Raw genomic sequence first — 230,686 nt, forward strand, 5'->3', positions numbered from 1 at the left:
AGATCAAAGCCATCTAAGTCCGGAATGCGCGGTTCTGCAATGTCATGATCTTCTGTCGATACAACAGAGACGGTCACTGTGAAAGTGTCAGTAAGACCGATTTCATTGCGATCCACTGTGGCCTGCACTGTCGGCGCGGCGTGTGCGAAGAATCCAAAAATAAGGACACTTAGAAAGAACAGGAAATTACCAGTCTTTGTCACGAGGCTGCTCCTTCACTTCTTTGCGATTGTACTCAGCACGGATTTTTTCTTCCTGCTGTTTCAACTCGCCCAGAATCTTTTTAACATCAGCTTCTGAAAGTTCCTTTCCTTGGAAAGGACGAGGCTTGTATTTCGGCGACTGTTGCACTTGCTTCTTATCATCCTTGGGCTCTTGATCTTTGGGATCTTTATCCTTTTGATCTTTGCCGTCTTGATTTTGCTGCTGCTGCTGGTTTTGATCGCCTTGCTGATTTTGTTGATCTTGTTTATTTTCTCCACCCTGTCCTTGTTGGGACTGAGTCAGAAGTTCGATATTGGTTTTTACTTCGTTAGACGTCGGAATGATTTCTAAGGCTTTTTGATATACGGCCAAAGCTTCATCCACTTTCTTCGCTTTTCCTAAAAGTTGAGCACGGTTAAAGCGCGCCATAAAAACAAGCTCTAACTTTTCTTCTTTTAAAGCCAAGTTTTCGGCTTCCTGATAGGATTGCAGAGCTTTTTCAGCTTGTTGCAGACCCTCAAAGCTCAACCCTAAATTTAAATGCAGTTGGCCGACGAAAGGATCAAAGCGCAAAGCCTCAAGATATTTATCCATCGCCGGTCCGTATGCTTGCGCTTGAACCTGCTTATTTCCTTCGCGGTTTAATTCCAATGTTTTTAGATGTGGTCTTCCCGGTCCACATCCCACAAACAATAAAGGGGCAAGAACTAAAAGCTTCCTCATTGTGGTGGCACCTCATAGCGTCCTTTCCAGAAACGGAAAGAATGACGACGTTCGCCTAAGAAGATTTCTAAAAGAGCTAACAAAATACCTATGAATAAGATCATTTGAAAACGCTCTTCGTATTGCACGGCCATCGTCGTATCAAATTGCGTGCGTTCCAATTTTCCAATGTCTTCGACTAAGAGCTTCGTTTGATCGCCGCCGAAAGTGGCAAAATAGAAACTTCCTTTACCCGCTTCAGCTAAAGCTCTTAAAGCATCGCCCTTCACCGTGGTGATGATGGTCTGTCCTTGGCGATCTTTCTTATAACCTTTTAAAAAACCCATACCGTCACGAACAGGGATGGCTCCGCCTTTTTCAGTTCCATAAGCGAGAGAAAAAATACGAACCCCTTCATCAGCCATTTTCTTAGCTTCATCCAAAGCGCCCTGCTCATGGTCTTCACCGTCAGAGGCAATCAAAACAACGCGAGTCACTTTCACCGTGTTGTCCGTTGAAACGCCACCACGCTCAAAAGCCTCTTTAGAAATACGAAGAGCTTCAGTGAAGTTCGTACCTTGAGTAGATACGGATGAAGGTTCTAATGATTCTAAATACATTTTGATAGCGCCCGGATCATTCGTAAGCGGAGATAGCAACGCCGCGGAACCGGCAAACGCCACCACGCCCACTTTATTTCCCGGCATCAGATCGATCAAACGACTGAGTTCTGATTTCGCTTGAGCCAAGCGCGAAGGTTTTACATCTTCCGCCGTCATACTTTCAGAGACGTCTACGGCAAAGATGATTTCCACACCTTCACTTTTCACCTCTTGCTGACTCTCACCCATTTGTGGACGAGCCAAAGCCAGGACGAAGAAAAAGACGACTAAAAGCTGCAGAATGTTTTTAATAGCTCTTTTCTTTGACGATACGGAGCTTGAAAGGAATGGATAAAGTCTTTTACCAATCGCACTTTGCAAAACCTGGCGCGAGCGACGGTCAAAGAAGAAACCAATCACGACAATAACGGGAATCAACCAAAGATAGTTAAAGGCGGCGATGTTTTCAAAGCGAAACATTATGGCACCCTCCTTAACCAAGATCGTCCTAATAGAATTGCTACAAGATACGTAATCAAAGCCATCACCAGATAAGGCGGAAATTCTTCCGTGTAACTTGTGAACTTATTCACGTCGATTTTCGTTTTTTCTAGATTGTCGATATCGTTAAAGACCTTTTGCAACGCGCCTTCGTTCGTCGCACGATAGTACTTACCACCGGTCTCAGAAGCCATGCGACCTAAAAGATCATCGTTCACGGCACTTTCAAACGGCTGATAAGTTTTGATCTTTTGGCCGAAGATGTCTCGAGTGTAAACTGGGATTCTTGTCGGTCCGTCTTTTCCGATACCGATAGAGTAAACCTTAATGCCGTAACCTTTAGCGATCTCTAAGCCCGTTTCAGGATCAATGGTGCCTGAGTTGTTTTCACCGTCTGTCATAAAGATCATAACACGGCTTTTTGCTTGAGAATCTTTTAAGCGCCCCGCCGCGTTTGCCATTGAAACACCTAATGCGGTTCCGTCTTTGATTTTGGCGCTGGAGGCACTGGTGATTTCACCCACGCGCTGAAGGATTAATTGATAATCCAATGTCGGGGGAACTAAAGTGAACGACTCACCCGCAAAAACCACCAGACCGATACGGTCGGAAGTTCGAGCTTCGATAAACTTTTTAATCGTTTCTTTTGCCGCTTCAAGACGATTCAAAGGCTTCATATCTTCGATTAACATACTGTCAGAAACGTCCAGACAGATGACGATATCGATACCTTCGACATTCTTACGGATCTTTGTATTCGTTGTTTGCGGACGAGCCAATGCGATGATGGCAAAAATTAGCGCCACACCCTTAAGCAACATGGGAAGATGCATAAGTCGCGAACGCAAGCTGGGACTGACTGATTTCAAAAGTTCAACAGATCCAAATTGCAACGTCGGCGTCTTTGTTCTTTTTTTCCAAAGAACCCACGCCAAAATTAAAACCAAAGGAAGGATCAACCAGAAAGCCGCTAAGGAATGAAAAGTCATGGCAATCTCTCCATCTTCTCAACCAATAAGCGGCAGTGAGTTGTGATGTTTAAAACATCTTGTTCATTCAATTTTTCTTTATCTTGAATAGCGCGGTTGTACTCTTTAAAAAGATTCTTTAGATCAGGGCCGTATTCGACATAAACGGCACGATGATACTTCTTAAGATCTTTTAAAATAAGTCTGTCACTCCACTCCATCGCTGGCATTTGATAGCGACGAGTAAGGAAGAGTTTTAACATGTCATAGGTTAAAGTGATGGCCTCAGGAATATGGTTCGGATCAGCCTTGCCACCAAAGAAAACGGTGTTCGTTCTTTGAAGACGACGCAAGTTTTGATGAAATTGCGCGAGCGGCGACATCGCCGAGTCATGCTCTTTCAACTTCGCCAGCATATTACGACGTTGAACCACACGATAGACTTTTCCGGCAAGCATAAGGATGACTAATCCGATAACACCTGCCAAAAGAGCCCAGTACAACATCGGTACCGGTAAAGACGCAGGGCCAATAGGACCAAAGGGCTCTTGTTTCACCTGTGGCTGACCAGGTTCTGGTTTTTCTAAAACAGACTCTACCTGATATTGAATCGGACCCAAACTAAGAGTCGTCGTGCCATCGGAAAGTTGTAAATCTTGATACTGAAAATTCCCGGCCTTGTAAGCGGTGACTTTCACATCCGCTTGAGTGGTGGTTCTAAACTCAAATCCCAAAAGATGAATTTGATATTTCTCTTCAGGCTTTAAACTGAAATGCAATTTTTCTTGGGCAAGGTCTTTCGGGAAATCTCCGTCACAGACTAAAAGAAATTCGCGACCCACCGTTAATTGGTTGTCGTTCAATCCTTCGACCGAAGGTATTTCTGTCTTGCACTGAATAGCTGCCATTATTTTCTCTTCTTAAAAAACGCCACCAGCGGATTGACGTAGTCTTCGCTGGATCTTACATCGACACGTTCCACCTGCGACAAACGTAGCAGGCGATCACGCTGTTCCTTGTTTTTTTGAACAGCTTCTTCATACTGAGTGCGAAACGCTTCTGATGAAGTGTCGACGGTGATGACTTCACCCGTTTCAGCATCCTGAACCTCAATGACTCCCATTTTGGGAAGCGAGTATTCAGCTGCATCGTTCACCACACAGGCGACGACGTCATGCTTTCTGCCAAGAAGTCGTAAACTTTGATCAAATCCTTGATCCATAAAATCGCTGAACACAAAAATCGTTGCGCGTTTTTTCAAAACGCCTTGCAAGTAGCTAAAGCCTTGAGAAAGTTTCGTGCGATGACTTTTGGGTTGATAATAAAACAAATCACGAAGCAAACGATGAACGTGACCACGCCCTTTTTTCGGGGGCACAAAATGTTCGACCTGGTCACTGAATAGCAACAAGCCAATTTGGTCGTTATTCTTCACGGCCGAGAAAGCCAAAAGAGCTGCCATATGAGTCATCACTTCGCCCTTAAAATAAGGACCCGTTCCGAAATCACTGGAACCACTGACGTCGACCGCTAAGATCAGGGTCAACTCACGCTCTTCTTCAAAAGTTTTGATATAAGGTTTTCCCGTGCGCGCAGTTAAGGGCCACGAGATACTACGAACGTCATCTCCAGGCACATACTCGCGGAAGTCTGCAAAGGTCATCCCTTGGCCTTTGAAAGCCGTGTGATATTCGCCCGCAAAAAGATTGTTCACAAGCTTCCTTGTGTTGATCTCTAAGAGCTTAACCTTTTTTAAGACCTCTGGAGGTAAACTCACTATGGAACCTCAACCTGGCTGAGGATTTCTTTGATGATGTCGTCTGACTTGATGTTTTCGGCTTCGGCTTCGTAAGTCAGGATCAAACGGTGTCTCATCACGTGATAAGCAATCGCCTTCACGTCTTCTGCCGTCACGTAACCGCGACCACGAATAAACGCGTGAGCTTTTGCGGCACGATACAAACTGATCGTCGCGCGCGGTGAACCACCGACATTGATTAAGTTTGCGATACGGCTAAGACCGTACTCACCCGGCTTACGTGAAGCCATGATGATTTCTACAATGTAGTTTTTGATTTTTGCATCCACATAAATTTGATCCGCACGCGCCGAAGCACGCAGCAAATCTTCTTTCGAGATCACCGGATTCACGACAGGTTTTTCATTTGAACCCATGCGGTTTAAGATCTCAAGCTCTTCACCTTTACCTGGGTAAACGACGTTGATCTTGAACATGAAACGGTCCATTTGCGCTTCCGGTAACGGATACGTTCCTTCTTGTTCGAGCGGGTTTTGAGTCGCCAGAACTAAGAATGGATTCGAAAGTTTATAAGACTCTTCACCAATGGTGACTTGTTTTTCCGCCATGGCCTCTAGAAGTGCGGATTGAACTTTTGCAGGCGCACGATTGATCTCATCGGCCAAAACGATGTTCGTGAAGATCGGACCTTTTCTTGGTGCGAACTCCCCTGATTTTGGATTGAAGATCATCGTCCCAATCAAATCCGTAGGTAAAAGATCCGGAGTGAATTGGATTCTTTGGAAATCCAGAGAAATTGATTGCGACACTGTGGCGATGGTTAAAGTTTTCGCCAAACCAGGGACACCTTCTAGCAAGATGTGTCCACCCGTCAGCAAACCCATCATGATGCCTTCCACCATTTCTTTTTGACCGACGACGACTTTGTTAATTTCCGTCATCATTTTTTCAATAAATTGGCTTTCTTGTTTGATGGCAGCATTCAGAGCCATGATGTCAACTTCGCTCACCTATTCCTCCTCGGAAGATAACCTCTCTATTTCACAATTTTCCTATTAAGTTCGCAAGCTTGGACTTTCTAGGACAGTGCTTCCTCTACCCTTGCCAAGGACGGCAGAAAGTGGGACAAAATTATTATGATTAACAACAATACAAAAGTCTGGATCTTCATTCTTACAAGCTGCTTAGCACTTCTTGTCGTCGGTTATCAGTTGGGCGAACGCCTGGGGTTGTTAATCGGTTTCCTGCTGTCGCTGCTATTAAACTTCTTCGTTTTCTTTTACGGAGAAAGCCGCGTTCTTGCGAAGCTCAATGCAAAACGCCTTAAAGGCCAAGACTCTTGGGGTTTGATTTCTAAAGTAGAAAAAATCTCTGCTGAACTTGGAATGCCAGCTCCCGCGATCTACATCACACCGCACACGTCGGCGAATGCTTTCTGCGTGGGGCATTCTTGGAAGCGCGGATCATTGGGCTTCACTGCCGGACTTTTACAAAAGCTCGATGAAAAAGAATTAGAAGCCGTGGTCGCCCATCAAATTTGTCACATCCGTCGCCTCGATACTTTTGCATTTGGCGTCAGCAGTACACTCGCCAATTCCATCGTGGGCTTGGGGCAATTCTTAGACAATCTTCTTCCGTACAACTTGCAGTTCTTTATGCCTTTGTTGTCTCCGGTAGGATGGCTCATTATTAAGTTTGTTGTCGGCGAAAAATCTTTTTTTGAGAATGATTTGATGGCCTCAGAACTTCTGGAAAATCGCGGAAGACTGGGCGAAGTTTTGTGGCGCATGGAAGGGTTGGCTCAGACCAATCCGTTAGAGATTCCGCCATGCACAAGTCACCTTTTCATGGTGAATCCAGAAGGTTTTAAACAAAAGAATTTATTTTTGAAATCCCACCCTGCCATTGAAGTGCGTTTGCAAAAATTGATGGGTTACTACCCCATCTAACTTGACAGAGGGATTTCACAACTCAAGCTTTTATAAGGTGGTTTAATTATGGGTGAAAAATTAGAAGCCTCTTTTTCTGTACTTATCATGTCCATTGCCTCTTCCGCCGTTATGGCCATGGGTCTAGCTCCCAATCCGCAAACTGGCGAAACATCCAAAGACAAGAATATGGCTCGCTTTAATATCGACCTTCTTCTGGTGCTTCAAGAAAAGACCAAAGGAAATCTGACTGGCGATGAAACCAAATTTTTGGAAAACTTAATAAGTGATTTGCAAATGAAGTACGTGTCCATCTAAAGGAGACTTTGTATGAAGAAGTTCTTAGTGTTGCTTCTTGCGGTGTCCATGGTTGCACCGGTGACCGAAGCACAAACAGTTTTACCAAAAGACGCACCGAAATTAAAACTCAGCGATCCTCTTCCGGGAAATCTTTTTGTTGAGTTGGCAAAAGCCGTAAATCCTGCGGTTGTAAATATCTCTACCACCGCTCTTCCTAAAAATATGCCAGGTCGTCGTGATCCGATGTTAGATATGTTGGAACAGCTTTATGGCTTCCGCATGCAACAACCTCAACAGCAACAACGTCCGCAACAAATGGGCTTGGGCACAGGCTTTATTATCCGTGAAGATGGTTTGATCATCACAAACAATCACGTGATCGCGGGTGCTGACGTTATTAACGTTCAACTGAGCGAAAAATCAAAAGACGTGTACGAAGCGACTTTGATTGGAAGCGATGAAAGAACAGATATCGCGCTTATCAAAATCACTCCGAAGGCTGGTGAAAAACTTCCTTACGCTGTTCTTGGCTCTTCTAAGGATGTCGAAGTCGGAGAATGGGTGGCGGCTTTCGGGAACCCGTTTGGTCACGGTCACTCGATGACTAAAGGTATCGTTTCTTCAAAAGGTCGCGACATCACAGAAATCAATAAAATTCCTTTGATCCAAACAGACGCGAGCATCAATCCCGGGAACTCCGGCGGTCCGCTTGTAAATACAAAAGGACAAGTGATCGGCGTGAACTCTGCGATCGATGCGCGGGCGCAAGGTATCGGCTTTGCGATTCCCATTGATGAAGTGAAAGCCATCCTGCCAATTCTTGAATCCAAAGGGAGGATTGCAAGAGGTTACATCGGCGCGGCCTTGGGAGATTTGGATCCTGACGCTGCTGAGTACTTGGGGCTTGGCGATGTTCGCGGTGCAGTTATCACAAACATGGATCCGAAAGGACCTGCTTTCAAATCAGGAATGAAAACTTACGACATCGTCACAGAGTTTAACGGAAAAACCATCCGCAACTCTTTAGACTTGATGGATGCCGTGGCTGACTCCCCGATCGGAAAACCGGCGAAAGCCAAAGTCATCCGCAACAACAAAGAAGTTTCATTGTCAGTGAACGTGGCTGAGCGCGCAGAAGACAAACGCATCGTCAAAGCTCAGGCAAAGTCTTACGAGGGTCAAAAAGCTCCATTCAATTTAGGCTTCTCGGTGATGGATCCAACTCCAGAACTAAGAACCGAATGGGGTCTTCCTTCAGACATGAAACAACCGGTCGTGATTGAAACTGAACGCTCCAGCGCCGCATCCCGCGGAGGCCTGCGCGTCGGCGACGTAGTTCTAGATGTGAACAAAAAGCCTGTGGACAACACGAAAGACGTCCTCAAACACCTCAAAAAAGGCGACAACACTCTCAGAATCGCCCGCAACACCCGCATCCAAATCATCAACATCACCGCCAACTAAAAGGTGCCTGCTTCTTTTTTGGAATCCGGCGCGTTAAAAGCCCACTTTTTGAAGTGGGCTTTTTTTATTTTTAGCGCGTCAATACGCATACGTAATATGGGATTTCTTTGTTTACATGCTATACAAATGGGCACTTTGTCTCACTCCGGGACAAGGCGGCCGGGGCTTTGAATATGAATTAAAAAAATCCTCGACCTAGGTCTTTAGTTTTTTTCGGGTCTTCCGAGAAGAATAACGGACCATAGTATGGCTCCAAAGTTTGCAACAAGAACGACACCGCGAAAGGGACACTACATGAAAGTCACCGAGGTCAAAGTATTTCCAGTCAATGAGGACCGCCTTAAGGCCTACGTGTCCATCACTCTCGACAATTGTTTCGTCGTCCGCGACCTGAAAGTGATTCAGGGAACCAGCGGCCTTTTCGTGGCGATGCCCAGTAAAAAACGCAAAGACGGTCAGTTCCGCGATATCGCACATCCTTTAAATCAGGAAACGCGAACAATGATCGAAGACCTGATCTTTGAAGCTTATGAAAAAGAATTAAAATCCATGGGAGAAACCCTAGTAAATCTGAAACGCCAAAAGGCGCCTAACAGCGACTACGGCGACGATTACTAAGGTTGAAGTTCCCTGCTCATCGCCAACTTGTTTTCTGGTGTGGAGAAGACAAGGGAGGCGGCTTCAAATAAAACCCATGGAACCTTTAAAGCCCGTCGATCCCGACGGGCTTTTTTTATCCAAAAGGTGCCAGGGGACTTTTGGTTTGCGTCCCCTTCTTAACGATCTGTTGACGCATTGAATCTTTTCTTGCTTTTGCAGGGCAAAATCCGTAATTTAGCGATTCGTAAGTCTTCTAATTGGGGTATCGTCAAGTTGGTAAGACAACAGATTTTGATTCTGTCATTCGCAGGTTCGAGTCCTGCTACCCCATCCAATTTTTCATCTATCTTCAAAATACTCAGACAGTCCTCGGCTCTTGAATTTTAATTCTGGCTTCGCAGTCGTTTATCTTTCGCCTGTGGAACTCGCATTTTGAAGATAGATGAAAAATTGGACCCCGGGTTCAGGGTAGCAGGACGAGAAAAGAGAGAGCGACCCATGTCGGATGCGACCTTAGGAGCATTCGATATGGGGCAGACGGCCACGATGGCCGGCTGAGCGAACGGCCCCGGCTCTGGAAGGTTGGGCAGGAGCCCAACCTGGGAAGACCGAGTCCCCGGTTTTTTATTTTTCAAGCAATCAAAAGTGAATTCAATAACCCAGAAAGATCAAGCGTCGTCCGTAGGGGGCATCCACCTATTATATTTCTCTCATCAGAAATCACTGGGTCTCATAGCGTCTGCGGACCCACTCACTTATGGCATGCTTGACATTAAATAAATTAATTATACACTGTATATTTTAAAGGAGTCTCTATGATTACTGGACACGTCTTCATCGCTACGAGTCTTGACGGTTTCATCGCCCGGATGAACGGCGATATCGAATGGCTCCTCACTCGGGACGATCCGAACGAGGATCACGGTTACAACGACTTCATTAAGGACGTTGACGGAATTGTCATGGGCCGCGGAACCTACGAAAAAGCTCTCACATTCGAAAGTTGGTACTACAATCTTCCCGTGGTCGTTCTCTCGAAAACGCTTACCGAAGAGGACGTGCCCGAACATCTCAAAGATAAGGTTCAAATTTCAGCACTTTCTCCGCGAGAGGTACTGTTGCATTTAGAGAAAAAAGGATGGAGGAGGGCTTACGTGGATGGCGGTCAAACCATTCAGTCCTTCCTTCGAGAGAAATTGATTTCTGATCTCGTGATCACTTCTGTTCCGGTTCTCATAGGCGGAGGACGTCCGCTGTTCGGCTCGCTGATTGAAGACATCTCTCTCACGCACATCAAAACGCAGGTTTTTCCATCGGGCCTTATTCAATCCAAATACGAAGTGAACCGATGACTTCAAAGCGAGGACGCCCCCAATGCGACGCCGGAATAAGTGTGGATTTGATCCTCACAACGTCTCTAGAAATGCTTGAGCAAACCGGCCCCCATGGGTTTTCGATGCGGGCTCTTGCCTCAAGCCTTAAGATTACCCCGATGGCGATTTATCACTATTTCCCCAGTCGGGCTGCACTTATGAAGGCGTTATCTGACGCAGTTTATAGCCAAGTCGTAAAGAATTTTGAATCTGCTCAAGGCGGCGAACGAGTTAAAATCAAGCACCTCCTAACGAGCTACTACCAGATGGGACTTCGGTACCCCAATCTGACCCTTACCGTCTTTTCAACTCCAGAAGCATTTTCGACTGAGGCAAAACGCATCACAGATCTTTTGTCCGAACTTTTGGAAGCGACAGCTCTTTCCCCGAAGAGAAGACAGATGTGGTTAGATATTCTAATAGACTTCACCCACGGTAGCGCCATCGCGACGGCGATGGTGCGCCGATCTAACGTTACCTCGGCGAAGAAACAAAGCCTGCGCTACTTCCAACAGCTCGACGAACTCCTTGATCAAATGTTCTAATTCGGCAACCATCCTCGGCTCTTGAATTTTAGAAACATGGAGTTTCCGGCTAAAAGCCAGAGATCTAAGATCCATTTTTTCAGAACTAAAAAGAAGGCTTAAGAACCGCGAGTCCAATAGCCACCGACGAAAGAATCAAAATCACGCCATAATGAATCGCAACGAACTTGGGCTTCTTCTTAATAGTGAACGCCACTAACCCAAGAAGAATCCAACATGCTGTCTTTGCTTGTGCCCAGTTTGGAAAATTCTCGTGCATGCCCAGCACGCCCACCAACTTGAATGCTGTCACGAAAACTAAAATCCAGCTGATGCCGTGGGTGATGAAGCCCCATTTGCGAAGAGCGTTTTTGCCGCCGATCCAGCATCCTCCAATGATAAATCCAAGACTGACAACAAGGGCCGCGATACTGATGATATGAAGTGTTTTATACGTTAAATATTCCATAAAGACCTCGCTAGTTAATAAAGGTCCACTCTAAAACCTCAGGTTAACTTGAGGTCAAGATGCAAAAGGTTGCGGGGATGCTTTCTTTTAGAGAAGAGCGGCGCCGGGACCTTTTTTCGCTAATCTGTCTTTTGGATTTCTTAACGGGCACTCTTTCAGAGATAAACATCCGCAACCAATGCAGCTATTCAGTTGATCTTTCAGCTTCGTCATATGCGTGATTCGCTCTTCAAGATCTTTTTTCCACTTCGTCGATATCTTTTGCCAGTCAGCTTGTGAGGGCGACCGATCTTGAGGCAACAGTTTCAAGGTTTCTGCGATTTCCAGAAGAGAAAAGCCAACACTTTGCGCCGCTTTAATTATAGCAACTACACGCAACATGCCTCGAGGAAAGCGTCTTTGATTGCCTTCCGTGCGCCATGATTTAATCAGGCCTTTTTCTTCATAAAAATGAATAGCAGATACAGGAACGCCGGATCTTTTCGATAACTCTCCAACACTCAGTGTTTGTCCTAATTCATTTGCGCCAGACATGCCAACCTCAACTTTACTTGAGGTTTAGCATGCTACCCTGGTTCCTCCAACAAAAACTCTTAAACAGTTTCCGGCTTAAGATTTGTCGCTCTGACTTCCTCACCGTGACTCGATTTCAGCACGACCGGCTCAGGGTAAAGATCATGATAGGTTTTAATATGATTTTCATCAATACGCTTGTACAAGTCCGCGCGGCTGAGATCTTGATGTCTTGAGAATCCCATAGCGCCGATAATATGCGCCACTGTTCCCAGGGTTTCGCCGTGGAAATTCTTAACACGCTCGCGCTTCGTGGGAACGTGAAGACCTTTTACCAAATTTGGATCTTGGGTTGCTACACCAGTCGGGCACTTGTTGTTGTTGCAGCGAAGTGCTTGAATGCAACCCAAGGCCAACAACATCGAGCGGGCTGCATAAGTGGCATCAGCACCGATACAAAGAAGCTTCACGATATCAAATGCGGTGGTGATTTTTCCTGTCGCCAATACTTTTACTTTATCGCGCACGCCAAATTTTTTTAGAGTATCTACGACGATCACCAAAGCGTCGATGCCGGGCATCCCCATGTAGTTTGAGAACTCCAAAGGTGCGGCACCGGTTCCACCTTCCGCCCCATCAACTGCGATGAAGTCCGGGTAAGAATTCTTTTGCGCCATTAAAGACACCAGCTCTTCAAATTCTCTGCGATGGCCTAAGCACAGTTTAATACCAACCGGTTTTCCGCCGGAAAGCTCGCGCAAGGTTTCAATAAAGGTCAACATCTCTGCGGCATCGTGGAAAGCACTATGTCCCGGAGGAGAAATCACGTCTTTCCCCAAAGGAACGTTACGAATGTTGGCGATCTCTTGCGTGACTTTCTTACCCGACAAAATTCCGCCGTGACCTGGCTTAGCACCTTGAGACAGCTTGATCTCGATCATTTTCACATGAGGATGACGTGAATTCTTTTTGAAAAGTTCGGGATCAAAAACGCCGTCATGAGTGCGGCAACCGAAATAACCTGTTCCAATTTGCCAAATGAGATCTCCACCCATTTCTAGATGGTACGGAGAAATACCACCTTCCCCCGTGTTATGAGCGAAGTCGCCATCTTTAGCGCCGCCATTCAAGGATAGAATCGCATTCGTCGAAAGAGAACCAAAGCTCATCGCTGAAATATTTAGTAAGGACAAAGAGTAAGGCTGTTTACATTTTTCTCCGCCGACCATGATACGCAGATCTTTTTCACTAACATGTTTGGGATACATGGAATGAGTCACAAACTCATAGCCTTGTTTGTAAACGTCGTGCTGAGTTCCAAAAGGAACAGTGTCTAAAACTTTTTTGGCGCGCTGATAAACCACCGAACGTTGTTCACGACTGAACGGGCGACCATCTGTATTCGACTCAATAAAGTATTGATTGATCTCGGGGCGAATTGATTCCAAAAGATAACGGAAATGCCCAAAGACCGGAAAATTCGATTTGATCGCGTGACGAGTTTGACGAATATCACGAATGCCCAATGCGAAAAAAGGAACGAAAAAGAAGAGAGATAACAACCCGATCGTCCAATAGAAATAAAATAAAACGTTCAACACACACACGACCACAAGGGCGATGTAAAACTCTTTTCTCATTATTGAGCCTCGAAAATTAAGTATCTCTAAAACAATTGCGAAATCTTCAAGCCCAGTATACAAAACTTTACCGATAAAGACAGTCACTTGGACTAAGGCTGTGCGCAGCGCCTTGGATCCGAACTTCATTCAAGAATTCGCTGTTTACGTCGTGCTGCACCACCACGACACCATATCAGTTCATCAGTTTTCAGTGGTGTTCCAGATCCAGTCTATCGCGGAACGCAAAATTTCCTTTCTGCAGCACTATAAGATTTCAAACGATAACGTCTTATTTTGAGACGCCCAAATTACCAAATTAAAACCCCCTTTCCCCACCTATTGCCTAATAAGGCCTCCATAATTACCCGATAAGTAATCATATATTTATGAGGAACGTAGCCGGTACCGTCCTTTGGACAATCATGTTGGTTCTTTTGCCGCTGTTGAGTGGTTGTACTTTGGAAGTCCAAATCAACTCCGCTGATGAAGTCGTTTTTCCTAGTCTTGATACAACAATAAACACGTCTAAGCTTTCCAGAAATCAATATCCTTCGATTAAAAGAGCTCTAAATACCGCAACGACTTTATTGAATAAAAAGATTCTTGTGGCTGGCGGCGCTTACGACGCCTCTCCGATCTCGGCTACGACAGCACTTACAAGCGTAGAGATTTATGATCCCGAAACAGGAGTTTGGTCACAAGCCGAAAATCTTCCGCAGGCAAGACTGGGTCACACCGCCACTTTACTTCAAGACGGAAAAGTTCTTCTAATTGGTGGAACTACGGCTAACGACAGCTCCGCTTGTCTAAACACCACGGCCTTATATGACCCGACTTCAGGCACCTGGAGCACAGCCGCATCTTTAACGACAGGCCGTTGTTATCACACGGCGACTCTATTGAAAGACGGCCGTGTTATCGTTATGGGTGGACGAACGACCAACACCAATGTTCTTACAACTTCAAACTATAGCAACTCTGTCGAAATTTATAATCCAGCAACCAACGTCTGGACATCAGCCACTGCAATGTCGGCGGCGCGCGCTTATCACAGCGCCGTTTTACTGAAAAACGGAAAAATTCTTATCGTCGGAGGACGAAACACAGCTACTCTGCTCACAACAGCACTTTACAACCCCAGCAGCAACTCGTGGGCTGCGGGCCAGTCTTTAACTAAATCCAGAAAAGATCACACGGCCACCCTGCTTCCAGATGGAAAGGTCGTTATTATCGGCGGAGTCGATGGCGCGACCGAACTCACTGATACTACGATCTTTGATCCGACGATGGGGGTTAATGGAGCTTTTTCAGCGGGAGCCTCGCTCAGCGTTGCTCGCAAGTCTCACACGGCGACTCTTGTCGGGGATAAAATTTTTGTTGTCGGTGGAGGAACAGCTACCACGGCTTACAAAGACACGCTGATGTACAATCCATCGACGAATCAATGGAGCCCTTTAGATGATATGGAAATTGGACCGCGCATCTTCCACACGGCAAATATCGCTGGAAAATATTTAGTGGTTCTGGGCGGAATTCCTTCACCAAGTAATACCGCATCTGTTCACGCCACTCCTGAAAAACTGGATCTTTCTGCTTATGTGTGGAAATCAGAAGCCTCGATGTCAGTGGATCGCTTCATTCCCGCTGCCGCACTTTTGAAAAATGGTAAAGTACTCATCGCTGGGGGTTTATCTACGACTCCGACGTTTGTGTTTCAAGCATCTAGTGAAATCTTTGATCCTTCTACCAACACTTGGAGTGCCGCGGCTCCCCTTCCCGCTGCACGTGTGCGCAGCACGGCGACTGTTCTTGCTAGCGGCAAAGTCTTGGTCGTTGGCGGTCAAGACGCCACAGGTACTTTTAATTCTAGTGTCATTTATGATTCTGATTCTGATACTTGGAGTTCGGGACCTTCTATGTCTCACTATCGTTCTGCACATACCGCGACACTTTTACCGAACGGAAAAGTTCTGATCATCGGTGGTACAGGCGATATGGGTGGTACGTCCCTACCCGCACCCGCAGAAATTTACGATCCCACGACGAACTCATGGAGCTTAACTCCGAATATGCCGACTCCTTGTTACTTCCATACTGCGACGCTGGTACCTGATAGTACAGGTGGAAAAGTTTTTGTCATTGGCGGATCGTCGACCACCTTTCTGGCGTCAATGCAAGTTTACGATATCGCTTCGAACTCTTGGTCAGTGGCGCCACCTTTGACGGAAGCGCGATCGGGTCATACCGTGACTCATTTGAATGGAAAACTTATTGTGGCCGGGGGCTATAGTCCTTCGGGGGCATTAAGCACAGTTGAAATTTACGATATCGCAAGCAACACGTGGAGCGCAGGCGCTTCGCTTTTAGTGGCGCGAAATGCCGCGGGAGCTGTCGCACTAGCGAGTGGAAAAGTATTAGTGATTGGTGGTCAATCAACAGCTGGTGCCGGTCTTGTCAGTTCTGAAATTTATGATCCTGCCACGAACACTTGGACCATGGATCAAAGAGCCCTCAATGAAGGCCGAGCGATGTCTCCTATGTTCACCTTGAATGACGGCCGCCTTCTTCTGGTCGGGGGCGCAGATCCAGCAAATGCCATGGCTACAGTTGAATCTTACAGTCTTAGCCCGATTGCTTCTCCAGAATGGAAAGCTCCATCACTTTTACCAGGCAGATCTTATCACACTGCGACCTTGCTGAACGATGGCCGAGTGTTCGTCGCTGGCGGAGTTGAAGGCGCAAATCCTGCAACAAGCACGAGGATATATACGCCTTCTTCGAACACGTGGACGCCGGGACCGAATCTTTCCACGTTCCGCGGATATCACACGGCGACACTTTTAACTTCGGGAAAAGTATTTATCGCGGGCGGAATGAATGCGACCAACGATGCAATCCAGACTGCTGACGTGTATGATCCAGACACGAATTCGATCACAACGATAAACATGGTCCTACCTCGCATGCTCCATTCGGCAATCCCTCTGCCTGGAGGGAAAGTTCTTGTTTCGGGTGGGATCAACAATATCACATCTATAACCACCAAAAATGAAATTTGTGATCCCGCACTAGGCACCTGCACGGCTTCCTCAGATCGCCCCAATGGTTCTTACGATCTCGCCGTTGCCTTAAAGACAGGGGAGTATTTATTTGTAGGCCCTTTTGGAGTTAATCTTTATCAGCCTCTTACTGATACGTGGACTGCGGCGGCTTCAATGACCTCACTGCGCGTTTACCATACGGCGATCACATTGGCCTCTGGAAAAGTTCTGGCTCTGGGAGGAGTGGATGGGAGCACCGGCACCCCCACCACCACGACGGAGATTTATGATCCAACCACAAACTCCTGGAGTGCTGGCCCCACCTTGGATACGGCACTGCTCTTTCCGGTAGCAAATCTTCTGCCTTCCGGCGAGGTCGTGCTTACTGGTGGCTTGGTAGGTATTTCAACAACGTCTGATCAAAATGTTCGAGTGTATGATCCAGTAGAAAATCAGTGGACGTTCGCGCAGCCGTTGAAAGAAGCCCGCAGTCATCACACGGCGACGGTTTTAAAGAACGGACATCTGATGGTCTATGGTGGAGAGAATTCCACCTTCGGCTCTCTTCCCTTTTGGGAACAAGTTTTTGAACCTTAACAAAGCGTCACCCCGCATCTGCGATCACATTCAAATTACCAGTCATTCTCTGAAATCAAAACGGATTCTAAAAACTAAGACTTCGGCGGAAAAATTGCAGATAAAAACGCAATTATAATAGCGAGGACTTTATGAAGCAGATTTTAGCTTTGACAATCACTTTAATACTATTTGGCGGGCACTCCGAAGCCTCTGCTGCGGAACCAAAATGCGAAGAGCGCGCAAAAAGTGTCATACTGTCAAAAGGGCTTCATCGCGGCGAAAAGGCAGTTTTAGATCAAATTCATCTGTTCGCCAGCAATCAAAATTACGAAGGATACCACGTCTTTGTTACTGTAAATCTTAGAAGCGGAACCTCTTTCAAACAGGTCTGCGAAATCATCATGCAATCTTCAAACTGCTCCTATGATGATACCTTTGGGTGCGCAGCTAGCGTGGATGATTTATAGGTCTACAAAAAATCTACTTCCTAATCACGAATCCGTTGCGAAGGTTACTAAAACGACAAGCCTCTAGGGACAAGTGACCGCCGCCGCTGATTCTAAATACGCTGTATTCCAAGACTATGACGAACAATAGCGTCTGAGTGCGGCCCCCAGTTTTTTGGCGGCTTCGTCTTCTAAATCCGTTTTTCTTTTCACTAGGTACACATATTCTTTTCTGCGCGGAAAACGACGTGGCAGAGGTTTTTCTTCTAGCGCAAATTCAGGCTTCACGATCTCGTTATGCATCTTCGCAATAAATTTTGGAATGTAAGCGACCGCCAGACCGCGACGGCAGATTCCCAGAGCTGTCTCAAGCATTCCAACACGATAACGAATGTGGCGTGGAAACGCCTCTTCAGGCCAGCCGTCCAAACCACGCACCCTGTTCGGTGAACCTTCGATAGGACCAATGGGACTTACAAAGGGAACATCTTCAGCATGTTCGTTGAACTTATTCTTAAGACCGAAAATCCCCATTTCAATCGCCTGCACGCGCAGGTGATCCAGCTCGGGATGCGGAACCGGAATGTACGTGATAGCGAAGTCGGCTTCACGCCCAGCTACCGCCTGCTCCATCCGGCCGGGCGTCAGTTCATGAATCAGGAAAGATCGTCCACTAAACGTGTTACTTAAAATGCGCTCCATAAAGTGCGTCGAAAAAACTTCAAACGTCGCAATTCTTAAAGGCTTCAATTCACCCGCAAAAGAACCAAACAAATCAGCTTTATTAATGATGCCATCAAGTTTTTTGACAACTTCTTCCAAAGCAGGAGCCAAAGCGCGGGCGCGGTCAGTGAGCAATATACCGCGTCCATCGGGTAACAGAAGTTTTTCATCCAGCTCCCTTTCAAAAACTTTGATGGCCTTTGATAATGCGGGGGCGGAAATATGATGAAGTTCCGCCGCTTTAGTGATGCTGCCGGTTTTTACTACAGATAAAAAGTAACGAATGCGATTGATATCCATTGGTTAACATTCCTAATCCATAATGAAATTATATTCAACGGTTTTATGGGTTACTTCTTTGAGACCGCACTCCAAGGAGAAAGTATGCGCCTACTAAATCCAATTGTAAATCTGACCGAATTTATGTCTGAGCCTGTCCAATTTATGCGGGATATGGATCATCAAGGTGAGCCTCAATGCTTGCTCCTGGGCCCTAAACGCTTCGTCTTTGTTTTTGATCCGGAGCGAGCCCAAGAAATTCTTATTAAGCGAGCTGACATCTACGTTCAAAACCGCACCGTTTTCGATCGAATACAACCCGTAACTGGAAAAAAAGGCCTGGTGCAGCTTTCCGGAAAAGAGTCGCAGGCAGGACGCCTGAAATCACGTTCTATGTTTAACGGCGCCGGATTAGACACGGCACGAGTGATTATCGAAGACTATTGCGATGAATTTCTGAGAAAAGCGGCAACCCAAAATAAGATCGACGTTACGGCAGAAATGACTTCATTGATTTTACAAACAGCTTTAACGATTTTCTTGGGCGTGCGATCTCCTGAACTGGCGTCTAAAATCGGAGAAAAGTTTTTACGTCTTAATTATCTCTGTGGGTTGCGCATGCGCTCTTTAGCTCCCGCACATTTGTTCATCCCTACCCGTAAAAATCGAGAAATTATTTGCCTGCAAAAAGAGATTCGCGTGATGCTTGAAAAGCATTTGCAAAGGGAGTCCGGCGTTCCAAAGGCATTTGACGGTGATGAGAACCTGATCGATCACTGCATGACTTTTCTTTTTGCGGGACACGAGACCACGGCCGCTTCGTTAGCCTTCACGCTATTACTTCTGGCGCAAAATCCCAAATATCAAGACCAAATCGCTCAAGGTGACGAGGCAGCGACGATGGCCGTTTATAAAGAAAGTCTTCGTCTATTCCCGCCGGCGTACATGCTGGCACGACAAGCCACCCGAGATGATGATCTGTTAGGTTGTTCCGTACGAAAAGCCGATCAGGTTCTTATCGGCATCACTGAAATGCATCGCAGCCCGGATCTTTTTCCTGATCCCGGTCAGTTTAGGCCCGAACGGTTCGCAGAAAAACTCAAACATCCGTTATCCTTTATTCCTTTCGGAGCCGGAGGCAAGTCCTGCGTCGGTGAGCGCTTAGCGTATTTTGAAGCCGCCATTGTCTTAAAAAAAATCTGTCAGAAGTTCAAGATTTCAAGCCCTTCCGCGCCTCTTCAGGCAGAGCCGCTGATCACACTTCATCCTTTGCCAAATCAATATATATTCCTCCACTCTCGGGCTGGAGAAATCCATGACTAAATTTCCATTCACGAATCTCCGGGATGAGATCGAAACTTTAACAAAAACCTATCGAGAGTCTTCAACCTTGCGTCCAGAGGTTTTATTTCGAGATTTTCTACCGACGGGTTATCGTTTTACAACTCTGACTTCTGTAGATGGCCGCTTTGTAGATCTGGTGATTTTCGCCAAAATTCATTTGGGAATGATAGTCACTCTTTATGATGATCTTGCTGATCATCCTCGGTACTACAATCCAGAGCTGCTCAAATATTTATACAAATTAAATGTCGGAATAGACCACGTGCCGGCAAGAAGTCTGGCTCTGCAGGATCAAAAAGTCTTCAACTTGGCTCGATATCTCTTTCAGCGACTTGCTCTTTTGCTTCAGCACTTTCCCCACTATAAAGAGCTATTCCCCGTTCTTCGTTTTGACCTTGAGCAATTCTACATCAGTAATAAATACTCTGAGTTGATGACAAAACTTCCCGCTGTCAGAAATCTGACTGAGTCACGTCTTCTAGGACCCTACAATATGGGAATGGTAGCCGCAGGCACCATTGACCTGATGGCGAGTTCGGGATTTGACAGGCGCGAACTTGGAACTTGTCGCGAAATATTTATTTTAGGTCAACGCGCCGGGCGTATTAGCAATCTTCTTTTCACCTTGAGAAGAGAAATATCCGAAGGCGATCTAACGAACGAAATACTTATGACATCGTCGGAAAACTATCAAAATCCTTTGCACCAGGAGTTTGCCGACATCCTTACGAAGTTGCAAAATCAAGGAATACAAACTTTCTCGACAGTACAGTATGCGACTGGCTTACAAGCCCTGAATCAACTTCATCAAAATCTGGAAGGCCAAATATGAAACGCGATCACGCGCTGGTCATAGGAGCCGGAATCGCAGGCCTGGCTGCAGCCCAAGTTCTATCAGAACACTTTAAGAAGGTCACCGTCCTTGAAAAAGACCCGAGCATTGGGTCTAACAATGCACGCAGCGGTGTCCCTCAAGGGCGTCACCTTCATGTTTTGTTAAAGCGCGGACACAAAATTCTCCGTCAGCTATTTCCAAAAATAGAAAAAGACTTCGAGGATTGCCCTTACATTGACTGGTCCCACGATACCGCATGGGAAAATCGAGATGGCCTCTTTCCCCGCTATCCGTCACTGATTCGCACGGAAGCCATGAGCCGTCCTCGTCTAGAGAGCCACATGCACTTCCACGTCTCCCAGAAATCACGGATCGTGTTTCACAAAGCCGAGGTCGAAGAAATTTTCGTTGAACAAAACACCGTTGAAAGTGTGCGTTGTAAAAACAATCGCCTGTTCACGGCGGATCTTGTGGTCATCGCTGGTGGTGCTTTTTTTCCCTTAAAAAGACTGCTACCCACGTTGTCGATAGATGGCTCCACAAAAAAAACTTCCATCAACATCACCTATCGTTCCGTTCAGTTCACAAAGGCCTCTTTGAAATTTCAAGATTTCAAACAATATTATTATCAGCTCTCGCCCCCCACAGACACGAGAGGGGCCGTGATTGCACCGATAGAAAATGGTCGGTATATCGCCACTTTGATCGAATACTCGTCTTCGCTGAAAGGCAAAGCAGATTTCGAAGACTTTATGAAAAGAGCGTTGCTTGTTCCGGGAAAACATTGTTTTTCCCTTCTGAAAGATGGTCAAGCACTGGGGGAACCCGCCTATTTCCACAAGTCCCACATGCACCTTCGCCGCTTGCATAAAGTTGTCGGATTTCCGGTAAATCTTGTTGTGGTAGGCGATGCGTTTTGTTCGCTGAATCCCGTTTTTGGCCAGGGAATGACGGTGGCTTTGGAGCAAGCCCTGCTTCTAAAGAGAATGCTTTCTCAAAAATATTTTACAAGCCGAAAGTACCACAGCGACGCGGAGGCTTTACTTCGTGTTCCCTATCTACTTTCGAAGCTGGGTTCAGAAACCCACCCTAGCTTTACCAAACGATATCTCGAGAATTATTTGCATCGCTGCCAAGAATCTTCAAAGCTGCACCTTCGCTTTTTAAAAACCCTGCACTTTGAAGGAAGCGTTTTTGATCTATTGGATTTCACGTCCTTCATTAAAACTCTACTCGGGAGACACTCATGATCAAGCTTCATCAATATCCAGCCATTTGGGGATTACCCAGCTTGAGCCCTTTTTGCATCAAGGTGGAAATGTTTTTAAGAAAGAAAAACATTCCCTATCGCGTGATCGTTGAAAAGAATCCCGCACGCGGTCCCAAGGGAAAGATGCCTTTTATTCGCGATGGCGATAAAGTCGTTCCCGACTCTTCTTTTATCTTGCAGCATCTTTCAAACGCCTACACCACCTCCACTTTATCAGCTCTGAATCACGCTCAAGGAGTCGCCTTTCAAAAAATGATTGAAGAGCATCTGTACTTTATTTTGCTTTACAGCCGCTGGATAGATCCGAGGGGTTGGGAGGTCATAAAGAAAGATTTTTCTTCATTGTTTCCGCCCGTTGTTGGCACACCCTTTCTGCATTTCTTGCGACGTCGTCTGCGCAGCCAAGCCTATCTGCAAGGTCTAGGAAGACATTCCCAAGAAGAGGTTTATTTACTGGGAAAACAAGTAATGACAGCGCTGTCTGATTTTCTTGGCGATAAGGCCTATTTTTTAGGAGAGGAATTTACGACCTTGGACGCCACGGCCTATGCCTTTCTTATCACGATTCTAAAACAACCCATACCGAGCCCGTTACAAAAAGATCTTCTTAGCCACGCGAATCTTGTGGCCTATTGCCGGCGGGAAGAAGCGTTGTGCTTTCCGGAATTTGCAAAAGGGGTCACATCATGAAAACACTGCAGCAGATACAACAACAAGCGCTACTTCACATGGAGCACGGTCGTCTGGAATTAGGTCCCTCTGTTTCGGCAAACCCTGTCAGCAGTTATTTAGATCTGGCTTTGTATGAAAAAGAAATGGACGGCATCGTTAAAAAAAGACCTTTACCCTGGATTGATTCATCTAAAGTAAAAAATGTCGGTGAATCCTACAGCGCCGAATTTTTGGGAGTGCCTATAATCGCGGTTCGCGATGAGCAGCGTAAAATCCGCGTTTATCTCAACGCCTGTCGACACCGTGGAGCACAGCTTAAAGTAGTGAAAGAAGAACAGATAAAATTGGTGTGTCCATTTCATGGCTGGTCTTATTCGACCAACGGAAACCCCTCGGAAATTCCCGAAAGGCAAAATTGTTTTGCGAGCGTATCTTCGACGGCCTTTCGTTTAAAAGAACTTCCTGCGTATGAAGCAGCCGGTATGATCTGGATTATTCTTTCGCAAGACGAATTTTCTTTCCCATCCGCGTTTCAGCAATTACTCGAAGACCGTGAAGAGCTCGGTTTCCTCCCCAGGCACGCCCTAACGGAAAAATCATTTATTGCGAACTTCAATTGGAAGCTTGGCGTAGAGGCATTTCTTGAAGTTTATCACTTTACGCATGCCCATGCTCCTTATCTCGCACAGTTGCAATTTCCCAATCTCAGTATTTCAGACACGCAGGGGGAAAACTGCCGGATCGTCGTACCTTTAAGAAAGCCTTCGGACGACACATCCCTTTTGCAATGGTCGCAAGTTATGTACTTTATTTTTCCTTCAAGTTTTTTGCTCTTTTATGACGACCACGTGGCTTTGATTTCATTGCTACCGATTTCGATCAATCAGACGCTTTTTCGCGCGATTCCACTTGTGCCTAGTGAAGCTTCAAAAACAGATTCAAAGATCCAGCAAAAAATCGATTTTCTTGAAGTGATTATCGGACAAGATATTGAAATTTTAGAAGGCATTCAAAAAGGTCTTCAAAGCAAAGCCAATCGCTTCTTCACGTTCACGCGTCTGGAATACCTTCTTGCAAAATTTCATCAAGACTTGCACGTCGGTCTAAGCACGCAGGTCCCATGAAAAGAAAAGAGCCACTTCAGGAGGAAGTGGCTCTATAAAAATTAAAAAAATAAATGCTAATTACTTGTAACCAACTTTATTCATCAACTCTTTCGCCTTAGGAGCTTTTTCAGCGATTGTTCCAACATTTGTCGTGTCTTCAACAAATGCACCGAAGTTGATCAATGTTGGCGCAATTTCAGCTGTGCGGTTAGATGGGTATTGGCTGAAACCGTTAGCGACTACTTCTTGAACTTTTTTAGAAGCAAGGTACTCAAGAAGCATGTTCGCTTCTTTCAAGTTCTTGGAAGCTTTCGTGATACCGATACCAACGCCATTGATGTGTGCACCAACGTCTTTTTGGTTTGAGAAGAAAGGTTTCACTGGGAAGCTTGGGTTGTCACGAACAAGAGGAGCCAAGTAGTAAGTGTTCGCAATACCTACAGAGCACGTGCCGCTAGCAATAGCGTGGATAAGATCTGTGTCACCTTTGATTGGATCAAGAGCTAAGTTATTCACCCAACCAGCAAAGATCTTCTCCGTTCTTTCTTCACCCAAGTGGTGAACGAAAGAAGCGCCCAAAGCTTCGTTGTAAGAGTTGTTAGAAGTTCTTAGGCAAAGGTGGCCTTCCCATTTCGAGTCTGCCAAGTCTTCATAAGTCGACAAGTCCGCTGGGTTTACTTTGTTTGTGTTGTACATGATCACGCGCGCACGATAGAAAATCAAAAACCATCTGTTGTTCGCGTCAATCAAGTGAGCCGGAATGTTTTGAGTAACATACGGGGCATTGAAAGCTTGCAAAAGGCCTTTGCTATCAGCTTGTCCTAAGTAAACGATATCTTTATCAAGGTACAAGTCAGCGGGCGTGTTCGCGCCTTCCGCTGCCAGACGATTCACAAGATCAGCAGAACCTGCATTGACCACTTCTACTTGGATGCCAGTAGCTTGAGTGAAGGGAGCAAAAATAGGTCCCAAACGAGCACCGTCGTAAGAAGAGTAAACGACCAATTTATCAGTTTTAGCGAAGCTGATGCTTGCAACTAGAGACAAAAGAACGCCAACGATCAATTTTGACATGACAGATTTCCTTTCACTTTGTGTTGGCGGGTTGTCGGCCATATCAGAGCGAAAGTCAAAGAATCGGGATTTTGTAGTCAGTAGGTTTTCAACTACGGGGTGGTTAGGTCGCTAAGTAGATTTAGCTGAAAATTATACCCGCCTTAGAGGGGCCAACACCCTTTTACCAATCATCAATTAGGCCGATATTTAGCGGGAGGCCCGACCGCACAGTCGAGCCTCAATACCTATTTCGCTATTGAAAAACGAGACGCCAAACTTTGCGCCAAATCTTCTTTACGCAAAACCGTCAATAAATCGATGCAATCAAAGTCCTCGTCAAAAGCGGGTTCGCAAGCAACCTGGGCGCCCAACTTCAGATAAGATTTCAAAAGAGATGGAATTAGGTCTTGAGCTTCTGCTGATTGCTCTTCGGTCAAACCCTTATCGAAGTACTCGAACCAATTTTTAAAATCCGGCATCGTAAATTTCTTCGTAGGCTTGCAAGGATATTTTTGTGACACCAAGCCTTGGTCCACAAGGTACTTATGAGTCAACGCCGCTTCCCGAGGCGAGTTGATTTTTAAACTCGAGCAGCCAAAAAGAACTTTAGCGCCGCTTAAGTTCATGTACTCTGCTATTCCTCTCCACAGTAAAGAGATGATAGAGCCTTTGCGATAGTCTTTATGAATGCAGGCGCGCCCCAGCTCTAAGAAGGGACCATCATTCTCTCTAAAAAAATTTTGCAATTCAAATTCTAAAGCGGTGTAAGACTCTTTTGAAAAGGTTGAGCAGTTCACACGATAAGTGCCAATGATCTTTTTTAGTTCCTTATGAACGATGATCAAATGGTCAAAGTAGTAATCAAATTTATCAAAATCCAATCCCGCCCCTGTCATCCCGCGGAACTCTTGATTGAACACTTCATGACGAAGACGAAAGCTTTCAATCAACTCTTCAGGCGTCTCTGCGGTTTTAATCACATAAGAGCCCACTTCAATATTCATATTGATTTTGGCTTTGAACTTATGGACTCGATTCCAACGAAGCTGTGTAGTCTGCTTTAATTGATCGACCAATGCCATCATAGATTTCCCCCTGGTGAAACAAGGACGTTAAAAATTGAAGAGCTGCAAAATAGGTTTTAAAGACATCGTCAGCACTTCCCAAAAAGGGGTTCACCTCGACGACATCCACTGAACGTAAAGACGAATGCTGCGAAAGAGTCCGCCCTAGTGTCATTACCTCATCTAATGTGAGGCCCGAAGAGACAGGAACGCCCGTTGAAGGAGCGACTTCGGGGCTAAGGCTGTCGATATCAAAACTTACGTGCAAAGGCTTTCCTTGAACCTTAGAAAGAACTTTGCGAGAGACTGCACTCATTCCTTGAGTGCGAACATCTGAGGCGGTAAAAGCCGTGATCCCCAACTCGCGAACAATTTCTTTTTCAAAAGGGTCTAGATCCCTCACACCGACGTAAATAAGGCGGTCCGCACGAAGAGAATTCTGAATCCACGGAAAATGAGAGGACGCAACTCCCTGCACGTTTAACAAAATGGACAAAGGCATGCCGTGCAAGTTCCCGCTTAATGAATATTCAGGAAGATTCACATCCGTATGCGCATCAACCCAAACGACGTACCCCTCTGGATTCTGAAAAGCAAAGGCTCCCACTGTGGCCAACGCCACGCTGTGATCGCCGCCCCAATTTAAAAGAACTTCAGGCTGTTTCAGAAGATACTGAATTCTTGCATAGGCTTCTTTATAAGGAAGCCAGTTAAAAGCCGAAATTTCGTCTGCAGAACGCAGCTTTATTCCGAAAGGTTCGGGGCACAGGACTTCTCCACAATCCACCAAATTGAATCCCTGCTTTTTCAGGAAAGGAAAGTACTGACGAAAGTATTCGTGAGAGCTCTTGAGTCCATTTTGCTCTTGGCCGACTTCAAAGCCGAGGCCCAGAAAATTGATTTCCTTCATTAAGTAAAGGGTGAAAGGAAAAATACATTTTGTCGTGTCATGGTTTTGTCAGGCTGTCTTGACTTAATCAAAACATTGCTTCTTTCATTCAGGCCATTATGATCAGGTCATGAAAGCCATTACATCATTCACTGATTCTGTGGGACTCTTCGCAAAAACTTATCACTATTTGCAAAAATCAAAACATCCTGAAGCCAGCGTTGAAGACCTTAAACTTCAGTGGGCCAAAGACATGCTTTCTCGCCTGCGCATTGATCTTGAAATTTCCGGGAAAGTTTCAGAACAGAAATCCCTGCTGTTCCTGGGGAATCACGTGAGTTATTTAGATATTCCCCTTCTTATGAGCACAGTCAGGGGTCTTTCCTTTGTCGCGAAAGAAGAGGTCCGCTCGTGGCCCGTTATCGGATCGGCGGCGAAAAAAATTGAAACTGTCTTCGTGAAACGTGAAAGCGATTCCTCCCGGCAGCTCGCAAGGCAGTCTATTCAGAACGCATTGACCCGCGGCCAGCGTGTCGCCATCTTCCCTTCTGGGACCACTTGCATGCATGAAAAGAAATCGTGGCGTCGAGGGGCATTTGAAATCGCGCACGAAAAGAATCTTCTCTTTCAGCCTTTTCGTATCACCTACTTACCCTTAAGAGCTGCGGCGTATATTGATGATGACTTTTTGCCTACACACTTATTCAATCTTTTTGGTCTAGAGCGAATTCACGCCAAATTGGAATTCCACGACCCCGTGCGAATTAAAGATCCGGTTGTGGATTGTGAATATTGGCAAAACTGGACGAAGAGCTTCGTCACTGCCCGCCAAAACTAAGGCGGCACAGCCGCGTTTATTTTCGATTCTTCTTAGCAATGGATAAAAGAAACGCGTTTTCGCCCTTCTTACTGATCTTGGCTTTCGGAGTTACCGTCTTCTTGACGGGTCTCTCTGTCTTTTCGGCTTTGGTGAGTTCAGAAGATTTTACCGGAAGTCCTAGTAACATATTACCGCGCGAAATTTCGCGCATCATCTGCTTGACCTCGTCTTCGAAGTTTTCAGACTCTGCCGGAATATAAAGCCAGTCTTTATTTGCCGGATGATTTTCTAAAAAAAGATATTTCAGAAAAAAAGCGTTCTGAGCTTTTTTCTCAACTGGAAAGATGCATCCATTCCAAAGCTCAAACGGATAACTGACGCCTTTGTGTTCATAAAGCCCGCGACGCTCGACCAGAATAAGGACAAGCTTCATATCGACATAATAAGCCATCCCCCCGTTTTTAGGGGCGCAGTCATAACCAACAGGTAAAAGCTCTTCAATCCATAAAAGATTGCGGAGGGGTGAGTGTTCCATGCGACCCAGCATACACCAAAACGCCAGGTTTCACTAAATGTAGTTTTCTTGATTACACAATAATGAATATCCGGAAGGTCTCTTTATCCCTAAAATCAGGTCTGGAGGTGTCTTATCAAATTCACAAAGTTTATTGACCGAGAAGATGCCGCCCACCGCCTTTCCGCATTTTTAAAAGAAAAAGGGCATCCCCGCAGTCCCAACTCCGTGCTGTTAGCACTTCCTCGTGGCGGCGTTCCTATTGCTCATGAGCTGGCACAATCATTGGATATCCCCTATGATGTTTTAATCGTAAGAAAAATTGGTCATCCTGAAAATGCCGAATTCGGAATCGGCGCCCTGACAGAGGAAAACATTCTTTGGATCAACCCCGAGATTCCTCCTGACTTCAGACCATCGCAAAAATTAGTACAAAGAATTATTGATGATGAAAAGGCGGAACTTCAGCGACGTCTGCAATTATATCGGAATGGCAAAAGCCTCAAAGACTTAAAAGGAATGACCGTCTATCTGGTGGATGACGGTCTCGCAACAGGTGTAACTGCTCGGGTCGCCGCAAAATACATTCGGGATAAAGGCGCAAAAGAAATTTATCTGGTGGTTCCCGCGGGTTCAACAAGAGCGTCAAAACAAATGCGCCAAGAAATCACCGATGTACTTTGTCTAATTGAAACAGACGGCTTCGCTTTCGTAGGACAGTTCTACGAGACCTTCAACCAAGTGCCAGATGAAGAAGTCATGAAACTTCTTCGCGCACGGCCTAAGAGATTCTCTTAAAACTTCCCTTCATATTTGCGCTTTTCCACTGATCAAAAGATTGGCACTAAAAATAGCATTATCGGGATTGGCCATCTCTTTATAAACCGTCGTATCAGGCTGAAATCATTATATTTCATATGGCGTTTGTTCTGTTCAATTTTCACTGACTTTTTATAATGACTTCTATGGAACTATTACGACAGCTTGTTGTCTTCAATGTTTTCTTCCTGGTTTTTTCTTCTTATGCGCTAGCAGAGTGGAGTTCAAGAAACAGATTGGAAGTCGGGATGACGGACAACGCACTACGAACGGATTCGGAAAAAGAGGGCGATGTTTTCTTCTTGGCGGGAATGTCGAATAAATTTTATTCAGTCCCCGGCCATATACTCGGCCTACGCCTTCAATATCAAGACTATAACAAAGAGGACACCAATGATTTGCTTTCGTTTGGTGTATCAGATGAGCTTGATTGTTTTGGTAAAAGAACCTGCGAATTTGAATTGAAAGGTCAAGAATACGTTCACGGAGAACCGGGAACAACGGACTCTTCTTTCAATAACTATGCATTCGCTGCAACTGTGTCCCAAAGCAAAGATCTCCGTCAAAGTCTGACGTTGGATTTAAGTGCGGGATATGAAGCGCGCAGCTTTTCTTCACTAAGTCGTTTTGATAATTCGATCTTCGGCAGTGCGACTTTGGGTTACGACCTTACTTCGCAAGCCTATATCGAGGGTTATGGTGAAGCGGGCGTGGTTCTTTCTTCCGCGAGCGAATACAGCGCGTTTTATATCGATATGTCCATCTTGTCGGAGTATACGCTGAACAGGTTCTGGAGTTTCAGTGCGGAACTGGGACTAAAACAAACTAGCTTTTTAAGTCGTGACTTAACGACTGAAACCCAAGTCACCCGCAAAAACGGTAGAGTGGTCAGTCAGGTGGATACTTCAAAAGAAACTTACAGCGCACTGTATCTATCAGGTGAAGCCATGCGCCGTTTTTCAGTCAACTCATCTGGCAGTATTGTGGTGCGTTCTTATCAACAGCGTTCGCGCAGTGGTTATCAAGATTATAAAGAAAACGAAATATTGGCAAAGTGGCTCATCACTTTCTAACGAAGGAGTGTTAAATGAATAACAAATTAATTCTTTCCGTCTTAGTCCTGGCTTTGACGAATCCGATGCTGGCTAGAGCTGAAGACGAAATCGCTGCCGCTGAAACACAGATCACCGAAGAGGCCGCTCAGCCCGATTACGAAGCTCGTCTTAAAGAAAAATACAATCTGACAGACGAACAGATTCAAGCCATGAAGGATTCTAAAATATCTGAATCGCAGTTTGCCGTTGTCGGAGCTTTAAGCAAAGAATCCGGTAAAACAGTTGATGAAATTTTAAAAATGAGAACAGAAGATAAAATGGGTTGGGGTAAAATCGCAAAAGAGCTAGGCCTTCACCCCAGCACTATCGGTCAGGCGGTCTCTGGAATGAACCGTCAAGATGCCAAAGCTCACGAGAAGCATGAGTCTCGCGACGACAAAAAAGAAATGCGTGAAGCCAGAAAGGAAGAGCGTAAGCAAATGCGTGCCGAAAAAAAGGAGGAACGTAAACAAGCTAAAGCTCAAAGGAAAGACAAGAAAGTTCAGTAATAGAATTCATCTAAAGGGGCTCAAAGCCCCTTTAGCCTTTCTTACATCTGCGATGGTAATAAGGCCATGCGAGATTTTACTCGACCCGCCTCTAATTCCTCAAGCCAATGGTTGACGTCTTTCATCGGTGCTGTTTCCACTTGGGGTTTGATTTTTCCTTCGGCAATCAATTGGAAAATTTCATGCATCTCTTGATGTGTTCCCCAAAAAGCCCCTTGAACTCGCACTTGATAGCTGATCAACGGAGTGCTGATCACCGGGACATGCGAAGAGCCCAAGCCCACTAACACAATCGTGCCCCCGGGGCGCACAAAAGTTTGCGCTTGAGTGAAAGTGGAATCCCGACCAACAAAATCTATAACCACATCAAACGAGGCGGGTTTGATTTTTTTATCAATCTCTTTAGAGTTCACTGTTTCGTTGGCGCCGATTTTTTTTGCGAGCTCTAAACTGCTTTCGCGCAGATCGGTGGCGGTGACTTTGGCTCCTAAAGCCACTGCAACTTGCACACCATTGATGCCCAGGCCTCCTAAGCCGATCACTAAAACCTTCGAGTTGGTTTGCACTTCGCCCAGGGTTTTAATTGCATGATAAGGGGTTAAAACAGCATCTGTCGCCACTGCGGCGACCTCCGGTGAAACTCCCTTGGGCACTTCGACAACGTTTCGCGCCGGTACAACTAAATAGTCAGCATAAGCGCCATCTTGTCCCAGCCCCACAAAAGTTCTGCCAGGTCCGTTGCATAAGTTGTCATGCCCCGTTCGGCAGTACGTACAGTCGCCACAGGGATTGGGACCATGTACGGCGTAAAGCCCGCCTACCTTAATATCCGCGGAGACTTCATTTCCTTTTTCCACAACTTCGCCACAAGCTTCATGACCCATCGTGAATGTGTGCGGATAAGGAACTTCTCCGGCCAGAACATGAAGATCAGAATGACAAATTCCTGCGGCGCGGATTTTTAATAGAACATCTCGCGGGCCGGGCCTTGGCTTGGGAATATCAGTGAGTGAAAGTTTTTTTTCGCCGGGAACGTACCGAGCGGCAAACATAGAGTCCTCCTCTGTGAGAGTCCCCAATTTATCTTTCAAATTCAGAAACAAAAAGATGTGAAGAAAGAAGTGTCAAAATACTACGGCAGTATCTGTGGGCAAAAAAAAAAGCCCAACACAGGATGTTGGGCTTTCATAAAAATCATAGACTGGGATTGATTATCTGCTAGCAACTTCTTTAACAGAGAGCACTTTGCATTTACCCGCTTTGTCTTGGACTTGAACTTCGTAGTCCACTTCCCAAGTTTCGCCGTCTTCGTTGTTGTCCGCAATAGTTACTGTGTAAAGGTAAGGATTGTTCCAGCCTTCTTCTTTCACAGAAGAGTATTGAATTCCTTCAGAACCTTGAACCGTGCCTACAGCCGCTTTGTAAGTGCGGATAGCTGCCGCTTTAGCGTGATTTTCGCAAGGATTTGCAGCAAATGATTGAGCAGAAGAAAGAAGAACAAAAAGAGCTAAAATAGACTTCATGGCAGTCTCCTTAAAAAGTAAAATAGAATTGGAAGTCTTATAGCGCATTTTTCGAAAAAGAATTGTCAAGATTGAGTGGGCGTGAAGAAATTATCCTCTCTGGGCGATCATCATAAGACTGGCGTGAATGATCGTTAGCGCCAAGGCCGCCTGTAAGACCCCAAGCACAGAGCCAAGAATCAACATAACGACTTTGCCAACCCTCCCCATCAAAATTCGAATATACTTTAAAGCCAAGGCATCAAGAATTAGATTAGCCACGAAAAGGCTCAAAACCAAAACCGTGCGATCCCAGTCATGACTTAACGCTAATAAGACGATCAAAGCCCCCACGGAATGAGGATTGATCAGCATCTTTAAAGCCACAGTAAGAGGGGATACTTCCGCTTGATGTGTTCCGGCAGTTTCTATCTCAGCATCCGAAGATAATAAAATCTTAAAGGCTACCAAGGCAAAAATGATACCCGCTGTCAGACCTAATACGGGCGGCGGAATGTGCCATTTCAACATGAGCTCTTTACCAAGCAGTCCCAACACCACAATCACGGGTACTATGATGATTAAAGACTTGAACGCCAGAGTGTTGATTTGTTCTTGCGTCATCTCGCGTGTGACTTTCGCAAACTGTGCAAGATGACCTAAGGGACCCACCATAATAAAAAAGATAGTAAAAAGTTCTGAGGGACCCGCTATATATCGGAACTCCATTGAATTCTCCTAACTGAGGATGAGCCACACCGTTGATGCAACACCGACTAAAATTAAAGCCAGAGTAAATGCCAGAACCGATCTATGTGAGGGAGTGTAGTTATTGTTCGTGATCGCATCTGCTGTTTTTCGATAATTGAACAAGGACCATATCAACATCGCAGATCCTAAAAAAACCATGCCGATTCCCAAGTCTTTCGTGTCGTGCAAAAAGGAATGTCCGTAGCGAGACATCGTTTTGTTATCGATAAGAAACCAAGCAAAGCGATTGATGGTAATACCGAAACTAATCAAAGAAATTCCGGTTCGCATATAAGCCAAGTGAGTGCGCTCATTCGCCAGATGCGAGCGCATCGTCGCCAAGCTACTTCGGACCTCGCCCATCTCGGTTCGTTTTTCTGAAAGCGAAGTTCGATGTTCTGACAAGTCGGTACGATGCTCAGACAAATCCGTGCGATGATCCGAGAGCCCGGTTCGATGCTCTGCCATTTCCGTACGTTTTTTCGCCATTTCATTGGAGTTCAACTCGGGTTCGGTCATGTGCGCTCTCCGCGAATCACACACCGGAATCCCAAGTGTGACGTTGACGTATCCACAGGCTGCGCCATGCGCGCCGAAGGTCGATAGCGACGACAGTAGTTAGGCGCACACAGATGCGAGCCTCCTTTCATCACTTTTCTGGGTATCTGCAGTGTTTGTCGAGGATCATAGCTTTCCGCCTCTGCGGCTCCGCGAGGATTTTTTGGAATGCAACAAGCCTTGTGCTTTTCTTCTGCATGTTGAGGAGCATACCAATCCACAGTCCACTCCCACACATTGCCAATCATGTCGTAAAGGCCGTACTCATTAGCGGGAAAACTTCCGACAGGAGAAGTGCCTTCAAATCCATCGGCCGCTAAGTTCTGCCAAGGAAACTCTCCTTGCCAGATATTGGCTTGATGTCCGTGAGCAGGAAGCAACTCGTCTCCCCACGCAAACTCACGCCCTTCATGACCTCCACGCGCGGCAAATTCCCATTCCGCTTCTGTGGGTAACTTCTTTCCTGCCCACTTTGCATAGGCTTGCACATCTTTCCAGGTAACGTGAACGACGGGATGATCCATACGATCTTCAATGGAACTTCCAGGTCCTTGAGGATATCGCCAACTTGCTCCCGGCGTGTAATGCCACCACTGATAAGGATTTCGCAAATCAACTGGCCCCGAGGGCTTTACGAAAACTACGGAAGCCGCCGTCAACATTTCTTTTTTTGCACCAGGATAAAGTGAGGCATCGGGTGCGACTTCACAAAACGTCACGTAGCCAGTGTCTTCGACGAATTTTTTGAAGTCTTTGTTCGTGACTGGCGATCGATCCATCCAAAACCCATCGACTTTCACTCGATGGGCAGGCGCCTCTTCGGCATAGTGATCGTTTGAGCCCATCGTGAAAGTTCCGCCAGGAATCCAAACCATATTCGGAGAAGGAGGTGTTAACTCCTTCTCCGTTTTTTCTTTTTCAATTAATATTGTGCTGCTCACGTGCTATTTCCTTCTTAATGAGTGGGGCGCTGCCTTTCCCCTTCGGACTTCCCTTTTTGTGACATACTTCCCATCTGCGAAGAACCTTCCTGTGACGGAATATGACCTTCAGAATCTTGGTGAGCGTAGCCAGCGGCGTTTGTCATCTTCTCGAGGATCTGGTCGATCGTGAAGCTTGCCGCTTTCTGACGTGGTGGATATTCTTTGAAGGTTTCCATGAAACGCTTCACAATTTCTTGACCCGCCATCAACGAATAAGCCTTCTGAAGATACCAGTCCCAGTAGGTGTTTGAAGTGATGTCTGCCCTTTCATAAGGATCCGTTCGCAAATTGAAAAGTTTCGGCGCTCTTAGCGGAGTAAAAGGCTCTGCCCAAACACCCAATGTTCCCGGAGATCTTTGCTCCATAAACACAAACTTCCAATTTCCGAAGCGCAACGCGACCAAATCCCCGTCGTCGCTGAAATAGATGAATCCAGGACGCGGACTTTTTTCTTCCTTACCTGTTAATAGAGGCAACAAATTGTACCCATCGATGTGAACTTTAAATTTTTTGCCCGCAGCTTCATGTCCGCGAAGAAGTTTTTCTTTAATCTCAGGCTCCCCGGCTGCGGCAAGCAAAGTAGGCAACCAGTCGTGATGTTGAACAAGTTCATTTGAGATGGAGCCGGCCTTGATTTGTCCCGGCCAGCGAATAAGAAACGGAACACGGAAAGCTCCTTCCCAATTCGTATTCTTTTCACTGCGAAAAGGAGTCATGGCTCCATCCGGCCATGTGTTCATGTGGGGACCATTGTCCGTCGTATAAATAACGATCGTGTTGTCAGTGATGTTTAATTGATCCAACTGATCAAGCACTTGTCCCACATTCTTATCGTGATCAATCATTGTGTCGTGATAAGGCGACTGGCTTTCTCCCGCTTGACCGATGCTTTCCGGTTTTGTGTGCGTGCGAAAGTGCATGTGAGTGGTATTAAGCCAGACAAACCAAGGCTGCCCTTCTGAATTTTTACGTTGAATAAAATCATTCGCCGCAGAAACGAAGTCATCATCACAAGTCTCCATTCGTTTTCTTGTGAGAGGGCCAGTGTCTTCAATGCTTTGTTTTCCGACTCGCCCCCAACGTTCATGCGTTGTTGAATCGTCTTTATCCGTCGCTTTACAACGAAGAACGCCACGAGGACCAAATTTTTTCTTGAAGGCCCCTTGAGGATAATCAGGATCTTCAGGATCCTCTTCGGCGTTCAAGTGATAAAGATTTCCGTAGAATTCATCAAAGCCATGCACGGTGGGCAAAAATTCATTTCGATCACCGAAGTGATTCTTTCCGAACTGCCCCGTTGCATAGCCGAGCGGTTTTAACAGCTCGGCTATAGTGGGATCTTCATGACGAATTCCGATAGGTGCACCAGGAAAACCGACTTTGGAAAGCCCTGTTCTAAACACACTTTGGCCTGTGATAAACGAAGCCCGTCCTGCGGTACAACTTTGTTCACCATAAGAATCGGTGAACATCATGCCTTCTTTAGCAACTCTGTCGATATTGGGTGTTTTATAACCCATCATACCGTGGCTATAACAGCTTAGGTTGCTGATACCGATGTCATCGCCCATAATGACAAGAATATTGGGCTTTGCGCTTTTTCCGTCCCCTTTTTGAGACTTCGCTTCGTTGCTCTTAACCATACTTCCCCCTGCTTTTTATTAGAGTGAATTAATCCTTGGCTATTGGTTGATGATTTGGAAACACCTGCTTCCAATCATTCTTCATACTTAAAACTTTAAATCCAAATTTTTTAGAGGCTGCTAAAGACGCGCCGTCTTTTTCTTCGTAAGAGGCTTCGCGATCCGTATCATCATGATCAATCATGATTTGCAGATTGGGACCTGCCGATTCCCGCGAATAGCGAAGGTGGGCAATATCCCCACCGTTGCGCTCATTTCCTACAGAAAGAATCGGCCGCTTGCCAATATGACGAACAATCGAGACCGGCTTCCCTTCTTTGTCATTTACCATTCCCATCTTCGATGTGCGCATGATCTGAAGCTTGCCATCGCGCTCTTCCGTTTTATCAACCATAAAAGAACCGATCACATTCTGAGATGGAATGCCGTAAATATCCATCGCTACCGTACGCATGAAAGCGATGTCACCGCCGGAACAAATAAAAACCTTAAAGTCGTTGTCTCTCAGGTAAGTTAAAAGTTCCAGCATGGGTTGGTAAACAGTTTGCGTGTAAGGAACTTGATATTTCGGATGCAACGCCGTTTTGAAAAATTCGCGCACTTCGTTTGCAAACTCATCTTCACTCATACCGGAATGTGTAACAGCCATGATTTCCAGAATGTCTTTTTGGCTTAGCTGAGGGACCGCCGCTTTGCCTTTTGTGAGCAAGCTTTTATAAGGCTCTTTACTTTTTAAACGAGGATTTTTTTCTAAGACCAAGTGAAGCTTCATCTTGGTAAATTCGACTTCGACCGTGGGGACCTCGCTCCACAAAGTACCATCGTTATCAAAAGTTGCGATGCGGTCTTCGGGTTTTACAAATCGAGGTCCGTTAGCTTTAGTGACATCATTTACAAATGTGATGATGGATTTCTTTAGTTCACCCTCTTTCCAGGAAGGAAGAGGATCGGCCGCAAACGATTGTGACATGCACACGAGAACCACAATGCAAACGAAATACTTCATGAGAATTCCTGGGTTCGGGTTGAAGATGAGTACATCGTCAACCCAATGCCTTGCCAGGTAAATCACGGCGTCTTTAGGGTGTAAACAAACAGTGCCGAATTCTGCTGAGTCTCACAAATCAGACTTCTATTATTTTGGAGACTATATATACCGAGTCCAATATTGCGGTTGAAAGTCCGTCTTCAAATGGAATTGTAAAAAAAATTTAACTCCACCAAAAGATGGCTAGAAAACCTTTTGAACTTCGAGTGTCGCGGTAAGGACAAATCGACTTCCATGGCGGAAGTCGATTCTTAGAGTTAAGCCGGAAGGAAAGGATAATCCGTGTATCCTTCTTCACCGGCAGCGTAGATGGTTTGCGGATTCAGCTCATTCAGCGGAGCATTTAAAAGCAAACGTTTTGGCAGATCTGGATTTGAAATAAACCAACGACCGAATGAAACGGCATCGGCTTTTTTTGTCGCGATAACCTGCTCGCCACTTTCTTTCGTCATCTTTTCGTTAGCGATAAGCACACCGCTAAATTTTTGACGGATCATGGGAGTCAAGCTGTCCTCCCCTTCGTATTCGCGGGTGAAGATAAAAGCGATTTGACGCTTGTTCAGTTCTTCAGCCACGTAACCGAAGGTTTGCGCAGGCGTTGAATCACCCATGTCATGAGAGTCCCGACGAGGAGCTAAGTGAACTCCGACCTTATCGGCGCCCCAAACAGAAATCAAAGCGTCGGTCACTTCAAGAAGCAATCGCGCACGGTTTTCGATAGGCCCACCATATTCATCAGTGCGTTTGTTCGTGCTGTCTTGAAGGAACTGATCCATCAGATATCCGTTGGCAGCATGCAGTTCAACACCATCAAAGCCCGCCTCTTTCGCATTGGCCGCGCCGACTTTATAGGCTTCAATCACTTCTTTAATCTCATGAAGATCTAAAGCTCTGGGGGTGACATACTCTTTCAAGGGACGCACGAGGCTGACATGTCCCTTGGGTTTTATCGCGGAAGGCGCGACCGGCAGTTCACCATTTAAAAACATCGGATCAGAAATGCGGCCGACATGCCAAAGCTGCATAAAGATCACGCCCCCTTCCGCGTGAACGGCATCGGTGATTTTTCTCCATGCGTTGACTTGATCTTTCGACCAAATACCCGGCGTATGTGCATAGCCCACACCCATCGGCGTGACCGCGGTGGCTTCGGTCAAGATCATTCCGGCAGAAGATCTTTGTTTGTAGTATTTCGTCATCAGATCGTTGGGAATGCGGCCTTCGCCTACCGCGCGCGAACGCGTGAGCGGCGCCATGATGATGCGATTTTTGAGGGTATAGGGACCAAGTTTAAGGGGTTCAAATAAGACAGACATGAAAGCTCCTGACTAATAATCCATAACTACACCTTTCGAATCCATAATGCAACTTTCATTGTTACATTATGAGAAAGACTCAATGCTGCAGTTCAATAATGATCCAAGATAACACTTGAGAGCCCAAGTATTCCTGCCAAGATGTTTCTATGAACACGCGAGAGTTTGAATTTCAACCCACCCTGAGCGGAGATCTTCTAAAAATCCGACCTTTAAAGGCCACGGAGTTCGAACTCCTTTTTGAGGTTGCATCGGATCCATTGATCTGGGAGCTTCATCCTCAAAGGGAGCGCTATAAAAAAGAGGTCTTCGAAAAGTTCTTCACTCTCGCCGTCAAATCTGGCGGAGCTTTTGTCATTGAGGACCACGGTCAAGCGATTGGAAGCTCACGGTTTTATGATTTTCGACCCGAGATATCCCAAGTGTCGATCGGATATACGTTTCTAGCGCGCAAGTACTGGGGCGGAAAGTTCAATCGCGAAATGAAAAAGTTGATGTTAGAGCATGCTTTTAAATTCGTCGACAACGTGACTTTTGAAATCGGTGTGAACAATTTAAGGTCACGCAAAGCCATTGAAAAGCTGGGGGGCAAGCTTGTAAGCAATGTCGAACTAGACGGCGAACCCCACGTTGTCTATATGATCACCAAGAGTGGTTTTAATTTCTAATTAACGAGCAAAAACCTTTTGCAGCATTTGTTTTCCGTCCGTGAGTACGGGTTCTCCGTGAGCCAGAATGATGCGATCAAAATCAAAGCTCAGCACTTTATCGAGGGACCTATAAAAAGCGTTTTTGTCTTTGATGAACAAACGCTTTTCCGTCTTCGTCCAGCCAAAATGCCCATAGCTGCCTAAAATCTTTAAAAACATCTTCGTCAGCAATGAATCTGTTTGCTGAAAATTTGTAGCAAGATCCGAGACAATCAGAGTCTTCGTCTTGGGATGAAAAAATACAACTTCATTATAAAAAGGAGCTCCCTCGATAAAAACATGCTTCACTTCTGAACTCCAAGGAAAGCTTTGCTCGTTAGTGATAACTCCATCGAATTTAAAATCGGATCTCTTTTTATCCAGTTCCGGCGCGCAGAATATTTGAACTTCCGGAAAATGCTTCTTTAAATCAGCAACGTAAAGGTGATGCATTTTATTGGGAGCCACAGCCCAGCGGACCGTTCCCATCGCTTGAAGGTCCCGAACAATTTCTTCGGTCAGTTTAATCGGAGAATGAACAAAGACGTCTCCTGAATCAAAGCGAATTGCCGTCATGCGCGCGCCAATGCTCACACCATAGAACTTCAGATCCTGATCTCTGGTCCAAACCTCGTTCATAAGTCTCCTTAACTTGTTCTTAAGCATGACCTAGAAAAGGAGTGTGTTCAAAAGAAAAGGCGCTTTTTGTGAAGCGCCTTTTAAAATTATCAATGATCGCGCTACGATTAATCGAAAGAAGCCATCGTTTCATTTTTAATTTCAGTGATGTCCCCCGGTTTCCAAGCGCCTTCGAAGGCTTCTTTATCGGGACCATAAATTCGGAAGTAAGCAAACCAAGTTTTACCGGGAATGGTTTTTACCCACGTCTTTTCATTTCCCGCGGGTGCGCTAGGTCCAAAATATAGATCCACGGATTTTACGTCCTTCATATCTTTGAGTTCCACCAAAGAGCGAATCGCAGCATTGGGTCTGCCATTCTGGATCAAGCTTCTTGTTTCTGTGTCATAAACGGTGACAGACCAAAAAAGGCGAGCGGGAACGGGCATGGGCACTGTCAGTTTATAATGTCTGCCTCCGTCCATGGCTTTGTTATTGGCATCTTTAAATGCTCCCCAATAAAGAGAGCCCGCTGAAGCATCCCGCTTCAGCATTGCTGGCGACATCACAATGGCTTGAGCAAAGTAGCGATCACGAGCGACCGGATCCATATCATGATTTGTAGCCCAGGTTGGATCGGAGTTTAGCAGCAGCCACTCCCACTTGCGGTCTCCCCATTTAATACGATCAGGACGATCTGAACTAAAAGAGGTTGTGAGCATTTGCGTTTTACCTTCTTTCGCTGCGGCCTCTAACATTTTTTTTGTAGCGGCGTCTGGCTTGAATTCTTTCCCCTTTTCAATGCCGAAGGCTTTCAACTGATCAAACATGATTTGATATCTAGAGTCCATCGGCTCTTCATTAATAACTTTAGCCAACTGCTGCCAAAACTGAATATTGCTTTCCCATTTCAACAAAGAGGTATCTCCTTTTTTCCCCGTGGCATCAAAAACAGTCACTAACTTTGGAGACTTTATTGTGGAAAGAGGATAGATACGAAACTCTTTGATTCGTTCTTGCGTGGTCTTCATGCTTTGCCCCGCCTGAGGAATGACCCGCGCGACCAACATAACTTTGAAGGTATTTGATTGCGCAACATTAAATCCTTGAGGAACTTCAGACTTATATTGCGGAGGCAAGATGAGATACTTACCGCCTTTACCGCCATCTTGTCCGGGAATTCCCATGTCCACAATCCATCGCTGATGATGATCATCCACGAGTGCCATGAAAGGTCCTGCGGGAATTTCCACGACCATCGGTCCATCTTTCAAATCTAGAAGAGCGGCCGCATAAGGTGTATCTTGATTGGCGGTGAAGGCAAGTACACCTGCATCTCCTTGGGCACTGAACATGCGAGCGTTGTCTTTAACACCCAAGCTTCGCATCCCGCTCATCATTCCTTCCATAGAAACCGTCGGATACCAAAAGCGATAGGCCTCCACGGCAGAACTGATGTCTTTAGGAGCATCGGCCGCATGAGCGTTGAAAGAAGCAAATAGAACTAACATAGGCAAAATGAATTTCATAAATCATCTCCTGATTATCCTTAGGATCCGGAGATTCGTTTTGCCGAGCAACGGTGTTGAAGTCTTAATGGTGACAAGCAAAAGGCGAACGGAACTTATGCCAAGCGACTTTAAAAAAAGATATCTTAGGACTTTTTTCGGAGGGATTGAGGCACCATTCGTGTATTAGAATGGGCCTCAATAAAAATTTAGAAGCCTAAGGCCGAAGCTAAAAAGAATTGGCCCATGGTTTTATTGTCTTCCAGTCTTTGCAGCACTCGGACTCCTAAAGTCATCGGCAAGAAACGAAGAATCTGTGATTCGAAGTACATTTCCGCACCATAGCTGTTCAAGGTGGCGTTCACATCTTCATCCTTCACGAACGTAGAATCGAAGAAGGCCGTCGTATACATTCGACGCAAGTAATACCACCCACCCAAATTCCAATCAGGGTAAGCCACAGGCACCACATAGTTCCCAGAAACCTTTTGATAAAACGGTACGTTCTCGTAATCGTAGCCGCGCGAAAACACATATCCGACAACGGTTTCATCTGGAAGGAAGCGATATGATGTCAACGAAGCCTCTTGTTTTTGTTCATCGTAGGTCACCAGAAAGCCGTCGTTATCGGCAAAAGCAGGCGTGTTCAACATGGCTTTTTGCAAGACGCGATAAGAAGACGCCACCGAATAATCAGGTTGTTCAGCATCATCATAACGGATCGTATAGCTTAGAAGCCATGGAGCAATAATAGAACGGGGCTTCGGACTTTTATTCCAGGTTAGGCTTAATGAGGAAGATGTTTTATAAAAGAAAGAGGTCGCATCTTCGTTAACAACATCATTGAATTCGTAAGACGATGTATCCGTATAGGCCGCACTTCCACTTAGAACACCGGTGAAATTATTCAGTCCACTTTGTTTGATATAAGGAATCAGTACACCCAGCCCCGCTGTTTTTTCTGTCCACTCTAGCTGATCATCCGTATTAAAGTCTTCAACCAGACGATTGCGGTTTTCAAGTTGCAAACGGAAGATCGGGTAATACTTCTTAATATCGAAATTCAAATCCGCAAAAGCCTTTCCTTCCTCAGCACTCGATCCCAATGTTGCGGAAAAACTTAAAGTACGAAGGTAGTTATCGGTTTTGAGCCCTAAACCACCGCCCCGCCCCACATTCAGCCCCCACGTGTGAGGAATGAAAAGTTTTTTATCGAAATCCCCATAGGCCTGAGCTTGGTATTGATCCGCATTCTTTGTATAAAGATCGGCTTGGTCAGGAAATGCCTGCGGAGCAAACCCGTTGTAGTTGTCTGAAGGCGAGGACCCTAAATATTTAAAATCAACCAATTGAGCCGCGTCAAATTCACCACATGCTGAAAGCGGTGCCGAAGAAACTACAGATCCAAATGTGTCTTGATTGCTATAGTAAAAATTCTCTCCGTCGGACGTCGGCGTGTAAGCGCCTAACTTCGTCGAAGTACAGCGAGCAATGCTTTGACCATTAAACTTAAAGATTTCAGTGTGCCCTTGATACTGGCCTTCGAAAAGAACCTGTTTTTTGGGATCAACAAAAAGTGAATGAAGCATGTTGCGAGACGGCGGCAGGATTTCTTTAGTCACTTTTTGAGATTTAAGATCGACAGCAACTAAAGATTTTAAGCCTGTTTTACCTCCGACAATAACCACCGCGCTGTCGTCATCAAGATAACGAACTTCCGCCACTTTTAAATCAGGAAGAGAGAAAGAATTAAGAACCTTCCCATTCAAATCAAATTCCGTGATATGCCAAGATTGATCCGCCATAAAACGCGTTGTGATAATTTTGGATCCCGCTTTATTAAAACTCGGGTTGTAGATTCTTTCTCCATCAGTCACTTGCAGTTTTTTACCTGATTTTAGATTTAAGACCACCAGGTCCGAACTGCCTTTATGACCATAGCGCTCATCCGGAAGGAATTGCGTGTAAACGGCGTGGTCGTTCGATAAATCAAAACCCATGATCTCGCGATTATAAGGAAACTCTGCCACCACCTGCTCTTCATTTCCTTTTTGACGAATCAGCTGTGGATGAGTGTCCAGAGTTTGACGAATGAAGTACAAGGAATCGCCGATCTTGTAAGGAGCAGAGTGTTCGCGGAAATCCACGACCTTTTCGTCCCCTGGCATGTCGTCTTTCCACTTCGTGCGCAGATCATTCATGGCTTCATTATAAAAATCCTGAAAGCTTTGTCCCGTCACATTTTTGAAAGCCACATAAAGACGCAATGGAATCGGAAGTCTTGATACTTCACGAATCACCTTTTCCCAAATATCTTCTCCGTATTTCTGTGTTCCGTAAGAAATCAGCGCGTAACCATACACATATTGGTTCGGAAGATCCGTGCGATAGGATCTATTTAAAAATTGATCATAAGTCGGGATCTTATCACTTAACACCAAGGCCTTTAATCGCGCCATGAAACGTGGCGAGCGTCCGCGTCCGCCGTCGGTGTACTTTGTTTCCGTCCAGACCGCATCCCCTTCAAAATACCAAGAAGGTAAACTCATCGCCATGGCCAACTGCTCGCCGAACTCTCCCATCAGAAAGTAAAGAACGCGCGTACCGTGTTGATTGAAGAAATCAAACTGGTTTACGTGTCGGTATTCGTGGATAGAAAGTGTTTGGTACCATTCGGTAGAACCGACGTAAGGAAAAAACATGGAAGATGTGAACCATTCACTTCTTCGCGGCGCCAAAGCCACATAGCCATTGGGTTCAGCAACTTCAGAGCGAATCACCAGATCAAACTTCTTCGGCGTTTCAATACCGTAAGTGTTCCCAACCACGCGCGAATAATGCTCTACCAGGTTTGCGATATAGACAGATTCGGCTTGAAGGTAATCAGGATAAATCACTCGCACAGATTCATTTTCAATAAAGTGCCAATGCAATGACGGCGAACTTTGCGCGAGGTCAGGAATCACTTCCACCGCCCAAGCTGGAGCGGCCAAAGATACAAGGGATGCCAAAGACAGAATAAATCTCATGAAACGTCCTTCCGAATATCAAAAACGCTAGTGGTTTTTTTGTTTAAAAGCACGCAACTTTTATAAGGGAAGCGCGAGTGTCATCACAGTTTTCGTTGAACTCAGAGCATCACTACGTCAGTATAAAAGCACTGTGTTTACACCCCGGAGGCTCTCCATGAAACTTCCTCACGTCAAAGTCGTTCCCGCCGTCATTGCCTTTATCGTAACTTGCATTTTCTGGTTCGTGATTGCGCCCCCTGAAGGCGTCGATATCAATGCCTGGAGATTGTTAGGCATCTTTGTCGGCACGATTGTCGCTATCATCGGCAAAGCCCTGCCCATTGGTGGTGCGGCGATGATAGGCATCCTGCTTGTCGCCATCACGCAAGTAACCAACCCAGGCAATCCAGGAAAAGCCATGGCCGATGCTTTGAGTGGTTACTCAAATACCCTGATTTGGTTGATTGGGATTTCATTTTTTATTTCTCGCGGATTTATCAAAACGGGTTTGGGCGCACGCTTGGCTTATCACTTCGTCAGAGTCTTCGGAAAGAAAACCTTGGGGATCAGCTACGGTCTTTCTTTTGCCGAGCTAGTTTTATCACCCGTGATGCCAAGTAATACGGCTCGTGGCGGTGGCGTCATGTATCCCATCAATCGCTCCATCTCGGAATCGATGGGATCTTATCCCGACGAAGCTTCTCGCAGAAAGTTGGGCGCGTTTTTAACTTTGGTCGCTTACCAGGTCAATATCATCACGTCGGCCATGTTTATCACGGCGACAGCACCCAATCCGCTAGTGACTGCTGGGATCCGTGACGTGGCAAATATCGATGTCTCATGGAGTGATTGGGCGATAGCTGCGATCGTACCAGGTCTACTAGCCCTTTTGATTATCCCATTTGCTCTTTACAAACTTTATCCGCCCGAGATCAAAGAAACACCGAATGCGGCGGAATACGCAAAAAAGAAATTGCAAGAAATGGGACCAATCAAGTTGGAAGAATGGATCATGGTGGGCGTCTTCTTCTTACTTCTTTTCATTTGGGCCGGAGTGCCGAAATTGATTTCATCCAGTCCTCTTTTTGATATCGACCCTACGGCCGGAGCCTTCGTGGGTTTGAGTGTTTTACTTTTTTCTGGTGTTTTGACTTGGGATGATCTGCTGAAAGAAAAAGGCGCTTGGGATACAGTCACTTGGTTTGCTTCTTTGGTGATGATGGCGACTTTCTTAAACAAGCTTGGAATTATTGCGTGGTTTTCAAATACCGTGCAGACCGATATCGCTAAGATGGGATTGGGTTGGGTTGAAGCGTCGGCTATTTTGATCGTGCTGTACGTCTATATTCACTATCTATTTGCAAGTAATACCGCTCACATCTCGGCTCTTTTTGCGTCTTTCTTTGGAGTGGGTGTCGCCTTGGGAGCTCCTCCATTGATGTTTGGTTTATTTTTAGGATTTGCGTCTTCGCTTTGCGCCTCTATCACACATTACGGAACTGGATCTGCGCCAGTCCTTTTTGGACCAGGATACGTAAGCATGGGCGAATGGTGGAAATGGGGTCTTGTCGTCAGCGTGCTCAATCTGATCATTTGGGTTCTTGGTTGCGCGGGCTGGTGGAAAATTTTAGGTTATTGGTAAAACTCAAAAAGGCGCGGCGCACCCCGCGCCTTTTTTATTTTTGTTGAAATGCAATTTCACGTTTCCCTCTCATGATATCCCATCTGTCAAAATACTCGACCTCGCTGAGTCCAAACTCTTGTTAACATGAAGTTCTTATAGAGGAACGTGCATGAGAGGCGATCTAGTTAAATCGTCAGAGAGAACTATTTTTCGACCAGGACACAACTGCTGGCGCGTGGATCTTTTTCGTCATGCCAGTGTTTTGATTGATTGTGCGGATTTTTATCGAGCTTTGCACTACGCTTTCAGTAAAGCGCAAAAGTCTGTCTTTATAATTGGCTGGGAAGTAGACAGCAGCATCCGTTTGCTACGCAAAGAAGACGAAATGAAAGCGTCTCGCCCGTCTATTCTTGTCGATCTTTTGGCGCAGAAAGCGCAAGAAAATCCAAGTTTACAAATTTATATTCTTCCCTGGGATTCCTCCATCGTGTTCTTGGGCGAACGCGAATTCATGGGGGAATACACCTGGGTCAACAAAGGGTTAGAAAATATTCATTTCTGCTTGGATCAAACAATCCCTTTAGGCGGAAGTCATCATCAAAAGGTGATTCTCGTCGATGACGAAATTGTCTTTTCGGGTGGGATGGATATCGCACGTCAGCGCTGGGATGAGCGCTCTCATCACATTTATGAACCGGAACGCTCTGATGCCAATGGGCCTTACGGGCCCTATCATGATGTGCAGATCATGATGGATGGTCCCATCGTCAAACACTTTGCAGAATTGGCCAGACACCGCTGGCTTGAAGCTGCAGGCTATGAGGCTTTACCTTACGATGGTAAAACCAGCAGTTCTTCCGACTTGCCGCTCGTGTGGCCGATTCAATTCGATTATTTATTTACGGATATGGGAGCCGCCATTGCCCGCACCCTTCCAGCGACGGAAGAGGATCGAGGTTCGCGTGAGGTCTTTAACATGTATATCGACCTCATCAATCAAGCCAAAGACTTTATCTATATTGAAAATCAGTTTCTAACCTCGCAGGAAATCGCCGTGGCGTTAAATGATCGGCTGAGACGAGAAAAAAATCTGCGTGTACTTTTAGTAAGCTCTTATGATCCGCAAGGGGTGTTTGAGACCGAAGGCATGTGGGCCAGTCGCATCGATTTTAAAAGAAGCGTTGAAGATGGCATAGCCAAAGGACGCGTTCAATTTGCCTGCTCAGGTGTGATGAACGAAAAACGTAAAATTATTCATAAGCGCATTCATTCAAAAATCATCGTCATAGACGACCAGTTTATGGTTGTGGGTTCATCGAATCTCACAAACCGCTCTATGACCTTTGATACGGAGTGTGATTTAATCATTCAAGCTCACGACATAGAAGAGCGGCGTCGTATTATGCACTTTCGAAATGATCTGATTGCCGAACATGCGGGCCGTAAGATCGAAGACATCGAAACCATTTTAAAAGAGCCCTACTCTTTTAAAAAACTGATGCTTCCTTGCCAACCAGGTGCGTACTGCCTTTTTGAAATGGATGACGAACAATTCACCACTCAAAATTTTAAAAAGATCGCCAACAGCGTCGCCGATCCGCAAGTGAGTGAAGGAAAAGCTCTTTTTATCTTTCGCAATCCCAGTAAATACATCGTACCGTTGGCTTTATTTTTAATTGTCGCGGTCAGTGGATTGGTCTGGTTTATCAATGAACACCTGTCATGGTTCAGCCCTGAATCCGTTGAAAAATTCTTGAAAGCGGCCCGGAAATCTCCGTGGGCACTTTTTCTAGTTTGGGGAATTTACATTGTCGGTGGCTTTATATTATTTCCGGTAACGCTTATGTCTCTCATCACGGCGGCGGTTTTTGGATCCATCTTAGGCCCTCTTTATGGAATGTCAGGAGCTCTTATCAGTGCCACGGTCATGTTCTATCTGGGACGGTGGATGGGCCACAGAGGCGTAAAAGGATTTTTAGGGAATCGCCTGCGTAAGATCGATCATCAATTCCGTGAGGCCGGGGTTATTGGCGTTACGGTCTTAAGAATGATCCCCGTGGCGCCGTTTAGTATTGTTAATATTGCCGCAGGGATTTCTTCACTGCGATTTTCTGATTTTCTTTTGGGAAGTTTCTTTGGGTTTTTGCCAGCATTTATCGTGAAAGGCCTTGTTGGAGATTCGATCACGCAAATCTTTCTACATCCCACCCCGCGCACCGTTGGAATGCTGGCTTTAGGAATTCTGCTCTGGATGTTGCTCGTCGTGGCTTCGTACTTTCTGACGCGATGGTGGCGTAAAAGGAAGCAGTATGATCCTTAGAATCGTGACCTACAATATTCACGGTGCAAGAGGTATCGACGGAAAAAGAGATTACCTGCGCATTGGACTTTTTTTAAAGCATCAGAATATTGATATCGCGCTGATTCAAGAAATGGACACTCGCTTTCATGACCGCGACTCAATCACGGATGTCGAAGAGCTTAAAACGGATCACTTCAAAACCTTCATCGCCGCCCCGACCATGGAAAACTCTGCCGGCTGGTATGGCAATGCCATCTTGTCGAAATTTCCAATGAAAAACCACAACATCATCGACATCAGTTCACCCGGAAGGGAACCTCGAAATATTTTAGAAGTTTTTTTAGACACGCCCAAGGGCCCATTGCACGTCGTGAATACACACAAAGGTTTAAAGCCTTCCGAACGAAATCAACAGATGAAAAAGTTGAATGACTTGCTAGCAAGAAAAAGCGAAGTGCCCTTGATCGTGGGCGGAGATATTAATGAGTGGCAGACTTATTCCGGCGCTCTTAAAAAACTCAACACAGCTTTGCACCCGATCCCATCAGGACCTACTTTTCCCACTCGCGCCCCGTTTTTACGATTGGATCGAATGTGGTGTCGCCCCTCAAATCTTTTTCAAAGTTCTGAAGTTTTAAAAACGAAGGACTCAAAACTTTTTTCGGACCACTATCCGCTGATGGCAGAAATTCAAATTTACTAGCGCGCAAACGCGCTAGTAAGAACAAGTTTCAATCGTGCGGGGCCATTTCCGGCAGGAATCTCGAGTTTATTCATCAAGATTTTGAATCCTCGGGACATAACTTCTAAACGGATCTCTTCGGGAGGAGCGATTCTTTTTTGAGCCGTCCAGAATTTGCCTTCCATGGCCTTGACTCCCGGAATATCACACTCGGGAGTTTGTCTCCATAACACATAATTATTATCCAAGCGCACGGATTCAAAGCTGTCTTCCGGATCATAGTTTTCGGTCCAGACATCTGTAGTCAGAACAAACTTCCCACCCGGAGCCAACGAATTGCGCACAGAATTTAAAAACTGCATGCGCTCTTGACGATCGATGATGCTTGATAAGCAGTCGCGGTCATGGATAAGGTCAAACTTTTCACGAAGTTCTTCTAACTGAGTGACGCCATTAACACCGAATGCAATGTCCAGCTCTTGCGCCAACGCTAATTTTTGGACTACAGAGATTGAAGAGCGGTACACGTCATAAGCCGCCACACGAAATCCCATTTCCGCTAAAGCCATCGCGGCGACTCCGCGACCGGATGATAGATCCAAGGCTTTGCAGCCGAAAGCCTGCGGATAGAATTCATGCACCACTTTTTGTAAGTGAGCGACGGCGTCTCTTTCTGCCAAACCGCCTAACAACAGAATATTGTCTAAAGAAGTGCTTCCTGGAAGAACAGGAACTGCGTTTGTATTAATGTAACCTTGATATAGTGCTTTCATATTTGCCTCCAAGTCAGTTGATACCAGACTTAAAAGCACAGGCGGTGCCACCGGATTTCGCTCTATAAACGAATAGATTCGCTCTGAATCACCCTCTGCCGGGCGGCCGACAGCGCCTCATGCCGAGACATCGGTACCTGCCGAAGTTCCGACAGGCTAAAGCTCTTCAAGACATGAGACCAACTCCGCACACTTTAAAGCGCTCGACTTAAGGAAATCCTTGTATTGATGTGTCGATTGAGGTTTGAGAGTATCCGCCACCGTCTTGACGATGGCAAACGGAAGGCCCTGCTGTTGGCAGATATAAGCGATCGAGCACGCTTCCATATCGACCATCTTTGCAGAAGGGACCCGCGCTTTCAGCAGATTCTTGCGTTCTAGCGATCCCACGAACTCACTTCCTGACAACAAGTCCCCGCGAAAAACGCGGAAGGATTTCTGTTTCAGATGACTTTCGAATTTTCTATTTAGGTCCTCATTTGCAGGCATGAAAATACTTTTTCTATTTTCTGCAGAGACCGACAGGTGAAGCTCTCCGCACGCCATGATTTCAGTGCGGTCATCAAAAGTACAAAGGGCATCATGTTGAACGATTCTTTCAGCGATAACAATATCACTGACCGCGAGTTCAGCATCAATGCCTCCGCCAAGCCCTAACATCAAGACATCGTCATATGTCGAGTCTGCTAGAATTTGTGTCAGAGCAATAGCCGCACTTATAGGTCCGACACCGGTCTTCGCTAGAGTGATTGAATTTCGAGGAGTGGATTTTTCCCACAAAGTCACATCGGAGTGTTTGAGTTTGCGAGATATAAAACCTTGGAGGGCAGCGAGTTCTGAAAACTCACTCTCCATAGCTGCTAGTACGAGATGCTTTTTCATACGAAGTATTTTATCAAAGAATTGCGAACATCTATCGACGCAATGTCGCGCGTCATCACTGGGGTGTTAAGATCCAATCAAGCCGCCTTTAGCATGTATGTCAAAAGTCATTACATAAATGAAACAACTGAAAGGAACCCTTCCCTTCACAGGACTTCACTGGCAAACCTTTTCGACACGTAAGAAAATTGTCCTCAGGAGGACTGTAGCATGAGCGCGAAAAAAGTACTGATCATCGAGGACGCTAAAGACTTGCTTATGCTTTACAAACGTTATTTGCAAAGCCCTGATTGTGAAATTGCAACGGCAACTTCAGCTCACCAAGCTTTAGAATATCTGACCCAAAACAAACCGGATCTTATTGTGATGGACCTCACTTTTCCCGATATGTCGACAATGGATTTTTACGAAAAGATTGCTGCTATGCCAGAGATTGATTCGGTGAAAAAAATTCTTGTCAGCGGACGCGATGATTTGAATACGTGGATGGACGTGTTCAACGCGGAAGAGGGCCTGCGCAAGCCCGTTGAACGCGCGGCAATCACGAAAGCTGTTACTGATAGTTTACGCTAAAATCGCCTTCGGCGATCATGTCCGAAAATAGCCACATTTTTCCTAAAACATAGGATATAGTGGGCTTCATGAACAAGGACGATATCTTTTATCAAGCCATGCTAGCCCGAGACCCCCGCTTTGACGGGAAGTTTTTTATCGGCGTGAAAACCACGGGTATTTACTGCCGTCCGATTTGCCCGGCCAAACCCAAACGTGAAAATGTCGAATTTTTTTCTAATGGTTTGCAGGCTGAAAAAGCAGGCTATCGTCCTTGCTTGCGCTGCCGACCTGAAAGTGCACCGCACTCCCCAGCGTGGGTGGGAAAATCCGCGGTCGTGCAAAGAGCCGTCAAAGTATTAAATGCGAAAGAAAGCTTAAGTTTCAACGAAGATGACTTCGCCGCTCAGTTCGGAGTCACCGCGCGACACTTGCGGCGTCTGTTTATGGAAGAAATTGGTAAAACTCCAAAGCAGCTCTCTTTTGAAAATCGTTTGAACCTCGCACGCAAACTGATTGTAGAAACTTCTTTACCTATCACTGAAGTTGCATTTGCCTCGGGATTTGAATCCATCCGTCGCTTTAACGATGCTTTTAAAGACCGCTTTAAAAAAGCCCCGCGCGATATTCGCCGTAACAAAGTCACACCTGGATCAGGATTAAAAATAAGTCTGTCTTACCGTCCTCCTTTTGATTTCCAGGGACTTTTGCAATCGTATCAAAATCACCGGGTGGGAAATTTGGAATGGTTTGACGAAAATACCATGTATCGAGTGGTGGCATTGAACGGACATGTGGGTGTGATTGCCATTTCAGATAATCCTGAAAAGTCCTGCCTTCATGTCGAAATTGATTTTCCCGACACGACTCAAATCCCGGCGATCATTTCTCGCGTCCGTCACCTTTTTGACTTGGATTCAGATCCGGTGATGATCGCTAATATTTTAGAGACAGATACGGGGATTAAAAAGATTCTGAAAACATCACCGGGAATTCGTCTTCCTTCAGGCTGGGACGCCTTTGAAATTGCCGTCGCGACAATTCTTGGACAGCTTGTCAGTGTGAAAATGGGCCGAGAGCTTGTGCATGATCTTATTGAGATTGCGGGCCAGGAAAGCCTTTACGAAAAAGATGGTAAAAGAATCAAACTCTTTCCTTCGGCTTTAGACATCGTTAATGCGGATCTAAGTCGCTTGCGAACCACCAAAGCTCGCAAGCAAACTTTGATGGAATTTTGTAAAGCCGTTCTAGAAAAGAAGATTTCGTTATCGCCCACCCAGGACGTTGACGTCTTTATGAAGGATGTGCAAAAACTCCGCGGGATCGGGCCTTGGACCGCGCAATATATGGCATTAAAAGCGCTAAGACATACCGACACCTTTCCTGCCAGTGATTTGATTTTGGCGCGTACGCTGCAAATTCACGACAAAAAGATTATTGACCAGATGAGTCCCTGGCGCGGTTATGTCGCAGCATTATTTTGGAAGAACTATTCGCAAGACTTAACGAAATCGAAGATCGCGAAAAAAAGGAATCCCTGATGAATTCGCAAAAGCAGTATTTAATGAAATCTTCTTTAGGCCCTTTGCATATCGTGGCCTCTGAACAAGGGCTTCAAGGTATTTTCTGGAAAAAGCAGAATATGCCTTTTGATAATTTAACCGATACAAAACATCCGGCCGTGCAATTTATTTTAAAAACTCAAAAACAAATCGAAGAATATCTCCAGGGCGAGCGTCAGGAATTTGATATTCCCCTGGACCTCATTGGAACCGACTTTCAAAAAAGAGTGTGGTCTCATCTTCAAAAAATCCCTTATGGCGAAACTTGTTCTTATAAAGAAATCGCGGTGGCCCTAGGTGATCCCAAAGCCTGTCGCGCCGTGGGGACCGCGAATGGAAGAAATCCGGTTTCAATCATTGTTCCCTGCCATCGCGTGATTGCTTCTGATGGCACCTTGGGAGGTTATGCGGGTGGTCTTCCGACGAAATCCTTTCTTCTTAACCTAGAACGAAAAAAGTAAGCCTGGTCCCCGTTCGTTGCATACTGTGCAATTAAACATCTTTAAGATCAGGTGGTCCCCTTTCATAATGGGCTCATGCTACAGACTGAAAACCTCAACAAAATCTGGCTGACTCTTTCAAGCAACTCTTCTTTAAAAAAGAAGGTGCACGGTGAACTGGAACGTCTTTTCCAAGAACCCACTTACCAAGGCTGGTGGAAGACAGAACCACGCACCCCTTTTGAATTAAGCCTTCCGGATCTTTTTCCGACGCTAAAGCATGTGGGTTTTATTGACGGCGCAAGGCTTCTGGTGAAGGTCAATCAGATCGGTTCCCGATTGTTCATCACCGACGGAGCTTGGGTACAAAGTCCTATGCGTGTTTTCCCCGACCCTGATGAAGCACTGGTTCTTTTAAAGCACGTGGAAAAAAAGGGACTACACACTTGGGCTGATTGGGTGATTGATCCGGCCGCGGGCTGTGGTCACACACCTCTGGGTTTTCAAGGATCCGCCAAAAGAATCTTCTGTGATGCCAATGCCCGAGCGCTGACATTTGCTTCACTCAATGCCCTTATCAATGATCTTGCCTCTGAACATTGTTTTGGTCTTCTCAATGACATGAACCGCAAATTTCCCACACCACTTCGTTTGCAAGGTAAGACTTTGTTCTTAACCAATGTTCCCTTCGCACCGGCCCCGGACGACAGTTCTTTGGCGCTCAATTCCGGCGGTGGTGAGCATGGCGCCGATTTGCAGATAGCCTCGTTTGAGTTAGTTAAAAAATTTTCTGAACAAAATTCCGTCCCGGTGCGCGCCTGTTTTTTGACTTGGACCTTGGGCAATGCCACATCGAATGAGTGGGAAGTGCCTCGTCTCTGCCAAGACATTTTTCCAACCGCCAAAATTCAATGGACTCTTGAGCAGCATGATTACGATGCTCCTGACCTGCCAAATCCGGCACCGTTGCGATCAGTGTTGCGTCACTTAGCAAGGTCACAATATGTCGTGAAGCACGAAAATAAAAACGTGGAAGAAGCTTATGAAAACTTGGCCGACAAACTGCAAGCGCAAGGTTTTACTCATATCGCTTACGGCTTTCTAGACTGTGAATTATAGAGGGAAATTCACCACAGGACGTGATGAAGAAAACCCCATCTTGAAATTGACCGCAATCTCATTTGGTTTTCGGGAAGAAGTCTGTTGGCATCCCAATTGCTGTTTAAGAGTCTATACTTAAGGAGGATCCTATGAGTAAAAAGCAGACGAAAATTTCCTCTGGAAAAAGCAGCGAACTGGATATTATCAATATGATCTTGGAGGATCACAAGCCTCTGAAAGAGTTGATCGAAGTCATGAAAGATTCTGAAAAGGAACTTGAGGAACGACAAGAGGCTTTTGCCCAGTTTGCTCCGCTTTTAATTTCTCATGCAAAACCAGAAGAACAATCTCTTTATCGTTATATGAAAGGTGATGAAGAACTTCGTGAAGGCGGTTTTGAAGGGGATGTTGAACATCAACTGGCTGATCAAATGGTCGAAGAAATCATGCGCACCGATGATGACGATTTGTGGAGCGCCCGAGTCAAGGTTTTGGCAGAACTCGTAGAGCATCATATTGAAGAAGAAGAGGAAGAGCTTCTTCCTGATTTCAAAAAACATTCTGAAAGCAGTGATCGCGAAAAATTGGGGCAGCTGTTCTTAGAGCTTAAAACTAAAATTCTTGAGCGTGGTGGCATGGATGCGCCCCATGAAAGAGAATCCCATGCGCGTCACTGATCTATGAAACCCAACGACGTGAGCCGTCGTCATTCGACGGCTCTTCTTATCATCGACATGCTAAACACTTTTGATTTTCCCGAGGGGAAAGATCTTGCGCGCTACACATGGCCTGTTGCCCAAAAAGTCAAAGCTCTAAAACAGAAACTTAAAAAGAAAAAAGTTCCCGTCATCTATCTTAACGACAACTTCGGTCAATGGCGCTCGGATTCAAAAGAAGTCTATCTGAATTGTGCGCATGATGCGTCTCTGGGTTCAGAGATCGCTAAGATTTTAAAACCCGAAGACGATGACTATTTTATCTTAAAGCCTCGACATTCCGGATTTTACTGCACGAATTTAGATATTCTTTTAGAAGATTTCGGGGTGAAAAATCTGATACTGACAGGAGTCGCAGGAAATATCTGTGTTTTCTTTACGGCCAACGACGCTCATATGCGAGGCTTTAAGATCTGGGTGCCAAAGGATTGTATCGCCTCTAACACCAAGAAAGATAATGACTTCACCTTAGATCAAATGTCACAGGTCTTAGGTATCAAAACCAGTGTATCGACAAGACCCATTCCTTTTTAACGTATCCAATTTTCTAAGATGGCGCCCAATGAAGTGGTGGCCATGATAACCCAAAGTGCCACACCCATGACAAAAGGTTTGATGCCGACACTTTGGACTGTCGCGCGAGTCAGGTTCGCACCAATTAAAAACAAGGTTAGAACTAAAAGACGTTTTGCCACCCACTCAATTCCATGTCCTACGGGTTGCAGTGTTGGTATCCAAGTCATGATACCGGCCATGATCAAAAATCCCAGAATAAACCACGGACGCTTTGCTTTAGCCTCCCCCGCTTCTTGTCCTTGATTCTTATACAGAAGACCAATTCCTAAAGCGATGGGCACGATCCATAAAGCGCGCGCGAGCTTCACTGTCGTCCCCACTTCCAAAGCATGAGGCCCGTATTGAAGGCTGGCGCCCACAACGGAGCTGGTATCGTGAATGGCTAAGGCACTCCAAAGTCCAAACTGTGTTTCATTCAAATTAAAATAATGGCCGATATGAGGAAAAATAAATAGAGCCAGAGCATTTAACAAAAACACCGTTCCCAGCGCAACAGTCACTTCCGGGGGACGAGCGCGAATCACCGGAGCGACAGCCGCAATCGCACTGCCTCCGCAAATCGTTGTTCCGACAGTGATCAGAGTCGAGGTGTTTTTCTCGACCTTTAAGAAACGCCCCATCAGGGTTCCTAATAAAAGACCAAATGTAATTCCCACAACCGTGTATCCGATCCCGCGCACACCGACTTGGCTCACAGTGATCAAGTTCATGCCCGCTCCTAAGCCCACTACAGCAATACTTAAAAGTTGTGACGTCCAAGCTTTCGTTCGCTCTTGATAGGGATTTCCTAAGGTCAATGCCAAAGCCATTCCCGCGATCAAAGCAACGGCGGAAGACACTTGCGGAAGAAAACAAAGAACAGCGAATAAAGGAAATAAAATACGAGCAATATTATGAGAATTCATGAATGTGATCGTGCCTTCTTCTGAATGAACCTGCAACATCGCATTTCGTTTTCATTTAGAATTATTGCTGTTCCGCGACGGCAACCTGCTTTATGAAACCGCTATGAAATTTTGGCGCAAATATCACAGATGGATTTCTATTTTTATCACTCTTCCCTTTTTAATGACGATCGTGACGGGAATACTTTTACTTTTCCGAGGTAAGATAGAGTGGATCTCTCCCAAAATGCCGGCCCCGGTCGCCAAAGAAATCACCATCCCCTTTTCCGATATTTTAAAAGCCGCCCAGAGTGTTCCAGAGCTGCAAGTTCAGACGTGGAATGATGTAGGTCGCATTGATATTCGTCCTGCTTCAGGCGCTATCACGGTGCGCTCTAAACACAGTGACTACGAGATTGGCGTCGATGGCAGCACGGGAGCGGTGTTGGGTCTTGCTAAACGCAACTCAAGCCTTCTCGTGCGAATTCACGAGTCCACTTATCTGGGACTGGGGGATATCGGCCGATTTGGAATCGCATTACCCATGGCTTTGGGAGTTCTTTTCCTCACGGTTTCGGGAGTGGTGATTTTCTTTCAACCGGCCCTGGCTAAACGGAGCGCGAAAAAAAGGGCCTCTGTCTAAGGATCAGACAGAAGGCTTTGCCTGATCTCAAATATAGGTCTTTCCAAACGACCTCTTTCTCGGCACGTTCTTTGGATCTAAGCTTCCGAATTAAATTTTTCGGGAGCGGCACGTGAAACGACCCTTTATCTATTCCTTAGCTTTGGCCTTGGTTTTAATCGGCCCAGCCTCGTGGGCTTCGGCGCCCCGTTGTGATTCCATCTTCCTTCCGAGCGTCTGGTCGGAAAATGGCGGAAAACCTTTTCCTGATGATCTGATTTCACTGCAAAAGATTGCCCACGAACAACGTGAGGCTGTCAAAGTTTCTGATTTTTTAATGACTGAAATGCGCGCGCAATCACAAGCCTTGAAATCACAATACAAAAACAAGATTGTTGAACTGGATGTTCTTTGTTTAGGAGCCGGCCCTCAGTGTGCTGCGGCTTCTCTTGTTTTACGTAACACGAAACTAAGAACCTTGGTTGTTGAAAAGACAGATCTGGTGGCAAAAACTTTTGCTGAAAAAGATTTTTATATTAACAGCCTCGAGGCCAGCCGGGTTTCCATGCATGATTTCCCAGGAGGCCACGGAAGCCTTGCTCACTTCACGTCTCAGGGTTACGCGCACTCTTCTCAATTGGCGGCCCACATTCAAAGTCAGCAATATGCATCGAAAGTTCCTGTTCTTTTGAAAACAGAAATTGTCGCGGTTAAGAAAGTTCAAGACGGCGGCCGTACCGTTTTAGAAGTTCTTACTCAAGACGGCCTTACCTTCCGCACGAAAAATCTTCTGTTGGGAACGGGCTTAGGAGAAGTCGGCACGAAAGTGAAAGATGGTGGTTACCAAAAGGACTTTGCGCATTTCCTAACTTCTCATGAGGCGCAAAAAGATTCCCTGCAACCGATCATGAGTACGGATGCTTTTTTGGTTTCACTGAAAGAAAACCGCTTAAAAAATCAAAACGTGCGTGTTCCTCGCGAAATAATTTTGATTGGTAATGGCGATGGTTCTCGCATTGCCGTTGAAGCCTTGAATGATAAACATGTGACTTTACCTGAAGGATTTAAAATCCATTGGATCGGCAACAACTTTAAAACAGCCGAAGAATACGTTGCGAGCCAATCAGGCTGGGACCGCTACATAGATAAGATTGTTCCGCACTATCAAAAAGGACGTGTGACGGGTGTTCCCGGTCACGTTGAAAAGGTGGAAGTCCTGCCTTCGGGTCGCTATCTTGTCACGGTGAAAGATGCGAAGAACAATATCGTCAGCCAAGCCGAGGGCGATATGATTGTCGATTCGACTGGATACACGAACTTAAACGGGAAACTACTAACGGACGCCGTGACAACACCCGAACTCGTGGACGTTGTCGGACCATTGAAAGAGTTGGGTTTGACCGAAACAGTTTTGGCGCGCCAATTTCAAGAAGTGGGCGGCGAAAAACTTCCGATCTATGCCGTGGGACCCGCCGCAGGAAATTTAGCGAAAGAGACAGAGCTTGTGAATTCTCCGAATAAAAATCCGGTGGCCATCTTTAATACAGTGGCGCGCACATCCCAATTCGTATCACAGCTATTCGGAGTCAAAGCTTTAGAGAGTCGTCGTGGAGATCGCGACGAGCGCCCACCAACCAAGTCGGCAGCGCAAATTATTGAAAGTCTGAAAGGCATTTGACTTCAGATCGTTTTGTGAGAAGTTCAAAGGGTTGAAACTTTCATATTGGATTATATTATCAGTTGCCTTGCATTTATTGGCGGTCACAGCCTTGCACTGGGGTTCCACTCCCGTGTCTTCAGATATTATTGAGGTCGTCGATCTGACGGTGATGAATGCGCCGCTGAGTGGCGGCTCTTCTCAGAACAAACTAGCGGTCCCCGCCACTTCTCAACCCAAAGTTCATCCTTCCACAAGCACAGCATCAGAAAAAGCGATGAAAGCACAAGACGCCGCAGCAGATGTCGCGCAAGACGGACCTGGTGATGGGACCTCCACCTCAGGCAGTGAATTTGGCGGTGGAACGGCAAGCTATAGCGAGATCACCCGATTTCCCAAGGTGAAAAAAGAAATCAAAGCTCAATATCCCGAAGAAGCCAAAAAATCAGGCATTGATGGGCCGGTCGTCTTAGAAATTATCATCGACAAACTGGGTCAAGTGCGTGAAGTTCAACTTATCAGCGGCCCCGGCCATGGTCTGAATGAATCCGCCATCGAAGCCTTGAAAAAATTCGAATTTCAACCAGCTTTCAAAGGCGAAGAATCTGTTGCCGTCAAGATCCGCTACACCTATAGATTTAAATTAGAAGTTAACTAGTCCGCTCAAAGGAAAACATCTGTGAAATACTCGAGTCTCTTACTGACTGCACTTTTAGGCGCTGCCGCGCACGCGCAAGAAAACATCCCGTCTTTCGAAACTGTTGTCGAAGACGTCGTTTTTAATACCTCTAATAAAGTCGTTATCGATGAGGAGACTATTAAAGAATCTCGCGCTCCGAACATCACGACACTGCTTTCAAGCCAGGCCAATATCACCGTGACAAGCACACCTTTTCAACCCAATTCCATCTTCATTCGTGGTGGTGACTCTAGTCATGTGATGATCATTGTTGATGGCGTTCCTTTTTATGATGCCTCGACCATTCAACGCACTTTTAATTTAAACTCACTGGATATTAAATCCGTTCGCCGCATTGAAATCATCAAAGGGGGCCAGACGGTTCTTTACGGTGGCCAGGCCTTAAGTGGCGTGATCAAAATCGACACAATTCCTCAAGAGTTTAAAACAAAGACCGGACTTGAAGGCCAGATCGGCACACAAAATTTCCGCGACATCACCGCCGTTCACACTGAAGCTTTGGATGAAAACAATGCTTTCATCGTACGCGGACATGGCGCGTGGAGAGATGCAGAGTCTCCCGTTTTAGGATCTTCAGAAACCTACGCTCGTAATAACTGGAATGCCGAAGGGACCTATGCTTGGAAAGGAGCGGTGGAAGGAAATCTGAAGGCGCTTTTTCTGCAAGACCTGAACGAATCACCCGCTTCCAGTCGCGTGAACAATCGCATTTACGACACGGTGGACTTTGATCAGTTCACTCGCCAGATCGGTGTTTCGTCGAATTTACGCTTTACTCAAACAGCTTGGGAGCCACGTTTGGCTTTGAGCACACAAAACAGTCTGCGCGATTACGATTGGCCTACTGTGGTTCCCGTGGATAATCCCACAGGGACAGAGGAGGATTATGGCGCAAATCTTCGCACGGTGCGCTTGGATTTTACTCCCTATAAAGGCGACAACCTGACGGTGATCGGTGGCTTGAGCTATATTTATGAAGATTTCGTCTTTAGAAGTAAGGGTGTTGAACAGGTCAATACCTTCTCTGAACAACGTGGCCTTTTCTTAAAAGGCGACTACGCTTGGAACAAGGATTTTTCATTGGCTCTCGGAGGACGTGTTGAAAACTGGGGAGATCAAGACCCGGTGGGCACATTCCAAGTGGGCCTCACCCTCTTTGAACATACAAAACTAGAAGTCGCTTCGGGCTATAAGATCCCTTCGCTGTTCCAATTGTACTCCCGTTACGGCAATCCAGATTTGAAAGCTGAAAATGCCAACCAATACAGCTTGATGCAAGAATGGAACATTAATGAAAGCCAGAATCTTTCCGTGACTTTGTTCTATTCTGAATTTTCAAATCTTCTGCAAATCACGGGTTCCCCGGGCAACATGAAGTACAACAACGTGGCTAAAAGTGAAACTCGCGGTGTCGATGTGGCCTACACGATCCGTCCTTTTACGGACGCTAGCGTCGTGGCAACTTACGGATACCAGGAGCCTCGCGATTTAGAAAACGACCGCTGGTTGCTTCGTCGCCCTCTGGTCAATGGCAGTCTTCGCTATATTCAGGCTTGGGGAAAACATTCCGGTTCAGTGGAATTGATTGGCGCGGGCACACGTTCTGACTTCGGCGCTACGGGTATTGTGACTTTACCTGGATATGTGACAGCCAATGCGGCATATTCTTACGCACTCAATGAAAAGATGACGGTGTACACTCGTTTAAACAATCTAGCGGATCACCGCTATGAAGAGACTTACACGTATTACTCTGAAGGATTTAATGGTTCTTTAGGTGGGGAATACTGGTTCTAACTAAGAGGCCGCGGGAACACCCGCGGCATGCTCCTCAATTTTTTTAACAAATTCTGCCACTTCAAAAATCATCAAGGTGCGTTTGTTTCCTAAGGCGTCATTCATCTCTACTACTTCCTTAATGTCACCTTGAAGATCTTTATTGGCTTGCGGAGTGAGTACAGCGGGAATACGCAGTTTCATTCCTTCATCCAGCGTGTTGATCGCATCGACTTCATCTACAAGAAGTCCGTACTTCGCTCGCTCTCCTTTTACAATCAAAACGCGCGACTGACTGCGATCCGATAATGCTGTCATTCCGTAGAAAACGCGAAGGTCCACAACCATCACAACTTCCCCACGCATATTCATCATACCGGCTATATAGTCTGGATAGCCTGGAGGACAAACCATGTCGTCGGTGTATTTGGCAATCTCGTCGACCGCCCCTAAACGCGTCGAAAGCATGTGTTTTAGACGGAAAGATAAATAGGGTTTTCGGTCACTGGCTCTTTTCTGATGTTCCTTCGCACTTTCTTCTTTTTTGCCGTAAAGCGTTTGGTGACCTCGCGTGATCGCTAAGATCTCTTGATCTGAAAGGATTTGCGTTTCTTTAAGAAGCAAAATATGCAGATCCGGCTGCGGGCATACCAGCCCCTGCATCATCTCCACTTTTTCTTGCTTGAACATCGGCACTGGTAAAATGTCTTCTTCAAAGAACGTCACGATGCTGTCAACACAATCAACCAGGAATCCCACTTGAACTTTATCAAGCTTCAAAATCACAATACGGCGTTCTTCAAGCTCGGGGACGGCTTCCGGCTTTTGAAGCTTTAGAAACATCTGAAAGTCTAAAATGGGAATGATCGTACCGCGCAAATTAACCATGCCGATACAATGATCGACGGCAAGAACACTTCGTTTGATTTCGGGAACTTTGATAATTTCACTGATACCAGAGATTTTTAAGCCGAATTCCAGGCCGCCTGATTTAAAACTGATGCACTGAGATCGCTTTGACTTCTTCTTTACGACCTCGGTGCGCTCTGAAGTTTGAGCCTGCTCTAAAATCTGCGGAATGTTTTCAATTTTAATCAGCAGCGCAGGATCAATGACCTCAATAATACGGTCCCCGCCATTCAACTTTAAAACGCCTCTGACGACGGACTTGGGGCCCTCTATTTTTTCATCCATCCAAGATATATTGTCTTCACTGACATTGAGCATTTCAGAAGTCGCGTCAAAAAGAAGGCCGATGCGCACTTTATGGATATTTATGATAGCGACTTTTTTGTTATCCTGCCCGGCTGTCGTCGGAAGATCCAAAAGCTTCGCCATATCTACGATAGGCACAACAATGCCGCGAAGATTGAACAACCCCGTCAGATATTCTGGAGCCAAAGGTACGCGGGACACTTTGTCAGGAAAGTTCACCACTTCCTGAAGAGAAGAAATAGAGACAGCCAGTTCCGTGTCACTTAAGCGAAAGGACGCGAACATCTGAGTGCTCGCGGTCCGTAGCTTTTTTTGTCCAGATACTGCATCCATTCGTTTTCCTTTGGATTAAACTACGAATCTGGAAACGGTTTTATTCAGCTCTTCGGATTCATCCACCAAGGCTTGCGTTGAATGCGCAATCGACTCGGCAGCGGCCGTTGATTTTTCGGATTCAGTAGAGATATTCTGGATCGCGATGGCGATATATTTAGCTGCACTCGATTGCTCTTCAGCCGCAGCATTCACGTCTGAGATCGACATCGTCGTTTTTTCGATACCGGCCACGATTTTTCCAAATGCCTCTCCGGCCTGTTTCGAAATTGAGCTTCCTTGTTCCACACGTTTGACGGACTCATTAATCAGCTTAGAGATTTCTTTCGTCGCCTGAGAGGACCTTTCAGCAAGTTTACGGACTTCATCCGCGACAACGGAGAATCCTAAACCATGTTCTCCGGCACGAGCGGCCTCAATGGCTGCGTTGAAAGCGAGCAAGTTTGTTTGGCTGGCAATTTCACTGATCACTTTGATAATTTCGCTGATATCTTCTGAAGATTTATTGATCAACTCCATTGCTTCAATGGATTTACCAATTGCAAGGTTCCCCGCCTCAGCTTCTTTTTGAGTGACTTTTGCAAGTTCATTGGCTTGACGAGTGTTATCCGCGATGGATGAGATAGATGCTGTGAACTCCTCGATGGAAGCATTGATTTCTTCAACAGTAGAGCCTAAAGTGGCCGCTCCGATAGCGACAGAAGAACTTTGTGTCGCTATCACTTTCGAGGACGAACCGAAATTATTAGCTGAAGTGACTACTTGCGAAACAACCCCACGCAAGTCGGAAATCATTTTTTTAAGCCCTTGGGCCAACTGCCCGATCGCATCATCTGAATTAACAGTGATCTCTGATGTTAAGTTTCCACTTGCAGCCGCATTCACGACGGTCAATAACAAATCCACTTTTTCTTGATCTTCCTGAGCTTTGCGTTTCACGGCCTGCTCAAGTTCCACTTGCTCTGTGATATCTGATGCAAACTTGACGACTTTATAAGGTCGTCCGTTCATATCCATGATTGGATTGTAGGTCGCTTGAATCCAAATACGCTTTCCCCCAGCGCCAAAGCGCAAGTAGCGACCGGAATCAAACTCTCCACGATTCAGTTTCTTCCAGAAGTCTTCATACTCTGCACTGCGAGCATATTCAGGTTCGCAGAACATACGATGGTGTTTTGTCACGATCTCTGCAGAGCTGTAACCCACCGTCTTTAAGAAGTTTTCGTTAGCAGAAATGATTGTGCCATCCATATTGAATTCAATCACTGCTTGAGCTTTACCAATGGCAACAATCTTACCTTCGTATTCTGCCGTCTTCATTTTTGATTGAGTGACATCCGTAGCAAACTTAACAACCTTATAGGGTTTCCCATCAGCATCAAAGATGGGATTGTACGAAGCATTGATCCAAATCTCTTTGCCGCCTTTACCGAAGCGTTTGAATTCACCGGCCACAAATTCACCGCGAGCTAGCTGTTCCCAAAAAGACTTATATTCCGAAGAGTTCGCATAATTTTCTTCGCAGAACATGCGGTGATGTTTTGTTTGAATTTCACCTAATGAATACCCGACAGCGCCTAAGAAGTTTTCGTTGGCGTTGATGATAGTACCGTCCAAATTGAACTCGATCACGGCTTGAGCGCGACCGATCGCGGCCACCTTGCCTTCGTAATCTGCATTCATTCTTTTTGATTTTGTGATGTCCGTGGCAAACTTGATGACTTTAAAGGGGCGGCCTTCAGAGTCGAACACGGGATTGTAAGAAGCGTTGATCCAGATTTCTTTCCCGCCTTTACCGAAACGCTTGAATTCACCTGCAATGAACTGGCCCTTTGCCAAGTTCTGCCAGAAGGATTTATATTCCGCCGTCTGTGCGTACTCGGGATCGCAGAACATAGCATGATGCTGGTGCTGGATTTCAGGAAGTGAATAACCGACAGCTCCTAAGAAGTTCTCATTGGCTGTTAGAATGGTCCCATCAAGGTTAAACTCAATGACCGCCTGAACCCGGTGAAGGGCTTTGATTTGTTCTTTAAGAAGTGTCAGCTCGTCCACCGTAGAGCTATAAGAGTTTGTCTCTTCCGCAAATTTTCTGGCAACGCTCATGAGAATCTCCCGCATATTATGGGTCCGATATCTATTTCGGTAGCCTAGCAATTTGCTAAATTGTGAAGAAAACGTGAAGATCGGTTAAAAACGATCTGAAGCAAGTGTTATAAAATTGTAAGTTTGTTCTGTATTATTTCTGGAGACTCACCGCTGGCATGTGAGTTTTCTCACTTTGTGTGGTTAAGATTCTGTTTATTTTCGAACAAGAAACAAGGGTTCACAAATAAAAACGGAGACATTGTGTCTCCGTTTTTATTTGAAGAATAAGCTGATTTTCTTCGCTTACTTTACCGCATAAATTAGGCTGCCACCTTTAATGTATCCAATGACGTTTTTCAAGTTTTGCATCGAAACGGCAGGGCATCCCCAGCTTCTTCCTTGCTTCACGTTCGTGTCTTGAACATAGTTCGCTCCATGGATGACAACGGCGCGAGAGCGAGCTTTCGAGTTCGTTGATGACAATCCATCAAGGCGAAGTGAAAGTCCGTGACCACCTTGATAAGTTTCAGCCGTGCGGTAGTAACCTAAAGAGCTGGCATGCGCACCTGATGTATTGCTAAACTTTTCCGCATATCCATCGTGGTTTGCATCTGAACCTTTACCGTGTGCCACACGAATAGCCCACACGGCTCCCGTCTTCATGGAAATGATATAGAAACGAGGCTCTGAAGAGTGCTTGGCGAAATCAATCACGGATACGTAATCCTGATTTCTGAAATTGTTTTTGTTAGCGTCGAAGTAAACCAAAGCCTTTGCCAGTGCATCCGTACGAACCATACGTGTTGGATCTACGTAGTTGTATTTTTGAAGAATGCCTTCACGTTGAGAGTCAGAAAGGCTTTCTGAAGCATCGCGAGGGATTGTGGCATTTGCGCCTGGATTATCGACGATTTGTTCCTCTGTAGTGTCATCTGGCAGACTGGCTGTATCACTGCCGCCATTTCCCGCACAAGCCGCTAGGGATAATAAAGAACTTACCAATAGTGTTGCTGTGAAACGAGAAAAGAACGATTTGTTAACAGTCACTTGCATTCAACCTCCAAAGTTGTGTGTGATGTGCATGAACAAACCTTAGCGGATGAAAATTACTTCGCAGAAAAAATCGTTACTAAAACACAAAGAATAGGACCAAGTGCTGAGTGCATTTTGAGAGATCTTTTAGTTCGGGCGTTTATTTTGCGTGATGACACATCCTTCTTTGTGGGTTCACATATAATTCTTTGTGAAGTGACAGACATTGTATTGAAAACTTCGCGTAAGTTTCTCGGAAAAACAAAAAGACGGTCGCGAAATTACCCATTCAGTGTGGAAAGTAGAGTTCATTCTCATTCTGAAACAGCAAACTTCTTCAGCACCAGAATTAAGAGCCGACAAGAATTTATGGGGAAATTATGAAAACCGTCATGACATTTTTATCCGTTCTGTCTTTGTCATTACCTGCTGTGGCGGAGCCTTCAGCCGCGGGTGCTGCGACAGCGGCGGTTGAACCTTTGACACCCGATGAATTGATCGCTGTCGGCCTTGAAGAAGTACCGGTCAACCTAAAAGCCATCATTAAAAAAATTGACGTTCTTCCCGCCGCGGTCTCCGCTATGGATCCAGGCGCCCAACTGGTCATCCCGGAACTGCCTTCCTTTAAAAAAGGTTTTCAAGCTTATGAAGCCAATCGCAAAACCTGCATCAATGACCAAACCCGTGCAGCAAAACTATGTCGCGAAGAAACTTCTCCGAACTTGCAAACAACTTTGCAAGGTGTGAACTTGGTTCTAGCAGGAGTAAACAGTTTGGCCGTCAACGACGCCTGTAAGTCGTTTTCAAAAGCGATGACCTTGGCTCAGGCCGGAATCACGGCTTACACCGTCGCCTGCGGGGCCATGCAGAAGAAATGTGATTTATCGTGTTCAGCAGCTGCGAGTGGAATGAAAGAAATGATCCAAGCCCTGCACGTTTCAAAAGCCACCTGCACACCAGGGCAGACCGGCGCAGGGTGCACGGAAGGAATGAGCCAGTTAGAATCACTGTATAACAAAGCTTACACAGAGATGAAAAAAGAGATCAGTCTCCAAAGCAAAAAGACTCTGCACTCCAAAGAGCAGCTTTGCAAAAAGACTTACGGTCTTCTTTTGGCTTCTTCCGCGGCGTCTTTGGTATCCATTGTATCATCGTTAAAGCAGGGTAAATCCTGCGATGAAGAATCAAACGGAAGCGAAGGTGGTGGTGGCGGAACCGCGGCTGTCGCGCTCAGTGAAAAGCAGGAAACAACATCGTCCCAAACTGCGACGCCTTCACAATCTTCAGCAACACCGACCCGTGCAACGGAAGTAGCTCCAAGCCTCTCGTCCTCCCCAACTAGCTCCGCAGCGTCGGAATCAGCGAATAGAACGTCTGATGCGGTGGCCATCGAGGCGCCCAACTCTCGTCGCGAACTAGCTTCTTCTCCTCCTGAGACTGTCCCAAGTCAGGATTCAGAATTAAGAAAGTATTTACCGGGTGGAAGCAAAGCGGCCGCTTCCGTATCCGCAGACCCGCACCCTGACATCACCAGTGCAGGCGGGAAATCAAACTTTGAGAAAATGCGAAATCGGTTTTGGGAGTTGGGACTGCAGGGCGATTAAAACTATTTGCGAAGTTCCAAAGAAGATTCAGCAAGATTGTTTTCCTGCTGGTATCTGACGTTTTCCCAGATCTTTTTACTGACCGGACCTGGCAACAATCTTTCAATCTCGGATTTCTTCTGAGGTTGCAAGGCGGACCACTGATAAAGCACTTCCGCTTTCACTTCTCCTAAAGACTTACGAGCTTCCAGACTGTTTGATTTATCTTCGATATATCCATTGCTCACGACATCTTTTAAAACCCCTAAAGCTTCCCCATTCGGGGCGTCTTGCAGCGACTCTAAAAGAAGGTCTAAAGCCACGTTTTGCAAGATCACCTCATCGACGGTCAAAGCGGGGGCTTGCAAAAGCTCACTGAGTGATGAAATCACCCGGTGGTTCTTTAGCAATTCCTGTCGCTCTTTCTTTTCTGTTTCATCCAAGAAAACCTTCCGATGCATGCGATGAAATGCACTGAGCTCTTTTTTGTAGGCGTAGTCTTTCCACACGGGAGCACTTTCACCCTTGCGGGCCTCAGGAACCTCCGATGTGGGATTTTGCACTATCGCCGTCGGACCGTCTGACGCCGGAGACGCTGGCGCCTCGGGAGAATGTTGCTCGACGCTGGGCTTTTCGTTAGGGCTGTCTTTTTTAACAGAAAGAGAAGTCATGACTAGCATGACTCCTCCGACTGCAACCGCCCCCACCGCTATGGCTAGCTGTTTTTTATTCATCTTAGAATGCTCCGCGAGTGAGAGTTTTTCTGAACAAGGATCTATTCAACTCTTTCGCACCGTCATTTTGGAAGTAAGCCGAACCATTCAAGTATCCATTTAGCACAAGGATATTGTGATGGATCGCTGTTGACTGTACGAAGATGTTATAGACTTTACCTGTGTATTTCATTGGTGTGATCGACACGATCTCATCCAAGACACCACCTAATTGCACCAGGTCCTCGCCCACTTTGAAGTCTTTCGCTGACTGCATGAAGCCATTCGAAGCTACAAGTGGATGGTTTGGAGTCACTTTAATTGAGCGGCCTGACTTCATACGCATCAATAAGATGTCGTGTTCCGTATCAAGAAGCTCTGTCACCCACTGATCCACTTTCGTTTTTTGGATAGCTTTACTTCCCATGCTTTGAGCACTTTGCAATGAAGCTACGAAGGCATAATTCTTCGTCAAGGCTTCGATGAATGGAACGTACTTCATATCCGTGTTACCTGCTTCTTGGGCAAGAATCAGCTGTTCAGGTGTGGCACATGAAGACACACACACTGTCGCTACGTACACCGTAGATGGCATAGTACATGCCGCATTTTTCGAAGTTGGTGCAATCCATGGTTTTTCTGGGTTGTAAGCACGATCCATGAATGTTGGATACAAGTGCTGACCGCTAGAATTCAGAGCCACAGATGTCTTACCTGATTTCACTTTCACGTCATCGAACTGAGCCAGGAATTCTTTAATGATTGGCAATTGATCCTGACATTTCACCATCCACTCATAACGACCTTGCGCTTGAGAATTGCTTAAGCTGTCTTGCGAACAACGTCTTGCGACGTAGTCACGGCAGTAACTTTCAGCCACCCAAGGACCATATTGAGTCTCTGTACCTTCCAACTGAACTTTGTGGTCGATACAAGCGTAAGTGCTGACTTTCGTCACATCACGCTTATTCACGATCACACCGATCTGATTTGCTGGACATGTTTGCGAGCTGTTAGCTTCTTCAACCGAAGTCGAAGATTCTTGTCTGCGTACAGCTTCTGGGTTGCCGTCACAAACTCTTTCTTCCACTGGCATAGCTTGACCGGCACAACGTTCGTTACCGACTTGTGTTCCTTTGTCATCAACACACACGAAGATACGTGACTGTTTACCACCACAGTCCGCAGTACAAGCTGTGAAGTTTTCTGTCGGAACGTATTTATATGTAGGACATGCACCTGGAGTTTTAATAGAACCCTGGTGAGTATTTGAACTGACGATTTGACCGTCTTTACAAGTTTGATCTGACACTTCTGTGAAGATATCAAAGAAACCTGTTTCACCGAAAGCACAAGTCAGTGGAACTTTCACCTCACCGGTCACAACATCTGTTTTTACAGTGCCATGGGAACCGAAGTCACCACAACCATTGTGACAAGAGTTTTGGTTGAAAGTATCTGAGCCAGAAAGAACTCCGTTATTACAAACTCTTTCTTGAGACACGCTCGCGCAAGAACCTGCAGGAGTGCTAGTCGAGTACAATACTTTAGATCCACCATGAGGAAGAACACTTCCATCTGGCAATCTGCAAGATTGGCCTTCACAAGAACCTTCATTAGTGACTTCTTTTGAGCGAGAGATTTCTACCCAGCTCAATTTTTCACCACTCAACTGACACTGTTCTTTGATCACGTCACGGTAAGAAATTTCTTTCGTCCCGTTTAATCCGCAGGCCACCGTCTCTGAATAGATGTCACCTTGAGATTCGCGGATTTGATCTTTCACCTGACATGAACCAGGAACTTCTGGTTCTGGAGTGGGTTCTGGTTCAGGATCTACAGTTCCTTTAGTCACTGTGATGGAATGCTTCAAGTTGAAAAGAACTTGGTTTGTGTCGCCTTTTAATAAAACGGCGCTCACTTCAAAAGTACCTTCAGCCGCATAAGTATGCTGAACGTTTTGACCTGAAGCACTTCCGCCATCACCGAAGGCCCAACGGATTGCACCTACTTGATCCGCCAAACATTGCGGCATATATAAAGACAAGCTGACTGGGGAACCGACTTTGGCTTCAGAAGGACCTGAAATCGCCGCCGCTGCTGTACAAACCACTTGATCTTCTTCTTCAGAAATCACGATGGTTTGCGAAAGCATTTTTTCACCACCCGGATTGCCGACAACCAACACTTTCACCGTGTAAGTACCAGGTTGAGCGTAAGTATGTTGGATGGCGTCCATAGAACTCACAGAAGGAGTCCCGTCACCAAATGTCCAATAGGCATCTAGTAAAGTCATATTCTCAGGAATACCAACATCAAATGTCACCGGTTGACCGGCTACACCTACGGTAGGAGCGATCATCACAGGTTCACTGGCGACAACCACTGTTTTAAAAGAGACTTCTTGAGACGTCGTACCGCTCACGTCTTGAACTGACGCCGTCATCACGTAAGTACCGGCCTTTTTATAGACCGATGTTACGCTGGTCGCCGTTCTTGATGAACCCCCTGCAGCTTTCCACACAACTTCTTGTGCACTATCGCAGGACAACTGCTCGTTGAGCTTGTATTGGATCGCTTCGTTGGTCTGGCCTACCGACTCACCTTCGATTTTAAGGTTGGCCGTGCTGACCTTTTGCGAACCTGGTTTGCAGGTCAGCGTGGAACTGGATAGATCCATCACTTCGCTGCTCTCTTGAGCCTTCTGACACCCCACCGACAGTAACAACAATCCTGTTGCAACTAAACGCATCCCTCTGTTCATGGAAAACTCCTGGGTTGGTAATTCTTATGTTTAATTCTCAACCCAATCTTCGTACGGTCTCAACTTTTTTAAGGGTGTTGGATCATCATGACTTAGTGGACTCTCTAAAGATTTGACGCTTTAAAAAGGATTTTTAGAAGTTCATTTTTTTGTCGAAAGTTTGTTCAGACTTCCTATGTCGTCAAGAGACGTTTCGGGAAAAGCAGGGTGACCGTCGTCCCAGAATCCACGCCCACAGCGGAATGCACGGATTGCACTTCGATGACTCCATCAAAAAGTCGCATATAATCGCTGACCAGAGTCGTGCCTAGCCCTGTACCGGTTTCGTTAGCTGTACCTCGGCGAGAAAAGAGCTTTTTTCCTTTAAAGATATTCTCAAGCTCCTCTGGAGGAATGCCGGTCCCTTCGTCTTTCACTACAATGCCGATATGTTCATCGCGTTCGACGTAGGAAAGAGTGATTGACTTTCCGGATGCGGAAAATTTGATCGCATTAGATAAAAGATTTAGAAGAACCTGATTTACCAGCGCTGAATGATCTGCTTTGACGTATTTTCCTGAAGGAACATGCGAATGAACCCGGATGTTTTTGTTTTCTAATTGCCAGGCGCAGTGCTGAACAGCCTCTGCACAGGCCAGACTTAACTCGACCAGTTGTAACGGAGCCTTGGATTTCAAGGAGTAGACGACTTCTTCATTACGAACCGAATGCAGGATCTTATCCAGACGCTGAATAGTAAGATTGATCTTTTGCGCGTGTTCACGAACCTTAGGGTGCTCGGCCAGTTCTTCGAGCATTTCTGAATGGTACATCAAACCGGATACGGTGTTTGCTACGTCGTGAGAAAGGACACGAACCAAACGATGGTAACGGTCTTTGTCCCCCGCAGCCTGCTGTGCTTGGCGCTTTTCACGGTCCAATGTTTTGAGTTTGTACGCCAGTCCCAATGACAGGACCAACATTTCTCCAAGATTCGCAAAAAGCAACGAATATTGAGTGACGGAATTTGCTTTCACAAACCCATGCAACGAACCAATCCAGAAAAATGTTCCAATGAATACCACAAGCCAGCTAGCAAGAAAGTACAGCGCCAATTTGTTTTTAAACTTCACTAATGAATAGACGCCACAGAAAATAAAAAAGAGAATAGCTCCAGCGATGGAAAGATCAATCCAGTATCCAAAAATGAAGAGTTCACGATGGGTGGGAGCAAAAAAACTCGCAAGCATCGTCACTATCCCCAACCCGCAGAAGACGGCTGTTCCGTAGTAACCCACGGAAAAATTTTTAGTGATATTCAAAAACCGTCGAACGAAGACTGAAGCAGTAAAAAGGGTCACTGACGAAAAGAACATTAAATAGTTTGAGAAAACGAAGTCGGGAGTGGGTATTAAATACGTATCAAAAACACCATGAAGAACCATGGCGGTTACACCAAAGCTTAACGCGAAAAAAGCGTAACTAATATGATCTTTTTGCGAGGTCGCCAGACCCACAAAGAAGTTATAAACAACCAAAGACAGAATCCCACCTATATAAAAGAAGAAGACGGCTTTGGCGGTTTCTTCCTCTTTAAGAAATGTCGCTTCGTCGATCACCTGCACTTTTGTATTTAAGGCGTGATGGGAACTTCTTTTTAGATACAGGACTTCTTCACTATGAGGAGGAAGTTCGAGGGGAAACGCGCCGAGCCTTGAGGGATAAAGACGTCTATTAAGAGGAACACCGGGACCGGAAATTTGCGCAACACCATCTGCTCCATATAATGAAAGACGGCCTGCCAATGGCGAATCTAAAAACAAAATTTTCTTTTCGATTGTCGGTGACTCGTTTTGCAATTCGATTCGGATCCAAAGATCTTCTGCGCTATAGCCCATGGCAATTTCGGGCTCTTGAAAAGATGTAAATGAGACATCTGCGGGATTTTCTATCTGAGGAGAGCTTACTCCCGCCGATAAATTCATTGAAATGCTTGCAAATGCATTCGCAGAAACTAGGAATGAGAACGCAATGATGTAATACCGAAGTTGAACCAGCGACATGTGGAATTCATTATTGTTCGCGAAGGCAACGAGGTCAACACATCTCCATCCGCGAACGAAGCCGGTGCCATCAATGCCTTTAGATGAAATAGAATTGTCCGCAGTGACGAAAGCTATTTTTTGGAAAGTGCCGAAGGATTGACGGCTGTCATGCTTGGCTTTTTCCAAAGCCCTTCTTGCACTTCTTTTGTCGGAGCATACATTCTGAGTACGGCAACGAAGGGTCCGGAAGGTGCGGGCAACCAATTGGCTTCTTTTGATGTTCCGGGAGAATGCCGTTGAATATAAACCGTCAAGCCACCGTCACTATCGCGCTTAAGCTCGGAAAGCGCACTTGAGCTGATCGCATAGCGGTTCAGCGAATTCTTAGACAGATACAAATTTTCGTCATACATGGTTAAGGACCAAAAAGCCTTTACCGGCGGCAGGTTGTTTTTTGTAAATCGCAAAGTGTAGTTATACTTCGAAGCATCTAACTTTTCACCGTCGTTGATTTCATCCACGCGCCAAGCAACAGTCACCGCTTCTTCTCGAGAGCTTCCATAGAGTCCGATGTAAGCTCCCACTGCGCGGTTGAGGTAATTCTCTTTAAAAAATTTTCGCGAGCCGTAAAGATTTCGGGTGTCACCCGTATTGTGCGCGACCTCTTGGATCTCGGCCAAACCTTCGGCGAACCCTTTTCGAAGAGCCGCGCGCTGTTCAGGATTCAGTCTCGCTAGTTCAAAAGAGCTTCCCGGTATAAGCCCCAAACTTTCGAAATCCGCGCGAAGCGCTTTTTCATTTTTCAACACCGGCGCCAAGCTGAGAACAAAATTAAAGGCTGAAAAATAGGCATCTGGATCGTTTTTATCCAGAACAGGTGGAAAAGTCACAGCTGGCTTTACAGGAGGCGATGCCGTCTTCTGAAAAGCACTCAAAGGTAACGCCTGATATTGAGATTGCAGGGACTGAACCTTATCAAGATCTTCAGAATTTAAAATTTGCATGCGAAATAATGCCAGCGCAAATTCGGTCTCGACCTTAATGACACGCTGAAATCCCGCAGTGCTTCCGCTCCAATGCGGCCCGACGATTAAGAAAGGCCCGTCTTCCCTACCGTCTTTTCGAGTGCCGATGTAGTCTTCATTGTAGGTGTAAAGATCCACGATTTGAACAGAGTGATAACGATCCTTCGTGATCTTAGGAAGAGAAATCACGAAAGGCTCTGCACGTAAATCCATCAACAAGTAACCGTAGCCCACATCGAGGTTTTGCGAAGGAACGCGGATGTTTGCATTCGGCAAAGAGACTGTGGTGCGCAAAGTATTCACCGTGGCTTTAAAAGACTTTGAATCGCGGTTATAAAATTGATCGTAAATAACACGGACATTTTCGACCATGGGGTAGGCATAAATAGTCGCTTTTTTGGCAAGCATTTCTAAGTGACGTGTGCGGGCATCTTCGGATTGAGCATACACGGTGCTCGGAAACAAAAACGTCAACACCACCAGCCACATCATACACCCCCACACGATTACCATCCTAACGACAAAAAAAAAGAGGAGTCCAAAGACTCCTCTTTATATTGAAATTATACAGCTACGTGCAATCAAACACTATTTGCCGTTTACCGGTGTGATCACAAACGAGCCCGCTCTGGCATTTAAGAACTCAGGAACAGAGTTTCTAAAGTCCGCCAAACCGCTGGTACGGACCGCCCCATTTGTCGCTTGATAGCTTGGATGCGCGTAGTTCGCAAAACGACCTTCGTCAATTAGGAAGTAACCACGGAAGTTCGAACCGTTTTTAACTTTGTCATCGATCTCATAACGATCGCCCGATTTTCCAGATGCGGCTGACTTCGAGTAATCAAGCGGAGCTACAGTAGGATAACGATCTACTTCGTAGACACCTTGCTCGATCAGATTCACATTCAGAATAGCGCGAATGCCCTGGGCGCGGATCGTGGCGGCATCCGAAGTTAGACCGTTGGATTCACCAGCGCCATTCGTCAACAACATGTATTGCCATTTGTACGACGAAGTTTGATTCGCGTAGCGACGGTAAGGATAACCTTCACGAGTGGCTTCACGCGCATAGACACGGTAAACATCAGTTCCTACCGGTAAAAGATGGCGCATATAGGCCACCGCGCGATTTTCAACACGCGTGCAACCATGCGAGCCCGGATTGGCAAAGAAGTTAATCATTTTGCCGCGAGTGATTTCGATCGGCTTGGAACCGTCTTTACCCCAGCCCATCGTTCCGTGAATCCATTGATAGTTCACACCGCCGTTTTCACCTTCCGGAGTCAGCTTCGCTGCATACCAACCAAAAGCACCATAATTGGACTTCTTACCTTGGTCGTTTTTAACAATCCATCTTTGTGAACCCATGTACAGACTCATGCTGTCCGTAATTGGTTTTGGAATCGTGCTGATATCTTGACCTTTGGTGTACCAGCGCGGGTAAAAACCAAGACCGTCTTGATAGAACTTCACCCATTCAGAAATCTTTCCATGACCGACCCAGGTTTTGTAGGCATTTGGATCTTCTTCTGAACCTTCCTCAGGACGTCCCACAACCATGTCTGTTTCCATCACCAAAGTATGAGGACAATCCGGAGTCACCGTGCAACGCTCATACACACGAGTTTTTTCCGTCGCTACGTTTTGAATCACGAAATATTTCGACAAAGGCAGAACGAACTCTTTTTCAGATAAATAATCTTTAGAGACATAGAGCTCACCTTGATTAGAAATGCTGGAAGACTTCACGATCTTCACTTGCACCAATGGGGTCGCTGCATTCAACACATCATACACCTCAACGATATCGTTACGATAAAGTTTCCCGACGATATTGCCTGGAGCGGTCGAGTTGCTAGAACGAACGTTCAAGGAATCGGCTGAAATATAATAGCGCTTTCCCACCACCAGTTGGTCTTTGGATACTGCCTGCTGAGTCCCTGCTGATTGCGCGTAGGTTACCGCGCCTGAAGCTGTCACCACTAATGCCGCGAGTGCGGCATTGATCAATGAATTTTTCATGTCATCTCCGTTTAATTGCACATGGAGGCAAAGCAAGAAGCATGGCACGGCTAAAAGCAAATCAGTTGGAGTACAAGGCGTCCTTCCCGTTTTTTACATGAAGTAATTCCAGGGGCTGCCCTAAATTGTAATTAACCGTAATTTGTACTTTCCCCCTTCGGGGATTATTCAATGATTTCCGCTCTTAGACCGAAGGAAGCACTGATGTCGATCCTGGAACAACTTCTCGCTCCCATGACACTGTCAGATTTTTCGACAACTCATTTGTCGCGGGAACCCTATGCGGCGCCGGAAAAAGCGTCTTTTCTTCGCAATTGCCTTTCGTGGAACACACTGAATGAAATCCTCTATACCGGCCATAAAAATTGCTGGCTCCCTTTACAGGGAAAGCTTCCTATAGAAGAAGAGCTTTGCACGGGACAACTGACTTTCAGTCAGGCACGCAAAGGGTTTGAATCAGGCCGCACGGTTTTAGTTCGTCATGCCGAACAAGCCCATCCCCTGTTCGCTGCTGTCGCGCGAGATTTTTATCGATTATTCAACGAACCAGTCGATGTTCAACTTTACTGTACACCTTCAGGACAAGAAGGTTTTGACTGGCACTATGATTATGAAGACGTGTTCGTCATTCAAAGCGATGGAGAAAAAGAATTTCGTCTTCGCAAGAACACGGTGAATCCGGGAGCCTTGATTCAAAAGCCTTCGCAACTTGAGGACTTGCAAAAAGAAACAAATCGCGCGGAGTTGCGCTGTTATTTAAAACCCGGAGACTGGTTGTACATTCCGGCAGGCTATTGGCACAAAGCTTTAGCCCTCACGGATTCTTATCATATTTCTGTGGGCGTTCTACGTGGTAAAGAAAAAAGACCTAGCGTCGGAAGCCTCCACCTCTAAAACCGCCACCGCCGAACCCGCCCCCACCGCGAAGTAAAGGTTGATGATCCCCTGCGGGACGCTCGGGCAAATCGCGACGCTCATTAAAGTTTCCGCTGGCATGCATGTTCTCTAGTTCATTTTTAACGCTTTGATTATCTCGAGCCACATCCGACCACGTACCGGGACCTGAGTAGCGCTGCCAACTGTCTTTGCCCGTACGACGATAGACTTGTCCGTCTTTGCGAGTGTAGACGATATTGTCGTTATTACCCCGAGCGAACTTTGCACCCCCGATGGTGTTGACAGTCATACCTCGCCCCGTGGGCCCAGTGATCACTGAGTGCTTTCCCCATTTTGTATAGACATTCGTGACATCGACATTCACATAAACGCCGCCCCAGCAACATGTGCCCCATCCCCAAGGATACATCATCGTGCTCATCGCAAAGCCCATAAAAAATCCATCGGTGTAGCCCCAGCCGTAACCCGCGCCGAATCCGTAAGTCGCCGAGGCTGGATACCACACCGTCGAACTTTGATAAGACGGATAGTTATAGCCAGTGCCATAGACGATAGTTCCATCTGGCGAAACGTAAGTACCATTGTATCCAGGAGTGTAACCGACAGTGACGACATCCTTCGCAACACTATAAATATGCACGTAGGTCACGTAATAAAGTGGTGAGGAGGCCGGTATGTTATAAATTTCTTTTGGCACCGCCACTGCTACAACCCAAGGCCCTGTCGGTGAGTCTGAAGAAAACCAAACGGCATTCTGCACAACATAGTACATTTTATCTTCAACCTTGATGAGCGGCGAATTGCAATTTTTCGCATACTCTAACGAGGTGCCCGCGATTTTTTCCCACTGAATTCGACCTTGATCGCATTCGATTTTTTGTGGCTTCAGATCTCGTTTCACCGTCGCCGTTTGGGGAATTTGTGTCGCGATCAACGCCTCTGTCGACTGTGAAGTTCCTGGAACGGAGACCAAGATTTCAGCGACGGGACTGTTCGCAGGGATCTTTTTAAAATCTGCTGGAAGTTCTTTAGCGGAAACATAAGCCCAATCCCCAGAAAGATCTTTATTCTTAAACCACCTTCCGGACACCAAGACGTAATACTCGTTACTTTTTGAATCCAAGAAAATGGAATTCGAAGAATTGGACATATAAAGAAGACTTGTGCCAGAGATGGACTGATATTGAGGGTCCCCATCGGATTGCAAAAGTTCAGTGGGCTTTGTGGCGATGAAAATTTTAGGTGTTGCATTGCCATAAATGCTTTTGCCATCCGTGGTCTTTCCCGCAATGGGATCGACTTTTTTTTCCTTAATCAAATCATCTTTGGTCATTTCGTATTTGGAGGAAGGACCTTTGCTGATTCGGTATTCACCATGAAGTTCAGAAGCCTCAAACCATTTTCCCAAAGCCCAAAGATAATAAGGCTTTTTGTCTTCATGCATGATAAGAGCCGAGGAATTGAGTATCCTTTGCACTCCTTTGACTCCTTTGATGTCGGTCCATACGGGCTCTCCATCCACCATAATAAGCAGACTAGGAACCGTTGAAAAAATGAACTGTGGAGGCGTGTTCTTAAGATCCGCCACTTTTTTTACTTGCTCCCCGTTGACCTCCAAATTTTTTAAGAGCGAAGCATAGGAAATTTCCATGCTTTTTCCGGTGAACTGTTTTTCCATTTCTTCTTTCAAAGATTTTTCCTGTTCCGTAAGAGAAGGCAGCGTCACCTCTTGTATTTTTAAATCTTGAATATCCACACGGGCTTGATCTTTCGAAATCATGGCGGATCCGGTAACCACCATACTGCCATAACTTTCGTTTTTTCCGTCTTGGACTCTTAAGGCGGCTCGCGCTTTTAAAACATTATCTTTCAAAGATTCGGCTTGAGGTTGAAACACCGTGACCTTACGTTCATTCGCAATCTTATATTCTTGAGGCCAGCGGGGCTGTTCCGCCGGAGGTGTTGCGGGAAAAGCCTTTAACGAAAATAAAAGCATCGAAACCATGACAAATTTCTTCATATCTCCTCCGAAGATTAAAAAGCCTGACCGACACTAAAGTACCAGGAAATTTCGCCATCACCGCTGGCAACATCGACACGAAAATCGACGGGATTATTGCTGGCGATCTTAAAGCGCAACCCCGTTCCTCCACTGGTCAAGGTGTCATCGAAATTCACTTCATCCAGATCGTGCACCACCTGTCCCATCCCGGCGAAAAGAACAAGCCCCCAGCGGTCAGTGAAGCGATAGCGATATTCCGCCTGCGCCGCCCATAAAACGCGGTCCCGGTATTTACCGGCTTCAAACCCCCGCAAATCACTTTGAGATCCGAACATGGGTAAAGAGTAAAACGGCACATCACCGTAGACAGTTTCTGCAAGCCCCCTCATTGCGAGAACGTGCGCCGGAGCTAAACCAAAATAGCGATTGTAGGAAAGACTGTAGGTCTGATAGTCATGATTTTCTCCGAAGTCTTTGTCATGGAATAAAGCGTTTCCACTTAAGAGTCCGCCCTTGGTGGGATAAAAGGTGTCATTTCTGGAATCATACTCGATCTTAAGACCGGGCACCCACGTGGATGTTGTTAACTTTTCATCGATGAAAGCCGGCATATTGAAATCAGGAAAAGTATTCTCCAATTCAAAAGCCACTAATGTCAGACCGACATAAAGACGATCGAAAATTTTTGGTGTTACTTGCAAACCTGCAAACTTGACATCTTGCTGAAGTAGCACTGAATTTTCTTTGTTTTGCGGAAAGCGACCCACGCCGTAAAAGTTGGTCAACATACGAGCCGTTCCGAGCGCAACCCCCACTCGCCAACGATCTTCACGCAAACGACCTAAGTAACCAATGGCTCCTCCATAAGATTTCTTCTCGGTTCCAAAGGCGGCCGCACCTATGACACTTGGCGACTCCCCTTCTTTGTGGGAAAAAATATACTGCGCCACCAAGGCCAGTCCCCATTCTTGTGACGGATTGTAAAATGGAATAGGAGCAAGCACCCATTCAGAGTCTTTGTTTTTAATTTGGGGATTGACCGGCAATTGTTCAGTGGGTTTAGCCGCATTCAAGTTTCGACGATCCAACGAATCTAAAGCATCAATATCATCGAAATCTGAATACACCCTCGCTTGTGATTGATTGTAGCTAGAATTCGCGTCGTCCGCATAAGCATCTTCTTGCGCCCAGCAAAAAGCAGGCAGCAAAACTAGGGTCACCACAAAAAGGGCTGCAAATATTCCCCGCATATTATTAGTGGATGCTCGTTCCAGAACTCAGTCAAAGCGACTTTTGTTTTTAGCGATCTTTCTGCCAAAATTCAAAAGACGCAGAAAAAATCACTCCGAATTCACTGGACGTTAGAGCCCCTTCTTCATGGCCATTGAAAGTCTGAAAATAAAGACCCATGGTCGATTGATAATGAGCTTGTTTAAAATTCACGCCGATACTTCCAAGATCACGAAAATAGGATGCACCAGACATGTGCTGAAAACCAAAAAGCACATCCATTTCAGATCCGCGATACGTGTGTGCTCCCAAAGAAAGACTCCAGAATTTATCTTGGGGTGATTCAAAGGCATAACTCAGATCCGCTAAGATTTTCCAACGCTCCATGTTCCACCCCTGCCCCATCGTCACTCCTAAAAGAGGATCTCGGTCCGGGGAGTAGCGGCGCAGATCGTTGGTGACAGAACTTGTGATTGTGTTCCCTTCGGAATCGAGATTCAGGGCTCGCCAACTGATAGATAGACCTGTCGTGTATTTATCTGAAACTTGCCACATCAGTCCGGGCTGTACGTAAAAGAACATTTGCTGTTGAAAATCTTTTTCAGAGGCGACAGGCGTTTTTTGAAAAGTCATAACGTCTTTTTCTTGGAAATCGACTCCCACTGTAAACCCCCAAGCCGTTTTGCTTGAAATAGGGCCAGCGTAAGAAAGACCCACCAAAGATCTTTCATAAGTGATTTCTGAATCGGAGCTAGCAGTTTGTGTGTACTGGGTGTAATTCGAAAACTCGGAATAAAAAAGACTGAGACGAAGATTTTCGTCATAGGGAGACGAATAGCCTGTAAACAGCGGGCGAGAATTCAATTGCCCTTCGCTTTTTAATCCTTCCCGTTGACCTAATTCAGAGTAACCAATGGCGGTTCCGGCGACAGACAAAAAAGATTTTTTATCTGCAGCAAACGCTAAACCCGCTGGATTGAATAAAACATTCCCTGCGGAACCCTCAAGGGCCGCGCCCGCGTTTCCTAGAAAAGCCTCAAAGTGACCGGCGGGGCTCGAGATCAACGATCCTTGCGCCGGTTGAAAATAAATATTACTGAATATGGCGATTGTTATTGTTACGAAGCGCATCCGACATTTCTGGGGGCATCAGGTTCGTGATCATATCCAAGGTTGTTCCCATGAATCCTTTCTCACTGACTTCCATCTTCATATCCAAAAATTCGTCTGTCATCGCTTCGGCTTCTTCATCAGTAAAAAGACCTTGTGCGGTGGTGAACATGTGGCCTTCTTCTTCTTGAATGTGATGTTCTAAGGACTGGCGGAGTTTCCTTGCCGTGGCCTTCCACGGTAAGTTTGCTTTGTCTTGCACTTGCAGGACACGCAACAGACCTTCGGCTTCCATGTGTTCGCGATACGCGTGCATGGCTTCATCTTTAGACGCCTCTAGCATACGTAGAGAGTTGTAAAGCACCGCCTCTTCTGCGCGCGCATGTGGAATCAGAGCTTCGACGATCTGCTCAATTAAGTCGGACCGTTCTTTCGAGGCTTCTCGAGTCTCATCAAGCTCAAGCAAGCGGGCTAAGAGTTCTTTTACATCGTCATGATCTTTACGGAGAGCTTCATAAATAAGCATAGTATCCTCGCTTTAAAAATTTATGATTCAACCGCGCGGAGCCGGTGGCAAGTCCGGCGTCAGCCGGCTTGTTCTAAGACAGGGACAGCGCCGTGCGTTTTTTCAAATCAAAGACTTCAGGTTCAGAAAGAACATGTAGCTTCACATCATGAATCGACATCGTCTGGTCCGCAGAGGCCTCAGAAATATTTGTGTACGTTACGCCCCGGCCATCTAAGACGTAAACTGCATTTTCACCCATGATACGAAACTTTTCATTTTCAACGATGATCGCCGTCCCTTCATCAATCCCAATTCCCAAGACGCCGGGATTTAGGGCGACCGCCCCCAAAAGTCTGCCAATACGACCCCGCTGAGCAAAGTGCTGATCGATGATTAAACTTTCCACAAATCGCATTCCCGGAGCCATCATCCAATTTCCCACCTTGTGGGATTCGGCATTTTCTCCTCCAACAAGCATGATTTCACCCATCACACTTGCTCCGGCAGATGTTCCTGCAAGCGTTCCTCCTTTTTTAAAAACGTCGATGATGTAATCCATCACCAAGGTGCCACCAAGCTTACTGGTCAGCTTTAACTGATCCCCACCGGTGAAAAAAACCACCTTCGCTTTATCGAACATTTTTTGCAGGTCCATACTGCGCACTTCTTCGGGTTGATTGCAGTGAAAGTGTTCAATTTTTTTGACACCCATTTTTTTAAAGATTTCGCGGTACTCGGGATAAACTTCTTCGGGCACTTCACTAGCGGCGGTGATAACAATGAGCTTTCCGCCATTCACTCGTGCGGCGATTTCTTTTAAGATTCTTTTTTCTCCTGTTTTATCCTCACGTCCCCCAATGATAATGAGTGTTCCGTGGGGATGGAGTACTTTGACATGTCTGGCTTCAGATCGACGGATCTTTTTCTTTGCGGATTCCATAAACATCAAATTCCCTTCTTGATTCAGGAGGTCTGTTAATGAAATTTAATTTTCCATCTTTCATCAGGATCTGTCCTCGGGAAATTACATGTTTCATCTCAAAGGTCTGTTTATCAAACACAGCGATGTCGGCGTCACAGCCGACGGCAAGGCGCCCTTTCCGGCTGAGTTTCAAGGCTTGAGCCGTGTTGCTAGTAAAATGTTTTAACAAATCCTCGAGTTTAAAACCATGTTTAAGCACACAGGTTCTTAATTCATACCAAAGATCTGCAGGTGGGCCTTTGCTGGCGTCAGATGACACGGTCAATTGATCCAAGGGACCTTTCATTTCCAAATAGACTTGATACCAATAACTGAAATCACGATCCCACAAATCAAGATCCACGTAACATCCTCGTCGCGCCATCTCGACAGCCTCTTTGATAAGAGCTTCGCTGCGACCGATATGAGTGATGTGAAAGTTTCCGGGTAAGACGACATGTTTTTCCATCAAATCACGCAAGGTCTGCATTCGACGAATGCCATCGCCCACGTGGATGTGAGAGATGCCTGGCTTATTTGCCAACATCCCGCCAACATAGGAATCAATGCAGGCTTTCGCTAAGTCTTTAATATCGGGCTCTGGAGCACGGCGATCGGCGATGGCAAGTTCTCCGACACCAATCACTTCGGGAATAAAAATAAGATCGTTGCGAACAGAATCCGTCAAAGTTTTCGGAGGACAATCATACCCACCCGTATAACAATAAGCCGTCAGCCCTAACTCATTGAAGGCTTTACAGCGAGCGATAAGCTCGGGCATAGACTTTGTTGTCGTATCGACTCCAATAGTGCCGATCAGTGTCGTCACACCGCCAGCGACGGCTTCGGATAATAAAATACTCATGGACTGTGAATGAAAGCCTCCGATTTCGCCACTGCCCCCCGCTAAGTGCAGGTGAGGATCAATCAGTCCCGGGATCAGATAGCAGCCCGAGCAATCCAGACTTTCGATTTCAAGATCTTTAAGCGTTGCTGCTTCAAGTTTTCCGATTTTACTAATACTAGTCCCTGAGACAAAAATATCTTGTCCCAGAAACTGTGTACCATCGAAATACTGACCCTTCTGCAAGTATATAAACATCTTACTGCCACGCTACGTGTGAGTCTTCCTGATAAGGTCTTTCTTCAGGTTGTGGCAATGACAACACAGAAACTGGATCATATTCGCGCATCGCCTTCATCACGGCACTGACATCCTCGTACAGAATCACGAGAATTTCATCCTCCTGAATCTCTGAAAGACCTTGGCTGACCGCCTCTTCTTCTTTCAGACAGATCTCATGTTCCAAGCCTTGGAAGTCTTTGTTGTACAGGTCCGTGATAAGCCGGGGAAGCTCACCTGGAGCGCGTCCACGAAGGTCGGCATCGTCGCGCAAAATAACTTTGTCAAAGTACTCTGCTGCTTTTCTAGCTCCCGAAAGAACAATTTCGGTGGAGCGATCGCCCGGCAATCCTAACACCACAGTCTTTTTAAAGTTCGTCCATCGACGAAGCATTTCTCCAACATTCGTGATGGCATCGGCGTTATGACCATAATCTAAAATCGCATATCCCGGTCCGACACGATAGAGATTCAAGCGGCCTTTGTTTTCTGATGCGGGGTGGAAGTTTTGGATGGAATCTAAAATTCGTTCTGCCGGTACACCCATCGCAATTCCCGCCGCTAACGCCGCCAGAATATTTGAAATTTGGAATTCCGCCATGCCCCCTAAAGTGATCGGCATATCACTAGCGTACGCCAAGCTTTGCACACGACCTTTATAAGACATGACTAAGTGTCCGTCTTCAAGCCAGCAGGCATCTCGTCCCATCGCCAGTTGTTCATCGAATCCCGGACTATCCGGTTTCGTCGAAAAAACGATGATGTTGCAACCATGTTTTTTCACCCGGTTGTTGTTGATCAGGGACATGCAGTGCTCATCATCCGCATTCAGAACTAGGGTCCCTCCGCGACGAACGCGTTCTGCGACCAGGGATTTGATCCATAAGATATCATCGACAGTTTCAATACCGTCTTGTCCGATGTGATCTGAACGGATATTGGTGATGATTCCCACATCCGACCAATCATAGGCCAAACCACCGCGAAGCAAGCCTCCGCGGGCCAATTCTAAAACAGCACAATCCACGGCTTGATCACTCAAAACCATGTCGGCCGATAAAGGCCCTGAACAATCCCCTGAGCAAATTTTCTTTTCACCAATCCAGATTCCGTCAGTATTCGTCATGCCGACACATTTTTTTCCACTGTCAGACATGATCTTGTGAAGAAGCCGAGCCACGGTGGTTTTACCATTCGTCCCGGTGACACTGATAATAGGAATACGGGCTTCTTCTTCATTTTTGTACATCATATCCACAATCATGGAGCCGACATGAGGTTCATCTTCTGTTTTCCCCAGAAGATGCATACGCAAACCAGGACCCGCGTTCACTTCGATAATAACCAGACCACTTTCGGTGACAGACTTCGAGATGTCCTTTGAAATGATATCGATGCCACATATATCAAGACCGACAAGACGGGCGATGCGCTCACAAAGGATTCGAACCTCGGCCGATGCGACGTTGGTCACATCAATCGCCGTTCCCCCACTTGAAAGATTTGCGTTTCCACGAAGGGTTATTTTTTGTTCTGCGCCCGGAATACTTTCTAAAGTTAAGCCTTGCTTCGCCAAGTGTTGAATCAGAATCGGATCCACAACCACTTTAGATAAATAACTTTCGTGGCCTTCACCACGAAGTGGGTCTGCATTCAATTTTTCAATCAATAACGAGATAGAGCTTTGGCCGTCGCCGATAACAAAAGGAGGCACTCGCTCTGCCGCCGCAGCGAACTTGCCATCAATAACCAACACACGATAGTCCCGGCCTTGCTGCATTTCTTCAATAATGAAACGCGACGAGAGGGCCTTCGCATTATGGTAAGCCTGCTTTAACTCTTCCACGTTTTGGAGGTTTAAGTGAACTCCCTCGCCGTGATGACCATCAAAAGGTTTTAAAACATAAGGAGCGGAAAGCCCTTCGATGGCAGAAGCAATTTCTTCTTCATCATAAATAGTGACTCCATGGGGAACAGGGATCAGCGCCTGTCGCAAAAGAGATTTCGTCATCTCTTTGTCTTGCACCAGGTCCGCTGCAATCAGGCTTGTCCGATCGGTGATAGCCGATTGCACGCGTCTTTGCTTCACACCATAACCCAGCTGAATCAGACTTTCTGAACCAATGCGTTTTGTCGGGATTTTCTTTTTCTTTGCGGCCTTAACTAAGCAGTCGGCACTTGGCCCCAAGGCACTGCGCTTGCATGCTTTTTTAATATTGTTTAAGAAATAAGGTACGTCGACACTCGTGTTGTGCAACACATCTTCGACGAGATTGAAAGCCGAACGAAGGCACTCCACCATGCCTCCCTCATTATCAAAGCGAATGATCACATCATAAAGGCCCGGTTTCCCCGCATAGCGAGACTTACCATAAGTCATATCCATTCCGCTCATCGTAGAAAGCTCTAGGGCCACGTGCTCAATGATGTGAGCCATGTAGGTTCCTCTTTCTAAGCGTTGGAAAAATCCCCCAGGAACGCCTGGTGAACACGTATGATCGTAAAGACTGGGAAGAGCTGTTTTAAGCCCATCGACAAAACCAGGAATTTCATTGCTGGGCTTATCTGTCCACTCTTCAAGACTCACTCTCATGACCATAACAGGAAGATGGTGATAGACATTGGGACCATAGATCGGTTTAAAACTGACGATTTTCATGAAGCAGCTCCATTTGCAACCACTACAATTAACACGTCGTTTTGTAGGCAAGCCAACAGGCGATCTTAAAATTTCTGACTTTTAATTACGCCCTGAGTTTTTTTATTGTCGTTTGTCCACAGAGTTTATTTTCGCTTGATTCGGGACAAAAATTTCTTGGGAAAAAGCCGTATTGCTGTTTGGCAACACGGCTTTCATTTTTAGATCTGACGTTGATGAGAGCTCGAATGGCTGTGCTTTTGGCTGAGAGGATGCATCAGAATTTCTATGTCCTCTTCCAAAGCTTCCTCCACTTTGGTTTTGTATTTATTTTTCATTTCTTTCATATCTTCAGCAATTTGTTGTTCTTGTTCTTTCGTAAACCATTTTTTAGCTTGCGGAAAGATTTCGCCTTCTTCTTCTTCGACGTGGTGTTCGACGATCTCACAAAGAACTTTTATTTTTGCTTTCCATTCTTCTTCTTCCGCATCCATGCGAGAAAGCTCATTTAAAAGAAGCGCCATCACGTGATGTTCTTCTCCGCCTTCCCACGCCAGCTCTTCTCCTTCTTTTTCTTTAGCGGCCGTTTTTAAGGGCTCATAGAAAACTTGCTCTTCAGCTTTGGCATGGGCCGTGAGTTCTGTTTTTAAAGTATCGAAAAGATGTTCAGCTTCAGCGTATTCTTCGCCGTCCAGGCAGTCTTCGATTTTTTCGAAAAGTTGTTCGACTTCGCGGTGGTCTTTTTTCAGCATGTCATAAATGCTTGCCATAATTACCCCCCTTTTTATCCTTATAATCTCCACAATACCTTTTCAAAATATGAGTGAGCACATCCTGTGTCGAATGACGTGGTCGTTTCCGTGTCTTCGTCGAGGGGAAAAAATGACGAGTTTTGATAAGATGAAGAAGTGAAACAACCAGGAGGTCTTATGCATACCCATGGAAGATCCGTTAAAGGTCATATCAAAGACACCGAGCGCGATAAAAAGCGGGATAGCTATCAAACCACCGGCGGAAGACAGAATATGCGCCAAACCCCTGAAAAGAACACTCACAATTATACGCGAGATGATCTGGGATACAGTGACCGTGATACCCGGGGCTACGACAAACACCACAAAGGAAATTATTAAAAGAAAGCCCGCGTTTATCGCGGGCTTTTCAATTTAGTTTTTGATAACGACTTTGACGCAACTGTCTTGTTTATCTTTAAACATCTTATATGCGTCCGGTGCTTGGTCGATGGAAATGCGATGAGTGATAAGGAACGATGGATCCACTCTTCCTTGCAAAATCAGATCTAAAAGTTCTGGCATATACTTTTTGACATGAGTTTGTCCCATCTTCATCGTCAAAGCTTTCCCGAAAGCTGCTCCCATGGGAACTTTATCAAGCAAGCCTCCATAAACACCTGGAATCGAGACGGTTCCCCCCTTTCGGCAGGCCTGAATCGCTTGGCGAAGTGCTACAGGTCGATCCGTCGTCATCTTCGCCACCATTTTCACATGCTCGTACTTGCTGTAAAGATCCGTCCCGTGCGCCTCCATTCCCACCGCATCAATGCAAGAATCGGGACCGCGTCCTCCCGTCATAATATTTAAGGAATCCAACACGTCGACTTCCTCATAGTTTAAGGTCTCGGCATTGCAAACTTCACGGGCCATACGCAAACGCTCTGGAACATGGTCGATTGCGATCACGCGCTCGGCTCCCAGCAAATACGCACTTTGGATTGCAAAAAGTCCGACGGGACCACATCCCCAGACCGCGACTGTATCACCTCTTTGAATATTGCAGTTCACCGCCGCCATGTATCCTGTGGGAAAGATATCACTAAGAAAAAGTAATTTATCATCGTCCATATCTTTGGGAACAACCAGGGGTCCCACATCCCCGTAAGGGACGCGCGCATACTCGGCCTGGCCGCCGGCATAACCGCCATACATGTGCGAATAACCGAAAAGTCCAGCGCCGCCGTGACCATAAACTTTTTCGGCAACTTCGGGTTTAGGGTTGCTGTTATCACAAAGAGAGTAATCCTTGCGCTCACAGAAAAAACAATGACCGCATGAGATATTAAACGGCACAACGACTTTATCACCGATCTTTAAGTTTTTCACGCTGGGACCCAGCTCAACAACTTCACCCATAAACTCATGACCTAAGATATCCCCTTTTTGCATCGTCGGAATAACACCGTCGTACAAATGCAGATCAGAACCACAAATCGCCGTCGAGGTGATCTTCACCACGATATCGCGAGGATTGAGAATGCGTGGATCTGGAACCTTTTCAACTTCAACATGGTTACTTCCTTGCCAACAAACTGCTCTCATCGGTGCCTCCTTTAATGAAGTGCCGTTTTAGTTTCGTGTTCTCGATTATTTCCTGCGGGCTGCCCTTCGACGGTCGGTATTTCTCGGGCTTCAAAGAGGGCACGCAACTTAAACAAATTTAAACGCAGATTTCTGCCGGGGCTTTCTCCAAGAAGTTTTTCGAAAAGCTCAGTGATTTTCCCACCTGGAAGATCATATGCCAGCTTCACTTTCACCTGCGTACCACGTCCGTAAGGCAACTCTAAAAACTCCACCCGACCGGAATGCTGAAGATCTTCCGTCGCCCCGGTTGATTTCCAGGCAATCAAAGAAAAAGGCACCTCTTGAACAATTTCGCAGTCCCATTCAATGGTTTTTTTTCCCTTCAGGGCCTTCCACACCCAATGAGATCTTGTTTCTGACGTCACGACTACGGATTCTAACTGCTCCGTGAAAAGAGTGAAGTGAGTCACATCCCGCCAGAAATTATAAAGCTCTTGAGCGGAAGCTTTAATGGTGATGGCTTCTTCCGTATAGACATCATCGGGCAAGGTGTTCACGCGCTGGCTTTCCTTTGAACTGACTATTTCTTTTTCCATGAATTTTCCTTTCGCTTAGAAATTAAACATCCAAATCGGGTTCAGGAGGAGGCAATGGTGGCGGCTGCGGAGTCGATAACAACTCACCTCGAGTATAACCCGCCCCCCGTGTCGCCCGCGCCATCGCATTGATTGAAAACTTCGGAGTGCGATCGGCTTTAAAAAGACCATTGGCCTCTTGGAAAGTGTCTGTAAATTGCGTGTAACAGAAGCCGCAAAAAAGTTCGATGCGGTGAATAGAGTCCATTAACTTTTCATATTTTCTTCTGAACTCTCCTGAAGATTGCACTGAAGAATATCCCCAGGTGGATGTTCTTTCAGATGGGTCAACAAAGGCGATGCCGCCAAACTCAGTGATCATCACCGGTTGGCCTCCGTGCGGATAACCTTCAACGGTTAGCACACGCCCGCCGGGGCGATACTTCGTCAAGACATCACCAATATTTTGATGAGAGGTGTATTTTTTTAAAAGACGATCTGGCTGATCATCGTAGTCGTGAATTCCTAACAGATCTGTGGCGGTGCTTTCCCAACCATCATTGCCAATGCAGGGGCGTGTCGGATCTAAAGTTTTTGTGATGTGATACAGAGCCTGCACGCAGTGCTGATGACTCTCTTTTTCAGCCAAGTCCGGAACACCCCAGGATTCGTTAAAAGGCACCCATAGAATCACACTGGGATGGTTCATATCTCGATCAATGACTTCCACCCATTCTTTCAGGATTCTTTCCACCGATTCATGCGTGAAGCGATACGCACTAGGCATCTCACCCCAAACTACAAGTCCTAAAACATCGGCCCAATAGAAGAACTCGGGATCTTCAATCTTTTGATGCTTACGAACTCCATTAAATCCCGCAGCCTTAATCAGTTCGATGTCCGTTTTTAAAGACTCGGATGAAGGAGGTGTCATAAATGTATCAGGCCAGTACCCTTGATCCAGAACCATACGCAAATAATAAGGCCGACCATTTAACATAAATCGATCGCCATGAAAGGCGACGCTTCGAAGTGCGGTATAGCTTTTGATTTTATCTAAAAGAAAATTACGATCCCACAACTCAACATGAACTGTTATCAGTGTGGGCTTTTCTGGGCTCCACAAAAGTTCGTTGCGAAAGTCATCAATTCCTGGATCCGAAAAAGCAATACGACGATGCACTTCCTTATGAACGACGTCGTAAGAGTCTTGTGCTAACAGTTTGCCGTCGCATTCCATGCGCACCCGCACTTGCAGCCCGTCGGCGCAAGGACCGGCAACAAAAACTTCGCAACCGACTTCCCATCTTTCGATAAGAGGAGTCAAACGCAGTTTTTCTATATATGTCTCAAAGACTTCTTCAATCCAGACGGTCTGCCAAATCCCGCTCGTGCGGGGATACCAGATGCTATGCGGGTCCTTTTGCCAGTCCTGCTTTCCACGCGGCTTTGCCAAATCGAAAGGATCATCGTCCGCACAGACTGAAATCACTTGATCGCCACTATCGCTTAACGCTTCCGTGATATCCAAAGTGAAAGGTGTGTGACCACCTTCATGGCAGCCGATGTACGAATTATTCACCCACACTTTCGCTTGATAATCGACGGCGCCAAAATGCAATAAGATGCGCTTGCGTGCAATTCGTTGCACCTCAAAACGACGTTGGTACCAACAGCGAGGATGAAATCCCGTATCGCCGATTCCACTGGCTTTACACTCTGGCACAAAAGGCACCTGGATTTTAAGTGGCCATTCTTTAATTTGTGACGGGTGTGAAAATACCTGTGCATCATCAAACAAAAAAGACCAACTGCCGTTGAGTGACATCCAATTACTTCGTTGAAAGTTTTTTCGAGGATACGGATCTAAGGTGATTTCATTTCGCTGTGGCATGGAACCCTCCGCGTTAGCTAGAGCGCAACTGCTTCTAAATATGAAAGCCTGTTGTCGTTTTCGCACTATGTATTTAGGCACCGGCCTCGGAGACCTTTTGAAACCGCATTCAAATTGGATTCAAAATAAAACTCACCAAAAAACATTTTCCCTCAACAACTTTCGAAAGGTGCAACATGAGTCTTACTTGTGAAGCTTCAGACTTGCTTGTGTTCTCTCATCTCCGCTGGAACTTTGTATTCCAAAGACCTCAACATCTTATGTCGCGTTTCGCGACCTTTCGTCGAGTGTACTTCATCGAAGAGCCGATTTTTCATTCGGCTGATGAAGCGGAGTTGGAACTTCATCAGTCCAAAGAAGGTGTGACCGTGGTCGTCCCTCACCTCCCAGAAAAAATCGGAGCGAAGGATCATGATTTAGTTCTGCAAAAGCTGCTGGATAATTTAATGAATGAAGAAATGATTGAAGACTACGCGGCCTGGTACTACACGCCGATGGCGCTGAACTTCAGTCGTCATCTTTCGCCTTCCGTGACTATTTATGACTGCATGGATGAGCTTTCTAAATTTCACGGAGCCCCCCGCGAACTATTAGACCGCGAGCAAGAACTATTAACAAAGGCCGACTTGGTATTCACCGGTGGCTACTCGCTGTATGAAGCAAAAAAAGACCGACATGAACATGTTCATCCGTTTCCAAGTGGAATCGACATTCATCACTTCAATACGGCTCGAGGCAATAAGAATGATCCCGAAGATCAAAAACACATTCCTCATCCACGCATGGGCTTTATTGGCGTGATCGACGAAAGAATGGATATTGATCTTGTTCGCCAGACGGCAGAACTTCGTCCCGACTGGAACTTTATTATGATTGGCCCCGTCGTAAAGATCGATCCAGAAAGCTTACCGAAGCTTCCCAATATTTATTATCTAGGTAAGAAGGACTACGCCGATCTTCCAAAATACATGGCGGGTTGGGATTGCGCCTTGATGCCTTTCGCTCGCAACGAGGCCACTCGTTTTATCAGTCCCACTAAAACTCCGGAATATTTGGCCGCCGGCTGTCCCGTGGTTTCCACACCTATTCGCGATGTGGTTGAGCCCTACGGCAATCGCAAACTTGTCGCCATTGGCGAAACCGCTCAAGAATTTGTGGCTCATATCGAAGAGGCTCTGGATCGCAACAAGTACGATGCCGACTGGCTGGATGTTGTTGATGAATTTTTAAAAGACATCACTTGGGACGAGACCTGGAAAAAGATGGCGCATTTAGAAACACATCATACCCGTCTCAAAGCCATGCTACCGGGACTGAAGAACGCGGATTCCATGAACATCAACTTTTTACGAGGAATGTGATTTGTGACCAAACCAGAAATTTGGATAGGCATGGAATGCACGTTGAATCGGGTTGGTAACAGATACTTCAACCAGCTTGATTATAACGGCCACCTTCTTAGAGATAGCGACTTAGATATGTTTGCCCAATTAGGTGCTAAACGCATTCGCTATCCTTGTGTTTGGGAGCAGGTCTCAAGCAAAGAAGGCGTCTATAGCTGGCAGGGCATGGACCAGCGCTTGGACGCTCTTCGAAAACGGGGACTTGTGCCCATCGCAGGACTGCTTCATCATGGAAGTGGTCCCCTATTCACGAATCTTTTAGATCCCCAGTTCCCTGAAAAATTGGCGCGTTATGCGCGCGACTTCGCAAGCCGCTATCCTTGGATTAATGACTACACTCCCATCAACGAAATTCTAACCACTGCCCGCTTTAGCTGTCTTTATGGTCATTGGTTTCCTCATCGTCACGACGATCGTAGTTTCACGAAAGCGCTGTACTTACAGTGCAAAGCCACGTCCCTGGCCATGCAGGAGATTCGCAAAATCAACCCCGAGGCCCGACTGATTCAAACCGAAGACATGGGACGTGTTGAAAGCACGGAGCTGCTGACTTACCAACGCGATTTTGAAAACAATCGTCGCTGGTTAAGCTTTGATCTTTTAATGGGAAAAGTCGATTCTGTCCATCCTCTTTACACTTATGTAAAACACGGTGTGACCGACGCCGAATTAAAATGGCTGCAAGACAATCCATGCATCCCTGATATTCTAGGTATTAATCACTACCAGCTTAGCAATCGCTATTTAGATGAACGCTTAGAGTACTATCCTTCTTTCCTGCACGGAGGGAATCATCTGCACGCTTATGCGGATGTCGGTGCTATCGATACCGGGCAACTTGTCTCTGCGTCACCTTACACTATTTTCAAAGAAGTCTGTGATCGTTACCATCTGCCGCTCGCCGTCACCGAAGTTCATACGCGCGGGTACCGTGAAGATCAAATGCTGTGGATGTCAGAAATTTGGCAAGCCACCACGAAGCTTTTGACAGAGGGTGCTGATATTCGTGCGGTCACGGCCTGGAGTCTTCTCGGAACCTTCAACTGGAATACGCTGTGCACACGTGATGAAAGATTTTACGAACCCGGAGTGTATGATCTGCGCACGCCCGACGGTAAACCTCGCGCCACCGTTTTGACGAAGATGGTGAAGTCGCTTTCGGAAACAGGGACATTTGAGCATCCTCTTTTAAACGAAACTGTGCGTTGGCGAAATCCCTCCCGGGCGCTCTATGCTCCGGCTTCTCTGTATTCAGAACTTTCCGTACCGTCAAAAAATCGCAAAGCCGTTTTAATTACTGGAGGAAGAGGAACTTTGGGTCGCGCATTTGCTCGCGCGTGTGCCATTCGAAACATCCCCTACTTTCTTTTAGATCGCAGTCGCTTGGATATAACCAACCGCGAAAAGGTGCGCGAGATTCTGAACGATATCAAACCTTGGGCGGTGATCAATGCCGCAGGCTATGTCAAAGTCGATCGCGCGGAATTTGAGGCCTTGAAATGTTTTAAAGAAAATGTCGAAGGTCCTCGCATCTTAGCCGAAGAATGCGCAAAGGATCACATCGCATTTCTGACTTTTTCGTCCGACATGGTTTTTGATGGGCTTCAAGAGAATCCCTATTTAGAAAGCAGTCAGGTAGCTCCGCTAAATGTTTATGGACGATCTAAAGCTCAAGCTGAAGAAAAAGTTCTGACCGCCTACGATCAGGCCCTGGTGGTACGCACAAGTTCCTTCTTTGGCCCCTGGGACGAATACAACTTTGTCACTCGATGTTTAAAAACTGTTAATCGTAATTTGAATTTTTATGCACCGGAAGACACGAAGGTTTCGCCGACATATGTGCCGGATCTCGTGAATGCCAGTTTGGATCTTCTGGTCGATCAGGAAAAAGGATTGATTCATTTAACAAACGACGCCGATGTCAGTTGGTCCGACTTTGCCGCGATGGCGGCCAGTCATCTTCCGGAAAACAAATCCGACTACATCATCAAAAAGTCGTACCAAGAAATGGGAGCCGTGGCACGTCGGCCAGCCCACAGTTCATTAAGCAGTGAACGCTATCGACTGCTGCCGCGTTTAGAAGATGCTTTGGACAGATACTTTCAACAACTGGAAATAGCGATTCAATAAGGAGACAACATGAAAACGGAAATTGGAATTGCAGGTGCTGGATTCGCAGGAGCCGTTTTAGCCCGAGAACTTGCCGAGACGGGTCGCTTTAAAATCACGGTCTTTGATGAGCGCGAACACATTGCGGGAAACTGTCACACCGTTCGTGATCCCGAAACCGGCGTTATGGTGCATGAGTATGGTCCGCATATTTTTAATACCAGTCGCCAAGATGTCTGGGACTATGTCAACCGCTGGTCCCCCTTCATTCCTTTTACAAATCGTGTGAAGGCCGTCACGGAAAAAGGTGTTTTCTCTTTGCCAGTCAATCTTTTGACCATCAATCAGTTCTTTCAAAAAAAAATGACTCCTCTAGAAGCCGAAGAATTTATTAAAGAGCAAAGTAAGAAGGATATTTCAGAACCTCAAACTTTTGAAGAGCAGGCTTTGAAATTCTTAGGACCCGATCTTTATCGAAATTTCTTTTATGGTTACACGAAAAAACAATGGGGTGTTGAACCTACAGAACTGCCCGCCTCGATCTTAAAGCGTCTGCCCGTGCGGTTTAACTATGACGACAACTACTACAATCAGAAATACCAGGGCATCCCACAAGAAGGATACACGGCTATTGTCAAAAAAATCCTGGATCACCCTGCGATTGAGGTCCGTCTAAAAACGCGTCTGTCTCCGGAAGACAAATCCAAGTTCCATCATATCTTTTGGAGTGGTCCTATGGACGGGTATTTTAAATTTAAATTAGGACGTCTGCGCTACCGCACTTTGAAGTTTGAGCGCTTTACTGCCGAGGGCGATTTTCAAGGAAATCCGGTCATCAATTATTGCGAAGAACAAGTCCCGTACACACGCATCACCGAACACAAGCACTTCGCCCCCTGGGAAGAACACCAAAAGACGGTCTGCTTTAAAGAGTACAGCGCCCTGTGTACCGAAAAAGATACGCCTTACTATCCCTTGCGTCTTTCTGAAGACATGTCGTTGTTAAAACAATACATGGAGCTTGCAGAGTCAGAAAAAAATGTGACCTTCATCGGTCGCCTCGGAACCTATCGCTATCTCGACATGCATGTCGTGATCGGCGAATCCCTAGATCTTGCCAAAGTATGTTTAGACAAAAACACAGCAGAATGGCCCCGCTTTAGCCATTCTCCGATTTAAAGGAGGAAAGTTATGCGTGTATTAGTTACTGGCGGCGCCGGTTACATCGGAAGTCACGTGGTTCGCCAACTTATTGAGGAAGGTCACCAAGTGCTGGTCCTTGATGATCTGTCAGAGGGGCATTTAAAGGCGGTTCATCCGGAAGCTCTTTTTATTCCCGGAAGCACGGCCCACTCGGAACTATTGGTTAAAACTTTTCAAGAATACAGAATCGAGGCTGTTTTGCACTTTGCCGCAAATATCGAAGTGGCAGAAAGCGTCGAGAACCCATACAAATATTATCACAACAATGTTTCAAATACGGTGACACTTTTGCACGCTATGCATGAAGCGAAAGTAGAAAAGCTGGTCTTTTCATCCACTGCCGCAGTGTACGGTGAACCGCAAGAAATTCCGGTCGAAGAGCATCACTTGCGTCAACCGGTAAATCCCTATGGCAAAAGTAAAATGATGGTTGAAATGGTCATCGAGGATTTTGCCAAAGCCTATGGCTTGCAGTACGCAATCCTAAGATACTTCAACGTCTGCGGAGCAGCCCCCGATGCAACGATAGGTGAAGATCATCCGCACGAAACTCACTTGATTCCGCGCATTTTAAAATCGGCACTGCAAGCCCAGCCCGAGGTCAAAATATTCGGAACCGACTATCCCACGCCCGATGGAACCTGCGTACGCGATTATGTGCACGTCATGGATTTAGCGACCGCGCATACTTTAGCTTTAACTTCTTTAAGACCCGGTAATAACGAAGTCTATAATATCGGAAGTGAAAAAGGTTTTTCCGTGCGTGAAATTCTGCAAGCCTGCGAAAGAGCAACGCAGGTTGAATTTATCGTCAAAGAAGAAAAGCGTCGGCCCGGAGACCCCGCTGTGCTGGTCGCCAGCAGTCAAAAAATCCAACGTAAATTAGGATGGCAACGAATGTATCCGCACATTGACACCATCATCGCCCACGCCTGGAACTGGCATCGCACTCATCCCAACGGCTACAGCGAAAAGCACGCGGAATTCAAAACACAGTATCAACAACTTTAGGAGGAACTATGAGAGACAATCAAAAAATCCGTTATGCCGTTGTCGGTTTAGGACATATCGCGCAGACGGCCGTTCTGCCGGGTTTCAAAAATGCCAAAAACTCAGTACTGACCGCTTTGGTCTCTGGCGACGAAACCAAACTGAAAAAGTTAGGGAAAAAATATAAGGTCGAAAATCTTTATCACTATGATGATTATGAAGAATGTCTGAGCAGTGGTTTGATTGATGCCGTCTATATTGCCACGCCGAATGTGCATCACCGTGAATTTGCGGAAAAAGCGGCCTATCACGGCATTCACGTCCTTACTGAAAAACCCATCGCTACTACGGTCTCTGACGCGATCTCGATGATGAGAGCCGCCGACCGGAATGATGTGAAAATGATGGTGGCTTACCGTCTTCACTTTGATCCAGCCAACCTTAAGGCCATTGAGATTGCACAAAGTGGCAAGCTGGGCGAGTTGCGCATTTTCAACTCTCTATTTTCCTATCAACTGACAGATCCTACCAACATCCGCCTTCAGGCAGAGCAAGGTGGCGGACCACTTTTAGATATCGGTGTTTATTGTTTAAATGCCGCTCGTTACCTTTTCCGGGATGAGCCTGTGGAATGCTTTGCTTGGACCATGAATAGTTCTGATGAACGTTTTAGCGAAGTTGAAGAGATGATGTCGGTAACATTGCGTTTTCCTGAAACTCGTGTGGCTACTTTCACGATCAGTTTCGGTGCTTCCGACACCGCTTCATATGACGTTGTCGGTACCAAGGGCTGCCTGCGTTTAGAGAACGCTTATGAGTACGCCGAGGACATGGAGCTGACGACGACAATCAATGGAAAAGACAAAACCTACACTTTCAAAAAACACGATCAGTTTGGTCCAGAGCTGGAATACTTCTCTGAATGTATCTTGAAAGATCAACAACCAGAACCTTCCGCAGAAGAGGGTCTTCTTGATATTAAGATTATTGAGGCTCTATTTGAGTCAGCGCGATACGGTAGACCAGTCAAACTCGACTACTTCAAAAAAACGACTCGCCCATCGGAAGCGCAAAAAATTAAAAAGCCGGCTCGGTCGGAACCCGATGTCGTTCACGCCCGCAGCCCTCACAATTAATAACTTGGCTGACATTTCAGCCATAACAAGGAGGAAGACATGGCTACTAGATCAACCAGCTCAAGGAGCTCATCAGGCCGTAGCTCTACTGGCAGAACTCGTTCTTCGTCATCTGGTTCGGGCTCACGCTCGAGCACATCATCATCTCGCTCAGGCGGATCAAGCTCTCGCTCTGGCGGTGAATCCACTCGTCGTGCGTCAGGAAGCTCGTCGGGTCGCGGTTACGAAGATATCTACGAATCTCGTGGTGGCGGACGTGGCTCCTATGAAGACTATGGTGGCCAAGGTTCTCGCCGCTATCAAGATTACGGAGGCAGAGACGACATGTACGAATCTCGCGGTGGTGGTCGCGGATCAGACGACTACGGCAGAGAAGACTACGGTCGTTATGAAGGATCACGCAACTATAGCGGCGGTTATGGTTCGGAAAGAGAACCATCTCGTGGTTATGGCAGCAGCGAACGTTGGAGTGAAGAACGCGGCTCTTCAAGAGGCGGTTCAGGTCGTTACAGCGATCAAGAGCGTGGCATGAGTCAACGTCGCTACTCTGAAGACTTCGACGATGACCGCTCTTCACGTTATGGTCGTGGAGGTTCAAGCTCAAGTCGCGGTCAAGGCACGAACTACAGCAGTCGTGATTTTGACGACGACCGCATGAGCCGAAACTTCAGCGACGACGAAGAAGATACAAGATACGGACGCAGCGGTAGCAGCCGTTGGGAAGATGAGGATGATGACATGGATGACTATGATGAAGTCAACCGCAGTCACCGCTCATCAAATACTTACTAAATCTTTCGCGCGGGAAGACCTATAAAACGAAACAGGTCTTCCTGCCGCATCAACCCAAATTTGAAAACGACATCTATTCAACATTCTTTTTTTGCAGTTACATTTTGGAACTAGCCACAAGAACCGCTCCCCGCGCGGCTTTCAAGACATTCTCTCGTTTTACACATCCATCGTCTGGTTTATTACAGAATGACGTCCTGTTCTTCAAAACCCTTGTCCTGATTTTGAAGTATTCGTAATGTTTTTTACACAGTCCGGGTAAGTCCTCCGTTAGTGTTTGTTAACGCACAAATTCATGGAGGAATAATGCCGATTAGCAAAAAGAAAACATTATTCTCACGTTTCAGCACTGCGCTTTTAACTACATCTCTTCTCGCGATGGTTGCCTGTAGCAACGGTGGCGGAGGAGAAGTCGCTCTCCCGGATGACCCGACATCAGAAGGAGCAGCCGAAGCACCTTCGGGAACGGTGGAAAAACCCATCACCGAAACACCAGGAAGTGTGACCGACTCACAAAGAGAAGCCATTCTCAAAAACTATGACCACGTCGATCCCTCTCACATAGTCCCTTATAAATCTTTGGAAGACGCGCTTATTTACTTCCACCAAAACAAATCGCGATTCTCGAATCAAAATTATCTTTCCATTATCAACTTCGGGCAAAGCTCTAAAGAAAAACGTTTCTATATCATTGATATGAAAACCGGAAGCGTATGGGCGATGCACGTAGCCCATGGAAAGGGTTCGGATTCCAACCACGACGGCATGGCTGAGAAGTTCAGCAACGTCTCTGGTTCCAATGCCAGCTCTTTGGGTGTTTATAAAGCGGCAGAGTCTTATAACGGCAGCAATGGTCTTTCGTTGCGCCTTGACGGACTTTCTTCGACGAACTCCAATGCCCGTTCACGCGCTATCGTCATTCATGGTGCGAACTACGTCCAAGAATCCAATGTGATTCAAGGTCGTAGCTGGGGATGCCCGGCAGTCGCGATGGAAAATCGTGATGCCGTTATTAAGTATCTAAAAGGTGGCAGTATGGTTTACGCCGTGGTCGACACGGGCGGCACCGAAGCTCCTTCAGTTCCGTCGGTTCCTTCTGACGGCACTTATGCCATGCATGCCCTTTCTTGGGAGACTTCAAGCAATCCCGAAAGAAAGCAATGGTCACAATACCTCATGAAACTTCTTTTAAACGACTGGAGTTCATTGCTTAACGGCGCAAGTGACATGAAAGACTTCTGTCCACGTTACTCTTCTTTGAGCAATCATGATCGTGCCAACGTGTGGGCGCAGCTTTTTTCAGCAATGACAAAATTCGAAAGCAATTACAATCCTCTGTCTAGAATGCACGAAACGACGATGGGTACTGATCCTATCACGAAAAAACCCGTGTATTCCGAGGGTCTATTGCAGCTTTCTTATCAAGACATCACGGGTTGGAATTTCTGTAAGTTTGATTGGAACAAGGATAAATACTTAAGCGCGACAAGCCCTAAGAAGACGATTCTTGATCCGTATATCAATCTTCACTGTGGCGTCGGCATCATGGCAAAACAAGTGGCACGTAAAGGTGTCATTAAGTTAGGAACTGGTGCTTATTGGGCCGTGATTAAAACAAACAGTAGATATCAAAAGATCAGTCAGATCACTTCGATGGTCAGAGCTCTTCCGCTTTGTAAATAATCCGTCTTTGCGAAAATCTTAAAACCACCGCTGGGGCCCCATTCCGGGGCCTTGGCTTTTTTTAGTAGCTGCGCTTTGAACGAATCCATAGGCGAATCGGCGAAAGTTCTTTTTCCGTGATCCCGACGAAATGAGCGTGAATCTTGAATAAGGGCTCAGTACCAGTCAATTCCTCACAAGAATCAATACGCAGAGGAATTTTGGGAATACCAATTTCTTCAAATAAGGGTGAGTTCATACGTAGAATTTTGCCTACGGGCACCGCTGTTGAAGAAGAAATAGTCACTCCCAATTCAGACAAAGCGGTGATCTCTGTTTTCGTCTCCCATTCCGCCTTAAAGCGCACACTGGCAGAGGAAAATTGAACCGTGTCTTCAGGTTTCTTAACCAACAGATTGCGAATCTTCGCTAAAAGCAACTCGGGGTCGATCGGCTTCACAATGTAGTCATTCACACCGGATTCTATCCCCTTTTCAATATCCGATTTTTCTCGTTTGCCCGTCAAAAGTATCACGGGTATTTTCGCCAAAAGAGGTTGCTTACGGATCGTGCGAGTGAGCGCATAGCCGTCACCGCTTCCAGGCATCACGGCATCGGTAATCACGAGGTCAAAGGCGCTTTGCGCCAACGAATGCAAAGCTTCTACGGCATTTGTGCAAGCAGTAACAAGGTGTCCATCTTTACCGAGAAGCGCTTCCAGAGTTAACAAAACACTTCTTTGGTCATCTACAATTAATATTTTTGCCATCGCTTCTCCTTCCTGCCTTGATTAGGCGGCTTTCTTTTCTGCTAAATATGTTTTGAGTTCATTTAAAGACGTTGTGAACTGTTCTTCAATCTGTGTGATGAAGTCTGCGGCCGACGGCACTTCGGTCAATTGTTCCACCGTCGCGCAAAGCTCTGCCAATCTTTGTGCTCCTAAAGTGGCCGCCGCTGACTTTAAGGCATGAGCCGCTTCGCTTAAACCGGTCACGTCAAATTCTTGGAAAGATTTTTTCATAGATGAAATCAATCCGGGAGCTGAAAACTCCAGATCCTCAATCAAGACCGCCACGAGGTTTTGATCTTTTACAACGTAACTTTCTAATTGAGCGAGAGCTTTTAAATCCAAAGTGATTTCTTGAGCCGGAAGCCATCGTTGCAAAACCTCTAGCAGGTGCTGAAGTTCAATCGGTTTGGCTAAAAAGCCATTCATGCCGGATTCGGTATAAATACTTTTATCCGCACCACCTGCATCAGCTGTTAGTGCAATGACCGGCGTCTGAGCTTTTTCACCTTCCAGCTGACGAATGCGTTTCGTTGCCTCAAAACCGTTTAATACCGGCATCTGGCAATCCATAAAGATCAAATCATATTTCTGATGCTGGCATTTTTCAAAAGCCACCAGACCATTGCTTGCTAGATCCACATCCAGTCCCAGTTTGCGCAGATAGTTCTGTGCTACACGTTGGTTCACCACTTGATCTTCTACAACTAAGACAGTGCCTTTAAAGATTTTTGCAAACTTCGTATCACTGAACCTAGGAATGTCCTGTTCATTTGCTATCGGCAAAGTCACCGTGAACCAGAAATTCGATCCCAGACCCACGACACTCTCGACGCCTATTTCACCCTGCATGAGATCCACAAGCTGCTTACAGATGGAAAGACCTAAGCCGGTGCCGCCCGCTTTGGCGCCATTCTTAGTTTGAAAATATTTTTGAAACAAGGAGCGCCGTTCTTCTTCCTTTAAGCCAGGGCCGGTGTCTTTGACCTCAAACTTCAAAGCATAAGAATTTCCCTGCGGAACTGCGCTGATATCCAAACTGACAAAGCCTTTGTCAGTGAACTTCACTGCATTTCCAATAAGATTCATTAAAATCTGACGAAGTCGTCCTGCATCCCCGACGAAGTATTTGGGCATTTTGTCAGAGATATGCATCTTTAAGCCCACGTTCTTTTCAGCGACCGTGGCCTTAAACATCTCAGTAATATCTCGTGCCAAGAATTTTAAATCGAAAGCCTGAGGATCTAAACTGACTTTGCCCGCCTCAATTTTTGAATAATCCAAGATATCGTTGATCAACATCAGTAAAGATTCCGCCGATCTTTTAACCGTCCCGACGTATTCTTTTTGCTCTTCATTCAGAGGCGTATCCGCTAAGAGTGTCGTCATCCCAATGACACCATTCATGGGTGTACGGATCTCATGGCTCATGGCTGCTAAAAAGTCTGATTTCTTTAAAGACGCTTCTAAAGCGGCTTCTCGGGCTCGAGCCCATTCTTGTTCAATCATTTTCCGACGACTGACGTCACGGAAAACAACAAGCGCTCCGGCGATGCCTCCGTCGATATCATTCAAGGACCGACTGCTGAGCGATATGTAAGTGCCCTGTGGGTGAGTTTCATTCTGCACAAATATTTCTAAATCATCGACTTGTTCGCCACGTAATGCGCGATAAAATGGAAGATTCTTTTGAGTGTAGATTTCACCACTAACCACATTGAAAAAACCGATTTCTTCCACACTGACTTCTGTCGCTACGTCTTTAACATGCGTGCCGATGATTCTTTGTGCTGCCGCATTGTAATGAGTGAAGGAGCCTTTACTGTCGGTGACAACCAAAGCTTCGCTCATACTATTTAAAATCGTATCTAAAAGAATAGAGCGGGTTTGTAAGGAAGCCGCCAAAGTTTTTTGCTTACGCGCTTCCTGTTTTTGCCAGACACGACTGAAAACCAAGAGAGCCATTAAAAGACCAACGACCACTCCTAAGAATTCAATACGCTGCCAAAAAGGGGCCGAAGCCGAATTCAGAGGAAAGATCTTCGTCACTTCCGTTAAAACCGAAGCGCTGGCTGGCAAACGTATCGTCCGCCCTTGCTGTCGCTCTGTTAAAACTTTATTTACAGATTCAAAATGAGTGTGCAAAACTCGGTTCAGCTGCACGGCTTTCTTTTGAAGGGCGGCATCACCCGTTACAAGTTTTGTTAACAAACCCATCTGATAATTCAGCAATAAGACTTGCTGATTGTAATCAGCTAAGTCTTGAGCTTTGCGGTGATGGATAAAAAGTTTCTCGGACGCTTCAGCACGTTCAATAATTTCGCCGATCTTATGCAAAGTAACGATAACCTCTTGGGGAGTTTCTTTCGCTGCCACCTTCGTCAGGAAACCAGGATGTTGATAAAGGTAAACTCCGAGCGCACAGAAAAGAACTAAGGCTAGCTCTACTCCCCATTTCGCCACAAAAGTTTTAAAAAACGATGCTGAATTCATAAGCATCTTTTCGGCTATTTACGTCTTGAAATGAAATGTTCTGCGGCCATTCTAGACCAAAGACAGAAGACTCACTTATTGAAGGCTTTTATATTTCTTCTGCGCATCCGGCGAATAATACCGGTTATAAACCTTAATGAACTCTGCATCGAGTTTAAACTCCTTGCGCAAAGACTCAGTTTTAGCGACGACCTCTTTACCGAACTCAGATTTTTCGCAGCCCACACGTGGATCCAACACCTCCAGACCCTCTTTCACAAAATAGAAGGTGAATTTATCGTTGTCGGCTTCGAAGGGATAACCTAGATAAACGTCAATACGGCCCAATCCTAATAAAGCTTTGAGCTCATGATCGACATTCAAACTTTTCTTCTCCACCAATTTGACTTCATTTTTTTTTGCTAGGCTGGAGTTGATTTTCTTGCCATAAAATCTTTCAGCAACCAAACCGAGAGTCAGACTTTCATCCTTGAGAATCCGATCGAAATCGATCAAGCCCGGCTTCACCACATACTTTGAAATCTTAGGGTCATCTTTTCGCGTAATCACGCCCGCTGGATATCCTTGCAGAAGCGGGGTTCCGAACTCAATGAATTTCGCGCGCTCCGGATTTTTTAAAACCATCAACGAGCACACTTTCATCTTTTTTTTCAACTGCTGCAAAATGCGTAAGAAAGGCACTTCGACGACTTGATGTTTGTATTCAGGCATTCGAGCCGTGAGCAGTTGATGGATCTCGACCATGTATCCTGGAGGACTGGCGCGAAAATCAACAGCCGGCGGCAGATCAAAAAAGAGCCAATATATCGTCTGCGGAGCTTTTGTTGGCGCCTGGGCCCAGGCTGAATAGAAACTTAAGATAATCAACAAGAAGGTGCAGACTCTCATTCGCGAACTCCCACCGTGACCAGTTGAGGATTTAAAAGGCGAAGAACTTCCTTCGGCGACATGGAAACTAAAAAACCTCGTTTGCCGCCATTGATATAGATCACGTCTAAATCAGCGATGCTTTTTTCCATATACACGGGCATTTTTCGTTTAGTACCAAAGGGGGATGTCCCTCCGACCTGATACCCCGAATGTCGATCGGCCACTTCCGGTTTGCACGGAGAAATCGTTTTCACACCCAATTCACGCGCCAACTGTTTGGTCGAAACTTGCAAATCACCGTGCATAAGTACAACGAGCGGAGACTTGTCGTCAGCTTCCATGATCAGAGTTTTAATGACGATGTGTTCGTCAACTCCCAATTGCTGCGAGGAATGCTTCGTCCCGCCTTTTTCCTGATACGGAAAAAGATGACCCATGTAGCTCACGTTATGAGCCAGGAGTTCACGTATCGCCAGAGTCATAGGGAACTTTTCTTTATCAGTCATCACCTATGACACTAGCACCTGCCTTGCAACAGAAGCAATGAAAGCTTTTTACTTACTATTCGCACAAAGCGCGGGGACTAAAGCATTCGTCGGTTCGACACGAGCACGTGTTCCAAACATTTGAGCCGCGTGATGAAGGGCATTCTTGAAGGAACCGCTGCCTACCGGATAAACTTCATAGCCATCACGGTATGTCGGTGTATAACCTACACCGAAGATCTTCGCTTTTTGGTTTCCCTCTTTAGAAAGACCGACATAGGCCACAGTGCCGGTTTTTCTTTGCACATCTTTTTGGAAAGCCACGAAATTCCCTAAGGAGTATACAATCAAAGCCTCACGCCCGTCGGTCGTTACGTATTTTTCCCAAGGCTGTAAAACATGGGGATGAGAGCCTATGACGGCGGTAGCCCCCGCCTCTAAGAATTTGCGAGCGAAATTTTTCTGCTTGCTATCGGGAGTATGACTGTATTCCACGCCCCAGTGCGGAAGCACGATCACCGCATCAACATCGGAACGCGACGAAAGATTCTTGATAATGCTAAGAATTCTTTCGGTGTTATAGCAGGAAAGAACTTGGTCTTTGTGATCCGTGCGCCCATTCGTCATTTCCGTGCAACCTAAAAAAGCCACGCGCATGTTGCGAATGGTAGCGATACGATGAAAGTCGGCATTGCGTTCTTCGGCGATGCGAGTTCCCACAACTGGAAGTCCAATATTTCGAGCCGCTTGAATGGTACGATCCACACCGATCGCGTGGCGATCCAAGGAGTGGTTATTGGCGACCGTCAAAAGATCATATCCTGACTTTTGCAAGTCCGACAAAATGCGCGGATGGAAGTTAAAGACCATGTTCGTGCCAGAGTAAATATTCAAGTCGTAAGTAAACCCCACGTCGCCGTGGTCTCTTCCCATTTTATCGATACCCAAAGCTGCGGGGCCTTCTAAGTTCCCCACAGAAAAATCAGCCTTTTGCATCAGTCCGTTCGTGCGGTTCCAGATCTGAGAGAAGTCTTTACTTCCCGCCATCACTGATTTGTAAAGCATGTCGTGAATAAGAATATCACCGACAAAAGAAAGAGTGGCGATCTGATGGCGACCATCGCAAGAGGTTGAATAAGTCAAATCCGGTCCCGCATGGGCTGTAAACGCGAATAATAAGGAAGTGATAATATATTTTTTCATAGTTCTATTCTTATTCCGCTTTCATGGCCGAGGAATCATCACCGTGCGCCGACGTGAAAATACATGAGGGAGGCTTTTCATGCCCTTTTCACCTCCTTTTTGACAAGGAATTTTACTGACAATCCCTGCGGCCAAATCTAAATTGCAGAGATGTTTATAAATATTTCTCCCTTGAGACAGTACCGCGATTTCCGACTTCTTTTCTTCGGCCAAATGATTTCATTTTTAGGAAGCATGGTGAGCTATGTCGCCATCCCCTATCAGGTTTACGAATTGACCAAAGACAACTGGCTGGTCGGCCTTTTGGGCCTGGTGCAGTTGGGCCCCGTTTTAATCTTTGGGATCCTGGGCGGCACCTACGCTGATCGTTTGGATCGCAGGAAGCTGCTTCTAGTTTCTGAATTTTTCATGAGCTTGATGATTTTAGGTTTGACGTTAAACGCTTGGAGCGACAAACCCTCGGTGCCATTGATCTTTATCCTGGTCGCGCTTTTCCAAAGCATCCTGGGCTTTCACCGTCCCGCCATGGATGCTCTGACTCAGAAAATCGTTGATAAAAAAGACTATGCCGCCGTCGGGGCGTTAGGCAGTTTCCGCTATTCTGCAGGCGCCATCGTGGGCCCTGCTTTAGGTGGAATTTTGATTGCGAGCTTTGGAATCAAGGGAGCCTACCTATTTGATTTTATCAGCTTTGTGGCGGCCTTTATTGCCCTTTACCTGATGTCCAAGATTCCGAATCCAGAGAAAAGGGATAATTCTCCATGGACTGACGCCAAAGAGGGTCTTAAGTATGCGGTTTCCAAGCCGGAGCTCATCGGGACTTATCTGATTGATATCGTCGCCATGGCCTTTGCCTTTCCAGTGGCGCTATTCCCTTCTATGTCGGAACAATGGGGAGGCGCTTCCGCTGCGGGGTTCTTGTTCTCTGCCATGGCGGTTGGTTCTTTGGTCATGACCGTTTTTAGCGGCTGGACATCCAAGGTCTCTCGACACGGTCGAGCCGTCGTGATCGCCGCCACACTGTGGGCCGTATTTATTATCGGAGTGGGCTATGCCCAACATCTTTGGGTGGCGCTTTTATTCCTTGGCTTAGCCGGCGCCGCCGACATGATGAGCGGACTTTTCCGCGGTATTATCTGGAATGAAACCGTTCCGAATGAGTTGCGGGGACGTCTTTCCGGGATAGAAATGATCTCGTATATGTCAGGCCCCCTGATTGGCAATGCGCGTGCGGGCTGGATGGCTGCGAAAGTCTCTGTGCCTTTTAGTATCAGCGTGGGCGGAGCGATCTGCGCTGTGGCGGTTATCGTGACGGCGTTTTGTCTTCCAAAGTTTTGGCGCTACCACGGACACGCCTCGCATACTTCATAAATAAATTTTCTTCGCCGAGGGTTTTTAATAAGAAGGCCTCGGCCTTTTCTTCACTGATCTCTTGAGACTGCAACCACAGGTCTTCAAACAAAGTCTGTGTCGCTGCCATGTTGAGCGAAGGAAAACTCGAGTCGTCGACTTCGCCAAATCCGACAATGAAAAGATAATTCCACAACGGCTTCATCGCGCGATTGTAATGGCTTTCCATCATCTTCCCCGGCCAGCCCAAATTTTCCTTGATGATTTTTGTCGACTGGGGCGAATCCATCAGGAAGCTATCCAAAGCCTCTTGCGAGGCCTTCGGCAAATGAATAAAACCTTTCGATGTTCCCAGGTAAGCCAATAAATTTATGAATACTTTTTTAGAGAAGAACGTAGCCCGATTGCGAAACCACTTCGCATAGACGACTTCTTCGCTGCGAGACAGTTCTTCGCGCAAAATCCACATTTCTCCTACACGATCATCGGCATCGGAGTCCCAGCCCCACACCATTTCACTGCGCGGATAAAGCTCCGACCACAGACTGGAAGGTTCCTTTTGATTTTGCAAAGGATAAACTAAAAGACACCCGCGGCGCTCGATGGCTTCCACCATCTTTCTTTTTTTAGTCTTCGACGTCATAGTTAGAATAGTCTAACTCGGTCTTCATCGGAGCACCAGCCTCTAACCATGCTTTTAACAAACTATATTGTCGGGGGGTGAGGCTTGCGTTCATCGGCATCGCACGTTCAACAATAGTCTTTTGATAAATACGTTGCGCGTTTTCCAGAACTTCTTCATACACATCAGTTCCGATGCCTCCGCGGATCATTCCCTGCGCCCGATTGTGACATTCGTAACAGCTGGCTGCGAAGACTTCACGGCTGACGATGAAAAACTGCAGATCCTCGGCCGCCACGGGCTTAGAATCGCCCACCGGTGCCAAAGTTCCCTCTTTGTCGTTCTCATCTTTGGAGCCACTGCAGGCACTAAAACAGACAGATAAAAGCAAGACCGCGAAGAAAGACGAAAGTCTCATGAAGCCTCCTAAGATTTGCACCTCCCCATTTTGAAAGAGAATGCACTTAGGTCAATGTGTAGTTCATCACGGATTTGCTAAATGCTAAGAGCTAGTTGATTTCGTCTTCCGATTCGAATTTAAGATCGAGGAAATCTAACAAAGAAGCATCGGCCGCTTTCGGAATTTCTGGAGCCACACGATTCAAGATACGTCTTTGCCGAGCCATCACATAAATCGACGGTCGATCAATGCGGAAACGACGGGGATTAGGTAACACGGCTGCAATGAGAGAAGCCTCTGCCGGAGAAAGTCTTTTAGCAGTTTTTTTAAAGAACTTTTGTGAAGCCGCTTCCACACCATAAACGCCAGGACCTAACTCGATCACATTTAGATAAACTTCCAAGATGCGCTCTTTCGGCCAAACGAACTCAATAAGAACTGTGAAGTAAGCTTCAAAGCCTTTGCGAATCCAATCTCTTTGTGGCCATAGGAACACATTCTTTGCTGTTTGCTGACTGATGGTCGACGCACCCTTTTTACGCTTATGGGTTTTGTTGTATTTCAGGGCTTTTTGAATGGCGTCGTAGTCAAAGCCGTTATGCTCAAAGAAGCGATAGTCTTCGGCTTTTAAAACAGCTCTTTGCACAGAAGGCGAGATTTCTTCTAGGGACACCCAGTCTTTCGAGATCCCCACAAACTTTTCACCCCACAGGGACTCCACCGAGCGAATCACCATCAGGGGCGTGATAAAGACCGGCACGAATCGATAAAACAAAACGGCACCCAAGCTGCTTACAAAAAAGAGCAGCACAAGCTTCTTGATCCAATTTCGAATTCGGGGCCAGTATTTTTTCATGAATAACGTTCTAGAGAAGACCTGGTTGCACGATCTCAACCCAATAGTCATCTGGATCTTTAATAAAGGCGATATTTTTCATGCCGCCTTCACCTAATTTCTTCTGAAAACGCACTCCCATACGTTCGAAACGAGCGCAGGCTTCTTGGATATTAGGAACAGAAATACAGATATGACCAAAACCACGAGGTTCCGTGTTTCCGTTGTGATAAGGCGTCTTTTCTTGCTCTTCCGTGCCCCAATTGTGAGTTAATTCTAGAACAGCTTGACGACCAAAGGTGTATTTCGCATTGGCTTCGTTTTCTGAAGGCACGGTTTCACCTTCAGGAACATACGCTAGAAAGAAAAGGGAAAACTTCCACTCTGCAAAATCCAACTTACGAACCAACTTCATTCCTAAAACATTCGTGTAAAATTCCAACGAGGCTTTAGGATCTTTAATGCGCATCATCGTATGATTAAATACGTAACCTTTTGTCTCTGACATATTTTTCCTCTTGCGTTCAAACTAACATAAATTGGTAACACCATAAAGAAAGCATTTGCGAGAAAGGCTAGAAACCCCACCCAAAATGCCACCAGATCCATTTGGCCTAGCCCTTGCTATACCCCTAACCAGGTGACCGATGTCACCACTCTTCGGGGGAAGAGAGTTAATTTGGGGGAAACTATGTGGCGAGGACTCGCACATCTTACTGGTCTTTTTGTTTTGGCTCTTTCAGTTCAATCCAACGCACAAACTCCACCAGGAGTTCGCATTCAAAGCATTCAAGCTGTTGGCAGCGGATGCCCTGTGGGTTCACACAGTGCTAATATTTCACCAGATGGTCAGACGTTTTCTCTTCTATTAGATAATTTTGTCGCCTCGTCGACAATGCAAAATCCCATCGCTCGTTTGATGTGTGAATTGAAAGTCAGCTTCTATGTTCCAGCCGGATGGACTTTTGCGGTTCTTAGCGCCGATTACCGTGGCTTTGCTTACGCTGAAGCGGGAACCGTCACACAACACCAAGCTCTTTATTCTTTTGATGGTAGTAAACCTAAAAACGAAAGACCGGGCTACGAAAACGGCGGCACTTACAACTTCCGTGCTCAAGAATTCAGAGGTCCTTACAACGACAACTATTACATCAAACACAATATCGATCCACGAGTCGCACCTTGGGCTCCATGCAGCTCGCAATCAGTGCAAACTCTTTATGTCACAACGTTCTTAATGGCTCGAAACTTAAATCTATCTTCACTTGTTGAATCGACAATCTCTTTAGATAGCATCGATGGACAAGTGCAGTCGCAGCGTTACTCGCTGGCATGGAAACAGTGCACTCCATCACGAGTGACACCACCGACGAAAGATCCAGGCACACCACGTCCCGCGCCGCCTCGCGATCCAGGTCGTCCACCAAGATACAGATAATCAAAAACAGAAATTAGAAAAACCAAATAACAATTTTTAAATGGAAAAATAAACCATAAGGGGGAAGTGTATGAAAAAAATGATGTTAATGGGTCTTTTGGGTGTGATGTCAGCGCTCAGTCTGCAAGCAAATGCGCAAGTGCGCTTGGGTGAGCCAGCTTACGGTGGTACAGGTTGTCCTGCGGGATCAGCAAGTGTCACTTTGAGTCCTGATCAACAGGCTTTAAGTATCTTATTTGATAACTATGTGGCGGAAGCCGGTGGCGGTCGTCGCATTGATCGTAAATCGTGCAACATCTCTGTTCCTGTGCATGTGCCTTCTGGATACAGTGTTTCTATTTTCCAAGTGGACTACCGTGGCTTTAACTCGGTGCCTCGCGGAGGTCTTTCTCGCTTTGACGCGGAATACTTCTGGGCGGGTGCGCGTGGACCTCGCGTTTCTAGAACTTTCATGGGTCCGGTGAGCGATGTTTACACGATCTCCGATGGTTTGATTGCAAGTGCACAAGTGTGGTCTCCGTGTGGAGCGAGCGTGAACTTAAGAATCAACACGTCGATGATGGCTCAAGCGAATTCTCGCGGTGAGCAAACTTTGGCGACAGTGGACAGCGCCGATGTGACTTCAGGCCTTATCTACCATCTAAGATGGCAACGTTGCCGCTAGATTGAATTTGGCGGGGCTTCCGGTCGGCAAAAGTAGATGTCTTTAAGGCAAAAATGCGTTAGAATCTGCTTTTAAACACCAGGAGCCCAGCCGATGTCCAAATCGCCTCAACACTCTCAAGCCCTTCAAGTACGCCACGCGTTGTGGGATCTTCAAAAAGAAGTTTTAAATTCTCTTAAAGCAGAATTCGATCAAGAAAACGGTTATCAAGCCGCTCCGACAGAATGGTTCCAAGTTTTAATGACAGCGGATCGCTACACTTGGCTTCGTGAATTGACGACGTTGATGGCGGATATCGATATCATGACCGAGCTTGAATTCATCACCGAACAACACTTGGGAACGGCTCGCTCTGAAATTGAAAGAATGTTGATTGATTTAAATTCCGACGAACCTTTCAATAAACAATTCCGCGAGCTTCTTATGTCAGGCACCGCCCTGCTGCCTTTGCATTCACAGCTTCGTGCTAGTTTACAAAATTTGCCGAAGTCTGAATTATCCAAAGATCAAACTCTTGCTGAACGAAAGAATTGGCACGAAGAACACCGTCATCAGGCAAAAAAGCGCCGCAACTAAAGACGGTTTTAAAAAAACATATCCATCATCAAACCTCCCCAAGGGTAGTCTTTTTCTGACGTCTTGGTGGAGGTTTTATGTTTCATAGACTCTTCTTCACATCCTTACTTATCGGTGGAAGCCTTTTGTTTCTGGCGCTTTTCGGCTCTCGCCTTGAGCCTGTGATCCGCTCCAACGTCACTGCACAAAAATTTTTAATCTGGGTGAACACTCCCTTTAGCAGTCAAAAAGTGAATGCCGAAGACCTTGATGAAATGCGCCGCGAGCCTCTTCAGGCCCAGCGTGGGTCTCTTCCATCACCGTCAAAAAAAGTGTGGGAGTTAACACTGAATGAAACGACCGAAGCGCAGCTTGCCGACTGGATTCGCCATCGTAAGATTGCCTGTTCGAAAAGCTCTAAAGGTTATAACTATATTAAGTGCAAAAAAGTTCCCTTAGTGGCGCTAGGACTTCCCTATGTGAATTCTTTTGCGGAACTTGACTTCACCATTGATGCGCATAACAGACTTATTTTCGTCGGCCTTTTACACCGCCAACTGGAAACGGACAAAGCTTTGTCGCTTCTTGGAAGTATTTCTGCATCTTTGAATTCGCGTCTGGGTTCTCCCAGCCGGAGTCCCGCTTCTTTGACACCGGAAGAGTTGGATCATTCTTTAGAGGCCTTAAGTTACGAATATAAATTTAAAGATTATATTGCCCGCGTGACCGCTTCAAAACTTTCTACAACGGGAATTATTTTGTACGAACAGCATATTTATATTCCGTAGTGGTTCGCGCCCGCTAACCCTTCACGCAAAGAACTTGCTTAAGAACGGCAACAACTTCAACCAGGTCCTCTTGATTTTTCATCACCTGATCAATGTCTTTATAGGCTGAAGGAATCTCATCAATCACGCCCGCGTCTTTACGACATTCCACGCCACTGGTTTGTTCAATCAGGTCGGTGATATCAAAGCGGCGTTTCGCTTCACTGCGCGACATTCTTCGGCCCGCTCCGTGAGCGCAAGAATTAAAAGATTCCGGATTGCCTTTGCCACGCACGATGTAAGAGCGTGCGCCCATCGATCCGGGAATAATGCCCATGTCACCGCGTTCGGCGCGCACGGCTCCTTTGCGTGTGACTAGCACGTCTTCACCATAGTGAATTTCGCGAGTCGCATAATTGTGATGGCAATTGACCTTCATCGAAAATGGCACCGGAGCACCCTTCATTCCGATATGGAATGAAATTGCATGAAGAACTCGGCGAAGCATTTCTTCGCGGTTTTCTAATGCGTATTCTTGCGCCCATTCCAAATCGCGCATGTAGGTTTCGTATTCGGGCGTGCCTTCGACATAGTAGGCAAGATCGGGATCTGGAAGTGCTGTTGCTAGTTTCTTTAATTCACTTTTAGCATGACGGATATGCTCTTCGGCGAGGCTTTTTCCGACGTTGCGAGAACCCGAATGCAACATCACCCATACGGCTCCATCGGCATCGGTACAGATTTCAATAAAGTGATTTCCTCCGCCTAAAGTTCCCAGCTGATGAGCGGCTTTATCTTTCAAACGCAAATTTGAAACAGACTCAGGAATATGTTTCCAGCCTTCCCAGTTTTCGACGGAAGATGTGAGACTTCGATTGGACTCATGTCCTACTGGCACGGAGCGCTCGATGGAGTGACGAAGTTTATCCAAATCATGCAGGATGCGGTGTGGTTCGACATTGAGTCTGGCCGCAATCATGCCACAACCAATATCCACGCCCACAGCCGCTGGAATAACGGCGCCTTTTGTGGCGATAACGCTGCCTACAGTTGCACCAATTCCTAGATGCACATCGGGCATCGCCGCCACGTGTTTGAACACGAATGGAAGTGAGGCCACATTCTGCAACTGACGCACAGCTTGCGACTCTACTTCAGCTTCCGGAGCCCATATTTTTACTGGCTTATTCTCGGATTTTAAGTTTGTTAAAATTGGCATATCGTAACTCACTTCGGACGGTGTTTTGTGTTAATCTTAACATATGATTCAGTCACTCTTAGGTCTTTTTCTTGTTTTACTGGCCTCACCTTCTTGGGCTGGTTCCAATTCGTCTTCATTGCGAGTTGTGACTGAGTATTGGCCTCCCGTGACTTTTGAAGAAGATGGCAAACCTCAAGGTATGGCCGTAGAACTAACTCAAGTTTTACAAAAACAAATGAATCGTTCTGAGCCTATTGAAGTTCTGCCTTGGCCTCGCGCTTATCATCTTGTGTTGAATCAACCTAACGTTTTACTTTTCACGATGATTGATAATGCCGAACGAAAAAATCTTTTTACTTTCTTGGGACCTATTGCTCAGGGGGAAATCGCGCTCTTCGCTCGCAGGACAACGGTGCTGGATCTTTCAGATAAAGAAAAACTGAAAAAGATGGCGGTCAGCGTTCACCGAGGCACGGCTTTTCAGGACACATTGACTCGACAAAAATATAAAAAGATCGTTCCCGTCAATTCGCCCGTAAGCGGTGTGAAAATGTTGATGGCCGGTCGCGTGGACTTGATTTGTGAAGATGTGCTGGCAGTCACCCGCATGATGCAGGAGGCGGGTTATCCGGAAGATGCGTTCATAAAAGTCGCGACACTCGAAAGAGTCGGTTACTATTACGCGTTTTCTAAAAACACTGAACCTGAAACTATTCAGCAGTGGAAGAATGCTTTAGAAAAAACCAAGCGCAGCGGACAATTCAAAGCCATTTATAAAAAATGGTTCGGAAATAATCCGGCGCCAGAAAATGTTATTCTTCGCCTTGCAGAGCAGGATCTTGAAAAACCTGAAGAAAAACTTCTTTGGGCTGAGCTCCTGACACCCCAATTTGACGATCAAAAATAAAGAACGGCACTCCGCTGATTCCTAAGTCATAAGCTTCACCTATCAAGGCACCGACTTCTTCGCGGCCTTGATCGCTTGTAAGGAATTCAGAAACTTCTTCCGGTTTGAAACCGATCGGTGACAATGCTTTCTGAAGATTTTCGATCTTAGATAAATCTAAGCCCTCTTCATAGTAAGCCGCATAAAGTGCGTTAGTAACATCAAGCTGCTTTCCTTTTGTTCCCGCCCACCAAATCAGGCGATGACAATCCAGAGTGTTGATATGAGTTTTAATTTTCTCCATATTCATTTTCAATCCGGATTTTTCAGCTGCCCCGAGCAATCTTGCTTCCGCCGCCTTAAAGTTTTCGTCATTTCCGAATTTATTCCGCAGATATTCTTTGCGAGGAACACCTTCTTGTGGGCTGGCAGGATCTAGTTGAAAAGGCAGGACCTTCACTTCGATGTCGATATCTTTGCGCTCTGCCACGGCATCTAAGAAATTTTTCTTTCCGACGTAACACCAGGGACAAACAATATCCACAACAAGCTCAACGACGATTTTCTTTTTCATAATCCCACCTCGCGCTTATACTAGACATTATGGGTTTACGTCTTCACGTCAACGAACTTCTTAAAATCAACCCGGCGCCTTCACCGTGGCCACGCATGGTCGTCTGTGCTTTTGCGACTATGATTCCTTTGATTGTCGGCACATTATTGCATCAGCTTCCGATTTCAATCTTCGGAGCCCTGTTCGGTTTTCTTTTAGTCCTCAACGACCATTTGGGCACCTTAGGACACAGGCTTTGGGTGATCACACTAACATTTTTATGTTTACTGGCGGGTTTAACTTTAGGAGTTCTTACCGGTGGACAAAAAGTTTTGCTGATACCCTTGCTTCTGGGATTGACGTATTGGTTGGGACTTATTTCCACTCAAGGGGCTGAGTTAGAACGTGCGGTTTTGTTTTCGGTATTTCAGATTCTAGCTGGTGCCTATTCTCCTGCTGTTGCTAAATATCTTTCACTGAGTTTAGTCTATGCGTTTTTGGGTTATCTTTGCGTGATCGTCGCGCTTTCTATTTTGGTTTTTGTTCGCCGTCACAATCCGAATCCATTTGCACGTATTCGCGAGACCTTTAAAAAGTCGTTAACGAAAGAAAAGAGCCGACATCTTTATGCTTTGAGTTTTTCTTTGGCGGTTTTAATCACTCTGCTGGTCGTTGATTATTTTCAAATGAGTCACGGCTATTGGGCCGTGGGCACTGTCTTGATCATCATGCGCCCCGAGGCCAAGGCCAGCATCTATCGCATCATTCAAAGATTCTTTGGCACCTTGGTGGGCGTGCTGATTGCCGAGTTGATTATCCTCAGTGTGCATTCCGTTTGGATTGCGATTCCTTTGATTGGGTTTATTAGTTTTTGGGGGCCGTGGTCTTTAAGTCGCAGTTACTGGCTGGGGTCTGCGGTGATTGTGACTATGCTCTTAGTACTTTTGGATTTACCGAGTATTGCGACCGGTGACTTACATACGCCTTTAATTCGCTTGCAAGCCACAGGTATTGGGTGCTTGTTCGGACTTCTGGGAGTCGTGATGGCCAACCCCCAAGTTTTGTGGCGGGACAACCCGCCACGCTCCTAATTACTTTTTAATTTCGCCGATGTATTTTGGATTTAGTAAATTTTCAATGGAGAAAATTTGATTCAGTTGTTCTTGAGTGACGACACCTCTTTCAAGCGCCACTTCCGCTACACTTCGTCCCGTCTGTGCACAGATCTTTCCGATCTTATCACCTTCATCATGACCAATGATAGGATCGAGGAAGGTCACGATACCGATGCTGTCCATGACGTACTCACGGCAACGATCGACATTTGCAGTGATACCAACCACACACTTTTCTTTAAGCGTGATGCAAGCTTGAGTCATCAAAGTGATGGATTCAAAGATGCTAGAGGCGATCAAGGGCTCCATGACGTTTAATTGCAACTGCCCGGCTTCTGCCGCTAATGTAATGGCTAAATCATTTCCCATCACTTTAAAGGCCACTTGATTCACGACTTCGGGAATCACCGGATTTACTTTTGCTGGCATGATCGAGCTTCCTGCTTGCATCTCTGGAAGATTGATTTCTTTAAGGCCCGCGCGAGGGCCTGAGCTTAGTAAGCGCAAGTCATTACAGATTTTAGAAAGCTTCACGGCTGTTCTTTTGAGCGCGCCGGAAATGATGATATAGGCGCCGCAATCACTCGTAGCTTCAATTAAGTCTTCCGATTGCTCAAAAGGATACCCCGTTACTTCAGCAAGTTTTTTCACCGCTAACGGCGCGTAACCTTCAGGAGCATTAATGCCCGTGCCGATCGCCGTCGCTCCTAAATTCACTTCTAAAATTAGTTTTTGAACTGTTTTAATTAGACGACTGTCTTCTTTCAACAAAGTTGCAAACGCATTGAACTCTTGTCCCAAAGACATAGGGACGGCGTCTTGCAGTTGTGTACGGCCCATTTTTAAAACATTTTTAAACTCTTGGCCTTTGGCTTCAAAAGCCTTCGCCAAATCTTCGATGGCCTTTTCAACCACCGTCAAATGTTCGTACAATGCCACACGGAATGCTGTCGGATAAGCGTCGTTCGTCGACTGACACTTGTTCACGTGATCGTTCGGATTGATCACGGAATAAGTGCCTTTTTCAAGGCCGCGTTTTTCTAAGGCGATATTGGCGATCACTTCATTGGCGTTCATGTTCACAGACGTGCCTGCGCCGCCTTGAAATACGTCCGAAGGGAATTGGGCTCCCCACTTTTTTGGATCAGCCAAAATCACGTCGCAAGCTTCGACAATAGATTTTGCAATATCGGGAGAGATCGTCCCTAACTCGCCGTTAGCCATGGCGCAGGCTTTTTTCACTAAAGCCAAGCCGCGAATAAATAAAGCGTCAGCGCCGATCGGAAGGCCCGAGATTTGGAAGTTCTCCATCGCACGCACAGTGTGCACGCCATAGTAGGCTCCCGCGGGAACTCTTTTTTCACCTAACAGATCTTTTTCGACTCTAAAATTCTGCATAACTTCACCTTACTTTTTTAATTTCAATACTTCGCCGTGCTTCATCACACGGAAAACTTCGGGGCTGACATTCATTTTCTGAAGAGCGATTTTTAGATCTTCAGGAGGCGCTGCCATCGCCTCATCACTCAATCGGAATGTGCCCCAGTGCACGCCGATCGAAAGTTTGGACTGTAGATCCAGGTGCATTTTCACAGCTTGTTCTGGATCCACGTGTTGCTGTTTCATAAACCACTTCGGTTCATAGGCCCCTACCGGAATCATCGCGATATCCGAGGCACCGAAGCGATTGAACACGTCTAAGAAATCTTTCGAGTATCCGGTGTCACCCGAATAAAAAAACTTGAGCGAAGGCGCTTGAATGTACCAGCCTCCCCAAAGAGTTTTATTTCGGTCCCAAAGACTTCGCTGACTCCAATGCTGTGCGGGCGTGAAAGTCAGTGTCACGTTTTTGACTTGCGTGTTTTCCCACCAGTCCAATTCTTTGACGTTGTCGATGTCTTCGGATTTAAGCAGGGATTCTAATCCTAGCGGCACTAAAAACAACAAGGCTTTGTCATTTTGTTTTGCCAGTTTCCGCAAAGTCGGAAGATCCAAGTGATCAAAGTGCGCATGCGAAATCACGACGACATCAATCGGTGGCAGTTCTTCAATAGGAAATGGCAAGGCCACTTGTCTTTTCGGCCCCATGAAACTTACAGGCGAAACGCGATCTGAGAAAACGGGATCGACTAAAATATTAAGGCCTTCAACTTGTAGAAGGGCCGAGGCATGACCAATCCAAGTTAGTGTGTTTTCCGTGCGATTTTGTTTCAAATAAGCCGTGTCAGTTTTTAAAACTTCGGGTTGGAAGGGCGGCTCGGTCGGCGCGTTGTTGGTCAGGCGCTCCCATTGCCACTTCCAGAAACTCGCTTTAGGCGAATTGTCATAGTTATTATAAAACTGAGTCTTACCCCGGTGTGGTTTGTTTGGATCGTAGTATTTGAAGCTTTGACACCCCGAAAACACCAAAAACCCCGCTGCTGCTATGATGGACCTTTTCATAAGCTCACAATCTCACACTTTACACTCTCTGTCATATCCGGATGTGTTGCCTTGCGCGCTATGAAATATTAGGACTGAGTCCTGACACTTCGATACAAGGAAACACCCGTGATTCGTGAATTTTGGAAGCAGCAAAGCACATCGCAGAAAGTCACAATTCTTTTCATTCTGGCCTTAATTTTCCGAGCTTTCTTTTCGCTTAACATTGGATTGATCGATGACGAGGCTTATCACTGGTCTTGGGCCAAGTGGTTGCAGCTTTCCTATTTCGATCACCCCGCGATGATTGCGTGGCTTGAAGCGATCACGACCAGCGTTTTCGGTGACACCTACCTGGGCGTACGCTTACCGGGATTTTTGTGCTTTATCGGTATCACCGTTCTGCTTTACAAACTGACGAAAGATCTTTTCCACGACGAGTGGGCGGCGATCTTTGTGGGCTTTGTGATGTTGTGGTCTCCGTTTTGGGGATTCGGGGGTTATGTCGCTTCGCCAGAACCTCCATTCATGCTTTGTTGGGTGGCGGCGGCTTACGTATTCTGGCAAGGGGTGCGTGAGGACGATAAACGTTGGAGCACGAAGAAAACTTGGTTGTGGCTCGGTGTATTGATGGGCTTGGGTCTGAACTCGAAGTTCATCATTGCGCTATTGGCTCCGGGATTTGGTCTTTATCTTTTGACGACGCCTTCGCGCCGCAAGGATCTTTTGACACCGTGGCCGTGGGTGGGCTTTTTGATCGCGACCGTACTTTGCTCACCGATCTTTATTTGGAATATCGCGCATGATTGGCCGGGATTTAAGTTCCAGTTCCATGATCGCCATCAGGGTTCTAGCTTTAGTTTTAATCGTTGGCTTGTGTTCTTTGGCGCGCAGCTTTTGTTTGCGACTCCGTTCTTGTACGTGTTGATTGTTTTGGCGTTCATCACTTCGCTATTGAAATTCAAAGAGGCGCGATGGAGATTTTTATTCTGTCTGACCGTGCCGTCGTTTGCGATTTTCTATCCGCAACCTTTGTGGGCCGAATACAAACCGCACTGGAGTGGCGCTGCTTACACGCTGTTGTTGATGGGTGTGGGCTTCATCTGGTCACAAGGTTTGCGTTGGGGGTCTAAGCGCATCGTAAAGGCGCGCAGCAAGGTGTACACTTGGGGTATCTTGGGTTTCTTTATTCCGCTGGCGTTGATTGCTTACACTCCGTTCGCTTATCCGTGGGCGCCGAAAGTTTATAAGTTTTTTAATCCATCGGGTGAATGGCAAACGACGTGGGACTTCAGTAACGAGTTCACCGGTTGGGAAGACTTGGGTCGCTACGTGAATCGCCGTCAACGTGAGATCCATGCGGAAAGCGGTCGCAAGCCTTTCATCGCGGCTCACCGCTATGAGAATACCGCGCAGACGACATGGGGTACGAAGCAGAAGGTGTACATGTTAAGTTCGACTCGCAGTCACTACACGGTGATGCAGTCGGAAGAAGAGATGAATAATCTTAAAGGTCAGGACGCGATCTTCGTAAGTACAGAAAAATATCCTGCCGATCCGATGGAATGGGCTAAGTGGGATGGTTGTCAGAAAGAGACGTTGAAGACGTTCCGTCATGGTGAACATGCTCGGACTTTTAATGTTTATTACTGTCGGAATTTTCAGGGGATTACGCAGTAGATAGTTTCGGTGCCAACTGAGGTTGACACCGATTGCTTAATTAGAATGCAGTGTAGTCGACGGCGAAGTCGCAGCCCTTGATTGAGGCATCGCCAGTCACCGTATGAATAAACGGATAGATTTGAGTAAATCCTCCCCAACCTGACTGAGTTATCTGTACTGTTTGAGGTTGATTCCAATTCCATTGGTCAAAATACAATGTCGTTCCCATTCCTTGCGACCCGTAATTAAGAATGAAATGATATCCATCTAGCGTGTCTATTGTAACTTCGACACTACCAGTTGGCTGATGTGGAAGCGTCACGTTATATGAGTCGTAGGCCCAAGATCCATACATATAAATTGTTGATGGATCACAAACCAGCGCTGCAACAGGGTCGTTGATTGTTACAGCTATGCTTGGAACTGTGACCGTATCGTATCCACCTCCTGATACGGTATGATTGATCGAAGCACTTCTCGTTCCCTCAATTACTGAATCATTGGGAACTTGCGTGTACACGGTTTGGGGAACGGCCCAGTTTTGTTGCGTGAAAATCAGATTCAGACTTTTTTGAGTCGCCATTTGGTCAGTAGACAAGTCAATATCATTTGAATTTGTTGTTATCGCTACCGTCACGTCTCCAGTTGGCGGGTTATTGAGCGTAACTGTATATGCCACAAAAGCCGCTCCTTCTTCCAAAGCTAATGAAGTCACAGAAAGTACCACTGGAGGAGGAGGCACAACGGTAATAGTTAAACTCTTCGTAACAGCTAACGATTTATAGCTAGCTAAGATAGAGTGCAAAGCATTCAAAATATAATTAAGGTCGTCAACTTCGTGTTGGTAGTAGTCTGCTAGTTTCTTATTATATGTACTGTCCCTATATAATTCTTGTTGAATCTTTCTTACTCCACCTGCTTGAAGAGCAACACGAATGGATCGAGATGCTGCCTTATCCTGCAGGTATAAACTCGACGTAAATACAAAATCACCGGTGGCCAAGGCGCTAGTCGAAAAATCATAAGTGTATCCACCCAAACCATCCGAGTTCGCAAGGACGCTGATCCCATCAAAAGAAGCTAATATATCCGTCTCTTGCTCTTCAATAGCTCCGAAATGTTCTGGCGCGACAGTCATAGTTATCGTCGCGTTTTCACCTCTCACAAAAGTGTTGTTGGAACTGCTAGAAGAAAGTACTAATGCATCATTGATCGCCTTACTTCTGATAGTAGCTGAAGCTACATTGAATGTTTTAGACTTTGATTCTAACAAAGTACGACTTGCAACAACCTGATTATTTAAAGATACAATCTCACCTTCTAATGATGTCTTGGCATTTGTGAGGTCTGCAATTTTTGCGGAGTCAGTCTCACCCTTCAGTAGGGCAGTGACAACTTTCAATTCATTTTTTTTCGCTACTATTTGCAATCCGAGATTTTCCACTGCAGCTTTATTTTGCAAATAGATATTTACATTCCAAGACTTGCTGCCGCTTTGTAATGGCTGGGTTATGGCCACAAACTCAGTGTTTGCAAGTTTGAAAGTACGAATATCGCCCCCCTCAAATGTGCCGATGACAAAATATTCGTCAGCACTGTTTTGAGGCAATGGCTTTAGAGATACCAAAAGTACCGCTTTTTCATTTGATAAGTAGCTCTGTTTGTCAGTTCTTAACGTCGCTGCATCCTGCGCGAAACAGAAACTCGATGCTGAAATGCCGAAAATAAAAACAAGAATCGCTTTCATACTACTGATCCTTTTTTAGAAATGAAGGTGGGTTTGCTATAGTAGACGGTGTTAGAGAATGCACCCCACTAGCTGTCCCATTTCCCAAATTGCCGCCATAGTTGACTCCCCAGCACTTCAATACTGAGTTGTGGATTGCACAGCCAAACTTATTTCCTTGTGAAATAGACCCAACATTTGACGTGATTCCACTCACACCACTTGGCAAAGTAAATAGCCCATTTCCAAAACCATTGCCAAGAGAACCATTCGTAGCTTTACCCCAACATTTCAATGCGCCATTTATAACCGCACATACAGATTCTGTTCCGACATCTATTGAAGTCACGTTACTTTCTGCTCCCTGTATATCTATAGGAGAAGATAGGTCCGCACTTGTCGCATAAGCGCCTAATTGACCGCTACTGTTGTCTCCCCAGCACTTTACTCCCCCAGTAAGAGTTAGGGCGCATCCCACCTCGAGTCCTACAGAAATAGCTTTCACATCCGAAAGATTGTAGACAGGATGAGGAACGTTTTCGTAATCCGTATAAAAGCCCGCTCCAAGTTGGCCAGAATAGTTTCTTCCCCAACAATAAACATCGCCATTCTCTTTTAATGCGCATGTAAAGTTTGTTCCCGCGGAAATATCCACGATGTCGCTTAAAGATTCCACTTCTACCGCCGATGTAGATACTGCTACTGACGACCCGTCACCAAGTTGTCCAACGTCATTCGCCCCCCAGCAATAGACTTTACCGCCTGAGAGGCCGCACGTATGGCGCTCGCCGGCCGATATCTTCAAAGCTCCGTACAAAGGCCCATACTGTGGATAGTTTGAGTTGACCTGGTCACCGGTACCTAGCTGACCATACGTATTTTTTCCCCAGCACATCACGTCTTTATTTCTTATTGCGCAAGCATGCTCACTGCCAGTGGTAAGGGACCATACGTTTGTATCGAGACCTTGCAAAGAGGTACTTGAGGGGGAGAGTCTTGCGACATTATCGCCTGTTCCCAACTGACCAAAAGTATTTTGCCCCCAACACCTCACACCACTCTGAAAGATTCCGCAACTAAAGTTCGATCCCGTTGAAATACGTCTGAAGACAGGTGATGACTCATTGATCGTGCCTACTAATTCGTAAAATCCGCTAGATATATAAAGACGTCCTTCAATATCAAAAAAAGCTTCTCTGATCTTCACGACATCATCTAACTCACGTTGATAGTATGACTTCAGGGAAGCATTGATCGCAGAATCTCTCAGCACTTCCAGTTCTGCCGTCCGTACCCCAGCATTCATGTATGCTTTTAAAAGCGAATCCGACGAATAACGATTTTTATAATAGTAATTGGCTATAATTTGTAGAGAACCAACAAAAAGATCAGAGTAAGCAACATCCACCTTATATAGATTTTCATTTACTTGTTCTAAATTTTGCTGGTTGTAGTTTACAGTTGCCGCGATATTACTTTTAACGGGTCCATTAGTTCCTTCTATGACTTTAAAATAAATCGTTACGGGGTCGCCGTAATTAAAAGTATTTGTCGGTGAACTTGTGCTAATTTCTAGCGTCGGTCCAGAACTAAGAAGTTTAAGAGCGTGAACTTCGAACTCGAGGCTTTCCTGCTGAACTAAAACTCGGTGCGATTCAATACGAGATTCCAACGCAGAAATATCGGTCTCAAAAAAAGTTATCGCTTCGTTTAATAATTGAATTTTGTCTGAGTTAGTTTCAGTCTCCAATTTTTCGCGCAAGACTGTCAATTCTTCCTCAGACTTAATAATATTAAGCTCTAAGTTTCGAACGAATTCCCTGTCTTGCAAATAAGCATTTACCGTCCAAACATGCGTACCCTCGCTAGCAAAAACGGGGGTAATTGAGGCTGCTTCCGTCTCAGCGAACTTAGTTATTTTTATAGGGGCGCCATCAAGGGTCGCCCTCATGAATACCTCAGAATTAGGATTGGTCGGACTGCTACGAACAGAACTAACTAGGACAGCTTTTTCACCGACACTGTAATAAAAGCTATTAGGCTGTAGTTCAATAAAATCGGGCGAACCTACAGCAACTGCGGAAACAAATAACGTTAATAATAGTATTAGACTTTTCATTACTTCGTCCCCGCAGGAATAATTGTGATGGAACAGTTGTAAGTGAATGGCGTCAGATATCCTTTCAGCTTAAATTGCACCGAGGCATTGTGAGTCCCTAAAGTGGGATCTGTAAATCGCCCTGGAATGTCCATTCCTCGCGATTGAATATAATCATTGTTGCCCACGATAAGTGAACCTGGCCATTCAAACGTATCAATAGAAAAGAATCCACTAGCATTGTTCGTGACATTTAGATTTGAGGCCATTGTAAAGTTTGGCAAGTCAGTGAAAAAGTCCGAAGGAATTCTTAAATATTCCCTAAGGACATAGTCTCCAAGCTCGTACTCCCCAAAATCCACTGTAAATGTTTGTGATACCGGAGCCGGTAATTTGTGGGTTTGTAACATCAATGTACGAGGAGCAGTGCCTGATTGAACTTCCCAGGTTAATAGTGCTTCCGCACTTTCACCTGCGCCAAAAGTGCCTGGACTGACAACTACATCGACCAACAGTTGACCATTCGCTGGAACGACCAAGCCTTGCGACGGAAAATCAATACTGAAAACATTGGAACTTCCATTTAGATGGCTAATTACAGGAGGGTTAGAAATTGAAATGTCATTGGCAGTTGAGTTCTTGAGAATGATCGGCGTAATGCTTGCTTCGTCAAATGTTCCAAATAATGGGACGTGCGAATAGGAAGATAGGACTTCCATATCTCGCTCGCCCATCCACTGCATGGAATCGTATGATACTAAAATGGAAAGCCCAGGCACAGTAACAGGCGCAATTTCCATATGTATGAGTTTTGTGTATGCCGTTGGATGTTGCACGATGAATGGAACATCAAATGAAAGAGTCGTATTGCCAAAATTCACGACTGAAAAATGAAAATTTTGACACGTCTTTTTAGGTATTCCTCCGTTCTTTGAGCCAGAAGACAAAACAATTCTGTTAGCATCATAGATTTGATAACGGATTTCCTGTGTAAGATTATTGCATGCTTTAAACATGCCGACATAAATACCATCAGGACCAACAGAACCCGTTATTTGCGCTGGAGTGATTGTAATAGGAAACTTACTTCCTACAGTTACCACTGTTAATGAAGGAGTACTCTGCTTTATTCCATTTGAAACAGTTAGCGCGACCACATAGTTGCCCGGAACTGATGCCGAAAAACTTGGGTTAACCACAGTGTTGTCGTTGAATACACCGTCTGTAGGTTGTGCATCATCTGGTTTTGAAATCACACTCCACAAATATGTTAGAGCTGTTTCGTCGGGACTGTACGACCCGCTACCGTCAAGGGTAACCGGGATATCCGCTTGAGTAGATTTGGGTGAACCAGCAAAGGCAACTGGGTAAGCAGGGAGACTCGGCTCTCCTCCTGATTGAACCTCGATTGCGAAGAAGGCATTCTTCAATAAAATGTTCGCTGTATTCCCATTGTATGAAGTTTCGACTGTAATATCTTTCAAACCTTCGGTCAAAATGGGAGAGTTGAAAGTTAATGTGTTCCCGGTAACTGTATACGCTGAAGAGGGAATTTCGACTCCACCGATCATTAGTTTACTTATATTTTGAAGGTTACTGGTCTGCACTGTAAGTGCTACACCGCCACTCATATCGCCATAAGCAGGCAAGCAAGAAACTAGAGAAGGGTAATTAGGTGGAAGTGAGCCTTGAACAACTTTGAAAGCATGCGTTTTAGAGGAAACAGCTCGCTTAAGAGACTCAAGACTGGTTTCAAGATCAGTCTTGTACAAAGCTTTAAGATCTCTTTGAGAAATTAAATAGGCTTTTTTCGCTGGGTCTAATTCTTGGTTTATTTGCCTGTTTAAGTTATCAATTTCTGCAGAAACTTCTACGAGTTGTTTCCTCACATCCTCAGAAACTCTCTTATCTTGGATGAAAAGATTAACTTCGAAGTTATTGATCCCCTCCACACTTACGATCGTAGATTCAGTAACCCACAATCCCCCACCGCGATGGAATACTTTAATAGGGGCACCATTTAATACCGTTACTAAAATCGGATCAATGTCAGATGGACCTTGAAACTCAGTGGACAGTTCAATTGCAAATGAAACCGGATCGCCAACTTGTGGAGCTGCCGGAAGTGTTGAGATTTTTGCAATCGAATATTTTTCTTCAGACAAAGAGAGTAGTTTCTGAATTTTTTGCGAGTAGCGGTGCGCTACGGTTGCAGAAGAAATACTTGATGACAATAAAAGAGACACGAGCAATCCAACAGTCCGCATCCGCATGATGTTTACCTCCACATAAATAAATTTATGTTTTTAAGCAAACAATGAGAATTGCAGGATCGCAAAACAAGATTTTTTGTTTATACCTGGCGGCAAAATCCATTTCATTAGATGAAAGTAAAGATTACGACTGTTTTTTCCTAGATAATCAGATTCAATCTATCGAACCGAGATAAAGATTCCAGCACTTTTCAGCACAGTATCTATTTGCACTAATTTCAGTCTCTCTACCTTAAATCGCCTGAGAGAGGTTATTGGGCGGCCGCAAAAAGAGCGTCATCCTATTTTTAATAGATTGTATATTAGTGAATTCCGAACGACGTCACGAAGGTCCAGCTTAGATTCAAGGTAATAAAAATCGTCAAAATAGCCCGAGTATAACGAACTTTCGAAGTGGTTTTTAGCTTAAATCCCCAGAACCAACACGAAGATTGAATCACTACAAATAAGGCAATACTTAATCCATAAAATGCAACTGAAGAATATGTCATAGCTATTTCTTTAGAGCCAAATAGCCACCAACCACCTATTAGAGTTGTAGCAACATTAAAAAAGCTAACAATATAGGATGAAATCTTAGCCGAAAAAATCCCTAAAGAAAACCACACCAAGGCTGCTACGACCAACGCAAAAACAGCTGGTGGTACTCCAAGCCCACTCAACAGCATTACATAGATAGGCATTATGCAGTGCCCGTCTCTTTCGAGGCAAGTCGTTGAAAAAACCACTATAGCCAGAGAGAACGTCGCTAATAAACTTACTTTTATGAGATCACTCTTTGAGAAATTCATTAGAGTCCGCTTCCATTTAGAATCACGTCAGTTACAAAATGCTGACAATTATTATTCAATAGATGGTACGTCTGCGAGTACTTCTTTTTTGCATATTCTTTCATGTTATTCTCCGCGGTATCGCCAACTTTGATGTTTTTGCTACACTTAGCTCCTTTTCCAGACTCATTTAATTGAGTACCGGGCCCCTTCAACGGATTTATCCCTGAATTTCCATATGATGCTGTCGAGCCATCCTCAAATTTGATATATTGATGTGAGAGCGTTGGGTCTTGACTTTGAAGTGCCGAACCTCCGGCCATATCTAATGGACGAGAACAAACCTGAAAGAGGCCGGTCGGATCGATGAAGTTAACTGGATCGTTTTGCACGTGATGCCGTCGGAAAACCCGGTCAAAAAAGAGAACTTTCGTTTTGGAATTTTGTTTTTCAAAGATTTTTTCCGAATCTCCTCAGAAAAATGTTTTTTTTGAAAAAAAATCTTCGGCCAAAGTCAAAATCGTCAGTAATCAATGGACCAACAACATCTCTAAATCGTCGAAAGAAGCTGGTCTTTGGAATCAATTGCTCGCAATAGTAATCGGAATCAAAGAATGAGTGCTGTCCTTTATTTCCCTTTGTCATCAGCCTTTACCTTTTTCGGATATTTTAACGTGTCCCATATAAAACCGATACCGAATTCAAAGGCAAAAAACAAAATTAGTGAAATAAAAATATTTGTGTTTGATTCAACAACCCACTCCCAATTGAAATACGAAAGTACACAAAGAATTAAAAAGACAATCGCTCTGATAACATTTCTCTCGGAAAATAACTCTTTCATTTAGTCTCCAATTTCACATTGCATCTGCTCTTCAGCATTTGGTTGGGTCGCACGATTAAAACCCCACTTAAAACCCTTGATGAAATAACCTAAGCCCCCCGCGACGCTACCAGGGATGAAACCTGGTATCGTGAGCGCATCGGAAAACTTCTTACATGAAGCTAATGTATCGCAGATTGGAGGGCGACCAACCCTATTATCTGCATCAGGCATCATTCTACTTTCGGGACTTCTTGCCGTTAGCCCCTCAGGATCAATAAAGTTCACCGGATCTGAAAAAGCGTAGCCATAGAGATTCGTCTCAATTACAGGGACTTTTCCGACAGTACCAACATATCCCATACAAATTCAGTGGTAAAATTAAAGTACCCTTTTCAAATAATTCCGAACGAGGTCATCGAATGAATTATTAAGTAAGAGCCGCGACGCACTTTGGATCGAAACTGACAACTCTGTGTTACTCTTGTAAACTTTTTGGTTCAGCTATCAGTGGAGACATCTTCTTATCCATTTCATCTCGAAAATATCCTCTACAGAAAAAAAGCGATATCGCTATCAGCGCTATCAATAAAGCCAACAAATAAAATTTCCTTTTTTTAGACACCAGGGAATCTCCATGTTTTCGGTGGCAAACCTTTCGGAGGAACTTGAGGAGTCAGACGCTGTTTTGGCTCGCGACTTCGAGGTATAGGGCAAGAGCCGTAACCTTTGTCAATCTCGTCCAAAATCAATTGACGCGTTCTAATTTCTCTTTCGGTTTGTGAAAGCGATCTGCCTTTTTGCCCATCATCAGTGTTAAGCGACTTATCTAATACTACTAACGTCATATCGTAAATGTATCCGGCCATGGATTTTCCGGTAGGGTCAATCCAATTTATGGGATCGTTTTGAACGTAACCAAACAAATTTGTATCCCCCCCTTCAAATAATATCGGATCTTTACTCGTCCATCTACCAATCTCAGGATCATAATGACTGAAACGAAGCCCACGATCTGCGGAGCAATCTTTCGTCATGACAAATTCAGAGACAGCTCAAGCACCAACCACATCTAATTATCTACAAATTGAGGCTGAATTTCGAGATCTTTTTGAATTTTTGGCCATACAGCGGCCTCCAATTTTTTCTAAACTTCCGAACTCCTTAATTATCAGAACTCACGACTGTGGCCATCATCATAGTTTGTGATGATCGAAAAAGTTCCACCGAAATTCTTTATAAAACTAGATAGTCACAATGGGGGGCACAAGGCAGTCACACCCTAGTCACAAGCCAGTCACAATTGAAAATCACAGTTTTTTAAAGAAATGAAAAGACATCTGTGCTTTTAAAAACTTATACAAACTCGTGACTACCTTTGGCTTTCTCACACCTATAGGTTAAGGAGGATATTTCTTTTGTATTTTCTCCTCTAGTTTAATTAAATATTCCTCATTGCCTCCAAAGCCGTTCTCACTTAAAAACTATGCCATGAAAAAAGTTAACTCTGACACGATAAAAGCATTCGAGTCCTACCTTCATGCTAAAGGTCTTCAAACTCGAATCATTGATCCGAATAACATTGATTCTAGGCATTCTTGGGTGCCAGGTGAAGGTGGATTTCACAATCATACGCTGGCATCTTATGGAAATTGAGACGATAGCTGGAAGCTTCAATGGTCCGCGATAGAACGATGGAGACTTAGACTTACTGAAATTAATTCGTTGTCAGATGAGAATATCGTGGATGCAGTAGATTTTCTATATGCCTTTGTCATCTCATGCTTTCATCTTAAAGATTATATCGAGGTATCACTGAGAGAAAAACTAGATCATGACAATTGCGAACTTTATTGGTTTCCTGAGTTTTTAATATGCAGAGACCTTGCCAAGGGACTTAAGCATCTTACTCTTAGTAAACCATCCATGGCCTCAAACGTTGCTTTTCATCGTGAGTATGACCACTTCAATGAAAAGCAATTCATCAAAGTGTCGATCTACTTAGGAACCGACATTTACTCTTATGACTACATGGACTTCGTTACGCGATGCAGGTCAATCTGGTATGCATATTTGCACTTCAAAGGACTCCTTGATCCAAAGTCCATTTAGGCACGCTCTTATAGAATATAAATTTTTTGTTCAATTAGACTATTTGAAATTGGGTCCCTTGCGGAGAAATAGTCCGTGCAAGAATCGAGGGCGGCCCTAGACCCGAAGGGGGTCTGGGGCTGAATTTCGAGAATTTTTGTGAACTTTTGGCCACCGTTTGGCCCTCGCATTTATTTTTATTACCATCAAACATACCGAACGTTATAAAGAGAACTGCGGATGCGATCCTAGCCTTGTATCTAATCTGCTCGTCTGTAAATTTCCTTCCCTTAAATATTTTTAAAACCCACTTGAATGGAAAAAAAGCCAGGAAGCAGACGATCATCGCAAAAATTAAATTACAGAACAATTCCATTAAAATTCGCTTTCTAGGGGTTAACAAAAATATTTCTGGCACTCGTCACGCTTTTTCGCCAAAAATTTTGGCAAGTCATTTTCCTAGGGTAATAATCCAAGCTTCTTAAGACCAAAAAGAGCCAGAAGAATGAAAATCGCAAACAGGAATACCTGTCCGGCCAAAGCCAATTTAGGAAGCCCAAGCCTGTCAATCTGATATCCAGAATTTCCATGATTCCGAAGAACTTCTTTTATTCTTACGGTGACCTTTTTTCCCGCATGATTCCAAATATCGTTACTTTCACTCTGTACCGTCAGACAAATTGTATCCTGAGTTGAAATCCAAGATATTCTGAATGGAACTTTGACGAATCCATATCTCACGTAGCCTTGAATATAGTCATCTTTTTCCTCACTGACCTCCCCAAGCTTTCTCATGCAGTCGGCAATTATCAGCTTAGCATCTGCAATATTTAACTTAGTTTCCAGATCTCCATGAGTATTAAAATAAAAAGTCATTAAATTCACGCTCCCGCTAATTGCCGTTCAGTTGGTTAACCATGTCTTTAAAATCATTGATTACAGCTGGCACTAAAACCGATCCTGCACCGCCTACGATTCCTATCGCAGCCCCTCCGATTGCACCAGGCAGGGCTCCTATTGCAGTCGGAAAGCATAGACCTGCAGCGGCACCGATACCAGCTCCGGCAACTCCCCAAGTCTTAGCTCTATTGTAAGCCTTTGAAATATCTTCGTCAGTAACTAAACCAGTGCTGTCCGTAAAGTTAACGGGATCATTGAAAACGTAGCCGTACAAATTTGTATCCCGACCGTTAAATAAAATCGGATCTTTAGAAGTCCATCTCCCAACCTCAGGATCATAATCCCTCACCCCGAAACGAATTAAGCCAGTCGCTGAATCAATTACACCACCTGCGAAACCAATATGCTGAAAGTTTTTATTTGAATTAAAAGTGATCTTGCCCCAAACATCATAATCAATCCTCTGCATTACCGTTCCATCAACAACCGATATAACTAAACGAGGTGATCCCAAATGGTCCTTGAGGAGTCGATAAGCTTTGCCTTTCCTTACAATGTAATCTGGCGAGTGAGACGCTGATGCATAAACGTACTCCACATAAGAGTGATCATTCGAATTATAATGAACAATTGGACGTGAGCTGTCATATATTATTCTTACATTTGAATTAAATATTCTGCGGCCCGACGAATCATAGACATAAGAAAAGCTTTCTCCAGTCGGCAACACAACCTGCTTCAACTTCCCAAAGGGTCCGTAGGAAAGCCTCATAGGTCTATTAATGCCCGATTGAACACTAACTAAGTCCCCATTTAAATTGTATTCGTAAGAGTAGTTTCTAAACTGCAAGAGTCTATCTTGCGCATCATAAGTAGCAGTAAAACCTTTTCCGAATTCAATTCCGGAAATCTTGTTTCCATTAAGGTCATAGCTGTAACTCGAAACTTGCCCGCCATCTTTAATGACTCGAGTTAAACGGCCAACTGTATCGTACTCATACTGGAAAGTAGAGGTCACCCCAAGAACTTTTTCAGTTTTTGAGATTACTCTTCCATTCAAATCTCTAGTAAGAGTGTAAGAGTAGAGTTCAGATGGAGATGAGTTTTCATTCTCCTTATAGAATGACGTATAGCTCAGTAAATCTCCAAATGAATCGTAAACTCTTCTATCAAGGACTTTCCCTATGAAAGTTTCATATAAACGGCCATTTGCATTATAGTTTAGCTGAAGATCGCCCACCTTGATAAGCCGGCTATCATCATCATAAACATGGCTCCATAAACTCGGTTTTGGAATAAAATTCGAAGATACTTTTATTGCATCAGCACGATGAAAGTTATCGTATCTATATTGAACTTTCGACCAGCCCCCGCCATGATAAAGATCTTGTTCTTCCAAGCTAACCTCGTCCCCAAAATACTGGAAACGGCTAACAACATTGTCAAAAGACCTAGCTGAAATTACTTTGTTCGAGCTATTTTTATACAAATAATTTTGCGTCTGTCGTCCGTATTTAATTTCCCGAAGCAGGCCTTTTTCGTCATACACATAATTGATAGAATCATTTCCTGGAGTCTGAATAGCAATTATCTGATTATCATCATTATACTTATATCGCGTAGAGGTATCTTGTTGAATTGCTGGGGGTCTGTACTGCGACAGCAGGTCATGATCATTGTATATAAGCTCATGAACTAACTTTCCTGGAGGTTTCACACCAATCAATAGGCCATCTCCGTCTCGGTAATATTGCGTGACACTACCATTCGGCAACATTGATGCTGTTAATCTGCCTGCTAAATCATAGGTAAAACTGAATTCCTCATTTCTTGCGTTCCTTACTTTTTCTATATTTCCGGCGGAATCATAAAAATATTCAAGCGTTCTCTTTACGCCTTGATACATTTTTTTAAACCTACCGAACAAATCATATTCAATTGTGTAGGGTGTTTCATTACCTCGTGACAGTTCAATAGGGCGCTCAAAAGAGTCTATTTTGGTTTTGGCAATTACACCTTCAGCGCTGGTAACCGTTTCGACCATAGTAGCTTTATCAAAAACCGACTCGTGAGAAAATTTTCCGTTAATACTGATCCATTTCTCGATTTGAGAGTAGCTGAACGGATCCCCGGAAAATCCAGAAACGTATTCAGAAAATATTGTTCCTTTTGTTAAATCACTCTTTTTAGAGGACTTGTAATATAGCTTTTGCTGTAAAGATCCGAATCTTTCATCAGGCACGAAGTCTTCATGTATCGTTTCATCCTCGAGGTCCGTCGTGCTACCTCCATCAAGGTCTTCCCTATATAATACCTCTGAACCGTCAGATTTCTTTTCCCATCGTTCATATGATCCATCAAAAGTGCTTCTCCCCGTGCGATATTTCGATACCTTTCCTGACGGGGACGTTTCCCTCATATAGAGACCGTCTCCGTCTCCCATGAGTTCATAAGACCATTTTTTCCCAGACTTGATTGTTTCCTTCAGACGTCCTCTATTATCAAAATTAACGGTCGTCTGCTTCCCGGAGGGCCTGATAAACTTCTCAAGAAGAGAAGTTCCCTGTTTGTATTCAACGGAGTAGAATTCACCTTTGGGATTTGTAATTTTATTAATCAGACCTGCACTATTAACTTCAATACTTGTTATCTTGCCAAATGGTGAAATAACTGACTGTAGCGTACCGCTACCGTTGCGTGAAAAGTGCGTTTGATTCCCAAAAGCGTCGTCAATTCGTATAAGTCGCCCAGCAGAGTCAAAGACATTTGAATATTTAATATATCCCGTAAGGGTACTTCGTGTCCTCAGGTGCCTTCCGTTATTCGCATCGAAAATATACACCTCGTCCCCATCAACGACCATAATTTCTGAAGTTGATATCGGCTGGCTCGTTTTCAAAAATGATCGTCCGGACCCGTGATAAAGACGGCCGGATTGAGTGTCGTAGTAATGGAGGAGATTTATACTCCAGCCTTCTGGATTGAACGAAACAATTCTAGAATTTGCTAGTGATGGAAGCACTACGTATTCGGGCATAAGCTCACTGGAGTAACTCAAAAATACTTCTGCACCTACTATCGGGACTGATTCACCAAAAGAAAGATTATCTATACGTATGACCGAACCAGGTCGCTCCCTTATGCAGTTACATGGTTCAACATGAGTGGGATCAGTGGGGCTCGTTGGCGCATCGGGATCGGTAGGTGTCGGCGTAGGACTAGGCGAGGGCGAAGGTGACGGCTCTGGGTACGGCCTCGGTACATATCCGTCGATAATATACGTAAACGTTACTATGGTAGAACCATTGAAGCCTTTAAATGTGTATTTGAGACCTGAGGTATTTGGCTTGTCACGCTCAAAAGTTATGTAAGTCTTAAAACCAGGCTGCACGCCTCCGATAATCTGAAAAAAGTAGTAGGCGTCTTCGTAGTCAATGGCGCTAATCTCACTTGATGGGAAATAGACGAACGCAGTTCCATCATTTTCGATTTCACACATTAATCTATTATCGATAGGAATAGTAACATGGAATGTGCCCCCCGTACTTGTCTTCGCTAACGGACAGTCAGTTGTATACTTATTGATTTCCTGACCGAACGAGGGTGTAGGACTAAAAACTAAAAACAAAGCAGTTGTTAGCAGAAAACAGATATTTGTGTATGTCATCTGGATACGGTAATGTCAAAACTCACTAATCTCCAACATGTTTACCTGACGCCACGTAGCCAACGCCGTTAAAATATAAACAATTTTTATTTACAATATTTTATTGAACTAGTTCAACACATACTCAATCGGAACCGTGAAGCTCCAATTGGCTTTTTGGATTTCTTGCGGGAATGGTTTCATACCGCTGATGCTTTTCACTAGATCATGCGCAGCTTGATTCAAAGATTCGTACGGGCTTTTTTCTACTACTTCACTTGTAACTAGCGAACCGTCCGCTGCCAAAGTGAATCGCATGGTTACGGTTCCCGTCTGACCCATTTTCTTTGCCATCGCTGGATAGCGCTTACGACGCTCTAGTAGCTTTTTGATTTCGTAAAGGTATCTTGCTTCCGGCGACACTTCGCTGCCATTGGCAACGCCTTCTCGGCCTTGCAATGCGCCTTTATCAGAGGTTCCAGCTAGTGAACCAGCACTCTTGCCATTTGTTGGAGCTTGCTCGGGTTGTGCGACAGTTTTTTCGTTCTTCAATGCGGGCGCATCGGAGTTGTCACTCACCACAGCGGCTTTGATTTTTGGTGCTTTGACAACTTCTTCCACTTTCGGAGTGCGAACCGTGCCGCCCTCGCCGTACATCAACTCTACGCCTTGCGGAAGTGGAACTATTTCTGGTGCTGCTAAAGAAAGACCCAGCACTAAAAAGCTCGCGTGCAATAGCAACGAGATTGCTACGGACTTATTGATGTTTAAAGAAAATGAGAATCGCTTTTCAGACATGGGTAAGACAGGTTTATAAGATCTTACCCCTTAAAACTCAACGCCCCCGGGCTTTGAGAGCCTGAGGGCGCATTAGTTCGATTTGGCGCGGCCAAATGAAAGTAAAGTGAAAATACCGACTACCAAAGACCTTCTGATTTCAGAATATCCTTAGTAATTTGTTTAGCGCGAGGACCACCGTAACCGGCTTCAGTCGGCGCAAGATCACTCATGTTCGTGACTGCGATATACTCTTGATCATCTTTTTGAACGTGAGCAATGAACCAACCGAAGTTGACCTTGCGCTCTTTATCGTAAAAGTTCGAACCCGTTTTGCCATTGAGTTTAAAACCGTTCGGTGAAGTTTCTAGATAAGTAATTTCACGAGTCAGCTCCATGGATCTTTCAGAGGCTGGCAATTGATTCGTCCAAAGTTTTTTCATGAAGTCGACTTGTTCGTAAGCCATGATCTGAAGTCCCTTTTTTTGAGGCGGATTCAGCCACGCTGTCGTGATACCGCTTGAGATGTCCTTATTTCCGTAATCGAAGTCATTCAAATATGTCTGAAACTTCTTTTTACCCAACTTCGGTGTAATTCTTTGAGAAAACCAAACCACCGAATCACTCATCCAAGTTTTTGCGTTGTGATCTTTATTTACTTCGGGACGAATATCTTTACGACCATCCCATTTCAAAACTTGATTTTCGTCTTTAAGAACTTTTGCGTCGAAAGCCATCACAGCAAGTGGAACTTTGAAAGTGGAGCAAGCCGGGTAACGAGTTTTACATTCTTCATCCCCGATCACTTTGTCGTACATGCCCGTTTTCATATTGTACAAAAGAAAGCAGCCTTTCTGGTTGGCGAAAAAGTTTTCTTGATTCGTTTTTTCAGAGGAGTTTTTCGATGTCGCCGAACAAGCGGTCATCACAAATGCTGCGAGGATGAGTGAAAGAATTTTCATAGGTGTCTTCCAGATGTAAGGGTTTTAAAAACGCTAACATCGTTTTTTGCTGGGAACAATATGCGGAAAAAATATTTTGAAGTTGGTAGGTCTTAAAGTTTTTTGTTTTAAAAATTTCGACCCTCAAAAGTTACTTCCACGGTGGAAGTGAAGCTTTAAAATTCACGAGATTTTTTAGAAATCAAAAGCTCCTGAACACTTACTGCCAATAAAATTGTATCAGCAAACGGACTCAAGTTACTTCCACCGTGGAAGTAAAATCTATGTTTCAATTCACAAAATTTTTATATCGGAAGCAGCCGCACTTCACTGCCACGGTGGCAGTAAGCAAATGCGTTAAAAATAAAGGTCGATGAAAGCGAGAGACTAAAAGATGCCTAAGATAAACTTAAGAAGCACAATTACCTACAACACAAAATCTACCGCCACCGTGGCGGTAAGCATCAGCGTCAAAAGGTAAGCGGGCTGCGAAGACCAAAATCTCAGAGAAAAAAATACACAAAAAGTAGATCATCATCGACTAATGGAAATGCAAACAACTCAAAGAGATAAACCCAAGAAACTAAAAAGGAACTTGCGCATTTTTTAGCAAATACCGGCCGCATTAAAAAATGAATCGAGATAAAATGAACCGGCACCTTTTGGACAAAAAAACCCGCTTTTTACAGCGGGTTTTCGTATCACTAAACGTAAGAACCTCTTTTGATCTTTTCCAAGATCAATTTTTCGGTCTTGATCGGATCGTTCGGGTCTACAGAGAAGAAAGATTGTTGCTCGCAACGGATCTTTTCTTTGATCAACCAGCGAAGGATGTCCGCCAAATTCTTGTTCTTTTTATCCAAGAAGAACGGATCGTTTTCCAAAGCGTCCTTAGCTTTTTTCAAAGCGCGGGCTTCGGCTGGATCGGATTCTTTCACTTTGTAGTGAGGAAGATCATATTTTTTCACATCTTCAGGCAACACACCCAAGAATCTCACGTTCGGAGCCGAGAAGTCAGCGTTACGAATCAAAGACGCCGCGGATCCCGCTTTCAAAGTACGGAAGATATTTTGCAATGTGTACGCATCGAGATCTCCGAAGAAGTACATTGGAACATCCAACTCTTCTTGGATCAATTTTGACCAACCACGAACACCATTCGACGGCACCCCTTGAGCACCCATCACGATACAGTTGTTACGACGAGTGAAACCCATCGTTACCAACGTATTTGCCGTACCTTCAGACTCGACGATCAAGCAGAAATCGATTTTCTTTTTTGCTTTCAACTTCAAAGACTGAGGTTTGTTCTTCGGTTGGAATGGAGACGTACCCAAAGTCGAAAGGTCGACAACCGCTTTATCCCCGTCTGGCAAAGTCTCAGTCACAACCAGTTGTTGAGAGTAAGTCTGTCCACCACGGTCATTGGCAAAACAGTTCAATTCTTCACGGTACACTTCAAGCATATCACCGATGAAGTCGATGATCGCATCTGATTCAGGTTGGTCGTCGAAGTCCAAAGGCTTCAAACGAGGATTCCCTTTAATCAAACCTTTACACATGTAATAAAGCTCACGCTTCGTATTTACCGCGCCTTTTTCAAGATTGTTCAAAAGGATTTCCAATACGAAAACCACACGCGCCAGTTTCTGAACAGATGATACGTTCAGCTCTGTACGAACAACTTTGTCTCCCGGAGTCAGGTAACCCACTTTAGAGTTGTACAAAGAGTTATCAAGTGAAGTTTTCACCGCTTCAAGAACCGGACGCTTAGAAGACTCAAGGTCTTTAAGCATTTTGTCGGCCAAGATGCGGGCTTCTTTGGGAATATCAATTTTTAATTCACGAATGCTGAGTAGTTTTCCCATCGTTCAACCTACTTCTTTTTACCAGTTGTTTTTTTAGTCGTTTCTTTTTTAGTCGTCGTCTTCTTGGTGCCAATCGGCTCGGAAGCTTCTTCGACAAGATCTTCACTGCTGATCACGTCTTCTTCGATTTCGTGATCAATACCCTTTTTCTTCTCGCGCTTTTTTTGCTCAAGAAGTTTAGATTCTGCGGCTTCTAGATCGGCAATCGCCTCTTCAGAATCACGGCCCAAAAGTTTTTTCAAACCTTCTTCGGCTTTTCTCTTACGAGCTTCCGGAGCTTTAATGATACGAGCCAAACCTTCAACCAAGATAGGACCGAACTGCTCGATGTGAGCGAGCTTTCTTTCAAGATCCGCCTCTTTCACTTCTTTTTTGATGTGACGAGACAGTCTTTGACCGGCTTGGATCAAGGCCAAACGGATTTCCGCGACCAGCTCTTCAGACGCATCGATAGTTTCTTTCGAAGCATTCTTAAACTTGATGAACGGAGAAACCACAGATACGGCAAAGATATAAGGACCTAGCGGCAAGCTGTCTTTAGGTTGTCCCAAACCATAGGACTTCCAGTTCACAGACTCAATCGCCCACGTGATCGCACAACCTGATTTATCAAATTGCAAAGGAACACGGTTCGCGAAACGAAGCAAAGTCACCGGGCTGTCTGCTTCTTGGTAACGATCTTTGAAACGCGCCAACGCGACTTCCACCACCACCGGTTTAAAGTCACAAATTGTCGGTTTACGAGTCACAACCGCGAAGAAATCGATTTCACCCAAGCGAGTGATAGATTTCGAAAGAGATTCTTCGCCCACTGTCAAAACGGACTTCGTTGAAGGCGCCATCAAGTCGGTATTTTGAACCGCTTGGAAAACCTTTTTAAAGTCTTCTTCCGTCAATGACGTCAGAGGCTTTTCCAAAAGATTTTTTGGCAGACCTTTTTTCGTGAATTCAGAGATAGATTGATCAGAAACACGCGAAAATCCTGTTTTTAGGAACTTAGAAAGCGTCGTTTTTCCGAACAAAGTCGAGTGCGTGATGAACTCACCCAGTTTAAAGGTATGAGGATGTGGCAAAGAAGCCTCAGGAACTTGAGGCACATCTTGGCTGACACGGTTCACAGTCACGTAGTCGTTTTCCATCAATTTATAAGTGATGGTCATGTGAGGATTCACAAGGATTGTGCCCTCAATATAAGTCACAATACCGCCGTCACCGTTGAGTTGAATACGTCCATCCAGAACGAATTCTACACGAGTTCCGTGGTCACGATCCCAATCGATCGTTTCCTTATTTTTTACTACACCTGTATTAGATTTGATGTCGACGTCCACTTGCGCAGAGATCGCTTTACGCATCTTTTTCGTCTTAGAAATAACATTCACACCACGGGCATTGGTCATCTGCGCCCAAGTCGTAGCGGCAGAAATACCGATACCTTGTTGACCGCGCGAACACTGTCCACGACCAAATTTAGAAGAGGCTAAGTACTCACCATAAACTTTGGCAAGGTCTTCAGCTTCGATACCAGGTCCGTTATCTTCGACAACGATGCGAATTAAATCAGTATTTTTAGTAGAACCAGTTCCTACTTTTGTGACTTCAACTAGAAGATCAGGAAGAATGCCCGCTTGCTCACACGCATCCAAAGAGTTGTCCACGGCTTCTTTTAAAGTCGTCAAAACGGCTTTCAAAGGAGACGAGAATCCCACTTGTTGGAGGTTCTTCGCAAAATATTCAGCGGTGCTACTTTTGGTAATCTTACTCACGGTCGCTTGATCCTTCACGAGATGTTAACGAATTTTAATGAATGACTTTCATAGGTTAAGCCGAACGCAGGGGGTCAAAGCAAGACTTTAGGCTCGCTGATGCTAAGCGGCAAATTAAAACCAATTGGAGATGGTGACATGAAATACGAGCCGAGTTCCTCTTACATCCCTTTAACTCAACGAAAATTCTTCCCCTTCCGATAAGTAAAAAAGATGAGAACAGGTACGTACTTTTTTATTCTCATGTCTCTTTTTGGGATGCTTGCGCAAGCCGCTCCCAATGCTTTGACGTATCAAGGCCGTATCGTAAAAAGCGATGGCCAACCCCTGGAGTATGGAAACACCAGCTTTATTTTCGAGGTCACGAGCCCTAACGGAAGCTGCGTTATTTACCGTGAACAACGCGATGGCGTGAATCTTTTAAACTCCAACGGGGTTTTTGACGTACCGATTGGGTCAGGAACGAAGCTTTTTCCCACGGATCCTCTTTTTACTTTGCTGGATGCTTTTAATAACTCCAAGGTTCATGACTGTTATGGAGGCGCTACTTATACCGCCGCCTCTTCTGACATCCGCCTTTTGAAAGTGCAGTTTCATGACGGCTCGGGATGGAAGGTGATTTCTCCGTCAAACGAAATCCGTTCTGTTCCCTACTCGGCCTATGCGCTTTCAGCAGAAAAGCTTGGAACTCGATCTGCCGATGAATTCGTATTAAAAACCGGCGTCCCTACATGTGCGGCGAATGAGTTTTTAACCTGGAATGGATCGGCCCTTTCCTGTGCTCCGGTTTCGGGAGCTGCGGGAGGAACCGTAACTCAAGTCACTTCGACGAATGCTTATGTTTCAGTCGCTAATAGCACTTCCACACCAGCATTAACTTTAAACGTGGGTTCAACGGCAGGCACAGTGGCCGCTGGTGATGATGCTCGTTTCAGCGATGCAAGAACTCCAAGTGGAACAGCCGGTGGAGATTTATCAGGCACCTATCCGAATCCCTCTGTCGCGAAAATTCAGAACACCGCGGTCAGCTCTGTAGCTCCAACTTCAGGACAGTATTTGAAGTTCAATGGCACTCAATGGGCTGGAGCTGCAATTGCGATGAGCGATGTGACGAATCTAAATACCACGTTAAGCAACTATCAAACAACGGCGGCATTTAACGCTGCTGTTGGCTCCGCGAACTGTGCCGCCTATCAAACGCCTTATTGGAATTCGGTCTCGGGTAGCTTTCAGTGTCAGGCGATCAATGTTTCAGTCGCCGGTGACATCAGTGGAACTATCGGTGCTGTTTCAGTCGATAAAATCAAAGGTGTGAATGTCGATACGACCGGATTAACGTCAGGGCAGGTTTTAAAATACGACGGAACTAAATGGGCCCCGGCTTCTGATAGCAATGCTGGCGGAACGGTTACGAACATCGTGACAGGCACTGGGTTATCTGGCGGTCCTATTTCTTCGACGGGAACTATTTCCTTAGCTAATACTGCGGTGACTGCGGGCTCCTACGGGTCGGCTACACAAGTTGGAATATTTACGGTCGATGCCCAAGGAAGATTAACTTCTGCTTCCAATACCGCGATCGCGTTTCCCGTGACCAGTGTTGCGACAAAAACAGGGGCCGTGACGTTGGACTACGGCGACATCAATAGTGCCGCTTCAAAGTATCTTACTTATCGCCCTAACAATGTCGCTTGTACCGACGGGCAAACATTAAAATGGATCACGGCCAATTCCCGTTGGGAATGTGCGAACGACACAGACACTTCTTCCGGAGGAACCGTCACTAATATCGGCACTGGGACGGGATTAACTGGTGGGCCTATTTCTACAACGGGAACTATTTCATTAGCGAATACAGCGGTGACTGCAGGATCCTATACTCGCGCCAATATCACCGTCGATGCACAAGGACGCTTAACGGCCGCTAGCAATGGAGCTTCCGTTAATCTTGCAACAGAAGTAACAGGCACTCTTCCTGTCGCCAATGGTGGTACAGGACAAACAACAGCGACGGCGGCTTTCAATGCTCTTTCTCCCCTGACAACCAAAGGGGATGTTTTAGTCAATGATGGTACGAATGACATTCGATTACCTACGGGTACAAACGGACAAGTTCTTTCTGTGAATACGTCTCAAACATCGGGTCTTCAATGGGTGACACCTACAAATGGAACTGTGACCAACGTCACTGGAACCGCGCCTATTGTCGTTTCTTCGGGTGGAACTACTCCGGCGATATCAATTAACGATGCCAGCACTTCTACTAAGGGAGCCGTCCAAGTAGGAAGTGGTCTTGCTGTCAGCGCCGGCGTCGTGTCTGCGGATCCAGCAAACTTCCCTTCCTCAGTTCCGGTGAGTAAAGGTGGTACAGGAGCAACTTCAATCACCGCAAATCGTCTTGTGGCTTCAAACGGTACGGGATCCGCTCTAACCACTTTCAACTGCGCTGTGGGACAAATGGTGAGCTTCGATGCGACAGGCATGATGACTTGCTCCACATTTACAACCGGTTCTGTCTTCTTGAATAACGGCAATTCTTTTGGGTCTACGGCCACTCTTGGTACTAACGATAACAACTCTTTAAGTTTTGAAACCAACAACGCCGTTGCCATGACGATTCTTCCCAGTGGAAACGTCGGCATTGGTGATACAAATCCTACGCAGAAATTATCCGTAGAAGGCTCTTTAGGTATTGGTACAAACTCCGCGACAAGCTCAAGCGTGCTATTTTCTCCCTCGACAACGCATCAAGGTTCGATTCGCATGACTACCGATAACAATGCAAACTATATTCAATCAGGACTTGATACGAGTATCGGCAGTGCTAAAGATTTAAGAATTGCTCCGTCCTACACCACGGCCCCATGGGTGACATTTAAATCCGATGGAAAAGTGGGCATTGGAACGACGACGCCTGCAACAAGCTTAGAGGTTTTGGAGACCACGGGAAATACGAGCCGAGGGATCACTTCAACAACAATTTCTTCCGCTAACCCCGGCGGACTTATTCAAACGCGCGGAGCTCGCGGTACCGCCAGCACTCCTACCGCAACACAAACAAATGACACCTTCGGTTGGATGGCCTTTATCGGTCATGATGGCGCAGGCTTCACGGGTCAAGCGCAACCCACAGGAGTTAGTGCGACAGCGACCGAGAACTGGAGTACGGGCGGCCACGGTTCTGCTTTAAGATTCACGACGACGACGAACACTGAAGTCAACGGTGGCGAACGCATGCGCATTGATCACAATGGGAATGTCGGTATCGGCACGACCACTCCTACGGCCAAACTCGAAGTCGTCGGTAGTGCGAAAGTCACTGGCAATCTCGTGGGCGCGGTGAAAGACACATCAGGCACGTCTCTAAGAATGTGTACCGGTTCCGGAGCGAATTCAGGTTGGACTTTCTATGCTTTAAATGCGGGTATCACCGGGGCGTGCGGTGCTTACATGAATATAGATACGTCGGCTTGTGGCTTCTCGACCGTATTTAAATACTTTCCATCTATCCAAGGAGACGGAGGACATTGGGTCACTACCGGAGCCACATCTGTTTACAATGCCACAGCCACGAGTTTTAGAATTTACATCAACCTGATTGGAAGCTTCGACTCCACGACCTGCAATACGACAACGCTCCCACACAATACAAATCACTATCGTATAGACTGGTTGGCTGTCGGGCTTTAACGAGTAAAATTGGTAATACTCACTCTGAGACACTTTTTCGAAAAATAATCATTGTTTTCTAAATTCCTCCTCACAAAAATCCGATAAAATAAACATGATTCAGTCGTTCTCAGATATGTTTCGCCGGCTGTTTCTTTTCTATGTGATGCTTTTTTCGGCCGGATGTACTCTGGAAGCATTACTTGAAAAGGATATCTCATCTAAGATCACAGATGAGGTCATTCCCATTTCAATCACTATGGATGTTGGCGCAACGAAACTCATTGAGCCTTCAGGCGGCACTCCTCCTTTTACTTATCAAGCTTCAACATCGGGATATTTAAACACTTCAACGGGGGCTTACAGCATTCCCGTTAATGCCCAGGTGATGAATGAAACCTTCGAAGTCATCGATAGCATGGGAAAGAAATTTTCGGTCACCGTTCGTCGCAAAGGCTTTCGCGAATTTCGAAGAATCGAACTACCGCAATCCGCATCGCAAGATCAAAACTACGTGACCGATGCAGTCTGGCTTACTTCCGGTAAGGTGTTAGCAACAGCTATTGGCAGTGATTACGACGGAGAACGATGGGCCACCTATCGCAGCGACAATGACGGTGCCTCTTGGTCTCGCGTCGATCAGTTCATGGGCTACCATTATCATGGAGAGTCCCATCCTTTAGCGATGACAGCTAAAGGCAATACTGTGTTCGTTTGCGGGTATGCTTATAAATACAATTACACGTCTGCAGACCCTTTATCCGGTTGGTTCGTTCGTAAGTCTACGGACGAAGGAACAACATGGTCTACTTCGGATCATTGGTGGGAGGTCCCTCAGATGAACCATGTCTGTTATGATATCGCGGTCTCTCCAACAACAGGTTATATCTATGCCGTAGGTTACACTGAATCCACTTCGGAAATGGTCTGGGTGATTCGCGAAAGTAAAGACGACGGGGAAACTTGGAACACAATTTATAAAGCGGCTCCAGTCGGCGGTGGCGGCGAAGAAGTCGCCTACCAAATTAAAGTGACTCCTTCAGGCCACCTCTTTGTGCTGGGTGCCGCAAATTCAATCATGTATTTTTTAAAAGGGACCTTCAGTGCGGGGGCATGGACATGGACACCGGCTACTTCTATTCCGGGAGCACAAATTTTCGGTGATTATCAACTCAGAGGAAATTTACAAGTCCTCGACGATAACAACGCCTATTTTTCTTGTCGACATGGCGTCTCCGGAAAAGTCTATCGAACCACCGACGGCGGCGACAATTGGTCGGAAGTTTATGTAGGTCAAAATTACTTACAAGGCATGACGGTGACAGCTTCGGGAAAACTGATCGCCACGGGAGGCAGCAGAAGTCCCACCAACGATTGGAAAGTCGTATCGTCTCCAGATGGAGTGACTTGGACACCGATAGATTTAGATGCCACACTCGCTCCGCCGAATGAGCCTCACGGAATCACGATTGTCGCACACCCTACCGCTAATAAGGTTTTAGCCATTGCCTCTAATAAAAGACGTTATCAAGCCGCTGTGGCTTACTCTAACGATGATGGCACTTCCTGGAGTCTTGCAAGTGAAATTAGATTTCAATGGGCTTTCTATAGTTTTGTTTCGAAGATCATTCGAACTTCTGCAACCCAGTTGTTTTCTATTTGGGAAACAGGAGACATGGATGGAAATTGGCCGTGGGTTATTAAAAAAAGTTCAGACAATGGAATCACCTGGCAAGATGCCGATCACATTGTCACCGCTTTAGACGACACAAAGGCCGCTGACATTATTCAGGGGCATGATGACAACCTCTATGTCATCGGCCGGAAGGACAGTAACGCCATCATCCGACGATCGGCTGATGGTACGATTTGGACAGACGTTCACTCTTTCGCCAGTGGCGCTTGGGAATACGCGCTTGCAATGGTGAAAAACTCTGCCACTTATTTTGCCGCCAAAGATGGCTTGAACATCATCATTGGCAAAACAACGAATGGCGTGACTTGGTCGGCAATTAAAACCTTTTCGCCTCCAGGTGGCGTGAGTGAAATGGGCTTTCAATCGTTGACTGTCGATGCTGTTGGCAATCTGTATCTGTTAGCCATTGAGCGCGTGGGAGCGGCGGGGACTGTCGTTCTTCATCGTTCTACGGACGGTGGAACAACTTGGGTTGAAGCTTTGCGTGGGCCTTCACAGCCCTCTTACTGGAATATATCATCGACTCTCAAAGTAAGTCCCGTGGGGGAAATCTATGTTTATGAAGGTGCCAGCATGTTCACATCGACCGACAACGGGGGAACTTGGTCTGCCTACACGAATGTTCCCAGCAATGTCTTAGACATAGGCTGGAGTGGCAGCACGGCCTACTTCCTGGCTACAGATCCCACTGAAGGCACGGCTGTATTCACGGAGGGATTTACTCCGGGTAGCTGGATCCTCATTGAGAGTGTTAAACAAAGATTCAACGTCGGCGAAAATGTCGGAGAATACGACATTGAGCTTATGGAAAACAAATTCTACAGTCTTAGTTCTTTAGAGCTGTTATTAAATTATAATTACAATGATGCCTATTTCGGAGCGCGGTCAATTCTGAGGATGATAGACACCTCTCAGTAGAGAACTATTTGATAGTGCCAGGGACTCCATCAAACATAAGTCCCAATGAAAAATATCCGCCCGAAAGATCTAAGGTATCGATGCTGGTACTCGCAGAACCTGTTCGAGTGAAACCATCCACTTTGTTACTTTCGTAACCACCTTCGAAAACCAGATAAAACTTTTTATAACCAATAGCGAAAGAAGCCCCCGCAGCCGCGTAAGGTGTCGCCACCCAATCACCCGAGGCGCGACGAGTGAACTCTCCGTCTTGACTCGCAGTTTTAACTTTTAACGTCGTATTACTTCCTCCAACGCCCGCATAAAGATCGAAATATAAAAGATCCGTTTTAAATAAGGGAACACGCGCCAATAGCAACATAGAATCTTGATCTATTTTGGCGCTGTAATCTGTCGAGGCATTTTCGGGATTTTCCTCCACGTCGGCCAGGCGTTTTGTGTATCTGACCCCGATATCTAAATAGCGATGTAACGGATAAGTGATTTCTATTCCCAGTCGATTGATGCTTTCAAATTTCTTAAGACCTTGGGCTTCGATCGTCTCGTTCACGTTCTTTGGATCAATCGTTTCCAAACCCGCAAAAAGCCGACCTTGGACCGGGATCTCTTTCGCCGAAGCTAGATCGAGAGAGGAAAGAAGAACAAAAGCAGCACTGACAACAACACGCGATAGACTCATGGGATTTCCTTACTTTGAGGTCTTAAGGATATGGAGTTTTCTGGGAGAGCTCAAGTCCTGAGACTCTTCCCACTCACCTAAGAGACAGTCCTCAATGGGAAACCTGCGTTTCAAACTCAACCAGTAAAGTAAATTAGATTGGGGACGTTGGGGCATATCCACTGCCACCATGGCAGTAGATATTTAAATTTAGAACGTATATTTCCAACCAGCGCCAAATCCCGCCAAAGACCCGCGCTTAAAATCGATAGTTCCTGTACTGTCCGCCGCCGTCATTTCCAAGCCTACAGAACGGATAAACAATTCTAACGTAAAGTTCGGCGACATGATCATGCCCAACCCCACATACGCGCCCAAAGCGCCGGAAACACTCCACCACGTTGTTGAGGAATTGTAAGATAAAAATGGAGCCGAGTAATTCAAGCCGAACGGAATATAAATATTCTCCCATCGATAGGCGATATTGCCTTCAAAAATCAGCAGCGTGAGTTCAGGAGAGTCAATAAGATCACCAGATACAGTTCCACCCGGCCCTTCAACTTCTAGAGATTTTATTTTGCGTTTAGGCTCCCAAAGGATGGAACCAACAAATCCCCATGATTGCAGATTTAATTTGGAATAACTTACGCCTAAGCCCGCCGAAGAATCCATCGTATAAGTGGTATCGACGTAGCCAGAGCCTGAAGTTGTGGAAACATAGGTGTCTTCGAATCGAGCTTGAGTAGCTGTGGAATAATAAAGCGAAACACTGACACGCGGACCGGTTTTGTCTGCTTCAGGCAGCAAGATGTCCGTGCTTTCAACCGTTTTGCCGCTGGCTTTTAAAAGCGCTGGTTCAACAGGCATTCCTACTACCAATCCCGTACAATCCGCCGATTCCATGGTTAAAAGATTAGACTCTATATCTGCAAGCGACAATGAACACTGAGTTCCATCCTTCAATGTTACTAAATAAAGCTTTCCTTTTTCTAACGGGATAGGCTGACTGGCTTCTACAATAACAACATTGTGACTGCGAATGATCTGCTTCACTTTATACGATACATTCGTGGGTGTTTGGGATGTTGCAACGGCACTTTGCACAGGAGCAGAAGCTGAGGGAGCCAATGCCGGAGGTGAATTTACACTAGGAACTGACGAGGTAGCAGGTACAGATGCCGCTGGTGCAGTTGCTTCAGGCAGAGACGATTGAATTTCTTCTTGTCCCACCTCTAATGGAGATGCCGCCTCTTGCGCCATCAAGGGAGACAAAACTAAAAACGCTACTACAAAAGAAAGAACCTTCCTCACACGCCCTCACTACAAAAAATTGTTTAATCCATGATGGCAATGAAAGGGATATGAAGTTAAGTCAAAACAATTTGTTTAGACCTAAACCTAGCTTGTTTATTCTTCGTCGGAAGTTTCGGGCTTAGAAGTTTGAGACAGCTCATCCAAAGCCATTTCGGCGCGGGTTTTATAACCCTTCTTTGTATTGCAGTCTTTGCATGACGGAACGCAGTTGTTCTTGTTGGACTTCCCACCTCGCGCGATGGGAATCAAGTGATCCATTGTGAGATCGGCCGGCTTAAATCTTTCGCCACAGTGATAGCAAAGGCCTTTACCCAGCTCTTGCTTCCACCATTGGCTTTGGCGCAGCTCGCGGGCCTTTGCTTTCTCACGTTTTTGGTGCTCCGGAGGAGCTGCCGAAAAGAAATAATCCATGGGGCTGTTATAATCTAAGTCGGGTCTGACCGCAAGTTTCTAGACCTTTGAAGAGCCGCGAATACCTTCATTTTTAAGGGATTTTTACCGATATCAACGTGAAGGAGAACGAGCGTATGTCAGTAAAAACCTTTAAAAAGGGCGAAGTGATCTATAAAGATGGCGACAAAATCACGTCGGTCTATCTTATTCAAACTGGCGCTGCCAATCAGTGTCTGATTCGTGGAAAAAAGACCATTGATTTGTTCCAGTTGGGCTCGTCTCACATCCTTGGAGATCAGGTGATTTTGGGTCAAAACACGCACCCAACATCCGCGGTCGCAACGACGGAAACAAAGGTTTTAGAAATCCCCGTTGAAACTTTAAAACAACAGTACGAGGGCGCTCCTCAGATGTTGAAGGTGATTATTAAATCCCTGGCCGACCGTCTTCGTCTGGCGGTAAATGATGTTCGCTCGAGCAAGCTTGAAAAAGATTCTTCTCCTTGTCCAGAAGACCAAGTAGCGAAAGCTTTTGGCGCTGTTTTCCATACGGCCAACCATAAGGGAGATCGCTCGACTCCAGGTCGTGTCGTTGTCGATTGGAATATGATGAAGCAGTACTCTCAACGTGTGATGGGTGAAGGCCCGAAGCGTGTTGAGCAAGTCATCAACGTCCTTGTAAAATTGAAGCTCGCACTTTACGAAATGGGTAAAGCTCCGGACAATCCAGATGGACCCGAAGAAATTCAAAAAGTTCACTTCTTGGATTTGGGTCTTTTAGAAAGCTTCTTTGAATTCTATCAATATTACTATTTCAAAAATCGTTCAGATCTTTTGAAAGTCGATGAGCTTTGTCAGCAAATGCTCGACGCTCTTTTAAAACTTTGCGAGAACGAACAACCGGATCGCTTCGGTATCGTCGGGGTAGAATTCGCAAAATTCAGCGAGCACTGCAAAAATGAACTCGGTATCAACCTGAACAATGACCACTTTGCCCGCCTTGAGGGTAAAGGTGTGTTTATGAAGCGTAAAACCGGTAGCACCGGTGTTATTCTGCAATTTGAACTGAAAGAATTCCGCTCCGTCTTCCAGAGTTGGAAGATGCTTCGCGAAATTGAAAAATGGAACGAAAAAGGTTTCGTCGATATGGACGAAAAAGAAGACAAACCGAAGAAAAAGACCGCGGGTGGCCCTGCCTGCCCGGCATGTGCCGTGGAATTGCAAGCGGGCGCGAAGTTCTGCCACGAATGTGGTCATAAAATAGTAGCGGCGGCCTAAGATGAGTGAGGCCTTGATCGTTTTTAAAGCCATTAGCAGCGACTCTGACAAGCAAATGCTTTTGCAAAAAGCTTTGGCTAAGAAAGAGACTCTTTATCTTCGTGATAAATTTGATCGCGCTATTGCTTTAAAACCAGTAAGCATCAACTCGAACAATCAGATTAAGTGTCATCATCCCGAAGACACGACGATGAACACGAACGAGAAAGACACCTTCACCGCCAGCTTTTCAATTGGCGGCGAAAAATATCTTTTCGAAACTCATCCGGTCGTCTCTGAACACTACGTGACGTTGACGGTGTTAAATCTGTTCCACTTACAAAGACGCCGCAACTATCGTTATGTGATGCCAGAAAACTATTCTGCCGAATTTGTTATTAACTATTTGAACCAGTCCATCTGCTCTCACCCCTGCCGTCTTATTGATTTAAGCACGGAAGGCTGTGCCGTAGAAATCATGCAAGAAAGTGCAAATCTTCACCTAGAAGACTTAGTCGAAGCTGAAATCTTTCTGGGCGATCGTGAACCCATCATGGTTCAAGGTGTGATCAAAAATATCCGCGTGAAGGATGATACGCAACTGGTGTTAGGTGTGGAATTCAATCACTTGGCAAACTCCAGTGAAGAAAAGATTGTGACATCACTCACAGATCTTCAGCGCGAAATCTTTTTTAGAAGAAAAGCCGCTTAAAAAAGGGGCCAAGCCCCGTTTAAAGATGCCGGATTTCAGCGGGTTTATTAAACCAGTTGTTATTCAAACCATCAAAGTACGTCACCGGAGCATCAATCAGCTCTTGCGCATCAACATCATCCAGGCACGCAAGTGCAATGGACACAAAATCTCCGCCGATTTCTTCGACATGTCCCCGACCAAATGGCCGACATCCACAGTTTTTGCAGAAAAGATGATGCCCGCTGAAAGTACCGAACTGATAGTCAGAAAGACTTTCTTGGCCCGCAAGCAGTTCGAAGTTTTCTGGCTTGATGATGACACTCCAACTGCGCACTTTGCGACAATACGTGCAATTGCACCTTCCAGTCCCCTTGCTAAGATCTATTTTGGCTTTGATCTTGACTGATCCACAATGACAACTGCCGTGATAAGTTTTTTCTGCCATATAAAAACGTCCTTTCAAAACTCTTTGGTACTTTCAGTGTAGGCATAAATATGTCAAAATATGGCATATTTGTTTTTAAAAGAAGATTATGGCGAAAAGCAGTTATCAAAGTAAAAAAGATCGAATGGACCGCCTTTTAGGCCTTCTGAAGGCAGAGGACCACTCTACCAGTCTGTCCCTAGCAAAAAAGCTGCGAGTCAGCCACCGCACTTTAATGCGCGATCTGGAAGAGCTCAAGGCTTCGGGTATACCTGTAGAAGCGGATCGTGGACGTGGCGGAGGCTTACGTTTAAATGCCCAATGGGGATTAGGTCGTCTGCAACTGAACTACAAAGAGTCTTTAGATCTGCTATTATCCTTAGCGATTGCGGAAAGATTTAATTCTCCGGTACTACTTTCCAATGTGAAGTCATTAAGAGACAAAGTATTTCAATCCTTTCCTCAAGAACACCGTAAGAAACTGCAATTGATTCGTAAAAGAGTCCACATAACGACTTACGCTGCCGAAAGCGTGCGTGTGACCTATGATGACGTTCCCGCTCACGTACAAAACTCTTTGCATGAAGCTTTTTTTGAAATGCGGTGTCTTAAGATTGCCTACTGTGACGAAAAGAAAAACATCACAGAACGTTTGATAGAGCCTCACTATCTGCTGCTCAGTTTTCCCATCTGGTACGTCATGGCCTGGGATCATCTCCGCCAGGATCTAAGAGCCTTCCGCGTAGATCGCATTCAAAAAGCTACTGTGCACGCGCAAGAGACGTTTGATATGCATCATCAGGACCTTTTCCAGAAAACCTTACAAAAATTTTCTGAAAGTCTGTGACTGCACACCAAACCTTGTAATTACACACGGGGTTTCATGATCTTAATCACGCACTCTCCTTTTTGATTCAATTCGAACGCTCTTTGCCGCAATCTTTGAGAAACGCCCGAGCTATCAAAAGGATTCGCCATGGAAGATATGATTGAAGAAGTGGAAGAAATGACCGAAGAAAAATCAAGTCTGTGGCCGTGGTTGATTGCCGGAGCCGCAGTCGGAGCGGCGTATGTCTATTTCACTCAAAGCGAATCCGGCAAAAGGATCACAGCTGACGCGAAGGAATATTTCCGCACCGGAACAACCCGCGACGACCGCTTGCAAATGAAGGTGTTTTCGGAATTAAGCCAAATCCTGGGACCAGGAAAAGAAATTCAAGTGCAGGTCGAAAAAGGCAGCATCACTTTAAGCGGGCCTATTTTGAGCGAAGCGCTTGAAGAAGTTCTAGTCTGCGCTAGACACATCCCGGGCGTTAAAAGCGTCATTAACAATCTTGAAATTCGCCAGCAGCACTGATTCGTGGCCGGCATCTTAAATGATTCAGTGCTAGCGTGTAGGATAATAAAGTTTGTTGTCCCACATACCTTCATTGAAATACTGAATAGTGGCTTTCAGCTTTTGCTCCAATGCAAGTTTGCGAGCCCGTTGATCAACGGTGATTTCAGAGCCCTGCAGTTCTTTAACACCATCACGGTCTAATAAAGAATACATCTGCGGCTCATTATGCCCTGGCGTCCAACGCAGGTAAAAGTCATTGGCAAAAAGAAGATAACGTCCATCAATAAAATTCACCGCCGACTTATCCCCGTCCACGAACATCGAACTTCCTAAATAGTTCTTATCTTTTTCAGGAATGCCTAAAAAATCCAAAACTGTCGGCGGAATATCAATTTGCTGAACAATTTTTTCGGTATCCACTTGAGGAAATTTGAATGAAGGATGGTACAGGAAAAGAGGAATACGGTAGCTGCCCAGGTCATTTTCATACTCTTTACGATAGTGCATGGACGTATGATCGGCCGTCACAATAAAAAGAGTGTCCTTGTACCAAGGTTTTTTAGCCGCTTCTTCGAAGAATTTTTTTAAAGCGAAGTCCGTGTAAGCAACTGTTTTTAGAATCTCTATCGGTCCTTCAGGGAATTGATCCTTGTACTGCGCCGGAACTTTGAAAGGTTGGTGCGAAGACAAAGTGAACACCGAAGTCATGAACGGCTGAGGCACAGAGTCCAGTTGCACCAGCATCCATTGCAAAAAGGGCTCATCCCAAATCCCCCACACGCCATCGTCATCGGAAGGATTATTGTATTCTTTTGAACCAAAGTATTTTTCCACACCTGCACTTTGCATAAAAGAGTCGAAATACATCGTACCGTTATGACCGCCGTGGAAGAAACTCGTCGAGTAGCCTTTCTGCGAAAGCAATGTGCCTAAGCCCAAAAAGTAGTTCGAAGTAAAGTGCGAAGAAATAAAAGGCTCGCTCATCAAGGCTGGAATCCCCGCCATCACCGCGCCCACACCTTCGATCGAACGACGACCGTTGGCATAGGCGTTTTTAAAGACCAAAGATTTTTCCATTAAAGAATCCATGAAGGGCGTATAGCTTTTGCCATTCACAGGGCCTAAGTACTCCTCCCCAAAACTTTCCAAAATAATCAAAACGATATTCTGAGGTTTTGGCGAACGAAGTCCTTCCAATTTTGAACCGACGTAAGCACCATTTAGGTGTCTTAACATGTCGTCTTTATTTTCAAAGTACTTTTCCTGTTTAAGCCCTTGGGCGCCGTAACTTTTAATAAACGTAAAAGACGAATTTAAAACGAGATTATTTAATAACGGCGCTGAAAACACATTGGCACTGACAAAATTCACAGGCTTACTTTGCAAACCTCCGCGAATTCCTATGACCGAAATCACAATCGCTACGAACGACAAGAAGGCGTGCGATAGCCAATACCCCAGCGGCTTTTTTCTTTGCCCTGTCCAGTAAACGCCTTTTTGCTCTTTAAAACTAAGACGGAAGATCGCGAAAACAAATAACACCACCAAAGCGGTGTTGATCAGAAATAAAATCCAATAACTGGAAATAAAATTCCAGATCTTCCCCTGCAACTCGCCCATAATAAAAAGGCTGTCATAAGTAAAGCGGCGGCCCACGAAATTAATAAACTCCGTATCGCCCAGATTTAAAATAAAAAGAGGGATCTGCAGGACCGTGAAACCCAAAGCCAAAAGCCACTGCCACCCTTTTTGCCAGCTGCGAGGCCACGGAACCATGGCGGCTAAAATCAAAGGGGCGGAAAGGCTTAAGACCGCCGAAATATCAAAGCGCAGACCGACAATGAAGGACCACAGAATGTCTGAAACTGCCTTGGATTTAAAAAGGCTCCAATTCCATAGCAGAAACTCTACGCGTGCGAAGAAATAAAAAAGCAGGGCTAAGAGCGCTAAAGCAAAGACTTTTAGCAGCCGTGACGTCGGTCCAAACATATCGCCCATAGTACATCGACCGCCCGTGTCATTCAAGTGGACTTAGCTCTGTGCCTCTGCTACTTTCCCCCTCTATGACACCAGAACAAATGAAAGAAAGATTAGAATCTCACTACCAAGGCGCGAAGATCGAAGTTTACGATCTTACAGGCACTCAAGATCACTATGAGGTGTTCGTGGAAAGCCCTGTGTTCGCGGGGATGACTCGCATTCAACAGCATCAGCATGTGATGGCTTGCTTTGGTCCAGAATTAAAGACTGGCGAGGTTCACGCACTCTCAATCAAGACTAAGATTAAGTAAGTTTTTTAAAAGAGGTTCCCATGACAACTCATGAAAGAATTGATTCCATTCTAAATCAAAACAAAATCGTGCTTTTCATGAAAGGCACTCAACAATTCCCTATGTGCGGTTTTTCTGCACGTGCTTGCGCGATCTTGCAAGACATCGGCGTTCAATTCCATGACGTGAATGTTCTTGAAGACGAAGAAATCCGTTCAGGTATCAAAGAGTACGGCAACTGGCCGACAATTCCGCAACTTTACATCAACAAACAATTGGTGGGCGGAAGCGATATCATGATGGAAATGTACCAATCTGGAGAGCTGCAAGAGCTTCTAAAATAACATGAGATGTAATGTTGCCGTTTGGGACCGCATTTTAAGGTTTGTTATTGGCGTATTCTTAACTGCGTACGCCATCGCCGGCGGTCCCTTTTGGGCTTACATCGGTTTGTATGGCCTCATCACCGCTGCTTGGGGCTTGTGTCCTGTCTACGCCTTCTTTAGAATAAGAACCCTGAAAGATTATCATCGCGCGATTCCTGACGAAGAATAGGATGTTGTATGTCCACGGCCCTCATCGAACTTGAAAGTTTTTTGCAAAAAGACCAAATCAAAACCGACGAGGAAAGCCTCAAATACTGGGGTAAGGACTGGACGACTTATTTCGACATCAAAGCCACTGCGATTGTTTTTCCTCGCAGCACCGACGATGTTGAAGCTATTGTAAAGTGGGCCCGCAAAAACAAAGTCGCTCTGGTCCCTTCTGGCGGACGTACAGGTCTTTCAGGATCTGCTGTGGCTTCTCAAGGTGAAGTCGTTGTCTCTTTTGACCAAATGAACAAAATCAAAGAGTTCAGTTCAGTGGATCAATCTGTTGTGATCGAACCCGGTGTTGTCACTGAAGCTTTACAAGAGTTCGCTCACTCTAAAAATCTTTTCTATCCCGTTGATTTTGCGGCGACAGGTTCGTCGCAAATGGGCGGCAATATCGCAACCAACGCGGGCGGCATCAAAGTCGTTCGTTATGGTTTGACTCGCGAGTGGATCATCGGACTGAAAGTGGTGACGGGTTCTGGTGAGGTTCTTGAACTGAATAATGGCCTCGTTAAGAATGCCACAGGCTACGATCTTCGCCACTTGTTCATCGGTTCTGAAGGAACTTTAGGTTTTATCGTTGAAGCGACAATCCGTTTGGCTCCTGCGCCCCCACCTATGAAGGTGTTGGTGATGGCCGTCAGTGGTCTTGATGCCGTTATGAAAGTCTTTGCGGAATTTAAAACCAAGACTTCACTAGTAGCGTTTGAAATGTTCTCGGACAAAGCTTTGAACAAGGTTTTAGAAAACACCGGCCTGCCGGCTCCGCTAGAAACCAAAGCTTCTTTTTATGTGTTAGCTGAAGTGGAAGCTCGCAACGAGCAAGATGAAGAACATGCTTTGGGCGTTTTTGAAAAATGCTTAGAAGAAGGCTGGGTGATTGACGGAGTCATCAGTCAATCCGACGTTCAAGCGGCGACCTTTTGGCGCTACCGTGAAGACATCTCTGAGTCGTTGGCAAAGTATTCTCCCTACAAGAATGATATTGCCGTCACAATTTCAAAAGTGCCACCGTTCATGGATGACTTAGACAAAGTTTTGGCGCAAGCCTACCCCACTTGGGAAGTCGTGTGGTTTGGTCACATCGGTGACGGCAACTTGCACATCAATATTTTGCGTCCTGCGGGAATGACCAAAGAAGAGTTCGTGAAAGAGTGCCGCAAAGTCGACATCATGGTTTTTGAGACGGTAAAAAAGTATAAGGGATCCATTTCTGCTGAACACGGTGTCGGTATGACAAAGCGATCTTTCCTTTCTTACACCCGCTCTGAAGCCGAGATTGAAATCATGCGATCAATCAAAAAAGTGTTTGATCCCGACATGATTATGAATCCGGGAAAAGTCATATAAGATAAGAATAAGCTCACATCCCCGGGGGTAAACAACGTCTCAACAACGGACGAAAGACGTTGCCGCGGATGAAGATGGAGCAACTATCACGACATTGCATAGTTTTACTTCGAGAAATTTTCTGAATATTCCGAAAAGCTTCCTAGGGCTAAGAACCTTGTTAGGAATTATTCATGAGAACTCTACGGTACGTTACTTTATGCTTGGGACTATCGCTGATCCTTGTCGGCTGTTCAATCAACACCGCTCTTTTCGGAAGTTCCAAATCAAAAGGGTCTTCTTCGGGCGGCGACAACTTGCAAGCAGTCAAAGGCAACTTCCCTTTGATGACACCGTTCACCGGACAATTTAAAAATTATCTGCGAGCCGCACCCAACAAGAAATTCGTGTTCGCTAATGCCTTTAATGACATTTATGTCGTCTCTGAATCAGGCACTTATTTAAAAAGTTTTACTCCCGCAGATACTTTCAGCGTTAATGGTCTGACCGTTGACAGCGGCGGAAACATTTACCTCGCGGGCGCTGCGGCTTCTCCAAATGAAAACACCCACCGATTTATTCGAAAATACGATATTAACGGCACCTACTTGGGTGAAATTGTAACCTATGGAGATGAAGATCCCGGCGCTGGAGTTTATGTGCCACTTCCTACGCAACCCCGCATTGGGGCCGACGGTTCCATCTATGTGGCATTCAACGCTGAAATTCGTAAATACAATTCAGCGGGTGTACACCAACTGACTTTCGGTACGGGAACTCAAGCCGCCAATGACGGTGAGATCAATGGAGCTCCGGTCTTCACTGTGAACAGCGATGGAAGTATTTATGTGGCTGACATGTGGTCAGACCGGGTGCAGCTTTTTAATGCCGATGGCACTTACAATTCGAAATTCACTTGGCCACGACAAATTGCTATGTCGATGCTAGAAGACCTTCAAAAAAATGCTGACGGAAACTTTCTTCTTACCGAGCGTATGGGCAGTGATGCTCGCATCACATTTTTCGATCCGACAGGGACTCTTCTTTTTTCACTCAATGGTTCCGAAGGTGGAGGCGCTGCATGGGGAACGAGTGACCTCACGACAGCCACTGTTTCGGAAAACCGTCTTTATGTCGGCTATCGCGAGACCGTGTATGTTTTTAATGCTTCCACGGGAGCTTACGTAAAAGACTACCTTCCGGGAATGAAAAACCCAACCAGCGTTCTGCAAGCTAAGAACGGTCATTTCTATGTGGGAACCGATAAGGGCGTTGAGCAGTTTAATGCCAAGGGCGACTGGCAAAGAACTTTCGGGCCCGTGACTCAGATCACTGCTCTTGCAGTGACTAGCAGTAACGTCCTTGTTGTTGCAAACGCCTCTACTCCGACGACTCTTAATAAGTACGATCTTGATGGAAATCTTTTAGGTACCGTCGTTGTGCCAGCCCTTGCGGCTCCGTACAGTATGTCTGTGGATGCCAACGACAATATTTACATCGCCGATCTTGGCGTCGGTGGCTTGCAGGTTCTATCAACGGCATTAGGCACAGCCTCTGCTTTTCCTGGAGCGATTGGAGTTCCCTCAGGCGTCCACTGCGCCAAAGACGGAAGTATTTTGGTACTGGATTTTGACGGTACTAAATCCATCCCCAAAAGATTCAGTGCTGCGGGAGCTCTGCTAGATACGTTCGATGCCGCCGGTGCCGACGTCGATGTAGGAACTGCCTTAGGCATCACTCAAATCGGCAATGGCCGCGTTTATATTGCAGGCACTATCAAAAACAAAATCTACGAGTATGAAGCTGATGGGACCTACGTCACGAATTTCGGCAGTGCAGGTACGCAATTAAATCAATTCAACCAACCCTGGAGCATTTTTGCCGATGCCTTCGGAAGTCTTTTTGTCGTGGATAAAAGTAACGATGCCGTCAAAAAATTCAAACCGGACGGCACCCTGCTTTACGAATAGAAAACATCTTTGCAGTCGGTCTTAGTAAACGACACGCGTGCGGATAGAACGTGATAGCTTACCAATGTCGGCTGCGAGCGCTTGAGCTTGCGCCGAATGAACGTCCATGACCAGATAACCGATTTTTTCGTCCGTCGACAGGTACTGGCCTTCGATATTGGCGCCAGCTCTAGAAATCAAACCATTGATTTCACCCAACACACCCGGTTCGTTCTTATGAACATTCAAAATACGCGATGTTCCCTGCTTCACCGGCAGATCCACATTCGGAAAATTCACTGCTCCAGACGAGGATCCAATTTTCAAATAGCGACGGAAACTTTCTGCGACTTCCATGCCGATGGCATATTGAGCTTCTTCTGTACTACCGCCAATGTGCGGAGTCAAAATCACATTCGGAATTCCTTGAAGTGGAGATTTAAATTTTTCTTTATTAGAGGCAGGCTCTTCAGGGAACACGTCGATCGCGCAACCGGCAATGTGCTTTGATTTAAGCGCCTCAACCAGAGCTTCGATCACCACCACCGTACCACGGCTGGCATTGATCAGGTGACTTCCTTTTTTCATCATCGCCAGTTCCCTAGCGCCGATCATGTCTTTGGTTTCTGAAGTTTCTGGAACGTGCAAAGTCACAAAATCGGAGACTTTCAATAATTCTTCCAAAGAAGATTTAGCAACAGCATTCCCCAAAGGAAGTTTTTTAATCACATCATAAAATACGACTTTTAGGCCCATCGATTCCGCAAGAATACTGACCTGGCTTCCGATATGACCATAACCGACAATGCCCAAGGTTTTACCGCGCACTTCGCGAGAGCCTTCAGCCGATTTCACCCACTCGCCAACATGGGCCTTCGTGTTTCTGTCACCCAATTGGCGGGACAAAGAAATCATTTCAGCGATAACCAATTCTGCGACCGATCTTGTGTTGGAGTGAGGGGCATTGAAAACAGGAACCCCAGACTCTCGCGCAGTCATTAAGTCGACCTGATTTGTACCAATGCAAAAGCAGCCAATCGTTGTTAGGTGAGGATTGCTCTTTAGAACATTGGCGGTGATTTCTGTTTTTGAGCGAATGCCTAAAACGTCGTAGTTAGGAAGAATCTTCAGTAATTCTTCTTCAGAAGGTGCATGCGGGATCAGGTCCACTTTGTACCCTTCAGAAATCAAAGTTTGCTGCGCTACCGGATGGATGTTTTCAACAAGAAGAATTCTAAGAGCGCTCACTCGCACCTCCGCTAGAATTAGTTTAATCCGACGGCCTTATAAGTCATTTCAAAAATGAACGCTTGCCAGAGAGAGTCCTGCTGACGAAGTGCGCAAAGTATAGTCAAAGTCATATTCCCAAGAGAGACTAAATACCTATGGCAACAACTCGAGTATTTTCTCTACTTATCGTCGATGATGACCCGTTAGTTCAACAATCGTTGAAGATGTGCTTGCCGAATCATTGGAAAGTTTTTTCTGCGCCGACTTTAGAAGCCATTCAATATGAACGATTCTATCACGCTGCTTTCGTGGATATGCACTTAGAGCCTGGCACCACTAAAGCCGCAGGTCCGCAGGTCATCGAAAAATTAGTGAAGCATAACAACCAGCTTGAAGTGGTTGCGATGTCCGGAGATTTAAGTCGTTCTTTGATGGAGAGCTGTCTTAAAGCCGGCGCCCAGCGTTTTCTCGCTAAACCTTTAATGCCTGAAGAAATCCTGTTGATCTTAGAAAAAATCGAAGCACTTTGGGATTTACGAAGTATGGATCCGAGTTCTTCTCGCCATACCACTCGCTGGGTGGGAAATTCTTCTGCTTCAATGAAAATAAAAAAACGCATTGCCGATCTTCGCGGTGAAACAAATGCCGTACTGATCGAAGGTGAAACAGGATGCGGAAAAGAAGTCGTTGCCCGACTTCTGCACGAGCAAGAAGGTGACAGACCTTTTATTGCCGTGAATCTAGCAAGCATTCCGGAAAATTTATTTGAATCCGAAATGTTCGGCCATGTTAAAGGGGCTTTTACCGGCGCCGACCAAAACAAGGTGGGCCTGACTGAGGCCGCTAACGGTGGCGATCTTTTCTTAGATGAGATTGAAGCCCTCCCCCTGTCTCAGCAAGCAAAGCTTCTGCGCTTTTTAGAAACCGGCGAAGTTCGTCGTGTGGGCGCAAAAGAAAGTACGATTGTAAAAACACGCGTGATTGCTGCCAGCAACCGTTCTTTAGAAAAGATGGTGGCTGCTGGCGAATTCCGCGAAGACCTGCTTTATCGACTGTCGTCTCAGCGTATCGAGCTGACACCCCTGCGAGATCGCCTTGAGGATATCGATGAGCTAGCTAAGCATTTTCTCGAAGCGGAACGCCCCCGCCGTAATAAAACCATTGCAGACGATGGGCTTTCAGCTTTGAAAAAATACAACTGGCCAGGAAATGTACGCGAACTCAAACGTGTTTGCGAACAACTCAGCCTGACCTCTCCCCTTCCTTTCATTCGCGAGGAAGATGTCGCAGCTTGGTTGAAGCCCACAGCAACGGCTCCGGGAGCTCCTTCGTATACGGCAATTGATTTCAACAAAGGACTCAACACTCTTGTCGAAGAGTTTGAAGCGCACGCCATTCGCACGTGTTTAAAACAAACTCGTGATGTTGAGGAAGCGGCTAAAGTACTGCAAGTCTCTAGATCCAATCTTTACAAGAAGATCAAAGACTACAAAATTGATGAGGAACCATCGTAATGGATTTTTTTGATTTTAGTTTTCCCATTCGCATCTCTATGCCCACAGCCTGGGAAAGTCATATTTACCGTCAAACTGTTTTGATTGTTCTTTCGATCATCTTTGTTTCCGGCGCGATCACCTTCTTCTTCCGTAACAAGAACTATTACTTCGTTCAATCCTGGGCGAGCATTAAAAGCTGGTTGATTGCAGCTCCGCTGATGTTTATCGTCATGGGTCTGCCAGAGCCTTGGCCTTTGGTGTTCCTGACGGCCCTTGCGATTTTAGGTGCGAAAATCTTTTTCCAGATCATGGGGATGTTCCACCGCAGCTATTTCGTCCTTCTTTGTTATGCCGGTATTATTGGCCTTGGAATCTGTGCGTGGTATGACCGTCTTGATATTTACAACTCTATGCCGATGATCGTGTTGGGGGCCAGTTGCCTGGTACCGCTGATCCGCAATTCTTATAAACGCATGATTCAGTACATGTCTTTGACATTGCTAGCCTTCATCTTCTTGGGCTGGTCGTTCATGCACTTAGGATTGATTTTGAAATTCCCCAATGGCGTTTATCAGGTGATGTATCTTGTGATCCTGACGGAGTTCTGTGACAACACAAACTTAGCAGTGGGTCGCTACATTGGTGGCTGGAGAATGTTCCCTGGAATCAATCCCCGTCGTACCGTAGGAAGTACGGCGACGTCGATTCTTCTAACATTGTTCCTTGCTGGCTCTATGCGCTTCTTATTGCCTGATGGGTCTGACAAGTATTGGTTGGCTTCAGGCCTCGTCGCTTCTTTAGGAGGCTTCGTGGGGGATCTTGTGATGACGGTGGTTCGTCGTGATGCCGGAATGAAAACTGTCGGCCCGTTCATTATCGGTCGCGGTGACTTCTTACATCGCGTGGACAGATTGATCTTCGTGGCGCCTATTTACTATTACGTGATGACGGTCATTCTATGAAGGATTGGAACTACGAAAACGAGCAGTGGACCAAGCTGCCGACCTACTTAAAACACCTGCCGCTGTTCACTCGTCATATTGACATGTTCAGCGTGTTTATGCGTTTTTTGTGGTCGATCTTTCTTAAAAACGTCGCCTTTAAGTTTTACATCCGTCTGCAAGTAAAAGGAACTCCGTTCAAAGAGATCTATCGCACGCAACCCAAGCTGATCATTATCAGCAATCACGCCAGTCACTTGGACGCCGTTTCCATTGCGGCCTCCATCCCACGCCGTTACTGGCTGAACCTTTATATCGCGGCGGCAAAGGACTACTTCTTTACGAACGCTCTTTTCACATTCTTTTCTAAACACTGCTTGGGAGCCATCCCCATTGATCGCAAAGACCGTCGTGGTGAGGCCATCAACTTGATTTTGAAACTTTTGACCGAGCTTCCACGCATGTGGTTGATTATCTTCCCCGAAGGCACTCGCTCTAAAGACGGAAAAATTCAGGAATTTAAACGAGGCGTTTCTATATTTTCAGAGCGCACGCAAACGCCTCTTTTATTCACATATCTTGAAGGCAATATGGAGTTATGGCCGAAAGGTCAGCCTATTCCTCTTCCGGGAAAACTGGTTTTGCACGTTGGTCCGGTTCATCCCCCCGGTCCCATCCAGCAGGTGTATGCTGCTTATAAGCAGTGGGTGCTGACGATCAATCCGAATGCCTTCCACGAAACAGCGAACGAAGGCGAAGGAGAAACAAAAGATGACTCCGAACAAGTCTGATATCGAAAAAAAATCACTGACCATCGGCCCTTACCAAGTCTGCCCCATTCCTACGGGTGAGTTCGGCTTGGATGGAGGCGCGATGTTTGGAACAGTTCCCAAAGTTCTGTGGGAGCGCTCAAATCCACCTGATGAAAAAAATCGCATCCCGATGGAAGCTCGCGGGCTTTTGTTAAAATCTCAAGGTTTAAACATCCTCATCGACACAGGTAACGGTCTAGGCAAAGATTTTGTTGCAAAATACGGTGAAAAATTAGGAACGAAGTTTGCCGAGATGTACAATATCGACGACAGCGGCCCTTCTCTTTTAAAGTCTTTAAACGGCTTTGGCTTGAAGCCCGAAGATATTCATCACGTGATTCTGACTCATCTGCATTTCGATCACGCCGGCGGCGCTACGACGGAAAAAGACGGAAAGCTGGTGCCCACCTTTCCCAACGCCCAATACTGGATTCAAAAGGGAAACTTAGAAACGGCTAGCAAACCCAACCTGCGCGAGCGCGCCAGTTACTATCCGGCGAACTTTCAGCCTTTGATGGATGCCGGTGTGCTTAACATTTTGGAGGGAGAAAAAGAAATTCTTCCCGGAGTTTCGGTGCTCCTTTCTAACGGGCACACTCAAGCTCAACAAATGGTGAAAGTGACAGACGGAAGCATCACTCTGCTTTACTGTGGCGACGTCGTTCCGACAAGCTCGCACGTCAAGATTCCGTGGCTGATGGGTTACGACTTGCACCCACTGACGTTGATGGAAGAAAAACAAAAGTACTTAAGTCAGGCTGCAGACCAAAAATGGTATCTATTTTTTGAACATGATCCCTACTGTGATGCTGCTGTCATCGAACGCAATGGTCACGATTTCACCGTCCAAAAAAGATTTCAGCTTTAGGAAAGAATTAGGCGGACCTCGTTAAGCATGCTATTGTCGGCTTAATGAGTCCGTTGTTCCAGTCTTTAAGATTAAAAACTCTTGGCGAAGTCCTGAAGGACACTCTTCAGCAGATGCGGGATGGAGAAATCCAGCTTGTCGCAGCGTCATTGGCGTTTTCCACGGCCATTGCCTTGGTTCCGTTCATTGCCGTCGTTCTTGCAACCTTCCAATCTATCGGCGGTCTTGAAGCGTTTTATCCACAAGTAGAATCTTTGTTATTAAGGAATATCCGCGAGGCTGCGGGTTCGGATGTCACAAAGTTCATTCGCATTTTTCTAAAAAACATCAGCGCGGGCAAATTGGGAACTACGGGGGCGGTGCTTCTTTTCATTACGTCTATCCGCATGCTTTTGGATATGGAAGTCGGCATTCATCGTGTCTGGAATCAAAAGAACACAAGACCTTTCTATAAACGCGTGATCTATCAATGGGGCCTTATTCTTCTTATTCCCGTTTTACTTGCCGTCTATGTCGGCTTTCAGTCCTTGGAACAATTTCAATTTGTTCACCGTGTGGTACCCGCTTTTGTTTCAAACTCTATAGTCTTAGTCGGGTCTTTGTTTCTGATTTATAAACTGGTGCCCACTGTTTATGTGAAAAAGAGTGCGGCGTTTATTTCCGCTGTGGTCGCCGCTTTGGTGATGTATGGCGTACATAAAAGTTACGCCGCTTTGGCTTTAAAGTTCTTTGCCTATAATAAAATCTATGGCTCGTTTGCCGCTCTGCCTATCTTGCTGTTCTGGATTCTGACGATCTGGTACGTGATCTTAGCAGGCGTGGCTTTGTGTGCGTCTCTTCAGAAGCGTCACGTTGCTTAGCGATTTGCTTCGCTAAGTGTTTTGAAAGCTGTTGAGCTAGTTCCTTATTTTTTAAATGAATATAGAGCTGCGGATGAATTTCCACATCCTCCACCAACCAGTTCCCCGTCCCCAATGCAACTTCTTCCTTATCTTTGATCAAGTACTTTGAGTGAGTAAAAAAGCTGCCGGGCGCAAAGTAAAGACTGTCGATTCCTTCTTCTTGCAACCGTTCAATGGTTCGCCGAGTTCTTCGCACATAACTTAAAGCAAAGGCCGTGTGGTGATGAGCAAAACCTTTGATTTTGACTCCGCGCCGATGAGCCTCGATAAAAGCGTCGCGAATTTCTTTATGATCAAAAAAGTAAATGGAAAATTCCAAAGTCCTTTTTGCAGAGTGGATCATATCCACAAGAACGTTTTTAAAGTCTCCATCAGCAAGCATCGGAGGACGAAGCTCGATGCCGCCATGCCCTCCCCCTTGCCACAGATGCTCGAAGTAGCGATTGAACTCTTTCGCAACAACCTTGTTGTCTATAAGAAGATTCGTTTCGTAATTTTTGACGATGGATTGATGAGTTAAGTTCGTCGACCCGAAAAGAACGTAGCGACCGTCTATACTGAAACCTTTTGCGTGAGTTTTTCCATAGACGACTTCGACTCCGGCTCTTTTTAGAAACTGTGCCGTCACCATGTTTCGATCGGAGGTGTCACGCACTCCCTCGATATAAAGACGGATGCGCAATTCAGGCTTTTTGCGTTTGAGCTCCTTGATTTTTTCCGCAATGGTATACGGAGCCGTATTCATGTTCAGCTTTCCCGCTGCACTTCCGATAGCAAAAGAATAAGCCAGAATATTGATTTCGTTTTCAGCTTGATCCAAAAGTTTTAAAAGGGCGTTTAGATAGTCACTGTCTGTGACCAAGGCAGCGTCGCTGGCGATCTTTTTCTGTGTCATCGAGCCTCCGCCAAAATATTGTCTAAAGCTCGAGTTTTGGAGGCAACAACGAGCGAACCACTCCGTCATTCGACAAGAAGACGCTTTAGATGCGGCGTGTAATTTTGGGGTTTAAGAAGGAAAATGGTGATTCCGGTACGACTCGAACGTACGACCCTCTCCTTAGAAGGGAGATGCTCTATCCAGCTGAGCTACGGAACCACGCTGTATCACATTGCTGTGAGCCTTCTTTATAGGGGTTTAGCTCAATGATTTCAAGAATTTCTTTGTTAAACCCCGGGGATTTAAAAACAATTTGTATCTCTAGACTATTGAGCCCAAACAGAGATGGTCACAGGCTCCCCGCGACGAAGACTTTGCAGTTCTAAACGCAATGTGCGCCCCTGAGCCGCCGGATGAGCCGTTAAGCGCTCCATCCCATAACGATAATCCCCTTGCAAAGCGAACAGAGGAAAAAATCCACGATCAGAGATCAACTCCACTCTTTGCAAGCGCGCGCCCGATGGATTCAAGATTTGCAAACGAAGATGCGTCGTCGTCGCTTTTCCAGGAACTGGACGAAGCATGATTTGTTGAAACGGAGAATGATCCGCGAACACTGTCGTCTGCGCGACTTGATGCCAGGCCCACGCCGAAACAGTTGCAAACATCACAGAAAAACAAACAGCGACTTGAGCCAACCCTTTCATAGAAAACCCTCCGTTTCTCTCAGGAGTAGTCGGCCTCAACATCGCTGTCAACGTTCCTTCCTTTGAATATTCCACAAGGCATGATTATTCAGTTCCGCCAGTCACAATCCTGATTTCTAAATAAAAAACCTTAACAGTTCCATATTGAAAATTCGTGTTTTTTAAAAGTCACAGTTTTTAGTGATTTTTCTCTCTGTAATACAAAAATAAAAAGAAGTTTAGAAGCCGCTCGAAGTCTCTATAATAAAGGACAAGCACGGAGGTGTGTATGAAGAACTCTCTCTACCTGATTTCAGCTCTTAGCTTGTGTGGCTGCTTGCAGGAAGCTTCAATATCAAGTCAACAAGCCTTACCCTTGAGATATCAGGAAATATATCAATTAGCAGCGGACTGTAGTTACGTGTCTCAAAATGAAATGAACAGGCTTCTGGCTCTGGAAACTGATTTGGCAAACGCGCCCTCATTTGATGAAACGGTATCTACAATTAACGAAATCAGTCGATTTGGCTGCGGAAGTTCCCTACCAGTACTAGTTAGTGATGCACAAATTCTCGATCAAACGACAGATACGTCTCCACGCATGGAGGCTTTAATCCGGTCCTTCGACAGAATAGCTCTCCCGGATCCGACAGTCATGACTTTGCTTGATAAGTATTCAACCTTAACTCTTCCATCTTCAGAGATTCCTTTTATCGCGACAGCGGCTAGAAGAAAGATACTCGGATTAGACTTAGGCATTGTGAATCATCCGTCCTGGTACGACTCAAACAGCACATGTCAAAACTATATCTTACTGCCCGGACAGACAGCGACTTTCACCCACGATTGGAACGAATATTATCAAGCTGTAAATAATTTGCCGCCAGATTCCACTGAGCGCGTGAACATCGCTAAGTGGACTAGAATGTGTGACGGTGTCTCTGGCTTCGAAGCGCACAAAAAAGCGATTCAAGGCCTCTGGGTGAACAACACACAGGAGACGCTTGATACACTTAAGGCCATCTTGTTAGAGCACCAGAATCGAGGAAACTTAGTAGCAACTTACATCGTAGAAAGAGCTATGGAGATTTACCATGCAGATCATCAGCGAGGCGGACTGGTGGTCGATTTTCTTAACAACTCTTACCTGGGAGCCAATGGCTCGGCTATGCCCAGCAATGAAAATGCACGAGCGGAAGCGGTCGCATCAGTTGATGGCATATGCGTCGCTCTGAGAATTTTAAATATACCGAATACAACATGCAGCCCAGCAATGACGAGCTTAAAAAGACTTGCGAAGGAAGATTGGGCAAGCGACGTTCGATACCGATCTTATGTAGGTTTAGCCAACAATGGCGAGGCACCAGAACTTGTGAATCAATAGATGCAGTAAAAAGAGCCTGCTGTACGCAGGCTCTTTTTTTTACGCAGCTGATTTCTTTTTCGCTTCGCTGTACTTCACGTCAATGCCCATGATGTGAGCGCTCAGCCAAGTTTTTAGAAACTGGAAGAACGCGTCTGTTAAAACTCCCGTCTTTTCAAATTCAGCTTTAAAAGTTCCAAGGCGTGCCAAAAGATCTTTGTGAATTTTTTTGTGCACATTTGCTTGCGCGTACTCCAGCGTATCGAAGTATTTTTCTTCGTGATCAAAATGAGTGACCGTCCACGAAGCCAATTCATTCACCAGGGCTTTCAATTCATGAACAGGCGCTTTGGCCTGATGTTTTTCATAAAGACGATTCATGATCTCGATTAGTTTTTGATGCTCGCGATCCATAGCATCGACGTGTGTAGTTAAACGTACTGGGTCCCATTGGAAGAATGATTGTGGCATTTGTTGCCTCCTTGATGTCCTCATTTTCGGCCTGGGGTTGAAGAAGCAATATGATGCACATCATGTCTTACGAAAATCTCTGAATGAAACACGACGTTTGTCTTAAAGCTAGAAGGCCTCCCGTACGCGACGACGACTCTTAAACATTCCACGCTTTGAAATGAACAGAACTATATAAATTCAATTTATATAGAACATGAATTCTTAATAATTTTTTTAATTCTGGATTTAGACGATAGTAGTTCATGTAAGGGCATCGCCCAAATTTAAAGGAGAACACTATGAAATTCCAAATCGACCCTTCCCACTCCACTGCGAACTTCAGCATTAAACACATGATGATTGCCAAAGTTCATGGCGGCTTTGAAAAGATGTCAGGCACTCTTGAATTTGATGCTGCCAATCCGACAGCAGCTAAAGTGGAAGCAACCATTGAAGCTGCTAGCATCAATACTCGCGAACCCCAACGAGACGCGCATTTAAAAAGTGCCGACTTCTTTGATGTTGAAAAGTTCCCGTCAATTACATTCAAGTCGAAAAGCGTGAAAGTGGCTGGTGATGGAGAGCTGAAGGTTTTAGGAGACCTGACCATTCATGGCATCACGAAGGAAGTGAACCTTGACGTCGAGGGTCCTACGGCAGAAATGAAAGACCCGTGGGGAAATATCAAAGTGGGTGTTTCTGCGACAACAAAGATCAATCGAAAAGACTTCGGCCTGACTTGGAATGCGGCTTTAGAAACAGGTGGTATTTTAGTCGGAGACGACGTCACAATTTCTCTTGATGTGCAATTTGTGAAACAAGCTTAAGGAGTAAACGATGAAGCTCCGAGAAAAATTCTTCAATAGACGTTTTTTCCTCTTCGGGCTTTCATCACTAGCGGCAGGCTGGGCCGCAAAGAAATTTGCGCCCGGTTTTTCAATGCCGGACAATGGAGGTTTTATGTTTGAACTACGCAAATCTAATGAACGCGGTTTTGCTGATCATGGCTGGCTGAAATCACGCCATACATTTTCCTTCGCAGACTACTATGATCCCGAACACATGGGCTTCAGAGCTTTGCGAGTGATCAACGAAGACCGCATTGATGGTGGCACTGGCTTTGGCATGCACGGACACCGTGATATGGAAATCATCTCTTACGTTGTTAAAGGAGCTTTGGAACACAAAGACTCTAAGGGCAATATAGCCGTGATTAAACCCGGAGAAGTGCAAAGAATGAGTGCCGGCGCGGGAGTCATGCACTCGGAATACAATAAATCCGCAGATTCCGAGACACACTTTTTCCAAATCTGGATTTTGCCAGATCGCCACGGTACCGAATTCGGTTACGGACAAAAATCTTTTGAAGAAGACTTAAATTCAAAAGATATGGTCTTAGTTGTCTCTAAAGATGGCCGAGAAGGTTCGATCAGCATCAATCAAGATGCCGATCTTTACATCTCACGCATGAAAGCCGGAAAAGATGTCGAATTTAAAATGCGTCCTTCAAGACACGTGTGGATTCAGGCCATCAAAGGACAAATCAATGTTAATGGTCAGACTTTAGAAACCGGGGATGCTCTTAAAGTCAGCCAGGAACAAGCCCTGAAAATGTCAGCAAACCAAGACTCTGAGTTTATGCTTTTTGATCTTGCTTAAACTGGTTTGCTTTCTTTCCCCTCCCGTCTTATCGAAGCTCAAAGGAACCCTCCTTTGGGCTTCTTCATTATCGTTTAGTTCGCGACGTCGACGCGGCCCCCGAGACCATTCGGAAAGTAGTCTTGAGTTCTTTATAAGCTTTATGCTTCACCGCAAGAGGCTGACTGTATTCTTTTAAAAAAAGTCGGCCGGATCTGACTTCTAAAATTTGCGTCGCGGTTGTTTTGCTATGACGATCAATAATTTCCCCGGTCCCCATGTGGTGCAATCCCGACAAGGGACCATAAGAGACCAGATTAAATTCCGTGCGCCCCTCACAGCTCTTATCAGGGGCGCATGTGCGATAAGCCGTCACCAAAAGATCAGGGCTGATTTCAAGGCGGGCCCAAGTGGCATCCCCTGACTGAGAAACCCAAGTTCCCACCAGACGAGACTCCCCCCGCGCCGAGTTTAAAAAGAATAGCATTAGGACAAAAGAGCATGTGCTTAATGTCTTCATAAACCTTCCTGTTTTTCAAATTAGGAAGGTCGACTTCTCATTTCAAATTACGAAAAATTCAGATGTGACTTAGCAGACGGAAGCGGGCTTAATTTTTCTTCTTTGATTTTCTCGTGTTCGACGGCAAAGACTCACACTGCTTAAGAAGCTGTTCCCAGATGATTTTCGCAACCGGCCCCATGGGTTTTAACTTCGAACGCATGATATGCAAATTCAAAGTAATTGGCACAATGGAATCATGTTTGATTTCGATCACCGTGCCCTTACGAAGCTCATTCTGAACTTCATAGGTGGCAAGGCGCCCCCAACCAAAACCATTCACCACAAGGTTGCGCTTAAGAGTGTGATCGGTCACAAAGCATTTCGGCCCGTCGCTAAACATACCTTTAGCCGCCTTAGAGGGATCAAAATTCTTTCCTCCATTTTTTGAGACGACGATTTGGCGATTATTGCGAAGCCAGTTGTAGTCCACGCTTTCGTTCTTCAAAAGCTTTTTGGCCACCGCCGGAATCATTTTAATTTTTGCAAAAGGCAGGCTCTCAATTCTTTCGTCTTCGTTGATTTTGGGAGCAATCGCAAAGTCGGCCTCTCCGTCTATAAGAAACTGCATCCCGCCGTCGAGAGTTTCTGTTTGAAAACTAAATTCCGTCACGCTAGGCAGATGAGAACGTGCCTCGAACACGGGCTGCACAGATTCAAACTGGACAAGAGGATCTAAGACGATATTCAAACGAGGTTCGATAGCCTGCTTGCCTAACTCCTTCCCCTTGACTTCAAGCTCACGGAAAGTTCGTAAACAGTTCTGCGCCCAGCGATAAAAAGTTTTACCTTGGTCGGTCAATGTCGGGCGGTACTCATCACGATTGAAAAGCAGAACATCGAATTCTTCTTCTAACTTTTTGATAGCCACACTTAAGCTCGGCTGCGTTTTGTACAGGGCTTCGGCCGCTGCTTTAAAACTGCCTTTCTCTACAATCATTTCCAAAGTGATCAACTGTTCAAATGTCATAAATCGGCAACCCCTTATAGTGACATACGCTCTTAGTAGACAATTGAAACGGCCGACTGTCATGACCCTCTTGTGTTTGAAGCTCTGGGCCATAATTCAAAATGATGAAACTTCAAGCACTTAACGTTTCAAACCTATACAAACGAGGGGATTTTTTTCAAGGCTCTGGACAAAACCTAATTAAGGATATAAATTATCCTTAATTAGGAGGTTGCTCAATGAGCCAACGAATCAACTACAATCAACAATCTGGCCCCGCAGTACAAAGTCTTATGGGACTTGAAGCTTACTTAAAGACGACATCACTGGAAAAAAACTTAATTCATATGGTGAAAATCCGTGTTTCCCAACTGAACGGATGCGCTTTTTGCGTGGACATGCACCACAAAGAAGCCAAGATCGACGGCGAAAAAGAACTGCGTCTTTACCACTTGACCGTGTGGCACGAATCCCCGCTTTTCGAAAATCGTGAACGAGCCGCACTTCGTTGGGCGGAACTTCTCACTCGCATCCCTCACGAAGGCATTAGCGATGATGAATTTAAGAAAGTGCGTGAGTTTTTCTCTGAAAAAGAACTCTCTGATTTGACAATGGCGATTGTTTCTATCAATGCTTGGAATCGCTTGGGAGTTGCTTTCCGCTCTACTCCAGGCACTATGGACAAATTATTTGGACTAGATAAGGCAGGTTTATCTTAATGGTACTTCGCAATCAGGTGGAATGGGCTTTACATTGCTGCACAGTTTTAGCTTCGCTAGAACCGGGACAGTATTTAGCAACAAAAGATTTGGCGGAGTTTCATGGTATTCCTAAAGAATATCTATCGAAAGCTTTGCAGGCTCTTTCCACCGCAAAGATTATCGAGGCAACATTAGGCCCGACAGGTGGTTACCGCCTGGCAAAGACGCCAGATAAAATCACCTTTCTAGAAATCGTCGAAGCCGTGGAGGGAAAAACCTCCACCTTCGAGTGCGCAGAGATTCGTAAAAACAATCCCTGCCTAGGAAAATTCAAAATCGGCCCTCGCCCTTGCAATATTGCACGAGTGATGTACCGGGCGGACGAAGCTTGGCGCAAAGAACTGCGTAATACGACAATTGCTATGATTATGGAGCAACTGGTAAAGGAGCTCCCCGCCGAAGTTCTGGAAAAGAACAAAGCCTGGATGGGATCACGTCGCTAATCTTGAATCCGAGTTGACAGAAATGACCTCCATCCCCTATCTTGAGGACTCGTTAGGGAGTAATCGTTTAGTCCCCTGAGGCTAAAGGTGAGGTCGACATACTGAGTGATGAACTCCGGCCTTTCCGCAAGATCCCAATCTTGTTGATGAGACTGACATTGGTGTTAACAAACGCCGTGTCGTCTCGTATCTAAAAACAGACCCACGGCATTTTTAGTGGGGCTTTCATGATCGAAGTTATCGTTTTAGGATTGATTTTAAGTGCGGATTCTTTTTCTGCCGCATTGGCAATGGGCGGACGCCCCTTCACCAGAAAAGATGCTTTAAAATTTGCGGTCTCTTCAGGCGGAGCTGAAGCTGTCGTCACCCTCTTGGGATTTTTAGCGGGAGCAAAAATCATTTCCCACATTGCTGACTATGATCACTGGATTGCGTTTTCACTCTTAGCGGCGGTCGCAGCCCACATGGCTCACGAAGGCTTTACAGCCCTTCGCTCAAAAGAACCAGCGGAGGAGTCCAATGAGTTTCATAGCTTCACAAAAGTATTGATTGTTTCATTCGCAACCAGTCTGGACGCGTTAGGTGTGGGCATCAGCCTTGGTATCGCCAATAAGGATATTAGTTACTACGTCGTCTCTATTGGAATTTTTGCTTTTCTTACAACACTCGTGGGGTTGTATTTAGCTCGCCATCTTTCTGATAAAATGGGGCCGATCTTCACTTTGATAGGTTCTTTAGTACTCGCCGTTATGGCAGTGCAAATGCTTTCAATTTAAGAATGCAAAGCCGCGGGATCGTGTTAACTCACAGCGGATCTTCATTAAAAACCGACGCAAATATCTTCTATTTTTAGAGAAGGAAGTTTATTCTTTCCCAGTCAAAGATTGTTTAGAATTGTTAATTCGCACGTTGGGTTTAAGGATGTTTGTCACGTTCAAGAAAATTCTTCTGACAGCAGGGCTGATCAGCCTTGGCGCCTCTGCGAATGCGGAAGATGTTCATACGGATCATCCTTGCCCCAATATTCAAATTGAATCCCCAGAAAAAGTAGAACTGACAAAAACCGAGCACAAATGGATTTGCGGAGACAAAGACAGTCACGCTTGGGGAAACATCCCCCCGTGGCAAGCGCAGCTTTTTCTCAAATCTTTTTTACAACAACGCGCCTTTCACAATCCCCAGTTCGAAATTCGCGAAAACAAACTGTTTGTGAAAACGGGGCCGCAAACTTTCTTAAAGGAATGGACGTTTATCAACGAGCCTCCAGCATTTCATTCCGAAAAAAGACGCAAACTGAAAGGCCGTCCTCTGACGCCGGAACTTCTGGATGAAGTCGAAGCCTGGAGCAAAGCGCACTTACAAAATCTGGGATATCCGTGCCCTGAAGTCACAATCCAAGCTGCGCCTTCAACTGAATCCATCACGGTGACCTTGGCGCCCGGCGAACTTTATAATTTTCCATCCAGTGAAGATGTTGAAGTCCGCGGCACAACTCAAAGCATCTCGATTGGTCGTTACAGCGCCTTTTTGCCCAATCAAAAGTTTGATGCCCGTCTTTTGCAACTGACCTCCAATCGTATGATCACCGATGAGTATCACTTAAGTGCTTATTTTGAAACTCAGTGCCTACCCAATAAAGAACTTAAAATAATTCCCCGATTGGTGACTGGCGATCCACAGCTTATTTCTGCCGGCGTGGGTTTCAATACGGAGGTGGGAGCGATTGCACAGATTCGGTACAAGCACTCACAGTTGGATGAATCAGGAAGCACCTTTGAAAGTAAGATGTTTTTGTCTTTTGTTGAACAGACTTGGGACAATGCCTTTCAAATTTACGAAGGGCGGCCCTATAAAGACCGAACGTTTTGGTCTCCACAGCTCAACTTAAAAAATGAGATGGAAGACCAGTATGAATCCTTCACCGCCGAACTGGGAGTCGAGTGGGGTCTGACTAAAGAATTTGAAAGTTTCACCTCGCGCTTTCAGCTCGGGCCTTTTTATACGTACAACAATGTCGAGAGTGATGTATCCAACTATGTTCTTTTAAGCGCCACATCCAATGTGGAACTTTATCTGCAAAGCCATGACTACGAATATTATATGGGTGAACCCCGCTCCGGCTGGCAGCTTTCATCCAATCTGCGCTCAGCCTATGAAAATCTTGGTGCGGACCAAACTTTTCATCAATGGCTTTATCAGCAACAGAATCTTTGGAACTTTAATTTGTGGGATCCGCCCTTGATGGTGATCGGCTGGCGCTTTAAAGCCGGCACCTTTTTTATGTCGGATGATTCGCAATTTTATTCCGTGGTTCCCGAAAACTTACGCTTCTATATGGGAGGTGATGGGACTTTGCGCGGCTTTTCCAGAAAACAGATTCCACTTTCTAATTTAGGATCCGCGACGTTTCTTTACCAAGGCCTCGAATTGCGCGCCGGCGACGTCTTCCCGTTTAAACTTCAGCCTTTTATTTTCTTAGATATGGGATGGGAAAGCGATCAGATCTGGACGCTGTACCGCACGCTTTATTACTCCCCAGGCATCGGCATTCGTTGGCCTTCCTTCTTAGGTCCTGTGCGCGCAAGCGTTTCACAAGGACAAGTTCTTTTTGCCGATGGAGTGGATGTTGAACCGCATTGGCAATTTTACTTAAGCTTGGGAAGGGAGTTCTAATGAAGAAATTCTTCCTCTTCCTTTTAGGCTTTGTCGTTCTTCTGCTGCTAGCTCTTGGCGTTCTGTGGATGAATCTTGATTGGTTATTAAACGAGTCCAACCTTCGCAAGGTCGTGCAAAAAACTCAAATTGAACTGGGCTGGCAGAATTTAGATTTGAAGATCACGAACGATGGCTTCACGGCGAAATACTTGAAACTGAATACGGGAAATCTTTGCTTTAAATATGCGAACCCTAGCATAGACATTTGCGCAAAAAAAATCCATTTGGATACCTCTATTGGATTTATGACGAAGATGCCTTTTGTGCAGATCAAGAACCTAAAGATGGATATCATTTCGGACCACATCCTTGTCACGGTCCCCGAGTCCACAGAGCCAAAACCCGCCGAAGCATTTCAATGGCCTGCTTTTGAATTCGGCCCCCTCGACTCATTCCTGTCGCGGTATTTGGCTTTACTTCCCAAAGACGCGATTGAATCCATTCACATCGATATTCAAGGTGCCAAAATCTTTTTGATGCCAGATACCGAAATGGAAGCGTCCACCAAAGTCCGCTCTGAAGGAAAAGATGTTCGCCTGAATACGGATTTTGAAATGAAAATGAAAAAAGAGTCTTTCGTAAAGGCCCAGATGAATGCCTCTATGACTCTCATTTCACCGGCAGAACTGCAAGCCCAAGGGGTGATTGAACTTCCTTCTTTCGGAGTAAAAACAAATCTCAAAGCTCAATGGCTGGAAAAGCTGCAAGTAGAATTAGACGGTTTGATGAAATATCAAAAAATGCAGTTGCAATCCGGTCTTAAAGCGGAACTGCAAAAGGATCTGTGGAAGTTAAGTCTGCTGGCGGACCTTAAAGACAGCCGTCTGCCGTTCCAGCGTCTCTCAATTCAAGATTGTGATATTTCTATCACGGTTAAAAAAGGCCTTCCCGGTCAACTAACATGGCCTTGCGCAATAGAAGCTCATAAGATTCGAAAAGTGCCTTTGAAAGGACTGCCGGACTCTTTAGTTCTCAATTCTTTGGTTCAATCCCCGATTGATATTAAAAAGGATACTCTGCAACTGCAGCCTAAAGCGGAGCTGCGAATGCAAGAGCCCGCTTTAGTGGAGTTGTCCGTCGATGCTGCCGCTAAGACAACACTGAATTTGACAGAGAAAAAACTGAAACAGCTTGAAGTGGATCAATTGCAGGCACTATTAAAAATCCCCGCTCTTGAAAACTGGCAAAGCCTTTTAGTGAAAAGTGCTTATTCTTTACCGGCCCCTTTACACGTCCTAAAAGGAAGCCTTGAACTGCGAGCCGAAGGACCCCCTACAGATTTATTGACGAAAATCTTTAATGTGAAGGCGTCATTAAAAACAGATTTAACCAGCCCACGACAAGCTTTAAAAACTTTATCGAATGTCGAGCTGAATGCTGATATTCAAAAAACAATCTTCACTCTTCAAGGGGATATCGGCCTGACCGAGGTCACTTTAGAACTTCCCTATCTTGGGTTTGAAGCGCCTCCGCAGTTTAAGCCGGACTCTCGCTTCGTGAAAAAAACTGAGCAAGCTCCACCGGCGCCAAAGGGCCCCTCGACATTTATCATTAAAGAACTCGCTATTCACACGGACGCAACACCCCTTCGCCTGAAGACACGCTTGTTAGATGAAGCCATCCCTATCCACATCAAGTATAAATTGAAGGATACCAAGTCCCTCTCCGGCACTGTATCTATCGGAAAGATGAATGTGGAAGTCTTTAAAAAGAAAGCTGCGGTGGAAAGATTTATCCTCAAAAAATATCCGGACTCAACAGTGCAAGATTTAGATGGTTTATTAATTCATCGTACTTCTGAAGTGAAAATTGAAATCTTAATTGTCGGAACAACGGAAAAACCACGCATTGAGCTTTTAAGTGATCCGCCATTAAGTCGTCAGCAGATCATTTCAATTCTCCTGTTTAACAAATCTTTGCAGCAACTTGCCGACGAAGATAAAAACACCGCGGGTCAGCTGGATCAGGCCTTGTTATCTGAAGCCTTTGGCTTAGCTTCCTTATTCTTATTATCCTCAACCCCGATTGAAAGCGTGTACTTCGATCCGCGCACACAAAGCTACACGGCGCGAGTGCGCTTAGATGACCAGACATCGGTGTCGCTGGGATCCAATTTTGAAACATCCCAACAATTCACCGTGCGCCGCAGACTCGGTGGACCATGGAGTGTTTCGACTGAATTAAAACAATCCGACAACGCCGAAGATGTTATTACAACTTTAATTGAATGGTTTAAGCGCTTTTAAAACTCAGCGCTCAGACTGAAACCTCTTTAATAATTTCGAAAGATCGTCGACGATCCGCATGCTCAAATGTGTCTGAGACGATCATCAACTCATCAGCACCAGTCTGATCAATGAGCTTTTGCAAACCTTCTTTGACTTTTGCAGGACCACCAATCACCGCCGTTCCCAATTTTTGCAGCACATGCTCTTTTTCCATTGGGGTCCACAGTGAATCCATGTCCTGCACCGGAGGTTTTAATAAAACTCGCTGATTACGAATGATACCTAGAAAACGTTGATAATTCGTCGTCGCTAAATACTTTGCTTTTTCATCAGAATCTGCGGCAACGACCTGCACACCGATCATCACACGAGGTGACTTCAAGTGTTTAGAAGCTTGAAAGCCCACGCGGTAAAGATCTATGGCCTGCATCATCATCTCGGGCGCAAAATGACCGGCAAAAGCGTAAGGCAATCCCAGAACGGCCGCGAGCTGCGCACTATAAAGACTCGAACCCAAAAGCCAGATTGGAACATCAATTCCAGCTCCCGGGACAGCTTTTACTTTTTGTCCTGGAGCTGCTGGCGCAAAGAAATACTGAAGTTCTTGCACTTGATCAGAGAACTCAACGTCTTTATTTGTAAAGTCTTTGCGAAGGGCGCGCATTGTAAATCCATCTGTTCCCGGCGCTCGCCCCAATCCCAAATCAATCCGCCCAGGATAAAGGGTTTCCAAGGTCCCAAACTGCTCCGCAATAACCAAGGGCGCGTGATTCGGAAGCATGATCCCCCCTGAACCCACGCGAATCTTTGAGGTCCCCCCTGCCACATAGCCAATCAATACCGATGTCGCCGCACTCGCGATTCCCTCTAGATTGTGATGCTCTGCCAACCAAAAGCGATGGTACCCTAAACTTTCCACATGCTTTGCTAAATCCAAAGTATTGTGAAAGGAATCAGCGATATTTTTCCCTTCCGCGATGGGAGCCAGATCAAGAACAGACAAAGGAGTAGAGGAAAGTTTTTTCATAAGTTTATTATGATCTCGAATTGGCCATTAGCAAGGTGGAGCTGCAGGAAATACTTTGATGTTACACAAACTTCAGTGCTATGGTGGCCGAAATGTCGTCCATAAATCCCCATTTCACATTTAAATACACTCAGCCGGAAGAGTATCGCTTTTCGCACGACTCCGTCTTCTTAGCGCGTCAAGTTTACGAGCTCTACTCAGACAAGAATGTGAAGGACCTTATCGCATTAGATCTTTGTTCAGGTTGTGGAATCATCGGCTTGGATTTTCTTTTTCACTGCCATAAAAATCTCAATGCAGTTCCAAAGAGTTTTGATTTTCTTGAAGTTCAGTCTATCTACGAGAAATATTTTTTAGAAAATGCCTTCGCTTCAGGAATCGGAAATTCTGACTTGCGATTTTTAAATATAAACTACTCTGAACTTCTCAGTGGCGAATTTAAAGATCGCTATGATTTGATTCTGTGTAATCCTCCGTACTTTTTTTCCGGAAACGGAAAAATGTCGCCGTCGGAATTTAAAAACCGTTGTCGCTTTTATCTGGATTCAGATTTTAAGACTCTTCTGAATGCCATCGAGCACTCGTTGCGCCCCCATGGAAATGCCTTCGTCTTACTGCGCGATCTTCAAGAACATGGCTGGAACTCTTTTGAAGAGGCTAGAAAAGTTCTTTCGCCCTCTTTACAGCTTACGAAGCTTCCTGAGATCCGCGGCACTGGCGTCGTACAAATTTATAAGCCGATGTAATTCACCACTGGACATTCCCAGAAACCGGGCACTCTTTTATCGTGAACCTTAAACACAATGAGGTTTCTATGAAAAAACTTTGGTTGAGCTTAGCTCTGATATTTTTGTCTTACACTGCAAACGCGGCCTTAGATTATGGATTAGAAGCCGGCGTACGCCAACAATCCGGCGATGTCGCTGGTTTAAACTTTTCCGCCAATGCACGAACAGGTTTTCAAGGAGGTGTTTTTGCGCATCTGCCTTTGCAAGGTGGTGTAGCCCATTTACGCTCGGGCCTTTTCTACACTCAACGTCCTTTAGAATCTGAAAGCGATATTACAGGAGAAAAAATTCAATACAATTTGGATTACATCGATATCCCCATCGACATTCTTTTTAAACCGCATGAACAATTCGGCGTCTATCTGGGATTTATTGCGGCCATCAACATTGCTGATTCCTGTTCCGGAAATCCGAATTGTCGTGTCCTCGATATTGATACGCCTAGTTTTCCGATGGTGTTTGGCGGGATTTTCAAGATCACTCCCAAATTTGGTGCCAATTTCTATTTCGATGGGGTCAATGGATCCGTGGCAAAAGGACTTGGAAACTACAAAGCTGTCGGCTTTAACTTGATGTTTTCCATGGACTAAAAAGTGAAAGGTTCCGGCACTTGTAAAACCTCACAGATACCGGTTTTATTTTGTCCGGAACTTTTTCCCTTCGTATAAAAATGCATCACCAACGGAGGGATGAAATGAAGTACTTATTAACATCAGCACTGTTTCTATTTATCGGTTCGCAAGCACTTGCCGCCGAAATCACGCCAGGGAATCTGATTGGCAAATACAAAGTCGAAGCGCGAGCGGGCTTCCAGAAAGTTTATCTCAACTTTAGAGTCGTCAACACCAAAGAGTTCGAGCTTCAACGCTATTATTCCAATGGCAATGTGGACGAAACTTGCAACGGGACTTTCAGTCTGAGCCCCACACTTTTCTGGGATTTTAAAACTTTTGCGAGCGGAAAAATGTTCAAAGGTGTTTTCACCTGCCCGAGCAACCGTTCACGTACAGTTGATTTCAATATTGATTTTAGCGGCAAGAAAACAGAAGACTTGGTTCAGGGCACGACGGTGACCGTAACAAGTTCGATGGCGCGCGGAATGCGCATCAATGCTTACGTAAAGAAGCAGTAAATAAAAAAGCCCCTGCCTTTTCTGACAGGGGCTTTTGTGTTTTTTCAAACCTTAGTCAACAGCACTGATTGTCAACTTATCAATACCGACCTGCACGCCGATACCTTTAAGAAGTTGCACAGACACATTGAAAGCCAATTGTGGTAAGCCCACTTTCACCGCCGTGAATGCACCTACACCGCCAATGATAGCGGCTTCACCCTGAGCGACAGCGTATTTACCCAACAAAACTTCTGGTGAACTATTGAAAAGACTGATTTCAGAGGAGACGCCGGCAAGCTTGAAGTATCCAACACCTGCAGTCGCACCAATCCAGTGATGACCGATTTCGATCTTCACATTTTGACTATACTTTTGGCCCACGCCTTTACATGACAATGTGCCATAAGCCACTGTTTTAAAATGGCCTACGATTACTTTAATTCCCTTGGAAGTGCCTTTGAAAGCCAGACCACAAACCCAAGCACCACCGGCAGCATGCATATCACCACCTGTAGGTTGAAGTGTTGTTGTGTCTGCATTGGCAAACATTCCTGCGAAGCTAAGTGCTAAAATCACGGCGAGCTTTTTCATCGTGTTCTCCTTTTCGTTTAAGTTGTACGTTATGCTCTTCACACTATTTAGGAAAAAGACCGGAACGGAATCAAGCTGACGGATGAAACACATACAACAATCGTTCCACCACATCTTTTTTCCCGCAAGCACATGGTAAATGCAAAATTCCGGTTGTCGAGAGACACCAGATCGCCTTTGTGTTTTCCATCAACAGACCTCGTCGGAACAATCTTTCCACTTATAATTTAAGCTGAGTAAGGAGGTCTTGAATGGAATTAGAGAGAGAACCCCGAAGAAAGCCGACGCCACCGAAAAGTACTCCCGCGCGAGGGCCGACACCGGTATCCCCAACGACGGTCACTCGCACTTACACGGCACCCACAGAAGAACTTGCCATGCCCAATGAGCGCACCTACGCGCGCGAAGTGTGTGTCATTCAAGGAATTTTATTTTTGACGATTGGTCTCATCGGATTTGTCGTTACAGATTTATTTTCCGCTCACTTAAGCGCTTCACACAATTCGATTCATTTGGCTAGTGGCGCCCTGGCTTTGTGGTTTGGTTTTGATAGCGAAAGAAGTGCACGCATTTATTCATTCGCCTTTGGGGCGGTGTATGGAACCCTGGCGCTCCTCGGTTTTGCGCTAGGAAAAACCGCCATGGCCACTGTCGGGCATGTCGCCGAAGACCGATTCTTGTGGAAATTAATTCCGGGAGTTTTGGAGTTTGGAACAGCTGACCACATCATCCACATCCTGATTGCCAGCGCATTTATTTTAGGAGCCGCATTAAAGATCAAACGTGTTAAGCGGATGAAGGTTTAAGCATGTTGCTCGCTCTGCTTTCGACGATGAAGAAGTTCCAAATCGTCGATCAGAGCTTTGCGATCCAATGGCTTCGCGAAGTGTTTATCAAAACCTTGCGCTAAACACTTCTCTCTTTCTTCACGCAGAGCGTGCGCGGTCAACGCCCAAATCGGACGCGTGTAACCACTTCTTCTCAGCGTCCTCGTGGCTTCCATACCGTCCATAACCGGCATTTGTAAGTCCATAAGAATGCAGTCGTAAGCTTCTTGTTTCGCTTTTTCAACAGCCTCGGCCCCATTCTCCGCAAAATCCATGTGCTGTACACCGACTTTTTGAAGATAGCGTTCAACCAAAAGTTGGTTGTCCTTTATGTCATCAACAATGAGAACCTTAAGTCCTGAAAGAGTCGTCATGAGTCCTCCTCCAATCTAAATGATAACACGTTTTGCGCGTCCAGCACGGCGTCTGCAAAAAAACAAATGGGATGGCTTATGTTTCTGCCATCCCATTTCGTATTGTTTTCGTTTTGCGGTAACGGATTATTTGCTTAACTTAAGCGCTGTCTCACGAATCCAGTTATTGTAGTAAACTGTGTTGGTATAAACGCCCACACTATCGCAAAGCTGGCTACCACGGCTGGTAATGCCGAACAGGAAGTATTGGCCATTCTTTTGTACATAGGCAGGACCGCCAGAGTCACCACTGCAAGTTCCGCGACCTTTTGACTCATCTAAAAAGACTTCAGTTTCAGTTAAAAACGAAACAGGTGCTGTCGTTTGACGAAGCTCACCGTCACCAGACATATCCACTTTCAGACAGTTTTTTAAGTTGTCATCACAGATCACTTCGCCGTACTCGATAGCCTCTTCAATATCACGCACCTTACGGGCATCAATCGGCTCAAGGTCGATATGAGAAACTCCATAGCCTGCCAATGTCACAACAAAACCTTTTTTCAGGATGCTGTCATCCTGAAGAAGAGCAACAGGTTTATAACCCGCAGGAAGTTTTCCCGGGAATTTAAGAATAGCAATATCACCCCAGTCGGTTTCTTTTTCTTCTTGTTCTTCCGGCTTGTAAGAAGGATGAACTTGGATAAGGCTGACTGTGCGAGTGAGCTCTTGTTGAACATCAGGTTCACGAATCGCCATCGTCGCATCAATATCCACGCCGAAAACAATTTTAAGCTTCGAAGGTTTTGAAGTTGCACAGTGAGCCGCCGTCAAAACCAAATTTTCTGATATCAAAGAACCCGTACAGATCGAATTGTCTTGGGTGTCATAAATACCGACGATTCCAGAGACGATGGGGGCATTTTCCGCGACCATGCTGCCACCCATGATTGCCGCGTCCTTTCTAACTTCCACACCCAGTTGAGATTTAGGTGTGCAGGACACCAAAGCAATAAGACCTAAAACCAAGATAATACGAGACATTTCCACCCCTAAAACAAAAGAGGGCTCTTATAGAAACAAGCTTACAAATCAGCAACATCTTTTTAAAAAAAGGCTTGGTCGAATGACATATTGTTGCCCTTTTCCTCTGAAAGCCTAAACTATCAGGTATGAAAAATTTTTATCAAGAAGGCCCAAGCCTTACGAACACTTATCGTGCTGATGAAACTCTTCAGAAATTCCTAAAAAAAGTCCTCCCGGCCGATGTGCAAAAAACGGCTCTTCCCCACTTAGACCATTTGGGCGAAAGAGCGGCGACAGATATGCTTGCATGGGCCGCTGAAGCCGAAGCGCAACCTCCTCAACATGTTCCCTTCGATCCCTGGGGGCGAAGGATTGATGAGATTAAAACTTCCAACGGCTGGAAGGAATTAGAAAAAGTGGCCGCGACGGAGGGTATTGTTGCTACGGCCTATGACCGAAAATTCGGAGCTTTTTCTCGCGTTTATCAGATGGCGCTGCTTTATCTATATTCGCCCAGTTCGGCGATTTTTTCATGCCCACTTGCCATGACCGATGGTGCGGCCCGCGCGTTAGAACTTTACGCTGGAAACGATTTGAAAGAACGTGCGATGCCTCACCTGCTTTCTCGTGATCCAAAAACTTTTTGGACGGCAGGACAGTGGATGACTGAAAGAACCGGTGGGTCGGATGTCAGCGAGACTTCGACAGATGCTCTTCCCTATTCAGGCGAAAGCGCATTTTCCGCGACTCATGCTTTGCATGGAACCAAATGGTTCACTTCAGCAACGACTTCGCAAATGGCTTTGACTTTATCTCGGCCCGAAGGCGCTCCGGCGGGCTCTAAAGGTTTAAGTCTGTTTTATCTTGAGCTTCGCAACAAGCAAGGTCAGTTGAACAACATTCAGATTCACCGTCTTAAAGATAAATTGGGTACAAAAGCTCTTCCGACGGCGGAACTCAGCTTACAAGGGACTCCCGCCCGTATAGTGGGCGGCGAAGGCGACGGAATTAAAAAAATTGCGAGTGTTCTAAATATCACGCGTATTTATAATTCCATCTGCGCTTTGGGCCACATGCGACGCGCTTTAGATCTTATCCAAGACTATTCACGTAAAAGGAAGGCCTTTGGAAAGCTCTTAATTGATCATCCTCTACATCGTGAAACACTTCATGCTTTAGAAGAAGACTTCCGCCGCTGTTTTGCATTCAGCTTTTTCGTTGCTCATTTACTAGGGCAAGAAGAGGTTGGCGAGATTTCAGCCTCACAAAGAGTTCTTTTGCGTTCGTTAACACCGATTCTGAAATTATATACGGCAAAAAAATCAATTCATATTTCCAGTGAAGTCGTTGAGATGTTCGGTGGCGCTGGGTACGTCGAAGACACGGGTTTACCAAGACTTCTACGTGATGCCCAAGTCTTTTCAATCTGGGAAGGAACGACGAACGTGCTTTCTCTAGACATGTTACGGGCCTTTGAAAAAGAACAAGCTTTGCCGATATTGATGGAATATTTCAAAAACTGTAAAGCGATGAAGGACTCTGTTCCGAACTTCGTTGATAAGTGGACCGTGTTCCAGAAGCAGATCGGTAGTTTAGCTAAGGGCTCCCCAGAGGAATGGGAAACCCACGCCCGCCGCCTGGCCTTTATGGTTGGCGACTTGATGTGCGAAAGTCTTATCCACGAATATTCGCTTTAGCGGTTTTAAGAAGTCCGCGAGGAAGGGAAAACTTTGCAAACAAAGTTCCCTTCTTAGCGGCTTCAAGCACCCACTGAATATCTCGAGACTCGACCATGCAAAGCATTCCGACAATCATCACCCACTCAAAAAGGGGAATGCTCATGGAAACTTCAATTCCCAGATGCAACCCGATTCCTGCGAGTAAAACCCAGTAACGGAACTCACGAATCCAGACCAGTGTTCCTAAAGAAAACTCGATAATCAAAGTAGACCAGGTTAAAAACTTAATCACCATCATGTCATTCAAAATAGAAAGTGGCACACGCATAAATTCATCCAAGCGAGTCGCGATGTACACGGCGGTGCCATCTGCCCACAAGGGCCCCTTCATTTTAAACATCACTGTCGCGACGTAAATTACACTAAATTGAATCTGCATAAGACGCAATGCCCACGGGGCCTTTTCGGGAACGTTGTCGGCTGAAATCTTTTTTCTTTTAATTAAAAGCCAACGGTCGAAAGAATAAAGCGCCCCGGCCGGAGTGAAAAATAAAAGAAACAAGAAATTTCGAATCACCACATCAGAACTATTTAAAACAAAGACGTTCCGATTGTGGAACGATAGAAGTGTGAAAAATGTGATTGCGATAGAAGTGCGGGTATAACATCCCAACAGCACGCCGATCGCGCCGATAAGATTTAATAGCGCCAAAAGCTCCGCAACCCCTGCTTGATTCGGAAATAATTCAAACAGATTGAATCGGAATCCGTGACTGAACTTGAGTGCCGTCTGCAAACTTAAAATCCCGTCAACGCCCCAGAATATGTCTAAATGGCTCCACATCATAAACCAGTTGATAAGAAGGATAACTCCGAATGCGATTCGCAAAAGAGCTACACTGTGAACCGGTTGAGGTTTAAAAAAGAAGTCGTTTAAAGAATTAGTTATTGTTGTTAGCTTCATGACGAACCTGCTGATTAGATTTAAATTGGAAGACGTTTTCAGAAGTGAACTTACTGCTTAAGGTCCCGTGGGGAACAAAAACTTTTGTTGGCGCCGCCACAATATTGTGATGACGATAAAACTCCAGGGATTCAAACTCGCGTCCTCGCCCTTGCTTTTCTAATTTCATCACTTCGCGGGAAACATACTTTGCAAGATCGGACCAGAGATCGGTCTTTTCCATCGGTATAAGATTGTCTTGTTGAAACTTTCTGAATCTTTCACCCGACGTGAAGCGGTCAAAGCTATCCATTTGAGACGGGCGCGGAAACGTCCACTGTTCTGTAGATCCATCTTTGAAATTAATAGTGGCCGTTAAATACGAGTTCACTGCCGAAGGATTTGGAGCGAACATGCTCCATGGTTGATCCAGCGCAAAGAAAATCTGATACCGAGCTAGTGATTTTAGAATTCGATCTCCAACGACACTTCGGTCTGGAAGTCCCGCCGTTACTAGCATCGTAATATGGATAGCGATAAACGCTGAAATCAGCGCCTTTTGTAGCTTAGCCATCAGTCACCCACCCTTTATTGTGTAATCCAGCACGGGAATCTACTTCTACGTATCTGCCTGGTCCATTTTCATTCGGGCAAAGTAGATTAAATAAAACTTCTGTTAGATTTCTAGGGCTTAACAAATACAACGGACGTTTCGATGGAACTTCTTGGACCTGTGTAAAACTTATGGCCACTGGGGACGGGAAAGGGCACTCGGCAACAAGGATTGATCATGGAGATAAAACCAGCTTCTTATGGTACCCCGAACACCCTGGCACACACCTTGTATTACGTACCCCAGATTGTGGAATCATTTAGAATAAGGAACCTCTCATGTTCAAAGCACTAAGCCTTATCTCCGTCACGCTCTTAAGCTTACAAAGCTGGGCTGGCAGCATTTACGACGTCAAAATCAAGAACGTACCTCTTTATGATGTCTTTAAAAAACAGGGCGTTCCTGAGGCGGCTCTTCAAAGGACTTTTGAATTCTTGGATGTCAATGGTGGGAAAACCGTTCGTGTCCGTACCAAAGTGCGCGCCCGCACGAGCACTTTCATGGCTGAAAAAGAGGTTACGATTAAAGATGATAATATGGCGGCCATTATCGATTTTTCTCTTCCTTCCAGCGAGCGTCGTTTATTCGTTATGAATCTTAAAACAGGTGCGGTTTCAAAACACTTCGTGGCGCACGGAAAAGGTTCCGGAGTGAAAGTCGCTTCGAAGTTTTCAAATATCGATGGTTCAAAAATGTCTTCTTTAGGATTCTATCTTGGCGGCACCACTTACTATGGTTCCCATGGTCAATCCCTGAATCTGTATGGCTTAGAGTCTACGAATAGCAAAGCTGCGGAACGCGACATTGTCATGCACGCTGCAGACTATGTATCTGAAGATTTCGTGAAATCACAAGGTCGCTTAGGTCGCAGCTGGGGATGCCCGGCCGTAGCTCCAGGAATCCTGCCTAAAATGATCAATAACTTTAAAGAAGGTGGCGTGATCTACGCTTACCATAAAGACTTAATCAAAGCCTCAACGAAGAACCCGACCCTTCAAGAAGTAGAACACGATGGCGACGATGAAGATATTGATTTACCGGGTGAGGAAGAATCCATTCGTAACGGCGGCGCTCCCATTAAAACCGCGGAAGTGAAGCAAGAGTCTGTGGGTGAGCTGGCAACTGTTCCAGTTCCCGCTCCAGCACCTCGCGAGCAGATCGCCACTCCGGCGCCCACAGATCAAAAGTAATTTTTTGCGAGTCCTGAAAATTTAAAAGGGATGCTTTTACAGCATCCCTTTTTTTATTGTTAAGACCGTTTGTAGTCATCCTGATATCGTACGATATCATCTTCACCGAAGTAGCTTCCTAACTGCACTTCCACGAACTCGAGCATCTCATTCGTGTTGTTGCGAATGCGGTGTTTCGCTCCCAGTGGGATATGGATATGAGTCCCGGCTTTTACCGGAATCACTTCATCATTCAAAACCACTTCACCCGCACCAACCGTGATCGTCCAGTGCTCTTCACGCTTAGAGTGTGACTGATACGAGATTTGAGAATGCGGGTTCACGCGGATGACTTTGGATTTGAAATGAGGTGTGTCTTTCAAAATCTCAAAGTAACCCCAAGGGCGATACTCAAAAACATGATCCTTGACCAAAGAGGACTTATGCTGAGTTAAAGTTTCCACGACGTGGCGAACATCTTGCGATAAGCCTTTTTTTACAAGCATCAAAGCATCTTGAGTATCGACAACGATCACATCATCCAAACCCACGAAAGAATAATTTTTTTCTTTGGGACCAAAGACGAAGTTATTATGTCCTTTGACGTTGATGAGATCGTGGCTTTTCTTCAAAGAAGAAACCGCATCCCAAGAACCCACGTCACTCCAGCCGAATTCCGCCGGAATACAAGTCAACTCTTCTCCACCCAGCTTTTCCATGATCGCATAGTCGATAGAAATGCTTTGCACTTTGCTATAGATGTCAGCCAGGTTTGAAGAGTCTTCTTTCAGATTTGAAATCTGCTTCCACATCTCTGGCTGATGTTTTTCAAATAAGCTGATCATGTGAGACACTTTGAAAACAAAAATTCCGGCATTCCAACTGAAACTGCCCTGTGCAATAAATTCCTTCGCCTTTTGCAGATCCGGCTTTTCGTGGAACTTCACGACAGAATAAGCTTTAAGTGCGCCCAGTTCCTTCAAACTGACCGCGCGCGTTTGGATGTAGCCATAGCCAGTTTCTGGGTACGAAGGCGTGATGCCCAATGTGACAACACGGTTTTCTTCCGCTACTTTCTGCGCGAAGTTGACGACCTCAAGAAAGTTTTCTTCTTCTGCAATAAGGTGATCCGAAGGAAAGATCGCCACGACTTCATTGCTCAGACCTTTTTTTGCCAAAAGATGGCAAAGAGCCGCAATAGCGGGTGCGGTGTTCTTACCCATGGGTTCGTAAACCACTTGCACCGAAGTGGCTTTATTTTGTTTTAAATTAAGCTCCGTCAAAGTCTCTAACGCCTTGGAGGTTACGATCCACGGAGAGCCCAATTTTAAACATCTTTGCAAAGTCATCGTCTGCAAAGGCTGATCAAAAATCTCAGAAAATTGTTTAGGCATATGCTGGCGAGAGACCGGCCACAAGCGCGTTCCGCTTCCCCCAGAGAGTATAACTGGTATCAAAACTACCTCCGAACCAAGTTCACAATCTATATCACTAAACCGTCTAAGTGCGTAATTATAGTCACAGATTTGGGGCATTTGGTCATAAAACTGAGGCCTTTTGTAAACAGCCGGCGTAGCTTCCTCACCACAGTGGACAAAAATGCTCTCGACCCAAAGCCGTAAAGCCTTGTCAGCGTGGACTTTTCCCTCGAAGAGGAGGATACTTTTTTTGTTTTAAAAACAGCAATTTGGAGGCTCTCAAAATGTCTATCCCTTTTATCGACCTTAAGTCTCAGTACAAGGCTTTAAAAACAAATATCGACTCTCGCATTCAAAAAGTTTTGGATCACGGCGCTTACGTCAACGGCCCTGAGGTTGTTGAACTTGAACAAACACTCGCAAAATACGTCGGTGTAAAACACTGTCTAACAATCGCCAACGGTACGGACGCTTTATGGGTTCCTTTGATGGCTTTGGGCATCGGTCAAGGTGATGAAGTTATCACGACAGCTTTTTCTTTTATCGCCACAGCAGAAACTATTGTTCTTGCAGGCGCAAAACCTATCTACGTCGACATCGATCCAAAAACTTTCAACATCGACGTTACAAAAATTGAAGCGGCCATCACTCCACGTACAAAAGCCATCATGCCTGTTTCTTTGTATGGTCAAATGCCAGAGATGGACAAAATCAACGAGATCGCAAAGAAACACAATTTGGCGGTTATTGAAGATGCTGCGCAAAGCTTCGGTGCTCGCTACAAAGACAAACGCAGTGGCAGCTTAACAACGGCAACTGGAACAAGCTTCTTCCCGGCAAAACCTTTGGGTTGCTATGGTGACGGTGGCGCGATCTTCACGAATGACGACAATCTTGTAAAAATCATCAAAGAAATCCGCGAGCATGGTTCTGAATCTCGTTACTATCACACTCGTCTTGGTATCAACGGTCGCTTGGATACAATCCAATGTGCGATCCTTCTTGCAAAAATGGAAAGATACGACTGGGAATTGGAACAACGTCAGCGCGTAGCAGATCGTTACAACGACGCATTCTCTTCAATCAAAGCTGATGGCTTCACAACTCCATTTGTTGAGACTCACAACAAGTCTGCTTGGGCTCAATACACTTTGACAGTGAAAGACCGCGCCGCTTTCCAAAAGAAAATGACAGATGCGGGTGTTCCGACTTCTATCCACTACCCACGTATTATGCCAGATCAACCTTGGTACAAAGAGCACACGGCAGATCCAAAACAGGAACTTCCGATGGCTCGTTGGGCGGCAGAACACGTGATCAGCTTGCCAATGTATCCTGATATGGACAATGCGACTCAAGATAAAATCATCGCAGCAGTTAAAGGGGCGTTCTAATGAATACCGGTTTTGGTCCGTTGAATAAACCTGTCGTACTAAAAAACGGCAGCGAAACTATCACTTGGGGCGACGGCAAAAATTTCGTCTTGTTCGCTGGTCCTGATATTATCGAAGATGAAGGCATGGTTTTAGAGACAGGAAAAGAAATCCAAAGAGTCACAAAAGCTTTGGGCATTCCTTGGATCTTGAAATGCTCTTTCGACAAAGCCAATCGTCAAAGTGCTACAAGTTTCCGTGGCCCGGGTGTGAACTCGGCGCTAAAAAGCCTTGAAAAAATCAAAGGCGAGTTGGGCTGTGCTCTTTTGACAGACGTTCACGAAACAATCCAAGTGAAAGAAACGGCAGAAGTTGCAGACGTACTGCAAATTCCTGCATTCCTTTCTCGTCAAACAGACTTGCTAGTGGAAACAGCGAAAACAGGCAAAGTGATTCACATCAAGAAGGGTCAATTCTTGGCTCCTTGGGATATGAAAGCCATTGCTCAAAAAGCCGTGAACGCTGGAAACGATAAGATCCTTCTTTGCGAACGCGGAACGACTTTCGGTTACAACCGTCTTATCAACGATATGACGGGCCTCGTAGAAATGCGCCGTTTGGGTTTCCCAGTGATCATGGATTGCACGCACTCGACACAGTTGCCAGGTGCAACAGGTGAAAGCAGCGGAGGTCGTGGTGACATGGTATGGCCTTTGGCGCGTGCGGCGATGGCCGTAGGGGTTGATGGTATCTTCCTTGAAACTCATCCAAACCCTGAAAAGGCTTTGTGTGATGGACCAACGTCACTCCCACTAAAGAACCTAGAAACGGTTCTTACGAACCTTAAAAAAATCTGGACGACTCATTTCTAAGTAGAGTTCCGTCCTGAATTCAAGTAAGACTGAACCATGGTTAAGCACACGAAAAAGCTCCTGGTTCAGTCTTTAAAAATCGCCTTTTCTGCGGCGATTATTTTTTGGTTGATCCAATCAGGAAAATTAAACTTCTCTGCTCTCAAGAATCTTCTGACTCCTTGGGCGGCGGTGACAGCTTTATCGCTGGTGGCGCTTAATATTTTCTTCGCTAGTGAACGCTGGCGTATTCTGATTCGCTCTCAAGGCCTTCCGGCCCGTTCTTGGCCTGTTTTTAAGCTGACTTTAATTGGCGCCTTTTTTAATTTCGCAATGCCCGGTGGCGTTGGCGGAGATGTCATTAAGGCTTATTACTTCACACGCGAAAATCCCGGCAGCAAAGTTGTGGCCGTCACAAGCGTTCTTATGGATCGCGTCTTGGGGCTTTTTGCGATGATTTTACTCGCGCTGTTAGTGATGTTCTACGATCTAAATCACATCGTGCAGACACCGGCTCTTTTGACTTTGTTTTATTTTATCTGCGGTTTGTTCGTGGCGTTTCTTATTGCCTTAAGCATGATCTTTTCTGTGAAGCTCTATGATAGTGGCGCCGTTAAAAAAGGTATTGCCGTGCTTCCACTTTCAGAGAAGTTTTTAAAACTTTACGAAAGCATGCATCTTTATGGAAAAGATGGAAAACGTTTTATTGCCGTGATTTTGATGAGCTTGGTGTCCCAAGCCTGCTCTATCGCTTTTCTTTACCTCGCCGGCAGAATGGCGGGCTTTGACGAGGTCTCTGCAAGAACTTACTTCCTCGTTGCACCCCTTGGATTTATGGCGACGGCGATTCCTATCTCCCCTGCTGGCGTCGGCGTAGGACAGGCTGCATTTTACTTCCTATTTAATCTCTACGTAGGAAAACAAATTGAGTTAGGCCCTACCGTGATCACTGCTTTTCAAGTAGGTACATTCGTCATCAGCTTAAGCGGAGCTTTCTTTTACCTTCGCCGCAAAGATCGCGTCGAAACAAAAGAAATTGAACAAGAAACTTAATTATAAATCAAGACAGCTTTTTTGTGCTCCCAAGCTGAGGGGCAGTTCTACAAAATAATGTCGGCGAAAGTCTGCGCCCACTCATACTGAAGGCGCGGATCCTTTTTCTTAAATTCTTCTAACGACGCTTGTTCTTTAACGAGCTTATCTGAAGACAAAAGATATAAACGACCCACTCCCGCAGAATATCCCGCAAGAATATCAGAAGCACTGTCACCCACCAGGATTGACGTCTCCATTCTCACGTGAAGCTTTTCATCCACCATTTGCAACATACCGGCGCGAGGCTTACGAAGGCCTGCATAAAGATTTCCAACAGGCACACCTTCTTCGATAAAGCTCGACCAAACACATTCGTCGATCCAGGCGCCTTTTTCGGCCAAAAGCGAAAGCATTTGTTGGTGCACGGCTTGATACTCTTTCCAGGAAATCCAACCGCGCCCCAAGCCCGATTGATTCGTTACCAGAGCGACCCAGTAACCCTTCTTATGAGCGGAATTGATCAGTTCGATGATTCCTGGCAGTAATTGCACTTTTTGCGCTTCTTTATTGTACGGGACATTTTTAACGACAACGTCGTCTCGATCTAAGAAAAGACACGGAGCCTGACGAGCCTCCCCAAACTGTGGAATTGCCGGAAGCTTTTTCCAATTTTGCTTCAATGATCCTAAAACTTGCGTCCAGTCATTCAAACTGCAATCGGACCATACAAAATCGACAAAAGGAGTCTTAACGAAATTCTTTTTCGCGAGAATCAAACGCTGTCCCTGCAGAACCGAGTTCAAGGCATCGACCAGCTCCCCTTGCTCTTCAAAAAACAGAATCAGGTCCGTAGCCTTGGTACGAAAAGTGGCCGATTGAATATCTGCGACCGAGCGTCTGACAAAAGGGATCTCGTAACGAAAATGGCTTAACAAGGCTTCAAGATACATATCCTGATCCGCCGGAGCTTTGTCTTTAAGGAAGACAATCTGTCCACCCATTTGAACTGTTTCCCGAATCAGAGTTTCCCACTGCATCATCTTAAAAATCCCCGTGTCAGAAGCCATTGATTTTCTGTGCCTTATTTTACGACAAGTTGCCTCCCGTGTCCTCGGCTTTCTACTTGCCGCCTTGCATTTTAGCTTATTAGAATTTCACCTGGAGGAACGACATGACTCTCTTACTGAAGCAGATCTTCAATTTTTTAAAGCTCCTGAATTCAGACACAGGAACGAATCAACTGGCTGTGGGATTATCACTGGGATTAATTCTTGGATTCTCTCCCGTCCTATCCATTCAAACGTTGATCGTTTTCTTTTTGATTTTTATTTTCCGCGTGCAAATCGGCGCCGCTTTTATCTCGGCTTTCTTTTTCAAGTTCGTGGCATTTCTTTTCGACTATCCCGCGCATCTTTTGGGTAAAGCCGTTTTAGAAACCGAAGGCCTTCGACCTTTATTCACAACGATGTACAACATGCCTTTTGTTCCGATGACCCGTTTTAATAACAGCATCGTGATGGGATCCATGATTGTATCTCTTCTACTTCTGCCATTCGCCTTTGTCGGTTTCAAAATCATGATCATCAAATATCGCGCAACGGTGGTGGCTCGCTTTAAGAACACGAAGTTCTGGAAAGCGTTCGCCGCAACGAAGTTTTACAACTGGTATCTTAAATACGATGAGCTTTACGGATAAGGCGGAATAAACATGGCAAACACAACACAAGACACTGCAAAGCCCCTCAAGAAAAAAGGTATCATCCGCTGGGAAGCCATCATTCCTTTTGCGATCATCTGTGCCATCATTGCGCTTTACTTCCACTTCTTCTTTGATACGCATCTGCGCCGCGCGCTTGAATGGGCCGGATACAAAGCCGTCGGTGCGGAAGTGAACATCGCAAACCTGGAAACGAGCTTCTTTAATGCAAGTCTTCGCATTCAAGGGATTGAAGTCACGGACGCAGAACGTCCCACACACGACTCCATCAAAATTGGCGACATCCGTTTTTCGATGCTTTGGGATGCCCTTCTTCGCGCCAAGGTGGTTGTTAACGAAGCCGCCGTTGAACAAATTGAATTCGGTGTTCTAAGAAAAAAACCAGGCAAGGTGAAGCCTCCCGAGCCCGACGATGGCCAACCTAGCATGACTGAAAAACTGAAGGCTCAAGCTTTGAAAGAAGCTCAAGAGCAATACGGCGACAACGTTCTTGGGGACGTCATTGCCATGCTCGGCGGGACCGATGCCAACGCCCAACTGCAAAAGCTTCAAGAAAGCCTTCCTTCGAAGGCCATGCTTGAAAAATTCGATGCGGAACTGAAAGGCAAACAACAGGCTTGGGATGCCCGTCTTAAAACTTTGCCTCAAGAAAAAGACATTCGCGCTTTGAATGATCGCTTGAACAAAATTAAGTACAAAGATTTTAAAACGCCGCAAGAGTTGCAAACTTCCGTGCAAGAGCTGGATAAAGTTCTTAAAGACGGCGACGCCATGTACAAGCAAGTGCAAACGACTGGCGACGATCTGGGAAAAGATCTGAAAGCTGTAGAGACTCAGTACAAAGACATCGAACAGCAAGTGAAGACCGACATCAAGTCCTTAGAGCAGCACTTCCGTATTCCTCAATTAGATGCGAAGGCCATGACTCGTGCGATGTTCAATAAGTACCTGGCTCCTTACAAATCAAAATTCTATCGCTACAAAGAAATGGCAGATAAGTACCTTCCGCCAAATTTGATGAAGAAAGATAAAAAAGGCGAAGACATTGCGATCCAACCTCACCCTCGCGAAAAAGGTATTAGCTACGAATTTGGCCGCGCGAACTCTTATCCCCTTTTCTGGGTGAAGCGTACAGCCGTAAGTTCTCAAGCGGGTGTGACTCCCGATGCCGGCAACATCAAAGGTGAAATTTTAGATATTACTTCAAATCAACGTCTTGTGGGTAAGCCGACCGTGGCGACTTTGGCAGGTGACTTCCCTTCTAAAGAAATCTTTGGCTTCTTGTTGCGTCTGTCCCTGGACAACACAAAAGCTTTAAGTGAGATCGCGTATAAATTCAATGTCGATGCTTATTCAATTCTGGGTAAAGACTTAGTGAAAACTCCAGATGTCTCTATCGCTTTCAACAAAGCCACAGGCGCGATGGGGATTGAAGGTAAGGTTGTTGGTCTTAAGAATATCGTTTTGGCGATGAACAATAAGTTCACCAAAGTCGACTATGCCATTTCTGCTAAGAACGAAGTCGCTGATCAAATTTTGAAGGCGGTTTTTGCGGGGATCCCTGTGGTCACTCTCACAGTAGATGGACAAGGTGACTTCCCGGATATTCCACTTAACATCAACTCGAACTTGGGACCTGAATTGCAGCAAGGTTTTTCAAAACAAATTCAAGCGAAAGTCGATGAAGCGCGCGCGCGCATTCAAGCTGTCGTTGACCAAGAGATCGGTAAGCAACGCGCCCAAGTAGAGGCTCAGCTAAATCAGTTGCGTGGTCAGTTCGATGGCGAAGTTAAAAAAGCTCAGGCGCAAATAGAAACTCAACGTAAACAAGCAGAGTCCCGCATCGATCAAGCGAAGAAAGATGCCGAGAACCAAGGCCGCAAACAGCTGGAAAAAGAAGGCCAGAAAGCTCTCGACTCTTTGAAAGAAAAATTCGGCTTCTAAAGTTTCCGGTTTTTCTGTCTAGGATATTTTTTTGAGAGTGTCGAAGCTCTCTACAGGACCTGTAAAGAGCTTCGACACATTCCCTAACTTACTGTTTTTACTTCTAAATTCGCCTCACTTTTTTGAACCTGCCCCTTTTTTTAGCACAAGTTTTCATGCTAGCCTGACGATGAGGTAAATATGAAAGCTTCGATTCCAACTTCAAAATTGATTCTTAGCTGTGTGATCGCCACCCTCGGCACGGCTTGCGCCAAGATGAACTTCACCCCTGTTCCCGAACAGGACAAGGCTTCTATCGTCCCGCCAACGCCTTCTAAAACGGTGACATCCACGGAAGTGGTTGCTTATGGAAATAAGCAAGTCGACTTCCTGTTGGTATTGGACGATTCAAACTCGATGCTTCCCGAGCTGCAAAAACTAGCGGCGCGTATGTCGAGCTTCGTAAACTCTTTGGACGCCAGCAACATCGATTGGCAAATGTGCTTAACGACGACGCGAGGAACTTCTCAAGGCGGTTCACTCGTTTACGGGAAGCCTCTGAATTGGAGCAGTTATTCTCCTTCGTCGGGCCCTGCTTACTTGCTAAAAAAAGGCACGGCGAACCTCAATACGATTTTCACTTCCACAGTGAATGCTTTAACTATTGGTGGCTCTAATTCAGGTGATGAGCGCGCCATCAAAGCGACTCACGATAATTTCCTAGATACTTCTCACAGCTGTTATCGTCCTGGCGCCGCTGTTTCCGTCATCGTAATTTCCGACGAAGACGAGCGCTCTGTCGGTGGCAACGCCAGCCGCGTGAAGCCCAATGATGCCGACGGCGTTTTCCAACCTCTGGAGTCTTCTGACCAACCTACGACATTGTTAGATGTAGCCCACAGCACTTTTGGACAAGATTTACGCTTTACTTTCAGCTCAATCATTGTGAAGCCAGGCGATTCTGTGTGCGAAGCGGAACAAGACCAAAACGTTTCGCCGAGCCATCCTGGATACGTTTATTCCGAAATGTCGCGCCTTACGGACGGAGGCGTCGGCAGCATTTGTGATGCCGACTACAGCGCCAACCTAAATAACTTCCGCGACAAAATCGTGAACTCTTTGTCTTCTTTGAATTTACAGTGCGACCCTGCTGAGGGTACGTTGAAAGTAAGAATCGGAGGACTTGAAGTCCCCGGCATCAAACTCGATGGAAAAGTTTTGAAATTCAGCTACCCGCTAGTTGAAGGAACGCAAATCGACTTGATGTACGACTGTAAAGATTAAGAATCTCATTCCTGCCTTTGCTAAGGATCCGGCGAAGGCTTTTTCTATTGCGCTGGCCTTCCTAAAAGAGAATTTACGTAGGCAATTGAATCTTTGTTATACCAATCGATCGTGCCCACGATCTTCTTAACAAGCTTCTGGTCTTTTCCTAAAACCATCGACTCGGGAAGACGCGCCACTTGAAACTGCTTCATCAGGCTGCGATCTTGGTCCCACACAATTTTGATATTTTCACCCTTCATTTCAGGGAAGGACTTCATAAAGACGTCGATATCTTCGCGCAGGCTATCGCCAGAAACTGCGATCAACTGAACTTCGCCTTTGAATTCTTTCACAAGTTTGATCAAAGAAGGAACTTCTTCGATACAGGGTCCACACCAAGAAGCCCAGAAGTTGAGGATAACGACTTTACCTTCCATCGATTTCAGATCAAAGCTTTGGCCTTCTAAGTCCTTCGCTTCAAAATTGGGAACACCTTCTTTTTCCATACGCTCTAAAGCAGAATAGTTGTTCGCACCCGTCTCTTCCACACGTGAGCCCATCCAATGATTAAATCCCCACACTCCTAAAACAGCGAAGATAACAACGACGATAATAGCTTTAAGATGTTGTTTCATAGGAACTCCTTACATGCAGATAGCACATAAACTGTAGGCCAATCTCGTGAGGAGAGCAATCAATGAGCCCCGCAATACCAAGCCAGCGACAAAAGGTTGCATGGCAGACTGTTTTACACTCATTTTGGTTTTTTGAGCCGACACCGCGGCCAGCCCACTAGATGTCTTTTAGATTTAGCGGAACTGTAGCGGTCACGGTCGTTCAGGAGATCTTCAAGCGTCACTCTTTGTGAAGTTTGAAGAGCCTCTTGGAGCAGACAAAATCTCCATGACCTGAACTCCATCACCCGGAAAAATCGCAAAATGAGGGTGATCTAAAAACATCTGCGCCGCCTCTTGGTGAGACTCTGCTTTTACAACGATAAAGTTCCCTTGCAGCGCCGGGATATCTTGAACACCTTGATTATCCACTAGCTTCGTATTCCCTAAGGGCCCACCCTCATAGACAACAGCATCCTTGTACTTTGTCGCCCACTGCTCGCGCGCGGCGGTGCCCTTTTTCATGCGCTCTTTTTGCTCTTCGGGACTTAACTTTTTCCAAGATTCATGAGCTTTACTATTCTCTGCACAAGTGAAAATCGCTAAAAAATTCTTCATACAGCTCCAAGTTCATTAATATCTGTACCGAGTTGTTGAGCTTCTTCGGGTTCGCAAGAACAGACTCCCGGGTTCAAGCGCCGTTACTCACCCCAATTTAATGTAACAGCTAATCGAGGAATTGCCTCCAAGGAAGTTTACATCCCGATTCCCGCAATAAAGTACAAACGCATATTACGTAAATAAATGAGAAGAATGATTAATGATTAATGATTAAGGACTAAGCACAAAAAGAAAAAGGCCCTGATTACTCAGAGCCTTTTTTGAAAACTTATTTTTGAGATTCAAAATTAAGCGCGAGCTGCTGCTCTGTCTTTCTTTTGAGTCTTTTTAACAGATTTCTTTTTAGCCGCTACTTGCTTAGTAGTTGCTTTCTTAGCTGCAGAAGCTTTTTTAGCTGCTTTTGGTTCTGCTTTAGTCGCTTTCGCGTCTTCTTTAGCAGCGCCTTTAGCTTCGAAATCGTAGTCTACGAACTCAAGGAAAGCCATCTCAGCAGTGTCACCAGGACGACGACCGATTTTGATGATACGAGTGTAACCACCTGGGCGTGTCTTGAAACGTGGAGCTAGATCAGTAACGATTGAGTTAACAGCTTCTTTGTTAGGGTAGCGAGACATCAACAAACGAGTTGTTGCCAAGTCACCTTTTTTACCAAGAGTGATAGCTCTTTCAACGTGACGACGTACTTCTTTAGCACGGTCAACAGTTGTAGTGATACGGCCGTGCTCGATAAGAGAAGTTACAAGACCTCTCAACAAAGCTTTTCTTGGGCCAGATTTACGATCGAAATGTTTTACTCTTCTTCTGTGTGAACTCATTTTGTTCTCCGTTTGAACGGGCTGACCGTATTAGGTATCAGCACGATAGAACCCCGAAGGGTCACTTTTAAGGGCTCCTTGCCCCGCAACCCCCGCAAGGGTCACTTGTCCAGAACACCATCATTGGCAATTCTTAAAAAAACGATGGGAGTTCTACCTAAGCAGAACTCCCTTTAAATCTTACTGAGGAGTCTCTCTCTTTTGAGGAGGTTGACTTGGATCCCAACCCGGAGGTGGCCAGCCTTCGATTTTCATACCGAGGCCAAGACCCATCTCGCCCAAGATCTCTTTGATCTCGTTAAGAGACTTACGTCCGAAGTTTTTAGTTTTAAGCATCTCTGCTTCAGAACGAACAACCAACTCACCGATGTAACGGATGTTAGCGTTTTTCAAGCAGTTAGCTGAACGTACAGACAACTCTAGATCGTCTACAGAGCGGAACAAATTCTCATTCAATGAAGGAGAACCCATTTCGCGAGCTTCTTCAGCTGGCTCCATAGTTTCGTCAAAAGTAAGGAAGATTTGAAGTTGTTCTTTCATGATTTTAGATGAAAGCGCAACTGCCTCTTCTGGTTTCAAAGAACCATCTGTCCATACTTCAAGTGTCAAAGCATCGTAGTCAGTTCTTTGACCAACGCGTGCATTTGATACGTTGTAATTTACTTTTCTAATCGGGCTGTAAAGAGCGTCTACGCCGATGAAACCTACTGGAAGGTCAGTTTCTCTGTTTTCAACAGGAACATAACCACGACCGAAACTTACAACGATTTCCGCGTTGAAGTTTGCGTTTCCACCCAAAGTAGCGATGTGAAGATCTGGGTTCAAAACTTCGATCTTATCAGAAACTTGGATATCGCCAGCAGTTACTTTGCCTGGACCTTTTTTAGAGATCTTCAAAGTAACAGAATCAGAAGTGTATTGTTTAAAACGCACTTCTTTAAGGTTCAAGATAATGTCAGTAACATCTTCAAGAACATCAGGAATCGTAGTGAACTCGTGCAATACGCCTTCAAACTTAACAGCCGTAATTGCAGAACCCATCATAGAACTCAAAAGAATTCTTCTTAGGGAGTTACCAAGAGTAACCCCGAAACCTCTTTCGAGGGGACGGATAATGAATTTAGCGTAGTCATCACGAAGAGTATCACGATCAACCTCAAATCCCTTTGGTTTGATCATCTCTCTCCAGAACTTATAATAGTGCTCTTGCATGCTTCCCCCGAGAGGTAAAATTATCTTGAGTAGTATTCAACGATCATGTTTTCTTCAGTAGCAACCGTTACGTCTTCGCGAGTTGGAAGATCTTTAACAGTACCAGTGAATTTAGCATGATCAGCTTCAAGCCATGCTGGAACAGATCTACGAGCAACTGATTGAATAGCGCCCAAGATTTTGCCCATTTCGCGGCTTGATTCCGCAACCGTAATAACGTCACCTTTATTTACGATGATGCTTGGAATGTTAGCTCTCTTACCATTCAACAAGAAATGGTTGTGTTTAACAAGCTGCCTTGCTTCACGACGAGAGTTTGCATATCCCAAAGCATATACAACGTTATCAAGTCTTGTCTCGAGGAATTTAAGAAGCGCAGTGCCCGTCAATTCTTTTGAACGGCTGGCTTCTGTAACATATTTCACAAATTGTTTCTCAGAAACACCGTAGTATCTCTTAGTTTTTTGTTTTTCACGCAATTGAAGTGCAAATTCAGAGAACTTCAAACGAGATTGACCGTGTTGTCCTGGAGGATAAGGTCTTCTTTCGAAAGAACACTTATCAGTGTAACAACGGTCACCCTTCAAGAAAAGTTTCACGTTTTCGCGACGGCAAAGCTTACAAACGCTTTCGTTAATGCAGCTCACGATATACTCCTATTAAATTCTTCTACGCTTAGGCGGACGGCAACCGTTATGTGGAACAGGAGTGATATCTTTAAGAGTCAAGATTCTCATACCTGTAGCAGCAAGTGCACGGATTGCAGGTTCACGACCAGCGCCTGGTCCTTTAAGATAAACGTCCACAGATCTCATGCCTGCTTCCATAGCTTTTTTTGCAGCGTCTTCTGCCGCGGACTGTGCTGCATAAGGAGTGCCTTTACGGCTTCCTTTGAAACCAAGGTGTCCAGCAGAGGACCAAGACACCGTAGCTCCGTTCGGATCAGTCATCGTAACGATAACGTTACCGAAGCCAGCTTGGATATAGCAGTTCCCTTGAGGAACGTTTCTTTTAACTTTTTTCTTAGCAACTTTTTTATTGTCAGTAGTGTTCATGTGCTAGCTACTCCCTAGACTGCTTTTTTCTTATTCGCTACTGTCTTCTTAGGACCTTTACGAGTACGAGCGTTAGAACGAGTGTTCTGACCACGTACAGGCAAGCCCTTACGATGACGGATACCGCGGAAGCAGTTCAAGTCCATAAGACGTTTAATAGAAAGGCCAACTTCACGACGCAAATCACCTTCTACTTTGAAGCTTTGCTCGATGATGCCACGGATTTTAGCGATATGCTCGTCCGTTAGTCCCTCAGTTCTTAGATCGTGAGGAATACCAACTTGCTTACAGATCATAGCCGCACGAGGACGACCGATGCCGTAGATGTAAGTCAAAGCAATTTCAACTCGTTTATTTCTAGGTAAGTCGACACCAAGTAAACGTGCCATGTTTAACCCTGCCTTTGCTTATGTTTAGGGTTTTCGCAAATAACACGAATAACGCCTTTTCGTTTGATAACTTTACATTTATTACAGATTTTCTTAACTGATGGTCTTACTTTCATACTGTCTTCCCATACTTCGTTCCGCTTCAGAAAAAGAAGCGAAAATATCAGCAAAAACACGAATGCGGTCCGGCACGCTAACACCGAAAAACATTAAAGTCTAGAGATAAAAATAATACAGCCGTCTTATTTTATTATTTTTTCGATCTCTTTATAGACTTCTTCGGAGTCTCTATTACCGTCCACTTCTACGTATTTGCCTGCTTTTTTATAAAACTCTTTTAAAGGGCTTGTTTGTTCTTGGTAGGTTTTAAGCCGAGTCTCGATAACCTCTGCCTTGTCATCATTCCTTTGAATGACTTCACCGCCGCAAACATCACATTTGCCTTCCGTCTTGGTAGGCTTGCTGACTATGTGGTAGACAGATCCGCAATTTTTACAAACCCGTCTTCCAGTCAATCGATCCATCAAAATACTCATCGGAACTTCGAGAAAAATTGCTTTTCCGATGGAGAGATTCATTTTTACTAACAACTCATCCAAAGCCTGAGCTTGCACTGCAGTTCTTGGGAATCCGTCGAGGATAAAGTTCTTAGTTCCTTTTTGAAGAACCTCTTCAACCATGCCGATCACAATACTGTCCGGCACTAGCTGACCCTTATCCATATATTCTTGGGCTTTTTTACCAAGATCTGTTTGCCCCTTAATGGCCGCTCTGAACAAATCGCCGGTGCTGATTTGCGTCATTCCCAAGCGTTTAATCAAGAGTTCAGATTGAGTACCTTTTCCGGCCCCAGGGGCACCAAACAGGATCACGTTCATTAGAACTGAACCCTTCTGCTGCGAATTTTAGCTCCTTTAAGGAAGCCCTCATATTTTTGGGTAATCATATGAGATTGAATTTGCTGAGCAGTATCTAACGCCACACCCACGAGGATCAAAAGGCTTGTTCCACCGAATTGGAATGGAACGTTGAACTGAGTCGCCATGATGCCCGGTAGGATACAAATCGTACAAAGATAGATACAACCCAATACGTTTACGCGCTCAAGAACTCTTTGGATGTAGTCAGCAGTTGTTTTACCCGCGCGAACGCCAGGGATGAAACCACCGTACTTCTTAAGGTTGTCAGCAACGTCGTTCGGATTGAAGACGATCTCTGTATAGAAGAACGAGAAGAAAATAATCAATGCCACGAACATGATATTGAAGATCGTGCCCGATGGGTTCAAAGAATCTTGCAAAGACTTCAACCAAGGAGTGTTCACGAACTGCGCCATAGTCGCAGGGAACATCAACAAGGAGCTTGCGAAGATTGGTGGGATAACCCCAGAGAAATTGATTTTAATAGGCAAGTGACTTGTCGGAGTTTGCATAGATTGCATTCCGCCGCCGCCTTGTCTTTGAGAGTACTGAACAGTGATACGACGTTGTGCCACTTCCATGTAAATAACCGCTGCAATAATAGCGACCATGAAAAGCACTAGCAACAATGCTAGGACAAAACGCATTTCACCCGTACGAACTAGTTCCCAAAGCTGTTGAGCACCACCAGGGATCGCTGCTGCGATACCAGTGAAGATGATTAAAGAAGAACCGTTACCGATACCTCTTTCAGTGATTTGCTCACCCAACCACATGATGAAGCATGTACCTGCTGTCAACGTGATGATTGTCATGATTTGGAATGGAAGGAACGCCACTTCTGGTGCGATCACTAATGGACGACCATCTGGGCTTGTAGAATTCATCAACCAGCTGCTGATTCCGTAACCTTGAACAATCGCCAAAGCCACAGTCGCATAACGAGTGTATTGGTTGATTTTACGACGTCCCTGCTCCCCTTCTTTCTTCAAAGATTCCAAGTATGGAATCGCTGAAGTTAGAAGTTGGAAAATGATGGAAGCAGAGATGTACGGCATGATACCCAATGCAAAAATACTGAATTGGGAGAGAGCACCACCCGTGAAGGTGTTGAATAACCCAAAGATTCCGCGGCTTTGTGCTTGGAAGAACGACAATACAGCTGTTCCATCAACTCCAGGAGTCGGAACGTGTACGCCAATTCTGTAAATAGCCAACATTGCCAATGTGAACAAGATGCGTTTACGAAGATCAGAATTCTTTGCGATGCTCTCAATTGCAGACACTACTTAATTACCTCGACTTTGCCGCCAGCAGCTTCAATAGCTTTCTTAGCGCTTTCTGAAAATTTATGAGCCTTAACAGTCAAAGCTGCTTTTAGCTCACCATTTCCCAAAATCTTAACCGCGCCGCCATTGATTAGGCCAGCTTGGTGAAGAGTTTCAGGAGTTACCTCTCCAGAAAATTTAGCAAGTTGTGATAAATTAACAATCTCAAATTTGTTAGCAAACGCGACGTTGCTAAAACCAAACTTAGGCAAACGACGGTGCAAAGGAGTTTGACCACCCTCGAAACCACGGCGAACACGTCCGCCAGTACGAGCTAGTTGACCTTTGTGACCTTTTGTCGCAGTGCCACCCATACCAGAACCGATACCACGACCGATTCTTTTTGGGCTGTGCTTAGATCCCGCTTTGGGAGCAAGTGTTTTAAGCAAGCTCATGGATTACCCCTTAACTACAACATCTACTAGATGTTGTACTTTCATAATATTGCCGCGAGCCGCTGGAGAGTCTTTCACTTCAGAAGTAGAATGACGCTTCTTAAGCCCCAAGCATTTAACTGCATCTTTTTGGTCTTGAGTGCAGCCGATCAATGATCTTTTCAATGTAAGAACAAATGTTTTTGCCATTTTATGCCACCGTTCCGATTAAAGCTGTTTCAACTGCTTTAAGCCGTCGATTGTTGCTCTTACTGCATTGTGAGGGTTACGAGTACCAACACATTTAGTAAGAATGTCTTTTACGCCAACAGACTCAAGAACTGCACGCACCGCGCCACCCGCGATCACACCAGTACCAGGAGCAGCAGGTTTCATAATAACCTTCGCTGCACCGAACTTGCCGATCACTTCGTGAGGGATTGTGCGACCTTCTTTAAGAGCTACGGATTTAGCAGATTTTTTTGCAGATCTGCTAGCTTTACCGATAGCCTCAGGTACTTCGCCTGCTTTACCAGAACCGAAGCCTACGTCTCCAGCCTTGTTTCCAACTACTACTAGAGCTGCGAAAGAGAAGCGACGACCACCCTTAACAACTTTCGTTACACGGTTGATCGCAACTACACGCTCTTCTAATTCAGCTGCTTGAGCTTGAACTTTCTCCACACATCACTCCTTAGAAATTAAGGCCGCCCTCACGAGCGCCTTCTGCTAGAGATTTAACACGGCCATGGTACAAGTAACCATTACGGTCGAAAACGACGTTCTTGATGTTTTTCGTAGCAGCTGCTTTAGCCACTTCGTTACCAACAAGTTTCGCCATATCGATACCAGACTTGTCATCTTTACCAAGAGAAGAAACCGCAACTAGAGTTGTACCTTCAACATCATTGATGATTTGAGCGTACATGTGCTTACCGCTACGGAATACGCAAAGACGTGGTCTTTCCGCAGTTCCGTTTACAGTCTTACGGATTCTGATCTTCTTTTTGAGGCGATTTGATTTACGTTCACTTGTATGTTTGCTTACTTTAATTTTCATACATTACCTCAATTATTTACCAGCCGACTTACCAGCTTTACGTCTGATATGCTCACCAGCATAACGAACACCTTTTGCCAAGTATGGCTCAGGCGGACGGAAAGAACGGATTTTAGCTGCCACTTGGCCAACCAACTCTTTGCTTGGGCCAGTGATTGTAAGGTTCGTTTGCTTATCAACCTTGATTTCGATTCCTTCAGGGATATCGAAGATCACAGGGTGAGAGAAACCCAAAGAAAGTTCCAACTTCTTACCAGATACGTTTGCACGATATCCGACACCGTGAAGTTCAAGACCTTTTGTGAAACCTTTAGTTACGCCAGTTACTGCATTTTGGATAAGCGCTCTGTAAAGACCGTGCAATGCGCGGCTTTCTTTAGAGTCATCTTTGCGAACCAAAACAACTTTACCGCCTTCTACTTTCGCAGAAACAGCTGATTGCATACCGATTTTCAAAGAAGACTTCGCACCTTTAACGACAACTTCGTTAGCAGGTGTTACGCTTACTTGTACTGTGTTATCAAAAATAACGGGTGCTTTACCAATACGAGACATAATTCACCTACCAAAGTGTCGCAAGCAATTCACCACCGAGTTTTGCCTCAGTAGCTTGCTTACCGCTCATGATTCCTTTGCTAGTGCTGATGATGGACATACCCATACCAGAACGAACTGTCGGAATCTTGTCAGATTTAACATAAACTCTACGACCTGGACGAGATACGCGGTCGATAGAATTGATCACGTGGTTTCCAGCTTCGTCGTATTTCAAGTAAACACGCATAATGCCTTGTTTGCTGTCTTTAGCGACTTTGAAGCTTCTGATCAAACCTTCGTTAACGAGGATTTGAGCAATACCCGCTCTTACTTTTGAAGCAGGAAGATCCACTTTTTCGTGTTTCGCTGCTCCAGCATTTCTAATCATTGTAAGGAACTGAGAGATTGTATCCATAGTGATCCTCTTACCAACTTGCTTTCGTTACGCCAGGCAATTTACCGTCAAGAGCCAATTGTCTGAAAGCGATACGAGACAAACCGAATTTGCGGTAGTTACCACGAGGGCGACCCGTCAATTCACAGCGAGTGATAACGCGGTTTGGATTTGTATCACGACGAAGAGCTTGAAGCTTTTTACGAGCTCCATCTCTTTCTTCGTCAGAAAGCTTCATGTCGACAGCTTTCTCTCTAAGCTCTTTTCTATATTGAGCGTATCTTTTAGAAAGTTCTTTTCTTTTATTATTTTTTTCAATGCTTGCTTTACGAGCCAAGTTACACCCCTCTTACTTTCTGAAGGGCATGCCAAGTGCTTCAAGAAGCGCTCTGCCCTCAGCGTCGTTTTTAGCAGTTGTACAAATAGTGATGTTCATACCGCGAGTTTTATCAACTTTATCGTAGTTGATCTCAGGGAACACGATTTGTTCTTTCAAGCCCATGTTGTAGTTACCACGGCCGTCGAAACCTTTATTTGGCAAACCACGGAAGTCTCTTACGCGAGGAAGTGCCAAAGTGTTCAAACGATCCATGAAAGACCACATTTTTTCTCTTCTCAAAGTTACGCGAACACCCAATGGGATGCCAGCACGCAATTTGAAGTTAGAGATAGCTTTTTTAGCTTTAGTGATAACAGCTTTTTGACCAGTGATCGCAGTGATCTCGTCAACAACAGTGTTCAAAATTTTTGGATTTTGAACTGCTTCGCTCAAGCACACGCTTAGAGTGATTTTCTCTAAACGAGGAACTTGCATCACGTTTTTAGCACCCAATTGTTTTTGAAGAGCGGGAGCGATCTCTTTTCTGTATTTTGTATGTAAGCGATTCATCTCATCACCCCTTATAGAACTTCCGGAGCCAAAGATACGATCTTAACGAACGACTTAGCTCTCAATTCTCTGGCAACTGGGCCAAAGATACGTGTTCCAATTGGTTCCTTAGAAGCGTTGATAAGAACTGCAGAGTTATCATCAAAACGGATGTAAGATCCGTCTGGACGACGAAGTTTTTGCACTGTTCTTACAACAACTGCTTTAGCAACATCACCTTTTTTAACTTTAGCGTTTGGCAAAGCTTCTTTGATAGAAACAACGATAACATCACCGATAGATGCTACACGGCGTTTTGAACCACCAAGAACCTTTACGCACATAACTTCTTTAGCGCCAGAGTTGTCAGCTACATTTAGTCTAGTTTGCATTTGAATCATGACAACTCCCCTTACGCCTTAGCCGTTTCAACAACTTCAGCCAAAGTCCAACGCTTAGTTTTGCTAAGAGGACGAGTTTCACGGATCTTAACGATGTCACCAGTTTTAGCTTGGTTCTTTTCGTCATGAGCCTTGAAAACAGATGTCTTCTTAACGTACTTACCGTACTTTGGATGTTTCACCATGCGGTAGATGAGGACAGAGATAGTTTTATCCATCTTGTCACTGATAACTTCACCTACGACTTCAATTTTACGTCCTCTAGTATTAGTTTCAGTCATTCTCTACCTCTATCTCGCCACTTTTTTAACAATCGCTGTATTGATTTTAGCGATGTTGCGGCGAAGATTACGAATTTCAATTGGGTTTGAAAGTTGACCAATTGAATTCTTGATACGTGCTTGGAACAACTCTTCAGAAAGAGCTGCTCTTTTCTTCTTCAATTCAGTTACAGAAAGATCTTGAATCTCAACGAACTTCATAAAACTACTCCCTCACCAAGAAACGAGTTTTGAAAGGAAGTTTGTGAGCTGCGCGTTCGAAAGCTTCTTTAGCTTGTTCACGAGTCACACCGTTCATTTCGAAAAGAACTTTTCCAGGAAGAACGCGTGCTACCCACAACTCCGGATTACCTTTACCGCTACCCATACGAGTTTCAGCAGGTTTCTTAGTTACTGGGATGTTCGGGAACACACGGCACCAGATTTTACCACCACGTTTTACTGAACGTGAGATAGCAATACGACCAGCTTCCAACTGACGAGCTGTCAGACGGCCTTCCTCGATAGCTTGAAGACCGTAGTCTCCGAAATCAAGGTTAGAACCTCTGTAAGCAAAACCAGTTGCGCGGCCTACAAATTGTTTACGCCATTTTACTCTTTTAGGACTTAACACGACCTGCCTCCTCAACTTCGCGAGCAGATAAGATATCGCCTTTATAGATCCATACTTTCATGCCGATGATTCCGTATGCAGTCAAAGCTTCAGCAGTACCGTAGTCGATATCTGCACGCAATGTATGAAGAGGAACACTCTTCTCATTGTACCACTCTGAACGAGCAATTTCGGCTCCATCAAGACGTCCTGAAACACGGATCTTGATACCTCTCACGCCGCCTTTGATAGCAGCTGCAATAGCTTTTTTAAGTGCTCTTCTCCAAGAGATACGTTTCTCAAGTTGTTGAGCAATACTCTCAGCGACGAGCTGAGCATCGAGGTCTGGCTTGCGCACTTCTTGGATGCTCAAGAAAACTTCGTTGGGTGTAAGTTTTTGAACTTCCGCTTTAAGTGAATCAATACCAGTACCTTTTTTACCAATTACAACACCTGGACGAGCAGTAGAGATGATGATTTTAATCTTCTTTGCTGCACGTTCCATTTCAATTTTCGCCACACCCGCGTGCTTAAGCTTATTTTTCAAATACTTTCTTAAGCGGATGTCTTCGTGGAGATTTTCAAAATATTGGTTACCCTTCGCATACCAGCGAGAGTCCCACGTTCTGATAACACCAACTCTTAGACCAATTGGATTAACCTTTTGTCCCACGACTATTTCTCCTCGAGTACTACGTTAATGTGGCTGGTCTTCTTGCGAACTCCGAAAGCACGCCCTTGAGCGCGAGGACGGAATCTTTTAAGAACAGGGCCTTGATCAACCCAGATAGCTTTAACATAAAGATTATCAACATCCATAACCTTTTTGTATTCTGCGTTAGCAACCGCAGATTCGATTAGCTTTTTTACCATACCAGCAGTTTTCTTATTCAAGAAAGTGAGAGTTTTTACTGCTTCGTTCACGTCTTTACCGCGAACTAGGTCAACAACCAATCTTGCTTTCTGAGCGCCTACTCTTGCATATTTCAAGCTTGCTTTAACTTCCATAATCAACCTCTATTACTTCTTCGCAGCAGCAGGAGCAGCTGCTTTCTTCTCGGCGTGACCTTGGAAAGTTCTTGTTGGAGCAAACTCACCGAGTTTGTGACCAATCATGTTCTCAGTGATGTAAACTGGAACGAACTTTCTTCCGTTATGAACCGCAAAAGTCAGTCCAATTGTCTCTGGAAGAATTGTTGAGCGGCGAGACCAAGTTTTAATAACTTTTTTATCATTTTTTTCGATCGCAGTGTCGATCTTCTTTTGAAGATGCAAATCGACGAATGGACCTTTTTTAATCGAGCGTGCCACCTTTTACTCCTACTTACGTCTCTTGATAATTGAAGAGTTGGTTCTCTTGTTATTTCTAGTTTTGTAACCCTTACAAGGTTGACCCCAAGGAGTTACTGGGTGATGCCCTTTACCAACACCCTCACCACCACCCAATGGATGGTCGACAGGGTTCATGTGCATACCACGAACTGAAGGACGGATACCTCTCCAACGAGAGCGACCTGCTTTACCAAGATTGATGTTTTCGTTGTCAGTGTTACCAACTTGACCGATTGAAGCTTTGCACACAGACAAGATTTGCTTCAATTCGCCAGACGGCATACGTACTTGGCAGTATTGTTCACCTTTACCAGCCAAAGTTGCAGTAGCACCTGCACCACGGCAAACTTGACCACCTTTACCCGGACGCATTTCGATGTTGTGGATCACAGTACCAACTGGGATCGCAGCCAAAGAAAGGCAGTTACCTGGTTTGATGTCGGCTTTATCAGAAGAAAGAACTGTATCGCCTACGTTCAATCCAACTGGAGCGATGATGTACGCCTTAGCGCCATCTACGTAAGAGATAAGAGCGATACGGCAAGTTCTGTTTGGATCGTACTCGATCGCAACAACTTTTGCTGGAACGTCTACTTTAGTTCTTTTGAAATCAACCAAACGGTATTTTCTTTTATGACCGCCACCTTGGTGACGGATAGTGATTTGACCGTGGTTGTTACGAGCAGCTTTATTATGTAGAGGTTCAACTAGAGATTTCTCTGGAGTTGTTTTCGTGATTTCTTTGAAATCGAAACCAGTCATTCCTCTGCGACCATGAGAGCGTGGGGCAAATGTTTTAATACCCATCTTTATACTCCCTCAAAAAGAGCGATCTTCTCACCTTCAACAAGCTTAACGTAAGCTTTTTTCCAGTAAGGGACCTTTGTTAATCCGAATTTAGTGTACTTCGAGTGACCGCGGCAAACGCTAGTTCTAACGCTGTCTACTTTCACTTTGAAGTTCTTTTCTACCGCAGCTTTGATATCAGTCTTAGTAGACTTAAGATCTACTTCGAACACATACACGCCAGCAGCGTTGTGATATGTATTTTTCTCTGTGATAAGAGGAGCTTTAATTACTTGTTTCATTACGCTTTCTCCAATGAGCAACGATCTACGATTTTTGCTACAGAGTCTTTTGTGATCACTGCTGCATCGTATTTCAATAGATCGAATACGTTCAAACCTTCAACTGGGAAGTATTTGAAAGATTGTAAGTTTTTAGAAGCGCGACCGAACTTTTCGTTCACAGCAGCGTCAACCAAAACAGCTTTTGTTAGACCGAAAGCTTTCAAACGTTTGTTAAGCTCAGCAGTTTTACCTTCAGATTGCATGCTGTCCACGATGAACAACTTACCTTCTTTTTGAAGATGAGAAAGTGCCATGCTCAAACCTAAACGACGAACTTTTTTAGGTAGAACGAAAGCGTAGCTACGAGGTTGTGGACCGAACATAGTACCACCACCAGGCATCAAAGGAGAACGTGAAGAACCTTGACGAGCTCCACCAGTACCTTTTTGTTTGAATGGCTTTTTACCACCGCCAGACACAAGACCTTTTGTTTTAGTCATGTGTGTACCTTGACGACGAGCCGCCAATTGCCATTGAACTACAGTGTGAAGAACTTCCTTTTTAACAGGAGCTTCGAACACGTCAGCAGCCAATTCAACTGATCCAACTTTTTCTTTTTTCCAGTTTAATACGTTTACTGTTGCCATACTATTCTCTCACCAACTTAACTAAAGTGTTTCTGGCACCAGGAACAGGACCCTTAACCATAAGAACGTTTTCGTCCGCTAGAACTTGAACGATCTCAACATTTTTTACAGTCACTGTTTCGTTACCCAAATGACCAGGGAATTTTTTACCAGGCATTACACGACCCGGCCATGTTCTGTTACCAGAAGAACCCGGACGACGGTGGAATTTAGAACCGTGGGCACCAGGACCACCGGCGAAGTTCCAACGCTTCATAACACCAGCGAAACCTTTACCTTTAGATTTAGAAGTGATTTTTACGAAATCACCTTTAACCAATGAATCGATAGAGATTTGCGCACCAACAGTCACGCCTTCAGGGATTGATTGGCGGATTTCTTTTACGAATTGCGCGCCATTTTCAAAACCAGATTTAGCCAAGTGACCTTTTTCTGCTTTGTTTGAGTTTTTAGCTTTTTTAGGATGGCAAGCTACTTGAATAGCTTCGTAGCCATCAGCTTCGTTAGTTTTGATTTGAGAAACAAACCAAGGCTCATAACGAAGAACTGTTACAGGAACTGCCTCACCATTTTCATTGTAAATGGTAGCCATACCTTCTTTGAATGCGAACAGGCCGTTCAGCTTCAGGCCTTGCTCGTTTGAATTTGTAGTTTGTGTAGTTTCGCTCACTGTTTACTCCTAGATTGCTGAAAGTTTGATTTCAACATCAACGCCAGCTGAGAGGTCGAGTTTCATGAGCTGATCGACAGTCTGCTGAGTGGGTTCTAAAATATCGAGCATACGCTTGTGTGTTCTCACTTCGAATTGCTCACGAGATTTTTTATCTACGTGAGGAGAACGCAACACTGTGTAGCGGTTGATACGAGTTGGAAGAGGGATTGGACCCGCAACCTTCGCACCAGTACGACGTGCTGTTTCGACGATTTCTTTCGTCGATTGATCAAGCAATTTATGATCGAATGCCTTCAATCTGATTCTAATCTTCTGACTTTGCATATGGACACTCTTCTTCTTTTTAAAGTATCGTAATTACTAGCAAATTTACTAAAATGCGCTTTAACCCCATCGAAAACTTGTCCCGAATTAGCCCTTGCGGCCTGCGATTTCACTCACGCGGGAGGTTTTTTGTAAGTTGTAGACGCTATGAGTGCGCGAGTATGCGCACTGTAAAACCCTTTGTCAAAGGGAAATTATTAATTTTTTAATATCTTCCCATTTTGTGGAGAATTTCGGTTTTTGCCTTGGCCGGAACCACGGCATATTCCAAAAATTCCATACTGAAACTTGCTCTTCCCTGACTCAGACTGCGCACATTGGTCGCATAACCGAATAGGTTCGCTAATGGGGCTTCCGCAGAAATCACCTGACCGCCACCGACTTTGGCGTTCATCGTGAGAATTTTTCCACGGCGGGAATTTAAATCCCCCACCACATTGCCGACGAATTCATCGGGACAAGTGACTTCTAACTTAAAGATGGGCTCTAGAAGTTCAACAGTCGCACTTTTCACAGCATCACGGAAAGCCAGGGAAGTAGCCGCTTTAAAGGCCATTTCACTGGAAGCCTCGGGACGCACTTCTACGGAATTTAAAGTCCCCTTAATACCGATCATAGAGTAACTCGCCAGAGGGCCTACTTCGGCAGCCTCTTTAAAGCCGTTCTCGACCGCTTTTAAGAAGGGAGCTGTAAATTCTTTAGACACGGAAACTTTGGATACGAACTGAATGCCGTCATGTTGAGAAATCGGCTCAATCGTCAAAGAGACTTTCGCGTACTGCTGCTCACCCGCCACTTCACGTTCGTAAACGTGTTCAACTGTAGCTGAAGATGAGATGCCTTCGCGATAAGACACCTGAGGGTTACCGACGTTGGCCTGAACTTTATGCTCGCGCAAAAGACGGTCAACAAGGATCTCTAAATGAAGCTCTCCCATGCCCGACAAAAGAATTTGACCTGTTTCCGGGTCATTTCTTAGACGGCAGGAAGGATCTTCTTTACCCAATTTTTCCAAGCCCTGAAGCATTTTTTCCTGGTCAGCTGAAGACTTCGCTTCAATCGCCACAGAAATAACAGGTTCAGGGAAAGTGATCGATTCAAGAACAACAGCGTGAGACGTTTCACAAAGAGTGTCTCCTGTCGCCGTGAATTTAAGACCCACAACTGCGCCGATATCGCCGGCTTTCAAGCTTGTGATCTCTTCACGAGAGTTCGCGTGCATCTTAACTAATTTTTGGATGCGTTCTTTTTTCTCTGTGCGCGGATTGAAAAGTTGGTCGCCCACTTTCACTTCGCCAGAGTACACGCGGATGTAAGTCAAAGTTCCAGCAAATGGATCATTGGCAATTTTGAAAGCCAAGGCTGCGACATTCGCTTCGAAGTCTGTCTTACATACAATTTCTTTTTCTGGTTTTTGCGGATCATGACCCACGATATCTGGCACTTCAATAGGAGAAGGCAAATAGTCGATCACGCCGTCGAGCAAAGGTTGTACACCTTTGTTTTTGAAAGCCGCCCCACAGAATACTGGGAAAGCTTTAAGTTCGAGAGTTCCTTTACGAAGAGCGCGCTTCAATTCAGCAACAGTCACTTCTTCGCCATTCAGATACTTCTCTAAAAGTTCGTCTTCAAACTCAACGATCTTTTCAATGACTTCTGTACGGAAGCGAGTGACTTCTTCCTTCATGTCATTGGGAACATCGGTAACTTCGAAATGGTCACCCATTCCTGCTTGGTCCCACATGTAAGCGCGATTTTCTAATAAATCGACAACACCGCGGAAGGTGTCTTCCATGCCGATAGGAACTTGAACAGGAATTGGATTCGCATTGAGCTTGTCTTTGATTGTCCCGTAAGACATCACAAAGTCAGCACCCACGCGATCCATTTTATTAACGAAACAGATTCTTGGAACTTTATATTTGTCAGCTTGTTTCCAAACGGTTTCAGACTGAGGCTCAACACCGTTCACACCGTCGAATACCGCAATAGCACCATCAAGGACGCGCAAAGAACGCTCCACTTCGATAGTGAAATCCACGTGTCCGGGAGTATCGATGATGTTGATTCTGTGATCTTTCCAGAACGCCATGGTCGCAGCAGAAGTGATTGTGATACCACGTTCTTGCTCTTGAACCATCCAGTCCATGGTAGCATCGCCATCATGAACTTCGCCGATTTTATGACTTTTACCAGTGTAGTAAAGAATGCGTTCGGTAGTGGTCGTTTTACCGGCATCGATGTGAGCCATGATGCCGATATTACGAGTATACTTGAGATCAGCTACAACTTTAGGATCTTTAGCTGACATGTAAACAGATTACCAATTGTAGTGAGAGAAAGCCTTATTTGCTTCAGCCATACGGTGAACATCGTCTTTCTTCTTAATAGAGTTACCTCTATTGTTGTAAGCATCAACGAATTCGCCAGCCAAGCGCTTAGCCATATCTTTTTCACCGCGCTCGCGAGAGTACTCAACTAACCATCTCATTGCTAGTGCCAAACGACGAGAAGGACGTACGTCTACAGGAACTTGGTAAGTCGCTCCACCAACACGGCGAGAACGAACTTCGATAGAAGGCTTTACGTTTTCAAGAGCTTTCTTGAAGATGTTCATTGGCTCTTCGCCTTGAATTTTACCTTCAAGTTCTTTCAATGCTCCGTAGAAAAGCTTCTGTGCAGTAGCTTTTTTACCTTGGATCATCATTTTATTAACGAATTTAGCAATTACTAGATCCTTGAAAACTGGATCTGGAATAACTTCTCTTTTAAAGGTCTTTTTACGACGTGACATTTCTCAATCCTTATTTCTTAGGTCTCTTAGTACCGTATTTAGAGCGAGAACGCAGACGACCGTTCACACCTTGAAGATCCAATACACCGCGTACGATATGGTAACGAACGCCCGGCAAGTCCTTCACACGACCACCACGGATCAAGACAACGCTATGCTCTTGAAGGTTGTGACCGATACCTGGGATGTAAGAGATAACTTCGAAACCATTAGAAAGACGGACTTTTGCTACTTTACGAAGAGCAGAGTTCGGCTTCTTTGGAGTCGTAGTATAAACACGCGTACAAACGCCACGACGTTGAGGACATGAAACCAACGCAGGTGACTTTGTTTGGTTCTTTTGAACTTTACGCTCACTTTTGATGAGCTGGTTAATAGTAGGCACTTTAAAACCCCTTAAACGATTTTTCAATACTCCGACGAGTCGGAGTGCAGATCTAATCCAAGACGCTGGAACTTACATTGCCAAAAGCGCCCTGGTCAAGACTTTGTTGTTATTTTTATAGCCCAAAAAGTGGTGTGAGCTCCGCTTTTTGATCTTTTTACACTTTGCCCCAGGAGCCGACCTAAATCGGCGCCCAGGTTTCTTTAGTTACTACCCTTGGTGAGGCTGAGCTGACGCCGTCATTCCTGGCAACGCCACAAATGAAGTATCGTCGTCTTCGGCTACAGACACTTTCCAACGTTTGTATGAAGTCAAACCTGTTCCCGCTGGGATCAAGCGACCCATAATGATGTTCTCTTTCAGGCCACGCAAATGGTCTGTGCGAGAATTGATCGCTGCTTCCGTAAGAACTTTAGTCGTCTCTTGGAAGGACGCCGCTGAAATCCAGCTGTCAGTGCTCAAAGAAACTTTCGTGATACCTAGAAGAAGCGGGCTGCTAGTAGCAGGTTGTCCGCCCTCACGGTTGATACGACTGTTTTCTTCGTCGAAAGCATATCTTTCAACTTGTTCACCCGCCAAGAAACGGCTGTCACCAGCGTCTCTGATTTCTACTTTACGTAGCATTTGGCGAACGATCACTTCGATGTGCTTATCGTTGATACCAACCCCTTGAAGTCTGTAAACTTCTTGGATTTCATTCACAAGGTATGCTGATAGAGCTTTCGCACCTAGAACCGCCAGAATGTCATGAGGATTTGTTGGACCATCCATCAACGCCTCACCGGCTCTTACGTACTCACCTTCTCTTACAGCAACGTGCTTACCTTTAGGGATGAGGTATTCTTTTTGCTCACCCACTTCAGGAGTTACGATCACACGTTGTTTACCTTTAACGTCTTTACCGAATGTCACATAACCATCGATCTCAGAGATGATAGCTGCTTCTTTCGGTTTACGAGCTTCAAACAATTCAGCAACGCGCGGTAGACCACCCGTGATATCCTTCGTTTTCGAAGTCTCACGATGCATCTTCGCGATAACGTCACCGGCATGAACTTCCTGCTGGTCAGAAGCCAGAAGTTGCGCACCCACTGGGATCAAGTATCTCGCAGGGATGTCACGGCCAGGAAGATTCAATGTCTTACCATTGCCATCAACTAGGAATACAGTCGGCTTAATGTCAGAAGACTTCGACTCTGTGATAACTTTGGTCGCGAAACCAGTTACCGCATCGACTTGTTCCTGCATTGTCGAACCTTCTTCAATGTCGTGGTATTGGATCTTCGCAGAAACTTCCGCGATGATCGGATTCGAATATGGATCCCACTCAGCAACAGTTTGACCTTTAGTCACTTTGTCGCCTTCTTTGAAGTTAAGTACCGCACCGTAAACAAGTTTGAAGTTTTCACGTTCACGACCTGTTTCGTCGATCACAAGGGCAGAACCGTTACGATTCATCACAGTCAACTTACCGTTACGGTTTGTTACTGCGTGAACGTTTTCAAATTTAATAACACCGTCATGGCGAGTTGTATGAACAGATTGCTCAACCGCACGAGAAGCCGCACCACCTAAGTGGAACGTTCTCATCGTCAACTGAGTACCTGGCTCACCGATTGATTGTGCTGCAATGATACCCACTGTTTCACCAAGGTTCACAGTGTTACCGCGAGACAAGTCACGGCCGTAACATTTCACGCACACGCCACGAGTAGATTCACAGACTAGAGCAGAGCGGATTTCAACTTTGTCGATACCAAGCTCTTCTACGCGCTTAACATCAGACTCAGTGATTTCGTGTCCGGCTTTCAAGATCACAGTGTTTGTCATTGGATCAACAACGTCTTTAAGAGTTGTTCTACCCAAGATGCGATCGCCGATATTTTGGATGATCTCACCAGCTTCGTAAACCGGAGTGATTTCCAAACCATCTGTCGTACCGCAGTCCACTTCAGACACAACAACGTCTTGAGCCACGTCAACCAAACGACGAGTCAAGTAACCAGAGTTCGCTGTTTTCAATGCAGTATCGGCCAAACCTTTACGCGCACCGTGCGTAGAAATGAAGTACTGGATAACTGTCAAACCTTCACGGAAGTTCGCAGTGATCGGAGTTTCGATGATCTCCCCAGAAGGTTTCGCCATCAAACCACGCATACCACCCAACTGACGGATCTGAGCTGCGGAACCACGGGCTCCGGAGTCAGCCATGATGTAGATCGGGTTGAATGAAGGTCCTACGATTTCTTTACCATCAACATGAAAAGTTTGTTTTTCAATCGCGTTCATACCTTCTTTAGCGATCTTATCACCAGTTTGAGCCCAGATATCCACCACTTTATTGTAGCGCTCACCATCTGTGATCAAACCTTCGTCGTACTGCTGCTGAATCTCTGTTACTTGTTTCTCTGCATCAGCAATCAAAGTTGCTTTTGCTGCAGGGATAACCATGTCGTCGATACCGATCGACATACCCGCTGCTGTAGAATATTTGAAACCAAGTTCCATGATTTTATCAGCCAAGATACAAGTCGCTTTTGCACCAGCAAGACGGAATGTCTTATCGATCAAAGCAGCGATTTGTTTCTTATTCATTGTTACGTTCACTTCGTTGAACGGAACTTCTTTTGGTACGATGTCAGACAAGATAGAACGACCTACTGAAGTCTCTTGAACTTTACCGTTCAAACGAACTTTACAAGCCGCTTGCAAGTCAACAAGTCCTGTTTCGTAAGCGTAAAGAGCCTCTTGAACGCTGGCGAAAATCTTGCCAGTTCCTTTTGCTCCAGGACGAATACGAGTCAACCAGTACAAGCCCAACACGATATCTTGTGAAGGGTTGATGATTGGCTTACCAGATGCCGGAGAAAGGATGTTGTTCGTAGACATCATCAATACGCGAGCTTCAACTTGAGATTCCACAGAAAGTGGAACGTGAACCGCCATTTGGTCACCGTCGAAGTCGGCATTGAACGCCGTACACACTAGAGGATGCAATTGGATTGCTTTACCTTCGTGAAGTACTGGTTCGAAAGCTTGGATACCAAGTCTGTGAAGAGTTGGCGCACGGTTAAGAAGAACTGGATGTTCTTTAACCACGTCAGCCAAAATATCCCAAACTTCTACAGTTTCTTGGTCTACAAGGCGTTTTGCTTGCTTAATAGTTGTCGCCAAACCTTTTTCTTCAAGTTTGTTGTAAACAAACGGTTTGAAAAGCTCCAAAGCCATCTTCTTAGGAAGACCACATTGGTGAAGTTTCAAAGTTGGGCCTACAACGATAACGGAACGACCCGAGTAGTCGACACGTTTACCCAAAAGGTTTTGACGGAAACGACCTTGCTTACCTTTCAACATATCAGAAAGAGAGCGAAGAGGACGTTTGTTAGGACCAGTGAAAGTCTTACCGCGACGGCCGTTATCCAACAACGCATCAACCGCTTCTTGCAACATACGTTTTTCGTTGCGGATGATGATGTCTGGAGCGTTTAGCTCCTGAAGACGTTTCAAACGGTTGTTACGGTTGATAACACGACGGTAAAGATCATTAAGATCTGAAGTCGCGAAACGACCACCATCAAGTGGTACCAACGGACGAAGATCAGGAGGAAGAACAGGAAGTGCTTCCAACATCATCCACTCTGGCTTGTTGATAGAGCCTTTGAAAGCTTCAACAACGCGTAGACGTTTCGTCAATTTTTTGATTTGCGCTTCTGATTTCGTGTCTTTCACTTCCATACGAAGTTTACGAGACAAGTATTCAGGATCGATTTTGCGTAGCAATTCACGAACAGCTTCACCGCCCATGCCTGCTTTGAAGCTTGGACCGAACTCATTAAGAGCCGCTTGGTAAGCTTCTTCAGTCAAAATCTGACCTTCTTCCAATGTAGTTTCCATTGGATCGATAACCACGTGAGCTTCACAGTAAAGAACCTTTTCAACGTCTTTCAAAGAAAGATTCAAAAGGTTACCGATACGAGAAGGCAATGAACGCAAGAACCAGATGTGTGCCACTGGAGTTGCTAGTTCAATGTGACCTAAACGCTCACGACGAACTTTAGTTTGTGTTACTTCAACGCCGCACTTTTCACAGACGACGCCACGGTACTTCATACGTTTATACTTACCGCACAAGCACTCGTAATCCTTGATAGGACCGAAGATTTTCGCACAGAACAAACCGTCACGCTCTGGTTTGAATGTACGATAGTTGATAGTTTCAGGCTTCTTAACTTCACCAAATGACCAATCACGAATCATTTCCGGTGACGCCAACGATACTCGTACGGCGTCAAACGAAAGTGGATCTTTTGGTTTATCGAAAAAATTCAACAAGTCTCTCAAAGAACACCCCTGTTGTTAAAATATTAATTAGTGTTGCTCTGGCTCAGTTGGAGCCGGAACAATTGCCTCTTCACCCTCGATAACGTCATCAGTCAACTCATCGTCTGAGTCGCTAAGGATGTCGGACTCCATCAACTCAACATTCAATGCAAGAGACTGAAGCTCTTTCACTAGAACGTTGAACGATTCAGGAAGACCTGGTTCAAGGATGTTTTCACCTTTCACGATGCTTTCGTACATACGAGTTCTACCTGCCACGTCGTCAGACTTAACAGTTAAGAATTCTTGTAGTGAGTAAGCGGCACCGTAAGCCTCGATCGCCCAAACTTCCATCTCCCCTAGACGCTGACCACCGAACTGAGCTTTACCACCCAGAGGTTGTTGCGAAACAAGAGAGTAAGGTCCGATAGAACGAGCGTGGATCTTCTCTTCCACGAGATGGTGAAGTTTCAACATGTACATGATACCCACAGTAACTGGGTTCGTGAACGGCTCACCTGTACGACCGTCAAAGAGGATCGATTTACCAGATGTTGGAACTTGCGCTTTTTCTAGCAAGCCTTTTACGTCAGATTCACGAGCACCGTCGAAGACTGGCGTACCCACGTGGATACCGTTCTTCATGCGAGTGACCATAGACTTCAATGAGCCATCATCTGCTTTATCAAGTTTTGCAGAGATGTCGCTATCACTGAAGATGTCTTTCATGTCTTTACGGGCATTTTCAGCGTTCCACTTTTCAAGGTGGGCACCTAATTGTTTACCCAAGTTGTGCGCAGCCCAACCCAAGTGAACCTCAAGGATCTGACCGATGTTCATACGAGAAGGAACGCCCAGTGGGTTTAGAACCATGTCAACAGGTGTACCGTCAGCTAGGTATGGCATGTCTTCCGCAGGCAATACTTTAGAGACGACACCCTTATTTCCGTGGCGGCCGGCGAATTTGTCACCGACTTGCATTTTACGTTTAATAGCAACGTAAACTTTAACCATCTTGATTACGCCAGGAGGCAATTCGTCACCTTTGCGTAGACGATCAATTTTCTCGTTGAAGACCAATTTAACAGCGTCAAGTTGGTTACGAGCATTGTCGATGATCTTGTTCACTTGGAACTCAAGATCTTGTTCAAGAGGGATATAGTTCAACAATTCAAATGGAACTGTCTCTAGGTCCGCTTCCGTGATGATTTGACCTTTATTAAGAAGCTTTTGGCTTCCATCTTCGTTCAATAGAACGCCCGTTGTTGTTTTACCAACAAGGATGTCACGAAGTTTAGAGATCGCGTTATTTTTGATAACGTTTTGCTCTACAGCCAAGTCCTTCTCAAGTTTGCGTTTTTTCTCTTCGATGATTGACGACAAACGCTCATCGCGGTCTGCGCCTTCACGAGAGTAAACTTGAGCGTCGATCACTGTACCGTAAACGCCTGATGGCGCACGAAGTGATGTATCACGAACGTCACCCGCTTTTTCACCGAAGATCGCTCTCAAAAGCTTTTCTTCAGGAGAAAGTTGAGTTTCACCTTTTGGAGTTACTTTACCAACGAGGATGAAGCCTGGACGAACTTCCGCACCGATGCGGATGATACCAGAGCTATCAAGGTCTTTAAGAGCCTCTTCACCGACGTTAGCGATATCGCGAGTGATCTCTTCCTTACCAAGTTTTGTATCACGAGCCACACACTCGAATTCTTCGATGTGGATGGAAGTGTAAACGTCGTCTTTCAACAAACGCTCAGAAATAAGGATGGAGTCTTCGAAGTTGTAACCTTGCCAAGGAGTGAACGCTACTAGGATGTTTTGTCCAAGAGCCAATTCACCAAGTTCTGTAGAAGGACCGTCAGCGATGATGTCGCCTTTAGAAACCTTGTCACCTACAGTTACGATTGGTTTTTGGTTAAAGCATGTATTTTGGTTCGTACGTTGGTACTTAGTCAGGTTGTAGATGTCTACGTTCGCACCCAACTCACCACCTTTTGCAAAACGGCGAACTACGATACGAGATGCATCGACTTCTTCAACGATACCGTCGTTTTGAGCAACAACAGATGTACCAGAGTCACGAGCTACCAAACGCTCTACGCCTGTACCAACAAGTGGTGCGCGAGAACGCAACAATGGAACCGCTTGACGTTGCATGTTCGATCCCATCAACGCACGGTTGGCGTCGTCATGCTCAAGGAATGGGATCAAAGAAGCCGCGATAGATACTAGTTGAGATGGAGAAACGTCCATCAAAGCAACTTTGTCTTTATCAACGATTTCGTACTCACCGTCACGACGAGTGATCGTCGTCGCAGTTTGGATAGCTTTATTACCAGCTTCATCACGAGCCGCAGGAGCAATGTAGTGACCTGCTTCTTCCAAAGCTGACAAGTAGTTGATGTCTTTAGAAATAGAACCTTGCTCAACCTTACGGTACGGAGTCTCGATGAAACCGTAGTTGTTGATACGAGCATAAGTCGCCAAAGACGCGATCAAACCGATGTTTGGACCCTCTGGAGTCTCGATCGGGCAGATACGACCGTAGTGCGTAGGATGTACGTCACGTACTTCGAAACCGGCACGGTCACGAGTCAAACCACCAGGGCCGAGAGCTGACAAACGACGTTTGTGAGTGATCTCTGACAATGGATTTGTTTGGTCCATGAACTGAGACAATTGAGAAGAACCGAAGAATTCTTTAACAACCGCGTTCACTGGCTTCGCGTTCACTAGATCGTGAGGCATCATTGTCTCAACATCTTGAAGAGACATACGTTCACGGATCGCGCGCTCCATACGAACTAGACCGATACGGTATTGGTTCTCAAGCAACTCACCTACAGAACGAACACGACGGTTACCCAAGTGATCGATATCGTCGATAACACCGCGACCGTTTTTAAGGTCGATCAGAGTTTTGATAGTGCTCAAGATATCTTTATGAGTCAGTGTTCTGTGTGAAGGTGGGCACTCGTCCATAGAGATGCCGAATCTGTGGTTGATCTTAATACGACCAACTTCAGAAAGATCATAAGTCTCTGGATCGAAGAACAAACGACCGAAGAATGTCGTAGCGGCTTCCAAAGTTGGAGGCTCACCAGGACGAAGACGTTTGTAGATCTCAACCAAAGATTCATCTTTGTTAGAAACTTTATCAACTAGCAACGTGTTGCGAAGGTAAGGACCTACAGTCAAACCGTCGAAGAAGATCATGAAGAAACGATCAATTCCAGACTCGATAGAACGCTTGATGATCGCAGAGTTCAATTCTGCATTGGCATCAGCGATGATCTCACCTGTTGACTCGTCAATAAGTGGTTTCGCCAATACTTTTCCGTCAAGGTCTTCAGGCTGAACTTCAAGCTCAGTGATGTTAAGATCTTTGATTTTCTTAACGATCGCACGAGTGATACGACGACCTGCTTTAACAAGCGCCTCACCTGATTTTGGATCGATAACGTCTGTCAATGCTCTTTGGCCTGACATACGCTCGATATCAAGTTTACGATAAAGCTTTCCAGATTTTACGTAAACTTCGTCTAGGTCGTAGAAGTACTCAAGAAGTTGCTCAGTGTTGTAACCAAGAGCCTTCAAAAGAATTGTCACAGGGAATTTACGACGACGGTCGATACGTACGTGGATAAGATCTTTTTGATCGAATTCAGCATCCAACCAAGAACCACGGTAAGGAATCACACGTGCAGAGTAAATCAATTTACCAGAAGCATTGTTCTTACCACCATCGTGGTCGAAGAATACGCCCGGAGAACGATGCAACTGAGAAACAACAACGCGCTCAGTACCGTTGATGATGAAAGAACCGTTTGCAGTCATCAATGGGATTTCGCCCAAGTAAACTTCTTGTTCTTTCACGTCGCGGATGCTGCGTGCTTCAGTTTCTTCGTCAACGTCGAAAACGATCAAACGAAGAGTCACCTTGATTGGAGCAGCGAAAGTCATACCACGCTGACGGCACTCGTCCACGTCGTACTTAGCTGGCTCTAGAGTGTATGATACAAACTCAAGGCTTGCTGTGTTGTTGAAATCTGTAATTGGGAATACAGATTTGAAAACGCCATTGAGACCCGCATCGCCACGGCGATCTGGATCCATATCTTTTTGAATGAAAGCTTCGTAAGAAGATTTCTGCAATTCAATCAGATTTGGGATATCAATGACCTGCTTGTTTTTTGCAAAAGACTTTCTAACTCGGATGTTAGAAGCTGTAACTGGAGTTCTTTCCAATTTACTCTCCTGATCTGTTTGCACTCCGGCAGGGCCGGAGTAGAAAATCGGACATTCGCTTCGGGGGGAATTATCCAAGGCCCACATTAAATCTTTAGATAAGCATCTCAACCTACCTGAAGTTTTAAGGAAATCAAGTGATTATAATACTTTCCGCCTGGTTCAGAAGAGACTCTTCGAGGGACTTAGAAACCTAAAATTTGATGATTTTTTTGGGAGCCGTGCGGTCCCGATAAAGTAAGGACCTTACCCCACGAGTTCTGTTTTTGACGGAGACATTAAAGCGAAGATCAATCCTTCACATGATCACACATTGCATTGCGTTAGTTTATTGAAATATAAAGGAATTTTAAGTTTCGATAAAGAATTTCGATGGAGCTGAGCCTTCGTCATTAAAGGATCGCGGTCGTTTTGAAAAGCGTTTTCCTAAACCGCATTGATCGACTTTCAGTCTGTTTGCGCGTCGCAGCCATACCTCCTCTGAGCCGCATTCATATTTAAACCTTTTCCTTTTTTCAATCGAAGAACCGGGAAATGCTTGAAAAATACGCAGGCCAAACAACCTTTTCCTAGTTTTGCAAAGGATCTTCTTGTTTGCGCGGTCGTTTTAAAACTTCTAAGTGACCTTTGTAATCCTCCGACCCCACTTTTGAAAAACTCCTAATTTGCTAGGCTTTCAGCAAACAAGGAGATCCCTATGAAAGCATTGGTCCCTTTTCTTGCGATGATGGTCACGAGCTTCGGCGCTTATGCGGGGCCCAGCGATCTGTCGGCCTATTTTTCGAAAGACTTTCTAATTAAGAAGGCGGACACAGGCTGCATGCCCAAAGGAATGAAGGCCGATAAAACCGGAGACTTCCTCTACGTCGCGGAAATGTGTGGAAAAATAGATCCCGCGAAAAACAAACGCATGCCCACGGCGTCCGTTTTCGATTTGAAAAAGCAAACCTTGGTTAAAACATTGGTGACACCTGCGGGACCTACGGACGGCATTTTTGCGAATACCGAAGTGGATATTTCCATAGATGGGAAGTTTGCTTTTATTTCTCGCGCGGAGGGAGGAAAAACAGCGGAGGTCTTTAAAAACGGAGGGCTTTTGAGTGTCGTGAATACGGAAACTCAAAACATCGTGAAGTACATTCCGACGAAAGGTGAAGGTTCTAAGATCATTGCCTCACGTCCCATCGTCGCCGAAAGACCTTCGGAACAAATCCTATACGTGGCCAATTATTTTTCTGATGACATCAGTGTGATTGATGTCACGAATCTTAAAGATGATGGCAATTTGGATGGCAGCCGTCACCTTGTGAAAAAAATCCGTTTGCAGACACGTTTTACAAATCCATCGATTAAAAAATATCTGATCGCTCCCCGCGGAATTTCTTTTACGCCTAACGGAAAATACGCATTAATTCTCGCCACCGAAACCGGCAGTCTTATCATCGTCGATGCTTTGAACCATCAGCAGATCGCGGAAATTTCTCCGATTGAAGATTCCACTGCGGGCCGACCACTTAATTTACGTCATGTAGTTGTTACTAAGAATGGACGCCTGGCTTACTTCAGTCATATGCGCGGCAACGCCGTTTCGCGGATTGATATGGAAAAGCTGATGGAGGAAATCGCAAAAGTCGCCGCCACGTCGATGACTCCCGTATTGCCATCAAGTGTATGGAACAGACTTTTTGTTCCCTTTAATACTCCGAAAGGACTTAAAAAAATTTTGATACTTGAAGATTACCCGTTAGATCATCCTAACTTCCCCGGTAAAAAATGGGATCTCGCGCACCCCAACACCATCGTTTTAGATCCTTTGGAAAATCGTTACCTTTTTGTTTCATCGCGAACTACGAGTTATAAAGATGACGACAAGGTCGATCCGCGAATTAAAGGAAAAATTGATATCGTCGACACCCGCAACGGAAAGATCGTTTTCACTTTAGTCGGAGGCGCCCAGCCAACGGCACTGGAGGTTTCACCGGATGGATCAACACTGATCTCGGCTGGCTTGAAAGATGATAAAGTTTATTTCTACGATATCAGCAAAATTATTTCTTTGTACCAGCGGTGGTAATTGAGAGCCCTTTCAAAAAGGGCTCTTTAAGTATATTTCTGAGCAGTCGCTGAAACTCTTTCGTAAATAATTGCAATCGAGACTCCTCCTTGGGTTACCGCAGGGAGGAGCTCATCACCCGCGAATTACTTTTCTACTCCCGCAGCGGCCAAAATGGCGTTCACGACACGAAGAGGTTGAGATTGCATAATGACGTGGCTTCCTGGATAAGCCGTCATTGTTGCTCCGATTTTGGAGGCCATGGCTTTTTGAAGAGCTGGCTGAATCATATGGTCCGTTTCAGCGACCACGTACCAAGAGGGTTTAGCTTTCCAAGAGGCGATGGTCGCTTTCTCCGCAAATGAAGTCGCCGCCGTGGGAATCTGTGTTGCAAACATCAGGGAGGTTGTTTTGCGTGGAAGATCTTGAGCGAAATATTTTTTCATCCCCATCTCTGTCAAAGTTCTAAAGCCAAAAGAATCAATCACCAGCTGGCCAAAACCGGGAGATGCTGGATAGTCCTTCGTCAAATCTAGAACAGACTGCCCTTCGGAAGGAGCAAACGCCGCTACATATACTAGAGCATGAACATTCGGCTTACTGCCTGCTTGTGTGATGACGAATCCTCCCCAGGAATGCCCTACTAGAACCACGGGTCCTTTCACATTTGCTAAAGCTCGCTCCGTCGCAGCGACGTCATCAGCAAACGACGTTAACGGATTTTGAACGGCAACGACTTTAAATCCCCGCTCTTGCAGCATGGTGGTGACACGACTCCACGAGGCTGTGGCATCAGCAAAAGCTCCGTGAACTAAAACGATGGTATGATCTGTGGGAACCAAGGCTTGAGCCCACGGAACCAACAGAAAAGATAAAATAAAAATACTTAAAATATTTCGCATAGGGTGCTCCTTTTTTCAGAAAAGTAGAGCATCATGCGGTATCGGCCTCAATCACGACGCCTAAGATACACAAAGTCCTATTTGAAATTCACTGACAACTCAAATGGGATTAGAACAGATACTGCAAGGAAAGACCGGAAGAGATGTAGTATTGAAGGTCGCGATTATTATTATTGAAAATAGCAATCACACCGTTATCAAAGATGCGGATGCGATATGAGATGCCAATGCGACTTCGCATAAATGTATATGTTGTTCCAAACTCGGCCCCGTAACGAAGCGCCGTAAAGTCATAATAATCAGGGTAGGGATACTTGTCTGGCGACTCTAGAAAGTATTTGTCAGAATTAAGGGCGTAAACCAAGAAGAATCCAAATTGCAAAGGCCTCCAGACATCTTCGCGCACGGGAGTATTCCATCGCGAATAACGATAGACCAGATTCGCTTGATAGAAAACTTCTTCATCAATGGGATAACCACCCAAAGAAAGATCGACCGCGTGTTCAGGCTCAAACTCGTAACTGGCCCCTGCGGCGACAGTTCCCATGAATCCTGCGCGTTCAACCACGGCACGCCAATCATCGGCTCGCGCCGACGACACAAAAAGAAACAGGAATGCTACCGCTAAGGCTTGATAGTTAAGCATGTGTTCCCCATTGTATCCATACGTGTGACACAAAATTGATTTCCTTGGACTGTGATACTTAACCAGTGAGTCCCCTCTTCACCGGCCACTCGCCCACATTGCATCATGATAGTGTCGTGATCAGTGGAAAGGTCATAAACATGATTATGTCCGTTAAAGATGACCTTTACTCTGGGGTGCTCAATCACGTAACCCAAGGTCGCTGCGACATCGTCAAAGTAGCGATCCGTATCGCGTAATTGCACATGCGAAAAGATCATGATGTTTTTCGCCGTTTCATCTACGCGCGCCTTCAGCCAATCCGGGTCGAACTCTTGAGGATTTTCGAGATTGTTCGAATTAAAGAAGATAAAACGATAGTTGTCGGATTCGAAATAGAAATTGGAAGGCCCAAAGGCCTTGCGATAAAGTTCTGGTCCCGCACCGATAGAGTCGTGATTACCAACCGCATTGATGACGAGTTGACGAAGTGGGTTAATCGCTTCGATGAACTCATCATATTCGAGATTGTATGCCGAGTTCGTGAAATCTCCTAGCCCCGCAACGAAGTCAAACTTTTCGGCTTGATTCATTTGGAAGACCATTTTGTCGGTGGCCTTATAGTTTTGATGAGGGTCAGAAAATACAGCAATGCGAATCACGCCATCGCTTTCAGGGTTCCCTACTTTATCCAGCGAAAGCTTATTCAAATTTCGCTCAGGCCGTAACAAATTGTCAGAGAAAGGCGAATCTACAAAGGGAGCGCAAGAACTCGTTAAAACAAATGCGGTGATGTAAAAAAGGAGTCTGATCATAGTTTAAACTCCACACCCAAGCGACCATAGAAATCATTGTCAATCTGGGTGACCTTGGAATTTGGATGATAGATTCTTTCGGATTCATAAAGGCGCCTGTCGACGGCAGCGCCCAGGGCGAAGGTCACTCCCGTTTTTGCAGTCACAAATTTTTTGAAAGCAGCTTCGGCGAAGATCTCTTGATAATACAGACGATCCTCATCGTCGGCGCGAGAGTCGAACATGTAAGAGCGAACCGTCAGTCCCACCCTGCCGTCAAAAACAAACTCATCTTCAAGAAATTTTCGCGCCCAGTAGTTGATTCCAAATGGGGTAATTCCAAAACTATGCAGCCAATTCACGTCTGCTCCCCATTCAATACGGAAGAAAGGAAAACCGACGGTGGTTCTTACATTTTCACTCAGATTATAAATCACCCCAAAGTACGGAAAGGGCTTTCCATCGTGAATGCCGCGATTGTCAGATTGGTTGATCGCAAAAATCCAGTGGTAGTTTTCTGCCGGCGCCGTTTGATAGGCAATAGTTCCATCAAAATAGTCGTTGCGCGGCTCGCCCCAAGGCACGTCACTGGCTGTCGCATAGGATGCGAAAAAGCCCAAACGTCCGCCATTAGAAAATTCACGGCGCGCGCCGAAGCCAGCGCCCTGGTTTTGCAAAGAATTGGCAATGAAGACTTCCTGCTCTCCTAAGGTAAACTGAGTGCGCCCTAAACTTAAGCTTTCTGAAAAGACGTTCGCAGAAGCGCTCCAGGTTTCAGATTTATAAAGAGGAATGCGAATATCGGTATCAAAAATACGCACCGGAGAATCTTTGTAAGTATAAGGAGAAGTCCACAGATCCGAACGAAAGCTAAAAAGCACTTGCAGATTTTGTTCTTCAATTGTGGGAATAGTCCCTAAAGGTACAGAGAACGCCCAAGGGGCTTGTAGAATAACAAACGCAAAAAAGAAAAGACGAATGAAGTAAATCACCATCTATTTGTAGGCCCTCTTAAAACTTCCGTCAACTTCTGCACAAAGTTATCAAAAGCAGTATCGGGGCCCGAATTATTTTCTCTAGGTATACACTGTCAATTTTCACTTTTTAAAGGGATTCAAAAGATATAACCAACTTTGTCCCTTCTTTTTCATCCCTTTTTCGATCACAGCGACCTGATCTTCGTAAATTTTGTCAGCATCTTCCGGCAAAACAAAATCATCCCAACTAAAATAAATTTCCGGCCAATCCCGGCCCTCTACCACTTCGTTAAGATGTCCTTTCAGATGTTCTTTTGCGAACTCCAACTCTAAATTCCAATTCAATGGCCAGCTTTGTTCCGAAACCACCTTTTGACGTTGAGAAACTTCCCATTTTGCTTGCACTATTTTTTCTAAATACAGATGAAATAGAAAGTACGCAGGCACATGGCGTTTCAGGTTAGAGCTGCTAGTCTGGAACATTATCGACGTGAAGTAGGAAGGATAATTTACGGAAATATCCATCCATACCAGACTTC

The 230,686-nt window shown here is 45.5% G+C and carries 220 protein-coding genes and 2 tRNA genes (2 of these 222 only partly in view); 88 read left to right on the forward strand and 134 right to left on the reverse strand.

From position 1 onward, the window contains the following. The 7 genes in view from ACLWBD_RS12235 to ACLWBD_RS12265 are tightly spaced (each overlapping or abutting the next) and all read right to left on the reverse strand, a layout consistent with a single transcriptional unit that may run on beyond the window. Positions 1-203 carry the 5' end (the start) of a BatD family protein gene (locus tag ACLWBD_RS12235; protein WP_413568363.1) on the reverse strand. 1,762 nt of this gene lie to the left of the window's left edge, so the window shows 203 of its 1,965 coding nt (coding positions 1-203); it begins with the start codon at positions 201-203; its stop codon lies beyond the left edge, outside the window. Next, complete coding sequence (locus tag ACLWBD_RS12240) at positions 187-927, reverse strand: tetratricopeptide repeat protein (protein WP_253696323.1); 741 nt, start codon at positions 925-927, stop codon at positions 187-189. Before ACLWBD_RS12240 ends, ACLWBD_RS12235 begins: the two co-directional genes overlap by 17 nt. After that, a complete protein-coding gene (locus ACLWBD_RS12245) occupies positions 924-1,988 on the reverse strand; it encodes a vWA domain-containing protein (RefSeq protein ID WP_063204671.1) in 1,065 nt (354 codons plus the stop codon). The genes ACLWBD_RS12240 and ACLWBD_RS12245 overlap by 4 nt, the downstream gene beginning before the upstream one ends. After that, on the reverse strand, positions 1,988-2,998 hold the full coding sequence (locus ACLWBD_RS12250; protein WP_413568364.1) for a vWA domain-containing protein: 1,011 nt from the start codon (positions 2,996-2,998) through the stop codon (positions 1,988-1,990). The genes ACLWBD_RS12245 and ACLWBD_RS12250 overlap by 1 nt, the downstream gene beginning before the upstream one ends. Further along, a complete protein-coding gene (locus ACLWBD_RS12255) occupies positions 2,995-3,885 on the reverse strand; it encodes a hypothetical protein (RefSeq protein ID WP_413568365.1) in 891 nt (296 codons plus the stop codon). The genes ACLWBD_RS12250 and ACLWBD_RS12255 overlap by 4 nt, the downstream gene beginning before the upstream one ends. Next, entirely contained in the window at positions 3,885-4,754 is an 870-nt protein-coding gene (locus ACLWBD_RS12260; protein ID WP_063204674.1) for a DUF58 domain-containing protein, read from the reverse strand. The genes ACLWBD_RS12255 and ACLWBD_RS12260 overlap by 1 nt, the downstream gene beginning before the upstream one ends. Next, positions 4,754-5,746 (reverse strand): AAA family ATPase, encoded by a 993-nt coding sequence (locus ACLWBD_RS12265; protein WP_081112094.1) that lies wholly within the window; start codon positions 5,744-5,746, stop codon positions 4,754-4,756. Before ACLWBD_RS12265 ends, ACLWBD_RS12260 begins: the two co-directional genes overlap by 1 nt. A gap of 126 nt (positions 5,747-5,872) precedes the next feature. On the opposite strand from ACLWBD_RS12265, the gene ACLWBD_RS12270 reads away from it, so the two are divergent. The 7 genes from ACLWBD_RS12270 to ACLWBD_RS12300 all read left to right on the forward strand — a co-directional run bounded on the left by ACLWBD_RS12270 (position 5,873) and on the right by ACLWBD_RS12300 (position 10,946). Next, entirely contained in the window at positions 5,873-6,685 is an 813-nt protein-coding gene (locus ACLWBD_RS12270; protein ID WP_063204675.1) for a M56 family metallopeptidase, read from the forward strand. Between the two features lie 48 nt (positions 6,686-6,733). Further along, on the forward strand, positions 6,734-6,982 hold the full coding sequence (locus tag ACLWBD_RS12275; RefSeq protein ID WP_063204676.1) for a DUF1844 domain-containing protein: 249 nt from the start codon (positions 6,734-6,736) through the stop codon (positions 6,980-6,982). A 12-nt stretch (positions 6,983-6,994) separates the two neighbouring features. Next, positions 6,995-8,428: a trypsin-like peptidase domain-containing protein gene (locus ACLWBD_RS12280; RefSeq protein WP_413568366.1), complete on the forward strand. Its 1,434-nt coding sequence runs from the start codon at positions 6,995-6,997 to the stop codon at positions 8,426-8,428. Between the two features lie 294 nt (positions 8,429-8,722). Beyond that, a complete protein-coding gene (gene spoVG / locus ACLWBD_RS12285) occupies positions 8,723-9,046 on the forward strand; it encodes a septation regulator SpoVG (protein WP_041872822.1) in 324 nt (107 codons plus the stop codon). A gap of 240 nt (positions 9,047-9,286) precedes the next feature. Continuing rightward, positions 9,287-9,362 (forward strand) — tRNA-Gln (locus ACLWBD_RS12290). A gap of 481 nt (positions 9,363-9,843) precedes the next feature. Further along, entirely contained in the window at positions 9,844-10,380 is a 537-nt protein-coding gene (locus ACLWBD_RS12295) for a dihydrofolate reductase family protein (protein WP_063204679.1), read from the forward strand. Between the two features lie 41 nt (positions 10,381-10,421). Then, positions 10,422-10,946, forward strand: a complete 525-nt coding sequence (locus ACLWBD_RS12300) for a TetR/AcrR family transcriptional regulator (protein ID WP_172795496.1) — start codon at positions 10,422-10,424, stop codon at positions 10,944-10,946. An 85-nt stretch (positions 10,947-11,031) separates the two neighbouring features. On the opposite strand, the gene ACLWBD_RS12305 is transcribed toward ACLWBD_RS12300, so the two are convergent. From ACLWBD_RS12305 to ACLWBD_RS12315, 3 genes are all read right to left on the reverse strand, one after another. Next, positions 11,032-11,394: a hypothetical protein gene (locus tag ACLWBD_RS12305; protein ID WP_413568367.1), complete on the reverse strand. Its 363-nt coding sequence runs from the start codon at positions 11,392-11,394 to the stop codon at positions 11,032-11,034. A gap of 87 nt (positions 11,395-11,481) precedes the next feature. Beyond that, positions 11,482-11,928, reverse strand: a complete 447-nt coding sequence (gene soxR, locus ACLWBD_RS12310) for a redox-sensitive transcriptional activator SoxR (protein ID WP_413568368.1) — start codon at positions 11,926-11,928, stop codon at positions 11,482-11,484. 59 nt (positions 11,929-11,987) lie between these two features. Continuing rightward, positions 11,988-13,547 carry an FMN-binding glutamate synthase family protein gene (locus ACLWBD_RS12315; protein ID WP_413568369.1) on the reverse strand — a complete coding sequence of 520 codons (1,560 nt, stop codon included), beginning with the start codon at positions 13,545-13,547 and terminating at the stop codon, positions 11,988-11,990. Between the two features lie 368 nt (positions 13,548-13,915). Here ACLWBD_RS12315 and ACLWBD_RS12320 point away from each other — a divergent pair, with 368 nt between their 5' ends. Both ACLWBD_RS12320 and ACLWBD_RS12325 read left to right on the forward strand, forming a co-directional pair. Continuing rightward, positions 13,916-17,167, forward strand: a complete 3,252-nt coding sequence (locus tag ACLWBD_RS12320) for a Kelch repeat-containing protein (RefSeq protein WP_413568370.1) — start codon at positions 13,916-13,918, stop codon at positions 17,165-17,167. 131 nt (positions 17,168-17,298) lie between these two features. Continuing rightward, on the forward strand, positions 17,299-17,616 hold the full coding sequence (locus tag ACLWBD_RS12325; protein WP_413568371.1) for a hypothetical protein: 318 nt from the start codon (positions 17,299-17,301) through the stop codon (positions 17,614-17,616). A gap of 114 nt (positions 17,617-17,730) precedes the next feature. On the opposite strand, the gene ACLWBD_RS12330 is transcribed toward ACLWBD_RS12325, so the two are convergent. Further along, positions 17,731-18,618: a LysR family transcriptional regulator gene (locus ACLWBD_RS12330; protein WP_413568373.1), complete on the reverse strand. Its 888-nt coding sequence runs from the start codon at positions 18,616-18,618 to the stop codon at positions 17,731-17,733. Between the two features lie 84 nt (positions 18,619-18,702). On the opposite strand from ACLWBD_RS12330, the gene ACLWBD_RS12335 reads away from it, so the two are divergent. Genes ACLWBD_RS12335 through ACLWBD_RS12355 form a run of 5 tightly spaced genes read left to right on the forward strand, consistent with a single transcriptional unit; the run spans position 18,703 to position 23,842 of the window. After that, positions 18,703-19,920, forward strand: coding sequence for a cytochrome P450 (locus ACLWBD_RS12335; RefSeq protein ID WP_413568374.1), 1,218 nt, complete (start codon positions 18,703-18,705; stop codon positions 19,918-19,920). Continuing rightward, entirely contained in the window at positions 19,913-20,773 is an 861-nt protein-coding gene (locus ACLWBD_RS12340; protein ID WP_413568375.1) for a hypothetical protein, read from the forward strand. The genes ACLWBD_RS12335 and ACLWBD_RS12340 overlap by 8 nt, the downstream gene beginning before the upstream one ends. Continuing rightward, on the forward strand, positions 20,770-22,026 hold the full coding sequence (locus ACLWBD_RS12345; RefSeq protein WP_413568376.1) for an NAD(P)/FAD-dependent oxidoreductase: 1,257 nt from the start codon (positions 20,770-20,772) through the stop codon (positions 22,024-22,026). The genes ACLWBD_RS12340 and ACLWBD_RS12345 overlap by 4 nt, the downstream gene beginning before the upstream one ends. Next, entirely contained in the window at positions 22,023-22,736 is a 714-nt protein-coding gene (locus ACLWBD_RS12350) for a glutathione S-transferase family protein (protein WP_413568377.1), read from the forward strand. The genes ACLWBD_RS12345 and ACLWBD_RS12350 overlap by 4 nt, the downstream gene beginning before the upstream one ends. Further along, positions 22,733-23,842, forward strand: coding sequence for an aromatic ring-hydroxylating oxygenase subunit alpha (locus tag ACLWBD_RS12355; protein ID WP_413568378.1), 1,110 nt, complete (start codon positions 22,733-22,735; stop codon positions 23,840-23,842). The genes ACLWBD_RS12350 and ACLWBD_RS12355 overlap by 4 nt, the downstream gene beginning before the upstream one ends. Positions 23,843-23,902: 60 nt before the next feature. Here ACLWBD_RS12355 and ACLWBD_RS12360 read toward each other — a convergent pair whose 3' ends face one another. From ACLWBD_RS12360 to ACLWBD_RS12370, 3 genes are all read right to left on the reverse strand, one after another. Beyond that, entirely contained in the window at positions 23,903-24,898 is a 996-nt protein-coding gene (locus ACLWBD_RS12360) for an extracellular solute-binding protein (RefSeq protein WP_081112099.1), read from the reverse strand. A 227-nt stretch (positions 24,899-25,125) separates the two neighbouring features. Continuing rightward, positions 25,126-25,965, reverse strand: coding sequence for a GNAT family N-acetyltransferase (locus ACLWBD_RS12365; protein WP_413568379.1), 840 nt, complete (start codon positions 25,963-25,965; stop codon positions 25,126-25,128). After that, positions 25,904-26,854, reverse strand: a complete 951-nt coding sequence (locus tag ACLWBD_RS12370; RefSeq protein ID WP_063204713.1) for an arginase — start codon at positions 26,852-26,854, stop codon at positions 25,904-25,906. Before ACLWBD_RS12370 ends, ACLWBD_RS12365 begins: the two co-directional genes overlap by 62 nt. A 109-nt stretch (positions 26,855-26,963) precedes the next feature. Here ACLWBD_RS12370 and ACLWBD_RS12375 point away from each other — a divergent pair, with 109 nt between their 5' ends. Next, positions 26,964-27,671, forward strand: coding sequence for a lysophospholipid acyltransferase family protein (locus ACLWBD_RS12375; protein WP_413568380.1), 708 nt, complete (start codon positions 26,964-26,966; stop codon positions 27,669-27,671). Between the two features lie 16 nt (positions 27,672-27,687). On the opposite strand, the gene ACLWBD_RS12380 is transcribed toward ACLWBD_RS12375, so the two are convergent. Further along, the gene (locus ACLWBD_RS12380) at positions 27,688-28,188 is read right to left on the reverse strand and encodes a hypothetical protein (protein ID WP_413568381.1); all 501 of its coding nucleotides are present in this window, start codon (positions 28,186-28,188) and stop codon (positions 27,688-27,690) included. A 132-nt stretch (positions 28,189-28,320) separates the two neighbouring features. On the opposite strand from ACLWBD_RS12380, the gene ACLWBD_RS12385 reads away from it, so the two are divergent. The 3 genes from ACLWBD_RS12385 to ACLWBD_RS12395 all read left to right on the forward strand — a co-directional run bounded on the left by ACLWBD_RS12385 (position 28,321) and on the right by ACLWBD_RS12395 (position 30,589). After that, positions 28,321-28,965, forward strand: coding sequence for a phosphoribosyltransferase (locus tag ACLWBD_RS12385; protein ID WP_413570737.1), 645 nt, complete (start codon positions 28,321-28,323; stop codon positions 28,963-28,965). 167 nt (positions 28,966-29,132) lie between these two features. Further along, the gene (locus tag ACLWBD_RS12390) at positions 29,133-30,059 is read left to right on the forward strand and encodes a hypothetical protein (RefSeq protein WP_413568382.1); all 927 of its coding nucleotides are present in this window, start codon (positions 29,133-29,135) and stop codon (positions 30,057-30,059) included. A 14-nt stretch (positions 30,060-30,073) separates the two neighbouring features. After that, the gene (locus tag ACLWBD_RS12395; protein WP_063204717.1) at positions 30,074-30,589 is read left to right on the forward strand and encodes a hypothetical protein; all 516 of its coding nucleotides are present in this window, start codon (positions 30,074-30,076) and stop codon (positions 30,587-30,589) included. A 41-nt stretch (positions 30,590-30,630) separates the two neighbouring features. On the opposite strand, the gene ACLWBD_RS12400 is transcribed toward ACLWBD_RS12395, so the two are convergent. The 8 genes from ACLWBD_RS12400 to ACLWBD_RS12435 form a co-directional block, all read right to left on the reverse strand. Continuing rightward, positions 30,631-31,641 carry a zinc-binding dehydrogenase gene (locus tag ACLWBD_RS12400; RefSeq protein WP_413568383.1) on the reverse strand — a complete coding sequence of 337 codons (1,011 nt, stop codon included), beginning with the start codon at positions 31,639-31,641 and terminating at the stop codon, positions 30,631-30,633. Positions 31,642-31,800: 159 nt separating this feature from the next. Continuing rightward, positions 31,801-32,112 carry a hypothetical protein gene (locus tag ACLWBD_RS12405; protein WP_063204719.1) on the reverse strand — a complete coding sequence of 104 codons (312 nt, stop codon included), beginning with the start codon at positions 32,110-32,112 and terminating at the stop codon, positions 31,801-31,803. Positions 32,113-32,202: 90 nt separating this feature from the next. Beyond that, complete coding sequence (locus ACLWBD_RS12410; RefSeq protein WP_413568384.1) at positions 32,203-32,820, reverse strand: MarC family protein; 618 nt, start codon at positions 32,818-32,820, stop codon at positions 32,203-32,205. Positions 32,821-32,829: 9 nt separating this feature from the next. Further along, positions 32,830-33,360: a YidH family protein gene (locus ACLWBD_RS12415; protein WP_413568385.1), complete on the reverse strand. Its 531-nt coding sequence runs from the start codon at positions 33,358-33,360 to the stop codon at positions 32,830-32,832. Next, on the reverse strand, positions 33,357-34,274 hold the full coding sequence (locus tag ACLWBD_RS12420) for a formylglycine-generating enzyme family protein (protein ID WP_413570738.1): 918 nt from the start codon (positions 34,272-34,274) through the stop codon (positions 33,357-33,359). Before ACLWBD_RS12420 ends, ACLWBD_RS12415 begins: the two co-directional genes overlap by 4 nt. 80 nt (positions 34,275-34,354) lie before the next feature. Then, complete coding sequence (locus ACLWBD_RS12425; protein WP_063204723.1) at positions 34,355-36,025, reverse strand: arylsulfatase; 1,671 nt, start codon at positions 36,023-36,025, stop codon at positions 34,355-34,357. Between the two features lie 28 nt (positions 36,026-36,053). Continuing rightward, entirely contained in the window at positions 36,054-37,031 is a 978-nt protein-coding gene (locus ACLWBD_RS12430; protein WP_413568386.1) for an HAD family hydrolase, read from the reverse strand. A 299-nt stretch (positions 37,032-37,330) separates the two neighbouring features. Then, a complete protein-coding gene (locus ACLWBD_RS12435; RefSeq protein ID WP_413568387.1) occupies positions 37,331-38,389 on the reverse strand; it encodes an alkene reductase in 1,059 nt (352 codons plus the stop codon). Positions 38,390-38,538: 149 nt separating this feature from the next. Between ACLWBD_RS12435 and ACLWBD_RS12440 the strand changes: the two genes are divergently transcribed. Then, the gene (locus tag ACLWBD_RS12440; protein ID WP_063204726.1) at positions 38,539-39,057 is read left to right on the forward strand and encodes a GNAT family N-acetyltransferase; all 519 of its coding nucleotides are present in this window, start codon (positions 38,539-38,541) and stop codon (positions 39,055-39,057) included. Here ACLWBD_RS12440 and ACLWBD_RS12445 read toward each other — a convergent pair whose 3' ends face one another. The 3 genes from ACLWBD_RS12445 to ACLWBD_RS12455 form a co-directional block, all read right to left on the reverse strand. Beyond that, positions 39,058-39,717 (reverse strand): DUF4336 domain-containing protein, encoded by a 660-nt coding sequence (locus ACLWBD_RS12445; protein ID WP_063204727.1) that lies wholly within the window; start codon positions 39,715-39,717, stop codon positions 39,058-39,060. It lies immediately after the preceding gene. A gap of 107 nt (positions 39,718-39,824) precedes the next feature. Next, the gene (locus ACLWBD_RS12450) at positions 39,825-41,225 is read right to left on the reverse strand and encodes a DUF1254 domain-containing protein (protein WP_413568388.1); all 1,401 of its coding nucleotides are present in this window, start codon (positions 41,223-41,225) and stop codon (positions 39,825-39,827) included. Between the two features lie 188 nt (positions 41,226-41,413). Then, positions 41,414-44,233 carry a hypothetical protein gene (locus tag ACLWBD_RS12455; RefSeq protein WP_413568389.1) on the reverse strand — a complete coding sequence of 940 codons (2,820 nt, stop codon included), beginning with the start codon at positions 44,231-44,233 and terminating at the stop codon, positions 41,414-41,416. Between the two features lie 157 nt (positions 44,234-44,390). Here ACLWBD_RS12455 and ACLWBD_RS12460 point away from each other — a divergent pair, with 157 nt between their 5' ends. The 3 genes from ACLWBD_RS12460 (at position 44,391) to ACLWBD_RS12470 (ending at position 48,844) form a co-directional block, all read left to right on the forward strand. Then, positions 44,391-45,857 carry an anion permease gene (locus ACLWBD_RS12460; protein ID WP_413568390.1) on the forward strand — a complete coding sequence of 489 codons (1,467 nt, stop codon included), beginning with the start codon at positions 44,391-44,393 and terminating at the stop codon, positions 45,855-45,857. A 151-nt stretch (positions 45,858-46,008) separates the two neighbouring features. Beyond that, on the forward strand, positions 46,009-48,159 hold the full coding sequence (locus ACLWBD_RS12465) for a VTT domain-containing protein (protein WP_413568391.1): 2,151 nt from the start codon (positions 46,009-46,011) through the stop codon (positions 48,157-48,159). Further along, complete coding sequence (locus tag ACLWBD_RS12470; protein WP_063204730.1) at positions 48,149-48,844, forward strand: endonuclease/exonuclease/phosphatase family protein; 696 nt, start codon at positions 48,149-48,151, stop codon at positions 48,842-48,844. Before ACLWBD_RS12465 ends, ACLWBD_RS12470 begins: the two co-directional genes overlap by 11 nt. Here the strand turns inward: ACLWBD_RS12470 and ACLWBD_RS12475 are convergent. Beyond that, positions 48,841-49,596 (reverse strand): class I SAM-dependent methyltransferase, encoded by a 756-nt coding sequence (locus ACLWBD_RS12475; RefSeq protein WP_063204731.1) that lies wholly within the window; start codon positions 49,594-49,596, stop codon positions 48,841-48,843. The two genes, ACLWBD_RS12470 and ACLWBD_RS12475, sit on opposite strands and share 4 nt — an antisense overlap. 156 nt (positions 49,597-49,752) lie before the next feature. After that, positions 49,753-50,478, reverse strand: a complete 726-nt coding sequence (gene mtnN / locus ACLWBD_RS12480) for a 5'-methylthioadenosine/S-adenosylhomocysteine nucleosidase (RefSeq protein WP_081112103.1) — start codon at positions 50,476-50,478, stop codon at positions 49,753-49,755. A gap of 210 nt (positions 50,479-50,688) precedes the next feature. On the opposite strand from mtnN, the gene ACLWBD_RS12485 reads away from it, so the two are divergent. The 6 genes from ACLWBD_RS12485 (at position 50,689) to ACLWBD_RS12510 (ending at position 55,383) form a co-directional block, all read left to right on the forward strand. Beyond that, complete coding sequence (locus ACLWBD_RS12485; RefSeq protein ID WP_063204733.1) at positions 50,689-51,051, forward strand: two-component system response regulator; 363 nt, start codon at positions 50,689-50,691, stop codon at positions 51,049-51,051. Positions 51,052-51,119: 68 nt separating this feature from the next. Beyond that, positions 51,120-52,571 carry a DNA-3-methyladenine glycosylase 2 family protein gene (locus ACLWBD_RS12490; protein ID WP_063204734.1) on the forward strand — a complete coding sequence of 484 codons (1,452 nt, stop codon included), beginning with the start codon at positions 51,120-51,122 and terminating at the stop codon, positions 52,569-52,571. Further along, complete coding sequence (locus ACLWBD_RS12495) at positions 52,571-53,053, forward strand: methylated-DNA--[protein]-cysteine S-methyltransferase (protein WP_063204735.1); 483 nt, start codon at positions 52,571-52,573, stop codon at positions 53,051-53,053. Before ACLWBD_RS12490 ends, ACLWBD_RS12495 begins: the two co-directional genes overlap by 1 nt. Before the next feature lie 75 nt (positions 53,054-53,128). After that, positions 53,129-54,151 (forward strand): hypothetical protein, encoded by a 1,023-nt coding sequence (locus ACLWBD_RS12500; RefSeq protein ID WP_413568392.1) that lies wholly within the window; start codon positions 53,129-53,131, stop codon positions 54,149-54,151. A gap of 131 nt (positions 54,152-54,282) precedes the next feature. Further along, a complete protein-coding gene (locus tag ACLWBD_RS12505) occupies positions 54,283-54,810 on the forward strand; it encodes a hemerythrin domain-containing protein (protein ID WP_063204737.1) in 528 nt (175 codons plus the stop codon). Between the two features lie 3 nt (positions 54,811-54,813). Beyond that, positions 54,814-55,383: a cysteine hydrolase family protein gene (locus ACLWBD_RS12510; protein WP_413568393.1), complete on the forward strand. Its 570-nt coding sequence runs from the start codon at positions 54,814-54,816 to the stop codon at positions 55,381-55,383. Here ACLWBD_RS12510 and ACLWBD_RS12515 read toward each other — a convergent pair. Further along, positions 55,380-56,369: a YeiH family protein gene (locus ACLWBD_RS12515; protein ID WP_413568394.1), complete on the reverse strand. Its 990-nt coding sequence runs from the start codon at positions 56,367-56,369 to the stop codon at positions 55,380-55,382. The two genes, ACLWBD_RS12510 and ACLWBD_RS12515, sit on opposite strands and share 4 nt — an antisense overlap. A 64-nt stretch (positions 56,370-56,433) precedes the next feature. Between ACLWBD_RS12515 and ACLWBD_RS12520 the strand changes: the two genes are divergently transcribed. The 4 genes from ACLWBD_RS12520 (at position 56,434) to ACLWBD_RS12535 (ending at position 61,085) form a co-directional block, all read left to right on the forward strand. After that, positions 56,434-56,952: a PepSY domain-containing protein gene (locus ACLWBD_RS12520; protein ID WP_413568395.1), complete on the forward strand. Its 519-nt coding sequence runs from the start codon at positions 56,434-56,436 to the stop codon at positions 56,950-56,952. Between the two features lie 112 nt (positions 56,953-57,064). Continuing rightward, entirely contained in the window at positions 57,065-58,609 is a 1,545-nt protein-coding gene (locus ACLWBD_RS12525; protein ID WP_413568396.1) for a hypothetical protein, read from the forward strand. Positions 58,610-58,640: 31 nt separating this feature from the next. After that, the gene (locus ACLWBD_RS12530) at positions 58,641-59,246 is read left to right on the forward strand and encodes an energy transducer TonB (protein WP_413568397.1); all 606 of its coding nucleotides are present in this window, start codon (positions 58,641-58,643) and stop codon (positions 59,244-59,246) included. A gap of 21 nt (positions 59,247-59,267) precedes the next feature. After that, positions 59,268-61,085, forward strand: a complete 1,818-nt coding sequence (locus ACLWBD_RS12535; protein WP_063204740.1) for a TonB-dependent receptor plug domain-containing protein — start codon at positions 59,268-59,270, stop codon at positions 61,083-61,085. On the opposite strand, the gene ACLWBD_RS12540 is transcribed toward ACLWBD_RS12535, so the two are convergent. From ACLWBD_RS12540 to ACLWBD_RS12550, 3 genes are all read right to left on the reverse strand, one after another. Then, the gene (locus ACLWBD_RS12540) at positions 61,086-62,612 is read right to left on the reverse strand and encodes a chemotaxis protein CheW (protein ID WP_413568398.1); all 1,527 of its coding nucleotides are present in this window, start codon (positions 62,610-62,612) and stop codon (positions 61,086-61,088) included. Positions 62,613-62,627: 15 nt separating this feature from the next. After that, positions 62,628-64,718, reverse strand: a complete 2,091-nt coding sequence (locus ACLWBD_RS12545) for a methyl-accepting chemotaxis protein (RefSeq protein ID WP_413568399.1) — start codon at positions 64,716-64,718, stop codon at positions 62,628-62,630. Between the two features lie 285 nt (positions 64,719-65,003). Further along, complete coding sequence (locus ACLWBD_RS12550) at positions 65,004-65,753, reverse strand: murein L,D-transpeptidase catalytic domain family protein (protein ID WP_063204741.1); 750 nt, start codon at positions 65,751-65,753, stop codon at positions 65,004-65,006. A 359-nt stretch (positions 65,754-66,112) separates the two neighbouring features. Between ACLWBD_RS12550 and ACLWBD_RS12555 the strand changes: the two genes are divergently transcribed. Next, complete coding sequence (locus ACLWBD_RS12555; protein WP_413568400.1) at positions 66,113-67,336, forward strand: hypothetical protein; 1,224 nt, start codon at positions 66,113-66,115, stop codon at positions 67,334-67,336. Positions 67,337-67,338: 2 nt separating this feature from the next. Here ACLWBD_RS12555 and ACLWBD_RS12560 read toward each other — a convergent pair whose 3' ends face one another. The 5 genes from ACLWBD_RS12560 to ACLWBD_RS12580 form a co-directional block, all read right to left on the reverse strand. Then, positions 67,339-67,995: a hypothetical protein gene (locus ACLWBD_RS12560; protein WP_413568401.1), complete on the reverse strand. Its 657-nt coding sequence runs from the start codon at positions 67,993-67,995 to the stop codon at positions 67,339-67,341. A 55-nt stretch (positions 67,996-68,050) separates the two neighbouring features. Next, positions 68,051-70,792: a PKD domain-containing protein gene (locus ACLWBD_RS12565; protein WP_063204744.1), complete on the reverse strand. Its 2,742-nt coding sequence runs from the start codon at positions 70,790-70,792 to the stop codon at positions 68,051-68,053. Positions 70,793-70,965: 173 nt separating this feature from the next. Beyond that, positions 70,966-73,002: a 7TM diverse intracellular signaling domain-containing protein gene (locus ACLWBD_RS12570; protein WP_413568402.1), complete on the reverse strand. Its 2,037-nt coding sequence runs from the start codon at positions 73,000-73,002 to the stop codon at positions 70,966-70,968. Further along, the gene (locus ACLWBD_RS12575; protein WP_172795499.1) at positions 72,948-74,333 is read right to left on the reverse strand and encodes a DUF1254 domain-containing protein; all 1,386 of its coding nucleotides are present in this window, start codon (positions 74,331-74,333) and stop codon (positions 72,948-72,950) included. Before ACLWBD_RS12575 ends, ACLWBD_RS12570 begins: the two co-directional genes overlap by 55 nt. 96 nt (positions 74,334-74,429) lie before the next feature. Next, positions 74,430-75,863 (reverse strand): hypothetical protein, encoded by a 1,434-nt coding sequence (locus ACLWBD_RS12580; protein ID WP_413568403.1) that lies wholly within the window; start codon positions 75,861-75,863, stop codon positions 74,430-74,432. A gap of 204 nt (positions 75,864-76,067) precedes the next feature. Between ACLWBD_RS12580 and ACLWBD_RS12585 the strand changes: the two genes are divergently transcribed. Then, a complete protein-coding gene (locus ACLWBD_RS12585; RefSeq protein ID WP_413568404.1) occupies positions 76,068-76,757 on the forward strand; it encodes a JmjC domain-containing protein in 690 nt (229 codons plus the stop codon). Here the strand turns inward: ACLWBD_RS12585 and ACLWBD_RS12590 are convergent. The 8 genes from ACLWBD_RS12590 to ACLWBD_RS12625 all read right to left on the reverse strand — a co-directional run bounded on the left by ACLWBD_RS12590 (position 76,732) and on the right by ACLWBD_RS12625 (position 87,102). Next, the gene (locus ACLWBD_RS12590; protein WP_413568405.1) at positions 76,732-78,780 is read right to left on the reverse strand and encodes a hypothetical protein; all 2,049 of its coding nucleotides are present in this window, start codon (positions 78,778-78,780) and stop codon (positions 76,732-76,734) included. The two genes, ACLWBD_RS12585 and ACLWBD_RS12590, sit on opposite strands and share 26 nt — an antisense overlap. A 14-nt stretch (positions 78,781-78,794) precedes the next feature. Continuing rightward, positions 78,795-80,012 (reverse strand): BamA/TamA family outer membrane protein, encoded by a 1,218-nt coding sequence (locus ACLWBD_RS12595; protein ID WP_081112107.1) that lies wholly within the window; start codon positions 80,010-80,012, stop codon positions 78,795-78,797. A gap of 49 nt (positions 80,013-80,061) precedes the next feature. Beyond that, positions 80,062-81,123, reverse strand: a complete 1,062-nt coding sequence (locus ACLWBD_RS12600) for a hypothetical protein (protein ID WP_413568406.1) — start codon at positions 81,121-81,123, stop codon at positions 80,062-80,064. Beyond that, entirely contained in the window at positions 81,086-81,628 is a 543-nt protein-coding gene (locus ACLWBD_RS12605; RefSeq protein ID WP_063204750.1) for a hemerythrin domain-containing protein, read from the reverse strand. Before ACLWBD_RS12605 ends, ACLWBD_RS12600 begins: the two co-directional genes overlap by 38 nt. 73 nt (positions 81,629-81,701) lie before the next feature. Beyond that, entirely contained in the window at positions 81,702-82,556 is an 855-nt protein-coding gene (locus ACLWBD_RS12610) for a cyanophycinase (RefSeq protein WP_413568407.1), read from the reverse strand. Then, positions 82,516-83,673 (reverse strand): amidohydrolase family protein, encoded by a 1,158-nt coding sequence (locus ACLWBD_RS12615; protein WP_413568408.1) that lies wholly within the window; start codon positions 83,671-83,673, stop codon positions 82,516-82,518. The genes ACLWBD_RS12610 and ACLWBD_RS12615 overlap by 41 nt, the downstream gene beginning before the upstream one ends. Before the next feature lies 1 nt (position 83,674). Then, positions 83,675-86,353, reverse strand: a complete 2,679-nt coding sequence (gene cphA / locus ACLWBD_RS12620; protein WP_413568409.1) for a cyanophycin synthetase — start codon at positions 86,351-86,353, stop codon at positions 83,675-83,677. Positions 86,354-86,553: 200 nt separating this feature from the next. Beyond that, positions 86,554-87,102, reverse strand: coding sequence for a hemerythrin domain-containing protein (locus ACLWBD_RS12625; RefSeq protein WP_413568410.1), 549 nt, complete (start codon positions 87,100-87,102; stop codon positions 86,554-86,556). 159 nt (positions 87,103-87,261) lie between these two features. Here ACLWBD_RS12625 and ACLWBD_RS12630 point away from each other — a divergent pair, with 159 nt between their 5' ends. Then, entirely contained in the window at positions 87,262-87,465 is a 204-nt protein-coding gene (locus tag ACLWBD_RS12630; RefSeq protein ID WP_413568411.1) for a hypothetical protein, read from the forward strand. A 33-nt stretch (positions 87,466-87,498) separates the two neighbouring features. On the opposite strand, the gene ACLWBD_RS12635 is transcribed toward ACLWBD_RS12630, so the two are convergent. The 3 genes from ACLWBD_RS12635 to ACLWBD_RS12645 are packed head-to-tail and all read right to left on the reverse strand — an operon-like array spanning position 87,499 to position 91,119. Then, positions 87,499-88,668 carry a zinc-dependent alcohol dehydrogenase gene (locus ACLWBD_RS12635; protein WP_063204755.1) on the reverse strand — a complete coding sequence of 390 codons (1,170 nt, stop codon included), beginning with the start codon at positions 88,666-88,668 and terminating at the stop codon, positions 87,499-87,501. A gap of 11 nt (positions 88,669-88,679) precedes the next feature. Then, positions 88,680-89,246, reverse strand: coding sequence for an SRPBCC family protein (locus ACLWBD_RS12640; RefSeq protein WP_413568412.1), 567 nt, complete (start codon positions 89,244-89,246; stop codon positions 88,680-88,682). A 22-nt stretch (positions 89,247-89,268) separates the two neighbouring features. Then, positions 89,269-91,119 (reverse strand): glycoside hydrolase family 2 protein, encoded by a 1,851-nt coding sequence (locus ACLWBD_RS12645; RefSeq protein ID WP_413568413.1) that lies wholly within the window; start codon positions 91,117-91,119, stop codon positions 89,269-89,271. A 176-nt stretch (positions 91,120-91,295) separates the two neighbouring features. Between ACLWBD_RS12645 and ACLWBD_RS12650 the strand changes: the two genes are divergently transcribed. The 7 genes from ACLWBD_RS12650 (at position 91,296) to ACLWBD_RS12680 (ending at position 100,435) form a co-directional block, all read left to right on the forward strand. Further along, positions 91,296-92,480: a glycosyltransferase family 1 protein gene (locus ACLWBD_RS12650; RefSeq protein WP_413568414.1), complete on the forward strand. Its 1,185-nt coding sequence runs from the start codon at positions 91,296-91,298 to the stop codon at positions 92,478-92,480. A 30-nt stretch (positions 92,481-92,510) separates the two neighbouring features. Then, a complete protein-coding gene (locus ACLWBD_RS12655; protein ID WP_413568415.1) occupies positions 92,511-94,652 on the forward strand; it encodes a family 1 glycosylhydrolase in 2,142 nt (713 codons plus the stop codon). Between the two features lie 9 nt (positions 94,653-94,661). Beyond that, positions 94,662-95,810: a UDP-galactopyranose mutase gene (glf, locus tag ACLWBD_RS12660; protein WP_063204760.1), complete on the forward strand. Its 1,149-nt coding sequence runs from the start codon at positions 94,662-94,664 to the stop codon at positions 95,808-95,810. 12 nt (positions 95,811-95,822) lie between these two features. Beyond that, a complete protein-coding gene (gene galE, locus ACLWBD_RS12665) occupies positions 95,823-96,845 on the forward strand; it encodes a UDP-glucose 4-epimerase GalE (protein ID WP_063204761.1) in 1,023 nt (340 codons plus the stop codon). Positions 96,846-96,853: 8 nt separating this feature from the next. After that, entirely contained in the window at positions 96,854-97,960 is a 1,107-nt protein-coding gene (locus tag ACLWBD_RS12670; RefSeq protein ID WP_063204762.1) for a Gfo/Idh/MocA family protein, read from the forward strand. 39 nt (positions 97,961-97,999) lie between these two features. Next, positions 98,000-98,752: a hypothetical protein gene (locus tag ACLWBD_RS12675; RefSeq protein WP_413568416.1), complete on the forward strand. Its 753-nt coding sequence runs from the start codon at positions 98,000-98,002 to the stop codon at positions 98,750-98,752. 306 nt (positions 98,753-99,058) lie between these two features. Next, on the forward strand, positions 99,059-100,435 hold the full coding sequence (locus tag ACLWBD_RS12680; protein ID WP_413568417.1) for a murein L,D-transpeptidase catalytic domain family protein: 1,377 nt from the start codon (positions 99,059-99,061) through the stop codon (positions 100,433-100,435). A 61-nt stretch (positions 100,436-100,496) separates the two neighbouring features. Here the strand turns inward: ACLWBD_RS12680 and ACLWBD_RS12685 are convergent, their stop codons facing one another. From ACLWBD_RS12685 to ACLWBD_RS12705, 5 genes are all read right to left on the reverse strand, one after another. Further along, positions 100,497-101,183 carry a response regulator gene (locus tag ACLWBD_RS12685; RefSeq protein ID WP_063204765.1) on the reverse strand — a complete coding sequence of 229 codons (687 nt, stop codon included), beginning with the start codon at positions 101,181-101,183 and terminating at the stop codon, positions 100,497-100,499. Between the two features lie 21 nt (positions 101,184-101,204). Further along, entirely contained in the window at positions 101,205-103,694 is a 2,490-nt protein-coding gene (locus ACLWBD_RS12690; protein ID WP_413568419.1) for a response regulator, read from the reverse strand. 75 nt (positions 103,695-103,769) lie between these two features. Further along, the gene (locus ACLWBD_RS12695; protein ID WP_413568420.1) at positions 103,770-104,582 is read right to left on the reverse strand and encodes a TIGR02285 family protein; all 813 of its coding nucleotides are present in this window, start codon (positions 104,580-104,582) and stop codon (positions 103,770-103,772) included. Continuing rightward, the gene (locus tag ACLWBD_RS12700) at positions 104,579-105,070 is read right to left on the reverse strand and encodes an aminoacyl-tRNA deacylase (RefSeq protein WP_413568421.1); all 492 of its coding nucleotides are present in this window, start codon (positions 105,068-105,070) and stop codon (positions 104,579-104,581) included. The genes ACLWBD_RS12695 and ACLWBD_RS12700 overlap by 4 nt, the downstream gene beginning before the upstream one ends. Positions 105,071-105,118: 48 nt before the next feature. After that, positions 105,119-106,252 (reverse strand): CapA family protein, encoded by a 1,134-nt coding sequence (locus ACLWBD_RS12705; protein ID WP_413568422.1) that lies wholly within the window; start codon positions 106,250-106,252, stop codon positions 105,119-105,121. A gap of 150 nt (positions 106,253-106,402) precedes the next feature. On the opposite strand from ACLWBD_RS12705, the gene ACLWBD_RS12710 reads away from it, so the two are divergent. Next, a complete protein-coding gene (locus tag ACLWBD_RS12710) occupies positions 106,403-107,623 on the forward strand; it encodes an MFS transporter (RefSeq protein ID WP_081112108.1) in 1,221 nt (406 codons plus the stop codon). Here the strand turns inward: ACLWBD_RS12710 and ACLWBD_RS12715 are convergent. The 4 genes from ACLWBD_RS12715 to gloA form a co-directional block, all read right to left on the reverse strand. Then, the gene (locus tag ACLWBD_RS12715; RefSeq protein WP_413568423.1) at positions 107,556-108,245 is read right to left on the reverse strand and encodes a hypothetical protein; all 690 of its coding nucleotides are present in this window, start codon (positions 108,243-108,245) and stop codon (positions 107,556-107,558) included. The genes ACLWBD_RS12710 and ACLWBD_RS12715 overlap by 68 nt on opposite strands. Next, positions 108,229-108,642 carry a hypothetical protein gene (locus tag ACLWBD_RS12720; protein WP_063204771.1) on the reverse strand — a complete coding sequence of 138 codons (414 nt, stop codon included), beginning with the start codon at positions 108,640-108,642 and terminating at the stop codon, positions 108,229-108,231. Before ACLWBD_RS12720 ends, ACLWBD_RS12715 begins: the two co-directional genes overlap by 17 nt. Before the next feature lie 91 nt (positions 108,643-108,733). Further along, positions 108,734-109,480, reverse strand: coding sequence for a monofunctional biosynthetic peptidoglycan transglycosylase (mtgA, locus tag ACLWBD_RS12725; RefSeq protein ID WP_413568424.1), 747 nt, complete (start codon positions 109,478-109,480; stop codon positions 108,734-108,736). Between the two features lie 10 nt (positions 109,481-109,490). Next, positions 109,491-109,967, reverse strand: a complete 477-nt coding sequence (gene gloA / locus ACLWBD_RS12730; RefSeq protein WP_413568425.1) for a lactoylglutathione lyase — start codon at positions 109,965-109,967, stop codon at positions 109,491-109,493. 183 nt (positions 109,968-110,150) lie between these two features. On the opposite strand from gloA, the gene ACLWBD_RS12735 reads away from it, so the two are divergent. From ACLWBD_RS12735 to ACLWBD_RS12750, 4 genes are all read left to right on the forward strand, one after another. After that, the gene (locus tag ACLWBD_RS12735; protein WP_413568426.1) at positions 110,151-110,897 is read left to right on the forward strand and encodes a DUF4360 domain-containing protein; all 747 of its coding nucleotides are present in this window, start codon (positions 110,151-110,153) and stop codon (positions 110,895-110,897) included. Positions 110,898-110,967: 70 nt separating this feature from the next. Further along, entirely contained in the window at positions 110,968-111,561 is a 594-nt protein-coding gene (locus ACLWBD_RS12740; RefSeq protein WP_063244033.1) for a DUF4360 domain-containing protein, read from the forward strand. A gap of 93 nt (positions 111,562-111,654) precedes the next feature. Continuing rightward, entirely contained in the window at positions 111,655-112,137 is a 483-nt protein-coding gene (locus ACLWBD_RS12745) for a hypothetical protein (protein WP_413568427.1), read from the forward strand. A gap of 77 nt (positions 112,138-112,214) precedes the next feature. After that, complete coding sequence (locus ACLWBD_RS12750) at positions 112,215-112,904, forward strand: hypothetical protein (protein ID WP_413568428.1); 690 nt, start codon at positions 112,215-112,217, stop codon at positions 112,902-112,904. A 13-nt stretch (positions 112,905-112,917) separates the two neighbouring features. Here ACLWBD_RS12750 and ACLWBD_RS12755 read toward each other — a convergent pair whose 3' ends face one another. Beyond that, positions 112,918-114,102, reverse strand: a complete 1,185-nt coding sequence (locus ACLWBD_RS12755; RefSeq protein WP_413568429.1) for an RtcB family protein — start codon at positions 114,100-114,102, stop codon at positions 112,918-112,920. A 43-nt stretch (positions 114,103-114,145) separates the two neighbouring features. Between ACLWBD_RS12755 and ACLWBD_RS12760 the strand changes: the two genes are divergently transcribed. After that, on the forward strand, positions 114,146-114,991 hold the full coding sequence (locus ACLWBD_RS12760) for a substrate-binding periplasmic protein (RefSeq protein ID WP_413568430.1): 846 nt from the start codon (positions 114,146-114,148) through the stop codon (positions 114,989-114,991). Here ACLWBD_RS12760 and ACLWBD_RS12765 read toward each other — a convergent pair. After that, positions 114,897-115,544 carry a DsbA family oxidoreductase gene (locus ACLWBD_RS12765; protein ID WP_413568432.1) on the reverse strand — a complete coding sequence of 216 codons (648 nt, stop codon included), beginning with the start codon at positions 115,542-115,544 and terminating at the stop codon, positions 114,897-114,899. The genes ACLWBD_RS12760 and ACLWBD_RS12765 overlap by 95 nt on opposite strands. A 29-nt stretch (positions 115,545-115,573) precedes the next feature. Here ACLWBD_RS12765 and ACLWBD_RS12770 point away from each other — a divergent pair, with 29 nt between their 5' ends. After that, a complete protein-coding gene (locus ACLWBD_RS12770; protein WP_413568433.1) occupies positions 115,574-116,614 on the forward strand; it encodes an FUSC family protein in 1,041 nt (346 codons plus the stop codon). On the opposite strand, the gene aspA is transcribed toward ACLWBD_RS12770, so the two are convergent. Continuing rightward, positions 116,615-118,036 (reverse strand): aspartate ammonia-lyase, encoded by a 1,422-nt coding sequence (aspA, locus tag ACLWBD_RS12775; RefSeq protein ID WP_413568434.1) that lies wholly within the window; start codon positions 118,034-118,036, stop codon positions 116,615-116,617. 9 nt (positions 118,037-118,045) lie between these two features. After that, a complete protein-coding gene (locus ACLWBD_RS12780; protein ID WP_413568435.1) occupies positions 118,046-119,080 on the reverse strand; it encodes an MBL fold metallo-hydrolase in 1,035 nt (344 codons plus the stop codon). Positions 119,081-119,188: 108 nt separating this feature from the next. Here ACLWBD_RS12780 and ACLWBD_RS12785 point away from each other — a divergent pair, with 108 nt between their 5' ends. Then, complete coding sequence (locus tag ACLWBD_RS12785) at positions 119,189-120,739, forward strand: ArnT family glycosyltransferase (protein WP_413568436.1); 1,551 nt, start codon at positions 119,189-119,191, stop codon at positions 120,737-120,739. A 40-nt stretch (positions 120,740-120,779) separates the two neighbouring features. On the opposite strand, the gene ACLWBD_RS12790 is transcribed toward ACLWBD_RS12785, so the two are convergent. The 7 genes from ACLWBD_RS12790 to ACLWBD_RS12820 form a co-directional block, all read right to left on the reverse strand. Further along, the gene (locus ACLWBD_RS12790) at positions 120,780-122,468 is read right to left on the reverse strand and encodes a hypothetical protein (RefSeq protein WP_413568437.1); all 1,689 of its coding nucleotides are present in this window, start codon (positions 122,466-122,468) and stop codon (positions 120,780-120,782) included. 1 nt (position 122,469) lies between these two features. Then, complete coding sequence (locus tag ACLWBD_RS12795; RefSeq protein ID WP_413568438.1) at positions 122,470-124,566, reverse strand: RCC1 domain-containing protein; 2,097 nt, start codon at positions 124,564-124,566, stop codon at positions 122,470-122,472. Then, positions 124,566-126,791: a PKD domain-containing protein gene (locus ACLWBD_RS12800; RefSeq protein WP_413568439.1), complete on the reverse strand. Its 2,226-nt coding sequence runs from the start codon at positions 126,789-126,791 to the stop codon at positions 124,566-124,568. The genes ACLWBD_RS12795 and ACLWBD_RS12800 overlap by 1 nt, the downstream gene beginning before the upstream one ends. A 329-nt stretch (positions 126,792-127,120) precedes the next feature. Beyond that, a complete protein-coding gene (locus ACLWBD_RS12805) occupies positions 127,121-127,609 on the reverse strand; it encodes a hypothetical protein (RefSeq protein ID WP_413568440.1) in 489 nt (162 codons plus the stop codon). A 607-nt stretch (positions 127,610-128,216) separates the two neighbouring features. After that, complete coding sequence (locus ACLWBD_RS12810; protein ID WP_413568441.1) at positions 128,217-128,432, reverse strand: hypothetical protein; 216 nt, start codon at positions 128,430-128,432, stop codon at positions 128,217-128,219. Further along, positions 128,433-128,774 carry a hypothetical protein gene (locus tag ACLWBD_RS12815; protein WP_413568442.1) on the reverse strand — a complete coding sequence of 114 codons (342 nt, stop codon included), beginning with the start codon at positions 128,772-128,774 and terminating at the stop codon, positions 128,433-128,435. 254 nt (positions 128,775-129,028) lie between these two features. Further along, entirely contained in the window at positions 129,029-129,448 is a 420-nt protein-coding gene (locus tag ACLWBD_RS12820) for an RHS repeat-associated core domain-containing protein (protein WP_413568443.1), read from the reverse strand. A 454-nt stretch (positions 129,449-129,902) separates the two neighbouring features. Between ACLWBD_RS12820 and ACLWBD_RS12825 the strand changes: the two genes are divergently transcribed. Continuing rightward, positions 129,903-130,067, forward strand: a complete 165-nt coding sequence (locus ACLWBD_RS12825; RefSeq protein WP_413568444.1) for a hypothetical protein — start codon at positions 129,903-129,905, stop codon at positions 130,065-130,067. 894 nt (positions 130,068-130,961) lie between these two features. On the opposite strand, the gene ACLWBD_RS12830 is transcribed toward ACLWBD_RS12825, so the two are convergent. The 6 genes from ACLWBD_RS12830 to ACLWBD_RS12855 all read right to left on the reverse strand — a co-directional run bounded on the left by ACLWBD_RS12830 (position 130,962) and on the right by ACLWBD_RS12855 (position 140,400). Then, the gene (locus ACLWBD_RS12830) at positions 130,962-131,387 is read right to left on the reverse strand and encodes a hypothetical protein (protein ID WP_413568445.1); all 426 of its coding nucleotides are present in this window, start codon (positions 131,385-131,387) and stop codon (positions 130,962-130,964) included. Positions 131,388-131,394: 7 nt separating this feature from the next. Beyond that, positions 131,395-135,069: an RHS repeat protein gene (locus ACLWBD_RS12835; protein WP_413568446.1), complete on the reverse strand. Its 3,675-nt coding sequence runs from the start codon at positions 135,067-135,069 to the stop codon at positions 131,395-131,397. A 108-nt stretch (positions 135,070-135,177) separates the two neighbouring features. Next, the gene (locus ACLWBD_RS12840; protein ID WP_413568447.1) at positions 135,178-135,846 is read right to left on the reverse strand and encodes an energy transducer TonB; all 669 of its coding nucleotides are present in this window, start codon (positions 135,844-135,846) and stop codon (positions 135,178-135,180) included. Between the two features lie 119 nt (positions 135,847-135,965). Continuing rightward, positions 135,966-136,787, reverse strand: coding sequence for a penicillin-binding transpeptidase domain-containing protein (locus ACLWBD_RS12845; protein WP_413568448.1), 822 nt, complete (start codon positions 136,785-136,787; stop codon positions 135,966-135,968). Between the two features lie 683 nt (positions 136,788-137,470). After that, positions 137,471-138,634, reverse strand: a complete 1,164-nt coding sequence (locus ACLWBD_RS12850) for a DNA topoisomerase VI (protein ID WP_063204787.1) — start codon at positions 138,632-138,634, stop codon at positions 137,471-137,473. A gap of 8 nt (positions 138,635-138,642) precedes the next feature. Further along, positions 138,643-140,400 carry a DNA topoisomerase VI subunit B gene (locus ACLWBD_RS12855; RefSeq protein ID WP_413568449.1) on the reverse strand — a complete coding sequence of 586 codons (1,758 nt, stop codon included), beginning with the start codon at positions 140,398-140,400 and terminating at the stop codon, positions 138,643-138,645. Between the two features lie 243 nt (positions 140,401-140,643). Between ACLWBD_RS12855 and ACLWBD_RS12860 the strand changes: the two genes are divergently transcribed. Continuing rightward, positions 140,644-144,090, forward strand: a complete 3,447-nt coding sequence (locus ACLWBD_RS12860) for a beta strand repeat-containing protein (protein ID WP_413568450.1) — start codon at positions 140,644-140,646, stop codon at positions 144,088-144,090. 94 nt (positions 144,091-144,184) lie between these two features. Next, positions 144,185-146,683, forward strand: coding sequence for a WD40/YVTN/BNR-like repeat-containing protein (locus ACLWBD_RS12865; protein WP_413568451.1), 2,499 nt, complete (start codon positions 144,185-144,187; stop codon positions 146,681-146,683). A gap of 4 nt (positions 146,684-146,687) precedes the next feature. Here the strand turns inward: ACLWBD_RS12865 and ACLWBD_RS12870 are convergent, their stop codons facing one another. The 3 genes from ACLWBD_RS12870 to ACLWBD_RS12880 all read right to left on the reverse strand — a co-directional run bounded on the left by ACLWBD_RS12870 (position 146,688) and on the right by ACLWBD_RS12880 (position 149,066). Continuing rightward, a complete protein-coding gene (locus ACLWBD_RS12870; protein ID WP_413568452.1) occupies positions 146,688-147,362 on the reverse strand; it encodes a hypothetical protein in 675 nt (224 codons plus the stop codon). Between the two features lie 189 nt (positions 147,363-147,551). After that, positions 147,552-148,652: a hypothetical protein gene (locus ACLWBD_RS12875; protein ID WP_413568453.1), complete on the reverse strand. Its 1,101-nt coding sequence runs from the start codon at positions 148,650-148,652 to the stop codon at positions 147,552-147,554. 96 nt (positions 148,653-148,748) lie between these two features. Further along, positions 148,749-149,066, reverse strand: coding sequence for an HNH endonuclease (locus ACLWBD_RS12880; protein WP_063204792.1), 318 nt, complete (start codon positions 149,064-149,066; stop codon positions 148,749-148,751). 116 nt (positions 149,067-149,182) lie between these two features. Here ACLWBD_RS12880 and ACLWBD_RS12885 point away from each other — a divergent pair, with 116 nt between their 5' ends. Further along, entirely contained in the window at positions 149,183-150,325 is a 1,143-nt protein-coding gene (locus ACLWBD_RS12885) for a cyclic nucleotide-binding domain-containing protein (RefSeq protein ID WP_413568456.1), read from the forward strand. Position 150,326: 1 nt separating this feature from the next. Further along, on the forward strand, positions 150,327-151,016 hold the full coding sequence (locus ACLWBD_RS12890) for a PilZ domain-containing protein (protein ID WP_373998038.1): 690 nt from the start codon (positions 150,327-150,329) through the stop codon (positions 151,014-151,016). Between the two features lie 19 nt (positions 151,017-151,035). Here ACLWBD_RS12890 and ACLWBD_RS12895 read toward each other — a convergent pair whose 3' ends face one another. Then, a complete protein-coding gene (locus tag ACLWBD_RS12895) occupies positions 151,036-151,443 on the reverse strand; it encodes a GFA family protein (protein ID WP_413568458.1) in 408 nt (135 codons plus the stop codon). An 88-nt stretch (positions 151,444-151,531) separates the two neighbouring features. On the opposite strand from ACLWBD_RS12895, the gene ACLWBD_RS12900 reads away from it, so the two are divergent. Both ACLWBD_RS12900 and ACLWBD_RS12905 read left to right on the forward strand, forming a co-directional pair. Next, positions 151,532-152,269, forward strand: coding sequence for a helix-turn-helix transcriptional regulator (locus ACLWBD_RS12900; protein WP_413568459.1), 738 nt, complete (start codon positions 151,532-151,534; stop codon positions 152,267-152,269). 129 nt (positions 152,270-152,398) lie between these two features. After that, positions 152,399-152,779 carry a BON domain-containing protein gene (locus tag ACLWBD_RS12905; protein ID WP_413568460.1) on the forward strand — a complete coding sequence of 127 codons (381 nt, stop codon included), beginning with the start codon at positions 152,399-152,401 and terminating at the stop codon, positions 152,777-152,779. Between the two features lie 30 nt (positions 152,780-152,809). Here ACLWBD_RS12905 and ACLWBD_RS12910 read toward each other — a convergent pair whose 3' ends face one another. Beyond that, positions 152,810-154,759 carry an LTA synthase family protein gene (locus ACLWBD_RS12910; protein WP_413568462.1) on the reverse strand — a complete coding sequence of 650 codons (1,950 nt, stop codon included), beginning with the start codon at positions 154,757-154,759 and terminating at the stop codon, positions 152,810-152,812. 80 nt (positions 154,760-154,839) lie between these two features. Here ACLWBD_RS12910 and ACLWBD_RS12915 point away from each other — a divergent pair, with 80 nt between their 5' ends. From ACLWBD_RS12915 to ACLWBD_RS12935, 5 genes are all read left to right on the forward strand, one after another. After that, positions 154,840-155,052 (forward strand): BolA/IbaG family iron-sulfur metabolism protein, encoded by a 213-nt coding sequence (locus ACLWBD_RS12915; RefSeq protein ID WP_253696357.1) that lies wholly within the window; start codon positions 154,840-154,842, stop codon positions 155,050-155,052. 20 nt (positions 155,053-155,072) lie between these two features. Further along, on the forward strand, positions 155,073-155,375 hold the full coding sequence (grxD, locus tag ACLWBD_RS12920) for a Grx4 family monothiol glutaredoxin (protein WP_063204798.1): 303 nt from the start codon (positions 155,073-155,075) through the stop codon (positions 155,373-155,375). A 1-nt stretch (position 155,376) separates the two neighbouring features. Next, positions 155,377-155,586 (forward strand): DUF2892 domain-containing protein, encoded by a 210-nt coding sequence (locus ACLWBD_RS12925; RefSeq protein WP_063204799.1) that lies wholly within the window; start codon positions 155,377-155,379, stop codon positions 155,584-155,586. Between the two features lie 8 nt (positions 155,587-155,594). Then, positions 155,595-156,977: an FAD-binding oxidoreductase gene (locus tag ACLWBD_RS12930; protein WP_413568463.1), complete on the forward strand. Its 1,383-nt coding sequence runs from the start codon at positions 155,595-155,597 to the stop codon at positions 156,975-156,977. A gap of 173 nt (positions 156,978-157,150) precedes the next feature. Continuing rightward, complete coding sequence (locus ACLWBD_RS12935) at positions 157,151-158,926, forward strand: NHL repeat-containing protein (RefSeq protein WP_413568464.1); 1,776 nt, start codon at positions 157,151-157,153, stop codon at positions 158,924-158,926. Between the two features lie 21 nt (positions 158,927-158,947). Here ACLWBD_RS12935 and serA read toward each other — a convergent pair whose 3' ends face one another. After that, positions 158,948-160,153: a phosphoglycerate dehydrogenase gene (serA, locus tag ACLWBD_RS12940; protein ID WP_413568465.1), complete on the reverse strand. Its 1,206-nt coding sequence runs from the start codon at positions 160,151-160,153 to the stop codon at positions 158,948-158,950. A gap of 137 nt (positions 160,154-160,290) precedes the next feature. On the opposite strand from serA, the gene ACLWBD_RS12945 reads away from it, so the two are divergent. The 5 genes from ACLWBD_RS12945 to ACLWBD_RS12965 are packed head-to-tail and all read left to right on the forward strand — an operon-like array spanning position 160,291 to position 165,112. Then, the gene (locus ACLWBD_RS12945) at positions 160,291-161,649 is read left to right on the forward strand and encodes a sigma-54-dependent transcriptional regulator (RefSeq protein WP_413568467.1); all 1,359 of its coding nucleotides are present in this window, start codon (positions 160,291-160,293) and stop codon (positions 161,647-161,649) included. After that, complete coding sequence (locus tag ACLWBD_RS12950; RefSeq protein WP_063204804.1) at positions 161,649-162,593, forward strand: phosphatidate cytidylyltransferase; 945 nt, start codon at positions 161,649-161,651, stop codon at positions 162,591-162,593. The genes ACLWBD_RS12945 and ACLWBD_RS12950 overlap by 1 nt, the downstream gene beginning before the upstream one ends. Then, on the forward strand, positions 162,590-163,363 hold the full coding sequence (locus ACLWBD_RS12955; RefSeq protein WP_063204805.1) for a lysophospholipid acyltransferase family protein: 774 nt from the start codon (positions 162,590-162,592) through the stop codon (positions 163,361-163,363). The genes ACLWBD_RS12950 and ACLWBD_RS12955 overlap by 4 nt, the downstream gene beginning before the upstream one ends. Next, positions 163,344-164,252: an MBL fold metallo-hydrolase gene (locus ACLWBD_RS12960; protein WP_063204806.1), complete on the forward strand. Its 909-nt coding sequence runs from the start codon at positions 163,344-163,346 to the stop codon at positions 164,250-164,252. Before ACLWBD_RS12955 ends, ACLWBD_RS12960 begins: the two co-directional genes overlap by 20 nt. Positions 164,253-164,296: 44 nt before the next feature. Next, entirely contained in the window at positions 164,297-165,112 is an 816-nt protein-coding gene (locus ACLWBD_RS12965; RefSeq protein ID WP_253696360.1) for a YihY/virulence factor BrkB family protein, read from the forward strand. Here the strand turns inward: ACLWBD_RS12965 and ACLWBD_RS12970 are convergent. From ACLWBD_RS12970 to ACLWBD_RS12980, 3 genes are all read right to left on the reverse strand, one after another. After that, a complete protein-coding gene (locus ACLWBD_RS12970; RefSeq protein WP_413568468.1) occupies positions 165,021-166,049 on the reverse strand; it encodes a phospholipase D-like domain-containing protein in 1,029 nt (342 codons plus the stop codon). The two genes, ACLWBD_RS12965 and ACLWBD_RS12970, sit on opposite strands and share 92 nt — an antisense overlap. A 124-nt stretch (positions 166,050-166,173) precedes the next feature. Further along, a tRNA-Arg gene (locus tag ACLWBD_RS12975) sits at positions 166,174-166,250 on the reverse strand. Between the two features lie 107 nt (positions 166,251-166,357). Continuing rightward, positions 166,358-166,738: a hypothetical protein gene (locus tag ACLWBD_RS12980; RefSeq protein ID WP_063204808.1), complete on the reverse strand. Its 381-nt coding sequence runs from the start codon at positions 166,736-166,738 to the stop codon at positions 166,358-166,360. A 415-nt stretch (positions 166,739-167,153) separates the two neighbouring features. Here ACLWBD_RS12980 and ACLWBD_RS12985 point away from each other — a divergent pair, with 415 nt between their 5' ends. Continuing rightward, positions 167,154-168,101 carry a hypothetical protein gene (locus tag ACLWBD_RS12985; protein WP_413568471.1) on the forward strand — a complete coding sequence of 316 codons (948 nt, stop codon included), beginning with the start codon at positions 167,154-167,156 and terminating at the stop codon, positions 168,099-168,101. 39 nt (positions 168,102-168,140) lie between these two features. On the opposite strand, the gene ACLWBD_RS12990 is transcribed toward ACLWBD_RS12985, so the two are convergent. Then, entirely contained in the window at positions 168,141-168,551 is a 411-nt protein-coding gene (locus ACLWBD_RS12990; protein ID WP_413568473.1) for a bacteriohemerythrin, read from the reverse strand. 281 nt (positions 168,552-168,832) lie between these two features. Here ACLWBD_RS12990 and ACLWBD_RS12995 point away from each other — a divergent pair, with 281 nt between their 5' ends. Continuing rightward, positions 168,833-169,360: a YceI family protein gene (locus ACLWBD_RS12995; protein ID WP_063204810.1), complete on the forward strand. Its 528-nt coding sequence runs from the start codon at positions 168,833-168,835 to the stop codon at positions 169,358-169,360. A 133-nt stretch (positions 169,361-169,493) separates the two neighbouring features. Beyond that, a complete protein-coding gene (locus ACLWBD_RS13000; RefSeq protein WP_413568475.1) occupies positions 169,494-170,192 on the forward strand; it encodes a pirin family protein in 699 nt (232 codons plus the stop codon). Positions 170,193-170,259: 67 nt separating this feature from the next. Here the strand turns inward: ACLWBD_RS13000 and ACLWBD_RS13005 are convergent, their stop codons facing one another. Beyond that, positions 170,260-170,691 carry a hypothetical protein gene (locus ACLWBD_RS13005; protein WP_413568476.1) on the reverse strand — a complete coding sequence of 144 codons (432 nt, stop codon included), beginning with the start codon at positions 170,689-170,691 and terminating at the stop codon, positions 170,260-170,262. Positions 170,692-170,779: 88 nt separating this feature from the next. After that, entirely contained in the window at positions 170,780-171,700 is a 921-nt protein-coding gene (locus ACLWBD_RS13010; RefSeq protein ID WP_413568477.1) for a LysR family transcriptional regulator, read from the reverse strand. Positions 171,701-171,918: 218 nt separating this feature from the next. On the opposite strand from ACLWBD_RS13010, the gene ACLWBD_RS13015 reads away from it, so the two are divergent. The 5 genes from ACLWBD_RS13015 to ACLWBD_RS13035 all read left to right on the forward strand — a co-directional run bounded on the left by ACLWBD_RS13015 (position 171,919) and on the right by ACLWBD_RS13035 (position 177,844). Then, positions 171,919-172,398, forward strand: coding sequence for a carboxymuconolactone decarboxylase family protein (locus ACLWBD_RS13015; protein WP_063204813.1), 480 nt, complete (start codon positions 171,919-171,921; stop codon positions 172,396-172,398). Next, positions 172,398-172,883: an RrF2 family transcriptional regulator gene (locus ACLWBD_RS13020; protein ID WP_413568479.1), complete on the forward strand. Its 486-nt coding sequence runs from the start codon at positions 172,398-172,400 to the stop codon at positions 172,881-172,883. Before ACLWBD_RS13015 ends, ACLWBD_RS13020 begins: the two co-directional genes overlap by 1 nt. 227 nt (positions 172,884-173,110) lie before the next feature. Continuing rightward, on the forward strand, positions 173,111-173,659 hold the full coding sequence (locus tag ACLWBD_RS13025) for a manganese efflux pump MntP family protein (protein WP_063204815.1): 549 nt from the start codon (positions 173,111-173,113) through the stop codon (positions 173,657-173,659). 145 nt (positions 173,660-173,804) lie between these two features. Next, positions 173,805-175,556 carry an autotransporter assembly complex protein TamA gene (locus ACLWBD_RS13030; RefSeq protein WP_413568480.1) on the forward strand — a complete coding sequence of 584 codons (1,752 nt, stop codon included), beginning with the start codon at positions 173,805-173,807 and terminating at the stop codon, positions 175,554-175,556. Beyond that, positions 175,556-177,844 (forward strand): translocation/assembly module TamB domain-containing protein, encoded by a 2,289-nt coding sequence (locus tag ACLWBD_RS13035; protein ID WP_413568481.1) that lies wholly within the window; start codon positions 175,556-175,558, stop codon positions 177,842-177,844. Before ACLWBD_RS13030 ends, ACLWBD_RS13035 begins: the two co-directional genes overlap by 1 nt. Positions 177,845-177,854: 10 nt before the next feature. On the opposite strand, the gene ACLWBD_RS13040 is transcribed toward ACLWBD_RS13035, so the two are convergent. Then, positions 177,855-178,853 carry an LLM class flavin-dependent oxidoreductase gene (locus tag ACLWBD_RS13040; RefSeq protein WP_413568482.1) on the reverse strand — a complete coding sequence of 333 codons (999 nt, stop codon included), beginning with the start codon at positions 178,851-178,853 and terminating at the stop codon, positions 177,855-177,857. Between the two features lie 92 nt (positions 178,854-178,945). Here ACLWBD_RS13040 and ACLWBD_RS13045 point away from each other — a divergent pair, with 92 nt between their 5' ends. From ACLWBD_RS13045 to ACLWBD_RS13055, 3 genes are all read left to right on the forward strand, one after another. Next, the gene (locus ACLWBD_RS13045; RefSeq protein WP_413568483.1) at positions 178,946-179,599 is read left to right on the forward strand and encodes a methyltransferase; all 654 of its coding nucleotides are present in this window, start codon (positions 178,946-178,948) and stop codon (positions 179,597-179,599) included. Between the two features lie 68 nt (positions 179,600-179,667). Next, the gene (locus tag ACLWBD_RS13050) at positions 179,668-180,231 is read left to right on the forward strand and encodes an outer membrane beta-barrel protein (protein WP_063204819.1); all 564 of its coding nucleotides are present in this window, start codon (positions 179,668-179,670) and stop codon (positions 180,229-180,231) included. A 104-nt stretch (positions 180,232-180,335) separates the two neighbouring features. Continuing rightward, on the forward strand, positions 180,336-180,773 hold the full coding sequence (locus tag ACLWBD_RS13055) for a hypothetical protein (RefSeq protein WP_413568484.1): 438 nt from the start codon (positions 180,336-180,338) through the stop codon (positions 180,771-180,773). Positions 180,774-180,824: 51 nt separating this feature from the next. On the opposite strand, the gene ACLWBD_RS13060 is transcribed toward ACLWBD_RS13055, so the two are convergent. Then, complete coding sequence (locus tag ACLWBD_RS13060; protein ID WP_063204821.1) at positions 180,825-181,346, reverse strand: hypothetical protein; 522 nt, start codon at positions 181,344-181,346, stop codon at positions 180,825-180,827. A 251-nt stretch (positions 181,347-181,597) separates the two neighbouring features. On the opposite strand from ACLWBD_RS13060, the gene ACLWBD_RS13065 reads away from it, so the two are divergent. Further along, positions 181,598-182,152, forward strand: a complete 555-nt coding sequence (locus ACLWBD_RS13065; RefSeq protein WP_413568486.1) for a hypothetical protein — start codon at positions 181,598-181,600, stop codon at positions 182,150-182,152. Here ACLWBD_RS13065 and ACLWBD_RS13070 read toward each other — a convergent pair. Together ACLWBD_RS13070 and ACLWBD_RS13075 are read right to left on the reverse strand one after the other, a co-directional pair. Further along, entirely contained in the window at positions 182,149-182,547 is a 399-nt protein-coding gene (locus tag ACLWBD_RS13070; protein ID WP_063204823.1) for a response regulator, read from the reverse strand. The two genes, ACLWBD_RS13065 and ACLWBD_RS13070, sit on opposite strands and share 4 nt — an antisense overlap. A 126-nt stretch (positions 182,548-182,673) precedes the next feature. After that, positions 182,674-183,570 carry a S1 family peptidase gene (locus tag ACLWBD_RS13075; RefSeq protein ID WP_155722482.1) on the reverse strand — a complete coding sequence of 299 codons (897 nt, stop codon included), beginning with the start codon at positions 183,568-183,570 and terminating at the stop codon, positions 182,674-182,676. A gap of 128 nt (positions 183,571-183,698) precedes the next feature. Between ACLWBD_RS13075 and ACLWBD_RS13080 the strand changes: the two genes are divergently transcribed. Then, positions 183,699-185,249, forward strand: coding sequence for an acyl-CoA dehydrogenase family protein (locus ACLWBD_RS13080; RefSeq protein WP_413568488.1), 1,551 nt, complete (start codon positions 183,699-183,701; stop codon positions 185,247-185,249). On the opposite strand, the gene ACLWBD_RS13085 is transcribed toward ACLWBD_RS13080, so the two are convergent. Together ACLWBD_RS13085 and ACLWBD_RS13090 are read right to left on the reverse strand one after the other, a co-directional pair. Then, entirely contained in the window at positions 185,227-186,195 is a 969-nt protein-coding gene (locus ACLWBD_RS13085) for an HTTM domain-containing protein (RefSeq protein ID WP_413568490.1), read from the reverse strand. The two genes, ACLWBD_RS13080 and ACLWBD_RS13085, sit on opposite strands and share 23 nt — an antisense overlap. After that, positions 186,173-186,748, reverse strand: a complete 576-nt coding sequence (locus tag ACLWBD_RS13090; RefSeq protein ID WP_413568491.1) for a hypothetical protein — start codon at positions 186,746-186,748, stop codon at positions 186,173-186,175. The genes ACLWBD_RS13085 and ACLWBD_RS13090 overlap by 23 nt, the downstream gene beginning before the upstream one ends. Before the next feature lie 317 nt (positions 186,749-187,065). On the opposite strand from ACLWBD_RS13090, the gene ACLWBD_RS13095 reads away from it, so the two are divergent. After that, positions 187,066-187,977 (forward strand): murein L,D-transpeptidase catalytic domain family protein, encoded by a 912-nt coding sequence (locus tag ACLWBD_RS13095; RefSeq protein ID WP_063204827.1) that lies wholly within the window; start codon positions 187,066-187,068, stop codon positions 187,975-187,977. A 59-nt stretch (positions 187,978-188,036) separates the two neighbouring features. On the opposite strand, the gene ACLWBD_RS13100 is transcribed toward ACLWBD_RS13095, so the two are convergent. Next, positions 188,037-189,413 (reverse strand): mannose-1-phosphate guanylyltransferase/mannose-6-phosphate isomerase, encoded by a 1,377-nt coding sequence (locus tag ACLWBD_RS13100; RefSeq protein WP_413568492.1) that lies wholly within the window; start codon positions 189,411-189,413, stop codon positions 188,037-188,039. 245 nt (positions 189,414-189,658) lie between these two features. Between ACLWBD_RS13100 and ACLWBD_RS13105 the strand changes: the two genes are divergently transcribed. From ACLWBD_RS13105 to ACLWBD_RS13115, 3 genes are read left to right on the forward strand one after another with little or no spacing between them, the layout of a single operon-like run. Further along, positions 189,659-190,768 carry a DegT/DnrJ/EryC1/StrS family aminotransferase gene (locus tag ACLWBD_RS13105; RefSeq protein ID WP_373998070.1) on the forward strand — a complete coding sequence of 370 codons (1,110 nt, stop codon included), beginning with the start codon at positions 189,659-189,661 and terminating at the stop codon, positions 190,766-190,768. Continuing rightward, a complete protein-coding gene (gene kdsA, locus ACLWBD_RS13110; RefSeq protein WP_413568494.1) occupies positions 190,768-191,619 on the forward strand; it encodes a 3-deoxy-8-phosphooctulonate synthase in 852 nt (283 codons plus the stop codon). The genes ACLWBD_RS13105 and kdsA overlap by 1 nt, the downstream gene beginning before the upstream one ends. A gap of 36 nt (positions 191,620-191,655) precedes the next feature. Next, a complete protein-coding gene (locus ACLWBD_RS13115; RefSeq protein WP_063204831.1) occupies positions 191,656-192,651 on the forward strand; it encodes a lysylphosphatidylglycerol synthase transmembrane domain-containing protein in 996 nt (331 codons plus the stop codon). A 47-nt stretch (positions 192,652-192,698) separates the two neighbouring features. Here the strand turns inward: ACLWBD_RS13115 and ACLWBD_RS13120 are convergent, their stop codons facing one another. Next, complete coding sequence (locus ACLWBD_RS13120) at positions 192,699-193,700, reverse strand: HAD-IIIA family hydrolase (RefSeq protein ID WP_413568495.1); 1,002 nt, start codon at positions 193,698-193,700, stop codon at positions 192,699-192,701. Positions 193,701-193,804: 104 nt separating this feature from the next. Here ACLWBD_RS13120 and ACLWBD_RS13125 point away from each other — a divergent pair, with 104 nt between their 5' ends. The 3 genes from ACLWBD_RS13125 (at position 193,805) to ACLWBD_RS13135 (ending at position 197,557) form a co-directional block, all read left to right on the forward strand. Next, positions 193,805-194,329, forward strand: coding sequence for a TIGR03546 family protein (locus ACLWBD_RS13125; protein WP_063204833.1), 525 nt, complete (start codon positions 193,805-193,807; stop codon positions 194,327-194,329). 12 nt (positions 194,330-194,341) lie between these two features. Beyond that, positions 194,342-196,294, forward strand: a complete 1,953-nt coding sequence (locus ACLWBD_RS13130) for a TIGR03545 family protein (RefSeq protein ID WP_413568496.1) — start codon at positions 194,342-194,344, stop codon at positions 196,292-196,294. A 180-nt stretch (positions 196,295-196,474) separates the two neighbouring features. Continuing rightward, entirely contained in the window at positions 196,475-197,557 is a 1,083-nt protein-coding gene (locus ACLWBD_RS13135) for a hypothetical protein (protein WP_063204835.1), read from the forward strand. A 44-nt stretch (positions 197,558-197,601) separates the two neighbouring features. Here ACLWBD_RS13135 and ACLWBD_RS13140 read toward each other — a convergent pair whose 3' ends face one another. The 35 genes from ACLWBD_RS13140 to rpoB all read right to left on the reverse strand — a co-directional run bounded on the left by ACLWBD_RS13140 (position 197,602) and on the right by rpoB (position 224,796). Beyond that, positions 197,602-198,174: a TlpA family protein disulfide reductase gene (locus tag ACLWBD_RS13140; RefSeq protein ID WP_063204836.1), complete on the reverse strand. Its 573-nt coding sequence runs from the start codon at positions 198,172-198,174 to the stop codon at positions 197,602-197,604. Between the two features lie 213 nt (positions 198,175-198,387). After that, positions 198,388-198,771, reverse strand: a complete 384-nt coding sequence (locus tag ACLWBD_RS13145) for a hypothetical protein (protein ID WP_413568499.1) — start codon at positions 198,769-198,771, stop codon at positions 198,388-198,390. 290 nt (positions 198,772-199,061) lie between these two features. Then, a complete protein-coding gene (gene rplQ, locus ACLWBD_RS13150; protein WP_063204838.1) occupies positions 199,062-199,589 on the reverse strand; it encodes a 50S ribosomal protein L17 in 528 nt (175 codons plus the stop codon). Between the two features lie 180 nt (positions 199,590-199,769). Further along, positions 199,770-200,801, reverse strand: coding sequence for a DNA-directed RNA polymerase subunit alpha (locus tag ACLWBD_RS13155; protein ID WP_063204839.1), 1,032 nt, complete (start codon positions 200,799-200,801; stop codon positions 199,770-199,772). 20 nt (positions 200,802-200,821) lie between these two features. Continuing rightward, entirely contained in the window at positions 200,822-201,448 is a 627-nt protein-coding gene (gene rpsD, locus ACLWBD_RS13160) for a 30S ribosomal protein S4 (RefSeq protein ID WP_041874790.1), read from the reverse strand. 12 nt (positions 201,449-201,460) lie between these two features. Next, complete coding sequence (gene rpsK, locus ACLWBD_RS13165) at positions 201,461-201,856, reverse strand: 30S ribosomal protein S11 (RefSeq protein ID WP_063204840.1); 396 nt, start codon at positions 201,854-201,856, stop codon at positions 201,461-201,463. Between the two features lie 14 nt (positions 201,857-201,870). Continuing rightward, positions 201,871-202,245, reverse strand: coding sequence for a 30S ribosomal protein S13 (rpsM, locus tag ACLWBD_RS13170; RefSeq protein ID WP_063204841.1), 375 nt, complete (start codon positions 202,243-202,245; stop codon positions 201,871-201,873). A gap of 2 nt (positions 202,246-202,247) precedes the next feature. Then, entirely contained in the window at positions 202,248-202,361 is a 114-nt protein-coding gene (rpmJ, locus tag ACLWBD_RS13175; RefSeq protein WP_080683743.1) for a 50S ribosomal protein L36, read from the reverse strand. Positions 202,362-202,487: 126 nt separating this feature from the next. Then, a complete protein-coding gene (locus ACLWBD_RS13180) occupies positions 202,488-203,123 on the reverse strand; it encodes an adenylate kinase (protein ID WP_063204842.1) in 636 nt (211 codons plus the stop codon). Then, positions 203,123-204,451 carry a preprotein translocase subunit SecY gene (secY, locus tag ACLWBD_RS13185; RefSeq protein ID WP_413568502.1) on the reverse strand — a complete coding sequence of 443 codons (1,329 nt, stop codon included), beginning with the start codon at positions 204,449-204,451 and terminating at the stop codon, positions 203,123-203,125. Before secY ends, ACLWBD_RS13180 begins: the two co-directional genes overlap by 1 nt. Continuing rightward, positions 204,451-204,888, reverse strand: coding sequence for a 50S ribosomal protein L15 (gene rplO, locus ACLWBD_RS13190; RefSeq protein WP_063204844.1), 438 nt, complete (start codon positions 204,886-204,888; stop codon positions 204,451-204,453). Before rplO ends, secY begins: the two co-directional genes overlap by 1 nt. 3 nt (positions 204,889-204,891) lie before the next feature. After that, positions 204,892-205,077: a 50S ribosomal protein L30 gene (rpmD, locus tag ACLWBD_RS13195; protein WP_063204845.1), complete on the reverse strand. Its 186-nt coding sequence runs from the start codon at positions 205,075-205,077 to the stop codon at positions 204,892-204,894. Between the two features lie 18 nt (positions 205,078-205,095). After that, entirely contained in the window at positions 205,096-205,551 is a 456-nt protein-coding gene (rpsE, locus tag ACLWBD_RS13200; RefSeq protein ID WP_063204846.1) for a 30S ribosomal protein S5, read from the reverse strand. Between the two features lie 10 nt (positions 205,552-205,561). Then, entirely contained in the window at positions 205,562-205,927 is a 366-nt protein-coding gene (gene rplR / locus ACLWBD_RS13205; protein ID WP_063204847.1) for a 50S ribosomal protein L18, read from the reverse strand. A gap of 12 nt (positions 205,928-205,939) precedes the next feature. Then, entirely contained in the window at positions 205,940-206,482 is a 543-nt protein-coding gene (gene rplF, locus ACLWBD_RS13210; RefSeq protein WP_063204848.1) for a 50S ribosomal protein L6, read from the reverse strand. Positions 206,483-206,489: 7 nt separating this feature from the next. Further along, positions 206,490-206,879, reverse strand: coding sequence for a 30S ribosomal protein S8 (rpsH, locus tag ACLWBD_RS13215; RefSeq protein ID WP_081110992.1), 390 nt, complete (start codon positions 206,877-206,879; stop codon positions 206,490-206,492). A gap of 10 nt (positions 206,880-206,889) precedes the next feature. Beyond that, complete coding sequence (rpsN, locus tag ACLWBD_RS13220) at positions 206,890-207,195, reverse strand: 30S ribosomal protein S14 (RefSeq protein WP_063204850.1); 306 nt, start codon at positions 207,193-207,195, stop codon at positions 206,890-206,892. A 12-nt stretch (positions 207,196-207,207) separates the two neighbouring features. Beyond that, a complete protein-coding gene (rplE, locus tag ACLWBD_RS13225) occupies positions 207,208-207,747 on the reverse strand; it encodes a 50S ribosomal protein L5 (RefSeq protein WP_063204851.1) in 540 nt (179 codons plus the stop codon). 11 nt (positions 207,748-207,758) lie between these two features. Then, entirely contained in the window at positions 207,759-208,127 is a 369-nt protein-coding gene (gene rplN, locus ACLWBD_RS13230) for a 50S ribosomal protein L14 (protein WP_063204852.1), read from the reverse strand. An 11-nt stretch (positions 208,128-208,138) separates the two neighbouring features. Then, positions 208,139-208,408 carry a 30S ribosomal protein S17 gene (rpsQ, locus tag ACLWBD_RS13235; protein WP_063204853.1) on the reverse strand — a complete coding sequence of 90 codons (270 nt, stop codon included), beginning with the start codon at positions 208,406-208,408 and terminating at the stop codon, positions 208,139-208,141. A 9-nt stretch (positions 208,409-208,417) separates the two neighbouring features. Continuing rightward, positions 208,418-208,609, reverse strand: coding sequence for a 50S ribosomal protein L29 (gene rpmC / locus ACLWBD_RS13240; protein WP_063204854.1), 192 nt, complete (start codon positions 208,607-208,609; stop codon positions 208,418-208,420). A gap of 4 nt (positions 208,610-208,613) precedes the next feature. Further along, entirely contained in the window at positions 208,614-209,021 is a 408-nt protein-coding gene (gene rplP / locus ACLWBD_RS13245; protein ID WP_063204855.1) for a 50S ribosomal protein L16, read from the reverse strand. Next, complete coding sequence (gene rpsC, locus ACLWBD_RS13250) at positions 209,008-209,673, reverse strand: 30S ribosomal protein S3 (protein ID WP_063204856.1); 666 nt, start codon at positions 209,671-209,673, stop codon at positions 209,008-209,010. Before rpsC ends, rplP begins: the two co-directional genes overlap by 14 nt. Before the next feature lie 2 nt (positions 209,674-209,675). Then, positions 209,676-210,008 (reverse strand): 50S ribosomal protein L22, encoded by a 333-nt coding sequence (gene rplV, locus ACLWBD_RS13255; protein WP_063204857.1) that lies wholly within the window; start codon positions 210,006-210,008, stop codon positions 209,676-209,678. 12 nt (positions 210,009-210,020) lie between these two features. Next, on the reverse strand, positions 210,021-210,311 hold the full coding sequence (gene rpsS / locus ACLWBD_RS13260; protein ID WP_063204858.1) for a 30S ribosomal protein S19: 291 nt from the start codon (positions 210,309-210,311) through the stop codon (positions 210,021-210,023). Between the two features lie 9 nt (positions 210,312-210,320). Continuing rightward, entirely contained in the window at positions 210,321-211,139 is an 819-nt protein-coding gene (gene rplB, locus ACLWBD_RS13265) for a 50S ribosomal protein L2 (protein ID WP_063204859.1), read from the reverse strand. Positions 211,140-211,141: 2 nt separating this feature from the next. Next, positions 211,142-211,420, reverse strand: a complete 279-nt coding sequence (gene rplW, locus ACLWBD_RS13270) for a 50S ribosomal protein L23 (RefSeq protein ID WP_063204860.1) — start codon at positions 211,418-211,420, stop codon at positions 211,142-211,144. Further along, positions 211,420-212,049 carry a 50S ribosomal protein L4 gene (gene rplD, locus ACLWBD_RS13275; protein WP_063204861.1) on the reverse strand — a complete coding sequence of 210 codons (630 nt, stop codon included), beginning with the start codon at positions 212,047-212,049 and terminating at the stop codon, positions 211,420-211,422. The genes rplW and rplD overlap by 1 nt, the downstream gene beginning before the upstream one ends. A 1-nt stretch (position 212,050) precedes the next feature. Further along, complete coding sequence (rplC, locus tag ACLWBD_RS13280; RefSeq protein WP_063204862.1) at positions 212,051-212,719, reverse strand: 50S ribosomal protein L3; 669 nt, start codon at positions 212,717-212,719, stop codon at positions 212,051-212,053. Positions 212,720-212,728: 9 nt separating this feature from the next. Beyond that, entirely contained in the window at positions 212,729-213,046 is a 318-nt protein-coding gene (rpsJ, locus tag ACLWBD_RS13285) for a 30S ribosomal protein S10 (RefSeq protein ID WP_025308875.1), read from the reverse strand. Positions 213,047-213,251: 205 nt separating this feature from the next. Next, positions 213,252-215,357, reverse strand: coding sequence for an elongation factor G (gene fusA / locus ACLWBD_RS13290; protein ID WP_063204863.1), 2,106 nt, complete (start codon positions 215,355-215,357; stop codon positions 213,252-213,254). A gap of 9 nt (positions 215,358-215,366) precedes the next feature. Continuing rightward, complete coding sequence (gene rpsG / locus ACLWBD_RS13295; protein ID WP_063244101.1) at positions 215,367-215,840, reverse strand: 30S ribosomal protein S7; 474 nt, start codon at positions 215,838-215,840, stop codon at positions 215,367-215,369. Between the two features lie 10 nt (positions 215,841-215,850). After that, positions 215,851-216,225 (reverse strand): 30S ribosomal protein S12, encoded by a 375-nt coding sequence (rpsL, locus tag ACLWBD_RS13300; RefSeq protein ID WP_041876514.1) that lies wholly within the window; start codon positions 216,223-216,225, stop codon positions 215,851-215,853. A 210-nt stretch (positions 216,226-216,435) separates the two neighbouring features. Further along, entirely contained in the window at positions 216,436-220,566 is a 4,131-nt protein-coding gene (gene rpoC / locus ACLWBD_RS13305) for a DNA-directed RNA polymerase subunit beta' (RefSeq protein WP_413568504.1), read from the reverse strand. A 27-nt stretch (positions 220,567-220,593) separates the two neighbouring features. Continuing rightward, entirely contained in the window at positions 220,594-224,796 is a 4,203-nt protein-coding gene (gene rpoB / locus ACLWBD_RS13310; protein WP_063206538.1) for a DNA-directed RNA polymerase subunit beta, read from the reverse strand. A 697-nt stretch (positions 224,797-225,493) separates the two neighbouring features. On the opposite strand from rpoB, the gene ACLWBD_RS13315 reads away from it, so the two are divergent. Continuing rightward, positions 225,494-226,870 carry a YncE family protein gene (locus ACLWBD_RS13315; protein WP_413568505.1) on the forward strand — a complete coding sequence of 459 codons (1,377 nt, stop codon included), beginning with the start codon at positions 225,494-225,496 and terminating at the stop codon, positions 226,868-226,870. Between the two features lie 125 nt (positions 226,871-226,995). Here the strand turns inward: ACLWBD_RS13315 and ACLWBD_RS13320 are convergent, their stop codons facing one another. From ACLWBD_RS13320 to ACLWBD_RS13340, 5 genes are all read right to left on the reverse strand, one after another. Next, positions 226,996-227,751 (reverse strand): alpha/beta hydrolase, encoded by a 756-nt coding sequence (locus tag ACLWBD_RS13320; protein ID WP_413568507.1) that lies wholly within the window; start codon positions 227,749-227,751, stop codon positions 226,996-226,998. 109 nt (positions 227,752-227,860) lie between these two features. After that, complete coding sequence (locus ACLWBD_RS13325) at positions 227,861-228,397, reverse strand: hypothetical protein (RefSeq protein WP_413568508.1); 537 nt, start codon at positions 228,395-228,397, stop codon at positions 227,861-227,863. Continuing rightward, positions 228,376-229,086, reverse strand: coding sequence for a metallophosphoesterase family protein (locus tag ACLWBD_RS13330; RefSeq protein WP_413568510.1), 711 nt, complete (start codon positions 229,084-229,086; stop codon positions 228,376-228,378). Before ACLWBD_RS13330 ends, ACLWBD_RS13325 begins: the two co-directional genes overlap by 22 nt. A gap of 101 nt (positions 229,087-229,187) precedes the next feature. Continuing rightward, on the reverse strand, positions 229,188-230,165 hold the full coding sequence (locus ACLWBD_RS13335) for a hypothetical protein (RefSeq protein WP_413568511.1): 978 nt from the start codon (positions 230,163-230,165) through the stop codon (positions 229,188-229,190). Positions 230,166-230,267: 102 nt separating this feature from the next. Next, positions 230,268-230,686 carry the 3' portion of a hypothetical protein gene (locus ACLWBD_RS13340; protein WP_413568512.1) on the reverse strand. 61 nt of this gene lie beyond the right edge of the window, so only the last 419 of its 480 coding nucleotides appear in the window; its start codon lies beyond the right edge, outside the window; it ends in the stop codon at positions 230,268-230,270.

This window comes from Bdellovibrio sp. HCB117, from assembly GCF_047305915.1.
Classification (GTDB): domain Bacteria; phylum Bdellovibrionota; class Bdellovibrionia; order Bdellovibrionales; family Bdellovibrionaceae; genus Bdellovibrio; species Bdellovibrio bacteriovorus_B.

What these genes read in the sequence shown, in the direction of transcription:
- ACLWBD_RS12985 (WP_413568471.1), top strand. Translation starts at nt 167,154, where the DNA reads ATGAACAGGCTTCTGGCTCTGGAAACTGATTTGGCAAACGCGCCCTCA.
- rpsJ (WP_025308875.1), bottom strand. Translation starts at nt 213,046, where the DNA reads ATGCAAAGTCAGAAGATTAGAATCAGATTGAAGGCATTCGATCATAAA.
- rplW (WP_063204860.1), bottom strand. Translation starts at nt 211,420, where the DNA reads ATGAAACAAGTAATTAAAGCTCCTCTTATCACAGAGAAAAATACATAT.
- ACLWBD_RS12485 (WP_063204733.1), top strand. Translation starts at nt 50,689, where the DNA reads ATGAGCGCGAAAAAAGTACTGATCATCGAGGACGCTAAAGACTTGCTT.
- soxR (WP_413568368.1), bottom strand. Translation starts at nt 11,928, where the DNA reads ATGTCTGGCGCAAATGAATTAGGACAAACACTGAGTGTTGGAGAGTTA.
- ACLWBD_RS13145 (WP_413568499.1), bottom strand. Translation starts at nt 198,771, where the DNA reads ATGAAGAATTTTTTAGCGATTTTCACTTGTGCAGAGAATAGTAAAGCT.
- ACLWBD_RS12675 (WP_413568416.1), top strand. Translation starts at nt 98,000, where the DNA reads ATGGCTACTAGATCAACCAGCTCAAGGAGCTCATCAGGCCGTAGCTCT.
- fusA (WP_063204863.1), bottom strand. Translation starts at nt 215,357, where the DNA reads ATGTCAGCTAAAGATCCTAAAGTTGTAGCTGATCTCAAGTATACTCGT.
- mtgA (WP_413568424.1), bottom strand. Translation starts at nt 109,480, where the DNA reads ATGAAAAAATACTGGCCCCGAATTCGAAATTGGATCAAGAAGCTTGTG.
- ACLWBD_RS12560 (WP_413568401.1), bottom strand. Translation starts at nt 67,995, where the DNA reads ATGCTAGTCATGACTTCTCTTTCTGTTAAAAAAGACAGCCCTAACGAA.
- ACLWBD_RS12600 (WP_413568406.1), bottom strand. Translation starts at nt 81,123, where the DNA reads ATGCGCTTCGTAACAATAACAATCGCCATATTCAGTAATATTTATTTT.
- ACLWBD_RS12685 (WP_063204765.1), bottom strand. Translation starts at nt 101,183, where the DNA reads ATGGCAAAAATATTAATTGTAGATGACCAAAGAAGTGTTTTGTTAACT.
- ACLWBD_RS12580 (WP_413568403.1), bottom strand. Translation starts at nt 75,863, where the DNA reads ATGAAAAATTCATTGATCAATGCCGCACTCGCGGCATTAGTGGTGACA.
- ACLWBD_RS12575 (WP_172795499.1), bottom strand. Translation starts at nt 74,333, where the DNA reads ATGATGTGGCTGGTGGTGTTGACGTTTTTGTTTCCGAGCACCGTGTAT.
- mtnN (WP_081112103.1), bottom strand. Translation starts at nt 50,478, where the DNA reads ATGAAAAAGCATCTCGTACTAGCAGCTATGGAGAGTGAGTTTTCAGAA.
- ACLWBD_RS12860 (WP_413568450.1), top strand. Translation starts at nt 140,644, where the DNA reads ATGTCTCTTTTTGGGATGCTTGCGCAAGCCGCTCCCAATGCTTTGACG.
- ACLWBD_RS12375 (WP_413568380.1), top strand. Translation starts at nt 26,964, where the DNA reads ATGAAAGCCATTACATCATTCACTGATTCTGTGGGACTCTTCGCAAAA.
- ACLWBD_RS12945 (WP_413568467.1), top strand. Translation starts at nt 160,291, where the DNA reads ATGGCAACAACTCGAGTATTTTCTCTACTTATCGTCGATGATGACCCG.
- ACLWBD_RS12455 (WP_413568389.1), bottom strand. Translation starts at nt 44,233, where the DNA reads ATGAGATTTATTCTGTCTTTGGCATCCCTTGTATCTTTGGCCGCTCCA.
- ACLWBD_RS13315 (WP_413568505.1), top strand. Translation starts at nt 225,494, where the DNA reads ATGAAAGCATTGGTCCCTTTTCTTGCGATGATGGTCACGAGCTTCGGC.
- ACLWBD_RS12540 (WP_413568398.1), bottom strand. Translation starts at nt 62,612, where the DNA reads ATGGATGCAGTATCTGGACAAAAAAAGCTACGGACCGCGAGCACTCAG.
- ACLWBD_RS12545 (WP_413568399.1), bottom strand. Translation starts at nt 64,718, where the DNA reads ATGAGCGTTGCCAGAAAATTTGCGGAAGAGACAAACTCTTATAGCTCT.
- ACLWBD_RS13155 (WP_063204839.1), bottom strand. Translation starts at nt 200,801, where the DNA reads ATGCAAGAGCACTATTATAAGTTCTGGAGAGAGATGATCAAACCAAAG.
- ACLWBD_RS12755 (WP_413568429.1), bottom strand. Translation starts at nt 114,102, where the DNA reads ATGCCAATTTTAACAAACTTAAAATCCGAGAATAAGCCAGTAAAAATA.
- ACLWBD_RS12340 (WP_413568375.1), top strand. Translation starts at nt 19,913, where the DNA reads ATGACTAAATTTCCATTCACGAATCTCCGGGATGAGATCGAAACTTTA.
- ACLWBD_RS12250 (WP_413568364.1), bottom strand. Translation starts at nt 2,998, where the DNA reads ATGACTTTTCATTCCTTAGCGGCTTTCTGGTTGATCCTTCCTTTGGTT.
- ACLWBD_RS12850 (WP_063204787.1), bottom strand. Translation starts at nt 138,634, where the DNA reads ATGGGAAAACTACTCAGCATTCGTGAATTAAAAATTGATATTCCCAAA.
- ACLWBD_RS12360 (WP_081112099.1), bottom strand. Translation starts at nt 24,898, where the DNA reads ATGTCAAAATTGATCGTTGGCGTTCTTTTGTCTCTAGTTGCAAGCATC.
- ACLWBD_RS13320 (WP_413568507.1), bottom strand. Translation starts at nt 227,751, where the DNA reads ATGCGAAATATTTTAAGTATTTTTATTTTATCTTTTCTGTTGGTTCCG.
- ACLWBD_RS12885 (WP_413568456.1), top strand. Translation starts at nt 149,183, where the DNA reads ATGTCAGTAAAAACCTTTAAAAAGGGCGAAGTGATCTATAAAGATGGC.
- rpsQ (WP_063204853.1), bottom strand. Translation starts at nt 208,408, where the DNA reads ATGACTGAAACTAATACTAGAGGACGTAAAATTGAAGTCGTAGGTGAA.
- ACLWBD_RS13045 (WP_413568483.1), top strand. Translation starts at nt 178,946, where the DNA reads ATGTCGTCCATAAATCCCCATTTCACATTTAAATACACTCAGCCGGAA.
- grxD (WP_063204798.1), top strand. Translation starts at nt 155,073, where the DNA reads ATGACAACTCATGAAAGAATTGATTCCATTCTAAATCAAAACAAAATC.
- ACLWBD_RS13135 (WP_063204835.1), top strand. Translation starts at nt 196,475, where the DNA reads ATGAAAGCTTCGATTCCAACTTCAAAATTGATTCTTAGCTGTGTGATC.
- ACLWBD_RS13080 (WP_413568488.1), top strand. Translation starts at nt 183,699, where the DNA reads ATGAAAAATTTTTATCAAGAAGGCCCAAGCCTTACGAACACTTATCGT.
- ACLWBD_RS13105 (WP_373998070.1), top strand. Translation starts at nt 189,659, where the DNA reads ATGTCTATCCCTTTTATCGACCTTAAGTCTCAGTACAAGGCTTTAAAA.
- rplQ (WP_063204838.1), bottom strand. Translation starts at nt 199,589, where the DNA reads ATGAGTTCACACAGAAGAAGAGTAAAACATTTCGATCGTAAATCTGGC.
- ACLWBD_RS13060 (WP_063204821.1), bottom strand. Translation starts at nt 181,346, where the DNA reads ATGAAAAAGCTCGCCGTGATTTTAGCACTTAGCTTCGCAGGAATGTTT.
- rpsK (WP_063204840.1), bottom strand. Translation starts at nt 201,856, where the DNA reads ATGAACACTACTGACAATAAAAAAGTTGCTAAGAAAAAAGTTAAAAGA.
- galE (WP_063204761.1), top strand. Translation starts at nt 95,823, where the DNA reads ATGCGTGTATTAGTTACTGGCGGCGCCGGTTACATCGGAAGTCACGTG.
- ACLWBD_RS12490 (WP_063204734.1), top strand. Translation starts at nt 51,120, where the DNA reads ATGAACAAGGACGATATCTTTTATCAAGCCATGCTAGCCCGAGACCCC.
- ACLWBD_RS12765 (WP_413568432.1), bottom strand. Translation starts at nt 115,544, where the DNA reads ATGAAAAAGAAAATCGTCGTTGAGCTTGTTGTGGATATTGTTTGTCCC.
- ACLWBD_RS12720 (WP_063204771.1), bottom strand. Translation starts at nt 108,642, where the DNA reads ATGAGACTTTCGTCTTTCTTCGCGGTCTTGCTTTTATCTGTCTGTTTT.
- ACLWBD_RS12925 (WP_063204799.1), top strand. Translation starts at nt 155,377, where the DNA reads ATGAGATGTAATGTTGCCGTTTGGGACCGCATTTTAAGGTTTGTTATT.
- ACLWBD_RS13095 (WP_063204827.1), top strand. Translation starts at nt 187,066, where the DNA reads ATGTTCAAAGCACTAAGCCTTATCTCCGTCACGCTCTTAAGCTTACAA.
- ACLWBD_RS12915 (WP_253696357.1), top strand. Translation starts at nt 154,840, where the DNA reads ATGAAAGAAAGATTAGAATCTCACTACCAAGGCGCGAAGATCGAAGTT.
- ACLWBD_RS12435 (WP_413568387.1), bottom strand. Translation starts at nt 38,389, where the DNA reads ATGTCTGTCTTATTTGAACCCCTTAAACTTGGTCCCTATACCCTCAAA.
- ACLWBD_RS12965 (WP_253696360.1), top strand. Translation starts at nt 164,297, where the DNA reads ATGAGTCCGTTGTTCCAGTCTTTAAGATTAAAAACTCTTGGCGAAGTC.
- ACLWBD_RS12245 (WP_063204671.1), bottom strand. Translation starts at nt 1,988, where the DNA reads ATGTTTCGCTTTGAAAACATCGCCGCCTTTAACTATCTTTGGTTGATT.
- ACLWBD_RS12315 (WP_413568369.1), bottom strand. Translation starts at nt 13,547, where the DNA reads ATGAGAAAAGAGTTTTACATCGCCCTTGTGGTCGTGTGTGTGTTGAAC.
- ACLWBD_RS12880 (WP_063204792.1), bottom strand. Translation starts at nt 149,066, where the DNA reads ATGGATTATTTCTTTTCGGCAGCTCCTCCGGAGCACCAAAAACGTGAG.
- ACLWBD_RS12970 (WP_413568468.1), bottom strand. Translation starts at nt 166,049, where the DNA reads ATGACACAGAAAAAGATCGCCAGCGACGCTGCCTTGGTCACAGACAGT.
- ACLWBD_RS12695 (WP_413568420.1), bottom strand. Translation starts at nt 104,582, where the DNA reads ATGAGAGTCTGCACCTTCTTGTTGATTATCTTAAGTTTCTATTCAGCC.
- ACLWBD_RS12960 (WP_063204806.1), top strand. Translation starts at nt 163,344, where the DNA reads ATGACTCCGAACAAGTCTGATATCGAAAAAAAATCACTGACCATCGGC.
- ACLWBD_RS12905 (WP_413568460.1), top strand. Translation starts at nt 152,399, where the DNA reads ATGGAAGATATGATTGAAGAAGTGGAAGAAATGACCGAAGAAAAATCA.
- ACLWBD_RS12255 (WP_413568365.1), bottom strand. Translation starts at nt 3,885, where the DNA reads ATGGCAGCTATTCAGTGCAAGACAGAAATACCTTCGGTCGAAGGATTG.
- ACLWBD_RS13085 (WP_413568490.1), bottom strand. Translation starts at nt 186,195, where the DNA reads ATGAAGCTAACAACAATAACTAATTCTTTAAACGACTTCTTTTTTAAA.
- ACLWBD_RS12625 (WP_413568410.1), bottom strand. Translation starts at nt 87,102, where the DNA reads ATGGCAAGCATTTATGACATGCTGAAAAAAGACCACCGCGAAGTCGAA.
- ACLWBD_RS12790 (WP_413568437.1), bottom strand. Translation starts at nt 122,468, where the DNA reads ATGAAAGCGATTCTTGTTTTTATTTTCGGCATTTCAGCATCGAGTTTC.
- rpsM (WP_063204841.1), bottom strand. Translation starts at nt 202,245, where the DNA reads ATGGCACGTTTACTTGGTGTCGACTTACCTAGAAATAAACGAGTTGAA.
- ACLWBD_RS13035 (WP_413568481.1), top strand. Translation starts at nt 175,556, where the DNA reads ATGAAGAAATTCTTCCTCTTCCTTTTAGGCTTTGTCGTTCTTCTGCTG.
- rplE (WP_063204851.1), bottom strand. Translation starts at nt 207,747, where the DNA reads ATGAATCGCTTACATACAAAATACAGAAAAGAGATCGCTCCCGCTCTT.
- ACLWBD_RS12805 (WP_413568440.1), bottom strand. Translation starts at nt 127,609, where the DNA reads ATGAATTTCTCAAAGAGTGATCTCATAAAAGTAAGTTTATTAGCGACG.
- ACLWBD_RS12395 (WP_063204717.1), top strand. Translation starts at nt 30,074, where the DNA reads ATGAATAACAAATTAATTCTTTCCGTCTTAGTCCTGGCTTTGACGAAT.
- ACLWBD_RS12335 (WP_413568374.1), top strand. Translation starts at nt 18,703, where the DNA reads ATGCGCCTACTAAATCCAATTGTAAATCTGACCGAATTTATGTCTGAG.
- cphA (WP_413568409.1), bottom strand. Translation starts at nt 86,353, where the DNA reads ATGAAAATCGTCAGTTTTAAACCGATCTATGGTCCCAATGTCTATCAC.
- ACLWBD_RS13090 (WP_413568491.1), bottom strand. Translation starts at nt 186,748, where the DNA reads ATGGCTAAGCTACAAAAGGCGCTGATTTCAGCGTTTATCGCTATCCAT.
- spoVG (WP_041872822.1), top strand. Translation starts at nt 8,723, where the DNA reads ATGAAAGTCACCGAGGTCAAAGTATTTCCAGTCAATGAGGACCGCCTT.
- ACLWBD_RS12745 (WP_413568427.1), top strand. Translation starts at nt 111,655, where the DNA reads ATGTCCAAATCGCCTCAACACTCTCAAGCCCTTCAAGTACGCCACGCG.
- ACLWBD_RS12990 (WP_413568473.1), bottom strand. Translation starts at nt 168,551, where the DNA reads ATGCCACAATCATTCTTCCAATGGGACCCAGTACGTTTAACTACACAC.
- ACLWBD_RS12740 (WP_063244033.1), top strand. Translation starts at nt 110,968, where the DNA reads ATGAAAAAAATGATGTTAATGGGTCTTTTGGGTGTGATGTCAGCGCTC.
- ACLWBD_RS12715 (WP_413568423.1), bottom strand. Translation starts at nt 108,245, where the DNA reads ATGACGTCGAAGACTAAAAAAAGAAAGATGGTGGAAGCCATCGAGCGC.
- ACLWBD_RS13070 (WP_063204823.1), bottom strand. Translation starts at nt 182,547, where the DNA reads ATGACGACTCTTTCAGGACTTAAGGTTCTCATTGTTGATGACATAAAG.
- ACLWBD_RS13115 (WP_063204831.1), top strand. Translation starts at nt 191,656, where the DNA reads ATGGTTAAGCACACGAAAAAGCTCCTGGTTCAGTCTTTAAAAATCGCC.
- ACLWBD_RS13125 (WP_063204833.1), top strand. Translation starts at nt 193,805, where the DNA reads ATGACTCTCTTACTGAAGCAGATCTTCAATTTTTTAAAGCTCCTGAAT.
- ACLWBD_RS12440 (WP_063204726.1), top strand. Translation starts at nt 38,539, where the DNA reads ATGAACACGCGAGAGTTTGAATTTCAACCCACCCTGAGCGGAGATCTT.
- ACLWBD_RS12840 (WP_413568447.1), bottom strand. Translation starts at nt 135,846, where the DNA reads ATGTCTGAAAAGCGATTCTCATTTTCTTTAAACATCAATAAGTCCGTA.
- ACLWBD_RS12415 (WP_413568385.1), bottom strand. Translation starts at nt 33,360, where the DNA reads ATGACCGAACCCGAGTTGAACTCCAATGAAATGGCGAAAAAACGTACG.
- rplB (WP_063204859.1), bottom strand. Translation starts at nt 211,139, where the DNA reads ATGGGTATTAAAACATTTGCCCCACGCTCTCATGGTCGCAGAGGAATG.
- ACLWBD_RS13000 (WP_413568475.1), top strand. Translation starts at nt 169,494, where the DNA reads ATGTTTGAACTACGCAAATCTAATGAACGCGGTTTTGCTGATCATGGC.
- ACLWBD_RS12275 (WP_063204676.1), top strand. Translation starts at nt 6,734, where the DNA reads ATGGGTGAAAAATTAGAAGCCTCTTTTTCTGTACTTATCATGTCCATT.
- ACLWBD_RS12955 (WP_063204805.1), top strand. Translation starts at nt 162,590, where the DNA reads ATGAAGGATTGGAACTACGAAAACGAGCAGTGGACCAAGCTGCCGACC.
- ACLWBD_RS12795 (WP_413568438.1), bottom strand. Translation starts at nt 124,566, where the DNA reads ATGAAAAGTCTAATACTATTATTAACGTTATTTGTTTCCGCAGTTGCT.
- ACLWBD_RS12910 (WP_413568462.1), bottom strand. Translation starts at nt 154,759, where the DNA reads ATGGGCGATATGTTTGGACCGACGTCACGGCTGCTAAAAGTCTTTGCT.
- ACLWBD_RS12305 (WP_413568367.1), bottom strand. Translation starts at nt 11,394, where the DNA reads ATGGAATATTTAACGTATAAAACACTTCATATCATCAGTATCGCGGCC.
- ACLWBD_RS12520 (WP_413568395.1), top strand. Translation starts at nt 56,434, where the DNA reads ATGAAATTTTGGCGCAAATATCACAGATGGATTTCTATTTTTATCACT.
- ACLWBD_RS12330 (WP_413568373.1), bottom strand. Translation starts at nt 18,618, where the DNA reads ATGGATATCAATCGCATTCGTTACTTTTTATCTGTAGTAAAAACCGGC.
- ACLWBD_RS13025 (WP_063204815.1), top strand. Translation starts at nt 173,111, where the DNA reads ATGATCGAAGTTATCGTTTTAGGATTGATTTTAAGTGCGGATTCTTTT.
- ACLWBD_RS12680 (WP_413568417.1), top strand. Translation starts at nt 99,059, where the DNA reads ATGCCGATTAGCAAAAAGAAAACATTATTCTCACGTTTCAGCACTGCG.
- ACLWBD_RS13055 (WP_413568484.1), top strand. Translation starts at nt 180,336, where the DNA reads ATGAAGTACTTATTAACATCAGCACTGTTTCTATTTATCGGTTCGCAA.
- ACLWBD_RS13120 (WP_413568495.1), bottom strand. Translation starts at nt 193,700, where the DNA reads ATGGCTTCTGACACGGGGATTTTTAAGATGATGCAGTGGGAAACTCTG.
- rplR (WP_063204847.1), bottom strand. Translation starts at nt 205,927, where the DNA reads ATGAAAATTAAAGTAAGCAAACATACAAGTGAACGTAAATCAAATCGC.
- ACLWBD_RS13335 (WP_413568511.1), bottom strand. Translation starts at nt 230,165, where the DNA reads ATGGTGATTTACTTCATTCGTCTTTTCTTTTTTGCGTTTGTTATTCTA.
- ACLWBD_RS12505 (WP_063204737.1), top strand. Translation starts at nt 54,283, where the DNA reads ATGAGTAAAAAGCAGACGAAAATTTCCTCTGGAAAAAGCAGCGAACTG.
- ACLWBD_RS12870 (WP_413568452.1), bottom strand. Translation starts at nt 147,362, where the DNA reads ATGAGTCTATCGCGTGTTGTTGTCAGTGCTGCTTTTGTTCTTCTTTCC.
- glf (WP_063204760.1), top strand. Translation starts at nt 94,662, where the DNA reads ATGAAAACGGAAATTGGAATTGCAGGTGCTGGATTCGCAGGAGCCGTT.
- ACLWBD_RS13325 (WP_413568508.1), bottom strand. Translation starts at nt 228,397, where the DNA reads ATGCTTAACTATCAAGCCTTAGCGGTAGCATTCCTGTTTCTTTTTGTG.
- gloA (WP_413568425.1), bottom strand. Translation starts at nt 109,967, where the DNA reads ATGTCAGAGACAAAAGGTTACGTATTTAATCATACGATGATGCGCATT.
- ACLWBD_RS12995 (WP_063204810.1), top strand. Translation starts at nt 168,833, where the DNA reads ATGAAATTCCAAATCGACCCTTCCCACTCCACTGCGAACTTCAGCATT.
- rplF (WP_063204848.1), bottom strand. Translation starts at nt 206,482, where the DNA reads ATGTCTCGTATTGGTAAAGCACCCGTTATTTTTGATAACACAGTACAA.
- ACLWBD_RS12735 (WP_413568426.1), top strand. Translation starts at nt 110,151, where the DNA reads ATGTGGCGAGGACTCGCACATCTTACTGGTCTTTTTGTTTTGGCTCTT.
- ACLWBD_RS12595 (WP_081112107.1), bottom strand. Translation starts at nt 80,012, where the DNA reads ATGCGGGGAATATTTGCAGCCCTTTTTGTGGTGACCCTAGTTTTGCTG.
- ACLWBD_RS12895 (WP_413568458.1), bottom strand. Translation starts at nt 151,443, where the DNA reads ATGGCAGAAAAAACTTATCACGGCAGTTGTCATTGTGGATCAGTCAAG.
- ACLWBD_RS12515 (WP_413568394.1), bottom strand. Translation starts at nt 56,369, where the DNA reads ATGTTGCAGGTTCATTCAGAAGAAGGCACGATCACATTCATGAATTCT.
- ACLWBD_RS12240 (WP_253696323.1), bottom strand. Translation starts at nt 927, where the DNA reads ATGAGGAAGCTTTTAGTTCTTGCCCCTTTATTGTTTGTGGGATGTGGA.
- ACLWBD_RS12820 (WP_413568443.1), bottom strand. Translation starts at nt 129,448, where the DNA reads ATGACGAAAGATTGCTCCGCAGATCGTGGGCTTCGTTTCAGTCATTAT.
- ACLWBD_RS12780 (WP_413568435.1), bottom strand. Translation starts at nt 119,080, where the DNA reads ATGAAAAGGTCCATCATAGCAGCAGCGGGGTTTTTGGTGTTTTCGGGG.
- ACLWBD_RS12365 (WP_413568379.1), bottom strand. Translation starts at nt 25,965, where the DNA reads ATGATGGCATTGGTCGATCAATTAAAGCAGACTACACAGCTTCGTTGG.
- rpmD (WP_063204845.1), bottom strand. Translation starts at nt 205,077, where the DNA reads ATGGCAAAAACATTTGTTCTTACATTGAAAAGATCATTGATCGGCTGC.
- ACLWBD_RS12445 (WP_063204727.1), bottom strand. Translation starts at nt 39,717, where the DNA reads ATGAACGAGGTTTGGACCAGAGATCAGGATCTGAAGTTCTATGGTGTG.
- ACLWBD_RS12350 (WP_413568377.1), top strand. Translation starts at nt 22,023, where the DNA reads ATGATCAAGCTTCATCAATATCCAGCCATTTGGGGATTACCCAGCTTG.
- ACLWBD_RS12705 (WP_413568422.1), bottom strand. Translation starts at nt 106,252, where the DNA reads ATGAAAAAATATATTATCACTTCCTTATTATTCGCGTTTACAGCCCAT.
- ACLWBD_RS12760 (WP_413568430.1), top strand. Translation starts at nt 114,146, where the DNA reads ATGATTCAGTCACTCTTAGGTCTTTTTCTTGTTTTACTGGCCTCACCT.
- ACLWBD_RS12405 (WP_063204719.1), bottom strand. Translation starts at nt 32,112, where the DNA reads ATGAAGTCTATTTTAGCTCTTTTTGTTCTTCTTTCTTCTGCTCAATCA.
- ACLWBD_RS12750 (WP_413568428.1), top strand. Translation starts at nt 112,215, where the DNA reads ATGTTTCATAGACTCTTCTTCACATCCTTACTTATCGGTGGAAGCCTT.
- ACLWBD_RS12900 (WP_413568459.1), top strand. Translation starts at nt 151,532, where the DNA reads ATGGCGAAAAGCAGTTATCAAAGTAAAAAAGATCGAATGGACCGCCTT.
- ACLWBD_RS12460 (WP_413568390.1), top strand. Translation starts at nt 44,391, where the DNA reads ATGAAACTTCCTCACGTCAAAGTCGTTCCCGCCGTCATTGCCTTTATC.
- ACLWBD_RS12890 (WP_373998038.1), top strand. Translation starts at nt 150,327, where the DNA reads ATGAGTGAGGCCTTGATCGTTTTTAAAGCCATTAGCAGCGACTCTGAC.
- rpsH (WP_081110992.1), bottom strand. Translation starts at nt 206,879, where the DNA reads ATGGATACAATCTCTCAGTTCCTTACAATGATTAGAAATGCTGGAGCA.
- ACLWBD_RS12610 (WP_413568407.1), bottom strand. Translation starts at nt 82,556, where the DNA reads ATGTTTATGGAATCCGCAAAGAAAAAGATCCGTCGATCTGAAGCCAGA.
- ACLWBD_RS12390 (WP_413568382.1), top strand. Translation starts at nt 29,133, where the DNA reads ATGGAACTATTACGACAGCTTGTTGTCTTCAATGTTTTCTTCCTGGTT.
- ACLWBD_RS12630 (WP_413568411.1), top strand. Translation starts at nt 87,262, where the DNA reads ATGCATACCCATGGAAGATCCGTTAAAGGTCATATCAAAGACACCGAG.
- ACLWBD_RS12500 (WP_413568392.1), top strand. Translation starts at nt 53,129, where the DNA reads ATGCTACAGACTGAAAACCTCAACAAAATCTGGCTGACTCTTTCAAGC.
- aspA (WP_413568434.1), bottom strand. Translation starts at nt 118,036, where the DNA reads ATGCAGAATTTTAGAGTCGAAAAAGATCTGTTAGGTGAAAAAAGAGTT.
- ACLWBD_RS12615 (WP_413568408.1), bottom strand. Translation starts at nt 83,673, where the DNA reads ATGTTTATATACTTGCAGAAGGGTCAGTATTTCGATGGTACACAGTTT.
- ACLWBD_RS12810 (WP_413568441.1), bottom strand. Translation starts at nt 128,432, where the DNA reads ATGAAAGAGTTATTTTCCGAGAGAAATGTTATCAGAGCGATTGTCTTT.
- ACLWBD_RS12700 (WP_413568421.1), bottom strand. Translation starts at nt 105,070, where the DNA reads ATGACTGATAAAGAAAAGTTCCCTATGACTCTGGCGATACGTGAACTC.
- rpmC (WP_063204854.1), bottom strand. Translation starts at nt 208,609, where the DNA reads ATGAAGTTCGTTGAGATTCAAGATCTTTCTGTAACTGAATTGAAGAAG.
- rplD (WP_063204861.1), bottom strand. Translation starts at nt 212,049, where the DNA reads ATGGCAACAGTAAACGTATTAAACTGGAAAAAAGAAAAAGTTGGATCA.
- ACLWBD_RS12670 (WP_063204762.1), top strand. Translation starts at nt 96,854, where the DNA reads ATGAGAGACAATCAAAAAATCCGTTATGCCGTTGTCGGTTTAGGACAT.
- ACLWBD_RS12825 (WP_413568444.1), top strand. Translation starts at nt 129,903, where the DNA reads ATGAAAAAAGTTAACTCTGACACGATAAAAGCATTCGAGTCCTACCTT.
- rpsG (WP_063244101.1), bottom strand. Translation starts at nt 215,840, where the DNA reads ATGTCACGTCGTAAAAAGACCTTTAAAAGAGAAGTTATTCCAGATCCA.
- ACLWBD_RS12325 (WP_413568371.1), top strand. Translation starts at nt 17,299, where the DNA reads ATGAAGCAGATTTTAGCTTTGACAATCACTTTAATACTATTTGGCGGG.
- ACLWBD_RS12295 (WP_063204679.1), top strand. Translation starts at nt 9,844, where the DNA reads ATGATTACTGGACACGTCTTCATCGCTACGAGTCTTGACGGTTTCATC.
- ACLWBD_RS12815 (WP_413568442.1), bottom strand. Translation starts at nt 128,774, where the DNA reads ATGGGATATGTTGGTACTGTCGGAAAAGTCCCTGTAATTGAGACGAAT.
- ACLWBD_RS12345 (WP_413568376.1), top strand. Translation starts at nt 20,770, where the DNA reads ATGAAACGCGATCACGCGCTGGTCATAGGAGCCGGAATCGCAGGCCTG.
- ACLWBD_RS12400 (WP_413568383.1), bottom strand. Translation starts at nt 31,641, where the DNA reads ATGTTTGCCGCTCGGTACGTTCCCGGCGAAAAAAAACTTTCACTCACT.
- ACLWBD_RS13020 (WP_413568479.1), top strand. Translation starts at nt 172,398, where the DNA reads ATGGTACTTCGCAATCAGGTGGAATGGGCTTTACATTGCTGCACAGTT.
- ACLWBD_RS13075 (WP_155722482.1), bottom strand. Translation starts at nt 183,570, where the DNA reads ATGTCTCGTATTATCTTGGTTTTAGGTCTTATTGCTTTGGTGTCCTGC.
- ACLWBD_RS12650 (WP_413568414.1), top strand. Translation starts at nt 91,296, where the DNA reads ATGAGTCTTACTTGTGAAGCTTCAGACTTGCTTGTGTTCTCTCATCTC.
- ACLWBD_RS12270 (WP_063204675.1), top strand. Translation starts at nt 5,873, where the DNA reads ATGATTAACAACAATACAAAAGTCTGGATCTTCATTCTTACAAGCTGC.
- ACLWBD_RS13130 (WP_413568496.1), top strand. Translation starts at nt 194,342, where the DNA reads ATGGCAAACACAACACAAGACACTGCAAAGCCCCTCAAGAAAAAAGGT.
- ACLWBD_RS12555 (WP_413568400.1), top strand. Translation starts at nt 66,113, where the DNA reads ATGAAAACCGTCATGACATTTTTATCCGTTCTGTCTTTGTCATTACCT.
- ACLWBD_RS12930 (WP_413568463.1), top strand. Translation starts at nt 155,595, where the DNA reads ATGTCCACGGCCCTCATCGAACTTGAAAGTTTTTTGCAAAAAGACCAA.
- ACLWBD_RS13015 (WP_063204813.1), top strand. Translation starts at nt 171,919, where the DNA reads ATGAGCCAACGAATCAACTACAATCAACAATCTGGCCCCGCAGTACAA.
- ACLWBD_RS12605 (WP_063204750.1), bottom strand. Translation starts at nt 81,628, where the DNA reads ATGCTTATTTATGAAGCTCTCCGTAAAGATCATGACGATGTAAAAGAA.
- rpmJ (WP_080683743.1), bottom strand. Translation starts at nt 202,361, where the DNA reads ATGAAAGTAAGACCATCAGTTAAGAAAATCTGTAATAAATGTAAAGTT.
- ACLWBD_RS12845 (WP_413568448.1), bottom strand. Translation starts at nt 136,787, where the DNA reads ATGAAAATTCTTTCACTCATCCTCGCAGCATTTGTGATGACCGCTTGT.
- ACLWBD_RS12980 (WP_063204808.1), bottom strand. Translation starts at nt 166,738, where the DNA reads ATGAAAGGGTTGGCTCAAGTCGCTGTTTGTTTTTCTGTGATGTTTGCA.
- ACLWBD_RS12640 (WP_413568412.1), bottom strand. Translation starts at nt 89,246, where the DNA reads ATGGAAAAAGAAATAGTCAGTTCAAAGGAAAGCCAGCGCGTGAACACC.
- ACLWBD_RS12465 (WP_413568391.1), top strand. Translation starts at nt 46,009, where the DNA reads ATGAGAGGCGATCTAGTTAAATCGTCAGAGAGAACTATTTTTCGACCA.
- ACLWBD_RS12655 (WP_413568415.1), top strand. Translation starts at nt 92,511, where the DNA reads ATGGAATGCACGTTGAATCGGGTTGGTAACAGATACTTCAACCAGCTT.
- ACLWBD_RS12950 (WP_063204804.1), top strand. Translation starts at nt 161,649, where the DNA reads ATGGATTTTTTTGATTTTAGTTTTCCCATTCGCATCTCTATGCCCACA.
- ACLWBD_RS12320 (WP_413568370.1), top strand. Translation starts at nt 13,916, where the DNA reads ATGAGGAACGTAGCCGGTACCGTCCTTTGGACAATCATGTTGGTTCTT.
- rplN (WP_063204852.1), bottom strand. Translation starts at nt 208,127, where the DNA reads ATGATTCAAATGCAAACTAGACTAAATGTAGCTGACAACTCTGGCGCT.
- ACLWBD_RS12585 (WP_413568404.1), top strand. Translation starts at nt 76,068, where the DNA reads ATGTCGATCCTGGAACAACTTCTCGCTCCCATGACACTGTCAGATTTT.
- ACLWBD_RS12550 (WP_063204741.1), bottom strand. Translation starts at nt 65,753, where the DNA reads ATGCAAGTGACTGTTAACAAATCGTTCTTTTCTCGTTTCACAGCAACA.
- ACLWBD_RS12380 (WP_413568381.1), bottom strand. Translation starts at nt 28,188, where the DNA reads ATGGAACACTCACCCCTCCGCAATCTTTTATGGATTGAAGAGCTTTTA.
- ACLWBD_RS12425 (WP_063204723.1), bottom strand. Translation starts at nt 36,025, where the DNA reads ATGGTTAAGAGCAACGAAGCGAAGTCTCAAAAAGGGGACGGAAAAAGC.
- rplV (WP_063204857.1), bottom strand. Translation starts at nt 210,008, where the DNA reads ATGGAAGTTAAAGCAAGCTTGAAATATGCAAGAGTAGGCGCTCAGAAA.
- ACLWBD_RS12280 (WP_413568366.1), top strand. Translation starts at nt 6,995, where the DNA reads ATGAAGAAGTTCTTAGTGTTGCTTCTTGCGGTGTCCATGGTTGCACCG.
- ACLWBD_RS13030 (WP_413568480.1), top strand. Translation starts at nt 173,805, where the DNA reads ATGTTTGTCACGTTCAAGAAAATTCTTCTGACAGCAGGGCTGATCAGC.
- ACLWBD_RS12355 (WP_413568378.1), top strand. Translation starts at nt 22,733, where the DNA reads ATGAAAACACTGCAGCAGATACAACAACAAGCGCTACTTCACATGGAG.
- ACLWBD_RS13040 (WP_413568482.1), bottom strand. Translation starts at nt 178,853, where the DNA reads ATGAAAAAACTTTCCTCTACTCCTTTGTCTGTTCTTGATCTGGCTCCC.
- ACLWBD_RS12420 (WP_413570738.1), bottom strand. Translation starts at nt 34,274, where the DNA reads ATGGTTTGGATTCCTGGCGGAACTTTCACGATGGGCTCAAACGATCAC.
- ACLWBD_RS12565 (WP_063204744.1), bottom strand. Translation starts at nt 70,792, where the DNA reads ATGAACAGAGGGATGCGTTTAGTTGCAACAGGATTGTTGTTACTGTCG.
- rplO (WP_063204844.1), bottom strand. Translation starts at nt 204,888, where the DNA reads ATGAGCTTGCTTAAAACACTTGCTCCCAAAGCGGGATCTAAGCACAGC.
- ACLWBD_RS12935 (WP_413568464.1), top strand. Translation starts at nt 157,151, where the DNA reads ATGAGAACTCTACGGTACGTTACTTTATGCTTGGGACTATCGCTGATC.
- ACLWBD_RS12430 (WP_413568386.1), bottom strand. Translation starts at nt 37,031, where the DNA reads ATGAAGTATTTCGTTTGCATTGTGGTTCTCGTGTGCATGTCACAATCG.
- ACLWBD_RS12770 (WP_413568433.1), top strand. Translation starts at nt 115,574, where the DNA reads ATGGGTTTACGTCTTCACGTCAACGAACTTCTTAAAATCAACCCGGCG.
- ACLWBD_RS12495 (WP_063204735.1), top strand. Translation starts at nt 52,571, where the DNA reads ATGAATTCGCAAAAGCAGTATTTAATGAAATCTTCTTTAGGCCCTTTG.
- kdsA (WP_413568494.1), top strand. Translation starts at nt 190,768, where the DNA reads ATGAATACCGGTTTTGGTCCGTTGAATAAACCTGTCGTACTAAAAAAC.
- ACLWBD_RS12710 (WP_081112108.1), top strand. Translation starts at nt 106,403, where the DNA reads ATGTTTATAAATATTTCTCCCTTGAGACAGTACCGCGATTTCCGACTT.
- ACLWBD_RS12690 (WP_413568419.1), bottom strand. Translation starts at nt 103,694, where the DNA reads ATGAATTCAGCATCGTTTTTTAAAACTTTTGTGGCGAAATGGGGAGTA.
- ACLWBD_RS12470 (WP_063204730.1), top strand. Translation starts at nt 48,149, where the DNA reads ATGATCCTTAGAATCGTGACCTACAATATTCACGGTGCAAGAGGTATC.
- ACLWBD_RS12510 (WP_413568393.1), top strand. Translation starts at nt 54,814, where the DNA reads ATGAAACCCAACGACGTGAGCCGTCGTCATTCGACGGCTCTTCTTATC.
- ACLWBD_RS13005 (WP_413568476.1), bottom strand. Translation starts at nt 170,691, where the DNA reads ATGAAGACATTAAGCACATGCTCTTTTGTCCTAATGCTATTCTTTTTA.
- ACLWBD_RS13050 (WP_063204819.1), top strand. Translation starts at nt 179,668, where the DNA reads ATGAAAAAACTTTGGTTGAGCTTAGCTCTGATATTTTTGTCTTACACT.
- ACLWBD_RS12475 (WP_063204731.1), bottom strand. Translation starts at nt 49,596, where the DNA reads ATGAAAGCACTATATCAAGGTTACATTAATACAAACGCAGTTCCTGTT.
- ACLWBD_RS13180 (WP_063204842.1), bottom strand. Translation starts at nt 203,123, where the DNA reads ATGAACGTGATCCTGTTTGGTGCCCCTGGGGCCGGAAAAGGTACTCAA.
- ACLWBD_RS12865 (WP_413568451.1), top strand. Translation starts at nt 144,185, where the DNA reads ATGATTCAGTCGTTCTCAGATATGTTTCGCCGGCTGTTTCTTTTCTAT.
- ACLWBD_RS12590 (WP_413568405.1), bottom strand. Translation starts at nt 78,780, where the DNA reads ATGAAGAAATTTGTCATGGTTTCGATGCTTTTATTTTCGTTAAAGGCT.
- ACLWBD_RS13010 (WP_413568477.1), bottom strand. Translation starts at nt 171,700, where the DNA reads ATGACATTTGAACAGTTGATCACTTTGGAAATGATTGTAGAGAAAGGC.
- ACLWBD_RS12450 (WP_413568388.1), bottom strand. Translation starts at nt 41,225, where the DNA reads ATGAAATTCATTTTGCCTATGTTAGTTCTATTTGCTTCTTTCAACGCT.
- ACLWBD_RS13140 (WP_063204836.1), bottom strand. Translation starts at nt 198,174, where the DNA reads ATGAAACAACATCTTAAAGCTATTATCGTCGTTGTTATCTTCGCTGTT.
- ACLWBD_RS13065 (WP_413568486.1), top strand. Translation starts at nt 181,598, where the DNA reads ATGGAATTAGAGAGAGAACCCCGAAGAAAGCCGACGCCACCGAAAAGT.
- ACLWBD_RS12635 (WP_063204755.1), bottom strand. Translation starts at nt 88,668, where the DNA reads ATGAGAGCAGTTTGTTGGCAAGGAAGTAACCATGTTGAAGTTGAAAAG.
- ACLWBD_RS12410 (WP_413568384.1), bottom strand. Translation starts at nt 32,820, where the DNA reads ATGGAGTTCCGATATATAGCGGGTCCCTCAGAACTTTTTACTATCTTT.
- ACLWBD_RS12370 (WP_063204713.1), bottom strand. Translation starts at nt 26,854, where the DNA reads ATGAAGGAAATCAATTTTCTGGGCCTCGGCTTTGAAGTCGGCCAAGAG.
- ACLWBD_RS12835 (WP_413568446.1), bottom strand. Translation starts at nt 135,069, where the DNA reads ATGACATACACAAATATCTGTTTTCTGCTAACAACTGCTTTGTTTTTA.
- ACLWBD_RS12645 (WP_413568413.1), bottom strand. Translation starts at nt 91,119, where the DNA reads ATGCCACAGCGAAATGAAATCACCTTAGATCCGTATCCTCGAAAAAAC.